This is a genomic window from Paenibacillus sp. plas6, from assembly GCF_057221655.1.
Genome location: NZ_CM170151.1, coordinates 4,356,374 through 4,529,630 on the forward strand (window position 1 = coordinate 4,356,374; position 173,257 = coordinate 4,529,630).

The following is a 173,257-nucleotide window of genomic DNA, read 5'->3' on the forward strand; positions in this document are numbered from 1 at the left end:
TTTATAAAACACAGGAGCAGCTGGGTCATGCTTCTCCTGAAACGACACAAATCTATGCGCACTTAACAGATAAAACAATGGCTGAAGCAATCGATCGCGTAAAAGAAGCCTAGAAGTTAATGGAGTCTAGTATGCTTTAACTTAAAATGCTTATATGCTAGGTTGCTCCTACGCAAAAGGAGGAGTACAATAAAACGAGCATGTAAGAGGAGGCTAACAATATTATGATTAAGGAACATACGATTATTATCGGAGCTGGACCATGTGGATTGGCAGCAGGAATTTCGCTGCAACGCATCGGTATTAAGCCGCTCATTATAGAAAAACGCAATATTGTACATTCTATCTCTCAATACCCTACATATATGACTTTTTTTAGTACTGCTGAGCGACTAGAAATTGGCGATATTCCATTCACATGTGCAAATGACAAACCGACTCGTCTGGAAGCTCTAAACTATTATCGCATAGCTGCACAACGTCATAATTTGCGGATTCAACCATATACGACGGTGAAAAGCATTACTAAATCTGAAAATGGCTTTATTCTTAATGCCGTTAATCAATATGGTGAAACTTCTCAATATGAAGCAAAATATGTAATCGTAGCGACAGGTTATTTTGATCATCCGAATATGCTTGGAATTCCAGGAGAAGATTTGCCGAAGGTTAGTCATTTTTTCCGTGAAGCTCATCCATACACTGGCCTTGAGGTAGCTATTATTGGCGGCAGCAATTCCTCGATCGATGCAGCCTTGGAGCTTGAGCGTGTAGGAGCGCATGTAACGATTGTTTATCGCGGCGGGGATTATTCACGTCATATTAAACCATGGGTACGACCAGTAATTGAATCGAAAGTGAATAGCGGCAAAATTAAAATGATGTTTAATTCCCAGGTTCAACGTATTACAAACTCTAGTATTGAAGTTGCAACAACAGAAGGAACAGTTACATTAGCAAATGATTACGTGCTTGCGTTAACAGGCTTCCATCCAGATCATCAGTTTTTAACTGAAGCAGGTGTGACTTTCGAGCCGGAAGGTCATCCGACCTTTAATCCTGAAACGATGGAAAGTAATGTACCGGGAATCTATTTAGCTGGAGTAGTTGTTTCCCGCAAAACGGATGCAAACGAAATTTTTATTGAATCTGGACGTTTCCATGGCGATAAAGTTGCTGCCCATTTACAATCTTTAGGGGAAGGCAACTAAAGAAAATAACCGAGCTTCAATTCGTTAGCGACTACAGGCTAACTAATCGTTGCTCGGTTATTTTGCTTATTGGTTCGTTAGTAAAATGAACCTTATTATTTGTTTTCTTTGCTTTGCTCCTGCTCTAGCTGCTCGCGTAAACGTTGCAGCTTATCCTCATCAGGCTCAACGCTGCCATAGCGCATATTATTATATTGCTGCAGCAGCTCTCCATAAACGATGCTAGTAGGCTCGTCCTTAATAAGCAGGCTTAAATTCTGTTTAGCAGTATTACTAGCGGTAATTGGCTTACCTTGTCTTAAACCTGCTTTTAATGAATGAACATAAAGCGCCTTTAGCTTTTCAATCGGACTTAACTTACGCCACTGCTTGAGAGTAATGGCCTTTGCTGCCTGACGTTTATTCTCGCGCGAGTTGCTCTTCTGAGGCATAATTCCTTCTATCTCATCATGGTAGCCTTCATTTTTTTGCTGCAATAATGCTCGCTGATTCAACAAGCGATAAATATATTTTATGAACATAGGAATTAACTTGGTTACTACAATATAAAGCAATAGTACGGCACCGACAACTAAAACGATCGTAACCGTCCATTTCATCACTTGCTCAAGAATAAGCCAAAACTTTGATGGTTCACTTTCAGCCACGAAATCCCCCATCATGTTTTGATTAGGCGAGATGTTTTCAACAATCGGCGCTTCTGGCTGTTCTTGCCTGCTTAACAGCCAGGCAATATACTTCTCATAAAGTTCTTTGAACCATTGCTCTAATCTCTTCTGAGCCTCTCGAAAAAAAGCTAAGACCGCAATAAGCAAAATAACTCCAGTAATATAAAACCGATTTATTGCTACCGAACGACGGATAGTCGCTGAAGCTCCATCAATCATTTGTTGATCGCGAATGATGCGCTCATTTTGAATATATAAAAATAGTACAGCCGCAATAACACCTAAAACGAAAAACAGGATATTATAATCTGCTAGCTTATGAAGCACCATCACCTTTAATATTTGTAAAATGATTGAGTCAATTAGCATAAATACCATTGCTAATGACGAAAAACTATTTTGCCAGCCGATTGCTAACGAGCGAAAGCTTCTTTCAACAAAAATAATCCCTACAATGGCGCAAGCAAGTAATGCCCAAGTGGACTGAGTTGTTATGAAAATTAGCAAAGAGGATGGGATTAGCCCTAGCAAAAGTATAATAAAAAGACGAAAACCATGCTTCATCTCTTTGCCTGAATGCCAAACATATTGCGGAATACTATAGAGCGCAACTAGCAAGATGCTCCAGTAAATGAGCAGCTCTTGTGATAATGTATAGACCGCTAATGTTAACCATATCGGTGCATAAAAAATCAACTCAATTGCTGCTCTTAACGGCGGTTTAAGAAGGAACGGAATATCTCGCTTCATCTTGCTCCCCCTCTCTCGTTTGCCACTCTTCTAACTCACTTGCTACCAATGCTAGTACTGCATTGCGCTGCAAACGCAGCCTTTGAGCTGCCTCCTCTGTTGTTTCATTCCAATATGAGCTTAAGATTAAGAGATCATAGCCGCTTAACCCCTCATCAGCTAATCGATGCAGCATATCAGCAAGTGACTCCGTTCGAATAAGCTGCAGCCTTGCCATTAATTCTAAAATTGCATGCCACTGACCTTGTCCAGCTGCTGGCAGTAAAGTTACGCTTTCCGCTTGATCCAAGCTGCTGCTATTGGCTGCAAAGCCAGCCTCCATCCCCTGTTCAATCACTTGCTTAGTTATTCCTGCTGCATAATTGATCAATCGTTCGATAAGATCATCGTTTGTAACGGTACGCCACATTGCTTCATTATCCTCAATATTTACAATGACGAGCAGCTTACGATTAGCGGTGAATTCATATTGGTGAACTTGCAGCTCTCCAACCCGTGCCGTTGCCTTCCAGTTTACATGTCTCATTGAGTCCCCATATTGATATGGACGAGTTCCAGCGACAATAAACGGATCTGGTAAAATAAATCGCTTTACTATATGATCGCCTTGCCACGAATGATAAGGCAAACGCTCAAGCGGCAGTGACAATGGCTTTGGATAGACGGTTAATGAGGATTGCAAAGGGAATTGCTTTGTCACACGATATAAACTTAATAAATCTCCACTCGTAAGCGTTACAGTCCGCAGTGAATATACACCACGTCTACGCGGGGTAAGCTGATGCGTGCGACGTATTCGTTGATAACCTGACAATGTAAAGAAGCTGCCATGATTTTGATCATATTGTCCTTTACTAATGGAAAAGTTATCTTGTCCACTAAATTGCAGAGCTGCCTCTAAGGATGACTCTACGTAGAGCCATGGAATTGGCAAACGTTTGCGATTTTCTAAAACTTCTACCATATTAATTTGCTCATCCTGAAAGCAGGTTGTTTGCGTAAAGAATCGTTTATATTGCACCTTTCGCAGCACTAGCTTTTTAAATACCCAGCCCTGAAGCAGAATGATAACAGCTGTAATGACGAGAAACCAAAAGATAATCATAACACTACACTCTTTCAGGAAGTGGCTCGGTAGGTACAGTGACCTGTTTTAATATCTGCTCTATCACTGCCTCTGCTGCTGCTGTAGAACGATTTATTCCTTTAAGTGCTAGTCGATGTGCAAGCGTCGGAATAGCCATCGCTTTTATATCATCAGGCGTAACATAGCTTCGTCCCATTAACGCTGCTTGAACTTGTGAGGCACGCAGCAATGCTTGACTGCCACGCGGCGATACACCAACTAATACATCGTCTCTTTTACGCGTTGCTTCCACAAGCTCGACAATATAACGAAGCAAATCATCATGTACAGCTATTGAGCTATAGCTTTGCTCTGCTTCAAGCAACATATCCCTCGTAATTACAGGCTGCAGTTGCTGCAAAGGGTTAGCATCTTTAAAGCGGCGCAGCAGCTCTACTCCCTCTTCACTGCTTGGGTAACCCATTTTAATTTTAAATAAGAAACGGTCAAGCTGCGCCTCTGGCAATGGAAAAGTCCCTTGCTGCTCCACCGGGTTTTGGGTAGCGATAACCATAAATGGCGCTTCAAGCTTCATCGTTACTCCGTCTACACTAACTTGTCGTTCTTCCATACATTCTAATAAACTTGATTGCGTACGCGGTGTAGCTCGGTTAATTTCATCTGCAAGTAAAATATTACTGAAAATAGGACCTGCACGAAATTCAAATTCACCGCTGCGCTGATTATAGTACTGGATTCCACTTAAGTCTGATGGCAAAAGATCTGGGGTGAATTGTATGCGCTTAAATTTTAAAGAAAGCGAACTAGCAATTGATTTTGCTAGCATCGTCTTACCAGTACCTGGCACATCTTCTAGTAAAACATGTCCATTTGTAATTAAGGCAATTACAAGTAATCTTGTTACTTCTTCTTTTCCTACAATAACTTTGCTGACATTTTTATTGACTGCTTCATAAATTTGCTGAATGACTTTATTCCCCATCAAAATGCCTCCATTATGAGATAAGATTTAATCACTAAACTTCAATGGAAATCTATGAAAATTAAGAAAATTAAATCGAAAGCTGAATCTCATTCATTTGATATATTGCATAATGTGTATCCTCTATTATCCTCCGTAAAACCTGCGGAGAATCAAGTCCTTGTGAAAAGCGATGAATGAAATGCATCGCTACGTCAACACAGCGTAGCTTAATTAATTGTGGCAATAACGCGATTTCCTGCTCATTTAAACGAACAATTCCATGGAAGGCTTGTAGCATTGCATTAAGCAGTTGCTCCAGCTGGGTCGTAGCAGGATTAATCGTTTCCGCTAGCATTACCGCTAGCTCCATCGCGCGCAGATCATAGGTTACAAATTCAAAATCTAATAAAGCAACAACTTTATGATCAACTGCTAAACTATTGCTGCAATTTAAATCTCCATGAATCCATTGATGCGGCAAAGCTTGAAACTGCGCAGCTAATTGTTCAAGCTTAATTCGTTCAGCTCCAATCAGCTGCAGTTGCTCTTCTAAATCAGTAAGCTCTTGATGATTGAGCAATTCTCTTAACGCAGCTTTATCGAAAGGGGCATAATTACTTGCAAGTTCATAATACGGGGAATAAGCTGGCTGCTCATCGACTGCTAACATTGTAAATGCCTGACTTAGCTCTGCAGCAGCCTTGGCTAAACTTATCATCTCTTCCATATTGTTCGTAGTTGGTCTTTCACCCTCTATATAATGAAAAGCTGCTGCTAATTTACCGCTACTTGTAAACGTAATTGTGGATTGCTGCCTGTTATAGATTAACGCAGGAGTTGCTATTGACAACTTTGTCTGCTGCAGTTTTTCTAGCATAGAATGCTCAAATTGCAGCTTAAACTTATCTGCATGATTATTATATAAGCGAACGATCACTTTCCGCTCATCATCCTCTACCGTTAATGTCGTATTATTCATTCCGCTAGGTCCAGGGATAATGCGCGGAGTGCCTTGCCAAGTATATTGAGCAAGCACTTCGTTACACTCATCCAGGCTAATTTGCTTGCTCATTGCTTCACTCCTTATTCCTTTGCTTATTCGTTCAAATTCCGAATTCATTTACTAGGTTAACAATTAACGCAATTAAGCTTGCATTCGCATTATTTTTTTATGTATGCTTTCTTTCCATTCATCAGTAAGCTCAGGAATACTAGCTAATCGCTGTAATTGCTCAACTGTACTATGTTTACTGTACATAATCTCGTTAGCTTCTTTAATTGACATCGAATGTTCAGCGCGACGAACAAGCTTTGCCTCCATCCCTTGTGCTGCTTCTCCTTCTTCCAATACGCGAAAATAAAATCCTGTATAGCCGCTTTCCCGTGCTAGTTTGACAAGTTCAGGCCAATCATTGCGGATCCCAAGCTTAAAACATGGTTGTCGTGGCTGGCTAACTTGGACTACTAAAGTTCCAAATGAATACACATCACCGATGTACACATCGTCCTCAGTCCAGTTGCTTAGAGTCATATTCTCGCCAAATGCGCCTGGCTTAAGCTCTCGTCCATGCTCTTGCCAGTAACGATAGCTCGACTGCAAATAAACGCATACGGCCTTGTTATGACCGCCATGATTAACAGTATCGCCTTGAGCATCGCCCTCTACTCCAGTGAAGCTAACCCAGTGACGGTTGGTTGAAGCCTGCTTGAAAATTGCAGTTAATACAGGTTTATTGCCATAAACAACCTCTTGAGGTTTAGCAACGTGAAAGGAAATGACTGAGGCTGGCTGCTTAATACGCTCATAGCCCTGTTCATTATTTTGCAGTTGTTCTATTTCATTTTCCATATTATCACCACCTAACACTATTATAGCGGCTATTTGACGAAAATGGAAAAATAACTAGCAGTTTAGTCTCTTTTCGACAAAATTATTTTAACTTAAGGTCAATTGCTCCCGTCGAAACGAAGTCGAATGCAAGACGATATTTGTAAATCTGTGCGCTTGCCTGGGAAATAATTAGGCTATTGCAGCGGCATTTCCCCTTCTACTTCAAATAAGTCACGACTTTTATTGCTGTCATATGTAAAGAACTTATTTGCAAGCCCCTTAATAAGAAAACCATAAATAACTGCATAGCAAACGATGATGATAACTGGCACGGCAGCAACAAGCATAATGGAAAGCGGAAGCGCAGCTGCTACAATACTGCCTAACGCAGTTAACAGCAGCATACCACAGACGCGAATGCCTTTTTCCCAGCCATCTACTTTCCATAGCTCTGCACGCCCTTTTACAGGGACAAAGAAAAAAACAAGCACATAAACGATGCAGTGGCAAATAACAGCCAATAATGTTACATGCACAAAGAGCTGGCTTGCACTAAAAAAGTAAATTGGAACTAGCAATGCTAGCGATAATAGGATAACAACAATTAACGCACGTTGTGGCACTTGTTTTAAATAGTTCATCATCGAAAGTGTCTGTTTAAACGGCAACATACCGTCTCGTGCCATCGCCATTAATGTACGGCCAGCACTTTGCAGTAACGTTACACTGGAGCACCAACTGCTTAATAGTGCAATGACGATAAGTCCAGACCCAAATTGCCCAGCAAGCTGCTGCAGCCACTGTTCACCTGTTAACCCGCTTGTGGTATATGCTTGATTCATATAGTAAATAGCCAGGATTAACAAAAGTGCAAGACCGATCATAAACGAATAGCAGGTTGAAAGCAGCGTTGCCCAGGAGATTTTAACCTTCGGCTCTAATGTTTCCTCTGCATGCTGCGAGCTGCTGTCGCCACCAATAAATAATCTTGCAATTAGTGCAATTAATAATCCCCAGTTTAATGGTGTAACCTCATGCAGCGCAGGAAACCATCCTTCTACAGCAGTGCCTGTCATAAATAAGTGCATCCCGTTATAGCTATAGCTGCGCCAGCTCGCAATTAACGCAATTAGCAACCACGCAATGCCAGCACATTGTACTAGCCAAGCAGCAATATGAAAAAAGCGATAACTTGAACTCTTAAACCCGATAATTAGTAGTTGAGCAAGTAAGACCAGTATTACCGTTAATAATGTTGCATTTGGACGATCAAGCCATTCTAATGCGGATGGAATGAGCAGTCTGGAAAAATAGACTAAGCCAATGCTGTATCCGATAAGCATCATTATTTGCCCAATAAGCTGTACGCCTCCAACAATACTGCCAAGCCATCTCCCCCCTTCTCTCAAGGCAGCATGGTAAAGTCCCCCTGCAGTTGGCTGGGCAGATAAGTATTGAGCAGTTAGCGTCATAAAAATAATGAATAAAACACCAAGTCCACAATATATAAATAAGCTTGCTGACAAGCCACCTTGCTGCAAAATCGGAGCTAATAGCAGCAGCAGCATTGGAAACATGCCGATCGCGTTCATTGCTATGCTAAAAATAGATAGCTCGCCATATTGTCTTCTAAGATATTGACCAATCCCATAGCGATGAAGCTCATGCTTATCTTGCAGTTGCTGTACAACTTTGCCGTATTTTACTCCTCTAATATAATTGATACGTCGAAAGCCCCTCTGCACTTTCGTCGTAATTACAAGCATGCAAACTACCGCAACGGTCACAAGCAGCATAAGCAGTGAAATAACGTACATTCTTCTACCTCCTAATCTTCAGCCATAAATATATAAGATTTACAGCATAATTACTAGAAAGTATATGTCCAAAAGGGATTAAGCATGTCACTTTCTCTTAAGTACATATAGCAATCATTTTCAAAACAAAAAAGGATTTAGAACCATTTAATGATTCCAAATCCTTTATCTCTTCTTTATAACATATCGATTATTCACGCTTTAGAGCATATTTTTTTCGCGCTCAGTTAAACGACGACCATATACATCTAGCACTAGTTCTCCACTATTCAATCCAAGAATGCGATCAGCATAGCGCTCTGCCCAATCGCCTTGGTGCAATACAGCAATAACAATAATTCCTTGTTCCTTACATAATTGCTTTAACTCGCTAAGGACAGAATCTGCATTATGCGGATCGAGCCCAGCCACAGGCTCATCGGCTACAATTACTTTCGCTCCATGTACTAAAGCGCGCGCAATTGCAATCCGCTGCTGCTCTCCGCCTGATAAATGTCTAGCTTTCATCTTCGCCTTATCAAGCAAGCCGCGCTTTTCGATAATATCCATTGCCCCCATATAATCATCGTTGCGCACCATACCTGTCCAACGTCTCCATGCTGGAGTTTGACCAACTGCACCGATAATTACATTTTTTAACGCGGTTTTATCTGGGAACAGAAATGGTTTTTCCTCCAAATAAGCTACTTCGCGCTTTACTTGCATTTTAGCACGGAAGCCACCCTCAAATACATTTTTTCCATTAAATATATATTTACCAGTAGTCCAGTTTTCTTGTAACGCTAAGCATTTAAGTAAGGTTGACTTTCCACTGCCGCTTGCTCCTTTAACAGCAATAAAATCTCCTTCATACGCATCAAATGTAATGTTTTTTAGAATTTTAGGACCGCCAGGAATTGATTTTGAAAGATTTTGTATCCGTAACATGTCGTCATCCTTTCCGCTAGTGCAAACGCTTCTTTTAATAGTTTACGATATTTAATCTTCTCTTTCCATACGAACAAATGTTTGGTATAATATTATCAGAACATTTGTTCTATTTATCGTTACAATGGAATATAAGGAGGATTGATCAGCATGAATCAAACTTGTCAACGTTTTCGATTTATTGAGAAATTTCCGCCAAAACGCGACTTAACTTTTATGTTTTATAGCGATGGGAGACTTGTTATTGAAAACAATGAGACTGGGGAGCTGGTCTCTCCTTCTGAGCTTCGCAGAGATAGTAAAGAGTTTTATGTAAAACATCGTATCTCCTTTATTAAAAACTTACTGCAGCAAGCAAAGGATCGTTATGCTTAACGAGTTGTTACAGTTAAGTGAAGAGATTTAGCAAGCTATTCTTATGGATCATAAGGATAATTCTAGCTATTGGAATTGACGATATGATTATTATAAGGTAGATTGTTGATACAAGCTATTGCTCATAGCCTACTAAAATGCTATGAACAAACTGCAGTAATTCCATAGTTTAGGAGACTACAACGATGACACAACAAATATTATTTGATCTAGATGATACACTTATATATTGCAATCGTTATTTTTTTCGTACAATTGATGCATTTGCCAATCAGCTTGTAGCTTGGTTTGAGGAGTTTAATTTGACGGCGCAGGAAGTAAAGAACAAGCAAGCTTCTTTCGATACAGAGCTGATTCAGCAATCTGGCTTTAAGAGCGAGCATTTTCCTCGTTCCTTTATTGAAACTTATCAGTATTTCTGTAACTTGTATAAAACGTCACAGGCTGAGGAGCATAAAGATTTGCTTTGGCAATTAGGCATGGATGTATATAATCACGAAACAGAAGCTTACCCGTATATGGAAGAAATGCTTAATCAATTGCAAAAGCAAGGACATGAGCTTCATTTATATACTGGCGGTGAGCCTCATATTCAATTACGCAAAATTGAGGATATGCGACTTAGAAGATTTTTCGAGCAACGTATTTATGTTCGTCAAGTTAAGAACATTGATGCATTGGAGCATATTTTAAACAATCAGCGATTTGAGCGTTCACGAACTTGGATGATCGGTAATTCGATCCGCAATGATATTGTTCCTGCTCTTCATGCGGGAATTCATGCCATCCATGTTGAAGTTTCAGAGGAATGGCAGCATAACATTATTGAGGTAAATATAGAGCCTAAGGGACATTTCCTTTCAGTTCAATCGCTTAATCAAATCCCTGGTTTAATTGCGAAAGCTATTTAATAAGCTATCCACCCTTATCTTTTCACAGCTTTTTTGCAGTGAAAGTCTGGAGTGGATAGCTTTTATTTTACGTCGTTAATAAAACCTTTCGTTTTTCATGCTTAATGATGCTATTCAGACTTATCCATATATATTTGACAGTTAGTTATTCATATACCGTAGCGCAAGCTTTCCACTATTGCGATCAGCTAATGTAATTTTTATCAATTGCTGCTCACCAAATTCATTCCTTATATATAACGGCTCTGTCACTCCGTTATACAGCAAACTTTGAATATGCTCTGGTGTTAATGAAATGCCAAACTCATCACGCCAAATTACAAAATTACAGCCTTCACGATAATGTGAGCAGCCATAGCCCTTTTTCCCAATAATAATCTGTCCGCCACAATTCTCTCTTGGACAAACCGCGATGCTTTGCAGTAATTTAAAATTCGCTGCATTGGATGCAAAAGCTTGTGAACTGGATTTCGCTGTTTGGCTTAAAACGTTTTTACTTAATGTTGCTTGACTACCGGTTTCTGTCGCTGTTTTGATGGCAGTTGATTTACTTGCAGCTGTCTTCCTTACAGTCGTTGAACGAACAGAAGTTGCTTTTGCAGCTGGTTCAGAAGCTGGTTTACTAGCTTTTTTACTGTCTGACGCTTTGCTGCGCCCTGCTTTTTTCGCAGCTGGTTTTTCAGGCTTAACGAAATTTTCCTTTGCCACTGCCCGCTGTTGTATAACTTTATCTACAATCATAGTAGCGAATTTCTTTACATTATCCATAAATTGCTGGGGTGATGCTTTACCTCGGGCAATTTCATTAAGCCGTTTTTCCCACATACCTGTCATTTCTGGCGATGTCAATAACTCTACACCTGCACCGCGTATTAGTTCAATTGCTGTTTTCCCTTTATTTGTGATCGTAATTGTTTTGCCCTTCATTGTGATATAGCCTACTTGCTTTAGTCGCTCTATCGTTGCAGCACGAGTTGCAGGAGTTCCAAGCCCACAATCCTTCATCGCTTCACGCATATCCTCATCTTCGATTTGCTTACCTGCGCTTTCCATCGCTTTTAGCAATGTACCTTCAGTATAGGATTTGGGCGGCTGTGTAGCCTTTTCCTTAGCTTTAGCTCCATTACATTGCACTGGAGCTTTATCATCAAGCTCAAAATGCTCACTTTGCTCAACAATTTCATCCTCTTCGTCACTTACCTTACGTTTTCGTTTAGTCTTTGCTTCTTCTTGTTCTCCATATATCACTTTCCAGCCAAGATCTAACAGTTGCTTAATGGTTGTTTTAAACTGATGCTGCTCTATTCGAGTAAGCACTTGATGCTGAATATACTTTGCTGGCGGATAAAATTGAGATAAAAAGCGTTTAACGATTAAATCATAAAGCTTTTGTTCATCACTAGATAAAGAACCTGCTCTTTTTGCAGTTGGCAATATAGCATGGTGATCTTCTACCTTTGCAGGATTACAAATACTTTTATTACCTGTATGAACCAAAGAACGATTCGCACCTTTCACCCATTGTCCGTAAGGGGTACTTTGCAGTGCTTGTAGTGCTTTATGCATTTCACTAATATTTTGCTCAGTAACATAATTTGAATTCGTACGTGGATAAGTGATTACTTTATGCTTTTCATAAAGACTTTGTGCGATGTCTAGCGTTTTTTTAGCTGAAAAATTCAGCTTACTGTTCGCTTCACGCTGAAGTAAAGTTAAATCATATAACTTATGGGGATATTCTTTAACATCTTTTGTTTCGTATTGCTTAATAAGTCCAGTTTTCCCCTTCACTTCAGCAGCTATTTTCTCTGCCTGCGCTGAATCTGTTAACTTATCTCCTTGCCATACACCTTTATAGCTACTTTTTCCTTGCTTAAAGCTTGCTTCCACCAAATAATAAGTCTGGGATTGGAAAGCTGCAATTTCCGCTTCACGATCATAAATTAACGCAAGCACTGGTGTTTGCACACGCCCAACGGACAACAGCTCATTATGCTTTGTAGTAAACGCACGCGTACCATTCATCCCGATTAACCAATCTGCTTCGCTGCGTGCCGAAGCTGCTTTCGTTAAGTTAGCGAAATCTTGTTCTGGTCGTAATTCCTTAAACCCTTTAACAATCGTTTCTGCTGTTAAGTCTGAAATCCATAGTCGTTCAACGGGATGACTAAGCTTTAGATAACGTTGAATAAGCGAGAAGATATACTGTCCTTCTCGCCCAGCATCACAAGCATTCACAATACGATCACAACGAGCTGCCAATTCCTTAATAACCTTTAATTGGTCCGCTGTTCGCTTATTGGCAATAAGCTTAAACTTCTCAGGAATGATCGGCAGATGAGCGATATTCCACTTCTTATAGCGCTCATCATAGGCATCAGGCTCAGCTAAAGAAACAAGATGACCGATAGCCCAAGTTATAATATATTGTTCTCCTTCGATATAGCTGCGCATATTTTTTGCATTACGCTCAATTGCTGCTGCTATATTTCGCCCCATATCTGGCTTTTCTGCGATAATTAACGTCTTCATACTTACTCCTTTAATTAATGCCATTAATCTTTTATGTAGTTAGATATTGTGGCAAATAAGCTCGTTACCCCGTTTGACCAGTTTGGATCTTCAGCATATTTCCGATTAATCCATACGATAGCTTCCACATCCTCTGGGCGATCCTTACTTAAATTAACGATCGTCCGAGCAGCAATTTCGCTGGACTTCTCAATTGTTGTATTGTATTCCTCCCAGCTATGGAAAACATTAAACGGATTATTTGCAATTTTCTCTGCTTGTTTATTGTTACGCGGTACAAAGCCTTGCTCTTGTCCAGTAATTGCAAATAATAGGATAGGTGATATGTTAAACTCTTTAGCCGTTTCCACAATAACATCGTAGTAGCGCGCATCGGCTAATAATGAGTTGCGTGTTTTAAGATATTCCTTTAGCTTATTATGATCAACCTCATGATATTGATAGTGCTTTGGCAACTCATTTTCCGGCAAATCTTGCAACTGGTTCTCTGCTTCATTGACAAGCAAGGCATCCTCTACTCTAACTTCTGATTGCCTAGCACTCTGCTGCTGAATGAGTTGTGCAACTAAAACACCACAAATAATAGCTAAACAACCAAAGCTATATCCGATAACTTTACAATACCTGCTCCAAATACCCTTTAGCTTGTCCCGCCATAGACCTGTTTGCTGCTCGTCACTTTGTAATGGCACCTCAACTAATCCTTGAGTAACCCGCCAATCAGCTAGCTGCTGCAAAGCAACGGCATTATCCTTTACCTGTTTTAGACTAACGACTTCAATATCCGCTAAGCTAACGGGACGACGCTGGGCAACGATAACATCTGTAATCAATTGCTGGCAAATTTCATCCTGCAATTCCTTGGCAAAAGGCGGCAATTGACGCATAATGATTTTTACAATGGCATCAGCAACAATTTCAGCATGCTTTTCCTTTGGTAAATGCTCATATTTTTTCTTGACATAAAAACGAATACGATCAACAGAATCAAGACTCAGCACATCTCGTTGCCCCATAGCATCCCCTCACTTTTACATCAATATAATATGATGCTAAACTAGATAGTTAACGTCATTAATATTTAACACTATTGATATAAGCTATGCTATCCAAATCAATTGGCTCTCTATTTTCTCTATTAAATATCGTACAATCATTTCGTGAAATAGTACAGAGAAAACGATGTCTAAAAAACGCTAAAAAGAGCATTGACTGTGGAAAATACTCTCCCAGCAATGCTCTTGCTTGACTATTCAGCGACATTATTTAATTATGGCAGCATTGAACTTCCCATTAAATATTTATCGACTTCACGTGCTACTTGACGTCCTTCATTAATCGCCCAAACAACTAAGCTTTGTCCTCTACGAACATCACCAGCCGCAAACACTTTATCAACATTTGTACGGTAGTTGCCGTAACGAGCTTTAATATTAGAACGTGAGTCTGTAGCAAGCTCTAACTGTTCAATAATCGTTGCTTCTGGACCTTCAAAGCCTATCGCTACTAAGGCTAAATCAACAGGCCATACTTCCTCAGTGCCTTCGATTTCTTTATAGATTTTACGTCCTTGTTCATCAACATAACGCTCAATGCGAACAGTATGAAGCTCTTTAATATTACCATTCTCATCGCCAACAAATTTCTTCGTTAAGATTGAAAATTGACGCGGATCTTCACCAAAGACCGCTTTTGCTTCCTCATGTGCATAATCTAATGTATATACATTAGGATATTGCGGCCATGGGTTTTTAACTGGATCACGCTGCTCTGGTGCCTTAGCAACTGTACCAAATTGAACTACAGATTTACAGCCGTGACGTAATGCTGTCGCAACGCAGTCTGTACCTGTGTCTCCGCCGCCAATTACGATAACATTTTTACCTTTTGCACTAATATATGTGCCATCTGCAAGGTTTGTATCTAAATAGCTTTTAATTGTGCTATTTAAGAAGTCCATTGCAGGATAAATACCTTTCAGGTCAGAGCCTTCAATATTAACGGTACGAGCTTTCGTTGCTCCTAATGCTAATACAACCGCATCAAATTCTCTCAACAAATCAGCTGCAGGAATATCTTTACCGATTTCTGTATTAGTAATAAAAATAATTCCCTCTTCTTTTAAGAGATTTACACGACGATCCACAACGTGCTTCTCTAACTTCATCGTTGGAATACCATATGTTAACAAACCGCCGATACGATCTGCACGCTCGTAAACTGTTACAGTATGTCCAGCTTTATTCAACTGTGCTGCAGCAGCTAGACCAGCTGGACCTGAGCCTACAACTGCAACTTTTTTACCCGTACGTACTTTTGGCGGCTGTGGAACTACCCAACCTTCAGCAAAACCGTGTTCAATGATCGCTTCCTCTATTGTTTTAATAGTGACTGGATCACCAATTAAACCAACTGTACATGAGCCCTCGCATGGCGCTGGGCATACACGACCAGTAAACTCAGGAAAGTTATTTGTTTTATGAAGACGTTCAAGCGCTTCTTTCCATAGACCACGATAAACGAGATTATTCCATTCAGGAATTAAGTTGTTCACCGGACATCCAGAAACAGTATTCCCTATTTCCATACCTGTATGACAATAAGGCGTACCACAGTCCATGCAGCGCGCGCCTTGTGTTTGTAATTGTTGCTCTGGTAAGTGCTTATGGAATTCCTTCCAATCGTTCACACGTTCTAGCGGTTTACGATCTGCTGGCACTTCGCGTTTGTAGTCCATAAATCCAGTTGGCATAGACATGATAGCATTCCTCCAATTAGCATTTTCAGTGTATTTGCGTAAAACCAATTCTTTATACATCTGAAATGTATTCATCCTCATTCGAGGCAATAATTCCGCAAGTTATACACTAATGCTATCATTTGAGGTGCTAGTTCAGTAATGGACTATCCACTCAATCATTTGCACTTTTTGTATAAATTTAATGATGTTTTGTATTTTAATTTTTTTGCACTATTTTACACGATCATAAACACATATTGTAAAGCTATATTTATTTTTTTCGTCGTTCTCTACATATTGGGAGCTGATTAACTGAAATTCATTCTCATCGAATTCAGGAAAAAATGCATCGGCATTTGCAATATTTACATCAACCTTTGTTAAGTAAATTCGATCTGCAATTGGCATAAAAAGCTTATAAATTTCAGCTCCGCCGGTGATCATTAGCTCATCGTCCTGCCCATACTTTTGCAGAGCTTCTTCTACAGAATGAACAATCTCACAGCCGTCAATTTTAAGATCAGCTTGTCTTGTTAAAATGACATTTCGCCGATTAGGTAGCGGTCTTCCAAGTGATTCATAGGTTTTGCGCCCCATTAATATCGTTTTTTCTACCGTCATTCTTTTGAAATAAGCAAGCTCTTTCGGCAAATGCCATAACATTTTATTATTTGCACCAATCGCTCGTTCTCTGCTCATGGCTCCAATTAACGATATCATTATCTCTACTCTCCTCGAAAAGTTATACAGCAATAGGCGCCTTAATTGATGGATGTGGATTATAGCCTTCAATTACTAAATCCTCTAACTCAATATCAAAAATAGACTTGTCCGAATTAATTATTAATTTAGGCAAATCTCTTGGCTCGCGCGAAAGTTGCTCTTTCACTTGCTCAATATGATTTAAATAAATATGGGCATCCCCTATCGTATGGATAAACTCACCAACCTCTAAGTTACACTCTTTCGCTACTAAATGAAGCAATAGCGAATACGATGGAATGTTGTAGTTAATTCCAAGGAAGCTATCTCCACTGCGTTGATAAAGATGTAAGCTTAGCTTGTTGTTCACCACATAAAATTGGAACATACAATGACATGGCGGTAAAGCAGCTTTGCTGCCTTTAGCCCCGGCATTGATTACATCCTCTGGATTCCAGGCATTTACAATTAATCTACGGGAATCAGGATTCTTTTTAATTTGCTCGATAACATCTTTTAACTGGTCGATTTCATTGCCTTCTGAATCTGTCCAATGACGCCATTGCTTACCGTAAACATTGCCTAGATCACCATATTTTGCAGCGAACTCATCATCATTAAGGACGCGTTCACAGAATGATTTCATTTCCTGCTCATACAATTTGTTAAATTCTTCATCAACCAAACATCTATGGCCAAAATTAGTCATATCTGGACCATTATACTCATCAGACTCCACCCATTTTTTAAATGCCCATTCATCCCAAATATGGTTGTTATGTTGCAGCAAGTAACGAATATTCGTGTCACCTTTAATAAACCAAAGAAGTTCACTAGCAATCAGCTTAAACGATGTTCTTTTTGTCGTAAATAAAGGAAAGCCTTTCGACAAATCAAAGCGCATTTGATAACCAAACACACTAATCGTGCCTGTTCCTGTACGATCTTCTTTCGTAATACCATTATCTAAAATATATTTAAGGAAATCTAAATACGTTTTTTCTAGTGCATTATTTGCCATGTTATCCAACCTCCAAATGTAATCACCTATCTATTATAATCGAAATTCTATAATATTGCTGACTTCTTGGTTATAATAAGGCAAGAAATATATCAATATTATGGACTAAGGAGCTATGTTAGTATGTCAAAATCCGAAGAAAAACAGCGTATCTTTATTGCTCTTCCTTTGCCTCAGCAAATTAAACAGGAATTGCAGCAATGGCAGAAGCAACACCAGTCTACAATCCCTTTTCGCAAATGGACACACCCTGAAGATTTACATATAACGCTGCAATTTCTTGGAGATACTGCTTATGACCAACTCCAGCAATTAATTTCGCTGCTTGGCAGTATTGAGCATTCTAAATTTCAATTGCAATTATCTCATCTAGGCAGCTTTGGTCCTGTTGCTGCACCGCGTATTCTATGGGCTGCCGTAAAAGGTGATTTACAGCTTTTGAACGATCTGCATAAAAAGGTTATTACACAAACCGAAAAGACTGGATTTGTCACTGAGAATCGTAAATTTCAGCCGCATATTACATTAGCACGCTATTATGATGAAAGAAGGCAAGTCCTTAACGATCGTTCTTTAGATGCAAATTTAACATTGCAACAAATTTTACAAGACAATCCTCCAACAACTTTGCAATGGGAAGTCAATGAATTTACGATTATGAAAACCACATTAAATAAGCAGCCATCCTACAGTGTGCTGCATCGGTTTAGCCTATAGTTCTTATCCTCTCTATTTCATTAGTGCTTTTAGCTGCAGCACCAGCTTAATAATGACAGTAACTAATACGACAAACGGAATAAATAACCATAACCCCCACAGCAGCTTTTTTGCCAAATGCGATCATCGTTGTAAGCTGAAACAGGGCGACCGCTATACAAATGATGATCGCAAGCCATAGCGCAATTTGCGAGGTTCCTTCCCCAGCTAAAGCCAGTTTAAATTTAGGGATACTCCATAAAATTGCAACCATTTTGAGATTAAAGACAAACCCGCTCCAAACAGTAAAATTAAAAGATTTAACTTCACAATTACTCCTCACTAGCTCATTAACACTTTGCTCATACTTATTTTTACTTAATGAATTCCTCCCTTACAAATTCTGGGTAATACCTCTAAAATCCTGTAAAATGAGTTCAGATAATCAATATCCCCCTTTCTTATCAGTAAACATTGTTGACTTCATCGTGTATATATTGTATATATTTGATATATACAATATGCAAACTTAAAAATCAAAAGGAGATTATTATGTCACAACAAGGTAAACTCTATCATTTCTTAAGTAAAGGTTGGGTATCTTCTATTGGTGTATTTCTACTAACACAATTATTTTTCTATTTATGCACAGCTATTGGATGGTATCCAAATTTCAGGCCAATTAAACTTGAAGTGCTGCTAAACTTTCTCGAAACTGATTTCTACAATAAGTGGCTGCATTTTTATGAAGTAGACTATTTTAACTTAAGTACAATAGCCTTTACGGTCTTTTTTCTTATCCCTGGTTTGATTGGTTGTTTCCGTGAGCTGTCGAGTTTAATCACAGCTCGTTCACGTTCACACACCTAACCGTTTAGTAAAAACAAATCATTAAAAAGAGGTCATGTATGAAAATTATTATTTCGAATAACTCAAAGGAATCGATTTATGAACAAATTACATCACAAATAAAAGCGTTAATTTTATCGGGAGAGCTTAAAGAAGGCGATCCTATTCCATCAATGCGCAGTCTAGCACAGGATTTACAGGTTAGTGTAATTACAACTAAACGGGCTTATGAAGAATTAGAAAAAGAAGGTTTTATTTATTCCATTGTCGGGAAAGGTTCTTTTGTTGCCGAGCAAAATGTCGAACTAATTAGAGAAAAAAAATTAAAGGTAATTGAAGAACAGTTAGCAAATGTTGTAGCAAACAGCAAAGAATTAGGACTAACATTAAATGATTTGAGCGAGTTATTACATTTACTATACGAGGAGTAATGGCGCATGGAACATGTTTTAGAGCTTAAAAATGTACGTAAACGATTTAAAGGATTTGAACTAAATGATCTTAACTTAACAATTAAAAGAGGCTATATTACTGGGTTTATTGGCAGTAACGGAGCTGGTAAAACATCAACTATTAAGATGATTATGAATCTAATTAAACCTGATGCTGGAGAAGTAAAGCTTTTTGGTTTAGACTACAATACTCACGAAAAAGAGATTAAGGAACGAATCGGCTTTGTGTATGACAGCAATGTTTTTTTTGAAGGGTTAAATCTAAAGGATATAAAACGAATTATTGCCCCTGCCTATAAGCGCTGGGACGATCGATTATTTTCACAATATACAGAGCAATTTGAATTACCGCTTAATAAGTCAATTAAGCACTTCTCGAAAGGGATGCAGATGAAGGCATCCATTGCGATTGCTTTATCTCATCATCCTGAGTTAATCATTATGGATGAACCAACCGCGGGATTAGATCCAATTTTTAGACGTGAGCTACTCCAGCTTTTACAATCATTAATGCTTGATGAACGTCGTACGATTTTATTTTCAACTCATATTACTACCGATTTAGATCGGATCGCAGATTATATTATTTTGCTGCAATCTGGTCAGTTGCTGTTTAACGAACCAATAACGAAGCTTAAAGATACCTATTATCTTATTAAAGGCGATAACGACTTGTTAGATCGTGACACCGTTCAATATTTCATTCATATTGATAAAGGAAACAGCACCTTTACAGCATTAACGAATAGAATCTCTGAGGTCAAGCAACTGTTCGGCGATACAATTGTTGTAGAGCAAGCAAACTTAGAGGATATTATGTACTACTTGAAGGGAGCGAAGCAATATGCTTAATCTAATTAAAAGAGATTTAATCTTACAAAAGAAGCATCTTATCTTCTATATTCCCTTCATCATACTGTTTGTTGCTGTGGGAAAACATCCTGCATTTGTTTTTGTAATTTCAAGTATTTTTATTCCTTTTAATGCTTATGCCTATGATGAAAAAGCAGAAACGAATATTTTATTAAATTCTTTACCATATACACGAAAGCAAATTGTCTCTGCACGTTATATAGGGGCTATCCTCTTTATGATTTTATCTATCATAATTTCAATTTTACTTCTCCAGCTTTTTGGACGCACGTTTACGATTACAGACATTTTGATCGGAATAGGCTTATTTATCCTGTTTGCAGCAATAGGATTTCCGATGTTTTATATTTTCAAACCAGGTCATATCACAACAGTTTTGATGGTTAGCTTTATACTGTTAGCCATTTTTGCTCCAATGTTATATAACTACATAATAGAAGTTAGTTTAATTTCTAATTTAATGAATGAGTTAACAAAGACGTCACTGGTTACTTTTGCTACGATACTTGTCGTAATGATTTATAGTTTATCTTGGTTATTCACCTTGCTTGTTTATCAAAAAAAGGCTTTCTAACACTTTCCATTATGAAAACTTATTTGCTATAAAAGAAAAACAGGCTTCTCATGCATTTGGAGAAGCCTGTTTTTTATATAAGCTCTGCTAAGCTCAATATAATCCCAGTTAAAATTGAAATAATAAAAAATGACATATTTTGTGTCTGAATTATGAATTTTATTATTTCTATAGTTTTATTATACCATAAATTTACAGAAAAATCAAGTCTATTTAATATATTTATCTCATGTTACAACTGTAGACGAGGTGAAGATTTATGAAAAATAAAAGTTTAACCGCACTAGTTAGTGCATTTGCAAGAGCTTATCATTCAGAAATAAATGATGTGAAAATTTTTGATGATTCAGTTGCACGTCAGTTAATTACCGAGCAAGAGTACAATGATATTGCAAACAATATGGCACAAAATATTAACGTATTCCAGCCTGGTTTTAGCGGAACAGCAGAAGAAGCGTTACGTTATATTGTTGATAGTCACTTATCCCCTAGCCCACTTGGTCGTGCTGCATTTACTGAGCAATTATTAGAGAATGCAGTAATGCTTGGAGCAAAGCAATATATTATTTTTGCCGCAGGATATGATACGTTTGCTTATCGACAGCCTAACTGGGCAAAGCAGCTTACTATTTTTGAGCTGGACCATCCTGCTACAGCGAGCGATAAACAACAACGTTTATCGTCGATTGGCTGGAACCGTCCGGCGAATTTGTACAATATAATGGTTGATTTCAATAGCCGTGAATGGAAGGAGCAACTGTTACAATGTTCATCCTTTAATCAACAGTATATTAGCTTTGGAAGCTTGCTCGGTATAAGCTTTTATTTGACTCCTGCTAACTTCAAACAAATGTTAGGTGATATTGCCAATATTGTACCTAGCGGCAGCAGTCTTGTTTTTGACTATCCCGATGAATACACATTAACACCAGAAGCTGGTCCACGTACGAGACATGTTGTAATGATGGCTTCCCATGCGGGAGAGCCATTTCAAGCAAGCTATTCCTATGCTGAGCTAGAAAAGTTATTAGAGGAGACAGGTTGGCTAATCTACCAACACCTTTCTCCTGCTGAGATTACAAGTCAATTATTCGATAACTATAACAAAAATAATCCTAATCACGTTATTCGCGCGATTGAAAACACAAATTACTGCCTAGCTGTTAAAAGATAATTAAATAGTTCGCAGGAAAATTAAAAGATTCATTAGAGTGCACAACAAAACTCCTTGCAGTTAAGGTAAGGGGCTTTGTTTTAAAGCCACATCTCTGTTCCTGTTTTCCAAATTTTTTATGCCATCCAATCTTCCCTGCTCGTTTCCCTAATAAAATAGCATATTCCTTTATTCCTCCATCATATTGTAAAGTAACTGCTTAATGAAAGGAGACTATCAATGAACGATCAAGTACGCTACTGGGAGCCATTTCGTGGGCCGTTCGATCCTTGCCCCCCTATTGGCGTAAAAAGCTATGTTGTCCCGCCAAATTTGTTTGTTAACTTTCAACCGCCGGATTGGCCGCAATTTCAACCTTATGATGCATTAAGAGTCGGAACACTTTGGCAGCCGCTTTATAGCCCCTATGGACGAACAACTTAATAAACAGTTTGACATGAATTGTTTTAGAAAGGAGTGTGAATGAGGAAAAATGAGCATTCAGCTTGACGATGCATATTATCAGCTGCTGCATGAATTACAGGTCATCGACTTCGTGCTTGTTGAGTTAAGTCTGTATTTGGATACTCATCCAAATGATGCAGCAGCACTTCAGCAATTTAATCAGTATGCTGAAGTCCGTAAAAAGGTAGCTCAACATTACGAGGCTAATTATGGTCCATTGTTGCAATTTGGTCATAGTACCTCACCAAACGGTTGGCATTGGATTGAATCACCATGGCCGTGGCAGGTATAAATTACGATGCTTAATTAAAAACAGTACTCCTCTTTTATCCATTACAATTATTGAAGCAAGATAATATACCCCCTGTTTTATAAGCAACCATTTATCGTTGTTTTCTTTCACTCACTGCGCTAATGTCTTCTGTCCGTTATATCCCCGCAAGCTATACTATGCTACTTAGTAACATACTTCAGTCGAGTATCAGTCTGTAACAAGGAGGTGATGTTCACTTTTTCAATTGTTGAGGTTGATCATCAATTTGTATGAAATTGGAGGCTGGCTATGTGGATTTATGAAAAAAAGCTGCAATATCCTGTTAAGGTAAGCAAATGCGACCCGATGATGGCAAGATTGTTAATTGAACAATACGGCGGTGCTGATGGAGAACTTTCTGCTGCACTTCGCTATCTTAATCAAAGATACTCTATTCCAGATAAAGTGATTGGATTGTTAACTGATATTGGTACAGAAGAATTTGCTCATCTTGAAATGATCGCTACTATGGTTTATAAGCTCACTAAGGATGCCACACCAGAGCAACTAAAAGCTGCAGGACTAGGACCACACTTTGTAAATCATGATCATGCGTTATTTTATAACAACGCTAGCGGAGTTCCATGGACTGCTGCCTATATTGCAGCGAAGGGTGATCCTATCGCTGATCTGTATGAGGATATTGCTGCTGAAGAAAAAGCTCGCGCTACGTATCAATGGCTAATTGATTCTACAGACGATGTAGATTTACAAGATAGCTTGAAGTTTCTACGGGAGCGTGAAATTGTTCACGCCCTTCGCTTCCGTGAAGCAGTAGAAATCTTAAAGGAACAACAAAACACTCGGAAATACTTCTAATTGATCAGAAACTTGCTAAAAAACTTAATATTTGCTCGTAATTCAAATATTGACTGAAAGGAGCTTGAAGGAAATATTAGCTAATTTCAGCTTTTATTGTTGTCCTTAATTGCAAATTTAACTTGGAGCAGTAAATTAATTGTTACTCAGTAATACGCTCTTGCTTGCGTTTTTTACGCTGTGCGTAGCGCTCAGGCGCGGTAGCAAATAATTTTTTCTCAAACTCTGTAACTGGCTCTATCTCAGCAATTGGCGTAGGCTTACCTTGCTCATCCAATGCTACAAAAGTAAAAAATGCTTGAACATTATTGCGTTTTTCTCCAGTAAATAGATTTTCACTCTGCACAGCAACATAAATTTCCATCGAGCTGCGATGTGTCCAAGTAACAAATGCTTTTACTTCTATTACTTCACCAACCATAATTGGTGCTAAAAAGTCGATACTGTCCATTGAAGCTGTTACGGTTCGCGTTCCAGCATGACGCATTGCCGCTATAGCAGCTGCTTTATCCATATATTCAACTAAACGTCCACCAAACATCGTATCATAATGATTCGTATCTGATGGAAAAATGAGTTGCGTCATAATTGTCAAAGAATCTTGAGGATTTTTCACATCCATGTCAGTCACTCCTTGCTGTTCATTTTAAAATAGTTTCAGGTTGCATACATCTTACATATGCAACCTGAAACAAAACCGTTTATTTAAATGCTAAATGCTTATTTTTTAGCAATCGCATGAATTGGATGGCCAAGTAGCATTTCTGCTGCATCAAGCACGATTTCACCAAGTGTTGGGTGAGCATGAATTGTAAGAGCAATATCTTCAATTGTTGCGCCCATTTCAATACCTAGTGCAATTTCTGCAATTAGGTTAGAAGCCTCAAGACCAACGATTTGAGCACCAAGCAATAGACCAGTATCAGCATCGCCAATTAGTTTAACGAAACCATCAGTTGCGTTCAAGCTCATTGCACGACCGTTAACACCGTAGTTGAATTTACCAACTTTAATGTTGATGCCTTTTGCTTTTGCTTCTGTCTCACTTAGACCTACGCTACCGATTTCTGGATCAGAGAAGCAAACCGCAGGAATCGCTTTGTAGTCTACAGCAGATGGAAGACCAGCGATATGCTCAGCAGCGATACGACCTTCGTACATAGCTTTATGCGCTAGTGCTAGACCAGGAACAATATCACCAATAGCATAGATATGTTTATGGTTCGTACGACCAAACTCGTCAACTTTGATTAGACCGCGATCAGCCATTTCAATGCCAATTAGGTCAAGACCTAATTCACCGTCAGTGTTAGGACGACGACCAACTGTTACTAGCAAGTAATCTGCAGATACAGACTCTTCTTTATCGCCTACTGTGTAAGTTACAGTAACTTCTTTATCTGTTTGTGTGGCAGATTTTGCTTGAGCTCCAGTAATGATGTTTGCACCTTTTGCTTTAAATTTCTTAGCAACAACTGCAGATACATCTTTATCAAAGCCTGGAAGGATTGAATCAGAACCCTCGATAACAGTAACTTTTGTACCATAGTTAGCGTACATTTGGCTTAGCTCGATACCAATATAGCCACCGCCGATAACAACTAGGCTTTTTGGAATTTCAGGCAAAGACAATGCTTCTGTAGAAGAAAGAATACGTCCACCAAATGGGAATGCTTTTAGCTCAATTGGACGAGAGCCAGTAGCAATGATACAGTTTTTGAAACGATAACGAGGAGCCTCTTGATCGTTAAATACGCGTGCCTCATGCTCGTTAATAAACATAACTTCGCCGTTAAAGTACTCAACTTTATTAGCTTTTAGAAGTGCAGCAACACCGCCAGTTAGTTTAGAAACGATACCGTTTTTGAATTCTTGAACTTTTTTCCAGTTTACTTTTGGTTTGCTAATTTCCACACCAAAATCTTCTGCATGAAGTGCATTCTCATATTGATGAGAAGCGGAAATCAATGCTTTAGATGGAATACAACCAACGTTAAGACATACGCCACCAACATTAGCTTTATCCACACAAAGTACTTTTTGACCAAGTTGTGCTGCACGAATAGCAGCAACGTACCCACCAGGACCTGCCCCGATGACCAGTGTATCAATATCTAGTGAAGCGTCTCCTACTACCATGTATTACACCTCCATAATGAATAGCTCAGGTTTTTCCAAGAGCTTTTTAATGTGATTCATAAAGTTTTGCGCTGTAGCACCATCAATTAGACGATGGTCAAAGCTTAGAGATAGAGCCATTACAGGAGCAGCTACAATTTCACCGTTACGAACGACTGCTTTTTCAGAAATACGTCCTGTACCAAGGATAGCTACCTCAGGGAAGTTAATAACAGGAGTAAAGAACATACCGCCAGCTGAACCGATATTAGAGATCGTAATTGTAGAACCTTTAAGCTCGTTTGGAGCAAGTTTTCCGTCACGACCACGAACAGCAAGGTCTTTAATTTTATCTGCAATTGCAAATAGGTTTTTGCGATCTGCATCTTCGATAACTGGAACGATTAGACCGTTCTCAGTATCTGTCGCGATACCAATGTTGTAGTATTTTCTATAAACGATTTCTTGATTAGCTTCATCAAGAGTAGCGTTCATAATTGGGAATTCACGACAAGCAGATACTAGAGCTTTTACGATGAATGGAAGGTATGTTAGTTTTGAACCTTTTTTCTCAGCGTAAGGTTTATATTTAGCACGTAGTGCAACTAGCTCTGTAACATCTACTTCGTCCATAATTGTTACGTGTGGAGCAGTGTATACGGATTTAGACATTGCACCTGCAATAACTTTACGGATACCTTTGAATGGTACACGTTCTTCAGGACGATAAGGATTTGCTGCTGGTGCCGCTGCTTTTGCTTTTTCAGGAGCAGGAGCTGCTGCTGCAGATGCTGCTGGAGCTGCCGCCGCTGCTGGTGCTGCTTGTGCAGCTGGAGCACTACCAAAGTTTTCAACATCTTCACGAGTAATACGACCGTTTTTACCAGTGCCTACTACGTTTGCAAGGTCAACACCTTTTTCACGAGCAAATTTACGTACAGAAGGAGTTGCAAGAATTGTTCCGTTAGAAGCTTTTGCTGCTGGAGCTGCCGCCGCTGGTGCTGGTGCTGCTGCAGGAGCAGATGCTGCCGCTGATGCCTCATAACCAGCAGGTAGTTCGCCTTCAACTGCAATAATGGCTACAACTTCTCCTACTTTTTTCACATCTCCGTCTTTCATGAATACTTCAACGACTTTACCATTTACTGGACAAGGTACTTCAACAACTGCTTTGTCGTTTTGTACTTCCATAATAATATCATCATCAGTTACTGCTTGACCAGGAGTAACACATACTTTAACAATTTCACCCTCATGTAGACCTTCGCCTAGTTCAGGGAAACGATATTCGAAGTTAACAGCGCCTGATGCTTGTGGAGCTGCTGCCGGTGCTGGAGCTGGAGCAGATTCAGCTGCAGGTTCAGCGCCCGCTGGAAGATCACCTTCAGCTTCGATAATCGCTACAACTTCACCAACTTTTTTAACGTCTCCGTCTTTCATCAATACTTCGACTACTTTACCATTAACAGGGCATGGTACTTCTACAACTGCTTTATCATTTTGAACTTCCATAATCACGTCGTCATCAGTTACAACTTGACCGGGAGTAATACATACTTTAACAATTTCACCTTCGTGTAGACCTTCGCCTAACTCCGGAAATCGGTATTCAAATTTTGCCACCGATATAACCTCCTTGTTCGTTAATCATGCCCCCAAACTTACTAGAAATTTGAGGGCAGACTCACATAAATTTATTTCAACTTTATTTATTATTAGAATTCAAGTGTTTTCTTAACCGCTTTAATGATACGTTGTGGTGTTGGCAACCAAATATCCTCGATTTGTGCGAATGGATATACAGTATCTGGACCAGCAACACGAAGTACTGGAGCTTCCAAGTGCAAAATAGCATGCTCATTAATTTGAGCAATAATTTCTGCTGCAGCACCGGAAGTTTTTTGTGCCTCTTGAACAACGATACAACGATTTGTTTTCTTAATAGACTCAACGATTGTATCGATATCAAGCGGAAGCAATGTGCGTAGGTCGATAATTTCTACGTTGATGCCTTCTTTTTCAAGTTCTTCAGCAGCTTTTTTCGCTGTATGAACCATCATACCGTAAGCAAGAATGGTAACGTCTTTACCTTCTTTAACAACGTTAGCTTTACCGATCTCAATTGTATATTCGCCTTCAGGAACTTCATCACGGAATGCACGATATAGGTTCAAATGCTCCATGAAGAATACAGGGTCGTTATCACGAATTGCAGAGATCATTAGACCTTTTGCATCATAAGGGTTAGATGGGATAACAACTTTAATACCTGGAGTTTGAATAGCCAAACCTTCTAAGGAATCTGTATGAAGCTCAGCAGCTTTTACCCCGCCGCCGTATGGAGTTCGGAATACGATTGGTGAGTTATAACGACCACCAGAACGGTAACGCATACGAGCAGCTTGTACAAACATTTGGTCTAATGCTTCAAAAATAAAACCTACGAATTGAATTTCAGCAATTGGACGGAAACCTTGAATACCCATACCTACTGCCATACCAGCGATTGCTGATTCAGCAAGCGGAGTATCGAATACGCGATCTTCGCCAAATTCTTTTTGTAGTCCTTCTGTTACGCGGAATACACCGCCGACATGACCTACATCCTCACCGAAGATGACGACATTAGGATCACGTTTTAGTTCAATACGCATCGCATCGCGAATTGCTTCTAACATATTCATTTGTGCCATTGTCGATTAATCCTCCCTATTACTCGAAATCAGCTTTTTGAGCTTGCAAATGTGGCGGTGTAGTTTCGAACATAGAATCAATTAGACCAGCAACAGTCATTTTTTCTGTTTGCTCAGCTTTTTTGATATGCTCTGCAACAGCCGCTTTTGCTTCTTCTTTTACGCGAGCTGTATCTTCTTCAGTCCATAGTCCTTTTTTCTCAAGGAACTTGCCGAAGCGAGTAAGTGGATCTAGCAATGCTTTTTCCGCTTCTTCCTCTTTTGTACGATATTTAGTTGTATCGTCAGCAAGAGAGTGTGGACGGTAACGATAAGTAATAAGCTCAATCAATGTTGCGCCTTCGCCGTCATAACCACGTTTTGCAGCTTCTCTTACAGCTTTAATTACTGCAAGTACGTCCATACCGTCAACTTGTACACCTTTAATACCAGCAGCAACTGCTTTATGTGCAATTGAAAGTGCAGCTGTTTGTTTAGCATATGGAGTAGTAATTGCATAACCGTTGTTTTGTACTACGAAAATTGCAGGAAGTTTAAATGAACCCGCAAAGTTTAGTGCTTCATAAAAATCACCTTCAGATGAACCGCCGTCACCAGTAAAGGTAATTGCTACACGTTTTTCATTTTTCTTTTTAAATGCCATTGCAACGCCCATTGCATGAAGCACTTGAGCACCGATAATGATTTGTGGCATTAGTACGTTTACGCCTTCAGGAATTTGACCACCATGTTGATGTCCGCGAGAATATAGGAACGCTTGATATAGTGGTAAACCATGCCAAACAATTTGTGGCATATCGCGGTAACCTGGGCAAATAAAGTCTTCTTTATTTAAAGCATATTCACTACCGATCATCGAAGCTTCTTGTCCGGACACTGGGGCATAGAAACCAAGACGACCTTGACGACCAAGATTGATCGCACGCTCATCCCATGTACGTGTGAATACCATGCGGTACATAATTTCTTTTAATTGCTCGTCAGTCAATTCTGGCATATACTCTGGATGTGCTACATCACCATCAAGTGTTAGCACAGATAACGGTGTAACTGGCTCAGTTTGAACCTCATATGGCAATTTGCTCATTGAGAACGCTCACCTCATCTTATAATATTTGAAAATTGTGTGTCTCTGTTATAGAATTATTATACCGCTGTTTATCACGGATGGTCAAAGTAAAAAAGTGAAAAACACTATTATTTTAGCGAATTCTCATCATTTGATCATCAAATTGTATATATAACAGCGTATAAAATTTAATATAACAGAATGATACAAATCGACATTTTCTAACAGTTTCCAGTTTTGTTCGATTTTTTCATGCAATCTTGCATACTGCTGCATCATTATTTTTCCTAATATCCAGTATTCCATACAAAATTAATCTAATAACAAAAGGAGTCTATAAAATGATAGACAGTCGTTACCTTAAGCGCACAATATTAAAGGATTCCATCGATAGTCAGTATTTAGTCGAAGGAAGTCGAAATTTACGAGTTTATCTTCCCCCAGGTTACAATGAGGTATTAAGTTACCCTGTCATTTACTGTCAAGATGGCGAAGATTTTTTTAACTTTGGGCGTATTGCCACCACTGCACAGCAGCTTATATTAGATGAAGGAATCGAACCGTTCATTATTGTTGGTGTAGATGTGGATAAGTCCGTGCGAACAGAAGAATATTCACCTGATGGTCGTCGTCATCAGGCTTATGTAGATTTCTTTGCTTTAGAACTGTTACCTTATATTGAATCTAAATATCCTGTTCGCAGTACTCCTGAGGAAAGAATTCTTGCTGGAGATTCGTTAGGAGGTACTGTTTCATTACATATCGCCTTACAGCATCCCGAGCTATTCACTCGTATCATTAGTATGTCTGGCGCATTTTATGAAGCCTCACAAGCGATTGTTGCTGCAACTGGCGATCTGGATTGGCTTAATATCTTTATGATAGTTGGTTTGCAAGAGGATGCATTTGAAACTGACCGCGGTGTGTATAATTTTGTCGAACTTAATCGTAATATGTATGCTTTACTTAAAGAACGAAATGCAACTATCCATTACGAGGAAAAAGACGGAAAGCATCAATGGGGTTTTTGGCAAAAAGAAGTTCCGCAAGCGATCCGATATTTTATTCGTGAATATTAATTATCTTATTAAAAGAAAACGGAGTACGCTGTTTTAGTCAACTAGCCAATTAGAATTCATTGACTATAGTTAACTGCTTAGCGTACTCCTTCTTTTTATCTGCTAATCCTGCCTTTACTTAATGGATTACGATAAATTTGCTTTAATTTGAGCAAGCAGCGCACGACACCCTTGATCCACCAATTCATACACTTCATCAAAGTTGCCTGTATAGTATGGATCTGGAACCTCAGTAACATGTGCACCAGTAACTAGACTCATAAACGTCATAACTTTACCGCGCTCACCTTCACCGCTTGCATTTTTAAACACACGCTGTACATCCTTCAAATTTTGATTGTCCATACATACTATGTAAGTGAATTGATAGGCGTCGTTTGCATTTATTTGTCGAGCTCTAATTCCATCGTATGAAATTTTCTTTTGCTCTAATAATTTTCGTGTTCCTTCATGCGGCTGATTGCCAATATGCCAATTTCCTGTACCAGCAGAATCTACTTCAACAAGATGGGACAAACCCTCTTGTTCAACTAAATGACGCATAACCGCTTCTGCCATCGGGGAACGGCAAATATTTCCCAAACAAACAAATAATACACGTTGCTTCAACTTATACCCTCTTTTCTATCCTGTTGTTCTTATATCTAACTACTACTATAACGAATTGCTGCTAGTTGAACAACTAGAAGCGCAGTAAAAGGTTGTTTGTTCGTTTATAACTTGTTACGATATTACTGAAGTAAACTATGTTATACGATTTTGGTTTAACATGTTTGATTACATAGATTATCCCCTTCGATTTAAAAAATAAAGAGTAATATTTGTAGGAAAGGAAATATCGCAATGATAGTAACTATTTGTAGTGGCGGTCAAATTGGAGATTGGGCTCTTCCCTATCTTAAGCAAGCAGATTATTTAATCGGGGTAGATTATGGCGCCCACTTTGCCATTATGCATGGCTTCTTCCCAAATCTATCGATTGGTGATTTCGATTCAGTTACTGAGGAACAAGTAAAAGAGATAGAGCAGCAAAGTCAAACATTTAAAGGCTTTGATGCCATTGATAAAGATTACACAGACACACATCTTGCGGTAATCCATGCATTTGAACTTAAACCAAAGTTAATAAATCTTGTTGGTGCATTAGGAACACGCTTTGATCATTCCTTAGGTAATATTCATCTACTAGAACTTGCGTTAGAGCAAAAGATACCGATGCGGATTATTGATGAACATAACAGCATTCAAATGCTGGATGCATCAAACTCTCTATCCATTGATCGACTAGATTATCATTATGTCTCCCTGCTGCCGCAAAGCAAACAAGTGACAGATATTAAACTGCAAGGATTTAAATATCCATTAAAGGATGTTCCTTTGCATCTGACAAGAGGTATTTCAATGGGAATCAGCAATGAGCTAGTGCAGGAGCAAGGTACGATATCGATTGGCAGCGGAAAATTGCTTGTGATTCAGGCAAAGGATTAATTTTAACACTATTAAATGTATAGATATAGAAATTAAGAAGGGCTATTTGGATATTCAGCATTTTCGCTAAAATCCAAATAGCCCTTAAAGCTCAATTATCTATAGTTACCAGCATCGATAATTTTTTGTTTTTCATCAAGAATTTCTTGATAACCAGCATCTAAATAGATTTGTTTTGCCTTTTCATACTCTGCATCAAATTGATCAATTGGAGCAGTAGCAACTCTAATATATAGCTCCTGGAATAGATCGTTAAGGTCTGCTTTATATTCGCTCACAGTTTCTACAACTTCAGTAAATAATGCATCTGGTGTACGATATTCCGCAGTTTCATCTCTATATTTTATTAGATCCTCAACTAGCTGCTCATATCCTGGAGGTGCCCAGTTACGAATTTGAGAAATTTTGTTTACTTCTGGATCATCGTAAACAACGCTTTCAATAACTAATGCCCAGTAGTCTTTATTGTTGTTATTAGAAAGCTTCGATTCACCATTAAAGTCAGCCACTTTTACAGGAATACCATCTTCATCAAATGTGTAGTTTTCACCTTCAACCCCGTTTTGTAAGAAGAATAGATTTTCAGGTTGAATCATCCATTCTAAGAACATCCATACGGCAATACGCTCAAGTTCAGGTGTTTCATGGTTAATTCCCATAATAAATCCAAATGGCCAATAAGCGCGACCTTGAGGCACTTTACCTTCAGGAACTCCTGCATACGGAGGTAACACTGCGAATTCCGCATCTGGATTATTCGCAAGCGTAGCAGAGATTACATCAGAGTTACTTGTTAAATAGCTGCTAAATGTACCTGTTCTGCCAGCCGCAAATTCTGCTTTTGCTTTGTTTTCATCATCTCTTAAATAGAACTCGCGATCGATTAAACCGTTGTTAAATTGATAGTTAAGGTTGCGAAGCCAGTCCTCTGTTGCTTTTGTAGTAAAATCAGCAACAGATAGATCGGAGTAAAGCGCACGCTCCTTCTCATTAATTGGCCAATCACGGAACGCATAGTTATACGTAAAGTTGTTACGAGTTAATGTGCCGCCAAGCGTACCTAACCCAGCATCTTTCCATTTTTGCAACATTTCATTCAACTTTTCAAGTGAAGTTAAATCCTCAACTTTCATACCCACTTTTTCTACCCAGTCTTTACGAATTAAAGTTACAAAGTTATCAGCGTCTGGTCTTTCAGCAAAGAAAAAGATTTTTTGATCATTAATCACGCCATATTGTTCGATAGTAGAACCAAGCTTACTCCAATACGTAGGCGCGTATTTTTTAATTTCTTCCCAATCGATTTCTTGTAATACTCCTTCACTATAATAAGCAATTTGCTGAGGCATATCATAGTGGAATATAATATCTGGCGCTTTGTGCGCTGCTAATAGTTGCTGAAAATCTTGTACTTCATTCGAACGTGAAATTGCAACATACTTAACTGTAACATTATATTTGTCACCAAATTCTTTCTGAATCCATCGTGTGTAATAGTTGTCTGTTACGTTCCAGCCTTCAAATGCACGGTCATAGACAGGAATTTCAATAGTAACATTTTCAGGGAAACCTTGTGAGTAGTCTGGTGCCGCATCACTTCCCGAATCAGTAGTTGTAGAAGCTGTAGGAGTTGGCGAAGCGTTTGAATTACTATTGTTGTTTTTCTCATTACTACCGCCGCTACATGCTGCTAACATTGATGTTAGTAAAGCAAAAGATGTCAGAATCATCGCACTTTTCTTAAAATTCATTACAAAACCCTCCTTTTTTTATTAAAAGAAAATGTATGATATTATTCTTTGACAGCACCAAGCATAACACCGTTAACAAAGTACTTTTGGATAAACGGATATACGACAATAATTGGAGCTGTAGCAAAGATAACACACGCAGACTTTAATACATCAGGGTTTGTTAGTTGAACAACTGTTGACTCAAGTTGAAAGCTTTCACTTGCTGCAACAATCATAAAGTACAATTTAAGCTGCAAAGGTCTAGCATCTACGTTCTGCTTAATATAAAATAAGGCGTCAATATAGGCATTCCAACGCCCCACTGCATAGAACAGAGAAAGAGTAGCAATAATTGGTTTTGACAATGGAAGAACGATACTTGTTAATACTCTAAAATGACCTGCTCCATCAATTCGGGCTGATTCCTCTAAGCTCACCGGAATTGAACTATATATTGCGCTTCGCATAATGAGGAAGTTAAAGGCACTAAATGCAGGCGGTAAAATGATCGACCAAACGGTATCTAACAGCCCTAAGTTGCTAACGAGCATGTATTCAGGAATAATTCCGCCGCTAAAATATAATGTGAATAAGAACAAAAATGTTAGTGCTGAACGTCCCTTCAACTGTCTTCTCGATAACGGATAAGCTCCTAGAATTGTAATAATCATCCCTAGAATTGTGAAAACAACGGTTACAAAAATAGTTACATATAATGAACGCACAATTGAGGCATCGGAAAACACCTTTTTGTAAGCTTCAAAGGTAAATCCCTTGGGCCAAAGTGTTACTTTATTTGCGATAACATACGCATCTGCACTTAACGATTTAGCCAAAATGTGTACCAAGGGCAGCAAGCAGGCCAGAGATAACATAATGACTACCGCGTTAATAATAATGTCCCATATGTCGATACGCTTGAACCGTTTGACTGCAATTTGATTACTCGATAGTTTCATTGATTGTCATCTCCTTTCTACAATAATCCGTCCTCGCCAAGTTTTTTCGCTATTCGGTCAGAGATGAGTACGAGAATTAAGCCGATAACCGCTTGGAATAAACCTAATGCGGTTGCACGACTAAAGTTACCGCCCTCAATTCCCCAACGGTACACTAATACCTCTATTGTCGTTGTATACTCGGTTGTCGCTTTGTTAGCAAGCGCGTAAATTCTATCGAATGACCCGCCCATGACTCTTCCTAGATTCATAATAAGCAGGGTTACGATTGTAACGCGAATACCTGGCAATGTCACATGCCACATTTTGCGCCAACGATTGGCACCATCAACGGTTGCAGCTTCGTAAAGCTCAGGATTAATTGAGCTAATTGAGGCAAGATAGATAATCGTCCCCCACCCCATACTTTGCCATACCCCGATGAACAAGTAACTCAATAACCAGTGATTGTCCGACTGCAAAAACGGAATTCTTGAACCGCCTAAGCTCTCAATAAAGTTGTTAATAATCCCATTTCCATAGCTGAGTAATTGATAAGCAATCGCTCCAATAATTACCCAAGATAGAAAATGCGGTAAGTAAAGCAAGGTTTGATTGATACGTTTTAGTTTTACACTTTTCATTTCATTCAGTAACAGTGCTAAAATAATCGGCGCTGTAAAGCTAAGCAGCAAATCGGAGAAGTTAAGCAATAACGTGTTACGTACAGCTCGAATAAAGTCTCGTTTTGCAAACATTTCTGCAAATACTTCAAAGCCTACCCATTCACTGCCCCAGAATCCCTTCGCTATTTTGTAATCCTTAAATGCAATGACAATTCCGAACATCGGAGCTATCTTAAACAAAAGAACAAAAAACAAAGGGACCAGAACCATTAAATATAATTGCAAATCACGCTTGAGATAATAAAGTAATCCTTTACTATCAGCATTTTTTGTTTTTAAAGCGTTTGCAACTTTCACATTTACACTCTCCCTCCTTTAGTTTTCATCCCCTTATCAATTGCGACCGACTGATTGAATGGAGAAGTTGATTCACATATTACATAACCTCTCGCCAAACGTAAATTGTAGATTTTGATTGTGCTTATCACTTTTGATAATGCCTTGAAACCCTTGATATTACTGGGTTTTTACAATTTACGAACCTTGTTTTTGATTGCATTCGGCTATCAAAGTTAGCTAACGACTGAATGATCGCAACTAGCGGACTATCCTGTTTATGAGAGAGAATTTTATTATCATTTTCTTTCGTTTTTATCAGAATTAACCATTTAATTTTGACAGCTTATAACTGCTTGGAGTGACTCCTTCATACTTTCTAAAAAATCTGTTAAAGCTTTGAATGTTGTTATAGCCGACTTGAGCTGCAATTTGCGCAACATTTAAAGTTGAGCGAATAAGTAATTGCTTCGCTGCTTCAATTCGTTTCTGATTTACATAGTCAATTAGACTTTTACCTGTTCCTTCATAAAATAGCTTTCGCATATAGGAATAGCTAATTCCAATTTCCTTAGCCATATCCTCAAAAATAATATCTTTACTGTAATGCTGATCCAGGTAAGACACGATTTTTTCAAGATAGTTTACTTCCGAATGTTTGCTGCTCGAAACGTATTTACCAATTTCTAAGTAGAAACGCTTCAAATAGCTGGTCAATTCATCTAACGTCTCCATAGAAGCGATAATCGAATAAATATTGCCCTTGTTAGCAAAAATGGCTGAGGTGTTAATATTTTTTTCATTTAAATGTCTTATTGTAACGCCAATTAACTGATTATAAATAAACAAAATGTTATCATATGAAATTGGCTTTGTTGTTTGGATAAGCTCTCGCACTTCATCAAGTTCATTCATAATGCTATCAATGTCGCCAATATCGATATAATTGATAATACGACGCTCACTGTTATGAGGATAAATGTATTTATTGCTAAGCTGTTCGTTTTTCCAATATAAAATGTGACCATTTCCCACGATCATGCGCTGCTTAATAACTTCCATTGCCTCAAGCAATTTATTATGTGCATCATACGCTTCTGTAGCTATGCTGCTAATCCCAATCGTTACCGTATGACCAAACCATTCTAAGGCTCGTTCTTGAATTAAAGCAAAATGAGCAGTTAAGCTACCATCTTGTTCAATTATTGAATCATTAAAATTTAAAATAAGAGCAATTCTTCCCTCACCGTAATACACGCTTTTCAAATGGAAATGTGCGGAGAGCTGTTCCTCATATGCAGATATAAAAGCATAACGATGATAGGAACGCGTTTCTGGACTAGTCTGATTGCGATAGTGATTATAGTGGTCAATCGAGATAACTGCGATAGCAAAATATCCATTTGGAAACATATCGTGCAGCAGTTCTTTCTGTGAAGCCTTTAGCTGCTCGCCGCGCATTAAATGATGCACGACTAAGCTGCAGGCATCTCGTTCGTGCTCAGCAATTAGTTGATTAAGCTTATCTTCTTCCTCTTGCATTCGGCGAAAAGCAGCATCTAGAAAAGCCAGCTCGTTTTTATCAGAAATTGATAAATTCCCGCGTGCCCGAATACTACCAGCCAATTGCCGTACTGGACGTGACAGCCAAGTGGCAATTAATACGGTTAATATCACACCTACACCTATAAGAATCGCTGTAAACAAGACGATTTCTTGTTGAACGGACTTTGTTTGCGCCATTAATAAATCCATAGAATTTTGATTAACATAAAGCCAATTCATGGTACTCGACTTTTTCCATGTATAAAGTAACCGCTGACCATCTAGCTCATAAAAGTCATATCCTTCCTGTTTATCATGCTTCAGCACATCAGAAATATAAGGTATTTCACGAGCAGAGGTGAGTAAAAGATCTTTATTGCCGTGAGAAATAATGAATCCATTATCTAATCCGATTAACATATAACGTGAATCATCAAAATTAGAAGCTACCATATATTGTTCAAGCTGTGTTTCCTTTAGATTTACAACAAGCACTCCCTTTGCTGCAGTCGATAATCGATTAAGTGGCAGTACATACGATATAACCATTTCTCCATGATCGTTTATTCGCGGCTGCCAAACTCCTGCGATTCCTACTTTTTTGGTCAGTGCCTCTTGCAGCCAGTCCAGTGATTCATAACGTTCTATTGGTGAAACCCCTTCATCAGAGGCGATAATATAGTCCGCATCATACAAGTAAAAAAAAGCAGTCTCTACACCTTCATTACTTCTTGTTACACGTTGTAGCTCTTTTAAGATAGCTAATGCATGCTCAACTCGATTATAATCTGCATTTAACTGCTCATATGATTGATACTGGCGTATTCCATCATAAAGATTCGAGGTCGCCATTCGCACTGTATCTTGCACAATGTTATTTAAAGCGCTTTCAATTAATTTTTGATTTGACTCCAGTCCATCGAGTGTAGATTTTGCAATCGCCTTTTCCGAATAACCTAAAATTTGTGTGCCACTGTACAATGTCATAACGATCGTTGGTATGAGCATTACACAAAACAAAATTAAAGCAAGCTGCAACATTAAAGGAAGCTTTTTCATCACAATCCCCTTTCCTTCACAAGCATAAAGTCAGGAAAATCTTTAACTTGCTGCTGATTGAAGGTAAGGTGCAGCATACTGCCCATACTGCACCTCATCTCCATGCTTCATAGTTCTAATGCTGTTCCCGTTTTCGCATAATACATGCTCTCTGGCAAAGGCTTTTGAATGTCAATATCATGCGACATATGGGTTATCCATAATTGACTTGCCTTCCAATGTTTTTGCAGCTCGATCAACTCCGTTACATCGTAAAGTGATCGTGTTTCAAACGGGAAGTTTTCCTTATAGAAGCTTGCACCAATAATTAATAGATCAACATGATAAAGAAGCTGCTGTTGCTGCTCTGTAAGAGCAATGCTATCAGGGCAATATACAAAGCTTTTTCCATTTTGCTTATTATCAAAACGAAAAGCATAAGAATATCCATTACGCCCGTGATTAACTCGCCATGCTCGAAGCTGCCATTCAGCAAACTGATAACCACGGTCTAAGGTAATAAATTCAATGCCATTGCTTAACCAAGGAAATCGATCCAATATCTCTTCAATTACCTCTTGTGCAGCATAAAGCTTCGGTGAACTTTGATTATAACGACATTGGTCAAACCATTGCGGTAGTCCACCAATATGATCAAAATGTGCATGAGTAATTAACATATGCTCTACTATTCGTTCGTTTGCATGTTCCATTTGCTCATACCAATCTGGTCCACAATCTATCCATAATGAGATAGGATATTGCTCTTCTATTTTTAATTGTATCGATGAACGCAATCGTCGATTTATTGCTGTTGTACGTGCTTCCTGACAAATTTCACACTCGCAATATAAACGAGGCACACGATGTGCATCACTTGTACCGTGAAATATAATTTTCATTTTTCTTCTCCTACCCAAATTCATCGTTTATATATTTTTCTCTAATATTTTGTTGGCATCTCGACGGAATATTTGTGCGGCTTCCTCAACTGTTATTAGCTCATATTCCATTTCCTCCCACAGTTTTTTCAATACCTCAATAATTTCTGCTGAACCGACAGGGTCAACAGGATCTGCTGGTGAACTATTTTTTTCTGACCAAGCAACATATTGAAATACTTGCTGTTGAGTATCGGATAAATAAGGCTTAATTCCTTCCTGCACCTCAGAGGAAACCGGAACACCGCGTTCGCCAAGAATTAACTTATTTGCCTCAATATCATTCACCCAAAAGTTGATAAATTTTGCCGCTTCTGACTTCACTTTAGAGGTTTCAGCTATTGAGAAAAACATACTGGATTTTAAATATAACCCTTTTTGCATATTCGGTCCTACCATTGGAGCAATTTCTATGGGACGATCCATGGACTGCTGCATAGCTAAATACTGGTTTGACCACTGCCAAATCCCAATTTGCTTAGACTGAACAAGATAATTATCATCAAACCCCTTGATTTTAACTTTTGCATCCATCGTTGGTGTTGCTTTGCCATGTACTAGTCTAATCAATCGTCCAAAGAAATCAACAAATAATGAATCATCATCATAACCTAATGCAGTACCTTCGGCATTGTACAGTGTTTCATCCTTAGTACGCAAATAATAAGCAAAAAAGATCTCTGGCCGCATCCCGTCATCAAAAAATAACCCCATAGATTGCGCTAGAAAAGCAAGACTTTCATAATCATCCCATGTCCAATAGGTTGGAATTTTATCTAGTCCGATTTTTTTCAGCAACTCAGGATTATATTGAAAGCCTAGGGAATTAATACCGAGTGACATTCCGTAATTCCCATCTTTATAATAACCGGAATGCAAAACATCTGAATTAATATGTGAAATATCAATTTCTTTACCAAAGTAAGGAGTTAAGTCAGCAAACAGTTTTTTTCCTGCATACTGAGCATAGTAGCTTGTATCAATTTGAATAATGTCGGGCAATTCTGCTGCTGCAGCTTGAGGAGCCATCTTTTTCCAGTAATCATCATATTTTGCATACTCCATCTCGATCGTAACATGAGGATTTTGCTGCTCATATAGTTCAATTACCTTTTTCGTGTAGTCATGACGAGTATCTTCTCCCCACCAGGCTATACGAAGGGTGACTGGCTCTGGCTTTACCTGACTAGAGTTTGAGTTGTCATAAAAGCTAGAGAAAAAGATCTTATTATTACAGGCAACTAACAAGGAAAGTAACAATATAAGTGCTACAGTGAGCTTTGTCGCTAAATACTTCATTAGATACTCCCCTTCCATTGTTCCATCGATCTGGATTATGGAGCAGCTCATCACGACTATTCTCTATAAGTATGACATTTTAATTCGGACAATAAATTCCATTAATATGATTATTATAGAGAGAGCTGTCCTCGGTTTAAATCTAAAAAAACGTCATTTTTGTTAAAAAAACAGAGGGTTTTCAAGCACTGTTTGAAACCCTCTTTAGATAAAGTTAACTTGGTGTTTTAATATATTCTGTTGGTGTTTGACCAGTATATTTTTTAAACACCTGACTAAAATATTGAGGATTATCTCCGAAGCCTAACTGCTCTGCCAACTCAAATACCTTTACATCAGAGGTCGACTCTATAACCTCCAAGGCCTTATTAATTCTTAATCGCATCACGTAGTTTGAAAACTTTTCACCTGTTTCTTTCTTAAATAATTTCCCCAAATAGTCTGCATTCATATATAGCATTTCACTTGCCACCCAATTTAACGATAAATTTGAATCTCCTAAGTTTTGCTCGACTATTTCAATTACTCGCTGAATAATTGAGGAATGCTTAGTTCTTTGTACATGTAAATTTGTTTCTGTTATTTCCTTAGCTATCGAGAAAATATACTGTTTAATTTGCGGTAATGAGTGTAGCTCTTCCATTTTTGCAATGGAATGCATATATTGTGTAAAATCATCCCTCCTGCATAAGCGAGTAATAGCAACAAGTAAGGATAAGGCATAAGATTTGCTCATCGCAATATCCAATCTTTGCTCTGTAAGCTGCTGAAAAAACTGATTTAATTCGTGTTGAGCTGACTCCCAGTTGCCAGATTTAATATAAATAGACATCTGCTCATCATCAAAATAAAAATCAGGTGTTTCTGTCATCACATTTGATATATCTTTTTTGAAAATAATTGCGCCTTCCCCTAAATAAAAGCGATAATTAATGCATTCTAACGTTTCATGATAAGTTTTACGCACAGCATTAATTGGCGCAGCATCACTAACAGCTATCGTTAAATCCAGCTTATAAAATGATAAATATATTTGTTTAATGCTTTCTAAGCGTGACATTAACCAGGTTTGCTCACAGCTTTCTTTCAACAATAGAAGAACATGCTTCGCTATCGTCGTACTAAATAACACTAATTCGTGACCGAGCAAATCTTCTGCGATATTTTTTACAGCAAATAAATGCTCGTATTGGAACTGACCTTCCAGTTGAAACAAAATTAATTGAACGGTGCTTGGTTGCTCGGTTATTTTAAATAGTCTGCGATATTGCTCCCATTCGCGTGTCCCATACGTTTTATTCGTAACTAACTCCTTTAAAAACTGCTCTTTGGCATAAGGCAGCGCCTTTGCAAGCTCGGCTTGCAAATTTTCCATAAATTGATCTTTCATTTGCTTATTATGCAGGTCCTCAATTACTTCCTGTAGGGCAGCTATTATACTATTTTCATTGCAAGGCTTTAACAAGTAGTGCTTTACGCCAAATTGCATAGCTGTACGTGCATATTCAAAGTCATCGAAGCCAGATAAGAGAATAAATTTAATGTCTCGATTAATTTCATAAATAGTCTCGACTAGTTTTAATCCATCCATCCCTGGCATCTTAATATCCGATATAACAATATCAGGCTGGTTCTTCTGAATGAACTCAAGCGCTTCAACCCCATTGCGACATGTACCAATTAACTCGGATTGATAGGCTTGCCATTCAATCATCGTTGATATGCCTTCTAAAATAATACGTTCATCATCAACCAACAGCACTTTGTACATCTTCATCCCTCACGATATACGGTAAAATGAGTGTTACTTTTGTTCCATGACCATAATTACTTTCAATATTAAGGCCATATGCTTCCCCATATAGCATCTTTATTCGTTCTCGAATATTCATTAGTCCAAGTCCAGTTCCCTTAGGTTTCACTTCACCAAGGCTTAATTTTTCTAGGAAGGATTCACTCATACCTGGACCATTGTCTTCTACCGTGATCAGTAAGTTTTGCTCAGCCATTTGTGCAGTAAGGTTAATTGTGCATGGTTCAATGTTAGGCTCAAGCGCATATTGAATCGCATTTTCTATAATAGGCTGAATTGACAGCTTTGGAACTTCACATTTTAGCAAATGCTCAGGTATAGTCAAAGTAAAGATTAATCGCTCCTCAAAGCGAAGCTTTTGAATAATTAAGTAATGATGAATGATTTCGAGCTCTTTATGTAATGGAATAACAACAGTTTTCGTATTGATCGATAGGCGAAGCAACGAACCTAATGACTCAACCATTTGCGAAATCCGCTCTTGCTTGCTCATTTTTGCCATCCAATTAATCGTTTCTAGCGTATTATAAAGAAAATGAGGATTAATTTGCGCTTGTAATGCTTTAAACTGTGTATCTTTAATCATTAGCTGCTTTACATAATTCTCTTGAATTAATTCATTAATTCGTTGCAGCATAATACGAAAATGGCGCTGAATCTGCCCTACCTCATCCATCGCGATTGTCTCGTTGCCTTCCTCTTGATATTCAAAATTCCCAAGCTGTACACGCCTCATCTTGACAGTAAGTTTTTCAAGCGGATCCGTAATTCTTTTCGCAAGTTGAAATGCTACAATTGACGCTATTACAAATAATGCTAAATAAATAATCAGCACCATCTTTTTTGCATTATCGGTTGTAAAAAAAATGTTGTCATAAGGCATGACCGTATAATAGGTCCAATCGGTTAAATTTGACGTTCGATATGTTAAGAAATATGATTTTCCATTGCTACGTACAATTTTGTAGCGCTCACCATCCAACTTCACATCAGAAAGCGTTTGCAATTTTATCTCGATATTATCGGAATAGACCACTTCATCGTTGCTATTATTGATTACGATAAATGCAGCTTCTTCAGCATCAATACCTTTAACAAAATCTGAAAATAGACGATTAAGATCAACTCGAATAGCAAGCACACCTAACCCGTCTAATGATAGGTCTTGATAGCGTCGAATATAACGCACTACAGTTAATGCTTCATCTTCTTGATCGGGCGCTGTCCAAAAAATAGCGCCTTTATTGCCAATTGCCTTTTGCCAAAGAAGCTTAATACGCTCCTCGCTCATCGTAATTGGTCTAGCACCTACTGAGTATTCCGTATTATTCACATCATAGAGCTGGAGAGAAAGGACATATTTATCTAAAGCGCCTAAATCAACTAGTCGCTGACGAATTTTCGTAAAAGAAACGTAGCTAGCGTAGTCAACTTTAGTATTAATAATCTCCCACAAATATTCTTGAATTGCGGAATCCGTCACAACATTATAGGATAGTGACATAATTTTCTGTAATTCGCTCTCCATATTTAAGGAAGAGACATTAAGTGCCTGAGAGGACTGCTTGTACACCAGTTCATCATACGCGCGAAATGCTAAACTGTGGACAATATTCGTTAGAAAAATAACTGTAGCCATTAGGAGTGCAATGAGAACAAAGATTTTATACTTAATTTTGAGATTTGAGAAAAAAGAAATGAGGCTGTTCAATGCACACGACTCCTCGCCTTATATTCTTACACCCTGCATTATTTCGTTAGTAAAAGCAGCAATCTCCTTCTGCGATGAAGGAGATTGCCAATCTTTCAATCTTAACTCCGCTAAAAAGCGTAATGATTTTTAGGAATATAAGAGAAGCATATGCTGTTTTGAAGAACATACAATGATGTTATAACGGCAATAGCTCTACGCTTTCCTTCGCTTTTAATGCCTTCACCATTTCTATCCATGCCTCAGGTTTATTAGAGATGGCAGAATAGTATGTTTCAAGAAAGTTTGCGATTAAGCTCGCTGGAAGTTCAGTTCTCTCTTCATCAGTTGGTAAAAAGCAAAGATCAAGTTCAGATACTGCATTACCTTCCAAATCCCAGGATGGATGCACATAAGGAAAATTAAGTTTTTTGAAACCGATATGAGAAAGAACTTCACGACGCACTATTGGATTCATTAATGAAACTCCGCCAAACTCATGTATTTGTGCACGGAACGGATCATAAATTTCTGCAAACATTCCTAATGAGCTGCTTCCTGCTTCAGCAGCAATACGCTGTAAATCTTTTTCACGTTGCCGCATTAAAAAACGACCTATGCCAAGATTAGCTTGACCAATAATTGTAAAGTCTGTCATTGCAACAGAAAGCTCAGGGTAATAACGATATTCTGTAGCCCCTACTACTTTACCTTCATGAAGCGCAACATATACATGGATGCTGCTGTCTAGTAAAGGTTCTCTCCAAAGCTCATACGCTAGTACTTCCTCTGGTGGAAAAATCGAGCTTAGTAATTGATGAAAAGCTGGAAAATATTGATCATCAATAGATTGAATACGATAATAGGTTAACAATGAAGTCCCTCCCCAAATTTTTATTGTTTAAACGGATTACGCCACTGCATTATAGCAGCATAATTATGTGATTCTTCATCCTCTAAATAATGTTCTGCAATACCAACTGGCACTCTTCCGCAACGAAGTAAAAATGTAATTACTGGATCTTTAATTTCCCCTGCAATGACTTTATCCAAATATGCTTGAGCAGATAACTCAGCTGCATACCGATGATACCCTGGCATTCGCCCGCCGCCAAGCAAAGAGGTTAAGCCGAGATGAACAACTGTTTCATACATCGACTGCATTAACCATTTGCCAATACCAGCTTTGCGATAAGAAGGAACAACACAAATATCGACTACATAGAGCGTATCTCCAGAATCATTATGATTGCGAATATAACCATCGTCGGTAATCTCACTCCAGCTATGCTGGTGACCATAATCAGCAAGATTTACAATAAGTCCTGTCATCGAACCAACAATTGTTCCATTTACTTCTGCACATATTGCTCCTTGGGGAAAGCGACTAGTATGCTCTTTCAATTGTTCCTCATTCCACCATAACTCCTCTGGAAAAGGCGGCGGAAAGCTTTGTCGCTGCACATCAATAAGCTGCTTAGTATCATCCAAATTATAATTTCGGATCGTTACTAGCTCTGGCTTTCCGTCCTGAAGCACGTACAGTTGTTTAAACATCACTGACCTACTCCCTCCGTTTTATCCTCTGAAACTTACGGATCGTATCCATTTATGACCAGTCAGTATATAAATCTGTACGTCGGTCGCGCCAAGTCATAACCGATCCCTTTTTACGAACCTCTTCCAATAAGCTTAAGTCAAGATCTCCGACGACTAACATATCATCGTTAATGACGCCCTCAGCAATAATTCCTCCTGGCGGAAAAGGAATGTCATTAGGAGCGATAATTGCTGCTTGACCATAGTTTGCTCGCATAAAGTCAACTCTGCGTAATGCCCCTGTCGTACCTGTAGTAACAACATAAACTTGATTTTCAATAGTACGAGCATGGCAGCAATAGCGTACACGATGAAAGCCATGACGGTCATCGGTACAGGAAGGACAATAAATAACATCGGCACCTTGTGCTCTCGCCATTCTGACGATTTCAGGGAATTCAATATCGTAGCAAGTTAACATTGCAATTTTTCCAAATGGAGTAGCAAAAACGTTAACTCCGTCACCGGCGCTCATTTGCCATTCTTCTACCTCAGTAGGTGTCAAATGAATTTTATGCTGGACTTGAATTTCTCCCTCTGGCGAAAAATAATGCGCTGCATTACGTCTTTTTCCATCAGCCATAGCTACAACATGTGTCCCGCCAATAATATGTATTTGATATTTTGCTGCTAAAGACTGAAATAAAGACAAATATGCTTCGGTGTAGCTAGGAAGTTGCTCAATGCTTTGAGCTTCCCCTAGCTCATTTGGAATAGAAAGCAGTTGCGTCGTCATAAACTCTGGAAAGAGCAATAGCTGCACGCCATATTCTGTTGCATTACGCACATAATGCTCAACTTGTTCAGCAAATTGCTGAAACGAGTTAATATCTTGTAATTTATACTGTACCGCACCTACACGATATTTCATGATCAGCCTCTTTTCATCACTTATTTGCGTTGTTTAAATTGCAATGTAATGGTAGTACCTAAATTAACTATACTAAACACTTCAACTTTTCCTTCATGCAAGTCAATAATTCGTTTAGCAATTGCAAGACCTAAGCCTACACCGCCAGTCGAACGTGCTCTTGCACCATCGACGCGATAGAATCGTTCAAATAAATGAGCAATTTCATTTTCAGGAATACCGATCCCTTTATCTTTCACTTCAATTCTTACAATGCCTTTAGAAAGGGCAACAGAAATATCAATTGGCTCTTTCGAATATTTGATTGCATTATCTATTAAGATAACAAGGAGCTGCTGAATTTTATCTTTATCTCCTACCATTCGCACATTATGATTTAAAGCTTTAACTCTTATCGTCCGCTGGAACGTCGTCTCCATCATCGTAGCAATTTCTTCGATGACTGGTACAACATCAAAAGTTTCTAGCGTCAGCCAATCTTCCTGTTCAGCTTCTGCTAAGGTAAGCATTGACTTAGTTAAGCTTTGTAGGCGAGTCGTTTCGCGAGCAATCGATTCAATTGCCTCTTTGCGAATATTTTCATCATCTGCTCCCCAACGCTTTAGCATATTGGCATAGCTAGAAATAACAGTCAACGGCGTTTTTAACTCATGCGAAGCATCGGCGATAAAAAATTTTTGCCGCTCAAATGTGCGATCCAAGCGATCGATCATTTGATTAAACGCACGAATAAGCTGCTGTAATTCAGCAGACTCCTCTCGATCCCCAAGATCTATTTTTCGTAGCTTACCACTGCGATCGATTTCACGTATTGTTGTTACCATTTGAGAAATCGGTTCTGTTAATCTTGAGGTAAACCAGTATGTTCCGAAAATAGCAAACAAAATTGCACCACCGCTCGTTACGCTTAGCGCTGCAATCAGGATTTGCAAATAATCGTCCAACTCATCCAAAATTCTTGTCACTTCCAGCATGGCGATTACTTCTCCATCCTCAAACAAAGGTACACGAGAATATATAATACGTTCGCCACTTTTCGTAAACATACCAGTCTTTTGATACTTACTATATTCCGCTGGAAGATCTAGAAGGATCTCATTTGATCCGACAATATTAACTACACGATTATTAGGACTAACAATACGAATCATTTCATTCGCATTATAATATTCATTTAATAAATCTGCGCTATTTAAGCCGCGCCCGCTTTGAATTCGCGGATTTTCTAAGAGCAGCTTAACTTTATTAGCTATAATCTCTTCTTCGCTCTCTGTTGTAATCTTTATGACATAGAAATATACAAAGATATTAAAAAAGATAAGTATCAATATTAACCAAAAAATAGTAAACAACGTAAATCGTTTTCGCAGTGTCATTAATCTGGCTCCTTGATCATATAACCAACGCCACGAACTGTATGAATTAGCTTGTAGCGATACCCCTTGTCCAATTTCTGTCTAAGATATCTAATGTACACATCAACTAGATTCGTCTCGCCTATAAAGTCGTAACCCCATACCTCTGACAATATTTCTTCACGCGATTTTTCTTCGTTTACATGCTCAAGTAAAAAGACGAGAAGCTCAAATTCACGCGGTGTCAGTTCAATTACATTATCTTTACGAGTAACTTTTCGAGTTCTAAGTTCAACGCTCAAATCACCAAGTGTAATTGTATCCGAACCTTCCGTCTCCTTAGATTTTTGCTTAAATATCCTTAATATATTACGTACTCTCGCCAATAACTCCTCAACAGCGAATGGCTTTGTTATATAATCATTTGCTCCGTGTTCAAATCCGCTAACTTTATCCGGCACAGTGTCACGAGCAGTTAATAATATAATCGGGATCAAATTACCAGATTGTCTAATTTGGCGAAGCACTTCAATACCGCTCATTTTCGGCAACATGACATCCAGCAATACTAATTCATATTCACCGCTATTAATCATTTCATAGCCTTGCTTACCATCGGATGCAATTCCAACTTCATAGCCTTCATGTTCTAGTTCTAGCTGTAAGATGCGAGCTATTCCCGCTTCATCTTCGACGACTAATATTTTTTCACCCATCGTGTTGCACCCCTTTCTTTCCTCATACATTCATCATAATAGAAAAAATACTATTAATGCAAGCGAATTACCTTCTTTATTAATGGCATTAAATACTTATAAAGTGCTTTTCTGGTCGATTGATAAGGTGGAAAATTGGTACCCTCCCATAAATCTAAAAGCAGTGATTTTGGGTTTAACTCAGGAATAATAAGATGATCTAATTGTCCATGAAGTCTAAGCCATTCTTTGCGACCACGAAAGCTTTGATCTCGATTGCTAACCCAAATAAGTGGACACTTATTTTGCTCAGCTAATTGCAGTAATGCAGCTAGCTTTGACATAAATAGCGGCGCCTGGCGAATAAACCACGGGCTATTTACGATAACAAGGTAATCTGCTTGCTGTACTATAGCAGGAAGCTGCAAGACATCCCAATGAGAAGAGTAGTCAATGATTACATCTCGCTGCAAGGTGCTTTGTAAAATTAGCTGCGAAGTCAACATAAATCGCTGCTCAGTAGACTGTTTCATAAGTGGACTAGCAATAAAATAGCTGCCGATTTTTCCTGCTGTACAAATAAAGCCTTTTTCTAGCGAATGCTCCTCTTCTGCCATATAGTGTCCCATTGCCTGCTCTTGATAATGGTAAGTCGTATCCCAACTATTTGAGACTTGCAGGCTGTAAAATAATTCAGCATCCTTTATACGATGCTCAATATAGCTAAAGTTCATTTTTTGCTGCTCAAACCAGCTTGCTATTGATAATGCCAGCAAGGTACTGCCAGCCCCCGGATGAGCACTTAGCACTGCAATTGCTTTCCCTCGATGCTGCGAAAAGCTTGAGCAATTACTTTTAATAATCTGTTTTACCTGCTCTCGTTCGAGATTGGTTATCGCAATCTGATGCAGTTGGGATAGTTCCCTTAATCGTTGCTTTAGCTCAAAAATATGCTGTGGACGATGTTCAGCTTGCTCCTGCATACAATCAATAATTAACTCTCGCAATGGCTTTGGTACTGAAAAATTTAAAGTGGCATGAAGTGCAGAAAAGCGATTTCGAAGTTGGATTGAGTTGTCCATTCCATTCACAACGGTTTTGGGTTCAATTCCTAACATCGCGAGTAGCACCGCGCCAAAGCTGTAAATATCGGTTCGTTCATCCGTTCCTTTTCCAAGTATTTGTTCAGGAGCGGCATAACCTTTCGTACCAAAGGCGATTGTTTCATCTGTCAGCGTCTCAGCTTGTAAGGTGGCATACGTTTGCTTGCTGATGCCAAAATCAATTAGCTTAACCGCTCCGTCCCTACTAAGCATAATATTCGACGGTTTCAAATCACGGTGGATAATCGGCGGATGCTGTGCATGTAAATAACTTAAAGCATCCAAAACCTCCATTGCAACATAATAAATAAACGATAAACTGATAAATTTACTATTTTGCTTTAGCCATTGCCCAAGATGTATCCCATCTATCCACTCCATCACAATAAATGGAGTTTGCCGTATCGCACAAATATTATAATCAAAGATTTGCGGTAAAGCTCGATGCTTCAAATGAATAAGAAGTTTTGCCTCACTGGCAATCGTTTGCTGCTCAATGCTGCTTTCGCTCACATGTTTTAGCATCTTCAATACCCTTATTACTCCATTTAAATGAAGATCACGCACAGTATAAAGCTCGCCCATGCCACCGACTGCCAGCATTCCGATTACCTCATATCGTTGATTGATAATTGCTCCAGCTTCAATAGACATCTAAATTCCTCCATTTCTAATTTCCAAAAATAACAAACAAAAAAAGCATTCTAAAATTAGACATTAGATCTAATTCAGAATGCTTTTCTGAAAATCATTAAGTTTAATCTTTTTTTTGCAAAAATAACGTAATCTCTTCACGATTATGAAATAACTGTTTTGCTGCTAGCACCGTGAAACCTGAGCTTAAACGCTCTCTTACTTCACGAATGCTTTGCAGCGCTTTTTTATGCAATAACTTTACAGTAATAATTGCAAAGCTATGCGGCTTTAATGCGCCTTTTAGCTGCATAATTAGCTTGCTCATTTCAAGCGGGCTCCAGCTCATATCACATACTAGCAGATCAAAGCTTGCTTTTGGTAATTTAACTGCCGATGCATTCATCCGTAAATGAGTTAAATTAGGATGGTGAACAATTCGTTCATCCATCGCTGCAGGATCAATTGCTGTTACTTTCAAGCCTCGCTCTAGCAACAGGCTTGTCCAACCGCCAGGCGCGGCGCCAACATCAATTGCCGATTCATATTTACTATAATCTATGCCAAACACTTTTTCTGCTTCTAACAGTTTAAATTTTGCACGAGAAATTTGCTCTGCTTCACGCTGAAAACGAATCGCGCCACCTGGCCAATCTGAGCCCATTTCCTCTGGTGTGGCAAAGCCAACAAGCATTTGCTCTTCATGTACAAAAACAGCAATAATCAGTTGCGGCTGCTGTACAACTACCGTTGCACCAGCTTCGATTAACGCTTTAGCAAACACTTCCTTTAAGCCTTGCTTGCTAAGCGTTAATTGGTGTCGTTTGCTCGTACGAATATGAACCGAGACGTTTTTGTTAGCTACTGAGCTTTCAATATAAGAGATCATTTCCGTAACTGTGTTAGCATCACGTTGTTCATCTCCGGTAATGACTAGCTCACGATCAATCGGCTGAATATGCCTAACAAAAATTAATTCATTTTGCGAAAACTTCCGCAGCGCTTCATCATTTTCTTCTTCTACTTCAAATTGATATATTTCACCGGGAACAAGCTGTTTAAACTGTATACTTGAAAACAGTTTTCGCAGTTCATCCATGCCGTAGGGAGAAAAACCGTGATTCGATGTGCCTATCCACTTGCTCATACATTGCCTCTTTCTATTTTTGCTTGCATCGCCACTTCATCCAGTTCGCTTTTCGTCATTGGGCGAGCATATAATTGAACGTCATCTGTAATTGCATGACGAAGTGCATCATACATTTGTTGTCTGCCATACATGCTTGATGTATGCAAATAAATGCGTCTAGGAAACTTGCCACCAGCAATTAGATGCCTCACGACCTCATATCCGGTTGGTTCATTCCAGCCTAAATCATAATCAAGTGATAAAATATCTATTTGTTCTAAATCAATTAAAAGTTTGCATTCCTCTGCGTTTTTCGCAAATACAAACCCATCCGGACATTGTCGAAAATCATCTAAATACACATGAATCATGAACCTAGACTCCTTTGCATCTTTTCATTACCTTAAAAGAGATGTTGCATTTGTTGATAATGGCTGTTGAGCTAAGCATACATAACATTTTTGTCTAGCTACGGTAATTAACTCAACTAAGTCATCACTGTCTGGCGCTTTCTGTCCATCTCGCCCGTATACAGCCAATTTTTCTGAATAACTTCCTGTTAAGCTATCTTGAGAATATAAAGGCTGAACACGCATACCGCCATCGGCAATAGCTGCCTTTAATGTTTCGCGGATCGCCTCATAAAGCTGTTCAATTTCTTCCTTTGTCAAGCTATTTGCTTTACGCGCTGGATGAAGCTTTGCAGCATATAAAATTTCATCACTATACACAGCTCCAATTCCCGATACTACCGTTGCATCAAGCAAAAAAGTTTTTAGCGAGCTGCGTTTTTTCTGCAATTGAGCTTGTAAATAAGACAGTGTAAAACGTTTATCTAGCGGATCAAGTGCACAAGCTTTTAACAGCTCCTCTACTTCTCGCACAGTCATAAGCTGCACAGCATTGGCAGGCAACTTTGCAAAAGTCATGTAACGCTCGCCAAATTGAACGACAAAATCTTGACCTGCTGGCAAAGCTTCACCAGCCTCTCCTCCATAAAATGAAGAATTATGTGCAAGATAAATAACTAATCGTTTTCCGGTATCTAAGTGCAAAACAAGATGTCCAGCACGACGCTCGACAAACCAAATCGTTGCACCTTTCAGCTCTTCTATAAGCTTTGCTTTACTTCCGGTAATTACCTTTGTATTGCATACAATATTTGTAATAGCAGCTCCTGCATATTTCTCAGTAATAACTGCTTTGATCACTTCTAATTCTGGTAATTCATACATGTTCGATTGCCTCCTAATTGCCTTGACAACAACGTTGCCCCGAGCAATAACAGTATATTATTCATTTAGCAACGCTGCTCTAAGCTCCTGTAAATTCGCATAATGATAAGTAGGTTCGCAATTTGCTAATTGACGATAATACTCATAATTTTCAGCTGTTGTAATTCCTGTATATAATAGTGCAGTGTCACAGCCTGCCTGAATACCTGATGAAATGTCTGTTAACATATTATCACCAATCATTAATGCATCGGATGCCTCACATTGTAATTGATCTAAAGCAAATTGCACTAAAATTCGCGAAGGCTTTCCAATAATTATCGGATTTTTGCCGCTTGCTGCCTCCAGCATCGCTCCAATAGAGCCTGCGCCTGGAATTAAGCCCTCATTGCTTGGAAGAAGTAAATCAGGGTTAGTCATAAGGAAATCTGCACCAGCGCGAATCGCTTGAACAGCAAGCTTGCCTTTCTCATACGTATATTGGCGATCGATACCTTGTACGACCACCGTTGGATTTTGCTCAACAATTTCGATATTTTGCTCGATTAACGCTTGACGCAAGCCATGCTCACCTATTAGCATGACACGAGCTTCCTTGTAATTTTGCTTAATGTATGCAGCAGTTGCTTGAGCAGAAGTACATATATGCTGAGGGGTTGTCTTCATTCCCATTTTGCATAGTCGTTCAGCAACTTGCTCGGGGGTAGCTGATGAGTTATTTGTAACGAAGCGATAGCTCCATTTATGTCGATTTAAACCATCAATTAAATTACTAGCCCCTTCAATCGGTGTATCGCCATGATATACCGTACCATCAAGATCTATAAGTAACGCTTTGTAGCGATCGTACAATGCTGTCATTTGCTCATTCTCCAGTCTCATCCATTATCCCATTTCGTATAACACGATTATTTTTATTCCCATATTTTTCAGTTCATCAACAGAATAAAGAAATTGCATCATTTACAAGATAACACACATTTGAAAATCTATACAGAGTTACCTGTCTTCTTTTTTAAACGATTGATTCGTTTGTCTAGTTGCTCGATCTCTTTTTTCTTTTGTGCAGCAGATCTGCGAGTACTCGTTACCATATCATGCTGCTTATCAAGCGCTAACTCGGCATAATATAGCGCTAAATCATATTGCTTTGTTTTGTGCTCATAATACATCGAGAGCTCAATTGCTGCTTCTACTTGCTCTCTTGTGACAATATAACTATTATAATCAACGATTCTTTGCCAAAGCATAATCGCTCGCTCATAGTTATTTATTTTTTTATCGCGCATAGCTAACAGCATAAGCGTTGCTGCTTTTTGCCTAGGAATATAGGCAGCAAGTTCGAACAATTGCTGAGAATGCATGCTATTTCCCATCTTTTCAAGCCACAAGCCTGTGCGCACCATTTCCTCAGGATCGCTTGGTTGTTGTACAACACTACTAAGTTCTCGATTACTTAATAGATGTGCAAAGCGAATCGCAAGGGTTACTAATGAAAGCATATCAATCTCGTTATGCCGAAATACATCATATAACAGCTCAGGATCATTTTGATTCAAGAATTGAAAATATCTTGTCGGTGCTTCTGAGCCCGGCAAATCATCCAAACGGACAATTCCTAATCGCATTTTTTCAATATGACTTAACTTACATGATTCCAGTGTGTTGCGCCAAATGGCTCGCGACGGGTGCAGCAAGTCAACATGTAGAGGCTCCCATATTTTTTGTCTCATACCATTCATTACAAAACGACTATGTATTAAAGGCCAGTCAAAGCTTTTCCCGTTATATGTAACGAGATGAGTAAAATATGCAGTTAGATGATGAACATAGGCTAACATCGCCCGCTCCTCTGCTGGATGTCGTATAAGCGCCTGCTGCACGGTAATTCCATCGTTATCCCAGAAGGCTAGTCCAACCATAAACGGTACATTGCCTGCACCGCTGCCAAGGCCTGTCGTCTCTAAATCGAGAAACAAAAACTGAGTATGATTAGCATGATTATCGGGATAGAAGGCATTGAGAAATTCTCCTGCCTCCTGCCATTCCCTAAACTTATGCATCCCGATCGCCTCATTAGCGCTCACATGCAGCGTTCGCAGCAAGAAGCTGCCAAACTCATTATGTGCTAACTGTACATGCATCTTTGTCCATTTATCGCAGTACAGCTCTTCAGCAGGAATTGACGAAAGCTTCAGTAACGAATGATAGACATGCTCTTGCTTCCTTTCTTCCACGAAGGGCAAAGCTGAACAAGCCGTCTCATCAGCAAGCTGTAGAGATGAGTATTCATCAACTTGCTCCTTATATTGTTGATCAGATTTCTGTTGAGTAAGTTCAGTCTGTTGAGCCGGTTCGACTGCTTGCGCTTCTATCGACTTTTGCTCATTTGCTTTCCCTTGTAATCGCTGTAAGCGAGCTCGCAACGTACTCATCTCTGCACACCCTCCTTTCGTTACGACGGCAGCCTCTAGTTTAATTTAACTTATTAGCATTTCAACAACTGTAAGGCAACCTGTTTACCTATAATTCCTACTTCTTCAATTGGTCCAACGCATGCCGGGCAACCACTTATACAGCCGCAGCCACTAATTAACTTTTCGGCATTCCTTATTAGTTCGCTATGAATTTCATACAGTCTTTTACTTAAACCAATCCCGCCTGGATAACGATCATAGAAAAAGATCGTTGGCTTACCTGAATGCACAGCCTTAATTTGCGGGACTACGCGAATATCAAATGGATCGCACATTAAATATAGCGGAGCAATATTGCTTAATACATTTGCAAGTCCCATTAATGCCGACTGCATTTGCTCCTTTGTCATTTGTGCCGTCATCTCATCTGAAAATGTAAACCAATAACTTGCCGTATGCAGTTCTTCCTCTGGCAAATGAATCGGGCCGGAACCGATATTTTCATGTGTACGTAAACGAATTTTCTTAAAAATGGTCGGTTGTGCATTCACTGTAACTTCTCCATAGTACTGCTCTAAATGTCCATAACTCTTCTGCTTATCGACATGAAGCACCTTAAGCTCGACAGCTAGATTGGCATCTGTATAATAGTCAACATCCACTTCTCTCACGTACGCTTTTTTCTCTTCATAATCTAGCTTTTCAACCTGGTACTGTACCCCTTCATGGATATATATTGCTTCTTCATGAATAAGCGTCGGCGCACTAAAGCGATCTACCTCACCTATGACTTTGTTCTTATTACTTATATCGATAATGATAAAGTTTTCACCCGCAGCTGTTCTAAGTGAAATGTTGTGAGCAGGGAATGATTGCTCCATCCAATACCATGTATCGCCAACATGATGCAGAACCTTTTCCTCAGTTAAAAACTCCATCATATCCTCTAACGATTCGGCACCAAATTGCTCACCGCGTTTAAAAGGAAGCTCATAAGCAGCACATTTTACATGGTCAATTAAAATAAGCAAATTATCAGGATCAATAAGTGCCTGCTCTGGCGGACGGTTAAAAAAGTAGTCCGGATTTTTTACCATATATTGATCAAGCGGACTGCTGCTTGCAACGAGAAATGTTACCGATACCTCATTGCGTCTTCCTGCCCGCCCAGATTGCTGCCAAGTGCTTGCGATTGTTCCTGGATAGCCATTTAACACGCAAGCTTGCAATTGACCAATATCAATTCCGAGTTCAAGAGCATTGGTACTAACAACCGCTTTAATTGAGCCGTCACGTAAGCCTTTTTCGATTTCTCTTCTTAGCTTTGGCAAATATCCTCCACGGTAGCCGCGAATACTGCCATCATTTACTTTATGTTCCGTCAAATCCTGTAAGTATGTTAGCAACAGCTCAACCCGCACTCGACTTCGAGCAAATACAATGGTTTGTACCCCTTGCTTAATTAAAGCACTAGCCAGCTTTTTCGTTTCAAACACACTGCTACGACGAATGCCAAGTTGCTCATTAACTACAGGAGGGTTGTAAAAAATAAAGTGCTTTTCTCCAGAAGGAGCACCATTATTGTCAATCACTTTTACTGGTTTACCAATTAAGCGAGAGGCGTGCTCACCTGGGTTTTCAATCGTTGCTGATGCACATAGAAATTGCGGACTCGAGCCGTAAAACTGACATATTCTTAATAAGCGTCTAATCACATTTGCAACATGTGAGCCAAACACGCCGCGATAAGCGTGAACCTCATCGATTACAATATATTTTATATTTTCAAATAATCTAACCCATTTGGTATGATGCGGTAAAATTGCCGAATGCAGCATATCTGGATTCGTAACCACAATATGTCCTGCATTGCGAATTGCAGTACGAATGCTTGGCGCTGTATCGCCGTCATATGTATGCGTCTTTAAATCACAATCCATTAAATCCGCATATTTCTGTAATTCAGCAACTTGATCCTGCGCTAAAGCTTTCGTTGGAAATAAATATAGCGCACGTGACTCATTATTTGTAACAATTTCCTGAAGCACAGGTAAATTGTAGCACATTGTTTTGCCCGATGCTGTTGGTGTAACAGTGACAATATGACCACCATCCATTGCTGCTTGAAAAGCTTCAGCTTGATGGCTATACAGTTGCTCAATTCCTTTAGCCTTCAACGCTTTTTTCAACTCAGGATGGAGACTATCTGGAAGTGGTGCATACTTTGCTTCACGCGGAGGAATAACTCGCCACTCTGTTACATTTTGCATAATGTCCTCCTGCGTCTTTAATTGCTCCAGCCATTCCGTCATATTTCTCGCTTTACCCGTCCACTCATTCATTTAAAGCTCTCCTTCATTAGATCAAACTTCCGAGACGATTTATCTAACGTCTAGTTTATCGAATACATGTTCGTGATTCAATAGTAATTATAAAATGTTACAGATCTTGATTAAAAATGTACGACACTAAGCAACGTTAACTATGAATTACCTAATCCTTATTTCGTATAATATCTTTTCCTGTAACGTACACTATTTTCTGTATTTTAAAACTTATAGAAGAAGGTGTTTTAGAATTGAAAGCAGTAAAGGAACTAATGACTACAGATTGCAAAACGGTTACTTTACAGGACAACATTTATGAAGCTGCTGTAATTATGGCAGAAAATGATATTGGTTTTGTTCCTGTAGTAGATGTGCACAACCCCTCTCAATTAATTGGGGTAGTTACCGACCGAGATTTGGTTGTAAGAGGCTATGCTCAAAAGCATCCTGGCTCTACATCAATTGAGAAAGTAATAAGTGAATCGCTTGTAACTGTATCACCTAATGATAGTATTGATGAAGCAGCTGATCTTATGGCACATTATCAAGTTCGTCGCCTTCCTGTTGTTGATAACGGAAAACTAGTCGGTGTTATTGCTTTAGGTGACATAGCAGCAGCGCGTAAAGAACAAGCATCAGATACAGAGCATGCTCTCCACAATATATCTTTGAAATCAAAAACATCCGAACAACAACGACTAATGTAATATAATCATTTGAAATAACTGCCCTATTATTAGTGGCAGTTATTGTTATATTTCACAATAAAAAATCTATTGTTTTTACATAAACTGTATTTTATTTTTGTATATTCGTTTGAACTCGACATTTTAATTAATTATTTGATATTATTTATAGGATTGTTTTGAACTTAAAGAAAGATGTGATGTAATGAGTATCCAACGTAAACCTAGCAAACTAGAACAAAAGCTCATATTATCACCTATTCGCACTTATATAAAAAGCAAATATAACATTACAGTTGAGCAAAACGATACCACTGGCTTAAAAGGTCCTTATATCATTTTGTCCAACCATGTTAATAATTGGGATCCTTTGTTCATTAATTGCTTTGTTGACGAGCCTTTATGTTTTGTAGCAGCTGCTCCACTGTTTCGAAATAAGGCGTTAAAAAAATTATTAGATTATACGGGAGCAATTTCGAAAACAAAGTCTAGAACAGATACCAGTACAATCAGAGGTATGCTGCTTGCGAAAAAGCATAATCGAAGTATTTCCATTTTCCCTGAAGGAAATCGCAATTGGAATGGATATAGTGAGCCAATTGTTTATGCAACGGCCAAATTAGTTAAGCTGTTAGATATTCCTGTCATTATCGCGAAAATTAAAGGCGGATATTTAAGTCATCCACGCTGGGCAGAGAATAAGCGAAAAGGAAAAGTGTCGATTACATTTGAAAAGAAATGGGGTGCTGGAGCGTTTACCAATAAATCAGTTGAGGAAGTATACTTCGCATTATCCGAGGCTCTTCAGTTTGATGAAATCGCATGGAACAAGGAGCATCAGTATCGTTTTAAAGGAAAAGATCTTGCTCAATACCTAGAGCGCCATATCTTTGCTTGTCCGAATTGTGAAGCAATCGGCAATATGTATTCAGAGGGCGATATTTTTAAATGCAATGCTTGCCGTTATACGGTTCGCTACAATGAGTTTGGTTGGTTTGAGCAGTATAGTGAAAAACTTCACTTTCAGTATATTAAAGATTGGAACGACTGGCAGCTTCAATTCATCGCGCATAAAAAAAGCAATATCAATTGGCAAATTGAACTTGAAACTAACATATTCGATGAAGTTCATTTGCTTATATCCGAAAATAATAAACCATTTGGAAAAAAGCGAACTGCTCAATTAAATTGGAAGGATCAAGCACTTGCACTTAGCATGAAAGATACCCTGGATGAGCTAATCATTCCATTGAAGCAAATTGAATCAGTTAATGTGAACATGCATAATAAGCTTGACTTTTTCTATGAAAATCAAATGTATCGACTAAGCTTTTTTCACCCGAGATCTTCAGCATATATGTGGCAAAAATTAATCGAGCTTTACCAACAACCATCAGCGGAGGAATAAGATGTTAGACACTTATAAGCTCATCTTAGATTTTATCTATATCTGCTTACTTATTATACTAGCCGCGTTCTTAAAATCTAAAATTAGAATTTTAAGAAAATGGATTGTTCCCACTGCTATGCTTGCTGGCTTTCTCGGATTGTTTTTAGGACCTGAATTTTTAAATATTATTCCTCTTAATTTGGACAGGCTTGGCAATCTCGTTTATCATCTAATGGGTATTGGATTTATTGCTATGAGTCTTAAGCAAAGAGAAGTAAACGATAATCCAGGCGTTATCAATTCTGGACTTATTATTGTTTCAACCTATCTAATTCAAGGTTTGGTTGGACTTTGTATGATGATGATATTAGTTGCAACCGTCTATCCCAATTTATTTCAAGGCATTGGACTGCGATTGCCATTAGGCTTCGGACAAGGACCAGGACAAGCCTTTTCTATCGGCTCATCATGGGAAACACTTGGCATTCAAGATGGAGGAAACATTGGACTTGCAATAGCTGGTTTAGGCTTTGTATGGGCAACCTTCATCGGGATCATTTTAATGAATATTCTTAGCAAACGTAAAGATTATCAACGTAGCTTAACATATAAGCATGATCAAAGCCTATCTTCTGTGCAAAATGAAGGTAACAAAGAAATCCCACTTGCAGATGCTATTGATAATCTAACATATCAACTAGCAATGATCGGTGTGATTTATTTAATTACTTATTTAACAGTATACGGAGCAGATAAATTGCTTACCCCGCTTGGCAGTACAGGAGAAACATTTGCTCAGCTATTAATCGGTTTTCATTATATTATCGGCAGTATTTACGCAATGCTTTTTCGAGTTACATTAAATAAGCTTGAGCTAAAGGGCTGGAAGCTGGAGCATTCACCCAATAATTTCTTATTGTCACGAATTTCAGGCTGCGCTTTTGATTTTATGATTACTGCTTCGATTGCAGCTATTTCGATATATTCACTTAAGGAATATACGCTGCCAATTGTGCTGTTTACAGCAGTAGGCGGTGTTGTAACCATTATGTATATCCTTTGGATAGTACCTCGTGCCTTTCCAAAAGATAAACTGCCAAACGTATTAGGCTTTTATGGCATGTTAACAGGAACAATTTCAACAGGGCTGGCTCTTGTTAAAGGCGTCGATCCAAAATTTCAATCCAATACCGCAGATAACTTAGTGGTAGGCAGTGCAAGCGCGATCATTTTTGGCTTTCCTATGATGCTTGTTCTCAATATTCCGATTGTAGGTTATCGAGAAAGCAAGCCTGCAATGTATTGGCTAGCGCTGCTTATCATCGCTGTTTATTTCGCTGTTCTAGTCGGTGCGTTGCTTATCCGTACAACAAGACAGAAAGCAAACAATGCAAGTTAAAACTCGTGAAAATAAAAAGCTGATAGCTTTGGTCATTAATGGGTACTTTATGTCAAAAGTTCGATTTGCTTACTTTAACTTTTGGAAGTCCCTGCAATGTTTCAAAACTATCAGCTTTTCTTTTTAAATTAGTATGGAGAAACTAATAAAGGTCTGTTCTCATTGTATAGGATATATAACTGCTTAATTGCTCTGCTAGCTGCCACATATGCAAGCTTGCGATCGAAATCAGTAGGCTCATAATTTTCAAACCTTACCATAATCACTGTATTAAACTCCAAGCCCTTTGCAAGGGTAGGCGTTGTAATAATAACTTTCGCATTTTTAGGAAGATTGTTAATCGTCTGAATCTCTGTACTAAAATATGGAGCAATCCACTTAAAGTATTGCATTAATAGGCTTTCATCCTTCACAATTACAGCTATCGATTCCATATCTTGCTCATAAACAAGCTCCTCCAGTAAAGCAAGTAACTCCTTCTCTTCTGCCGCCTTATTGACAGGAATCCAATTGACAGGCTCACCGTCAATCATCGTTTGTGTCGATAGCTGATATTTTCCTCTGGCAAAAGGCTCAATGATTTTATTGCTTACTTCAACGATTTCAGCTGTAGAACGGAAGGTAGCCTTTAACTCGTAAATTTGCGGCTCACCAATTATATCATACAGCTCATTCCAACTGCGCAAGCTGCTGGCTGGGTTTATATTTTGACCTAAATCGCCAATTAACATGATACCTTTAGAAGCAGTTAAGTCATGCATTTGAGCAATTTCATAAGGCATATAATCTTGGGCCTCATCGACAATAAGATAAGATAGCTTTTGCTCTTTAGGAATTCCATTAATAATCGATTCAATATGCAGCAAAGCAGCTAAATCCTCAACATAATACTTTGCTTTGTTACTGGCAGATGTAGGTTTTTCAAGTATCGCTTCTTTTTCTGCTAACTCCATTACTTGTTGGAACAATTTATCGTAACGGAAATGTTGTAATACGCCACTTACATGCTGTTTAATTACTTTTTCAGCCTTTTCCATTACTTTTACTGTCAATTCCAGCTTTTGCTCTGTTCGATAAGGCTCTTGTTTAGCACTTAGCTGAACAAACTCATTTTTGAAAAGACGGCGCATTTCATTGTTAATCCGTTTTAACAGTTCTCGTTCATATAAATACAAGCAGTGTTTTAGAATTTCCTCACATTTTATTTTATGTTCCAGTGAGAAAACTTCGTTTTTATTCTGTTCAAGCTCTTTTACTTTGTTAGCTTTAAGTATTTGTAAACGAGATAAATAAGTGCTTGAGCTCATCAGATGGTCGATATTTGTCACAGGTCCAAGGCTTGTATGAATTACTTGCAGCATAAAGCTCTCTTGTTCCTTATTTAACTCTAACTCCACCATTCTTTCCCATATCATATTAACCATTTCTTCAGTTTCTAATTTATGCAACGCTGCAGCAATAATACTAGTTATTCGGCTTACTGCAGTGTCAAGATAGCGCTCAATAAGCAGTTTGGATTCATTTAGCTTTTCAACCTTCTTTAAATTATCTTCTAAAGCATGATATTCTCTAGCCAAGTTTGGAATTTTGTCTGAAAATAAATGACTATCGCTCAGCTTTAACTCGCTTAATATCGGAGCAACTAAGCGCTCACTTTGCCTGTGAATCCATTGCTCAATTTGCTTATAGTATGCCGCTTCCTTTTCAAATTCTTTTTTCCATTGTCTGAAGAAATAGTTATAGTATTCATTTTCTCTTGCCTTCACTTTTAACTGCTTTTTGTTTTGCATTTCGCTTAATACAGTCAAAACAGATATAGTTACCCCGTCAATTTCAAAAGGAATACTCCAATTTCTTAAATCATTAATCAGTTCATATACTTTCTTTTCTACATAATTTCTAAAGGCAAGTGAACCTTTTCCCTTTGCTATCGCTATATCTGAAACGTGATGACGAGTTATATTTGCCGTGGAAATCCCTAAAATATCACAAGCCCAGTTCATAAACGTCAACTGCTTTACTTTATAGTTACCTAATGTCGGCAATACGTTCTTTATATGACTTAGAAATGCTTCATTTGGGCCTAAATAAGCAACACTATCTTCCTTCAAATTTTGATATTTATATAGCAGGTAACTTAGTCGGTGCAGGGCAATCGCAGATTTCCCGCTGCCTGCTGAACCTTGTATAATAATAGGCTGAACGATAGGCAAAGTAACCGCGTCATATTGCTCCTTTTGCAGGGTTGCAACAATTTCTTTCATTTCTAAGCCACGCTTTTGTGATAAAGCATGTATTAGCGCTTCATCCTTAACAAAGCCGTTGTCAGCCGTAATTGGACTATGCAGATTAACGATTTGACCTTTTCTAATTTCGATTTGTCTAATATAGTCAACCGTGATTACACCCATTTTATCCAAATGAACAGGGGTGCCGACTGTTTTATAGTAATATGCTTTAGCTGCATCAGCTTGCCAGTTGATAATATATCCATCAACTCCATATGTTCCGATATAAAGAGTTTCTTGACCATATGTATCACTTTCAATATCAACTCTGCCAAAGTACGGTTCGTCCAACATTTTTTCAACTGTTCGATTTTGATTCATTTGACCGCGACGAATGATACTTTCTGCATAGGCAGTAGCATAATCAATCTCATAGTTATCGCGGAAATTAATCGGCTTTACCTCAACATACATTTTTTCAATGACGGATATTACTTTTTCTAAATATTCATATTCCCATTGATCCGTTCTAGGCTTAAATTTCGTTAGTTTCTCTCCTTGCGGCGAAACAGTTCCCGCTTCCGAAACAGTCGAATTGTTTATCAAGGAAACACTTTCTGTAAGCACCTCATTCATCGAATGAAGAAATTCATCTTCATCAATAGCTTGCTCAACTAAATCAATTTCTTCTGATTCTTCTGAAAATAGATCTTCTATTTCGATTTCTGCTACTGGCTCCCAATCTGGAACTACAGCTTGCTCTGTATCTGCACTCAAATTTCGTTGTGTAGTATCTAATAGCTGACGTTCAAGCTTATTTAATTGCTGTCTGGTCTTTTTCAATTGTTGCTCAGACTCTGCATAAAGCTCTTGTAATTGACTATATTCTTTGGAAAGTTCATTCTTTTCTTTGCTTAATACATCCAATTGACTCTGATAATATTCTCTTATTTCTTTTTCCATTTGTTGGATGATATTTGTTGTATCAGTAATGATTTGCTGTTTAGTTGTTTCTAATTGTTGATTCATTTCAACAATAAACTGTTTATTCTCAGAAGACATTTTTAAGAGTGGTTCAAATTGCTCTTTAAGCTGCTCATAATTTTTCGTCATTTCGTAAAGTTCTTGTTGCAAATGTTCATTCTTTGTTTCTAAGCCCGCTTTAATTTGCTCTTGTGCCTGAAGCTGCTCCTTATATTGTTCATTAAGGATAAGGAGCAATTTATTTCGCTCTATCAATTCATTTAATTTTTCTCTCTCCTGCAATAGCTCTGTGCGATATTGATTATAGCCACTCATTTCATTAAGTTCGGATTGCATTCTGTCAATTAACTGATTAGCTTGCTCATTTTTATTTCTTTCTTCTTTCAGCTGTAATTTTAAATAATTTATGTAAGCAATTTGCTCTTCGTCCTCATTATTGAAATTATTCCCAAATAATTTTCTTATCATATAAGATACCATCCTGAACTTTATTAATTTTACAAAACACTATCATTCAATTATATAATAGTTTTCCAGTGAGAGTATAAAATATTATGTGTAAATGAATAAATGCAAAAGGAAGACCTTTTCTTGTAGAATTGAGTTACCACACAAAAATTCACAGAGAGAGGTCTTCCCTATGAATCATTTTACAACAGATTTAGTCCAAGCTCTAGTTACAAAACAAGATGTGACTGAAATTTTTCGTATTCACCTCGAAAGAGCGATGAATCACTTGTTAACAACCGAGTTAACCGCCTTCCTAGATTACGAAAAGTATGATCGTGCAGGCTTCAATACAGGCAATTCTCGTAACGGCAGCTATACACGTACGCTCCATACGGAATACGGCGATCTGCACCTTCAAATCCCTCGTGATCGTAATGGAGCGTTCAAGCAGCAGACCGTAGCACCCTACAAGCGATCCAACGACACGTTAGAATCGTTTGTCATTCATATGTTCCAAAAGGGCGTAACCATGACTGAAATCGCTGATCTGATCGAGAAAATGTATGGGCATCATTACACCCCGCAAACCATTTCTAACATGACGCAAGTGATGGTAGGGCATGTGGATGCCTTCTTGAAACGCTCGTTAGCTACACGCTATGTCTGCGTCTATTTGGATGCAACCTACATTGCTGTAAAGCGTGAGACCGTTTCGAAAGAAGCGGTTTACTTAGCTGTTGGCATTCGCGAAGATGGTTCTAAGGAAGTGTTAAGCTATGCCATTGCTCCAACCGAGTCTGCTTACGTGTGGAAAGAGCTTCTGCAAGACCTTCGAGAAAGAGGCACAGAAGAAGTGCTACTCTTTATTTCTGATGGATTAAAAGGCATGGTTGATGCCATTTTCGAGGTCTTTCCAGGTGCCAAATACCAAACCTGTTGTGTTCATCTTGCTCGCAATCTTGCTCATAAAGTGCGTGTGTCTGATCGTGCTGAGATCTGTGATGATTTCAAGACCGTATACCGTGCAAAAGATGAGCAAGCTGGTCGTGAAGCACTAGAACGTTTCTGTGATAAGTGGAAAACTGCTTATCCTAAAGCAACGAAAGCCTTAGTGGAGAATCCCTATATCTTCACGTTTTACAGCTTTCCACAGTCGATTTGGAGAAGCATTTACTCTACTAATCTTATTGAATCCTTTAACAAGCAGATCAAGAAATATACCAAGCGGAAAGAGCAATTTCCTCATGAAGAAGCACTAGAAAAATTCTTAGTTTCACAGTTCGAAGGCTATAACCAACGCTTTGCTACAAGATGTCATATTGGCTTTGATCAAGCTCGTGCAGAACTACAAGCCATGTTCAAAAGCAACACGTAATTCAACTGCTACAAGTAAAAGTTATTTTTATTTACACAAACTTCTTGACGCTACCTTTCCAGTATTAAACAGTGATTTATAGAATTTAACTAAATCATTCATAAATACAGCAGTTATTGTACGTACTTACGTTGTCAAATATATTAACACAGCTAATGAAACAGATATTGTAAATTTTAGTAGAATAAAATAAGGATCGACGTTTATTCAAAAAAACAACCTCAATAGCTATGTCTAGAACGAGCCTTCAGTGATATTAATTCATACAGAAATCGTAGTTACTATACAAAGAATGAACATCATTCTTGCTGATAGCTATCCATTATGATTGGAAGCTCGTAACGAAGGAAGAGCTTATTCTTTCTCCTCCTTTTAAAGAAGACGTATATGTAAGATGGGATATTTGAGCTTTCCTCAGAACACTTATGTGTTCGACAGTGAGTTAAGATATGCATTAGTTTCAACCCCTAACGAATTTCATGAGTATTCTCACAAAATGAGACTATACAGAAATAAGAATCTCGTGTCAGATTGATAGTTGCCTCTTGGTAATAAACCCTTGCTACAATTCCGATTAAGGCTGTGCGACTATCATTTGATTTAAGAAACTAAGAACGAATGAGATTAAGAGATTATGTTTCCAAACTTAAGGGGTTAATCCGATTAACAATAAGATTATTATATGTCCATTCTATGATTAAGCGATCATCATTCGATTCATAATACTCTCTAAGCAACTCGTGCCAATTCTCTAAAAGTTGTTCATCTATTGTCAACATACCTTTACCTGCTCGCAGCAAAATATAGTTAGCTGATAAAATTGCTGTTCTTTTATTACCATCCCAAAATAATTGTTTCCTCATGGCATAATACATATATTTGATCGCCTTGTATGTTTCGGATACGTTCATTGTCATTATCTGTTCTATATCATGTACAATTTTTGTTCTTACTGGGATAGGAGGCTTGTAACTAATTCCGCCAATGCTTACCTCACCATTTCGTATTTTCCCCCATTCTAATGCTTCATAATAAGCAACAAAACTATTTATTTTTTCTGCTATTTCCAATGAAAACACACTAGTTTCATTTAATAAATAGTTACAAGCATTGCTTAAATTTTTAATAACTAAAACTTCATCCTCCGTAACATCGTTCAATCTTTCCCCTTCAACAATTGCTTTAGTTTGTTCGTAGGTTGTTGTTACAAGTTCAATTTTAGATAATTGATGAATGAGACTTACTCTTTTGCCCTCGAACAACTGCATTGCTTCGAGATGAGTTAAGTTATATTTATCAGGCAACAATTTAACACCATCCTTTAATTAAATTGCAAAACAATTACTTTACTTAATTTTACTTCACTATAGCAAAATAGGAAGCTAGCTATACAACTAAACTTCCTATTTTAAATAATTATTTTATTTTAATATATGTAGAATCCTCATCTGAATTGTAAGTTGAAAATTGGAGTACTACACTTTTATCACTATCTCGCACTTCCTGTGGTATTTCAAACGTTAAGTTATTCGTATCACTAGTCAGTGGTTTCAAGGACTTAAAGCCATAATACCAATTATTATTCAATCCATGCGCCACTGTATCGTATTCATATTTGTCATCATAAATTAATTTGGCCTCTAACCTTTCACTGTCATTCCCAAAGATCTCAAACGTACTTCTCTGAATATCATGTTCATTTTTTATTTTAACGTTGCAAATTAAAAATACTTGTTCTTCGCCAGCATTATAATAATGATAATAATAATCTTCAGGCTCACTATCTGTTCGATTATATGAGCATGAATTAACCGTAATATTGTATTTATTAATTGTAAAAGTTTCTTTAAAATTGACTAAATTTAATACATTAACTATCGGAGTCTTTCGAATTTCATTACCTGAACTATCTGCCACTGTAAATTCAACAATGTAACTGCCTGGAACATCACTTGAAAAATCTTTTGTATTTAATTTCACTTTATCGGTAATATCCCCATCAAGATTATCTGTTGCTTTAACAAAATCAAGCAAATTAGTACTTTCACCCTTAAATATATTTATTTTATCTGCTACCTTTAATGTAGGCGTAACATCATCAATAACACTAATTTGCTTTTCAATGCTAGCTGAATAACCTTTCGAATCTTGAACATCAATTTTTACATTATATGTTCCGATTTTTGCTAAATTAAGGTCGCTAGTAACATTAACCTGCTCGATAATATTTTTATCAAATACACTTTCGGCAACAACGATACTTTTAATTGATTCGATTTTATCATTTTCTGTACTAGCTGAAAGCTTATCACTTTTAAATTCCAATTTTGGAATAAAGACTTGCTCGTATGTATCAGTTTCAATTCCTTTTTTCGAGCTTATTTCATCCAATAAACGACTAGATTCTTTTGCAAGTTTATTTACACCTAGTATGATTTTATCAATGTCGGTTATTTCATAATTACTATTTAATAGGGATAAGTAGTATGTTAAGTTATCCTTATTAAAATGCTCATTATTTAGTAACTGATTATATTCATCAAGGCTTATCTTATTTTTAATAATCGTTTTTTCTATTTTATTTTCTTTTATTGCTAATATATCTTGTTCACTATATCCTAGCTTTTCTAATTGGCTATTACTTGAACATGAAATTAACAATACTAGCGAAAATATGATTAAAGCGGTTTTACAAACTTGTATATATAACTGTTTCATCTCTTTACCTCACTTATATAAATCAATTAAATCAGACAATGAAATATTGATACCGCATGACTTCAATCTACTCTTTCTATCATTAAATAATTTTTCAAGGATGATCTTACTCTCTTCAAGTACTCCATGATGCAAAGTACGATGACAATTTGGACAAAGTGAAACGATGTTTGCGTGCACGTCTAGACTTACATTAAATCTAGCCTGATGACTCATTGGAATTAAATGATGTCCTTCACAATAGTTTTCTCCTGTTGTTTTAGATTTAAATGATCGATGATCTTGATTCACTTCACATTTAAAATGAGCATTTACGATAACCTCAGCAGGCTTTTTCACATTTCTTTTATATCCTCGTATACTACCTTGCATAACTTCTGGCGCTTCTTCAATTTTATCAATAATTTTGATATGAGCTCTATCAATCATCTTCAATTGTGTTTCTACTTCATTTACAAATTCTGCATCTTGCAAATCTTCATCTACTTTATTGTGCACCGTCTGCTCTTCTGTGTTTTCAGATTCATCATTTTTTAGTATCTTACTTGTATCAAAGCCATATTGTTCTAACCGTTCTTTGGCTATTGCTCTTTCTTCGAAAGAAAATAAAGATTTATACTTGGGATTCAAAATTATTGCCTCAACCGTTAAATCAACTCTTCCTTTTTCGAATAGCTTAACAAGACCATCTGTTATTTTTGAAGAATTAATTAGTTTTTTTGCTGTTTGATAACCGCCATATTCAGATATCATTCTAAAAAAGACGCTAGGATTATATCCAATTTTATTAGCTTGTTGAGCAGATTGAATAAGATCATTTTCTAGTAATTTAAGTAATTCTTTGGTTTGAGATTCACTCATAGTAACACCTCACTTTTAAATAAAATCCACTAACCTCGTAAAACAAAAAATCGCCCTCTAACGTTGACATGTTAGGACGATTTATTTCGGTCGGCCTGTGCGTCATCGTTCTTGTAGAGGAGCTTATACATTGAAGTTAACTTTGTCCAACAGTCAGATTCACCTCTACTTGTCCAATAACTGTTTGTATAAATCTTACTATATCTCCTCATTGATTAACAATAAACGAAATTATGAATTATATCGAAAAAAAGAACCTTTCCTTCATCTGATTGATAAATCAAATAAAAGTAAGGTTCTTTTCCAGTGAAATCCTAAGCCTTATCCACATTAAAGTAATTCGCCTCTGGATGTGCGAATACCATTGCACTTACAGATGCTTCAGGTTCCATCATAAAGCCTTCGGTTAGCTCGACACCGATATCTTCTGGCTTCATTAAATCAAATAACAGCGCTTGATCCTCTAAGTTCGGGCACGCTGGATAACCAAACGATACACGGATACCTTGATAACGAGCGCCGAAGCGTTGCTTCATTGTCATTTCAGGCGGATCTGGATAACCGCATTGCTCACGCATCATTTGGTGCACTTTTTCAGCTAGTCCTTCGGCTGTTTCTAGAGCACAAGCCTGCAGCGCATGTGAACGCAAGTAATCGCCTTTTTCTTTCCAATCATTCGAAATTTCTCGAATACCTTTACCAGCAGTTACTACTAAGAAACCTACATAATCCATTACGCCGCTGTCCACACTTTTCAGATAGTCAGCTAGACATAGGAATGGCTCAACCTGCTGACGCGGGAAGGAGAAGCGTTTAATTTCCTTCGTATGATCCTGCGGATCGTAGATAATTACATCATTACCTGACGATTGTGCCGGGAAGAAGCGATACATTGCATTTGCTTCAAGATAGCCTTGTGTTGCTCCATCACGATAAATTTGGTCGATTATTTCTTTTAGTTTTACCGTTTTTTCATCTCCTGCAGCAAGCAGCTTATCTACTTGCCCTTTAACACCTAGATGATGACCAAGCAACATTTGCATATTTACATATGGCAACACTTGTGTCAACGGAATATTGCGCAAAATGTGACGCTCAGTATCAGGCGGTACAAATACAGGAGCATCTGGCGAAATATTGGAACGAACAGCTCGAGTCATCGGAGGTAATTTTTTACTATCCTGCTCCTCATTTAACAAAGCTAGTCGCTGTTCTGCAATTTCTTTTTCTAGTTCTGCACGCTGTTCAATACTTGTCAATTTATTAGCAATATCTAGCCCTTCCATTGCATCCTTAGCATACACAACCAAGCCATCATACTCTGGCAAAATACGTGTACGCGTAAATTTACGTGTAAGTGCAGCACCGCCCACCAAAATCGGTACATCAATACCAGCATTTCGAAGGTCCTGCGCAGTCACGACCATTTGCTGGGCAGATTTTACAAGCAGGCCAGATAAGCCAATTGCATCAACCTTCTCTTCACGATACGCCTCAATAATCTTTTCAGGCGGTACCTTAATGCCAAGGTTAATAATTTTATAGCCATTGTTCGATAAGATGATCTCAACAAGGTTTTTCCCAATATCGTGAACATCACCTTTAACAGTAGCAAGCAAAATTTTACCTTTAGTAGCTGACTCTGTTTTTTCCATAAACTGCTCAAGATAACTTACAGAAGCTTTCATAACCTCTGCACTTTGCAGTACTTCAGCAACAATTAGCTCATTGTTATTGAATAGACGCCCTACTTCCTCCATACCCTTCATTAACGGACCGTTAATAATTTCAAGTGGAGTATATTTTTCACGAGCCAGATCTAAATCTGCAATCAGACCTTCCTTCGTTCCTTCAATAATATAAGAAGCGAGTCGTTCTTCTAGCGATAAATTAGACAGTTTTTCTTTCTTTTCAACCTTTTTATCACGGAACGCTGCTACAAAAGCTGCGAGTGTTTCATCATTCGTATTATAAATTAGCTGTTCCGCCAGCTCGCGTTCCTCTGCTGGAATAGAAGCATAGCGCTCAAGCTTCTCTGTATTAACGATAGCATAGTCCAGACCTGCCTTCGTCGCATGATACAAATAAACAGAGTTTAATACTTCCCGACCTGCATCAGGCAAACCGAAGGAAATATTACTTAAGCCGAGTAACGTTTTTGTACGCGGATATTTTTCTTTTATCATCCGAATACCTTCTAATGTTTCCACTGCAGAACCAATGTATTGCGGATCACCAGAACCGATTGGGAACATATTCGGATCGAAAATAATATCTTCCTCGTTTACTCCGTACTTATTAACAAGCAAGTTGTAAGCGCGATCTGCAACTTCCAGCTTTGCCTGACGAGATACTGCTTGTCCACGCTCATCAATTAGAATGACAACAACGGCAGCACCATATTTGTGAATAAGCGGAACAATTTTTTCAAACTTCGTTTCTCCATCTTCAAGGTTAATCGAATTAATAATCGCTTTACCTTGTGAATATTTTAGGCCCAATTCAATAATATGATCGTAAGTAGAGTCGATCATAATTGGAGCTTTTATTTTTTTCATAACTTGCGGTAAAAACTGATTAACCGCATAAGCTTCATCAATATCTGTATCCTGCAAATTAATGTCAATTATTTGAGCTCCGTTTTTAACCTGACTACGTGCTATTTCAGAAGCTTCATCAAACTTTTCTTCTTTAATAAGACGTTTAAATTTGCGTGAACCAGAAATATTGGTCCGTTCACCAATCATAATCGGACGGTTATCATCTTCAATAAAAACTGTTTCAATTCCTGAAACTGCATCAGGATGATCTCCTAAAGCTTGTCTTGGCTGGTATTTCGCCATTGTCTCAGCAATTGCTTTGATATGAGCCGGTGTTGTACCGCAGCAGCCGCCAGCAATGTTAAGCCAACCATTTGCAGCAAAATCCTCTAATTTTCGAGCTAAAGACTCAGGTGTCTCATGATAGTGCCCATTTTCATCAGGCAATCCTGCATTTGGATAGCATGAAATCTTCGTGCGAGCAATATTGCTCAATGAGCGAATATGGTCACGCATAAACTCTGGACCAGTCGCACAGTTTAAACCAATAGAGATTGGATTTAAATGCTCTAGTGAAATATAGAACGATTCGATCGTTTGACCAGCAAGCGTAGTTCCCATTGGCTCAATCGTACCGGAAATCATTATTGGAAGAGTGATACCTGTTGCCTCAAAAGCGTTACGAACTCCGATACTGCCCGCTTTTACATTTAATGTATCCTGTGAAGTTTCTAGCAAAATCGCGTCTACTCCACCTTCAATTAAAGCTACCGTTTGTTCAAAATAGCTTTCTACTAATTCATCAAATGTTACCCCGCCAGTTACTGACAATGTTTTAGTTGTCGGTCCGAGTGCACCTGCAACAAAACGCGGACGCTCCTCAGTGCTATATTTGTCTGCCGCTGCACGTGCTAATTTAGCAGCAGCCAGGTTTATTTCTCTTGCTTTCTCTGGTATATTATATTCCGACAATACAACACTAGTAGCACCGAATGTATTCGTTTCAATTATGTCAGCTCCAGCCTCAAGATATTGTTCATGGATACTTGTAATTAAGTCTGGACGAGTTAATACTAGAATTTCATTACAGCCATCATATTCAGCACCGCCAAAATCTGCTTCTGTCAAATTCGCTTGCTGAATCATTGTTCCCATTGCACCATCTAAAATGAGAATTCGCTTTGCTAGCTGTTCTTGCAGCTTATTATTGGACACTTTCATACCCCTTCCCAAAATCACTATCTCAAATTTTATCAGAACTTCACATAAGTTGAAAGGATAATAATCGACAATCCAACTTTTTTGTTTTATAATTATAATATAACAATTAAATTCCTATTGGAAAAGGTGGAATAATACATGGCAGAGGTAAGAATTCGCAACACAGACGAACGTATTAAAGGTGAAGAAAACGTAGCCGCATTTTTGTCAAGCCAAGGCGTTCTTTATGAACACTGGAATATTAATAAACTACGTGAAGATTTACGCGAAAAATTCACATTAACTGATGAGGAAAAACAAGAAGTTCTTGATACATTTGATAGCGAAATTCGTGACCTTGCCGAGCGTCGCGGTTATCGCACATGGGACATTATTACGCTTTCTGAAGCAACTCCTAACCTAGATGAGTTGCTTGCGAAATTCGAAAATGTTCATACACATACTGAGGATGAAGTCCGCGCTATTACTGCTGGTGAAGGTATTTTCGTCATTAAAGGTACTGACGATGTTGGTTACTTTGATGTAGAGCTTCAAGCAGGTGACGTTATTTCTGTATCTGAAAATACACCTCACTTCTTCACACTAATGGAAAGCAAAAAAATTGTTGCAGTACGCTTGTTTATCGAAACAGAAGGCTGGATCGCTCATCCGCACCATGACCCTTCTTTCCAAAAATAATGTAATCATCATTAAGTTATGGATGACGAAGCACGGGCTAATTAATAGCTCGTGCTTTTTTCTTAATATTAAAAATTATCCGCTCCCATTTCTAACTACAGGATTCTTTGCTTGGCTCATTGAATATATTAGCAGGTCATCTCTAATTTATTATGTTAGGAGTTCGTTCATATGAGAAGCTTATATGCAGTGTTACTAATGGTGATGTTATTCCTAACTGCATGTCAATCATCGAATGAAATTAAGCTAATTGAATCGGAAACGACTGATTTTGATCTCAACACCGCTTATGAAATGGTAAAAAAGAAAGAAAAAATGATACTTGATTTTGCAATGCTGGACAAGGTCACGCAAAAAGAATTTGCAGATTATGAAGCAGCCTTTATAGAAGAGTTTGGCGAAACGCTTGCCTCCCAGCTTCTTGAAATGTTAATTATCCATGATATGGATGCACCTCAACATTCAGATCTTTTTGTACAGAAATACTCACTATACCCGACCGTTTTTCATAAAGGCGTGACAATTACTCAAGCATACATCACTAAAAATATCTACGAGCATGATTTTTTTAATAGTACTTTGCTTACTATCAGGGAACAGTATACCGAGGCTAATGAGGATTTAAAAAATTGGTACAGGGAGTACATTTTTAAACTTAACGAAAATGATGAATGGGAATTATATCAAATTCCTGGAATATGGAATTTAACAAGTGACGGTTACAATATAAACTATTTAGAGTTAATTGATTACGAGGAGTAAAAGTTAACCTAACCACTTTCAAATAAAAAAGCATGCCCTTGTGACAAGAACATGCTAAATCAAATAAAGGTTATTTTTCAATAATTGCAAATAATTGATTCAAATCAGAAATGGTATGCGTAGGAATGATTTCGTCAGTTCTATCAACACCATGACGATTAATCCATACAGAAGGTATTCCAGCAGTATTTGCCCCTAAAATATCTGTAGTTAATTTATCGCCAACCATTACAACTTCATCAGCATTTACTTGAAGTAAGCTTAATGCATGCTGGAAGATCGAAACATCAGGTTTACCAATACCAAATTCTCCTGAAATGATAATATGATCAAAGTACGGTGCTAACTGTGGAACTCCAGCAAGCTTTTCTCTTTGAAGATCTGGCGAACCATTTGTAAGCAATAGCAGTTTATAATTCCCTTTTAGCTTATCCAGCACAGCAAACGTTTCATCATAAACAAGCGGGCGTTTACGACGTTCTGCTGGGAACATTTCACCAAGCTCTGCCCCAAGCTGCTCATCGTCAATCCCGATAACTTTTAGACCATTGACCCATGCAGAACGACGATATTCAGGTACAAATTTCTCAAGTTGACGAAATTCTTGTTGCTCTCCTTCTGCAAATCGTGCCCATAGCCCTTCAAAAGGATTAATTCCAATTTTCTTCGTAAATGGGAATGCTTCAAAGGCTTCATATATTTTTCTTGCTTCAGAGCGAACTGCTGCTTCTAGTAAAGACGGATCAATATTTTTATTTTTTTCCGCAGCGTACTCACAAGTTGCACGAAATGCTTCCTCTACACTACGAGCATCCCAAAGTAGCGTATCATCCAGATCAAACATTACTGCCTTTTTCACGCTTGTTTCTCTCCTTTATTTGCTATAGTTCAGTCCAAGTAATATTATGTTTTTCTGCTAGCTTCTTTAACTCAACCTTCATATCCTCAATGGGAAAGCGATTGAATGTTTTATTAAAAGCCCAGCTACTACCATTTTTCGGAATAATGATAATGTAGCCGCCTTGAACTTTAATCTCTTTAATCGCAACTGCAAATAGCTGCTTGTCCCCCATAATGCGACGTGACTGTATATAATCTTTCCCTATCGCAAGATAAGGCTTTCGGAAAAAAAATAGAGCTGCTAAAACAAGATAAGCAACATTTGTTAACCAATACATTGCATCTAGCTCGTAAACAGGATTCATTAACAATAAAATGTTATACATCCCAATAAACAGAATAAGTACAATTGGAAAAACGATATTTTGCCCTTTGAACACGATTTTATTATCTTGTCCAGCCGCTTTATTAAGCTGCACATCCCCGAGCCCAGCTTTTTTCCGTTGCTTATTTACCAGTTCCATATTTTTTCTAACTTTTCTTTCCCAAGAACGAGACAAGCAAACTCCTCCTCTATCTATATTAATTTCTGCTTATCTTTAAGAAATTAATGCAGTGGTTTACTTTCTGAAGTTTCATCCTCTACATATTTTATGCTATCAAGCTGTTGTTTAAAATTGGCTTTAAACACAGAGAGATATTGCGCTCTTAATTTTTCACGCTCTTTTTCCTCTGCCTTCGTTAAACCAACAGATTTATTTTTGCGCGCTAGCTCATTAATACGCGCAACCATTTTATCCATATCCATTTCATCCACTCCCCTCTTTATCAATACAAACTTCTGCCGGCTACGGTCGGGAGTTGCACTTTGCATCCCTATTACAATGATAAACCTTTGAAAAAATCCACAACAAATTTATTATAGCAAAAAAGCTTATAAAGTAACATCATTTACTGATGCCTTATAAGCTTAGAAATATTTTTAGTTATTATACATTCCCTATTAAGGAAGCTCGGGCAGAATTAGCTGTTCGCCGGGCTTAATCAGATCACTCTCTAAACCATTACGTTGCTTTATTAAAAATACAATAAAGTTAAGATCTTTGTGCTCATAATGTCGACTTGCAATATTCCATAATGTATCACCAGTACTAACTGTTACAACTGATTCACCATCAAGCACAGCAAATTGTGACGAAGAACTGCCGGCAGCAGCAGTAATTAAATATAAGCTAGTTATTATTAAAACTATAACCAATAAACTAAATATCCATTTATAGATTTGTGTTGAATTGGTATTTCCTTTTTTATGATCTAGCGATGTCTTAATGACCTCATAGCCTTGATATGCATACGGATTATAAGTTGTCATCTCATGTCACTCCCAAACATTTGTTCTGTTTTTATAATATGCGAACATATGTTTCTTGTCAATAGATTCTACCAAAAAATAAGAACATATATTCTCAAGAACTTATGTTTGTGCGAACCGGAGTTCTATGTTATAATTTCCCTAATAATAATGGGAGTTGATTATATGAGCAAGCTTTCTAAGCGCCAATTAGAAATATTGAACTTTATAAAAAAAGAAGTAAGAGAAAAAGGATACCCTCCTGCTGTTAGAGAAATTGCTGAAGCTGTAGGATTATTATCAAGCTCTACAGTACACGGTCATCTAGATAGATTGGAAAAGAAAGGATACATACGCCGTGACCCTACTAAACCACGTGCAATTGAAATATTAGATCATGATGATGAATATACAGATTCATCCGACAACGTAATTCCATTTCCTGTTAAACACATTCCGATTATCGGTAAAGTTACAGCTGGTATTCCAATTACCGCTACTGAAAATATTGAAGATTACTTCCCGCTATCCTCCCATTTTGTTGGTGAGCATAATGTGTTTGTTCTAACTGTTGTCGGTAATAGTATGATTGAAGCTGGTATTCATAATGGTGATCTTGTGATTGTTCGTCAGCAACAAACTGCAAACAATGGGGATATTGTAGTTGCAATGACGGAGGATGATGAAGCGACAGTAAAAACTTTCTATCGTGAAAAAGATCATATTCGCCTACAACCTGAAAACTCATCAATGGAACCAATTATTCTAAAAAATGTTACGATTCTTGGAAAAGTCATCGGATTGTTCCGTGATATGCATTAATAATAAGCATATAATAAAAAAATGATGACCATTATCGCTAGTTGGCATAATGGTCATTACTATTCAGAGGACATTTCCTCGCAATTATCATTACGGGAGGAACCTGTATTGAAATCATTAAAGTTTTTTGTCCTAGCTCTATGCTTATTCCTTTCAGCCTGTGGTCAGCAATCAAATTCACACTTAACATCAACACAAGCTATAGCTGAACCACAGCAAACCAAAACTCAATCTGAAAATCAGATAGCTACGGACACGGATGCAGAAGAACTGCTGACAGAGGTGCAAAATACAGAAAAAACTCATTCTAATATTGTCTCTTCAAAGCAAACTGAGCCTGATGATTACGACTATGTTTTAGAATTTCCTAGTGACAGCTATCCTGAAACAGCATTACATATTTATTCAGCTATTGAAAATGGACATTCCGATGTTTGCACAATCGATCGAGACGGTGCAGCTGAACGACGTAAGCAATCGCTAAAAAGAATTAGCACTAGAGATGGCTATGATCGAGATGAGTGGCCAATGGCAATGTGTGCAGAAGGCGGTGAGGGGGCAAGTGTTGCATATGTTGATTCAAGCGACAATCGCGGTGCCGGAAGTTGGATTGGTCATCAGCTCTCCGCCTATGAAGATGGCGAACGTATTTTATTTATTGTGGCAAAACCAAAAAGTCTTTTTGGAAAAACTAACCCTAACACAGATAAAAGTGAATTAAAGTTAGATGAAGATTTGCAAGCTGAAGTTGAAGAACCTCTCTACAAAAACTGTACAGAGGCTCATGAGGCAGGGGTCACTCCATTATTTGAAGGAGATCCTGGCTATAGCAAAAAGTTAGATCGCGATGGAGACGGCGTTGCCTGTGAATTATAGAGAATAATATTAATAAGCTCGTTATCCAAAAAAAATAATGGCTCTATTCAACTACCTCTTCGGGTAGGAATAGAGCCGTATCCATTATAACTGAAATTTCTCCTTAATAATTTGGGCAACTTCAGTAGGTTCCAAAAGTGTATTATTGATGCGAATATAGTTTTCTTTTGTTATTTCCCCCGGCAATGAGTTTATGCGATAATTTTGTATCGTTGCTCGCAGATCCTCCTCAGATTCTTCAATATTTCGTTTCGATGGTTTTTGCTCAAGACGAAATTCACTTCGGTTGCGCTGCAATCTTGTCTCCATATCTGCTTCCAACTCAACGAAATACGTTTCTCCACCCTGTTCTTCGAAAATTTTGCAAGTTTTCTGTACAAAATCCCAATCTTCCTGCAGATCAAAAGCCCAAATAAAGGTAAAAATTAAGCCGTATTGATTACTTTTAGCAAAGGCTTCAAACAACTCTTTTCTCACTATACCGGCTAATCTCATTGTTTCAGGTCCATATCCGAAAAATGGGTGAAACAGTTCAATCGACATATGGTTATGAAATAATTTCAAATCAGTGATTTTTGCTAGTTCAATGCCAACCGTCATTTTACCAACTGCTTGAGGACCAAACACCAATACAAACTTCATATCGCTCCCTCATTTCAAATAATATAACAACTCACACCCCAATAATATCCTATATTATTATATTTTGTAAATTCACTACATAAATATTTAACCATATAAAATAAATTAAGAGGAACTTATGCCCAAGTTCCTCTTAATTCATATTGAAAGTTTATTATATTGTTACCAATAGTTGCTTAGTTGCTTGCTAATATCCCTAAAGACCTAGTAAAAATTGCATCACTTTATCATTAAAGCCAGGATAATGTTCATGAGCAAAATCAGGATAAATCTCTAACGATTTAGGCGCTTTAATTTTGTTGTAAGCAGCAAATTGAGTTGAAGGTGGACAAACGGTATCACTAAGCCCTACCGCCATCAATACCTCTCCTTGAATTCGCTCAACTAGATACTGAATGTCAATATAACCTAGCTTTGTAAAGACTTCGTCCTCACGTTTATGCTGTGGATCAAAATAACGGAAATATGACTTAAGCTCTGCATATGCATCCTTACATAGATCCATTTCCCATACGCGACGATAGTCACTTAAAAACGGATGGACTGGAGCAAGTCGCTTAATTCTAGGCTCTAATGATGCACAAGCAAGTGTCAGCGCACCTCCCTGTGATCCACCCATTGCGCCTACACGATCTGGGTCAACCTCTGGCATATTCATAGCGATACCTGCCAGCTGCGCCGTATCCAAGAAAACATGTCTAAACAATAAGTTATCTGGATGATCATCTAAACCGCGAATAATATGACCATTTAATGTGTTCCCTTTTACCCCACCAGTATCCTCTGATTTTCCTCCTTGACCGCGAACATCCATTGAAAATACTGAAAAACCTAGAGCAGCGTAGCCTAACTTATCATTCCAGTCTCCAGAATGTCCATAGTATCCGTGAAATTGAACAACGGCTGGATGTGGCTCAGCCACATGCTTAGGCTTTATGTATTTAGCATGAATCCGCGCACCTCGTACACCTGTGAAATATAAATCATAACATTTTGCAAATGGAACCTGAAACTCACTTGGAATCAGTTCAACATTAGCATCGACAGCTTTCATTTCAGCTAACGCACGTTCCCAGTATTCAGCATGATCCTCAGGCTTAGGATTAATTCCTTGATAAACAAGCAGTTCTTCTAGTGGCATATCAATTAGTGGCACTTTGTTTCTCCTCCTAAATGCTAATGAGCTTAAAAATTTAAATGATGTGCTTTAAGCATAGATCCATTGTTTTTTTTCTGTCAACAAAAAAAAAACAAGCTGACATTAATAAAATCGCGATGTCAGCCGTCTTTATATTTATATTATTCAAACATCTATCATTAAGAGAAATTGAAAATTCGTAAATAAGTAACAAATTCGCTATTCTTTTTTTCTCAAATAGACGTCTTTTTTATTCAAGTAAAACAATAGAGAGCGATGCACCTAAACCTTCATATAAATTTGTATCCCTTGTATTACCAAATAACTTAAGCGACAATTCCGCATCAACTTCTAAAGCTACAATAATTGTGCTGCTATAGCAGTTCATGCCACTAATACTTGTTAACATGCTAGGCGTATAGATTGTATTATTAATTGTCAATGCAATAAATTCTCCTGTAATTAAATCAATATTAACTGTATAAGAAATAAGATACTTCCCTGATAACGGAACGATAAATGAAGTATTTCCTTCGTTTGCTTTTATCCCGTTTAAAACTTTATTGTCTGGCAAAGAAATAGCTGAACCTGCGTTATTAATTTCAATAGAGCGATTTGAAGTATTAGCAGCAAAGGCATTCGTCGTAATGACAACTGGATTATTGGGACCAGCTGATACTGCTGACGTAATCACACTTCTTTCCTCTTCTATTGCACTTCCAAAACGATATAAACTAATAATGCTTTCAAGCTTCGAATGCAAAAACATTTCGTTCTTCATTGTCGAATTTAGTGTTTTTCGGACTGATTCATTTACTTCAAGTATCTCATTAATGGTGGGAGATGTTGGTGGCGTCATTCCTGGAAGTTGACCAAGCACATACTGAAGCTTTTCTCCCTCTGCATTAATAATATGACTTAACCCTAACTCCTCCATCACGATCGAAGTAATTAGCAAATTGATAACATCATCACGATTAAGAGAAATTTCCGGTGTAATATTAGGGATATTTGGTAAAGACATATCGTCCCTCCCGTCCTAACGTAATGCATCACTTGCTTCCAAATGTGATGAACCACGGATTATGCTTTATTGACTCACTTGCTTAATATGTATAAATTTCAAAGCTATAAGCGATAAAAAAGAGAATGAAGTGTTCGTAGTTTACAGTGTTCTATAGTCCTTTATCGTGCTTTATTGTTCTTTGTCTTGTTAGCAGCCAGCTTCTTAATTGACGCAAACGCACTAAAATTACAAAACGTGACTCTAAGTCTAATATTTTCGTTGTTCCCCAAATCTCCTCAAGCTTTTTTATTTCCTGATAAAGTATGTTCGTTACTTTATGTTCTTTCTTGATAGTGTGAAATAGCGTGATCCGATCAACATTCATAATAAGTTGTTCAATATGCTCAAGACATGTATAAATAAAAAGCAATTGATTCTGCTTTAGCTCACAACAATGATACATATTCTCCAGCCATTTATATTGGTCGTTTAATAAACGACAAATTGCTATCGCTAAATGTTCACATTGAATTCTTAATTTAGTGGAGTTCTGAATAAATAAATCGGTTTGATTGTATTCTATTAAGCGTAATATAATTTGCTTCTTAATATTAAAAATGATTAGCATATGATTAAGGCTACCGAGCCAGTTTAAATTATTTAATAACGTAATCGTTGCATTATCTACTTCGATCTCATTATCATAACTAAGATCTTTCTCTAATTGCTGCTTTCTAAAACGTGTCAGGTAATCTGTAAAGGTTGTAATTAAACTTGAAAATGCTGTAATATTATCAACTAATGATTGCTCAAGAAGAAGGCTGCTCTCTTTTCTTGATAAGCTTTCCTTATCTATTTTCCATGTTTCTAAAGAAAAAAAAGAGCTATTCATCATAACACTCATCTTCCCGAATAGCTTGGTTATGCAGCTCCATATCAAGCAGCTCTTCCAATTTAGTAAGCAATAACATTTGATTTTTCATTATGCTTCGCATAACTTTATCTACGGAACGATTTACACGAAGATAATGTTCGATACAGGCATCTTCAGTCTGAAGGATTTTTTGAATTTTTTCACCCTCGGCATTTAATATATGAGATAATCCAATTTCCTCCATTGCAATTGATGTAAGTAGCAGGTTGTATACTTCCTCTCTTGTTAACGTAATTAATGGATTAATATCTGGAACAGTTGGAAGTGACATATTCCTCCTCCCCTCATGCTGCAATAGTAAGTAGATCACCTAACAATATCTATCAGCTCATTGGATTCCCTTTTCCTTCTTTAAGCTTGGACAGGTTAATTAATGATATGATTGGCTTCAACGAAATATGACAATGTCGGGAAGGAGAGTCTAACCTATTTACGAAATGAAAAAGATTACTTCCATTCAACTAGGTTCGGGGCTGGATCTAAAATAGACTCGTACTGCTCAAGAAAACCATAGTTTGCTTGGGGATCTAATTGCTTATATCTTTTAAACTTTGCTATTCTATCCTCCTCTTTCGCCCATCCGAAATGCTGAACTCGCAATGGATTGTATAACATCTTTTCTGAATATACTTCTATCGGAAAACGACCGCAATGTTGAACGCTCTCTTGCCATGCATTATTCCGTTCAGGATTATGTCTTACTAGTAAAGGAACGGGACGAAGATGTGCGTTCCAATACGTGTCTTCACGATAGTGGGTTTCACTCCACATATCATACAAGCGAAATGAAACGACATCGACTGGAGATGAATCGGTGATTTCGCGAAGCAAAGGACCAGCTCCCGACTCGAACCGTTCATCTGCATCCATATTCAATATCCATTCTGGCTTAGTCGCTATAGTAGCATTCCATTGCTGCTGGCGAAGGAGAAATTCAGAATGAAACCTAGACTGTTGATTTCGAATTAAATGAAGTGGAATATTAGAAAGCAGTTCCCAAATAATCCAAGGAGTTTCATCATCACTTCCATCGTCAATAATTACTGCTTCATCAATATAATCTAGATGAGATTGCAAAACATCCCGCAAATAACGTCCCGCTTCGTTACGAACGATCATTGTCAGTGTTATTTTGCTCATATTAGATCACCTGTTCATTTCTATCTATCAATGACATGATAATAATGCAGCACCTCTTTAATCCAGTCATTTGCTTCTTTTATTATTTGCTGTGGGTTATTTCCTGCTGTTTCTAAAAAATGGGCAGCTCCCTCTAAATCCGAGTCACGATAAATATGATAGGCAGGCTGTCTTGTGTCTACATAAAGCGGAATGCCAAGAGCTGCTGCACGCACACAAAAATGGCGGTCTTCTCCCCAAAATGGCAGATTACGAATCTTCTTAAATGAAACCCCCTTTAGCAAAGCTTCTCTTCGTATTAATGTACAAGCTCCTAATCCTCCTACCTCGTATATCCCTTGGGCTCGCAACCTAATCAATGAAAGCAATATCTTCTCCACCTTTGACTGCTCTGAAGAGCTTTGATAGCAGTATTCGTCCGAAAACCATACTTGCGGCATAGCGAGCGATTGCGGATTCCATTTTGTCCAAAATACATTTGAAATAATTTCCTTTTCGGTTGAAAATAATTTAATTATCGTATCCGGATAAAGAAGAAGATCAGAATCAATTAAAAATAACGCATCATAGTTACACTTTAATGCGATAGAAATTATTTCATCCTTCATGCTTCCAACTTTAACCATTAATGTATCTGACCAATAATGCGTTGTTTCATCTTTTATATAACTTTCATTGTTGCTTTCCCAGTTTATAATCATTTTCCGTGACGATTTATAAGCAAATTGTTGCAACAGCTTTTTTGATTCGGCTTCTGTATTGTCATCAATGAATAAAAAAGAAATTTCAAGATTACTATCATCTAATTTCTGCAATAAAAGTAAAAACTTCTCAAGAACTTCTGGTTTTTGTTGGATGGGACTAGCAATAAGGATAGATTTATTGGACATAGTTCTCCCACCTATAACAAAATTTCAGATAAGCTACTTACAAACCAAATGACTCATCATTTCTTTCCAGTTAATTGAAGTAGCACCCAGTGCTGCTTTCCTCGTATTTCACGATAATGTTCAGTGTAGGTGTAAATGATGCTTAAATAATCAAGGAATGGATAATAATCAAAATCATCGATCAATACCCATGCATTCTCTTTTAGAGAGTTAGCTAATAAAGGAAATGCCAGCGATCGTCCATTACCTTGCGGACCGTCCACAACTAATACATCAAATGGTTGGTTTTGCTTCTTTACGAATTCAGCAATATTTCCATAGAAAGCATTATGCAGTGTACAATTACGACTCAACGAATTTGGAATTTCTGCTGCATAATGTTCCCAATGAGCTGCAGCATGCTGCCAATCATTAAATATTAGCTCCCAAGCATTGTCGGGAATTATTTTTAGATTTTGCAGCACTAATTGAATGTCACGATCTGAACCTAACAGGTCTTTTAGACGATTATATTTCAACTCCTCATGTTCAATATTTGTCACATCTACATTAACTGCTCGCAATTGATTCACAAAATGAAAAACTAATACTGCTAAGTCCCCGCCTAATACTAATGCTCGATTTTTTTTATTTTCTTCTAGCTTGCGAAATAAATGAACGAGTGCCGCTTTGCATAACATCTTATCTTTTTCTTGATAACCATTTAATTCTGCTAAAGCCATTGCCTTCTCAATATTACGAACTAACACCTGCTGTCCTCCCTAAACTAAAATGACGGGAAATATCACTATAATTGTTTGATTAACATTCCTTCGTAATTGCGCAGCTTGTTCTGAAGTTCTTGATTTTCTGGAGAAAATGTTAGCCCTTGCTCTATATATTGTTTAGCAGACGGTATATCTCCAAGTTTTTCATAGCAAATTGCAAGCTCATAATAAGGAAGCCAAGTCCAATACGCTCGTTCTACATATACCTCATTTGATGGCGGATCGCCGAGCTTAGTGGCGCAGTTAAACCAATATATAGCTAAACGATAGTTTTCCTCGGACTTATAAATGACTCCTAATCGACAGCAAGCCTCTGCGCGTGGCCCCACATAATCCATTGAACGAAATAATGAAAGCACCTGTTTATCTCGCTCATACATATGTCCATAGCAATCAGCTAAACCAATACAGGCATTGAAATTGTCTTCAACCAAGCCTTGCTTGCTCGCCAAAAAAAGTTCATATTGCTGCACAGCTTCTTCATAAAAAGCATGCTCCTGCAAATCCTTGGCAAAATAGTAATGATCACGAGGAGTAAATGCCTCTCCCATTTTTAAGCGTTCTCGATAAATGTTCAGTATTCGTTCTGAAACCCCTTTATTTATTAAATGAGAAATAGCAATTTCTAATTCGATCTGTTCACCGAATACATCTAAGTATTCATGAACTGCACCTTTCCATTTAAATCCGCAGCTTCTTTTCACTATACGATGCCGTTTAACCGTTGTTGTTGGTTCACCATTGCGATTTAAGCCCAGATGATAATTCATGATTACGCTATCTACCGTAGGAGATAGATTTTCTTTTAATTCAAATAGCATCAACCGATCCTTGTCACTAATATAATCATCTGCGTCTAACCACAATATATAATCCTCAGTTGCTAAACTAAATGAATAGTTCCGTGCTGCTGCAAAATCATTTGACCAAGCAAAATCATATACTTTTGCCCCATATTCCAAAGCAATTACCTTCGTTTTATCAGTTGAACCAGTGTCAACAATAATGATTTCATCTGCAACTCCACTAACGGAGGATAAACAGCGCGGAAGAAGCTTCTCCTCATTTTTGACTATCATACATAGGCTGATTCTAATTCCATGCGAAGAGTTTCCATCTGCAATATCCTTCAAAAATCGTTGTGCATTAGCTAGATCAGTTTCTTGAGACATATAAAAGCTAGGCTTATGCGTATCAACGTACAATGGAATGTCCAACGCCGCAGCACGAATACAAAAATGACGATATTCATCCCAATATGAAATGTTTGGCAATTTGTGATATGAAACTCCTTTTAATAATGCCGACCTTCTAATTAACGTACATGTATCTAAGCTATCAACTTCATAAATCCCCGGTGTCCTTAACCGACACATAAACCTTAATTGCTCATCAGAAATTTGCTCCATCGTCCGCTGTTTCAAATGAATATAGTTATGCGAGGCGTTTTTTTCACTTATCCATACTTGAGGAGTTTGAAAATGGTGATTTTCATTTTTTGACCAATAAATACTTGAAATAATTTCTTTATCTGCTGCTATTAAATTAAGCAATGTATCAGGATGCAGCAAAATATTTGAACTGACTAAAAATAAGGTATTAAATTGATGCTCAAGCATATAAGAAATAAAATGATTTTTCGCAAATGCAGATCGAAAAATGTTCTCGTCCGTCCAGTTATATTCAACTCCGACAAATCGTTTGGCTGATTCCCTATGATTAGATTGTTCATTGTTAGATTGGTTATTATTAGATTGGTTACTGTTAGATACAGTCTGCAGTAATTCACTCATACTTTTTATTTGTGTATTTGGTGTACTCGCTTGAAATGATAATAGAAGCTGTTTTGATGCTGGCGCTTCGTTATCATCTATGAAGTAAAAAGATACCTCATTCTTTCCAAGCTTTAATAATGAAAGGGAATGTAAAAAACAGTGAAGTATCTCTGGCCTCTCATTAATTGAACTAGCAACTAATATGCGTAGCATCAAGTTGTACTCCTTTCATACGGTTAATGCCACGATAAAAAAATTGCTGCTTACCCTAGCTAAAATTGCAGTTATTTCAACATATGAGGTTCGACATCGTTTTATGTAAGTTTGACAAGCTGTCGAGAAAAAACAGATCAACCGAACGTTGGGTATTTTTCATATACGTGCTTTCTGAGAGGAAAAAGAGCATTAAGATTTTACAAAGAGAAGATTTTATGTAACGATTGGGTGGATACAACTTAGATGATTAAAGAGGAAACTTTAGGCATGCTGCTAGTCTCCATTCTTCGCGAGCGAGCATGTTATAGTAGCAAAAGAAAATTGGCAAAGAGGTTTTTTGAAAGCGAAATGATCCATTGATTTGGATTATTTGATACTCTTATTCATTTTATATAAAGTAAGTGCTATTCAGAGTAAAAGTTCAAAAAGCAGCACTTCCAAGCAAAACTAACTCAAATTAGGCTAAAAGAAATAATAAGAGATTAGCAATCGCCATTCCTCAAAAGAATATAATTTGATTCATATCGTTTCTTAATCAGTACAAGAGTATGTTTAGGATAATAGGATAAATTCAATATACAAAGGTTGTGTTTAAATTTGAAAAGCTTTTTAGAAAGAAAGATAAAATATAATTCTGAAATTGTCGATGTTCGCTGTAAGCTGTTAGAAATGACAGACAAAGGAGCTACACTGTTTCATCATATCGAAACCTCATTTACGATGATTGCTGGAAATATTGAGCTGACTATCCCAAAAGGCAGCTATACAACTGCATATTACTGGAAAAACCAGCCTTATAATCTATACTATTGGAGAGATAAAGATGGTCAGTTCTTAGGCGCATATTTTAATATTGTTAAAAACACAATAATTGCTTCAAATATCGTTTCTTTTGAAGACCTTATTATTGATGTCTTAATCTTCCCTAATGGCGACTATTACATTTTAGATGAAGATGAGCTGCCTGTTCCAATTGAGCAGTTTGAAGCAGGCTCTGTAAAATCTGCCCTTCATGCACTCATCTCTAGAATGAATAATATTCTTAAAGAGGTCGAATTAGAGGTTACCAGTAAGTATACTCATGAGTTGCTGGTGAAGTATTTGAATTAGGTGAATATACAGCGTCAAAAAAACAACACTTATGCCACAAGGATGTAAGTGTTGTTTTTTATTTGATATAAGAATGTAAAATTTCTTCTAAGTTATAGCTCTTCTGATATGTCATTTATGCTTTCTCATAATCTATACAGGCGAATGGGATGGGATGTAAGGCTCTTGTTGATGGTGCAAATGTAATTCCAATTTCAATCTGCACATTCGTACAGGATGCAACCAGTGATGAAGAATATTACTCAACTTCGTTTCATATTTCAATCTACGCATCCACACGGGATGCGACCCCAGCTCTCCTGGTTTATGGAAGTTTCCACAAACATTTCAATCCACGCATCCATACGGTATGCGACTGAAACTTAGCCAATGTCATTGACTTGCACTGCTATTTCAATCCACGCATCCATACGGGATGCGACGCTAATATGTTTTCAAATGCGCTAAATCTACGACTATCATTTCAATCCACGCATCCATACGGGATGCGACATTACGATAATCTTGCAGATGCAATTGCCGCAAGATTTCAATCCACGCATCCATACGGGATGCGACTTGTCTGGAGGGTCAGTATCTCGTAAAAATGTTTGATTTCAATCCACGCATCCATACGGGATGCGACCGATCTCAGATGCAACAAGCGCATCATCTTTCCAATTTCAATCCACGCATCCATACGGGATGCGACGCAAAGTTAGGAGATGGTGCAGCATGACCGAACAAATTTCAATCCACGCATCCATACGGGATGCGACTTTCGGCTTTTCCTTGCTCTTGCCACCAGTTTCGATTTCAATCCACGCATCCATACGGGATGCGACAGTTAATTCTTCATATTTATTTTTTATTTCTTCTATTTCAATCCACGCATCCATACGGGATGCGACAGCCCGCAGATTTTCCCCTTATCGTATAAGGATTTGAAAACGGTTTAGTGCGGATCGATTTATAATTACCATAATTTAGTTTATTTTGCACCACTAATTTGGCAAAAACCCTTATTTTATGCGGGGTGCGGATCTCCTAGGGATTTTATGTGAGCTTGGGATCCGCACTAATCAATTTTAAATTAGTTACTTATTTTGCAATTCGCAAGCTTTTTCCTCTGATTCTTTGACAATATCCTGAAATGCCTTTGCATATGCAAAATGTGGGAATAACATTGGATTATTGATAAGCATTAGTAATTGATTTAATTGTAAATTTAATGATAGTAAAGGATTATCTTTTATTTTTAGATCACTTAGCTTATTAGTCAATATTCTTTCATTTTCATTAGTCGACACGTTTAATCCTGCAGCATTTAGTTTGTCAATATGTTCTTGTGAAAAATCTTTTCCTCCTGTTGAAAGCTTTAAATCACTCGTACTATCGTAATTTTTATGATTTAATCTATCTCCCCACCATCCAAGAGATTTGTCCTCATTCGGAATAGTAACTTTAAACTCCTTTTCCTTCTTATTATCAAATTCTTGAATAATAATATCAAAATATTGTCCTAGTTCCTCGATTGAAGCAGTATTTGAATCGAGCGTACTGGTTTTATATAAACTCACCAAAACTTTAATTGGATGTGTTTGAGATTGAGTTTGATTGGTTACTCCAGTTGCGTAGCCATTTATCATTCTTGCAAGCCCCGTATTTTTCGGCTTTAGCTTTTTAATACTTTCTGCCCAATTCTTTAATTGCTCTTTAGGCAGTGACGTACTTTTGCATTCTATTACCATGGAAACAGCTTCAATTGGAACAAATTTTAATGTATGGTACTGAAATATATAAGGAGTATATTGCTCATCAATTACAGCAATATCAACTTCATTTGAAATATTTTTTTTGAATCTATTATCATAGCTCCATGTACAAATGAAAATTTTAAAGGAACTATATTTCGAAAAAACTTTCTCCACATTTCCTCACGATAACTCCCAGTAAGTCCAGGATGTGCGGAAGCTAATTCAACCTCTTTTACCATCATTCTATTTAGCTCTTTATAATTATCAGCTATTAGTTTTAAAGGATTTTTATCCATTGTGTTCCTCCATATTTATTGATTCTATTAAATTTTGAAAATCAAAATTGTGGTAATAAGAATTAATCTAACTAATAAGAGCAACTGTATGTAGCAATCCAATTGAAAGCAATATCTTTTGAAAGCAATCACTGACTAGTTCTTTCGATATTAGATAATTATTTTTCATAGAATATTTTTCTCGTAGCTGCAATAAATGAGATGAGTTGTAAATCTACAAATAGAGATGCCACTATTTTCAAACTACTTATTGCATGGGATACGATTGATCCGCATATTTGGATGTTATTCACTGATTGTTTAATTTCAATCCAAGCATCCACACGGGATGCGACTATCAGAGACAACTCAAATAAAGACTACTAAAATAATTTCAATCCACGCATCCACACGGGATGCGACCGAGTACCATGAGGTCAAAGGGTACATGGATCAGAATTTCAATCCACGCATCCACACGGGATGCGACGGTCTAGGGGCGATTAGCTCAGCGGTAGGCGATTTAATTTCAATCCACGCATCCACACAGGATGCGACGGGTCTTTGTGATGGGGTTTGGTATAAAGTTAAGATTTCAATCCACGCATCCACACAGGATGCGACAACCTGCTTAACATCACTTACATGCTGCACAGACGATTTCAATCCACGCATCCACACAGGATGCGACAACGTATGGGCTCAAGTAAGATTGCAAATCGACTTATTTCAATCCACGCATCCACACAGGATGCGACTGTGTTTCAAAATCGCTTCTCCAGCAACACCTGATCCAATTTCAATCCACGCATCCACACAGGATGCGACAGCCCGCAGATTTTCCCCTTATCGTATAAGGATTTGAAAACGGTTTAGTGCGGATCGATTTAAATTTACCACAATTTAGTTGTTTTTGCACCACTAATTTGGCAAAAACCCTTATTTTATACGGGGTGCGGATCTCCTAGAGATTTTATGTGAGCTTCGGATCCGCACCGAGCTTTTGATTTAAAAATTTAATTTCTAGTATCTTTTTTTAGAGAAGCATTTCGTCTAAATCTTGAATATAAACGTTGATTTCTTTTATATCCAACTTTATTACTATTAGCCATTTTTGTCCAGGTTAAGTGACTAATATTATTTCCTAGATCAGAATGCTTAAAAATCTTCTTGCTTTCGATGTATGGCTTAAGCAGATTCTCTATATATGTTTCTTTTTTATCCTTAAAACTGTCTATAAACTTATCTATATATGCTCCAATTTCTTCTGAAGCTTCAACACTTGGTTCTGATATAAGGGATGAAAAATCAGAATCCTGTTTATCTAATTGAAGCTTTGTAACTCTAATTTGCACTTTACCATAGCCATAAGCTTTAGCCCCGCCTATTAATTCATATAAATTGTTTAGTTTCAAGCCTTCTGACCCATATATAGTTTCATATTCCTTAGATTTTGCAATATTTGTTATGTCAAGTGACAGTAATAGTGCACCTAACTCCTCATCTGATAAATGATCAAAGTAAACTTTCCCCTTTAAGCATAGCTTTTCCACAGAATCTGCTGTATCAGAACGGTTATCATTTTTCACATCTAACACTGTTTTATATGAAAACAGCTTTGAATTTTTATCTTCTGCCTTATCGCTTTCAATGGTTTCCTGAACATGATATATCTTTGTTCCATTTAAATGTGGTTTTTTATTACTATTATAAGAAGGCTTTTCAGTGTCATTATCTTGATAATGTAAATACATGCTTTCAGCACTAGCAGATGGTGAAGATAACTGGAATTTCACTGTTTTAATTATATCCTTCGGCAACTGGTTAACATTAAAGGTGATAGGAGAAAATCTTAGTCGAGATTTATATGAAAATTTTTCACTTGGTTCAATCTCTGTTTTTAAATCATCTAGTTCATTTTTAACAAAACCAAACATTGCTCTTGCATAATCAATTCCGTCTGGAATAGACTGTTTTTCCTCTTGCAATAAATCCTCAAGCTGATACTTGTTCCTTATCTTAAAATAAGGAGTACGACCGATATATAGTTTATTATCTAAGAAAACATAGAATATAATCTTGCTATATGAACTATCAGGTGTTTCTTCAGGAAAAATTTCATAAAAATTCTTAAACACCTTTTCTGCTAACTTGTTATCTTCCTTATAATTGCTTCTCTGACCGTTAGTCATAAATCTCATCTTATCAAAATTTCGTTTGTAGTTATAAATTACTTCTTCAGAAACTTCAATTTCTTCTTCCGAATCGCTTTTTTCATTAATTAAATAATGCGTTCGCTTAGAATTAGCATTTGTTGAATTATACAAGACACCTTTTTGATAACCTTCAACTAAATTCGAGCTGATACGTTCTATGCTTTCAGCGCCAGCAGACTTCCAATAAACCTTATGCTGATACGGCTTAAATAAATTGTTTTTATCAAGTATCATTTCATAATAAAAATATATTTGGGCCTTTAGTTCCCATCTCTCTAAACTATAATCTATTAGCAGTTTACCAAGCTCTTTCGTTTCTTTTGACTCAAAAAGTGTAATTAATTCGGAATATAGCTTTTCTTTAAGTTTGTATACTTCTTGAATCAGATTTTGGTAGGATTTCACTTTATTATTATCTTTATCGCTCTTTTTGACTTCTTGTCCCAAATTATTAACGTACTTAATCTTCAGTTTAGTTTGGATATTTCCTTCTCTCAGAAAGATATTATTCCATTCGCTCTCCCAATCTTCTGAAATTTCTAATAGCGACTCTCGAACATTTTTAATATAATCCGACAATTCTTTTATTCTATTTCGTGTTTTAGCAAAGAATGATTTTGGATTTTCTAATTCTCGATCGTGATTATTGCTGTACCAATAATACAACCAAGAAACGCCATCGTCCCAATTTTTATTATTTTGCTGACTTTTTAAATGAATTACTTTAAGAGCTTCTTGTCGTAAAAACTCTTCTCTTAATGATAGAAAGTTCTTACTGCCAAATGGTTTAGCTGGTATAATTACGTATTTGCCATTACGGTATTCCAAATAACCTGCCCGAACGATTTTAGATATATCTATTGATTTATCATCTTTTGCAGAATTTTTATCTTTTGATTCCTTTGACGCTTCTTCAGAAGTGCTTTCCTCTTTTTTCGATTTCACATTTGATTGAAGGGCTTGTTTAAGTGTATTTTTATAATTTAAGTTAGTTACATCGCGATACAGCATTTCTGTATGGTCAATAAATAAAGGATAACTGCCGCTTAAAATTTCTAAGTTACTTCTACTCTTTCCTCGCAAAATACTACCGCTAACAAAAAGGTCATTTAGTTGAAATGGTGCTAACATCCTGTCATTATCAAATACCCCGCGGAACTCTAACGCTAATGGTCCGCAAGGTTTAATTACATAGTCTATACAACCGCTGTGACGATTAACTATTTCGTTATGTTTAGGTAATTCATTTATTGAAAATGGTTTATGATAACTGCCTATCGTTTCTGTTGGGAAAGGAATAAAGTCGTACGGAACAGTAACATACTTAATGTTTCCTCTTGAATTTCCTTTTGCTTTGTCTTTTAAACCTTTACTATCTCGTTTATGTTTTGAATGGCTTTTATATCCATATCTCTCGCCAATTTTGAAACTCATTACACTCCTCCTTCCCGCAGCAAGCTACACAATATTGTTTTCTCTACATAAGCCAAATGTGTATCTTCATCATATTGAACATATTCCTTTACCTTAATTCCACGATATGGGCTCCATCTACTCCTATTATTATAATTTTCAAGCTGATATAATCTTGTAATTACATCTGGATGATCAGGTTCATGAACTAAAGGCTCATACATTAACAATTCACCATTTTCCTGCACAACAAAGATTTCTTGCTCCTCATTAAAAAAATGCGCTTCAAGCAGCATTTTCGTTTCTATTGCCTGCTTGATTTTCTGAAATTGATCCTGCTGAAATTTCATATAGTCTCCATCTATTGCAGGATATTCTCCTACTAATACCTGATCTAGCAAGTGAACGATGTAATAAAACTTATCCATCGTTATATCTTCAATTTGAAATGGTTTCACGTCCTATCCTCCTTGCTTGTTAAAGTGCGTTGTAGCCAATTTACAAATGTCTCATACAAGGGTTGAAGAGCTTCTTTGTTCTTTTCATCTAAATTTTCTAAATGAAGATCATGAAGATTTAAGTTCTGCTGCTTGCTATTATCTGCCACTTTTAATTGGTTAGCTTCAAACTGACCTAAGCCTATCGCCGTGCGCCCACCTACTGCGATCTTTCCTAAACCAATTTGACGTAAAATATAAATTAACGGAAAAATAAATGGGCTCTTGTTAATTTTATCCTCATCATAATTCTTCTGTACTTCATTGTTTATTCTCAGCTCTAATCTAAGACTTGCTTCTCCGGCCGCTTCCACCTGTGTTTTTAGAGCATTTTTAATAACTCCGCCAGTTAAGCGATCAAGCTTGTTATAGTTTGGATTACTTAACTCAAATATAAGCTCGTGCTTATTATCCTTAACCTCACTGGAACGATATACTTTTACTTTTTTAGATTTGTCCATAATGAAATCTGAGACGATAAGTTGTCCAATTTGCTTTTCTCCTCCAAATAATGGAGCACAAAACTTTTTATCTATTAGATCATCTGTTAATTCTATTTTTTTTAAAATACGACGTACAAGCAATACATAGTGATGTTTCAGTAGACCTTTCATGCTTGAAGCAGGTATTTTCCTACTATTACTATTTCCATTCTTTTGCAAACCAGTAATCGTTTTCGATAGTCCTTTTTTAGAATGTGACTCTTGCTGTGACTCCTCATTGTCTAATAAAAACGATTGATATACTCCATAAGGAAATTTGCCTTGTAATTCGAAAACAACAGTCGATTGTTCTTCAACACTAGGTTCTTTGAAATCATTAAACTCTTTTATTTTCCAGCCATTTTTCTCATTCCGTTCACTGCGGCTCAAAAGGTAATCATCTATAGCTTTTATACTTGAAAAGCTATATGTCTGTTGCTCTAGCTTTTCTACTTTAAATCTACCAAAATCTGTGCTTTTCTTTCCGCCAAAGCGAATATGACCATCATCGATCGCTTTTGCCCATCTATTTATTAATTCATGCACAGCATTCGTATCTAAATTATTATGCTTATATTGCCAAACATCAAATTCGATTGAAAAGCACAGTTTAAATCCCGCTGGTAAATATTTAAACTCATATTTATAGTTATCCTTAGCAGTTCCGTATTGAGAATCTATTCTAGTTCCTTCTTTTATGAGCGGAACGTTAGCCGCTTCTTGACCAAAACTAATTTGACCGTCACTTATAAAAATGGTGCTTTCTCTAAATGTTTTAAATTCTTTAACTTCCCCTTGACTAGAGGAATCTGTTTCTGTTTGTTCGCCACCCATTACAGAAAGAATTTCTTCCTGCTCTGTTTTTGTCCGTTCAAGATATTCCCGAAGCGCACCGCCTATACTATTTCCAGGTATAAATGGTTCGTTATTAGCATCTAATAAGAGCTCCCCCTGTTCACTTGCTCCTGTAAAAAATGGGGTTTTCGCCTCAAGATGATAAATATAAATGACTTTTTGATTAAAGTTGCTGTTTGTCTTCTCGTTCACGACGTCACCTTCCTTCAGCCATTTTCCAAAAGTTCAATCGCAAGCTCTGCGATAAACTTCTTCTCTTGATTGGTGAGATCCTCTCCATAATAATATAGCTTTCCACTTTCACTGCTTAGCTTTTGTTGAGCATATTTTGCTAATTGGATAATTTGAGGATCGTTAGAGGAATTGTCTTGTAAGTAACAAATGATCTGATTGAAATTACAATCTGCAATGGAAAATAACTTATTATTTGAACGAGCTTCCCGCTTTAAATTCTGCCCTTGCTCTTCATTCTTGTTCTGTGGGTTCTGATCCATTTCATTTGCATTGCTATTGTGACTCTTGCCATTTAAAATATTTCGAAGAACAGTTATCATTTTGTACTTTTGAGATATCGTTACTTCACTAGATAAAATCATCTCATTATTATTGGATGGGTGGATGCCATTTTCTAAGGAGCGTTTCACTAGCATCCGAAGCCACTTTATTCTTCTCTCTGCTAATGATCTTTGCAAAATCTCGAAAACCTTCTTCTCATCTGGAATAAAATCTTCCTGTGCTATGCAATCTTTATTTTGACATTTGCTTTCATTAGCTTTTTCGTCTGAATTAGAAGCTTCCTCGTCACTTTTCTTATTATTTAATGAAATAACGGAAGCATATCGTATATTTACTGCTAACCATCCATACCCATCCTGTGTTCGCTGCCCCCAAGGCCGGGCTTCGAGCATTTTAATTAGTTCTTCATAATCCTTCATTGAATATTGAGATTCAATTTCGTACACAAGAATCGAACCAGCCTTTATGCTTGTTTCTTTTGGATATCGTGCCTGCCAGGTTGAATTATAGCCTTCCGTTAGACCGGTTTGACAAAACTGTTGAATTAATTTTGGCGCTGGCAACTTTCCTTTTAAAATGTAATCAAAAACTCGCTCCGGAATTTTGTTAATTGGTTGTCCATATTCATTGCGGAAGATGCAGTCCGATAAACAAGTAATCGTTATTAATTTATTTTGATTATCTATCGCTACCTCGCCCTTATTCTGCTTTTCACTAAATAGAATTTGCTGCGCTTGTTCAAAAGAATAGGGCTTAACAGCATGTTCGATATGAGAATCTTCTTTATTTTGTACAACTGAAACTCTGCATCTACCATAGCCTGTCCCCTTAGAGCCTCCTAAATACCAGATGCTTTGCTTCGTAATAACAGTTATAAGTTTTTCTGCTAAATCAGGATGGCATGCAATAATTGTTCGAAAAGTATAGCCCTTTTCTATCGCCTGATAGTTAAATAAATTGTTACGTTCCCGAGCATTTCTATTGCGACTCTGCGAATGGTGCAGATGATATTTCTTTTTAATTTTCATTCCCTTTAGTGCAGAAGAAGTTGTCGTAATATATGGGAAAGGTAAGTAATTGATATTATCATTATCAATTTCAGAAGAATTGTATAAAATATTTTCCAGTTGAATAAGCGTATGTTCACCATTTTGAGAGCGAATATCTGCCTTTCTCCATTCATGCTTATTATTTCTTAAATGTTGCGGTGTTGGTGTATACAGGGTTTGCTCCTTAGAATAATCGTCTATTGGATAAGCATTATAACAGTACATATTTAATAAATATGCTTGCAGTTGCTGCTCTGATATTTTTTCTTTTAATAGTTGTGAGATACAAGCCCCGCGAATCGTCGAGCCAGGAATATAATCTTTACAAGGTTCATTCCAATTGCTTTTATTGCCTGTTGCTCCAATTTTCAATGGTTCTTCATTGTAAATATCAATTACAATGTAATTCAACTTCATTCCATTCGCCTCCTTTCTGATTTTCTGAAGCAGGCTTCCAACTTAGAAGAGTTACCTCTACATCTCCATATCCCCGATGAACCGCTGCACCAATTCTATCAAGGGCTTTACTTATTCGTACTAAGTCATTTTTTAGCCTTCCATTCAAATCTCGGTCAACAAATATAGGTGCATAGAAAATTAACCCCTTCTTAACGGTATGAACATTCATAAGCTTCTTTTCTTCGCTTATGCCATTCTTAAGTTGTATCGCAACTCTCACATGTGTTTGTGCTTCGATTAGATCATGTTTATTAATTACCGTATAGCTATCTTCCTTCTTTTGCTGAACGATAATCTTTTGATAATATGAGCGTACTGCTTCTGGCAGCTCTAAATGACCAAAGCGCAATAATGGAAGCTCCTTATGTTGTGATTGAAAGTTTTCCTTTTGCTCAGCAATCTTTTTTAGAAATATAGAATCTTTACTTAACACGTTGCTAAAATCCTCATACAGCAATTTCAACTCCTCATTATTCATACCAAATAAAGTTTGGATGGAATCGAGAAATTGGAGAGCAGCATTTTCATCAATTGTGGCATAATGCTTAAGCAACCAAATTGCTTTACTTTTTAACATACCTTTTAAAGTTTTTGCATGATAATATACAAATCCATACTCATCTGTTAGTGCCTTATTATGCACAGTATTTGCTTCTTTTTCCCCGCTGCTAAATATCGCTTCACTTAATAATTTAACCCGCAAACGATACGTCTCTCGATACTGCATCATGCCCCTCCTCTGTATCATTTGAAGAAATCCATCGTCTCAAACACATCATTTAGAACATAGATATATTTGTCATTTTCTTTTAAAACGGTGCCTTCAACTTGAACTTGACTATCTTCAAATACTTTTTCTACGATTTTCTCTATTTTTTCTGCAATATTATTTCTGTTTCTCTCAAAAATTAGTTGATAATTTTCTATGCCATCATACATACCGTTTTTGACTTTATGGATAAATGAAGAAACGTTCTCGATACCATTAATTTGCTTAATTAACTCCGCAAATGCCTTGTAACTAACAATACCTTGAGCAAATGCTTGCTCCTGATCGATACGCAGCGGCTTCACATGATAAATCTGTTGCAGGTTTCTTGTCTTTACGCCACTTGTATAAGCAGTAGCTTCTCGAACTTGGCCTTCAACGATTGACCATGATATAAATGATGCTGTTTGGTCTGTTTTATTTTGAGAGCTTTCATTCTGATCATCATTGTTTATTTTGTAGATACTTTTTTTCGCTTCACTACATAGCTCATCAGCTTCTCGTACTGCTTCAAAAAACGGATAGCTTACCTTGACAATAGCAACTCCTGCGCAAGCAGTAAGCGGCTCATTTATATTAAAATTATCAAGCTCTCCACGATATACCTCACTGACAGAAAGCGTCTTAATATTCTCGACAATTTGTGCAGCAAGTTGTATCGCATATTCTCCTTCAGTAATGAGACAAACATCATCTCCAGCAAGGACAATTGGTGTGTAATATAGAATGTTCTTTCCGTTCCCCAGTTTTTGCTCTCCCACCGTGTTAAGCGCTTGATGTACAGCTTCCGTATAAATATTATCAATTAATGAAGATAACTCATTTAGCTTTTTCGACTTATTTTTAATTCCGTCTGTTTCATCGTCTAGTCCATTCATCTGTAAATTGCTATTATTCTTTTCAAGGTTGCCGAGCAAACTATTTACCATTTCACCCATACGGTTTCCATCAATTTTTATAACGCCAATATAGCTTTTGCTGTCATCCCGTTGCTTATATTGATGCAGCTGAATAACTTTCTGAACTTTTTTGCTATCCAGCCTACTTTCTAAGCGATAGGACATTAGATCACGTACCTCTGAAATGTATTGATTACCTAATAGTTTAAACTCTTCTTCACGTGGTATGAGCGATACTGGTTTACCTGCTGCATCGATCTGCTCAATTCCGTACGACCATCTGCGAAACATGCTTCGTCTAGAATCTTTTAAATCATTGCAGCGTTGTTTTAGCACACGTCGAATATGTTTTAAGCTTTTCTCTTCTTCCGTCAGTTCGGAAAAATCAAGCATACTTATATAAAGCTCTAGTTCAGGATAGTTTTCAATTATAGATTTTGAATATTTACGAATAAACAGCTTAGCTTTGTCCGGGTTCTTGAAATATAAAATACTGTTCCCGCCGCCAGAAAAAATAAATTCATATTCACCTTTAAAATGATTTTCTAGAAAAGGAGTCAGGGCAACTGGCAGCTTACTTAATAACTCTCTAAGCAAATTGACATTGTCTTTTTGGCTATCATTGTTTTTATCCTCACTGCCCGAACCAATAACTTGTTCAGTTACTGCCTTAATAATCGCCGAATTTTTTAAATTGTTCTTCAATTCATTAAGGCTATATATAAACTCTTGTTTTCGAGATACATCAATATAGAGGAATGTGCTCATATTTCCCTCCAAATAATATAGTTAATTGTTGCTTAATCTTCAGTATTAGCTTGTTTATTTGAAGCATTAATATGTTTCTTAACAGAATTCTTAGGATTAGATTTATCTTTTTTGCCAATTTGTTTACTATTTACTTGGTTTTCCTCTGCTGCTTGATCTTCAGCCTTTACTTCCAAACGATCTACTAACTGATCGAACACTTCAGCATATGCAAAATGCGGAAAGAACATTGGATTATTAATTAACATTAGAAGTTGATTTAGTTGAAAATTAAAGGTTAACAGAGGATTATTGCGAACCGTTAAATCTTTAAGTGTTGCCTGGGATACAATACTTAAAGCAGGATCTAAAGTGAATTTTAGTCTTGGATATTGTTGATTTAGCTCATGCACTCTTGCTTCCAGACTTTGCTTAAATTCTTCTTCACTAGAGGAGTTAGCGTGAGAGGGTTTCCTTACACCGATATTAAGAAATTGGACACCTGAATTTGGCGTTTCATCAAGAGTAGTGCATTTGTTAAGACGATCTCCCCACCAGCCAAGTGTCTTATCTTCATGATTAAGTTTAATTTGCAGTACATGCTTCCCAGTCTCTGTATATTGTTGCTTCAAAATGAAATCGAAATGTTCCTCGTTTTTCTTTGCCAGTTTATCTAGATTTTCTTCTTCTGCAGTAGTCACTAAAATCATAATCGGTCTTGTGCGAGTTTGAGTGAGATTAGTAATTCCAATGGTATATCCATTAACCGTTCTTGTAATCCCTGCATTATTTGGAACCAAATTAGTTATACTTTCACTCCATTGCACAAGTTTTTTCTTATTCAATTTTGTACTTTTACTTTGTACGGCAATGACCACTGCTTCTATTGGGATATATTTAATGTTTTTATAGTTAAAAACGTAAGGAGTATATTGCTCGTCAAAAACTGCAATATCTACTTCATTTGATATATTTCCGAGGGAATCAATAATTTTTATGTTTTTGGCAAGAGAATACTTATACGGAATTAAACTTCTAAAAAATTCAAACCATGTTTCTTCTTTGTAACTGCCTGTAGTAACGTCATGATCTGATGCAAGCTTAAGTTCAGTGGCGAGCTTTTCATTTTGAAATTGATAGTTTTGATAAATCCCCTTTAAAATATCTTTTTTCTTGCTCATCAACCTTCACCTCTCAGCAAACTTTGACAAAATTATACATACCCTCACTGGTAAATATATCATATATTGTAAAAACAATAAAGTTAATGAGATTTGTTAATAGGAGAATAAACAGTAGGAAGTTGAGATTTAAGGAGAAAAAATGATAGAAAATAGAAGGGATTTAACTGGGATTTAGATGAGAGAAGTAAGGCATTAGTTATGTTAGATTTTTTGAGGAGTATTATTGCAAAAAATTTAGTCAAGCATCCGTACGGGATGCGACTTTCCAATGTAAGTCAAGCGACTATTTCTGATATAATTTCAATCCACGCATCCACACGGGATGCGACATCAAGATTCTCCCACTTAGCGTCACGTATAATATTTCAATCCACGCATCCACACGGGATGCGACGGACTTTACGACAAACTTCATAAAATTCACGTAGAATTTCAATCCACGCATCCACACGGGATGCGACCACTGTTAGGGTTACTTATGATAGAGCACCTAGTAATTTCAATCCACGCATCCACACGGGATGCGACATAAAGTATGGGCGGGATATATAGAGAGTTGTCATATTTCAATCCACGCATCCACACGGGATGCGACAAGGACCAGGAATGATTAAGGGTACATCATTTAATTTCAATCCACGCATCCACACGGGATGCGACACTACGGGCGCGCGATATAGTTATATATATAATGTATTTCAATCCACGCATCCACACGGGATGCGACTAAATTGATATAAAACATCAACATTATATATCATATGATTTCAATCCACGCATCCACACGGGATGCGACACTAATGGGCTACCTTCTACAACTTCATTTTGATATTTCAATCCACGCATCCACACGGGATGCGACGATAACCTTGCTGTGGTTGCTGATATTGAGGCTGTTATTTCAATCCACGCATCCACACGGGATGCGACTTTATAAGTCCAACCTGCTAGATCAGGGATTGCGATTTCAATCCACGCATCCACACGGGATGCGACAGCCCGCAGATTTTCCCCTTATCGTATAAGGATTTGAAAACGGTTTAGTGCGGATCGATTTAAATTTACCATAATTTAGTTTGTTTTGCACCACTAATTTGGCAAAAACCCTTATTTTATGCGGGGTGCGGATCTCCTAGGGATTTTATGTGAGCTTGGGATCCGCACTTATTTTGTTTTGCTTAGTTTAATTTTCAATATTAACCAAGCCAAAATCGCTACTCTATTGCAGCAGTTTGCTTTTCAATTACAATATCCTTACATTGAACGATCAATTCACATAACTCCTGACCCGACAACAAAACATGAAGCTCATACCCTTGCTCCACCCGATAAAGTTCATTATATAACCAATAACTTCCGATAATGCCATCCTCCTGTAAAATCATTTGTGCCTCAACTAATGTCATCTTATTATCTTCGGTAAAGCCTCCGCTTGTTTCAAAAGTAATCGTAACATCATTCCCAGTTTCCATGCTAGTAACACGACAATCATGAAAGTTTAGTTTACTTAATAAAGATGCTGGAATTTGTTGCTGCTGCAGCTCCTTATACGCTGCTTCGGACATTTGATTTACTTTCTGTTTATTTTCTTTGCTAAGCCGTTTTAACTGCGTCAACACTTCCTTAGTACAATAACCAAGAGCATATACGCGTATATCAGCGATTTGCGATAATATTTGCTTTGGCAGCTGAGCAGTCACATATCTGCATCTCCACTCATGTCGCTTTCTGAAAACTTGCTTACAGCCCTCTTCATCAAATGGAGGTCTTGCATCATATTCAGCAATTAATTTCTCAATTCTGCTTCTTTCCTCATCAGATAATTGATGCACAATAACGTCTTCTTCCGATATTTCCTCGTTGTTATGTATTTTGTTTAACGGCACTAGGTTCATACCATCTTGCTCTAGTAAATAGCGAGGATCTATATTATAGATTTCCCGCTCTTCTTCAACAAATTGCTTTTCCTTTCTCTTATATAATCGCTGATATAATTTCTCATCTTTCACACTAGTTTCTTTATGGGCGCGCATATCAAAATGAAGTCCCATCTGCTGACTTAATTCATACCATTCCTTCGTTAAATATTTCATCCATGCCCCCCTTATTTAATATATCATCTAACGTATTAATGAAAGTTCATCATTTTTACCAACACTCTATGCATATAACTATATTTACCATATCTTTAATAACCACATCAATTGTCCATGTCCAAATTCTATCTCTTTACATATATTATACGTATAAATGCTATAAGGAGGTGTCTGCTTTGATTGACAGACGCACATTAGTAGTGAGACTAAGACCTGGGCAAAGATTAGTTGTTTTAGCAGAATCAGTTGCTCCTAAACGTAAACATCGTCATCATCATTGTCGCCGTCGCTAAAAATATTAATTTCTTTGACAGAGTGCCCATTGGCACTCTATTTTTTTCAATTTATGCCTCTAATAAATTTTTTTCTTAATCATTGCCAGTTCAGTGTCACCTTTTACTTAACTCTAACAGCCTGTTCCTTTTTTTTAAGTACAGGCACAACTAGGCATTTCCCTACATACATTAGAGAACAGACGATTGTCGTCTTATGAGATGTCCTCAGCTTTTGAACATTCATCAGGAGGTGGATCTATGGCTGGTTTTTTCGCATCAATTGCTCTGTTCATTAAGCAGCTTACCTTATTAGTATCCTATGTTAAAAACAATGCGTTCCCCCAACCACTAAAAGAGGAAGAAGAACAATATCATTTGTTAAGGATGGCTGAAGGAAGCATAGAATCCCGTAACATATTAATTGAACATAATTTAAGATTGGTCGCACATATTGTAAAAAAATTCGACAATACTGGAGAAGATCAAGAGGATCTCATTTCGATTGGTACAATTGGCTTAATTAAAGCTATCGAGGGGTTTCAAGCGGGAAAAGGTACAAAATTGGCTACCTTTGCAGCTCGATGTATAGAAAACGAGATCCTTATGCACTTACGTTCTCTGAAGAAAACAAGAAAAGATGTTTCATTACATGATCCAATTGGCACTGATAAAGAAGGCAACGAAATAACCCTTATTGACATACTTGGCAATGAAGGCGAAGATATAGCAGACCAGGTCCAACTGGAAATGGAAAAAAGTAAAATATTTAAAAACCTTAGTATTTTAGATCCTCGGGAAAAGGAAGTCGTGATTACTCGATTTGGACTTCTTAACGGCGGAGATGAACGTACACAACGTGAAATCGCTAAAGAGCTCGGCATCAGCCGCAGTTATGTATCGCGTATTGAGAAACGAGCCTTAATGAAGCTTTACCATGAGTTTTATAAGGAGACGGATAAGGTAAAGCGAAGATGATGCTAAAATGAAAAATGATATTATGCTTACCTTGCAAGCTTAATATTAAATTTAGGTTGTTGTCCCATACTTAAGCCCCGCAAATTTTAGCGGGGCTTTTATTGTTAGCAAGCTCAAATGAGTCATCTCCATCGTTCACTTGACAGTCTCCCACCAACGTTCAAATACTGGAAATTGATGATGAAGAACTATAGTTTCTCCAATTTTTGGAGTAATTAACGTAACACCTGCTTCTCTGGCAGCCCGCTCAGCTCGTTCAATTGGATCGGTCCATGAATGATACGCTAATGTAAATCCACCCCAATGAATAAGCATCATCGTTTTGCCGTATACATCCTTACAGGCTTGTACTGCTTCTTCTGGCAGCATATGTACACCTTGCCAACGTCGGTCATATTGCCCACCTTCCATTAGTACAAGATCAAACTCTCCGTAACGAGATTGGATTTGCTTAAAATGATCGCCATAACCGCCATCTCCACTTGTGTAAAGTGACAAACCGCTGCCTTGCATTACCCATCCGCCCCATAAGGTCGAATTACGATTAAATAAGCCTCTGCCTGAAAAATGTCGTGATGGAGTAAAGGCTATTTTTAAGCCTTGCAGGTCATATTCATCCCACCAGTTAAATTGAATTATTCGCTCCTGCTTAATTCCCCAGCGGAGCAAATGATTATCTACGCCAAGCGGAACAAAAAATAGCGATGCTTTATTCATTAAGCGCAAAATCGTTTTGTAGTCTAAATGATCATAATGATCATGCGTAATTAAAACGGCATCTAGCTTAGGCAGACGTTCAATGATATGCATTAAGCTGCCTGTGTATCGTTTACTGCCGACAAATGAAACCGGAGAAGCACGATAGCTAAATACTGGATCAACTAGCAGCTTTTTATTATCTATGCTTACTAGAAAACTTGAATGTCCAAGCCAAGTTACCGAATCCGCTTGACTATAAATGTTGTTCCAATCTAACTCAGTAACAGCTAGCTTAGTTCGAGGGCTTCGGTTATTATTTGCAGCCATCTCTTTAAGCATCGAGAAAAATTCAGCAGGCGTAAAGCTCATTTTGTTCGGCTCACGATTTATAAATTTTCCTCGTTCATAATGCTCTAACTGCTCAAATGCTAATTTCTGTTCCCTCTGTACGTTTCCGCCAAATGCAGGATAAAATCTAATAAACAAAGCAACTATTACGAGCAAAATAGCAATGCAACTTATTACAAGCATAGAGTTCCTCCCTCGACTCATTGCTATTTGTTAGCTTTTTTATTTTTGCGTCTAAGAAAAAGATGTTCACATCTCCGTAAAGAAGTAAAGAAAAAAGCATCCAATATTGGACGCTATTGCTGTATCTTTATGCTCATTGTATTGAAACTGCTCTAACTATCAAATTCAACAAGCCAAATGTCACGCTTAAAATGCGTTTTGGCAACTACCCCATAATCTACTATAGTTGCTCCTAGATCAAGCAATTCCTGCTCAATCGGCTCCACTGAAACGATAACCGCGCGTTTACAAATACGCTTTAAAGTCTCAAGCATTTGTGTTCGCTGTTCAATCGGCAGCACAGAGCAATGATTATATGGTAAATCGATAATCGCTACATCATAGCTGCTAGATAATTCTCTCATATCTGCAATCTTCACGCTGCAAGCATAGCCAAATGCCTGTAAATTTTCTCTTGCTCCGACTACGGCAAGCGGATTAATATCATATCCTTCAACGTTTATCCCTTGCTCTGCTGCTTCTAACAAAACAGTACCAATGCCGCAGCAAGGATCTACCATCGTTAGACTACCCTTAAGCTGCGGAACTAAAATATTAACAAGTGCTCGAGCAACTCTTGTACTTAGCGCTGTAGAATAATTACGCGGCTTGCGCTCATGTTGCTGCCATACCGCTTGCTGAACCTCGTATTCTCCAAGCAGCCAAAATCCTTCCCACTCGATAACGCCAAGCTGAATGGTTGGATGATGCAAATCCACTTTTCCACCGATCTTCATGCCAAGCTCACGCTCTATAGATCTGCGCTGCTTGTATGCAAGCTTTTTCGGCTCCCCATTTACTACAGCTTCAAGTGCTACAAGTTTATATGTATCTCCTAAGTGAAGTTCAGTTGCCTGTTGAAGCAGCTCTGTAAAGCTGTCTGCTTGCAGCCAAACCTGCAAACGATATTTCATATATGGGCTGCGCTGCACAGATAGATTATGCGAGCTTTTTAAAATCGCAGATGAACCATGCCAACTTGGCTCTATGCCTAGCAATTGTCTGCTTTCCAGGCTACAAAGCGAACGTTCCTGATCATTGCTCACTAAGCGATAAATATAACTTAGCGGAGTAAATTGCGTATGCTGCATATGTCCTTTACTTTGCTGCCTCATTCCTGCCATGGCGTATTTTGAGCAGTATTCTGCAATTCAATATATCGTGGTTGTTCTTCTATTAAAAAGCTTTTGTTGCAGTTCGGACATTGCTTTGCATCAATTGGAATAGAGCTTTTGCACTTAGGACATTCTTTTTCATCTGTTAAATTAATCATTCGCAATTGATTCTGCTCAATTTCATTTTTTAGGATAGAAATTTGCTCCAACTGCTCACTAAAAAATTCAAGTTGCAGCTCTTGTCCAAGCTCAGCAGCCTGTACCACCTTTTCTCCAATTTCTTTATATAAGCTGTTGATTTCATTTTGCTTTCCTACATTTATTAGCTTTAGCTTATTAATCTCCACTAAAACCTTAGCTTTAGATCCTGCTTCACTAACACTTGTTTTTATTTTATCCATAAAGCTCATTCCAAATCACTCCTGTGTTCCTTCAGTACGTTTCATTTACTATCATAGAGGTGATAGCAACAAAGCGCAACAATTTCTAATTAGTGTGATTGTGATGCCTCTTGGAACTGCATTTCGAGCGCCATTACAATATGTTCGTCCAAAAAAGGCTTCACAATATAATCTTTTACTCCGTTCATAATCATTTCCATGATGAATTTTTTATGTCCAATTGCTGAGCATATAATGATTTTTGCGGATGGATCGAGCTCTAATAGTTTTTTTATAGTATCAAAGCCATTCATACGCGGCAAAATAGCATCAATAATGACAAGATCAGGATGATAACGTTTAAATTTCTCAATCGCTTCCTCGCCGTCAGAAGCTTGAGCGATTACCTGATGATTCTGTCGTCGAACAATGCTAGCTAAATGGTCTCTCGTCGTGGATGAATGATCAACGATCATCACCTTCTTCATGCAATGCACATCCTCTGTCTTATCTACCTACAGCTTAACGAACTTATCTTAATAAAAACTGAAATTTACCTAAAATCAGTATTAATGTTCTGCCTCATATGATTTATTGTATTCATATTCATCAGATGGTAATCGCTGCGCGAGAAGTTCACAATGATCGGCTAATGCTCTAACGATGTTCTGTTGATGTTTAGTCCGATATTCAGGATGTCTTGCAGAATATAGGTTGTTATTTGTAATGTCCGCCTATTTTACCAGCTCGATCACGTGCTTGACCTGGAGGTGTTACAGAAGAAGCACGCATAATTGCAGTATCGCCAAAGCGAGCTTTGATTGCATCTGTTGTACGCTCGAGGACAAGCTGCTGCTCATAAGGATTAAATAACTTTAACTGCTCAACTTTATCACTTACTAATTGACCAAGACTAACGCCGATGCTGCGTACAGGCTGCCCATCCCAGTGCTCTTTAAATAACGCGATCACCGTTTCATACATTTCCGCTGCTATATGGGTAGGATCGGCAATTTTTCGTTGACGATGAAATCCTGTCGGCATATCAAAGCTTGTGCCGCGACAAGAAACAGATATAACACTGCCCATATATCCTTTTTCCCGCGCCTGTCTGCACACCAGCTCGGTTAACTCTCTAAGCACAATTTTCAATTCATCAAAAGTTTTATAATCTTTCGGCAACGTCATATGATGACCGATTTCTTTTTGCCCTGCATGCGCTTGAGGGTAAACAGGACTGTAGTCAATGCCATTTGCTATACTCCAAAGCACTTCACCATTGATGCCCCATCTTTGCTTTAGCTTATGAACTGGATATTGAGCCAGTTCACCGATCGTATAGATACCAAGCTTATTAAGATGCAGATGCATCTTGCGACCGACCATAAACATTTTTTCAACAGGTAACGTCCATAGCGTTTCTGCTAGTTTTTTCTTTTCTAACACATAAATGCCCGTCTCATTCTTTTTTGCAAAATTATCACATGCCATTTTTGCCAGCACTTTATTTTCACTAATCCCGACACGGATATATACACCTGTCATTTCTTGCACTTCATGTTGAATTTGCTTTGCCAGCTGCTCTGCATCTCCACCGAATAAATGAAGACTGCTCGTCACATCTAAAAACTGCTCATCGATACTGTACGGCTCAACCAGATCTGTGTATTGATTATAAAGCCATGTAATGCGCAGCGACATATCAATATATGTCTGCATACGCGGCCGAATAACAACCAAATCAGGACATTTTGCAAGTGCCACGCCAAGCGGTTCTGCTGTTGTCACTCCAAATGACTTAGCAATAGGGCATGCAGCTAGAATAATTCCGCTACGCCGCTCTGGATCTCCAGCGACGACAAGGGGCTTATCACGATATTGCGGATTTGCAGCCTTTTCAACTGATGCATAAAACGATTGGCAATCTGCCAGCATAATCACTTTTTTCATATGGATCGCCCCAATACCAAACATATGTTCTTATTTATTATATACACCTAGCTGTTAACTTATTCAACTGGAAATATATTTCAGGTTGGTTCACATTTGCATAAACCAAATAAAAAGCTATGCGGATTTACCACATAGCCTCCTATTGATTTAATTAAGCTTGCATAGCCTTAATCATTTAATAATCCAGTAGCATTAACCTATTTTTTCAATAACTAAAGATGCACTAATAACTTCAGAGCCGATGGGCCCACCGCCAACTGCATTTTGTAATGTAATTGTTGCACCAGTAGTATCAATACGATTAAGTGTTAACACCCCAGCAGTCGTAAACTGTGCAATCACCTGACCTTGATAAGGTTGGTTTCCTGATTCTGTACCATAGTTACTGCCTGTCACAAGCGCAGGTGGAAGAATGCCATCGTTGAAAAATAAGGCAAAGGCTGAGTTTCCTGCAACTGGGAATACTGACCAAGAAATGTTATAGATGCCTGGCTCATTAATATTAATATTAGTCGATGTAGGAATAAAGGAAATCGCTGTACCATTAATCACTGGTGGAAGATTAAAGGAAACTGCTCCTCCTTGATCCCCAGGAACTAGCGGAGCATCAATCGCTTGTTCTTCATTGCTTGCTATATAAGCAAAAACTTCAATCCCACCAGCCGGACCTGTAGCTCCTGTTGGACCTGTTGGGCCGGTTGGGCCAGTCGGACCTGTTGGGCCTCTTTTAATAGGATGAATACCGCTTATTAAAACGTCTTTGCTTTCCCCGCGTATCATTTCATCTTCAAATCTCATTCTATTTCTATTAACCTCCTTTTTTAAGATATAACATAATATTAGATTTTCAGATAAATGCTTGTGTATAAGTACAACTATTAGAAAATAGTGAAATATCATTTTTTTGATAAATCATAGGCAAATGCCGTGTTGCTCATAGTCAAATGTCCATAGACTGATGTGAACGATGTTTAAAGGAGGAATATTTAGAATGGTAGCAGTAAGTGGTAACAATTACCATCAAATATGCTTATCTTGTATGAATAACTATGTAGGGGTACAAACTTCGGATGGTCAAACGCATGACGGGTTTATTGCCCACGTAGATGATCAATTTGTCACTTTAGCCATTCCCGGAGAAATGATGACTTCAGAGCAAGATGCTCGACAATTTTCATTTTATCCAGGCTATTTCCCACGGAGAAGATTTTACGGCAGAAGAATTCCGCTTGGGGCAATTACTGCATTATATTTACTGCCATTCTTCTTATAATTAATAATGTATATTAAAAAAGGGCTGCTCAGAGCATTACAAAAGATTAACTCTCTGAACCTCCCATTTTTTAATTAGAGACTTCTTAATGTTGCTTAAGCAATATAAATATGTCTTGCTCGGGAGCTGGGCAATTTTCTCGAAATTGCTAGCTCCTTTGCTATTAGTAATATAAACCTAATGTTGCTTTTACATCTAAAAATGAAATTTATGTTTTCTCCCAACTGCCCAAGACATATCAAACAACGGATTAGAAATCTTTTTTAAAATCGGACTGGATAATAGCAATGTAAGTGCAAATGCAAATAGAACGATTGCGATTTTGCTTGCGAGAGAATTAAACATTGCCGGCAAATTCAGCGAAATGAAATATTTTATGACAAACCCGTGAAATAAGTACACAATCATCGTATTTTGTCCGGCTAACGAGATAAGTGGCACTTTTCGTTTCGTAACCGTAAGCATTAAACCTAGTCCAAGCACCACAGCAAGCCCCATAATGCCTAGTCTATACAATCCAGCGTACCATTCATTAGTTGCTAATTGCTCATATGGAAACGTATGGTAAAACCATTCCACCTTTATTTTTGCTGCATAATGATAAAAACCGAAAAAAGTAAAAGCAGCGGCCGCTAACATGCAAACCTTAACTGTCTTTGTTCTCAGAAAATCAAGCCATTGCTCCTTCGTGTAAAAACCAGCTAAAAAGAACGGCAGCAATACAATCGTTCTCGATACACTTCCATAGTAGCTAGCATCCTTCGCATAACCAACCAAAACAGCAGCTGCAATAGAAATCGGCAAGATCCATTTTAATTTCACTAGCACTGGCAATAATGCTTTCCAAATCATTAAACTAAACAAAAACCACATAAGCCATGTTGGTGTAAAGTAAGTGAATGTTAGTTTCTCCTCATTATAAAGCCAGTAATCAAATAAAGAATATAACGTCTCAAAAATCATATAAGGAAAAAAGATTCTTTTTACGATCTTAATTGCATAATCATCGCTATCGATTCGCTTCGTAAAGTAACCAGAAATAAAAGCAAACAGCGGCATATGAAAAGAATAGATAAATATATAAATGGACAAGATTAATCTGCTATCAATAAATGGCTCTAATGCATGTCCAAGAACAACAAGAAACATTAATACAAACTTCAAATTATCAAAATAATAGCTTCTTTCCAGCAAAATATAGCTCTCCCTTCACAATACCATGTACAAGTCTACACCTAAAGCTGTATTCTGTCATGTAAGGGAAGCCGAAACATATTGATAATCCAAGTAAAGTTTGGATCAAATGGTTAGTTAATCTTTCGCTGAAAAGAGATCCAAAAACAAAAAACCTCAATGCCAGAAGCATCAAGAGTTTCAAGGTAGTGTTCCCTTGAACTAGCCTACCTTGATAACTACTATTAAATTAAAATATTTCAACTAAGAAGTTACGCATTATTCTTGTGGACGAACATCGTCCCAGTACTGTTGAAGATTTCCCATGGCTAAATGATGATGGTATTGATAATGACCCAAGAAAAAATCACATTACCTCCTATGTACTTTTTAATTAAAAATCCACTTGTACCGCATCAACACCTCGTTTGATGTACTCGACGTCAACACGTAGAGATGCATCCTTTTCGCCATCTGTACGAGCTTCTTGCTTTGCTTTTCCTACCCAACCAAGTATGATTCATTAATCGTGCCTATAATGGCTAATAGTCCTGCATAGTCCATTGCTCCACCTAAAAATTCAGCAATAAAAAAGACCTTAATAATCATCTGCACGTGGAAAATTTCGCAGATAACATTAAGATCTTTTATTAATTTAATATCAACACCATTCAACCCAAGCTAATAACTTATGTGACTATTTCATCTTTTCTCTTTTTAACTGCTTTATTAGGAGGTCCCGATTGAATTGTTTTTACATTAATTATTTTTCCATTATAAACGGTAAAGGACTTTAACCCTGAATAACTATCAATTCAGTCAAAAAGTGCTTACCATCAAAAGATGAAAAATAATAAGGGATGAACGGGAAATTACCTAATTAAATAGTGTAATTCCCCTAAGTCATCCCCCAACTTAAATCACTAAAATCCCTCGCCGTTTCAGCGTTCTTCTAATTAGTAATGCGTTAAATATTGGTCAAGCTCCCATTGGTGTACTTGCGTGCGATACATATCCCACTCGATTTCCTTCAATTCATAGAAATGAGCAAGTGCATGATCACCAAGTGCATCACAAATGACATCTGAACGAAGCAGCTCATTTAACGCTTCACGCAAGCTGCTAGGCAAGCTGTGAATATTCTCATCAAGACGCTCTTCTTCAGTCATAATATAGATGTTGCGATCAATAGGTGCAACAAGAGGCATCTTGTTACGGATTCCATCCAAGCCAGCCTTCAAAATAACGGCAAGAGTTAAATAAGGGTTTGCCGCTGGATCAGGATTACGAACCTCAACACGTGTAGAAAGACCGCGTGAAGCCGGAATACGAATCATCGGAGAACGATTGCTTGCTGACCAAGCAACGTAGCAAGGAGCTTCATAGCCTGGAACAAGACGCTTATAAGAGTTAACAGTTGGGTTAGTGATAGCAGCAATTGCACGCGCATGGTACATCAAACCTGCCATAAAATGACGTGCAGTATCACTTAAACCAAGCGGATCATTTTCATCATAAAACGTGTTTTTACCATCTTTAAATAGTGATACGTGACAGTGCATACCAGAACCATTTGCACCATATAGCGGCTTAGGCATAAATGTTGCATGCAAGCCATGTACACGGGCAACTGTTTTAACAACTAGTTTAAAAGTTTGAATTTGGTCTGCAGCACGTATAGCATCAGCATATTTAAAGTCGATTTCATGCTGACCAGGAGCTACCTCATGATGCGATGCTTCGATTTCAAAGCCCATTTCTTCTAACGTTAACACGATGTCACGACGACAGTTTTCACCTAGATCCATAGGCGCCAAATCAAAGTATCCACCTTGGTCATTAAGCTCATTTGTCGGACTGCCCTTTTCATCCGTTTTGAACAAGAAAAACTCAGGCTCTGGTCCAACGTTCATTTTGTCAAAGCCAAGCTCTTCTGCTTCCTTAAGCACTCGTTTTAAGATTCCGCGCGGATCTCCAGCAAATGGTGTGCCATCTGGCATATAAATATCACAAATTAAGCGAGCGATACGATCCTCAGTCACCCAAGGGAAAACAACCCAAGTATCTAAATCTGGCACAAGGTACATGTCGGATTCTTCGATTCGTACGTATCCTTCAATAGAAGAACCATCAAACATCATTTTGTTGTCCAGCGCTTTGTCTAGCTGGCTTACTGGAATTTCCACGTTTTTTATTGATCCAAGCAAGTCAGTAAATTGCAAGCGGATAAACCGTACATTTTCTTCTGCAGCAATTCGTTTGATATCCTCTTTTGTGTAACCCATTATCTCATCTCCTCATATTTTCATTCGGCTTCTACTACGTATCCGCACGCATGAAAAAATTTCTAAATATGAAATGCAGAATCAATTGCAGCGATAAACATAGCAATTAGCGTTTATTATGCATAAATCTTGTAAGCTGTCCTTGGATAATAGAGGTTTGACCAGGGCGCTTTTCCAACAACTGCTGTTTCAGTAAACGATGAAGTTGCATATCTGATAATTCTCTGCGCTTCACTTCTGATTGCTCGCTTACTTTAGTTGCTTCTTCAGATTCTTTAGAAACCGGATTCATAACTTGCTTAATCCCAGCAATGTTTACTCCTTTTTCTATTAACGCCTTTATTTCAAGTAAACGTTCTACATCATTAAATGAAAATAAACGTTGATTACCGCCGGTTCTTGCAGGAACAATCAGCTCATGCTGCTCATAATAACGAATTTGTCTAGCAGTTAAATCAGTCAACTTCATCACTATTCCTATTGGAAATAATGCCATATTTCTACGGATTTCGTCAGCCATATTGCACCATCCTTCCTGTAGCTATATTCATTTTATTGTACCGAGTTACGACAAATATGTCAACTGGTGTAAGGTTTAATTACAACAATCCGTGATTTTTCATTCTCTCTAATGCTATTAGTATACCATATTTAACATGACCGTAGGTTAATCCACCTTGCATATAGGCGATATAAGGCTCGCGAATCGGTGCATCTGCAGACAGTTCAAGACTTCCACCCTGTATAAACGTGCCCGCTGCCATTATAACTGCGTGCTCATAACCAGGCATGTCCCAAGGCTCTGGAGTAACATGCGCATCAACTGCCGCTGCCTGCTGAATTCCTTGTACAAATGAAATAAGGTGATCCGCTTGTCCAAATCTGACAGCTTGAATCAGGTCTGTGCGCTTTTCATGCCATTTCGGCTTCGTCTCAAAGCCAAGTCGCTCAAATACAGCTGCTGCAAGCACGCTTCCCTTTACTGCTTGAGCCACTAAATGAGGCGCAAGAAACAATCCTTGGAACATTGAGCGTAACGTTCCTAACATAGCGCCCACTTCAGCGCCAATTCCTGGAGCTGTCAAACGGTAAGCTGCCGCCTCAACATATTGGGCTTTCCCTGCAATATAGCCTCCTGTTTCAGCAAGACCTCCGCCTGGATTTTTAATAAGCGAACCTGCCATAAGATCAACACCAACCTGCGTTGGTTCTAATAACTCAGTAAACTCTCCATAGCAGTTATCAACAAATATGATTGCCTGCGGCGCAAGCTCGCGCACCTTGTTAACCATTTCAGCAATTTGCTCGATCGTAAACGATGCGCGCCAATCATAGCCACGTGAGCGTTGAATACCTATCACCTTCGTGCTAGGTTTAATCGCTTGAGCTACTCCTTGCCAATCAACACTGCCATCTTCAAGCAAGGCAACGTCATTATAGGTAATGCCCCAATCTACAAGCGAGCCACTTCCGTCCTTCTCCTTACCTATCACCTTATGTAAAGTGTCATACGGTTTCCCTGTAATATATAGTAATTCATCACCTGGCCGCAATACACCAAATAGCGCTGTACTAATCGTATGAGTGCCTGAAGCAAAATGAGGTCTCACTAGCGCCTGTTCAGCACCAAACACATCAGCATAGACTAAGTCTAACACCTCACGCCCGCGATCATTATAGCCATAGCCAGTTGAACCAGCAAAATGATAATCGCTTACTTTATGTTTTTTAAATGCTTCAATAACTTTCCATTGATTTTTTTCACTAATACGTTCTACTTCTAGCAATGCTGGACGTATTTGATCCTCTGTTTCATTTAATAGTGTTTCTAGTTGCTGCCATGTTTCGCTTCTTTCCTGCTGCATCATTTCGTCTTGTTCACCCCAACCATAAATTAGGCATCTCTACAAGTAGAGATGCCCGAGTACTGTTTATTTAATATCCTCTGATCGAATATTTATCAGCTCAGACTTACTAGGCGTTCCTTTCGGATATTGATTGATAATCCGCACAGCATGATTTCGCACAGCCTTTTCTAATAAATTACGCACAAAACGAGCATTACTAAAGCTAAACTGCTCTGTTTGCTTTGCCTGTAAAATAATTTGTCTTAACTTAAAAGCAGCATGCTGCGACAATACATAATCTCGCTCCCGAACCATTAGCTCAGCAATTTCCATTAGCTGATCAATATTATAATCAGGAAAATCAATGATTAACGGAAACCTCGAAGGCAGTCCTGGATTCGTCAGTAAAAACTGCTCAATTTCATATGGATAACCTGCTAATATTAATATAAATTGATTGCGCGAATCTTCCATATGTTTGACCAATGTATCAATCGCTTCTTTACCGAAATCCTTTTCGCCGCCTCTTGCTAGGCTGTAGGCCTCATCAATAAATAATACACCGCCCATTGCTTTTTTTACAAGGTCTCGCGTTTTTTGTGCAGTATGTCCAATATATTCGCCTACTAAATCTGCACGTTCAACCTCAATGAGATGCCCTTTTGAAAGGACGCCCATTTTTTGAAATAACTTAGCCAGTATACGAGCAATTGTCGTTTTCCCAGTTCCCGGATTACCCTTAAAAATCATATGATAGACCTGCGAGGCTTGGCTTAACCCCATTTCTTGCCGCATACGATTAATTTGCAGTAACGCATAAATTTCAAAGACGATTTGTTTTACCTGCTCCATGCCAACTAGCTTATTCAACTGTTCCTCAAACTCTGCAAACAGATGATGCGTTCCTACTCGTTCTTCTGTAACTACACGATCCTCATAAGGAGATTCATGTATAATTGGCGCTGGTTCATAGTTGCGCAGCACCACGTTAATTTGCCGTGAACGTTTATCTTGGTAATGAGCTTCACTAGTCATTACTTTACTACTCATGCTAAGCATCACCTTTCCTTTTCCAAGCTGAGCAAAGAAATCGTAGTAAAAGTGTATTCTAGCTAGTACATCGTTATTAGAAGATTTGTGACTTATTCTAATATTATTCAAATCAGTTCTTAAAAAACCAGATATAACCTAAATAACCGTACTATATGCTTAAACCAAGCGGCATAATTAACTTATTAATTTGCCATTTAGTGTATGCAAGCATTTCTCTCGTATAATGATAGCTTTCATTCAATACTTTAGTTTTCACTCCTGCAGCTTGCACCTGATCCAATCCGACAAAATGCGCAATATCCTCAGCACGTTTCGTATGATAGTTGTGTGTAATAATAATCGCCGAGGTCAGATCATTGTGTTCAGCTACTCTTGCGCTATACAATAAATTTTCATGCGTATCGCTTGATTGAGTTTCTAAAAGCAACCTATTCTCAGGAACACCTGCTTTCATTAAATATTGTTTCATTCCTTCAGCTTCGCTCATTCCACGAGAGTGTGGCGGCTTTCCGCCGCTTAAAATAAAATAATCAAACAGATCTTGCTCATATAACTCAATTGCATAATCTAACCGTTCTTTTAAAGCAGGGCTTGGCTGCTCATTCCACAGTGCAGCTCCCAGCACGATTCCTGCATCTGCCTTATGTATTGGTTTTTGCTCATTAAAAATGATGACATAATACGCATACAAGCACCAAACGAGCAACAAGCAGGCAGCAATAAAAACACCTCTTATCGCTAAGCGGATCATGCTTGCTTTTTGCCGTTGCTTTCGTTTAGCACTATTATGCTTTACTTTCTGCCGAGTGGCAGATGCCTGCTTTCTGTTATCCCCAGCATTTTCGACAGTCTTTGCTCGTTGGCTGGGTACTTGTTTTTTTACCGTTGACTGCTTACGGGCTTGAGCATGTTCATTTTTATTTAATGGAACATCCGACTCAGCTTTAGACGTTCTTTTTCGCTTATATGTTGCATCCTTTGTACTTGCATGCTGCGGTTTACTCATGACTCACTCAGCTCCCACGCTCTATCGTATAAACGCTTATGACGCATACTTAATGTAAAGAAGCGAAACTTTCCATTGCGAATCATCGATAATAAACGTGCTGCTGTTTTATGCGCTAGTTGGACATCGCGATAGCTAATTTCACCAGCTTTATAGGCTTCTTCAAGCTCATCCTCATCCATTAAAAACACTTCACCGCTAGGTAATACCACAACATCCAAATACAAATCGTCAAACCAAGGAACCTTTTGCTCAGTTAAGCCTTGGTTTTTGCAAACATCAATATACCACTGCACAACCTTTCCCTCTCGATCAAACATTGTCGTTACGACGAAATGCTCTCCCTTAGGAAAGTGCTGCATCCAAACATATCCCTCATCAGCTAGACATATCTCCTTACCTCCGTATACCTTATATAACGGGTCTCTCAGTTCATGGATACGATAAAAGGTAAGAATGCCGTGAAACTCTTTCTGATCAATATGCATACAGGAGTAGCTCTTGCGAATAATTCTTCTCCAATTCGCACGATCCGAAAATTTTCTTTTCATATTTTTACTTACCTTTCTTCAATATGGGTCAACACTATGTTTAAAGCTTAACATAGTCAGCAGCAATATCCAACTTTTTAGAAAATTAGAGCGCCGGAAATTCATCGGGCGCTCTAATTTTACGTTTATTTAAGTTTATTAATAATCTGATTCTTGCATTTCCTCAGATAGTCCTTCAGTGACATCAAGTGGATTTATCTCGCCATCTGTCGATTGCTCTGGCGGTTCAGTTACCTCAGGTGCAGCTGTTTGTGTCGGCTCATCAGAAACTTCTGGTGTTTCCTGTGGCGGTGCTGTCGGCTGCTCAGAAGACGTTGGCTTATTCGTTGGATATGGATTTCCTTCGATCAAATCATCATCATCGCCAACTTCATCCATTGGTATTTCTGGAACTTGAAGGTCGCTATCAGGAATATCTACAGATACAATATTGGATGGCTCACTCGATATATTATTTTCTAAATCATGTGCAACCACATAATATTGATAGTTCTTTCCTGGGAATACGCTCATATCGTCGATCGTGAGCATTCCTTCCGTTTCAGCAAAGTGACTAAAGGTTCCGCTATTTTGTTCCATTCGAAAAATTTCAAAGACAACATCACCCTCATAAGCTACGCTCCAGTTTAATGTTACCACTAAATTTTCCTCATCTAAGGAATAGGTCAGCTCACCCATTTCAGGCTTAACAACCTGCGCTGGCTCTTCTTCCTCAATTGGCTCAAAATTTTTCTTAGGAATAGTTGCAAGTGCAGGTTTCATAACTTTAGCAAAAAACGCTGCTGCCTGCGAGCTGCCATTTTTCAATAAGTGCTTCTCATCGGTATTGTCATAGCCCATCCATACAGCGGCTGTCCATTCAGCAGTAAAACCAACAAACCAAACATCGCGGTTTTCACTGCCTTTATGATTAGGCAAACCATGCTGAGTAGTACCTGTTTTACCTGCCACAGGTCGATCAATTTGAGCTTTTTTACCCGTGCCGGCTTCAACTACCTTCTGCAGCATTTGTGTTAAATATTTAGCTGTTTTCGGTTCCATTATCTGCTGAGACTTAGGAGCTTTATACGTATATTCATAACCTTTGCCTTTAATACTGCGAATCGTATGCGGATCTACGCTTTTACCATCATTTGCAATAACGCTATATGCTGTCGCCATTTGCAATGGTGAGAAGCCTTGCTCCAAGCCGCCAAGTGCGCTTGCCAAATTATACTCTGTTTCTTTCAATCCTACGCCTAATTTAGAAGCAAATTCATTAGCTTTTTTAATGCCAACCTCATTTAATAGCCATACAGCAGCTAAGTTACGTGAATCCTGCAGCGCTTGTTCCATCGATACCGAAGTTGCTCCCCACTTATCTGTTGGGCAATATTTATCAAAGCATTTACGGTCAATCTTCAATGTTGTCGACGGCGTGTAGCCTAAATATTCTATTGCAGGTCCGTAAGCGATAAGTGGCTTATAGGATGAACCAGGCTGTCTTTTCTTCGTTACACGATTCCAGCCCTTCTTCACATAATCTCGACCGCCAGACAACGCCTTAATTTCTCCATTTTCATGATCAATAATAATCATCGAACCCTGAACGATTTGATCATCAACACTTTTCTCAAAGTTATCAGGATCGGCAAACTCATCATCCATAATATCCTGCGCCTTGGAATTAAGGGTTGTATAAATATGGAATCCGCCTACACGAAGCTCTTCTTCTGACATTTTTGTAACTTCTACTGCTTCCTCAACAACCATGTCAATGAATGCCGCATATTTATTGTTGTTTGTAAATTTCTCATCATGTTCTGGCTCAACATATTCAACCTGCTTCGCTTCCTTCATTTCCTGCTCAGTGATGTACCCTTGATCGTACATCAATTGCAGTACAACGGCTCTCCGTTCGAATGAAGCTTCAGGATTGCTAATCGGATTATAACGATTTGGCGCCTTCGGCATAGCTGCTAATGTTGCTGCCTGCCATAGCTCTAAATCTTCCAGCTCTGTATCAAAATAATATTCAGCGGCTGCTTTAATCCCATGAATACCGCGACCATAATAAATACGATTTAAATACATTGTTAAAATTTGCTCTTTGGACATTTGATTTTCTAGGGCAACGGCAATCGAAGCTTCAGTTGCTTTACGGAAAATCGTTTTATCCGCACTTAGGAATACGTTTTTCGCAAGCTGCTGGGTAATTGTACTACCGCCCTCTACAGCACTGCGAGCAATAATATCCTTCACAACGGCACGGCCAATCGCAACGAAATCAAGTCCAGAATGTTCCCAGAAACGTCTATCCTCAGTTGCAACAAATGCGTCTAACACGATCTGTGGAATTTCAGAAAACTCTGCGATTTCACGGTTTTCAGCAACATCATATAGACGAGCAATCTCTACTCCTTCTGCATCATAAATAATCGATGCCTCACCAAATTCCAGCTTGTCTCCATGCTCAGCAAGAATGCGCTCACCGTTAATAATAATTGCTGAATAACCAACAATTGCTGCAACGATCCCTAGAACAATCGCGAAGAAAATACTATAAAACCATATTTTTCCAGTTTTCTTTTTCTTCTTTGCTTTAGTTGGTTTCTTATTTGGGCTATGCCCACCTCGGTCTTGAGTTCTGCCCGAATTACGAGAATTTTGCTCACTCATGATGACCCCTCCTACTAACAATTGCAGCTTTCCTGCAACACCATTTCCATCATTGCAGGCTGCTGCCTTCTCTCTTCTTCATAATTAAAGCAATACAAAGCAACAAACAACAAGCAATCTGAGATAAACAACAGCAACAACAAAAGCAACCCAGCCAAAGCAAGGGTTGCTCCTGCACGCCGCTATTTACATAGACGAAACAAAATTAAAAAAGTTGCAAATTTGCTAGCATATGTAGCATTCAGCTTTAATAATCTGCTTATTGCCCTAACTCTTGCTGCATTAATGTCACATTGCGCTGCGGTACGAATGTAGAGATCGCATGCTTATAGACCATTTGTTGACGGCCTTCTACCTCGATAATTATCGTAAAATTATCAAATGCTTTAATCAAGCCACGAATTTGAAAACCATTCATTAAAAATACGGTAACTTGAATTTGATCCTTGCGCAACTGATTCAAAAATGTATCTTGAATATTGATAGGTTTATTCATTTGGACGTTACCCCCGTCTACTTAAAAGATTGATTAGTAATATATTCAAGATGACCTTGAAACTTTCCTGCTATTATAGCATGAATAGAGTCTAAAATCTCCTCATAATTTTGATCCATGTCAATCCAATGAAGATCTTGCATATGTCTAAACCAAGATAGCTGACGTTTTGCAAAGCGTCGCGTATCTCTTTTAAGCAGCTCTACTGCTTGCTCAAAGCTGCATTCACCTTCAAGATAAGCAATAATCTCTTTGTAGCCTAATGCCTGTCTTGGCACTGCATTCAGCGGAAGATCTCTAGCTAGTAGCTCCTTCACCTCATCTACTAACCCTTCCTCAAGCATCGCATCTATTCGTTCTTCAATACGAGCATATAACTTAGCACGATCACGCGTCAAGCCTAAAATAACTAGATTATATGGACTTTGCTTCTGCTGCCCGCGCTTTTGACCTTGTTGCTGCTCACTAAACGGTTGTCCTGTTAAATGATAAACCTCTAGTGCACGTATTACGCGACGAATATCGTTCATATGCAATTTCTCCGCAGTCTTCGGATCGACTGCAGCTAGTTTTTGATGCAACGCCTCATTTCCATACTCTTTCGCGTAAGCTTCCATCTCTTTACGAAACGACTCATCCGATCCTTGATCGCTAAATTGAAATTCATAACATAACGATTCAATGTATAATCCAGTGCCTCCTACGACAAAGGGAAGCTTTCCTCTTGCAGTAATATCCTTGATAAGCTCCTTCGCACGCAACTGAAAATCTGCTGCTGAAAAAGCTTCCTCTGGATCACAAATGTCGATGAGGTGATGCACGATCCCGTCACGCTCTTCTTCTTTAATTTTTGCAGTACCGATATCCATACCACGGTACACTTGCATCGAATCGCCGGAAATGATTTCTGCATTGTAACGCTTAGCTAAATCTATACTAAGTGCCGTCTTTCCTACAGCCGTCGGACCAACAAGCACTAAGAGAGGAGGCTTGTTTAATGAATCAATCACATTACGTTGTTCAGCGAAAATTTGTCTCACTTCCTCCATGGCTAGCCCAAATAAATTAATTTCAAATGTTACACTCAGGCACACTGGTACGAAATATATGTAATTAAGCTAGCTCTATTTTTCCATAGGAAACACGCTCAGCACGCCCGCTGTCGCATCTTGCGAAGCCAAGCCGTTCAAATTCACTACTGCCGCTATGCTCTTTAAGCACTACACATTTGCGAGCAACCCGCTTCGCGTGTTCTATCGTTTCTAATGACAATGCTTCATGATTGGCAATTCCCCGAATCGCTCCGATTGCGCTGGATTCATAAACAGGCTGACGAAACATTGGATCAAAGTATACAATATCAACGCTATTATCAGCAAGTGATGCTATATATTGAGCGTGATGAGCATGAATAAGCTCAATTCGCCGCATTGCTTGCTCAATTTGCGGAATATCAACCTTATAATGCTTTAATCCTTCTCGAACGACTAAATAAAGGAGCTGCTGGCTCTCTAAAGCAATAACTTTGCCAGCCGCACCTACTCCCATTGAAAACACCAAGCTATCACTGCATAAGCCTGCTGTACAGTCTAGCACAACGTCGCCCTCTTGACAGTCAGTTAACTCAAGCAGATGTTCTTTGATGCCGCGCAGCATACCTTTCAGCTTAACAAGTGCCATACTTGGATGATAAACAAGCGGCTTATCTAAATTAGGCGGTGTATATAAACGCAGTTCCTGCTCTGTAACAACAAGCATAGCAGAAGCGCGCGTGCGCTCAAACAGCTTTTTAACACTCATTTGTCTGCGTTCAACAAGCGGTACACCAAGCTCTTCGGCTAGTGACCTCCCATAATTTAACAGCTCTACATCAGGAAACTGCGAGGTTGTAACAACAATCAAGACATCACCCGCTTAAACATTTTTTCGAGATCATATTTTGTAAGATGTACGATAATCGGTCGACCGTGTGGACAAGTATAAGGTTGTTTGCAGGCTGCAAGCCGCTTTAACAATCCTTCCCCTTCTTCACGTGTCATTCGGTCATTGGCTTTAATCGACGCCTTACAAGAGCACATAATTGCCGCTTCCTCGCGGAATTTCATCAGGTCTATTCGCTTACGCTGTTCAAGCACATATTGCACCATTTCATCGATAATCTCTGCTTCCTTACCTTTTGGCAACCATTCAGGATAGGCGCGCACAAGATAGGTTTGCTGACCGAAAGGCTCCATGTAGACTCCTGTCTGCTCCAAATAAGGCAGCAAATCCTTTAAGCTTGCAGCATCCCCTGGTGTAAATTCCATCGTTAACGGCACTAATAGCTGCTGACTAGCATCCTGCGGCTGACCGAATTTTACAAGATAATATTCATAGTTAATCCGTTCGTGAGCAGCATGCTGGTCAATTAAGTATAGACCGTCTTCAGCTTGAGCAATAATGTATGTTCCATGATGCTGTCCAATCCAGTGCAGCTCAGGAAATTGTCGCTGTCCTTCTGTAGCTTCTGTCTGTTCAGCATATTCATTTGCTTGCTCTGAATAAGGGGGTTGCAGCCCAGCTGTTTCACTTGAATCGAAGCTTATGTTAGCAGCGACTTCCTCTCTGCTCTCGACAGGTGGAGTTTCATTTGCTTTTCTATACAAGCGTTCTGCTGCATCCGTTGGAATACGCTCTCTGCTGCTAGATCCTAAATTTGCTGAATTGTAGCTGCTAGCGCTACTAGAACTAAAGCTGTTACTTGAAGGAAAACTGCCCGCTGGGTAACGATTGCCGCCTGCATTCCATTGACCAGTAGCTGCTTTGCCTGCTGGATTAATGGCTTTTGCCCCAGTTACGTCATAGTTGCTGTTTGTTTCATCAGCTACATGAAACGAAATCGTTCCTTGCACAACTTCTGCCCCTGCACGCTCACGTTTCTTTAAAGTTTCAATACCGGGTGTATAACGAAGATTGCCTAATTTTGCGCGCACTGCTTGTTCGATTAGTGCTTTTAGCTCCTGCTCTTTACTAAACCGCACCTCCAGTTTGGAAGGATGGACGTTGACATCAAGCAGGGCAGGATGCATTTGAATTTCTAATACAGCAAGCGGAAAGCGATGAATCGGCAACAGCGTATGATAACCTTCCGTTAAAGCCGTATTGCAGGCAATACTTTTAATATAACGGCCATTGACAATAATCGTAATCCCATTGCGATTGGCACGCGTCAGCTCAGGCTTAGAAATATAGCCAATAATCTCATAGTCTGGATCTGAGGCGTCGATAGGCAGCATCATTTTAGCAGCACTTGTACCATAGATCGCTGCAATTACTTGCAAGCGATCCCCGCTGCCAAGAGTACGCAGCAACACATTTCCATTATGCTTAAGCGTAATTGCAATTCCTGGATGAGCAAGCGCAATACGATTAATATAGTCCGATATATGACCTAGCTCTGTCTGCACAGTTTTCATATATTTCAATCGTGCAGGAGTGTTATAAAACAAGTCACGAACAGTAATGCTTGTCCCTTTCGGAGCATTATACGGCTCGTCAGCGGTCAGCTTTCCGCCTTCAATCACAATACGCCGCGCAAGGCCACTCTGATCAACAGAGGAGATACATTCCACCTTAGCTACGGCAGCTATACTAGGCAATGCTTCACCGCGAAACCCTAGACTAGCAATGCGAAACAAGTCACTGCTGCTGGCAATTTTACTTGTTGCATGACGTTCAAAGGCAGTAAGCATATCCTCCTGTTCTATTCCATCACCATTATCGACAACTCGAATATAGGATAATCCTCCCTCTTCGATCGTTACGTCAATTGTCGTGCTTCCTGCATCGATGGAGTTTTCCACCAACTCTTTTACAACCGAGGAGGGACGCTCCACCACCTCACCTGCGGCGATTTGGTTTGCCAATTGCTCGTCAAGCAGTTTTATTCTTGCCATAGCTTATCCTCCTTTCCTCATTGCCGCACTAGCGCAGCTTTAACTTTAATTCATTTAGTAAATTCATCGCCTGCATCGGTGTCATATTAAACAAATCTGCGGTTTTAAGCGACTTAATTACTTGTTCCTCAGCAGCGTTTAGTTTAGGCTTAACTGGCGGAGCTGGTTCATCAAAGATCGATAGCTGAACAACTTCTCCTGCTAAATCTTTCGCAGCTTCATGAGCACGTTCAGGTTTATTATCTCGCTCTATCGGAGCAACTAAATTATCCTTGTCGTTTTGCCCCGTTTGAGAAAGTGATAGCGCCTGTTGCGCTGCATGATGGGCAGCAGGAGATATAGCAGCACTAACTTTTACAGTACGTTCGCCAAGATCAAACGGCAGGTCAAACTCTTCCTCGTCCTCAGCTATTTTAGTCGTTGCTGCAGTTTCCTCACGTTTAACTGAGCTATTACCATCAGCGCTGCCCTTAACAGCTTGTCCACTCGTTTTCCGCTGCTCATTCATATCTTCCTCAAGCAGCGCATATGCTCTAGAAATGATTTCTGCTGGCAACCCTGCAAGTTGAGCGCAATAAATACCATAGCTCGTATCCGCAGCACCAGGAACAAGCTTACGTAAAAATGTTACCTGATCACCACTTTCCTCAACTGCCATCCGAGCATTTGTTAAGCTCGGTAACGATTCAGATAAATGTGCCAGCTCATGGAAATGCGTTGATACAAGTGCCTTACAGCCAATATTGCCATGCACATATTCAATAACAGCCTGTGCGATCGCCATTCCTTCCGCAGTGGACGTACCGCGACCAAGCTCATCAATAATAACGAGACTGCTCGGTGTAGCATGCTCAGTCATAATTTGAATATCTTTCATTTCCACCATAAAAGTACTTTGCCCGCCAATTAAATCATCAGCAGCGCCAATACGAGTAAAAATGCGATCCGTTAACGGAATTGTGGCAGCCTGTGCGGGCACAAAGCAGCCAATTTGCGCCATAATAATAATTAATGCGACCTGACGCATATAGGTGCTTTTACCAGCCATATTAGGACCTGTAATAAGTAGAATTGAGTGCTCATTTGCCGTCAATGAAGTGCCATTTGCAATAAACGGCGTGCCATCCATCATCACTTCTACCACTGGATGTCTGCCTTCCTCAATAATTAAATCATACCCTTCGGTCATATTTGGCTTAACAAACCGTTGCTCGCTGCTTACCACTGCAAGACTTTGATACACATCTAGCTCAGCGATTACTGCAGCAAGCTTTTGCAACCGTGTTAAATGAGTCAGCAAATGCTCTCTTAACTCAAGAAAACGGCTATATTCCAAATCAACCATTTTTTCTTCAGCTTCAAGAATAAGTCTTTCCTTTTCCTTTAGCTCTGGCGTCACATAGCGTTCTGCATTAGCTAACGTTTGTTTCCGCTCATATCTGCCTTCTGGCAAGCTACCAATATTCGCCTTCGACACCTCTAAATAATAGCCAAATACTTTGTTATAGCCGATTTTTAAACTTTTAATGCCTGTTGCTTCACGCTCGCGATTTTCCAAATCAGCTAGCCATTTCTTACCGTTGCTGCTCGCTTCACGCAGTTGGTCCAAATAAGCGTCATAGCCTGGACGAATTAATCCGCCTTCACGCAAGGACAATGGCGGATCGTCTACAAGCACCGTATCAATCGTATCAGCAATGTCCTCACAGACATCAAGCGACTGAACTAAAGATACTAACTCAGAATTACCCGACTCTAAAATTAGCTGAACAACTGGCGGTACTCTGCGTAGCGACAGTTTAAGAGCATGAAGATCTTTCGCATTAGCATTACCATAAGCTATTCGACCAACTAAGCGTTCCAAATCATAGATTGGCTTCAGCTCAGCACGCAGATCTTCACGCAAAATCATGTTTTTATATAGCGCTTCTACTGCGTTATGTCTTCTTTCAATTTCCTTTAAGCTTAGCAGCGGCTTATCAATCCAGCGTCTTAATAAACGGGAACCCATCGCCGTTTGCGTGCGATCTAATAGCCATAGCAAAGAACCCTTTTTACTGCGATCGCGTACAGTTTCCGTAAGTTCAAGGTTTCTACGTGTATAATAATCAAGAATCATAAACTGCTGAGGCTCATAGCTAGTTAAAATCGTAAGATGCTTAAGCCCGCGCTTTTGCGTATGAGCCAAATAGCCTAGCAGCACTTTCACCGCACGACGTCGAACGCCTTGTAAGCCGTTTAGCTGCTCTGGAGAAAATTGCTCAGTTAACACACTCTCCTCGCAAGCATCCCAGCTAGTCAGCGGCACATTGCGCGACCAATTGCTGGCATCCTTTAACTGCTGTAAAACATCCTTATCGCCAACAAGCTCTGCAGGACTGTAAATATTAATCTCATCAAGCAATGTGCCAATTGAGCCAGGCAATGAAGTTACATATAATTCACCAGTCGACAAATCACTGCACGCTACGCCGTAGACACCTTGCTCACTGACAACGGCCCCGATAAAGTTATTTCCTTTGCCGCTTAGTGTTTTTTCCTCCATCACAGTACCTGGTGTAACCATTCTGACGATCTCACGTCGCACAACACCTTTTGCCTGCGCTGGATCTTCTACCTGTTCGCATATTGCAACCTTATATCCCTTTTCGATAAGACGCGCGATATAGTTTTCTGCCGCATGATAAGGAACTCCGCACATCGGAATTCGTTCGGTTCCCCCGCCATCGCGTCCAGTTAATGTTATTTCTAATTCTCGAGCAGCAAGAATCGCATCATCAAAAAACATTTCATAAAAATCGCCTAGTCGAAAAAAAAGAAAGGCATCCTGAACCCCTTTCTTAATTTCCAAATATTGCTGTATCATTGGTGTGTAGCCTGCCACTGCATTCCCTCTTTTCGTTCTTCAATTCCTAAAGCGGAAGCTCATTTCCCGCTACAACGATTTTTTCTATTTTTTTCATAATTGTCTTTTCCGTAAACTCATTCGTAAGTGAACAGCCATACCATTGCTCTAACACTTTGCGCTTTAAGCAAATTTCACGCTTATTAAAAACAAAGGTTATTGCCTGTAAATTACTAGCAACAGCAAACATGCAGCTTGCGTTATACAGCATATTTATCTTCAGTTCCAACTCGCTACCTTCTAAAGGTTCATAGAAAGAAAGCGTCACCTCGGATGGAAGCTGTTCCTGATTCAACATATGTATGGTCAACGTAACGCCCTCCAGCTTACATGATTTAAAGAATAAATAGTTGAATGAATAATTACATTCTATTATTTTAACACGAGAAGTAGTGGTAGAGTAGTCTATGGTAATAAATAGTTATTTTCAGATCCATAATGTACCGTGCCGCACAAAGCATTTCAAACAGAGAAAAAGCTTCATTCAAGATGGACTATTGAGTAGACGCTAACAACTTCCAACGAGTGCGAATATCCACTGATTCATCCCAAGTGCTGCGATTTTGCAGCGCACGCATCAACGGCTGTAAACGCTCCGTAAGGCCAGCATCGGAGGAAACCTTCATAAGCATTGCAATGCTAGCTTCTGCTGCCTTATATCGCTCTTCACGCGTTCCCTGTTCGCAAGTTAAAATGATCTTTTCTAACTCATAGCCCTCCGGTTGATTCGTAATATGTTCCGCTAAAGCTTGTCGCTCCTGTACGGTCAACCAAAACGTATAAATAGCTGCTTGAGCTAATGCCGGGGATAGAAGCCAGCTAGGCAAGGTGCGATACTCAAAGCCGCCATGAAATTGCTTGCGATAATCACCTAAGCTACCATATTTGCGATTTCTTAAGCTGCCTCGGTCGTCAGACAATGCAGCAAATGGCAAAGCGAGCATCACATCAAGCAAGCGAAGCAATCTCGGCGTAAGCGTCACTCCGCTAATATGCAAATGCCCTCCTAAAGCAATTCCTTTATAGGGCATTGCCCCAGCTAAAATCGTTACATTCTGATCCTCCACTAGCTCATTTAGCTCTTTTAATAAACGGTATAGACTATTTAACAACTTAGTCGGATGATTAACAGGAAACGGTCGTAATTCAGCGATTGGGTAAATAATATGACCGCGATACTGTAGCGCATCTATCCCTATTTCTGCGCTGCTAAACTCAAGCAGCAAGTCAGATGCCTTAACTAATTTATTCTGCTTATCAACAAAGATCATTTCAGGATCAGCACCAAGCAGCATCCTTTGCCCCGTATCATCAGCTTGCCACTTCTGGAGCCATTGATTTAACGCAGCTCTTAATGCATCACGCTCAAATGGCAAATCGGTTTGTTCAATCGACCATGCTTTTCGAATGGCTACGCTGCCCATTCCGCTTACAGCAACAAGTACTGAACCAATATCTAGCCATAACGCATATAAAGCTCGAGTTGCCGCTATTTCTATAGAACGTAATACTTGCTCAGAAAGTTCCTTATTGCTCGAAATAATTTCACCTTGTTCATCTCGCTCAACAACATAAGTATTGCTAAGCGGCTTTAATTGAGCATCCACTCTGCAGATGCAAAGCATAACCAAATCGATACATTGCACGAAATATAGACGTTCGTCCTCGAGCTGTTTATCTGTCCGTAATCTATACATGTTCCAGCGCTGCTCCATCTCGCTTTGCGTATAGGCTCGGTACATTTGAAGCCCCGCATTAATCCGCTCCTGCTGAAGCTGATAACGTTGAGAATCGTGCTGCAAATACACGATAGGCGCTGCAGGTTGATTGTTGCTTTTTGTTGCATTTGGATCCGGCTCTTTTGCCCCAATCACCGCGTTATTTTTAGTTTCACTACGCTCTTTATTGGGCTGCTGCGTCTCTTTTTTCCCAATCTCCATAAATAAGTCTGCAAGATCATGTATGCCTTGCAGCATTTCACCTTGTTTTATGCTTATCCAGATTGTTCTATCCATACTAGAAAGCGTCACCTCCAAAATACATATAAGCGATAGGTGAATGTCCAAATAAAAACAAAGAGGGCTTCCGCCCTCAAATTTACCTTTAATCGGCATATGATAATGTGCGCTTACTAAATGTCCTCGTCGAGCAAATCATCGAGGTCATCAAATTCTTCATCATCTGTTTCATCAATTTGATCAAAAAGCTTGCCGTCATAATCAGTACATCCGCCTGGCACAACAGCAACAGAAACCTTAGTTTCAGCGATCATTTCTACAGCAAATTCGCGTTCAACGCGAACAACAACGGAATTACCGTTACTAGAAATATTCGCTTCAATACAATTTGGTTCTGTCACTGATTCTGCAAACACTTCTGTTGTAGAAGCACGATGTTTTGGATCCAAATAATATAAAGGCACATTTTCTACAAATTGTACGCTTTCTTTAGCTACATCTGTTTGAGAGTTATTGTTGTAGGAATACCAAATATTAATGTCGTAAGTACCAATAACTTCAACCCCATTACTTGATTTGACTGCTTCATACTTTGTGTTTATTACCCATGCGCCGAGAATACTCGTAGGTCGATGCGGTGGTGTAACAGTATGAGTTGATGTGCTGAACTTACGACCTTTCCCGCAAACAGCCTTCGTAATAATTTCTCTGCAGCGTAGCTGTTTATTTCCTTTGGTCATGACTTAACCTCCTCCATACAATCATTCAATTAAGTGTATGCAAGTGCTAGGCGTTTGTTGATTAGTGTAGTCCTACAAATTTAAACTATTTTTCTCAAAATTATGTAAGACGGAGTTCAGCCTACATCAACGCCCATCCTAATTCGACCCGAAGCTCCTTCTACATGTTAATTCCATCATATGAAAAAAGAGCTTAATCTATGACACATCATCAGAAATGTGTTACAGAATAAGCTCTTTTCTTGTTATTGTGACGATTTTTTGGGAGAGATATTAGCCTTTTCCCACTCCGCCCGACTAATAGCATAAACTTTAGTAATTTCATTCGTCTTATCGTGATACTCATCTACTAGACAGCAACCATAGGCGATCGCTGTGCGAGCGGATGGAATATTCGTATGTTTCATATATGAATAGATAAAATTAAATGTCGTATTGTTAAATGTCCAGTCTCTGACTGCCTTTGCCGCCTCACTTGCATATCCTTTGCGTTGACAGTCTTTTCGAATATGATAGCCTATTTCAGGCTTAATCTGATTGGCGATCAGTTGCATTGTAAGACCGCAATCGCCGATCACTTCTCCAGTTTCTTTTAAGACAACTGCCCACAAGCCAAACCCGAAAACTTTATATCTTTCAATGTTTCTGCTAATCCATGCTCTTACGTTATTCTCGTCAAGCGGGAAAGGATAATGCTTCATATTTTCAGCATCTGCAAGCACAGCATACAGCGCTGCAAAATCACCCTCCGCCATTTCTCGCAAAACTAATCTATCTGTTTCTATAATCATTAAACTTGCCTCCATTAACGTTCGAGATGCGACGCCGAATTAGCTTCATCGTTTTTCTTCGCAATCAAGCTCCAACATTTTGAACGTCCTCTTCAATTGTGGTTCAAAATGTTGGGGGTTCAGTGCCTAGCAGGTCGAACATTTACAAGAGAGCGAGGAGCGCAGCGTACATTAGTAGTACGTGAGCATCCGAGCGAGCTTGTAACGTTCGAGATGCGACGCCGAATTAGCTTCATCGTTTTTCTTCGCAATCAAGCTCCAACATTTTGAATGTCCTCTTCTTTTTTACGTTTAAATTTTTCTGCTATCTCCAAATACCTCCCCACCTCATGCATCAACATCAGCAACGTCGCACGAATTTCAAATTCATCGCGCGTTTTAGGGAGCTCCATTGAACGAAATTGCTCCTTAAGCTGCTGCAGCTTCGTCCTCACTTGACCAACATATACCTCTGAGCGAGTATCTTGAGCTAGTTGCTCCAACAGCTCAGCAATCCGTTCATTATGCTCTAATTTACCATGTATGTATGCGACCATTTCCATCATATCGGTAATTACATCGAGTTGTTGCCCTCGCATCGTAAAGTAGATCGACCAATATTCCTGTTCCTCCCAGAAGCGATTCTCTTTATTTCGTGATGATACCATCAAGCCTTCTTTTATGGCAGCCTCTGCTTCTAGTAATTCTGACCCACTCCAAACATAGCTCGGATCACGCAATGTCATTGCCAGCTTGTACAAAATTTGATAATACTTTAACTCGATCGTTTCTCTTAAATTTTGAATTTGACGGTCATGTTTAGGCATGTACAGCATATTAATGAGTGTTGCCGCACCAAGACCAACCAATAATAAGCAAATCTCATTCCATATAAGTGCAGGGGTAACGACACCAGCTCCATAAAGATGAAACACAATAACACAGCTTGTGACAATGCCTTCTTTAAGCTGAAAACGCGATAGAATCGGAAAAGAAATTAATATAAAAATAGCAACCGTCCAGTAATAAAAACCAAGCAAAACAAAAATAAGCGAGGCAAAAACCAATCCCAGTGCCGAAGCAACAAAGCGGGTAATTACCATCGTAATCCCTTTTTTCCTTGTTACTTCGACACCAAGAATGGCTAATATGCCCGCTGCCAAAACATTTTCTAATTGAAAGTAGTTAGCTACATAGATTGCGAGTATTGCAGCGATTGCTGTTTTAATGACACGTATCCCCATAGATGCAACTCCTAGTCGTTATTATGTCATTAGTATACTGAGTCACTAGCGATCTTTCCAGCCTGCGGTAATTTTTCTTTCTAAAAAACTAACCCCTTGATACATAAATGTTGCTACAACTGCAATAACGACAAGAGTTGACAGCACTAAAGTAAAGTTAAACACTTGGAAGCCGTAAATAATTAAATAACCTAATCCAATTCGTGCAACTAAAAATTCTCCAACAATAACCCCGATCCAGGCAAGCCCAACATTCACCTTTAATGTTGATATAATGACCGGTACTGCAGCAGGTAAAATCACATAATAGAAGCTTTGCCAACGTGTTGCCCCAAATAGAGCGGCTACTTTAAGTAAACCTTCCTCTGTTTCGCGAAATCGATTGTATATATTGATCGTCGTAATTATTACGGTCACAAGCAGCGTAATTGCCACAATCGAGCCAAAGCCTGGACCTAGTCCGACGATAAGCAGCGGACCTAAAGCTACTTTGGGCATACTGTTAAGCACGACTAAAAAAGGATCGACAACTCTTGCTACAAATGGAAACCACCATAATAAAGCTGCAATCAATGTTCCTAATAATGTACCTAATAGAAAGCCCGCAATCGTTTCACCAACTGTTATTGCAATATGTGGAAGCATGCTGCCATCTGCTAATGATGTATAAAGATGATTTGCAATTTTACTAGGGGTACTAAAAATTAACGGGTCAATAAGTCGAGCATTGCTGCTATATTCCCAGATTAGAATAAAACTTGCCAATAGAAAGACTTGAACGAGCATAACTAGCAAACTTTTAAATCGCATTTTTTTCATATACTGCTTATGCAACACTTGCAACGGCTCATGTCGAATGGCTTCATTTACTCGTTTTCCTGACATGCTACAACTCCCCCCTTTCCATTTCTTCCTCTAGCTCATGCCATAGCTCATCGAAGCATGCCTGATAAAGGGGATGTTTTCGCGCTTCAATTGGTCCTGCTTTTCTTAGCTCGCGCGGGATTGTCATAATTGTGCGAATATGTCCTGGATTTCGTCCTAATACAACAATGCGATCACTGATCGCAATTGCCTCTGATAAATCATGCGTTACTAGTATTGCTGTTTTTCCTAATCGATCTAGAGTTGATTGTACTAATTCCTCAAGTTGCATTTTAATATGCAAATCGAGGGCAGAAAATGGCTCATCAAGCAGTAGCAGATCAGGATCGGTAATGAGTGTTCTTGCTAAAGCAACACGCTGCCGCATACCTCCAGATAGTTGATGCGGATACTTATCTGCTGTATGCTCCAAACCAAGATCGTTAAGCAAAGATAATATTTTTTCTTTATTGCTAGCTTGTTTATCTTTACGAATTTCCAAACCAAGGCTTACGTTTTGGAAAATAGTGCGCCATGGAAATAAATAATCTTGCTGCTGCATGTAGCCAAGTCGAGATGAAGCTCCTGCAATATGCTCCCCCATCACCTTTAACTCCCCATAGGTAGGAGTAATAAATCCTGCGATCATATTGAGAATGGTAGTTTTGCCACAACCACTGGGGCCGACTAAACTAATAAATTCTCCTCGATAAACTGTAAGATTTATATGATCTACAGCGAGATGGGCACCAGAAGCATTCACATAAATATGGGTTAAATCCGTTAGCTCCAGCACCTTTTCTTTGTTCATGAATCGCTCTCCTCATCTGAACAATAATGGTTCAAAACGCTTAGCATTCAGGTCCGAGAAGCTGACTTGAAGTTAGGGAGACGAGGAGCGCAGCGTACGTTTTTATGGTACGTGAGAACCGCAGCCTCCCGATGAAAGTCAGATTCGATGCCGATTTTGCTAGACTACACTACTTCGACATCAAGTTTGAGCGTTTTGAACTTCCTATTAATTTACTTGATAGCTTGCTCTGCAAACTCAGTATTCACAATCTCCCCATGCTCAACGCGGGATGCTAGCTCGCCTGCGCTATCCATAATGTCTAACAAATTGTTCCACTCAGCTTGCTCAACTATTGGATCAGTAGCGTAAGATCCTTGATCTTTATAGCGAGCAATTGAGCTTTCCATAATATCACGATCAACATTATCAAAATAAGGAGCAACGACTTCAGCAATTTCCGCTGGTGAATGCTCTGCTACCCACTGTTGCGCTTTGTAAACAGCATTTGTAAAGCCCTGAACAACCTCTTTATTTTTATCAATATAGCTTTGTTTTGTCATAAAGACGGTATATGGTAAATGTCCGCTCTCAACGCCGAACGATGCGACAACATAGCCAGTACCTTCCTTCTCAAAAATAGAAGCAGTAGGTTCAAAGAGTTGAACATATTCACCAGTCCCTGAAGCAAAGGCAGGTGCGATATTGGCAAAATCAACATTTTGAATTAGCTCAAGATCGTTATGCGGATCAATACCATACTTTTTCAGTGTAAATTCGCCAGCCATTTGCGGCATGCCGCCTTTTCTTTGTCCTAAAAAGACAGCACCTCTTAATGATTCCCAATCAAAGTTCTCAATTTGTTTTCTTGCTACAAGAAATGTTCCATCTGTTTGTGTAAGCTGAGCAAAATTAATCACTGGATCATCGCTGCCCTGCTGTGTAACATAAATGGATGTTTCCGAGCCAACTAACGCAACATCAATTACATTTGAGAGCAATGCAGTCATTGTTTTATCCCCGCCAGGTGTCGTAGTCAGCTCAATTTTTATACCTTCCTCTTCAAAGAAACCTTTTTCAATGGCTACATATTGTGGCGCATAAAATAACGAACGAGTTACTTCTCCAATTTTTACTACTGTTTGCTTTTTATTATCTTTGCTGCAAGCAGTTAAACTAAAGGTGCTTACTAGCAAGACAGCTAACATTAACAGCCAAACCTTTTTAGCTTTCATCTTCCTCTACCTCCTTAAAAAAGATCAGTCTATTATTAACGTAAACGACATATGTTCAAAGTCGTTACAAGACAATACGATTAGCCTTCATCCCTCCGCTCATTTCCTCTCCTTATAAGTAAAATGCCATTTATTAGTGCTATAGCTTATTCAGCAAAAACTAAGGTGGTGACAATAAAACAAAAAAAAGCTGTCACACCCGCAATTAGGATGTAGACAGCTTAGCTTAATGTAGCAATAATGTAGCTACAGTTTATATATATCGCTATATTTTTGCTTCAAATATTTCACCAAATAATTAGGATTTAATGGCTCATTTGTAATTTCTGTAATTAACTCCGATGGTGATTTCATCCGACCATATTGATAAATTTTATCTGCCAGCCATTCTTTAATCGGCAGCAGCTCACCTTTTTCAACCTTTTTCCATAAATCAGGCATTTGCTGCTCTAATGTATGGGTAAATTGTGATGCATACATATTGCCCAAGGAATAGGATGGGAAATAACCAAATGCGCCGCTCGACCAATGCACATCCTGCAGCACGCCTTCAGCATCGTTTGCAGGCTCAACCCCTAAATATTGTTTATACTTTTCATTCCATACGTGTGGCAGTTCACTGGCTTTAAGCCCTTCATTAAAGATCATTTTCTCAATTTCATAGCGGATAATGATATGTAAATTGTATGTTAGTTCATCTGCCTCAATTCGAATTAATGAAGGCTTGACGGTATTATTGCCGCGATAAAATGTATCGACATCAATATTTGCTAGCTGCGGAAAACGTCTCTGTAATTCACCGTAATACCGATTCCAGAATTGACGGCTGCGCCCAATCACATTTTCCCAGAAGCGAGATTGTGACTCATGAATTCCCATTGAGGTTCCAGTACAAAGCGTTGTTCCGACAAGCTGATCACTAATGTTTTGCTCATAAAGCGCATGTCCGCCTTCATGGATTGTGCCAAATAATGCGCTCGTTACATCATTAAGCAAATATTTAGTCGTAATTCTTACATCATGTGGATTAAGTCCTGTTGCAAATGGATGAACACTTTCATCTAGTCTGCCCGCTTCAAAATCAAAGCCCATTTGTCGCAAAATATACAGGCTATAATCCTTTTGTGCTGCTACGTCAAACTGACCTTGAAGAAAATCAGTCCGAGGCTGATAAGGGCTTGCTGCAATTTGCTCTGCCAGCGGTACAAGCTGATCGCGTAAGCTGCCAAAAATTTGGTCTAGCTGAGCAACCGTCATACCTGGTTCATATTGATCGAGCAATGTGTCATAGCGTGTCTCTTTCACACCCCATAAATCTATCATTTGATTGGTCAGATCGATAATTTGCTCAAGATAAGGCTGAAAGCTTGCATAGTCATTATTTTCTTTGCAAACTTCCCAGTTATTTTCAGCCTGCGCAGTTAAAACAACATATTTTTGATATAGATCTGGAGGAATTTTCACACTGCGATCGTAATCTTTACGCGTTTCTTGCACTAGTCTGCGATTTAACGGATCTAGCTTAGCCCACTCTTCCTCACTTTCCAGCTTAGTTATTAAGTCGCCTAACTGATCTGAGGTAGATAAACGAAACATTTCTGAGGAAAGTGTTCCGATAACTTCAGAGCGAATATCCATGCCTTTGCGCGGCGCACCTGTCCGTAAATCCCAATAAAGAACGGCCAATGCTTCTTCATATTGTTTAATTTTTTTATTAATCTCAAGAAACTGCTCAAGTACAGTCATAATCCTACTTCCCTCCATCATAAATTGTCAGCAACCGCTGATCTTCCTTGTAATGGCGTTCTTAATTGAATTATAATGCATTATACACAAATTACCTAGAGAATAGGATTGATGAAAATATGCGTATTACATTTACGCCTGCGTCAGTTGAATATTTGTCACCAATTATTGCAGCCTCCGGCAAAAAATTAAAATTTCTTCATTATACTGCTGGTAACGGCTGTGCAGATAACGGTGTTCCAACATTAACCTTAATTGATGAACCTTCACGCTATGATGAAGCAGGAGAGGCGGATCCTTTGCCTTTTTACTATGAACCGCACCATAAAGTGTATTATGAGGATCATTTGACAATTGATTATTCGGCACATTCGCTAATCTTAAAAAGTCCGGCACAAATTTATACCTACAATTTACGATTTATGAGATCTTAATCTTCATGTTTTGTCGGTACCTCTGTAGATGCTTTTATAATCGCAGCCTGACCAGATTGCTGCCGCTTTTGCTGCAAAGCTGCTAAACGTGCAGCAATCACTTCACTGCGATCACGTCTAGTATGCCGGTAAATGATATTATCATCAACTTCACTGCTAGCTAACCCCCAGATTAGGCCGCGCGACTGAGCCAGCTTCTGACATTGGGCTAGCAGTTTCTTATCCTCAAATGGCAAGTTTATATCCTGATAAGCTTCAGCCATACTGCAGGATTGAACTCGCTGATTAAGTAGCTCTACAAGCTGTTTATGCTCAAGTCCTAGCTGTGCACTATTATGCTTTGCAAGCTTTTTTAATGCAGCTTCGTACATTAGCAGTGCACCACGCTGCTTACCTCTCCGCTCATGATACTGACCAACGGCAATTTGTATCATTGCTACCCAAAGATCAGCCAACGGATCATCAAGCTGCTTTTTCCAATACTCCTCTAGCAGCTCGTGGCATTCAAAAAAATCTCTGGTTGTATGAAACTGTATCAAATACTCAATATATTCAGACGGGTAATTCACATCATCACCTGCATTTTTTTATAAAAAAAATTATGAAATTCTGAAACCAACCTTTATAATAGACGTATTGAAATACTATAGCAACCTAATTGCAAACTTAAAGTACATTCAGGAGGGACAAGTTTACATGAAAAAAGGATTTTTTGTCATGCTGGCACTGACGGTATTCCTTGCATTGGGCGTCGGTTTCAGCGACAGTGCTGATGCAGCAAAGCGCGGAGGCGGATTTAAATCTAACAAACAAAGCTATACGCAAAAGAAGGACTCCAATACGCAACAATCAAATAGCGGTGCTACATCAGGTACAACAACAAACAAAAATTCCAGCACTACCGGTACTGGAACAACAGCTACTACGAAATCTGGTGGATTATTTGGCGGTAGCTCATTTTTGAAAGGTATGGCATTAGGTGGTCTAGCTGGCCTGCTATTTGGCGGCATGTTCGGTAGCATGGGCGCATTTGGTGAAATTCTTGGGTTCTTAGTAAACGTAATGGCTATTGTTGCGATTATTATGATTATTGCAGCAGCATTTAAATATTTGCGCAACAGCAAAAAACCTGCTGCTTCAGGTTACAATTATAATCGCAACAACCGTTTCGACCGCGATGATGAAGATCGTTATGGAAGAGGTTAAGATAAACAATGCGTATTTATACAGATGAAATCATCAATGCAATTTGTTTAAATATGGCTGATCGCCGCGGAGTTAAACCAACCGATGTCGAGGTTCAGCTTTCATGGGATGAGGAATATGGCTACACTGCGGAAGTGTGGGTCAATGGCCGCTCGCAATATATTTTGCAAGCCAATATTTTGGAAGCTTTAGAACAGTACTTTTACACAGAATATCAATTACGTGTATTCCGTTCCGACATCGTTTTAGGCATTGATGAAGAAGCAGAGCAATTTTGGGCTGAAACTAGAGCCTAATTCATTAATACTTCCAAGCAAGGGATTTGAAATCAAAAATTTCAATTCCCTTGCTTTTTTATTTGCTAAAATGCTGCGAATTGTATCTGTACAGCTATTTAGTGACTCATCATTTCTTCAGCAATTGCTTTACCATCCAAATTAGACGGATAATAGGTAGGCCAATTTGTGACTTCCTGCAGCAAAGCTGCTCGATCATCTCCCCAATATAAATGATAATGATCAGCCTTATAAGGCGAAATACGGTGATCACTGAATTGAATATATTTTGGAAGACCTTCCTTTTCCTCTTGCAATTTAAATATGTAGCGTACACCTCGATTTCCAGCTTCATAGGTTAATATTTCATAACCATCACTTTTATACGTTCCTGTAACACTGTTCCCATTTGTAACAAAGGTCACTTGATCACCTTCAATTATAATTCGTTCAGTATCTGTTTTATAGCCAATCGTATAGTATTGTTTATATTCCTCCGCAGTCATTTTTCCAGTTGTCTCGGCTTTATGTGTAAATACTTCATCAAGTGTGCCATCAAGCAAATATGGGTAAACGGATTGCCAATCTCCCTCCCAATCTGACAGCATACGCTCCTCAACTTGTGAATCCTCAAAGTAACCTTTATAAATTTGCTTTTCCTGCTCATCATCACTATGGTTATGTGCATGATGATGCTCATTTGCTCCTTCTTCGCTATGGTCATGGTGTTCTGTCTCCTGAGCATGACCATGATTACCCTGTTCAGTTTCCACTGACTTACTACTTTCAATTGAATTGGCTGTTGCTCCGTCCGGAGACTTTTCTGCCTGACACCCCATTAATAATAATCCTAGCGCAACAAGCGATGCCCATTTCAATGATGTTCTTTTCATTAATAACACTCTCCTTATTCGTAATTATTACGAATAGATAATACAACCACACTTTACTATTGTCAAGACTAATAGTAATTATTACGAATAATCATTTGCAGGTTGGACATTAACAGGAAATTGCTCGCTTCCTATTTCCTGCATCTACTAGTTTTTTCTATCTGTAACTTTCACTAAATTATTAAAACTTCTCATAATCTACCAAGTTACTTCTCTCTTTTTTCACGTTATACTAGAATTAATCTATATTAGGAGGGTGATGGGTTTCTTGAGACGATTAGGAATTTCGTTGCTTGCTATCGTGTTACTTTGTTTAAATTTCCAACCGCTCCAGCAAGCAGTAGATGCAGCAGGTATAACACAATATCGAGTCTATCAAAATGACAAGCCTTTAAAAGAGTTTGCAACTCAAAATGAAGCAATTGCATATGCCAAATTTTTTGAGTACAGCCATGTTGAGAAAATTAGCAGTCGTGGATGGGTATGGCATAATATCCCTAACTATAAGGTATACATAAATGGGAAATCCTCTACTAAGCTTGAATTTGCAACTCTATCTGAGGCGAAAAAAGTTGCCTCGCAAAATATTAATTCCTATGTAAGAGAACTGCAAAATGTAGGTTGGGCATATGAAAACTTTGCTAAGTATGTCCTCTATCAAGGAGATAATACAAAGCCAAGTTGGCAATTTCGAAGTTTAGAAGATGCTAAAAAAGAAGCAAAAAAATGGAGTAATGCTCATATTATTAACCTAAGCACGAAGCAATGGGTTTGGGATAATTTGACCGATAAAATGATCGCAGAGCAACGTGCTCAGGAAAGTAAATATGTTGTTTATGTGAATGGTGAGCCCGCAAAAGATGGCGAGTCATACGCTTTCCTTAAAGATGCCATTGAGGCTGCCAATAAGTTAAGCAATAGCGAAGTCATTAATACTAAAACGGGTAAATCGGTGCATCAAAATCTATTAATCTATGAGGTATACAGTCAAGGCAAGCTAGCTAAAAAGCACTCTACGTTAGAGGCTGCAGTTAAGACCGCAAAATCATTGACTGCTGCTGAAGTTAAACTTAATGATGGTGTTCTTTGGAGCAGCGTGCAATATTATTCCGTTTATTTAAACGACACGCTTCATAAGCAGTTTTACTCGTTAAACAGTGCCTTAAGCTATGCCAAGCAATTTACAGATGCAACCGTGAAAAATGCTGATGGACGTAAGCTATATGTTGCTACCGGAAAAAACTTTATTTATATGGCTTGGAATGGCTCTAGTTCAGTAAACACAATAAAAAGCCAGGTTAACAATACACAGGGGCTTAATATAGTCTCCCCTACTTGGTACACATTAGTGAATTCAACAGGTAAACTGAACGACTCTTCCAACGCTGCATTAGTAGCTGAATATGCAAAAAGCGGAGTTGATGTTGTTCCATTAGTGCACAATGAATTTGATAAAGAGATGACATCCAAATTCCTTGCTAGCACTAGCGCACAACAAACTTTTATTGACGCCATTATGAAGAGTCTTGTTAACATTAAAGCTAAAAGTGTTAACCTAGATTTTGAAGGGATCGCAGCCTCTGATCGTAATGCCTATACACGCTTTGTCAAGAAATTTACTGAAGCAGCGCATGCTAATAATATGACCGTTTCTATCGACCTGTTGCGCGGGGATGTGCGATGGAATCATTTAACGGCATATGATTATGAAGCAATTGGTAAAATCGTAGATTTCGTCGTTATTATGGCTTATGATGAGCATTGGAGCGGCTCGGATACACCTGGCTCTGTCAGCAGCCTTAGCTGGACTGAGGAAGGAATTAAGCAACACCTAAGCTATGGTATTCCAAGGAGCAAGTTAATTTTAGGCATTCCATTCTATTCACGTGTCTGGAAGCTAGATAGTTCAGGTAAGCTAGTAGATAATTCAACATTGCTAATGAAGGATATTCCTTCTTACGTAGAAAAAAATAAAGCAACTGCTACTTTTGATGAAGCTACTGGTCAATATAAGTACAGCTATAAAAAAGATGGCTATACCTATATTTTCTGGGCTGAAACTAAAGATACCGTGCTAGAACGTGTGAAACTAGCGAAAAAATATGATCTTGCCGGTGTTTCTGCATGGCGACTGGGCTATGAGGATGCCAGCCTATGGGATGCAATGCTTCAAATTAAAGAAAAATAACTTAAACTACTAAAGCACTTATTATATTTTTATAAAACTATAATTTATTAAGCCAACATTATGAGTATTTTTGTAATGTTGGCTTTTTTATGGAATTTCCAGTTCAAATTACCTATTTCATTAATAAAGGAAAATTTTCTCATGTATTTTTTTTCAATTATGGTATTCTATTATTAATGCATGAACAAATTTTCAAATAGGAGTGAGAGTTCTTGAAAAAGAAAATGTTTGTAGCGGTGATGGCAACTACGGTTGTAGCAAGCATGGCAACTGGTGCATTTGCAGCAACAAAACTGCAAGAAATTAAAGCATATTTGAATCCAGGAATATCAATTAAAGTTGACGGTGTACCAACTCAGTTGAAAGATTCTAATGGTCAAAACATTGTTCCTATCTCATACAACAATACAACCTATTTACCAGTTCGCGCTGTTTCAGATGCTCTAGGCATTGCAGTTAATTATGATTCTAAGACTGACACTGTAAATTTAGGTGAAAAAGTGGACGGAATTGCAATTTCCAAAGGATTCAACGATATGTATCATACAAAAGATCCGCAATTTACTACCTACAAAGGAAAAGATTATAAAGAAGCTTATTTCAATAATGCTGACAGCAACCGTTCTGCAAGCTTTATGCTTTATCCGAAAAAGCAATATCAAAAGCTTTACTTGCAAATTGCTGCAATTGATGAGCCAATTGAAAACTTAACGATTAAAGATTCTAACAATAATGTTGTTTTAAAAACTGTAGAACTTATCACTCCTGAACAAGAACTTGTTACAGTAGAAGCAAATATTGGCGGAGTAGACACGCTATATATTTACGCTGATGCTAAAAATGGCGGTAAAGTATTTGTCCCTCTCACTACCTCCTATTATAAGTAATGATAAATTGAAATTTATTCATATAGATTAAGTCAATAGACTCCGAGTTTTATATCATAAGCTCCCCGTTAGATAGACAGATTAAAAAATAAAATCTGTTCGTTTATCGGGGAGTTTTTATCTGGAAGTTTATAGCAGCTCAATATGACAGCGATCATCTATTACTTCCTATTGCACTATTCATTTGCAACGAAATGCGCTTCATATAAAGATTTATGCCCCCGCCCTCCTAACCATTTCCTCAGCTGCTTTTTTTCTTAACTCATGAACTCTATTCTTAACTTATGTTCAGCTTAAAGCGTACGATTAAACTGTCTTATTAGACTTCGAGCAGAAATTCAAGCTATAATTAAAAAAGGTAAATATTTCTAGTGTAAGGAGTGAGCCGTCTTGACTTTGTTTGCTAATGATCTGCTTAAAGGAAAAGTTGTGTTAATTACAGGGGGCGCTACAGGCTTAGGAAAAGCGATGGCTAAGACGTTTATTTCATTAGGGGCAGATATTGCTCTTATAAGTCGCAATGAACAAAATCTTAAAGCAGCAAGCAGAGAGCTTAGCACTGCAGAAAGACAAGTATTTTATGCACTTTGTGATGTTCGAAACGCTGAAAATGTAGCGCAAGCGATCGAGCAAGTGATGGGGCACTTTGGCAGAATTGATGTGCTTGTTAACAATGCTGCTGGAAATTTTATTAGTCCGACAGAGCGGCTGTCTCCAAGAGCAGTTGACACGGTGTTAAATATTGTACTGCATGGCACATTTTATACTACTTTAGAGCTTGGCAAACGTTGGATTGAACAAGGTCATGGCGGAGTAATGTTAAATATTGTAACGACTTATGCCTCAACTGGCTCAGCCTTTGTCGTCCCTTCTGCTGCAGCTAAGGCTGGTGTGCTTGCGTTAACACGCTCACTAGCTGTTGAATGGGCTAGACATGGAATCCGACAAGTAGCAATTGCTCCTGGTCCTTTTCCTACAGAGGGAGCAACAGAAAGACTTGCCCCTAGTGCAAAATTTTTAGAAAAGATGGCTGCTCGAGTTCCGTTAGGCAGGTTTGGCAGGCATGAGGAGCTGGCTAATTTAGCAGCATACTTAATTTCGGATTACGCCGCTTATATTAATGGTGAAGTAGTTACAATCGACGGTGGGGAATGGTTGCAAGGAGCAGGAGAGTTTAACGATTTGCTTTCGTTATCAGATGACGAATGGAATGCTTTAACTGATAAAGCTAAAACTAATCGTCCATAGACTGACGCTACTGTTCTAATTCATAGGGGTTAATAGGAGGTTATCATTCATTTATGAAAATAGCTCCAGCGGTTGTTAAGGCTATAATGATTGGTGTTTTCGTACTTTTTTTACTATTAAATGTGCTCGGTATTATATTCTTTGCTTTTGTTTTTTATAAAGATCTGTTTATGTAAAAATAAACGCTTCAATTCTATTTTTAGAAATTGAAGCGTTTTCAATCTTTTTTATTCTTCATTCAGTTAATCACTTATAGCTTCCTAAAGCCTCCAGCAGCTTTAGTGCGGGGCCTAATCTTCCCTCGACTTTAATCGCTCCTGTCATATAGGCAATCGCTGCACTTAGTTGATGGGACAGCAGCTTAATCATGTCCTTCTCTGATAAAATAATTGTACAATCGAGTTGACGCTCTGTTTGCACATCACTTATTGTTACTTCCTCGTCATCAATCAGTACAAATACTTGCCAGCCTTCCTTTAACTGAAAACAATAATAATAATGAAGCTGAGCAATAGCTTGTGGCTGAGCTAACATACGCTGCTGCAACTGCTTTAGCAAATCTAAAACTTGATCGCTCATTTTGATGCTCCCTTCTCAATTACGCGAAATATTCCAGTTCCTGTAGCTAATAATCGCTGCTCTTGATTAGTTATTTTTGCCTCGGTATAAATCATTTTTCGAGAAGTATGCACCACTTTAGCTTCAACTGTAATCTTGCCCTCACTTATTGCCGCCAAATAATTTACATTTAAGGAAACTGTGACCGTATGTTGACCTTGCTTTTGGATCGTCGCCAAAAATCCCATTGCCGAGTCCATTAATGAAGCATGCACCCCACCGTGAAGACTGCCAACCATATTAAGATGATGCGGCTTTAAGTCAATAGCTGCTACTACTTTTTCTTCTGTTGCCTCTACTAATTCGCAGCCTAAGTAATGCCAAAAAGTTCCTTCGGTCATTTGCGCTAGTCTTTGTAGGTCCTCCTCTGAAAAAATCGTCTTCATACAGAGTCTCCACTCCCTCTTATTAGACATCATTCCTCTGTCATAAGCATATAGATTTCAATTAACTAGATTTCGGTTTACTAGTATCTTGCTCCTCCGCCTGTTTCAACATTTCCTCCTCAATCAGCTTACGACGCAATATTTTTCCGACTAATGTTTTTGGTAAGCTATCACGAAACTCATAGACTTGTGGCACCTTATAAGCCGCTAATCGCTCTTTGCAGAATGCTTTTAACTCTGCTGCCGAGACAGTAGCACCGTCTTTTAATACAATATAAGCTTTAACGGTTTCCCCGCGATATGGATCAACCATGCCTGCTACCACTGCCTCTTCTACATCAGGATGCTCATACAATACTTCCTCAACTTCACGCGGATAAATATTGTAGCCGCCAGCTATGATCAGATCTTTACGACGGTCGAGAATATAGAAAAATCCGTCTTCATCCATTCGTCCCAAATCACCTGTAGACAGCCATCCGTCCTTTAACACACGCTCCGTTTCAATCGGATTATTCCAATATCCCCTCATTACCTGCGGACCTTTAACAACTAATTCTCCAATTTCTCCGATTGGTAGTGGCTCGCCTGTATGCGGATCGACAATTTTTGCTTCTGTATCAGGAAATGGAATACCTATTGAGCCTGATTTACGTGCGCCCCAAATTGGATTCGCGTGGGTAATGGGGGAAGTTTCAGTTAAGCCATAACCTTCAATTAACTTGCCGCCCGTTAATTGCTCGAATTTTTCTTGCACTTCTAGCGACAATGGAGCTGCGCCACTTACACAAACGGCAATTGAAGAAAGATCGTACTTAGAAACCTCTGGATAATTAATTAATGAAATATACATTGTTGGTGCGCCTGGGAATATTGTCGCTTTATACTTCTGAATGGCTTTTACGACTTGGGCAATTTGAAAGCGCGGGATGAGGATTAATGTGCCGACAGTTTTAACGCTAAGATTAAGCAATACCGTTAATCCAAATACGTGAAAGAAAGGAAGTGCTGCTAAATAGCGTTCCTTCGGTCGATTAACGCGGTAACACCATGTACCTGCCTGTGTCGTATTTACGAGCAAATTATAGTGCGTCAACATTACTCCTTTGGCTACACCTGTTGTCCCGCCGGTATATTGAATTAACGCTAACTCTTCTTCGGCATTTACTTCCTGATAAACTGGTTCTGGTGAACCTTGCTTTAAGAGCGAGACAAACCGTAAAATACGATGATCATAGTTTACTTTAGCTAAAGTCCCATCCCGCTTTGCTGCAATTGGATAGAGCACATATTTCGGAAATGGCAAATAATCTTTAATCGAGGTCACAACAATATATTCCATCGGCTGACTGCTCATTGCCTTTTCCACCCGATCGACTAATTGCTCTAATGTAACGATCACTCTTGCACCAGAATCCCTCATCTGATGCTCAATTTCGCGCGGCATATAAAGCGGATTGGTCATTACTCCTATACCGCCAAATAATAGCGTACCGTAGTATGCAATGATCGCCTGGGGACAATTAGGCAGCATAATTGCTACCCGATCCCCTTTACGAATGCCAAGCCGAAGCAAGGCATTCGCAAAACGGTAGCAAGATTTTAACAAAGTTTCATAGTTCATCGTATAACCTAAAAAATTAAATGCAGTATATTTAGGATGTTTCTGCGCCGTATCGACGAGTATTTTAGCTAGATTATGTTTCGGATAATGAAGCGTTGCTGGCACTTCTTCAGGGTAAAATTTCAAATGAGCTGGACTAGTCACATGGCTCACTCCATTCATTCGCAGAATTAGTTCACATACTTTTCTGCAGAAATGACTCTAGCTGCAATGCTTCGTTTTAATCCTAGAATGTTAATATTCGTTCTTCTTGCTAGCTTTTTCAAAATTGAAAGCTGGGTACGCAATGTATCGCCGCTTTCCATTGCCGCTAAAATTTCTTTAGCAGCCTGCTCTATTTTGCCAAATTCCTCATGAATGAACACCTCGGTCATTTCAATCGCAAGCTCATTTTGCTCCTCGCTATTTCTCGCAATTCGTTTTTGTGTACGTAAATAAGCACTTTCCATCGCAAAAACGGCAATCATCATATCCGCTAAATGGCTTAATATTTCCTGCTGCTCCTCTAGCTTTAATTGATATTTTTGCACAGCCTGTGCCCCGCACATTAAGAAGATTTTTTTCGCCATTTTAATTAAATGGCCTTCTTGCTCTAGCCTTGCTTCAAAGCTTTGCGGTGGAATCGGGCTAAGCAGCTCCTCCTGCAGCGTCATCGCTCTTTGCATTAAAGGAAGTTCTCCCTTCATCGCCCGTTTAATAAGAGCGCCAGGTATTAACAGACGATTGATTTCGTTCGTTCCTTCAAAAATACGATTAATGCGAGAATCACGATAGTTGCGCTCAACGCGATATTCTTGGGTAAAGCCGTATCCGCCATGTATTTGCACGGCTTCATCAACTATTTGATCTAGCGCTTCAGAAGCAAAAACTTTATTTAATGAGCATTCCAGCTGATATTCTGCAATCGCCTTCGCAGATTGATAGCCTACATCTTCACTTGAATGATCAACAACTTGAAGTCCAACATCTATTAAGCCAGCCGTACGATAAACCATGCTTTCTGTAACATAAGTTAAAATATTCATCTCGGCTAATTTTTTTCCGATTAACGGGAAAGAAGAAATAGTTTTACCAAATTGTGTGCGCTGGTTCGCATATTTTGCCGCAAGCTCAATTGAATCTTTTGATGCACCTAAGCAACCAGTTGCCAGCTTAAAGCGGCCAATATTTAAAATATTGAAGGCAATTAAGTGCCCTTTACCTACTTCCCATAACAAGTTCTCGACAGGAACTTTAACATCTTCCAAAATTAATGGGCAGGTAGAGGACCCTTTTATTCCCATCTTCTTCTCCTCTGGTCCAATGCTAACACCTTCCATTGTACGTTCAACAATAAAGGTGCTAAAATCTTTGCCATTAACTTTGGCATAAACAATGAAAATATCAGCAAAACCTGCATTTGTAATAAATTGCTTCGTACCATTTAAGATATAATGCGTTCCATCTTCAGATAAGACAGCAGTCGTTTTAGCTCCTAAAGCATCCGATCCAGAAGATGGCTCTGTTAAGCAATATGCCGCGATTTTTTCCGCAGTAGCAAGTGGCGGTAAATACTTTTGCTTTTGCTCCTCTGTACCAAAGTAAACAATCGGTAGCGTGCCGATTCCAACATGTGCGCCAATCGATAAAGCAAATGATGACGCTTTGCTCAATTTTTCGCTGACAAGCGAGGCGCTAATTTTATCTAGCCCAAGCCCGCCATATGCTTCTGGCACCTCAACTCCAATTAACCCCAGCTCTCCTGCTTTCTGCATTAATTGCACCGTAAGCTCATAATTTAGCTTTTCGATTTCTTCATCGTGCGGCACTACTTCACCTAGAATAAACTGCTCCGTTGTTTCTGCAATCATTCGATGTTCATCGGAAAAATCCTCTGGAATAAAGACAGATTGTACGTCAACCTCATCAATAATAAAGCTGCCGCCCAGCACTTTAGTTGTTGTTGTACTCATATTCATCTCTCCTTTACATTCAGAATAAGCCTCTCATTTTGAAACATTCTCAAATATGTGCCATTAAGCATGAACTTCGAGCACTCCAGCTGCACCCATGCCACCGCCAATACACATCGTTACAATACCGTAGCCGCCGCCTCTGCGCTTTAGTTCACTAATTAACGTCGTTGTCAGCTTAGTACCTGTACAACCTAGTGGATGACCTAAGGCAATTGCCCCGCCATTTACATTTACCTTTTCTTCATCTATTCCAAGTTCACGAATAATATGAATACATTGTGAAGCGAATGCTTCATTTATCTCAAACAGATCAATATCATCCAGCGTCAATCTAGCCATTTGTAAAGCTTTAGGAATCGCTGTTACAGGACCAACTCCCATAATTTCAGGCTCTACCCCCGATAGAGCAAATGACTTGAACGTAGCTAGCGGCTTTAAGCCCAGTTCCTCTGCTTTATCTTTGCTCATTACGACTACTGCAGCTGCTCCGTCGCTCATTTGTGAGGAGTTGCCTGCTGTTACCGTGCCGCCGAGCTTAAAGGCTGGTTTTAACTTAGCCAGCGCTTCTAGTGATGTATCTGCTCGCACACCTTCATCAACGTCGAAAATAAAGCTTGAATGTTTCAACTTCTCTTTGCCATCGAGCTGCACCTGCTCAACTTGAAGAGGAACGATCTCTTCCTTAAATTTACCTTCAGCAATTGCTTTAGCTGCTTTTTGATGTGAGCGCAATGCAAAGGCATCTTGCTCCTCACGTGAAATTTGAAATCTTGCAGCGACCTCTTCAGCCGTATGCCCCATGCCAATATAAACTTCTGGCATTGTCTCAACAATTTTGGGATTAGGAGAAACTTTAAACCCTGTCATTGGCACATGGCTCATGCTTTCTATTCCCCCAGCGATAATGACATCGGCATGACCTAACATAATTCGCTCGGCAGCAAAGGCAATGGACTGTAAGCCAGAGGAGCAAAAGCGATTAATTGTTAACGCTGGTACAGTAACAGGAAAACCTGCATATAAGCTCATAATTCTTGCAAAGTTTAACCCCTGTTCTCCTTCTGGCATGGCGCAGCCGATAATAACATCGTCAACATCCTCTTTTTTCAAGCCAGAAGCCCGCTCAATCACAGCCTCGAGTACAGCCTTCCCTAGTTCATCAGCACGGGTTTGGGCTAGACTTCCTTTCTTCGCTTTGCCGACTGCTGTACGTGCCATCGATACAATTACAGCTTCCTTCATTTCATTCTCACTCCTCTTCTTTTAGTTACGCAGTGCTTTGCCTTTTTTGAGCATATGCTCCATCCGCTGCTGAGTTTTCGGCTCCATACATAAGCTAAGGAATGCTTCCCGCTCCAAATCAAGCATATATTGCTCGGAAACATACGTACCGGCAGGAACATCTCCGCCTGCCAAGACATGAGCTAATTTTTTAGCAATGAATAAATCGTATTCAGATATATATCCGCTTTGATACATTCCAAGCGCGCCAAGCTGCAAGACTGCTTTACCTTCCTTACCGATAACGCGAATTTTCTTTTCAGGAATTGGCTGATAACCCACTTGCGCCATACCAAGTACCGTTCTTTTCGCTTCATAAATGCGATGGTCATCATTTAATACAATTCGATCCTGTGGACGGAAGTAGCCCAATCGTTTCGCATCGTGACCGCTTGTAGATACCTTTGCCATCCCTATTAATTCAAAGATCGCATTCAATAACGGCTGCAGATCTGCTTCTGGGGCAGATAGCTGCTCACTCGCTCTTAAGGCAAGCTCTTTACAGCCGCCACCTGCTGGGATTAACCCAACACCGACTTCAACTAGACCAAAATATGTTTCTGCTGAGGCAACAATGGTATCAGCAGGCAGACATGCTTCAACACCGCCGCCCAGTGTCATACGGTGGGGCGCTGCTACTACTGGCTTTTCCAGTCGCTTAAGCTTCATCATCGTATTTTGGAACAAGCGAATAATATCATCGATTTCATCCCATTCCCCATCCTGTGCCTCCATTAGCAGAAGCATTAAGTTAGCGCCGACACAAAAGTTCTTTGCTTGATTCGCAATGACTAAACCTTCATAGTTTCGGCTGACTTCATCAACGCTTTGACTAATCATACTAAGAATGTCGCCGCCAATAGCATTATTAGGAGAATGAAATTCAAGACATGCCACACCATCGCCTAAGTCTATTAAGCTGGCACCAGAATTTGACTTAATTACTTTCCCTTGCTCCTTTAACTGACGCAAATCAATAACCTCGATAGGTTGCTCTACTTCTTTATAAATAAATTTACTAGTATTTATCACAAACTTTTGGCCGTTCTCTTGCTTATAGAATGAATGGTTTCCTGCGGCAATCCATTGCTCTACCCAGTCGGGAACTGTAAGTCCTTCCCCTTTCATACGCTCAATGGTTTGTACGAGACCGAGCGCATCCCAAGTCTCGAATGGACCTAGCTCCCAATTAAAGCCCCATTTCATTGCAGCATCAATTTCTTCAACAGTGTCAGCTATTTCACCTAGCTTTTGGGCGGAATAGATGAAAACGTATTTTAGTACGTTCCAAGCAAAGCTTGAATATTTGTCACCTGCGGCTATTAGTGCTTTCGTTTTAGCGCGAGCGCCTTTAGCCAGCTTAGCCGCCTCTAATGATGAAGAAGTTACTTTTTTTCTTGGCACATAATCTAAAGTTGCAAGATTAAGTGATAAAATTTCACTGCCGTTTGCCCCTTTTTGCTTTTTGTAAAAGCCCTGCCCTGATTTTTCTCCCAGCCAGCCTCTCGCAACCATCTCTGTTAATAATGAATGGGGAGCAAATATATCTCGTTCGTGCTCATCCTGCACATTGTCATACACATTGTTTGCAACATGAACAAACGTATCTAGTCCTACTAAATCTAACGTTCGGAAAGTCGCACTTTTCGGTCTGCCTAACGCTGGACCAGTAATTGCATCCACTTCTTCAACAGTAAGCCCAGCTTTTTGCATTTCCTGTAACGTAATGAGCAGACCATATGTGCCAATTCGATTGGCTATAAAATTAGGCGTATCCTTCGCTAGTACTACCCCTTTTCCTAATTGTCGCTCGCCAATAGCTTTAATTTTTTGCACGATCTCTGGTTTAGTAAATGGTCCTGGAATAACCTCTAACAGCTTCATATAACGCGGCGGATTAAAAAAGTGTGTGCCTAAAAAATGGGACTGGAAGTCTTCGCTTGTATGCTTCGACATTTCAGCAATCGAAATGCCTGACGTATTTGAGCTGACAATAATGCCTGGTTTCCATACTGCTTCAATACGACTTAGCAGTTGTTGCTTAATCGCTAAATTTTCTACCACAACCTCGATAATCCAATCTACCTCAGCAAGCTTTGCTAGATCGTCTTCAATATTGCCCGGCTTAATTCGTTCCGCAAAGCTCACATCATACAAAGGTGCTGGATTCGTTTTCTTTAGCTTAGCAAGCGCATTAACAGCTAAACGATTACGAACAACTGGACTTTCTAAAGTTAATCCCAGTGCCTCTTCTTCCTTACTTAATGAAGTTGGTACAATATCAAGCAATAATGTTGTAATACCAGCGTTAGCCAAATGTGCAGCGATGCCAGATCCCATAATCCCAGATCCGATCACTGCTGCTTTACGAATAACGTTTGTCATCATTAAGCCCCCATTTCCTCATCAACATTTTCAACATTATCCTCCGCTTGCTCAGTGCCAAATACAGCAAGCTCTAATATTTCTGCAATATCTCGCGCCTTTACTTCACCTTCAACCTCCTTCAGCTTTGTTCCATCTTCAAGCATCGTTAAGCAATATGGGCAAGCACTGCTGAGCATAGTCGGTTTTACCTCAAGCAACTGCTCAGTTCGTGCCAAATTAATCCGTTTACCGTTATTTTCCTCCATCCACATCATGCCGCCGCCAGCCCCGCAGCACATGCCGTTTGACCTTGCTCTTGCCGGCTCGCAAAGCTCGATACCAGGAATTGCACGTAAAATTTCGCGCGGCTCATCGTAAATATTGTTATAGCGTCCCAAATAGCATGAATCGTGGTACGTCACGCGTTCTTTTACCTTATACTTAAGCTTTAACTTGTCTTGCTTGATTAGCTCAGCAAGCAACTGCGTATGATGGTAAACCTCTACCCCCTCAAGACCAAAGGCTGGATACTCATTTTTCAATGTATTAAACGTATGGGGGCAAGCTGTTACGATTTTCCGAACATTATATTTTTGAAACGTAGCGATATTAGCAGCACATAATTCCTGAAACAGCATTTCGTTACCCATGCGACGTGGCGTATCACCTGAATTTTTTTCTTCATTGCCTAATATCGCGAAGCTTACGCCAGCTTCGTGCAATAATTTAACTAGCGCTTTAGATATTTTGCGGCTGCGCAAGTCATAAGAGCCCATTGAACCAACGAAAAATAAATATTCAAACTGTGGATTTTCTTTTACAGTTGGAACTTTAATGCCCTCCACATCCCCCGTCCATGCTGCTCGATCGTTACGATTTAAGCCCCAAGGATTACTTTGGCGTTCGATGTTTTGCATGGCGCGCTGTCCTTCATGCGGTATGCTGCCCTGCATTAACACAAGGTAACGACGCATATCGACGATTTTATCTACATGCTCATTGCCAACTGGACATTGATCCTCGCAGTTGCGACAAGTTGTACAAGCCCATATTTCCTCTTCTGTCATCACGTCGCCGATTAATTCCAGCTCTTGCACGCTTTTTTCTGTGTTCGTCCAACTATGCTTCTGCCATTCCATCGTCGGCTCAATATTTGTAATTCCTTGGCTGCTCCAATACTTTAATCCAGCAGCCTTAGCTTGCATTGCATGGGTCATGCCAGATTCAGAAAATGCAAATTGTGGTGAAAAAGCAGATTTTCCAGTTAACGCTTCGCCTTTTTCCGTAAGATGATCGCGCAGCTTCGTAATCATATGCATTGGCGACAGTGCCTTTCCTGTACTCGCTGCCGGACAAACATTGGTGCAGCGACCGCACTCTACGCAGGCATAAAAATCAAACATTTGCTTTTTAGTAAAATGCTCGATCGACCCAACGCCAAAGTTTTCCGCTTCTTCATTTTCCAAATCAAGATCAGATAACTTGCCAACTGGCTCTTTGCGGCGAAACCATAGATTAATTGGTGCAGAGATAAGATGAAAATGCTTCGATTGTGGTACATATACAAGAAAGGCTAAAAGAATGAGTAGATGCGCCCACCAGCTAATATAAAACAGCACTAAACCAGCAGTTGGACTAAGAAAGGTGAATGCTTCAGCTAATAGTGAGCTAATCGGCGTATACCAGGAAAACTTTAGCTCATGCCAAATACGTTCAAAGGTTAAGGTGAAAATTACGGAAATCATTAAGCTATAAATAAAGATAAGTACAATACTGGGTTTATAGCCACGTTTCAGTCGAGGCAGCTTCTCAATATATCGCCGATAACCAGCATAGGCCATGGCGATTAGAATGCTAATGACTGTTAGTTCTTGGAGTAGATTGAAGACATCGTAAGCAGGAAAAGGAATATGACGGCCACCAGTTAATCCTTTTACAATAAGGTCAAGCGCACCAAACTGTAAAATGATAAAGCCATAAAAGATAAAAATGTGCATACCCCCGCTTTTTCTATCCTTTAAGAGCTTAGTATGAGCAAAGATTTGCAGAAGAAATTCTCTCCACCTGCCCTCGCTTCGCTTCTTAAAATCAGCAGGTACTCCTAAAGAGATGTACAGATAGCGATGATATACCGCTCGATAGAACAGATAAAAGCCATATCCCGCTACTGCCAAAGTACAAAGCAAATTCATAATCTGCCAAACCATGTACAATCATTCCTTTCGCTATTACTAATTGCTAGCTTAATTAGGAAGTAAGCGGTTTCACTTGCATATTTTTAAAATCTTATTGAACACAGATTGACATTCATGACTGATTACAATAAGATTAAGAAAAATGAATGAGTATTCATTCATTTACCATGAATTCTATCACTGAGGTGACGAGATGGCAAGTAGAAAAGAAAAAAAATATGACATGATTTTAGATGCAGCACTTAAAGTCATCGCAGAAAACGGCTTTCACGGATCGCAGGTTGCGAAAATCGCTAAAGAAGCCGGTGTTGCTGACGGTACGATCTATTTATATTTTAAGAATAAGGAAGACATTCTTATTTCCTTATTTCGCGCCAAACTTGGGCATCTCGTGGAGCAATTTCATGAAAGCATTAAAGATACTAGCAATGCTGAGGAAGCTTTACGGAAAATTTGTGAAATCCATTTTACCGAGCTTGAACGCAATATTCACCTAGCATATGTTACGCAAATCGAATTAAGACAAAGCAATATTGAGCTGCGTAAAGCAATTGGCGAGACAGTGAAGCCATATATAAAGTTAATTGAACAGATTTTAGAAAAAGGAGTTGCCGAGAAAACATTCCGTCAAGATCTTGATGTGAAGCTTTGCCGCCATCTTATTTTTGGCGCGATGGATGAGGTTGTTACCTCTTGGCTAATCAGTGGTCAAAAATATTCACTTTCTGCACAAGTTAAGGGCACTGCGGACTTCTTTATTAGAGCATTAAAATAATGACTTCTAAAAGAAGTTAGTTTTCTATAAGCTTCAAATGTGTCAAAATTCATTTTGAAAGAGGGGTATTTCGATGAATATTTATGTTTTGTTAAAGCAAACGTTTGACACAGAAGAAAAAATTTTGCTAGCTGATGGAAAAATTGACGATTCAGGTGTTAAATACGTCATCAACCCTTACGATGAGTATGCAGTTGAAGAAGCTTTACTGCAGCGCGACCAACATGGCGGCAAGGTTGTTGTTATTAGTGTTGGTCCTTCTCGCGCGCAGGAGGCGCTGCGAACCGCGCTAGCTATGGGAGCTGATGAAGCTATTCTCATTAACGATGAGCAAATTCCCGGCGATGAGTATAGCGTCGCAAAGGTGTTAGCTTCCTATTTGCAAAACCAGCAGCCAGATTTAATCCTTGGCGGCAACTTTTCCGTTGATACAGGAGGCGGCCAAGTCGCATTACGTGTCTCCAGCCTGTTAGGCATACCTAGTATCTCCTCAATTACGAAGCTGAACATTGACGGCGCTACTGCAACTGCTATCCGTGATGCTGAAGGCGATAGCGAAACTGTTGAAGTAAAGCTGCCAGCCTTATTTACTGCCCAGCAAGGACTTAATGAGCCGCGTTACCCTTCTCTGCCAGGAATTATGAAAGCTAAGAAAAAGCCATTTACTGAGCTAACTTTAGCTGATTTAGGTTTAACTATCAATGATATATTCCCTAAAACAACTACTCTTTCGTTAGATTTACCTCCAAAGCGTCAAGCTGGGCAAATTTTAACAGGTGACATTCGTGAACAAAGTGTTAAGCTTGCTTCTATAATTTCAAGCACTGGGGTGATTAGCTAATGAGTAAGCAATATTATGTCATTGGTGAAATTCGTGATGGAAAGCTTCGTCAAGTTTCTTTGGAAGCGCTTCAAGCAGCTCGTCTCTTAGCACAAAATGAAAATGATATTCATGCCCTCTTAATAGGCAACCAGCTTGACTCTGTAGCTAATGAGTTTGCGGCATACGTTCCTAATAAGCTATATCTCATTGAGCATGATGCCTTAGCCTCGTATTCTGCTGAACTATACAGCTCCGCTGTACTTAATGTGATCGCCGAGCAGGATGCGGTTATCATTTTGGGGCATACCTCGATTGGCAGAGACCTTGCACCTCAATTAGCAGCAAAACTTGAGGCTGGACAAATTTCAGATGTGACAGCAATAGATGGGCAAAGCTTTATACGGCCAATCTACGCTGGAAAAGCGTTTGAGAAAAAGCAATTTACAGATGAAGGCGCGAAAATTATTACGATTCGCCCTAACAATATTGCTGTAGCTGAAAAAGCAGCCACACCTGCGTCAATTGAAAAATTGAGCTTTCAGCCGCCAAATGACTTAAGGGCAATCGTGAAAGATATTGTGCGCAAAGCATCAGGTAAAGTGGATTTAGCTGAAGCGAAAGTAGTTGTTTCTGGCGGACGGGGTGTAAAAAGTGCGGAAGGCTTTAAGCCGTTAGAAGAGCTAGCTGAAGTATTGGGCGGGGCGGTTGGTGCCTCGCGCGGAGCTTGTGATGCAGGCTATTGTGATTATAGCTTGCAAATTGGTCAAACAGGAAAAGTAGTTACCCCGCTTCTCTACATTGCTTGTGGAATTAGCGGTGCGATTCAGCATCTTGCAGGCATGAGTCAATCAAAAGTAATTATTGCGATTAATAAGGATCCTGAAGCACCGATCTTTAAGGTTGCTGATTATGGAATTGTTGGCGATTTATTCGAAGTCGTTCCGATTTTAACGGAGGAGCTTCGGTCTGTGAAGCAAGCGTAATTAACCATTAATCTAGTAATCGTAAGTTTAAATAAAAACGGCGTTGCTTCTAGTCAAAGCAGCGCCATTATATCTATATTGCTAAAGTTACAGCACCCTATTTCATAACCTTTTTATACAAGCCTTCATTTCATTTAACCCGTTTTACTCCACTCTTCGATCAGCTTAATCTGCTCATTTATTCTCAATGGTATAATCGTCTTTAGCTTCATCCAGCTCATAAGTTGCTCATCTTTGAAGCAATAACTTCTATATTCCCCTTTGGGGTTAAAAGCAAAACGTTTCATATAAGCCTCTACTTTACGATCAAGCTCTGGCGAAGTAGAAAAATCATTTTCAAAAAGCCACGGAACAAGCAACCCGTCACAGCCTGCTGTTTTATTAGTAGATAGTTCAACCTTAGGAATTAAATCAAAAATCTCTGCAATTGGGGAGAAAGCATGTTTTCCCGGTTGACAAAACAACATAACATGATCGCCATGAAGATTAGAACGATCCTTTAATAAGCCTTTAAAGTATTTGCCGTGAAAGCTAGCCTCACAGTGGTAAACTGAGTCCTGTTCATCCACATAGATCCAAATATGCTCTAAATCATATAAATGCTGAATGTCATAATCCCAAAAGATAGCATACTCAATAACAAATTTTGTTTGCGGTAAAAACTCAATACTCCTTCTAAAAGAGTGAGATGCTGCTTTCTTCTCAAATATGGTTACACCGGCGGCGTAAGGCATAAATGGCTCATTTACATCTAGTTTGAGGATTGGCGCATAGCGCTTAGCTAACTCTACTGACGATAGGTTCACGTATCTCTCCCTCCCCTAAGCTCCATTCTCTTCAGACATATCAATAACAAGCTGATGTTTGAATGGTGTAACCAAGTTAATGATAACCTTTTGAGAAGCTCCAGATGGAATCGAATTTCGAAGCTGAACTTGCAAATGCTGCTTCGCACCGCCTAAAATGCGGAATGATTCGCCATTTTTACCTGTCACCTTTAACACGTTATCGTTCCAATAAGAAAGATTTGGTTCAATTGCTTCAAGTCCATCACTGGATAGTACATTATCCGGGGCAAACAATAGGGAAAGCTGAGTAATTACATCCGGACGTTCATCGCTTTCAAGCGTGATGGTCCATTTGCTTTCCTCTTTTACTACTGTAACCTGAATATGCTGTTCCTGCACATGTGTCAACGGACGGTGTTGATGCGGAAGCAAGTACCACGGACTTAAAGCCGAGCTTGCCGTAGATGGCAGACGATCCTTTGGAATCGGACCATAATATCCTTTTTTATGTCCGCCATTTAAGATAAAGCCGTTCTCAGTTTCAACGATCTTTTCCATCATCGTTATCCCAGGACTAAATGTGCTGACAATACTTACAGCTACTAACTTAGCAGATCCTTTGCGAGCAGACAAAAATGAAGGAGTTCGTGTCATGATTAACACCGTTTCATCATCGTCTTTATAACGGACAAGCGGCGATCCGAACGAAGTATGCATACTGCTGTGCTCAATTAAGCCATGGTGACCAACACTGCTCATCTGCTCTAAATTCGTCTCAATCGGATAATTAAAATTAATTTTTTTCATAAAATGATTTGGCAACGGCTCACGCGGAAGATCGTCGATATTTGGATAATCTAGCGCCATCATTCCTAGTAATGCATGATTATTGATAGAGCCGATATAGTTCATATGTTTAACCGTTAAGTCAAACATAGTTGCAAATAACGGATTTTTGTCGATATAAGCCATCCATTGATAGCATAAGCTGTATCCTTCTATCGAATGACTTACACCCCAATCCTGACGGCCAGAATAGTCGGTAATAACTTCACCATCATCATATACTAGATAAGCCATCATCTCCAGATTACGTCGCACACCATCCAGCAGCTCTGGACGATTCAATAGCTTTGCTGCAAAAATGAATGAAATATCAGTAACAGCATTATAAATTCCGTTGCTGCGTTCACTCCATTCACCATCTTGCGTGCAATCGATCCCTTCATCTAACCATTGCTCAATTCTAGTTATTAACGCTTCATCCTTAAAAAAGTGATATAACCACGATAAAGCGCCAACAATTACCCAACGATGGTTAGGAGTATGCGCTCCACCCGTCAGCATCGCTGGAATTGAACGCTGTAAAAATAATTTTACTTTTTCTGCAAGCTGAACCCCTGCGTCAGATGAATCGTTTAATAGAATACTATAAATTTGCCCCATACCATTTACCATAAATGCAGTATCTGGCGGCGAATTAAAGTTCGTGCTGCCTAGTGAAATTGTACCGTCATCATGCTGACGTCGAATAATAAAATCAAGTGCGCGGTGTAACGCTTCACGCACCTCTTCACTTTGGTAATAGCGTGATTGTTTCGTATAAAGAGCGGCAACCAACGAGGCAACCGCACTACCTGTACCGACATGGGTAGGCGTTGGTAAGCCTGTATGTGGTTCTTTAATGCCCCCATCATTGCGCCCTGCATCGCGAATTTGCTGTTCTAAAGCATAAGCGACAGCGTTATCATTAAGCTCTACAAGCTGAGTGAATAGTTGTTTATTCATAGCGTCTCCTTGTCCTCATTAATGAATTTCACTTATATGCTTCTCTTCAATCATATTCTTGCGATAATCTGTTGGACTCACTCCAACATGCTTTTTAAATGCGCGACCGAACGATAATGGGATTTCATATCCAATTTTCAACGAGATCTCATTTATCGATGCGTCTGTAGTTAACAACAATTTTTTAGCTAATTCAACACGAAGCTCCATCACATAATCAGCAAAATTAATACCTAGCTGCTCCTTAAACAGTTGACTTACATATTTACTGTTTAAATTAAATTCCTCACTTATTAAATTTAATGACAGCTCTGGATTTGTAAAATTCTCATCGACATATTTGCGGATTTGATGAATCGTCTGCTTCGAATCTTTGCTGCTCATATAAGCTGTAAACTGATTGAAAAGCTCCTGCAGTAAATTGCTGATCGACGTAGTAACCTCTTGAACAGACTCTTTGTTCCCAAAAGATTCCCATTTCGTATCTAAAGCGTCTCTCCATGGTTTTTTCAGCTCATTGGGCAGCTTGCTTTCAAGCTCTAATAATAATCGCTTAAAATAGGATAAAAGGTTCATATTTTCTTCATTCGTAAACAATTCGGACTGCCACTGCTGGATAACCTCATTAAGCCGCTCTGGCCAATCCTTTTGATTACGGCGAAAATCATGAACTAAGGTATTCATTTCCTGATAATAGCGATGCAAATTCATGCTTCGTAACGGGATAATATGCTCATAATGTAAAATGCGATTGGTGCCTGAAGAATATTTAAACTTTAAAATTTCATTGGCACTTGCATATGATTGGTGCATCTCTTCCCAGCTGTATACGGCCTTTCCAATCCCAATGGTGAGCGTTAATCCCATATTTACTGCAACCCAAACACGGAAAGTTTCAAGCGCCTGCTTCCACTCCTCTAACTGCTCCACATCATTCATCAGTTGAATAAAAGCCATGCGGTTTAATCTCGTCCATTCAAACCATACGTAGCCAATGTTGATTAGATATTCATGCAGCACATTGCTAATGGCAAACTTAATTAGCCCCTGATCATCTGGCAGTTTATATTTACATTCAAACGATTCATAATGATCGATTTCAATAATCGCAACTGCAGCCAGCTTTACCTCTTTAGGAATTCCTAATTTATCTAAGGTCAAGCCCCATTTCTTGTAATTTCCTTCATTATTACTTTCAAGCAGCTTTATAAAGGCTTGCGTTTTGTTTTGCTGCATGCTTTCTTGTACTGTAGCTTCATATTGCATATTTTCATCCGTTAATCGTTCAATCGCTTTTTGAATAAAGGCAAATTCATCAGTTGAACCTTTATTAATATTCATTTGCTTTTGCAGTGATTGAATTTGACTAACAATACGCTCAATTGGCCGATAATTGCGCTTAGTTATTAAGAACATATAAATTAGACTGATAAGAATAACTATTGCGCCAAAAATAATCCAGCTACGTGAAATCGTTCGCAAAGCATGAAGTGAGAACGTCGTTTGCAGCCCGCTTTGAAACTCCCATTGCAAATATTTTGAACTTAATCTTGTTGTAATCCGTTTTGAATCATCTAAATCATTTGTCGCATAAATTAGCTCATCACTGATTGTCGAAATCATTAAAAACGTATGCTCTGGATCGACAATAGCATCAACAATATTTAATAGCTGCTTAAGTGATACATTTATAACCACTAAGCCTTGATCACCCATTGGCAGCTGAGTCCGCTGTGAAAAAGAAATGACTTGCTCATTGGACGGCTCAAGGCCGATTCCATCGGTATACATACGAGGAAGCGACCATGCCCGCGTTTTATCTGTTTTTTGCAGCTCTTGAAAAATAAATGCTTGATCAGTGAAATCTGTTACTGGCAAAAATGAATCAAGCGTTAACACCTTTTGATCATATGTTCGATACAAATAAATCGAATGAACAATTGGAAAATCCGATAACATTTGTCGCATCGTTTTATTTGCTTCAAAATTGATTAATCGGCTTTTATTTTCATTAGCATGTTTATAGTCGGTATAATTGAAAAAATCGTATAGTCCGTCCCCAATTCGAAGCTTTTCGATCATCCTCAACTCAAGCGAGTTAAGCTGTGTTTCCAAGGTAGTAACAATTTGCTTAGTTGTATATTGCTTCGTTTGCTCCGCTTCCTTCATCGAAATCTCCACAACAATAAATACGCATATAAATACAATAATGGCGATTGTCACATAAAAGATCGGAAGATAGGACAGCAATGTTTTCTTATACCATTTTTTATTCATCAATAAACATCATCCCTTTACTGAACCGAGCGTTAAACCGCTAACAAAATAGCGTTGTAGCCATGGATAGACAATTAAAATCGGGATTGTGGCAAACATAATGCTAGCTGCCTTTAGACTTTCAGGCATTAGCTTAACAGCAGCATTCGCACCTTCTGCCAGCGTTACTTCTGAAATCATATTGTTCATAACCATTTGATACAGTTTTAACTGTAAAGGATATAAGTTCTGATCGGTAATATAGAATAATGCATCACGGAAGCCATTCCATCTACCGACCGCATAAAATAAGCTTAATGTTGCTAAAACCGGTGTTGAAAGCGGTAACACAAGTCTAACTAATTTGCCAAAATCCGAGCAACCATCAATCTCTGCTGCTTCTAGCAGCCCATCAGGAATCGTGCTCTTAAAAAAGTTAATCATAACGATCATATTAAATGGGCTGATTAAGCCAGGTAACACTAGAACCCAAAAACTATCCAATAACTTCAAATCTTTCATTAGGAGGTAATCAGGTATTAATCCTCCTGAGAAGAACATCGTGAATATAATAATTAGCATAAATAACTTTTTACCTTTCAAATTTGTAGAAAGGGTATACGCCGCCATAGTTGTCATTACCATCGCCAGAAATGTGAAGGTAAACGTTAACACAATCGTAAACCATAACGATTTTAACATCAAATTATCTGATAAAACTCTTGCGTATGCCTCAAAGGTTAGCTCTAACGGATAAAAAGTTACTTTACCAGACATTATAGGCCCACTATCACTCAATGATACAGACAAAATATGTAAAAACGGTAATAAGCAGGCTAAAACCATTAATAAAATGATCAAAGTATTCACTATATCGAACGTCGTCATCCTATTTTTCTTTAACATATATCGTCGATCCTTTCATCAATGAGCTGTTATAAAATTCCTTCATCGGTTGTTTTCTTGGAAATATAGTTTGCTGTCAATACGAAAACAAGTCCGACCACCGCTTGGAATAAGCCAACTGCTGTTGCATTTTCATATTGTCCGCTCTGCAGACCGATTCGATAAATGTACGTACTTAACACATCCGAAAAATCTCTTACCATTACGTTACCGATAATGTATGGTCGATCAAAGCCGATATCGATCATATCGCCTAGACGAAGAATTAATAAAACAACAATCGTAGATCGAATACCAGGCAATGTTACATTCCAAATTTTACGAAAGCGCCCTGCGCCGTCAACTTCTGCTGCTTCATATAAATCTCGATTAATCCCAGTTATTGCAGCCAAATAAATAATACTTCCCCAACCTACACTTTGCCATATACCGACAGAAGTATATGTTACAAGCCAGGCATATTTATCGGAAAGAAAAGGTATTGGCCCAATACCAAAACGATCTAGAAATAAGTTAATCATTCCGTAATTTGTCGCAAATACTTGATAAACAATACCACCGATAATAACCCATGAAATAAAATGAGGTAAATAAAGCAATGTTTGCGATATTTTTTTGAATTTAACAAAACGCAATTCATTCAACAATATTGCTAAAATAATTGGTGCTGGAAAACCAAAAATAAGATCTAAACCATTTAATAAAAATGTATTACGCAATGCAATATAGAAGCTTTGTTGAGAGAAAATCTCTTTGAATACATCAAATCCTACCCAAGGACTCTCTGCTACACCTTTGAAAACATTAAAATCTTTAAATGCAATTTGCACACCGTAAATCGGCATGTATTTAAATACGATAAAAAAAGTTAATGGAAGAACTAACATGAGATATAGTTGCCAATGCTTAATGAAGTAGACTACATTTTTTTTAATCATTTTTGTCTCCCACTCCTTGAATAAGGTTTAATCAACGGGCGAGAGATAATACTCTCGCCCATATTACAGTTCATTATTTTTTCATTTCAGCGTATGCTGCTTGACGTTCTGCAATAACCTCATTACCTGCAGTTACCATAAATTCATTTAATGCTTCCTCGTATACTTTATCGAAGTCTTCTGGCTTAGCCATAATTGCTTTAACTAGCAATTCCTCATATTTCTCAAGCATTACTACAGAATATTTTGCCTCGGAATCAAGCGGCTTACTAAATTTAATAGGTTGTGCTACAGCATCTTTTCTCGCTAATTCACGAGATTCTAGCGCTAATTCACGATGTTTTTCAACTACGTTAAGTGCTAAATACTCGTCGTTTTTCTCTGGAGAACCAAAGTCGATACCGTTTGTAATAATTAGATAGTCACCAGTGTTGTATAGAAGTTTTGTATCAGCATCGCTGCCGTTACGAACTGGATAACCGTTTACAACATCATGATGCACACCTTCTTCACCGAATGCCATATATTTAATGACATCATCTTGTGCCATCCAGTTTAGATATTGAATAACTTCATTTACACGCTCACTGAATACAGGTACGGCAATATACATACCGCTTGGATTGTATTTTGGTTGATAGCTTTTGCCTTCAAAATCAGTAAATGGCAATACATTGTTTACATCAGCACCAGGAACATTTTTCTCTAGTGTCATAGGCATTGCATCTTCGTTACCGTAGAAAGTACCTGTATCTACGCTTAACATGCCTGTGTAGCCATTAACAAAGTTTTCTGTTTTCTTCTTTTTATCTTTATCTAAAGCAAAGTCAGGGTCCATTAATCCTTCATTGTACAATTTGTTTAAGAACTGTACCCCTTCTTTGTGACCATCAATTAAAATAGGATATTCACGAGAACCAATTGTTACAGCTTTTGTATAGCGAGCCTCATCAGATTGCTCTTTTAGGAAAGACCAGATAACAGGCTCATAGGAGTCTGGAGTTAATGAAAAGCCTAGCGGAATTGTACGATCACCGCCTAAATTGTTATCTTTAAACGCTTTCAAAACGTTGTATGTTTCTTCTGTAGTTGTCGGAGCTTGAAGATTAAGCTTATCTAACCAGTCTTGGCGAATAAAGCTAGAATATTTTTCGATATTTACTCGACGTGCTACGATCGCGTATTGTGTACCGTCAAACACACCGTATTGTAAAGAATCTTTCAAATATTCTTTAATGTTTGGACCGTATTGCTCAATTGCAGGACCAAGATCTGCTAGACCGCCTTGTTTCGCCCAGTTATAAATTGCACCTTCATTGTAAGTAAAAATTAAGTCTGGAGCTGTTCCAGCTGCCATTTGCACATTTAGTGTGTTAATTTCTTCGCTGCGTGGCACCGCTACGAATTCAACATCAATGTTGTTCGGGTCACCAAAGTTTTCTTGAATATATTTTGTCATCTCGTTATTTGTTACAGTGTAACCTTCAGGTGAGTTACCACGATCAAATACTTCAATTTTCAAAGTAACTCTTTCTTTTCTGGTTTCATTTCCTTTTTGTTCAGTATTGCTTGAGCTTGAATTTGTACCACTGTTTCCTTCATTTTTAGAACTAGAATTACTATTACCGTTACTGCTGCAAGCTACGACCAGTGTAAGACATAAAATCATCAGTAATGAAACCCAACTAACTTTTTTAAACGTTTTCATTTTTATTCTCCCCTTTTTCAAATAGTTAATTAGTTATTCTGACTGTCTCGGACTGTCTGTTCTCGAAGTCGAAATGAAACTGATGATATACTCCTTTCCTGTAGATTACTTTGAATCGTGGTACACATTTATCTTACTTTCCCAGTTTAAGCACAGGCAATATACATGATTCTGCACATTATACATAACTCTAGGTAAGTGGCGAAAAACCCTTATAAAATAAGGATTTCTAGAATCTTGTTTAATATAGAAATTTGTAGCATTCGTTTACTGCCGCTTATGATCAATGATATAGCAGTTAACAAATTAAGTAAGCGCTTAACCAATATTTTCAAATTACTAGCATCAGATTAGCGCTATGAAGCGTAAAAGAGCTCAACCATTTTACTTAATTCTTAAGTACAGAAAAGAAGGCATTTGTTGCCGAGGTAATAATCGATATATCGCCTTTCATTTCAGCTAAAATTAACGCACCTTCAAGTGAAGAAACAAATAATGTAGCTGCTTGTTCAGCGCTAATGGAGGAACGAAACTCATCTGATTCCATTCCCTGTGCTATTAGGCTTGCGATAAGCTGCTCTAAGCAAATGAAAAATTGCTTTATACGTTGATGAACAGCAAATGCTTCTACAGCGCTTTGCTCATACATTGCGATAAAGGGACATGTACCTCTCTCCCCTCTCGCTTTAATTTCTTCGAGCAATAAGTTAATGAACGCTTCAATTCTTTGCTGGGCAGATAATTCCCGCTGACCGAGAGAAATCTCTAACGCAGATTCATAACGATTCCCCCAAAAATCAACCACAGCATACAGAAGCTCTTCCTTACTTTTAAAATGATAATATAAATTCGAACGTGAAACTTTGCTCCGTTCAACAATATCCTCTATACTGGTGTACTTATATCCTTTGCTTAAAAATAGTCTTGCTGCTATATGTATAAGCTGCTCTCGATTTCGTGCAACCATCTTATCACCTCTAACAACGTCATTCCGCACTTTACCCAGCTAACCGTTATCAAAATAATAGCTTTCAAAAAAACTAGGACTGATCAGTCCTAGTTTTTTTCTTTCATTATATCATATTTGCTTGTTTAAGCATAACGTTTAAGTTTAATAGGCCAGCTTAATCTGTGAAGCTAATAAATTTAGGCAGAATGTAACGATGACCGCAAAATTTACATTTAAATTCTACACTATCTGGACCAATGACATAGCTTACACAATCATCGTCTTCAATTTCTAGTACTTCTCTCTGCATCTCATCATAGTCTCCTGTTGCAAAAAAACCACTTTTATTTCCACACTCACATATGAATTGCAGCATGTCTATTCTCCCCTTTATGAAAAATATAGTTTGTTTCATTGATTCATACGCTTAGCTTCGTTATAATTAGCGATGATATCATAACAAGACAAGTTTAGGAAGGAAACATTTGAATGTATATAGCAGATCAATGGAAAGATTTCGAAGTAATTGATACTGGGTCAGGAGATAAACTTGAACGTTGGGGCAAATATATTTTACGTCGCCCTGATCCGCAAATTATTTGGCCAATCGAAAATGAAAACGGATTGTGGCGTAAAGCAGATGCACATTATCATCGCAGCTCTTCTGGCGGAGGGAAATGGGAAATTCGCAATAGAGATTTACCTGAGCGCTGGACAATTAGCTACGGAGATTTACGTTTCCATATTAAACCGACAAATTTCAAACATACAGGTTTATTTCCAGAGCAAGCTGTCAATTGGAGCTGGATGATGGAAAAAATCCGTAAAGCCAATCGACCAATTCGTGTTTTAAATTTGTTTGCTTATTCTGGCGGTGCTACAGTCGCATGTGCAGCAGCAGGTGCAGAAGTTTGCCATGTTGATGCTGCTAAAGGTATGGTGCAATGGGCGAAAGAAAATGCAATTCTTTCAGGTCTAGAAAAGGCACCTATCCGATATATTACTGATGATGTATTCAAATTTGTACAACGTGAACAGCGTCGCGGGCGTCAATATGATGCAATCATTATGGACCCGCCTTCTTACGGTCGCGGACCTAAAGGAGAAACATGGAAGCTTGAGGAAAATCTATTCCCATTCTTGCAAACATGTATGACGATCATGAGTGACAAACCGTTGTTTATGCTTATTAACTCTTATACAACTGGCCTATCACCAACAGTATTACAGCATCTATTAACGATGAGTATGGGTAAAAAGTATGGCGGACAAATTCATTGCGGGGAAATTGGTTTACCGATTACAGCATCAGGTCTTGTTTTGCCGTGCGGTATTTTAGGTCGTTGGGAGTCAAATGAATGAAACTAGAGATTATATATGAAGATAATCATCTTATCGTAGTTGAAAAGCCGCCTGGCATCCCTTCACAAGCGGATGACAGTGGAGATATTGATATGCTTACGCTGCTAAAACAGGACATAAAAGAGCGCTATAACAAGCCTGGCAATGTTTTTGTCGGGCTTGTCCATCGTCTGGATCGTCCTGTTGGCGGCGCTATGTTATTTGCTAAAACCTCTAAGGCGGCTTCACGTTTATCGGATGCAGTCCGTACTCGTAAATTTGGCAAAACCTATATGTGTATCGTGCATGGCAGTCCACAGCAAAAGGAAGCAGATCTTTCGCATTATATTCGAAAAGATAATAAAAAAAATCAAGTGACTGTTTACAGCCAGCCTGTAGCAGATGCTAAGGATGCTAAACTGAGCTATCGTGTCATAGCCTCTACAGCAGGCTATAGTCTTGTAGCAGTGAGACTTCATACAGGTCGTCCGCATCAAATTCGAGCACAGATGGCATTTATCGGTCATCCACTTGTGGGCGATGTAAAATACGGTTCCAATGATAATAGCCATCAAATACACGCAACTATTGCATTATGGTCAACAAGTATTACTGTACCTCATCCAATTTCGAAAGAGGAATTGCGCTTTACATCATTACCGCCAGTAGAAGCAATTCCTTGGTCACGATTTACAAAGCAGCAGCTTCATCAAGCAGCTACTTGGTACAACTAGCTTCAAGGACGTGATAATTTGAAAAAAAATAACAGAAAAAAATTATTTATCTTTAATTTAATCCTGCTTCTGCTTACAATCGCATGTATTGTTGCAATGTTCTTTGTACTTAACATCGAGCAAGCTGTACCAAATAATGAGCAGGCTGCTAGCTCTGACCAAGCCGTTATAATTTCGGCACCACCTTCTACTGAACCAACACCTACACCTACGCCGACGCCAACCTCTCCCCCATATACCGATGCGGTTTGGATTGGCGTTGGCGATATTATGAGCCATACGCCGCAATTACCTGGAGCGTATAATAAAGAGACGGACAGCTATAACTTTGATGATGTTTTTGCGCCAATTGCTCATCTAATCGCTGATGGTGATTGGAAAATGGCTAATTTGGAGACGCCAATGGCAGGTAAAGATTTTGGCTATAGCGGATATCCTACCTTCAATGCTCCGATCGAGCTTGCTCAAGCTTTATGGAATGTCGGCTTTAATACGCTGTCTACTGCAAATAACCATACACTAGACAAAGGTGTTAAAGGGGCAATTGCAACACTCGATAATGTGAAGGCGATCGGCTTTACTACAGTTGGTTCAGCCCGTGATATGGAGGAAGCAGAGCAGATCGTAATTGTTGAACATAACGATATTTCAATGGGCTTTTTATCATATACGTACGGTACAAATGGAATTCCAATTCCAGAAGGCAAAGAATTTATTATTAACCTTATTGATAAAGAAAAAATAATCTCTGATATTAAAAGGCTGCGCGCGGAAGGCGCAGAGGTTGTAACAATTGCCTTGCATTTTGGTAATGAGTATCAGACACAGCCTACCGAGGAGCAAAAATCATTAGCACGCGAGCTTATCGCAGCTGGGGCAGATATTATTGCGGGCTCTCACCCTCATGTTCTGCAACCTTATGAAATGGTTACTATACAGGATGATCAAGGATTTGAACGTCAAGGCCTAATCATTTATTCTATGGGGAACTTTATCTCCAACCAACGAGGCGATTCAAAGGATTATGGCGCTATTTTCCGAGTTGATTTACGCAAACATTATGATACCGGGAAAATTGAAATCAAAGATGTGACGGTAACTCCAACTTGGGTGCATCGCTATAAGCCAGACAGCAACTATCGTTATCGCATCCTTCCTGTAGAGGAAACTTTAGCTGAGAAAAATGACCCGTTGCTAAAGCAATCGGATTATTCAACTTTAGAAGCTGATTTTGCAATGCTCACAAAGCGCTTAAATTCATTAATGGAACAACAATAGCAATTTAGTAAAATAGCGACCAATCATCCAATAACAGCTCGTTAGTTAGTGCGCTTCTAACTAGCCGCTACAGCTCAATGATTGGTCGCTTTACTTTTAAAGAGCGCGTATATCCTAAAAGGGATAGCTTCTTATATTTACACATTATGTCATTTTTATATAATATTTAGTTAGGAGATAGTGAATTTAACCCCGGACTCCGCCTGTGACATTAATGAATTAAAGGAGCGCTGCCTGTGAGTTTCAAAAAAATTAGTACCAAAGCAGTGAAACTTTGGCCAATTATTCTTTTTATTATAATTACGTTTCTTTCGATTGCGATTTATATAACTGAACGCGAAATTCCTAATCTATTGGCTTTAGTATGGCTGTTTAGTTTTAGCTATGCGCTGTATGCTTTATTTAATAACGGGCAGTTAACAGTAAATAAAGCATACAATGATCAACTTTCATTCCAAGCTAACCGATTGGCTGCATTCCATGCTAAATTAAGTGAATTTCGGTTTATCGTCCAGCTGCTCTCTTATCTATTAATTGTAGTATATAACGTACTTATTGAACTTACTTTTACGATAACCTTTCTTACGTTTGCGCTTGATTCATTTTTATTAATTTACCGAAAACGAAAAGAGGCTGGGACAAAATAACCCAGCCTAACTAAAAACGGCGGTGACGTTTACGAAAGTAAAATGTCATCGCCGTTAAATTTTTAAATACAAAAGGAACACCATCTGTTAAAATTTTAGTACTCCTACAAAAACATTAAAGAAGGTGTTCCTTATGTACAAACAGTATAACATGAACCAATTAGTTTTGCCTCTAAATTTAGAAGTTAAATTAAATGAAAAAGATATTGCGTTTGCCATTCATCATTTGGTCGAAAGTATTCCCGATGAAGCGTTTCGTTCGTTTGTTCGTCGTGATGGTTGTCCATCCTATCATCCTCGCATGATGCTCAAGATCATTCTATGTGGCTACACCCAATCTGCCTTTTCTGGTCGTAAAATTGAAGCTCTAACGAAAGACAGTATTCGGATGATGTGGTTGGCACAAGGCTACGAACCTTGCTACCGCACAATCAATCGTTTCCGTGTTCATCCTGAGATGAAGGAATTAATCCGCCAGTGCTTTGTTCAATTTCGCTCGAAGTTAGTAGAAGAAAAGATCATTCACCAAGAAGCGATTTTCATTGATGGTACAAAGATTGAAGCGAATGCCAACAAGTTTACGTTTGTATGGAAAAAAGCCGTGGACAAGCATCATACTCGTCTAATCGAGAAGTCGAATCAATTGTACAACGAGTTATTGGAACAAAAGATTATTCCAGAGCTCGAACATGAGCAGGAACTCTCTACGGAAAACTTGTTGGAGATCGCAGAACACCTCGAACACGTGGTTGAAAGCTATACAGAAAAGATGGAAGCATCCGAAAATACGAGCGAACGAAAGCAATTACGAAGCAAGCGTAAAGTGCCAAAACAAATGCTCAAGCAAGTCCGTGAATGGATTGAACGAAAGAAAAAATACAAGCAGCATCAACAACAGTTTGGAGATCGAAACAGCTATTCGAAAACCGATCCGGATGCGACGTTTATGCGGATGAAAGATGACTATATGAAGAATGGTCAGTTAAAGCCTGGATACAACGTACAAATTGCGACAGAAGGACAATATACACTGGCGTATGGGATCTATCCTAATCCAACAGACACGAAGACGCTCATTCCTTTTCTTAATGAAATTGAAAACCAATACTTCGACTTACCTACCTACATCGTGGCGGACGCAGGCTATGGAAGTGAACAAAACTATGAGGATGTCATCACCAATCGCAAGCGTGTTCCATTGATGAAGTATACGATGTATGAGCGCGAACAAAAGAAGAAGGTAAAGAACGATCCCTTTCAACCGAGAAACTGGCAGTACGATACGGAGGAAGATCGATATACCTGCCCTAATGATCAATATCTCACCTTTCAACGCTATGCTACTCGTAAAGATAAAGGCGGGTTCCAACGTCAGTTTAAGATCTATTCATGTTCGGATTGTACAGGCTGTTCCTTCCGAACAAGCTGCACAAAGGCAGGAGAAGGACGAAATCGACAACTGTTAATAAACGATCGTTGGGAACAACAAAAAATATATGTACAAGAACAGCTTTCAGAAGAAAAAACAGGTGAACTCTACCGTCAACGTAAAATCGACGTAGAGCCAGTTTTTGGATTCTTGAAGGCTAATTTAGGTTTCACTCGCTTTTCAGTTCGAGGAAAACGGAAAGTTGAGCATGAGATTGGACTTGCCTTAATGGCAGTAAACTTAAGGAAATATGTGCTACGAACGTAGCATAGCATTAGAAAAACAGAGCCTAAAATGAGCAAACGGTGAAATCTTTGAACAGATTTCACCGTTTGCTTGTTTTAAGAGACAAGTTTTGTCCCAGGCTCT

At 38.6% G+C, this 173,257-nt stretch carries 151 protein-coding genes, 1 pseudogene and 3 CRISPR repeat arrays (1 of these 155 only partly in view); of the genes and pseudogenes, 41 read left to right on the forward strand and 111 right to left on the reverse strand.

The features are described 5' to 3' along the window. Both xerS and AC2TDL_RS19345 read left to right on the forward strand, forming a co-directional pair. Positions 1-113, forward strand: partial view of a tyrosine recombinase XerS gene (xerS, locus tag AC2TDL_RS19340; RefSeq protein ID WP_484697686.1) — the 3' end only. It extends 970 nt beyond the left edge of the window; 113 of the gene's 1,083 nt are visible here — the last part of the coding sequence; its start codon lies off the left edge, out of view; the stop codon is at positions 111-113. A gap of 111 nt (positions 114-224) precedes the next feature. Then, complete coding sequence (locus AC2TDL_RS19345; RefSeq protein ID WP_484697687.1) at positions 225-1,211, forward strand: YpdA family putative bacillithiol disulfide reductase; 987 nt, start codon at positions 225-227, stop codon at positions 1,209-1,211. A 95-nt stretch (positions 1,212-1,306) separates the two neighbouring features. Here AC2TDL_RS19345 and AC2TDL_RS19350 read toward each other — a convergent pair whose 3' ends face one another. The 7 genes from AC2TDL_RS19350 to AC2TDL_RS19380 form a co-directional block, all read right to left on the reverse strand. Then, positions 1,307-2,629, reverse strand: coding sequence for a hypothetical protein (locus AC2TDL_RS19350; RefSeq protein ID WP_484697688.1), 1,323 nt, complete (start codon positions 2,627-2,629; stop codon positions 1,307-1,309). Then, positions 2,601-3,734 (reverse strand): DUF58 domain-containing protein, encoded by a 1,134-nt coding sequence (locus tag AC2TDL_RS19355; RefSeq protein WP_484697689.1) that lies wholly within the window; start codon positions 3,732-3,734, stop codon positions 2,601-2,603. Before AC2TDL_RS19355 ends, AC2TDL_RS19350 begins: the two co-directional genes overlap by 29 nt. Positions 3,735-3,738: 4 nt before the next feature. Then, entirely contained in the window at positions 3,739-4,698 is a 960-nt protein-coding gene (locus AC2TDL_RS19360; RefSeq protein ID WP_484697690.1) for an AAA family ATPase, read from the reverse strand. 70 nt (positions 4,699-4,768) lie between these two features. After that, positions 4,769-5,752, reverse strand: a complete 984-nt coding sequence (locus tag AC2TDL_RS19365) for a phosphotransferase (protein ID WP_484697691.1) — start codon at positions 5,750-5,752, stop codon at positions 4,769-4,771. A 72-nt stretch (positions 5,753-5,824) separates the two neighbouring features. After that, positions 5,825-6,529, reverse strand: coding sequence for an MOSC domain-containing protein (locus tag AC2TDL_RS19370; protein WP_484697692.1), 705 nt, complete (start codon positions 6,527-6,529; stop codon positions 5,825-5,827). Positions 6,530-6,705: 176 nt separating this feature from the next. Beyond that, positions 6,706-8,328 (reverse strand): APC family permease, encoded by a 1,623-nt coding sequence (locus AC2TDL_RS19375; RefSeq protein WP_484697693.1) that lies wholly within the window; start codon positions 8,326-8,328, stop codon positions 6,706-6,708. 201 nt (positions 8,329-8,529) lie between these two features. Next, positions 8,530-9,255, reverse strand: coding sequence for a phosphonate ABC transporter ATP-binding protein (locus AC2TDL_RS19380; protein WP_484697694.1), 726 nt, complete (start codon positions 9,253-9,255; stop codon positions 8,530-8,532). A 150-nt stretch (positions 9,256-9,405) separates the two neighbouring features. Between AC2TDL_RS19380 and AC2TDL_RS19385 the strand changes: the two genes are divergently transcribed. Further along, positions 9,406-9,630, forward strand: a complete 225-nt coding sequence (locus AC2TDL_RS19385) for a hypothetical protein (RefSeq protein ID WP_484697695.1) — start codon at positions 9,406-9,408, stop codon at positions 9,628-9,630. Positions 9,631-9,815: 185 nt separating this feature from the next. Further along, positions 9,816-10,541 carry an HAD family hydrolase gene (locus AC2TDL_RS19390; RefSeq protein ID WP_484697696.1) on the forward strand — a complete coding sequence of 242 codons (726 nt, stop codon included), beginning with the start codon at positions 9,816-9,818 and terminating at the stop codon, positions 10,539-10,541. Between the two features lie 141 nt (positions 10,542-10,682). Here AC2TDL_RS19390 and AC2TDL_RS19395 read toward each other — a convergent pair whose 3' ends face one another. The 5 genes from AC2TDL_RS19395 to AC2TDL_RS19415 form a co-directional block, all read right to left on the reverse strand. Further along, the gene (locus tag AC2TDL_RS19395; RefSeq protein WP_484697697.1) at positions 10,683-13,073 is read right to left on the reverse strand and encodes a DNA topoisomerase 3; all 2,391 of its coding nucleotides are present in this window, start codon (positions 13,071-13,073) and stop codon (positions 10,683-10,685) included. 23 nt (positions 13,074-13,096) lie between these two features. Beyond that, positions 13,097-14,089 (reverse strand): hypothetical protein, encoded by a 993-nt coding sequence (locus AC2TDL_RS19400; protein WP_484697698.1) that lies wholly within the window; start codon positions 14,087-14,089, stop codon positions 13,097-13,099. Between the two features lie 254 nt (positions 14,090-14,343). Continuing rightward, entirely contained in the window at positions 14,344-15,831 is a 1,488-nt protein-coding gene (locus AC2TDL_RS19405) for a glutamate synthase subunit beta (RefSeq protein WP_484697699.1), read from the reverse strand. A gap of 213 nt (positions 15,832-16,044) precedes the next feature. Then, positions 16,045-16,533 carry a dihydrofolate reductase gene (locus AC2TDL_RS19410; protein ID WP_484697700.1) on the reverse strand — a complete coding sequence of 163 codons (489 nt, stop codon included), beginning with the start codon at positions 16,531-16,533 and terminating at the stop codon, positions 16,045-16,047. A 22-nt stretch (positions 16,534-16,555) separates the two neighbouring features. Then, on the reverse strand, positions 16,556-17,536 hold the full coding sequence (locus AC2TDL_RS19415; RefSeq protein ID WP_484697701.1) for a thymidylate synthase: 981 nt from the start codon (positions 17,534-17,536) through the stop codon (positions 16,556-16,558). A 123-nt stretch (positions 17,537-17,659) separates the two neighbouring features. On the opposite strand from AC2TDL_RS19415, the gene thpR reads away from it, so the two are divergent. Beyond that, on the forward strand, positions 17,660-18,253 hold the full coding sequence (thpR, locus tag AC2TDL_RS19420; RefSeq protein WP_484697702.1) for an RNA 2',3'-cyclic phosphodiesterase: 594 nt from the start codon (positions 17,660-17,662) through the stop codon (positions 18,251-18,253). Between the two features lie 46 nt (positions 18,254-18,299). Here thpR and AC2TDL_RS19425 read toward each other — a convergent pair whose 3' ends face one another. Beyond that, complete coding sequence (locus AC2TDL_RS19425) at positions 18,300-18,506, reverse strand: hypothetical protein (protein WP_484697703.1); 207 nt, start codon at positions 18,504-18,506, stop codon at positions 18,300-18,302. 278 nt (positions 18,507-18,784) lie between these two features. Between AC2TDL_RS19425 and AC2TDL_RS19430 the strand changes: the two genes are divergently transcribed. The 8 genes from AC2TDL_RS19430 to AC2TDL_RS19465 all read left to right on the forward strand — a co-directional run bounded on the left by AC2TDL_RS19430 (position 18,785) and on the right by AC2TDL_RS19465 (position 23,730). After that, on the forward strand, positions 18,785-19,102 hold the full coding sequence (locus tag AC2TDL_RS19430; RefSeq protein WP_484697704.1) for a YfzA family protein: 318 nt from the start codon (positions 18,785-18,787) through the stop codon (positions 19,100-19,102). 38 nt (positions 19,103-19,140) lie between these two features. Further along, positions 19,141-19,512 carry a GntR family transcriptional regulator gene (locus AC2TDL_RS19435; protein WP_484697705.1) on the forward strand — a complete coding sequence of 124 codons (372 nt, stop codon included), beginning with the start codon at positions 19,141-19,143 and terminating at the stop codon, positions 19,510-19,512. Positions 19,513-19,518: 6 nt separating this feature from the next. Then, complete coding sequence (locus tag AC2TDL_RS19440; RefSeq protein ID WP_484697706.1) at positions 19,519-20,385, forward strand: ABC transporter ATP-binding protein; 867 nt, start codon at positions 19,519-19,521, stop codon at positions 20,383-20,385. Then, positions 20,378-20,980 carry an ABC-2 transporter permease gene (locus tag AC2TDL_RS19445; protein ID WP_484697707.1) on the forward strand — a complete coding sequence of 201 codons (603 nt, stop codon included), beginning with the start codon at positions 20,378-20,380 and terminating at the stop codon, positions 20,978-20,980. Before AC2TDL_RS19440 ends, AC2TDL_RS19445 begins: the two co-directional genes overlap by 8 nt. 259 nt (positions 20,981-21,239) lie before the next feature. Further along, positions 21,240-22,154 carry a class I SAM-dependent methyltransferase gene (locus AC2TDL_RS19450; protein WP_484697708.1) on the forward strand — a complete coding sequence of 305 codons (915 nt, stop codon included), beginning with the start codon at positions 21,240-21,242 and terminating at the stop codon, positions 22,152-22,154. 219 nt (positions 22,155-22,373) lie between these two features. Then, positions 22,374-22,577: a spore coat associated protein CotJA gene (locus tag AC2TDL_RS19455; RefSeq protein ID WP_484697709.1), complete on the forward strand. Its 204-nt coding sequence runs from the start codon at positions 22,374-22,376 to the stop codon at positions 22,575-22,577. A 49-nt stretch (positions 22,578-22,626) separates the two neighbouring features. Next, positions 22,627-22,890 (forward strand): spore coat protein CotJB, encoded by a 264-nt coding sequence (locus AC2TDL_RS19460; protein WP_484697710.1) that lies wholly within the window; start codon positions 22,627-22,629, stop codon positions 22,888-22,890. A gap of 270 nt (positions 22,891-23,160) precedes the next feature. Beyond that, positions 23,161-23,730, forward strand: a complete 570-nt coding sequence (locus tag AC2TDL_RS19465; RefSeq protein ID WP_484697711.1) for a manganese catalase family protein — start codon at positions 23,161-23,163, stop codon at positions 23,728-23,730. A gap of 142 nt (positions 23,731-23,872) precedes the next feature. On the opposite strand, the gene AC2TDL_RS19470 is transcribed toward AC2TDL_RS19465, so the two are convergent. The 5 genes from AC2TDL_RS19470 to pdhA form a co-directional block, all read right to left on the reverse strand. After that, entirely contained in the window at positions 23,873-24,352 is a 480-nt protein-coding gene (locus AC2TDL_RS19470) for an acyl-CoA thioesterase (protein WP_484697712.1), read from the reverse strand. A gap of 98 nt (positions 24,353-24,450) precedes the next feature. Beyond that, positions 24,451-25,869, reverse strand: a complete 1,419-nt coding sequence (gene lpdA / locus AC2TDL_RS19475; protein WP_484697713.1) for a dihydrolipoyl dehydrogenase — start codon at positions 25,867-25,869, stop codon at positions 24,451-24,453. Between the two features lie 3 nt (positions 25,870-25,872). After that, entirely contained in the window at positions 25,873-27,471 is a 1,599-nt protein-coding gene (locus AC2TDL_RS19480) for a 2-oxo acid dehydrogenase subunit E2 (protein WP_484697714.1), read from the reverse strand. A gap of 92 nt (positions 27,472-27,563) precedes the next feature. Beyond that, the gene (locus tag AC2TDL_RS19485) at positions 27,564-28,541 is read right to left on the reverse strand and encodes an alpha-ketoacid dehydrogenase subunit beta (protein ID WP_484697715.1); all 978 of its coding nucleotides are present in this window, start codon (positions 28,539-28,541) and stop codon (positions 27,564-27,566) included. Positions 28,542-28,560: 19 nt separating this feature from the next. After that, the gene (pdhA, locus tag AC2TDL_RS19490; RefSeq protein WP_484697716.1) at positions 28,561-29,628 is read right to left on the reverse strand and encodes a pyruvate dehydrogenase (acetyl-transferring) E1 component subunit alpha; all 1,068 of its coding nucleotides are present in this window, start codon (positions 29,626-29,628) and stop codon (positions 28,561-28,563) included. 323 nt (positions 29,629-29,951) lie between these two features. On the opposite strand from pdhA, the gene AC2TDL_RS19495 reads away from it, so the two are divergent. Beyond that, the gene (locus AC2TDL_RS19495; protein ID WP_484697717.1) at positions 29,952-30,689 is read left to right on the forward strand and encodes an alpha/beta hydrolase; all 738 of its coding nucleotides are present in this window, start codon (positions 29,952-29,954) and stop codon (positions 30,687-30,689) included. A gap of 126 nt (positions 30,690-30,815) precedes the next feature. Here the strand turns inward: AC2TDL_RS19495 and AC2TDL_RS19500 are convergent, their stop codons facing one another. Then, on the reverse strand, positions 30,816-31,247 hold the full coding sequence (locus AC2TDL_RS19500) for a low molecular weight protein-tyrosine-phosphatase (RefSeq protein WP_484701304.1): 432 nt from the start codon (positions 31,245-31,247) through the stop codon (positions 30,816-30,818). 285 nt (positions 31,248-31,532) lie between these two features. Between AC2TDL_RS19500 and AC2TDL_RS19505 the strand changes: the two genes are divergently transcribed. After that, positions 31,533-32,177 (forward strand): thiamine diphosphokinase, encoded by a 645-nt coding sequence (locus AC2TDL_RS19505; RefSeq protein WP_484697718.1) that lies wholly within the window; start codon positions 31,533-31,535, stop codon positions 32,175-32,177. A gap of 95 nt (positions 32,178-32,272) precedes the next feature. Here the strand turns inward: AC2TDL_RS19505 and AC2TDL_RS19510 are convergent, their stop codons facing one another. The 20 genes from AC2TDL_RS19510 to AC2TDL_RS19605 form a co-directional block, all read right to left on the reverse strand. Beyond that, entirely contained in the window at positions 32,273-33,928 is a 1,656-nt protein-coding gene (locus AC2TDL_RS19510; protein WP_484697719.1) for an extracellular solute-binding protein, read from the reverse strand. Positions 33,929-33,969: 41 nt separating this feature from the next. Next, positions 33,970-34,869: a carbohydrate ABC transporter permease gene (locus tag AC2TDL_RS19515; RefSeq protein WP_484697720.1), complete on the reverse strand. Its 900-nt coding sequence runs from the start codon at positions 34,867-34,869 to the stop codon at positions 33,970-33,972. Positions 34,870-34,886: 17 nt separating this feature from the next. Next, positions 34,887-35,744 carry an ABC transporter permease gene (locus AC2TDL_RS19520; RefSeq protein ID WP_484701306.1) on the reverse strand — a complete coding sequence of 286 codons (858 nt, stop codon included), beginning with the start codon at positions 35,742-35,744 and terminating at the stop codon, positions 34,887-34,889. Between the two features lie 390 nt (positions 35,745-36,134). Next, entirely contained in the window at positions 36,135-38,414 is a 2,280-nt protein-coding gene (locus AC2TDL_RS19525) for an AraC family transcriptional regulator (RefSeq protein ID WP_484697721.1), read from the reverse strand. A gap of 107 nt (positions 38,415-38,521) precedes the next feature. Further along, the gene (locus tag AC2TDL_RS19530) at positions 38,522-39,295 is read right to left on the reverse strand and encodes an MBL fold metallo-hydrolase (protein WP_484697722.1); all 774 of its coding nucleotides are present in this window, start codon (positions 39,293-39,295) and stop codon (positions 38,522-38,524) included. 27 nt (positions 39,296-39,322) lie between these two features. After that, positions 39,323-40,633, reverse strand: coding sequence for an ABC transporter substrate-binding protein (locus AC2TDL_RS19535; protein WP_484697723.1), 1,311 nt, complete (start codon positions 40,631-40,633; stop codon positions 39,323-39,325). Positions 40,634-40,847: 214 nt separating this feature from the next. Beyond that, entirely contained in the window at positions 40,848-42,404 is a 1,557-nt protein-coding gene (locus AC2TDL_RS19540) for a response regulator (RefSeq protein WP_484697724.1), read from the reverse strand. Beyond that, positions 42,382-44,085, reverse strand: a complete 1,704-nt coding sequence (locus tag AC2TDL_RS19545; RefSeq protein ID WP_484697725.1) for a sensor histidine kinase — start codon at positions 44,083-44,085, stop codon at positions 42,382-42,384. Before AC2TDL_RS19545 ends, AC2TDL_RS19540 begins: the two co-directional genes overlap by 23 nt. 250 nt (positions 44,086-44,335) lie before the next feature. Continuing rightward, positions 44,336-45,010, reverse strand: a complete 675-nt coding sequence (locus AC2TDL_RS19550; RefSeq protein ID WP_484697726.1) for a GNAT family N-acetyltransferase — start codon at positions 45,008-45,010, stop codon at positions 44,336-44,338. 20 nt (positions 45,011-45,030) lie between these two features. Next, on the reverse strand, positions 45,031-45,696 hold the full coding sequence (locus AC2TDL_RS19555; RefSeq protein ID WP_484697727.1) for a GNAT family N-acetyltransferase: 666 nt from the start codon (positions 45,694-45,696) through the stop codon (positions 45,031-45,033). A gap of 49 nt (positions 45,697-45,745) precedes the next feature. Then, positions 45,746-46,606 carry a carbon-nitrogen hydrolase family protein gene (locus AC2TDL_RS19560; protein ID WP_484697728.1) on the reverse strand — a complete coding sequence of 287 codons (861 nt, stop codon included), beginning with the start codon at positions 46,604-46,606 and terminating at the stop codon, positions 45,746-45,748. A gap of 20 nt (positions 46,607-46,626) precedes the next feature. Beyond that, on the reverse strand, positions 46,627-47,982 hold the full coding sequence (locus AC2TDL_RS19565) for a HAMP domain-containing sensor histidine kinase (RefSeq protein ID WP_484697729.1): 1,356 nt from the start codon (positions 47,980-47,982) through the stop codon (positions 46,627-46,629). After that, entirely contained in the window at positions 47,982-48,677 is a 696-nt protein-coding gene (locus AC2TDL_RS19570; RefSeq protein WP_484697730.1) for a response regulator transcription factor, read from the reverse strand. Before AC2TDL_RS19570 ends, AC2TDL_RS19565 begins: the two co-directional genes overlap by 1 nt. Before the next feature lie 53 nt (positions 48,678-48,730). Further along, the gene (locus AC2TDL_RS19575; RefSeq protein WP_484697731.1) at positions 48,731-50,413 is read right to left on the reverse strand and encodes a serine/threonine protein kinase; all 1,683 of its coding nucleotides are present in this window, start codon (positions 50,411-50,413) and stop codon (positions 48,731-48,733) included. Positions 50,414-50,516: 103 nt separating this feature from the next. Continuing rightward, positions 50,517-51,539, reverse strand: a complete 1,023-nt coding sequence (locus tag AC2TDL_RS19580; RefSeq protein ID WP_484697732.1) for an SAM-dependent methyltransferase — start codon at positions 51,537-51,539, stop codon at positions 50,517-50,519. Beyond that, positions 51,536-51,892, reverse strand: a complete 357-nt coding sequence (locus tag AC2TDL_RS19585; RefSeq protein ID WP_484697733.1) for a cyclic-phosphate processing receiver domain-containing protein — start codon at positions 51,890-51,892, stop codon at positions 51,536-51,538. The genes AC2TDL_RS19580 and AC2TDL_RS19585 overlap by 4 nt, the downstream gene beginning before the upstream one ends. Positions 51,893-51,919: 27 nt before the next feature. Beyond that, positions 51,920-52,756: an Fpg/Nei family DNA glycosylase gene (locus tag AC2TDL_RS19590; protein ID WP_484697734.1), complete on the reverse strand. Its 837-nt coding sequence runs from the start codon at positions 52,754-52,756 to the stop codon at positions 51,920-51,922. Positions 52,757-52,813: 57 nt separating this feature from the next. Continuing rightward, on the reverse strand, positions 52,814-53,617 hold the full coding sequence (locus AC2TDL_RS19595; RefSeq protein WP_484697735.1) for an HAD-IIA family hydrolase: 804 nt from the start codon (positions 53,615-53,617) through the stop codon (positions 52,814-52,816). Between the two features lie 128 nt (positions 53,618-53,745). Continuing rightward, positions 53,746-55,191, reverse strand: coding sequence for a ribonuclease H-like domain-containing protein (locus AC2TDL_RS19600; protein ID WP_484697736.1), 1,446 nt, complete (start codon positions 55,189-55,191; stop codon positions 53,746-53,748). Positions 55,192-55,244: 53 nt separating this feature from the next. Further along, positions 55,245-57,515: a DEAD/DEAH box helicase gene (locus AC2TDL_RS19605; RefSeq protein WP_484697737.1), complete on the reverse strand. Its 2,271-nt coding sequence runs from the start codon at positions 57,513-57,515 to the stop codon at positions 55,245-55,247. A gap of 236 nt (positions 57,516-57,751) precedes the next feature. On the opposite strand from AC2TDL_RS19605, the gene AC2TDL_RS19610 reads away from it, so the two are divergent. From AC2TDL_RS19610 to AC2TDL_RS19620, 3 genes are all read left to right on the forward strand, one after another. After that, positions 57,752-58,207 carry a CBS domain-containing protein gene (locus AC2TDL_RS19610; protein WP_484697738.1) on the forward strand — a complete coding sequence of 152 codons (456 nt, stop codon included), beginning with the start codon at positions 57,752-57,754 and terminating at the stop codon, positions 58,205-58,207. Positions 58,208-58,391: 184 nt separating this feature from the next. Continuing rightward, complete coding sequence (locus AC2TDL_RS19615) at positions 58,392-59,594, forward strand: lysophospholipid acyltransferase family protein (protein ID WP_484697739.1); 1,203 nt, start codon at positions 58,392-58,394, stop codon at positions 59,592-59,594. Position 59,595: 1 nt separating this feature from the next. Beyond that, on the forward strand, positions 59,596-60,975 hold the full coding sequence (locus tag AC2TDL_RS19620; RefSeq protein ID WP_484697740.1) for a sodium/glutamate symporter: 1,380 nt from the start codon (positions 59,596-59,598) through the stop codon (positions 60,973-60,975). A gap of 128 nt (positions 60,976-61,103) precedes the next feature. Here the strand turns inward: AC2TDL_RS19620 and AC2TDL_RS19625 are convergent, their stop codons facing one another. Next, entirely contained in the window at positions 61,104-64,655 is a 3,552-nt protein-coding gene (locus AC2TDL_RS19625; protein ID WP_484697741.1) for a 3'-5' exonuclease, read from the reverse strand. A 172-nt stretch (positions 64,656-64,827) separates the two neighbouring features. Here AC2TDL_RS19625 and AC2TDL_RS19630 point away from each other — a divergent pair, with 172 nt between their 5' ends. Next, entirely contained in the window at positions 64,828-66,012 is a 1,185-nt protein-coding gene (locus AC2TDL_RS19630; RefSeq protein WP_484696077.1) for an IS256 family transposase, read from the forward strand. Between the two features lie 632 nt (positions 66,013-66,644). Here the strand turns inward: AC2TDL_RS19630 and AC2TDL_RS19635 are convergent. The 4 genes from AC2TDL_RS19635 to metH all read right to left on the reverse strand — a co-directional run bounded on the left by AC2TDL_RS19635 (position 66,645) and on the right by metH (position 73,286). Beyond that, the gene (locus AC2TDL_RS19635) at positions 66,645-67,319 is read right to left on the reverse strand and encodes a Fic family protein (protein WP_484697742.1); all 675 of its coding nucleotides are present in this window, start codon (positions 67,317-67,319) and stop codon (positions 66,645-66,647) included. 109 nt (positions 67,320-67,428) lie between these two features. Further along, complete coding sequence (locus AC2TDL_RS19640; RefSeq protein WP_484697743.1) at positions 67,429-68,730, reverse strand: immunoglobulin-like domain-containing protein; 1,302 nt, start codon at positions 68,728-68,730, stop codon at positions 67,429-67,431. Positions 68,731-68,739: 9 nt separating this feature from the next. Then, positions 68,740-69,591, reverse strand: coding sequence for an HNH endonuclease (locus tag AC2TDL_RS19645; RefSeq protein WP_484697744.1), 852 nt, complete (start codon positions 69,589-69,591; stop codon positions 68,740-68,742). Positions 69,592-69,905: 314 nt separating this feature from the next. Next, positions 69,906-73,286 (reverse strand): methionine synthase, encoded by a 3,381-nt coding sequence (metH, locus tag AC2TDL_RS19650; protein ID WP_484701308.1) that lies wholly within the window; start codon positions 73,284-73,286, stop codon positions 69,906-69,908. A 204-nt stretch (positions 73,287-73,490) separates the two neighbouring features. On the opposite strand from metH, the gene AC2TDL_RS19655 reads away from it, so the two are divergent. Both AC2TDL_RS19655 and AC2TDL_RS19660 read left to right on the forward strand, forming a co-directional pair. Continuing rightward, positions 73,491-74,030 (forward strand): 1,2-dihydroxy-3-keto-5-methylthiopentene dioxygenase, encoded by a 540-nt coding sequence (locus AC2TDL_RS19655; RefSeq protein ID WP_484697745.1) that lies wholly within the window; start codon positions 73,491-73,493, stop codon positions 74,028-74,030. Positions 74,031-74,201: 171 nt separating this feature from the next. Beyond that, on the forward strand, positions 74,202-74,792 hold the full coding sequence (locus AC2TDL_RS19660) for a hypothetical protein (RefSeq protein WP_484697746.1): 591 nt from the start codon (positions 74,202-74,204) through the stop codon (positions 74,790-74,792). Positions 74,793-74,862: 70 nt separating this feature from the next. Here AC2TDL_RS19660 and AC2TDL_RS19665 read toward each other — a convergent pair whose 3' ends face one another. The 4 genes from AC2TDL_RS19665 to AC2TDL_RS19680 all read right to left on the reverse strand — a co-directional run bounded on the left by AC2TDL_RS19665 (position 74,863) and on the right by AC2TDL_RS19680 (position 77,004). Further along, positions 74,863-75,636: an HAD family hydrolase gene (locus AC2TDL_RS19665; protein ID WP_484701310.1), complete on the reverse strand. Its 774-nt coding sequence runs from the start codon at positions 75,634-75,636 to the stop codon at positions 74,863-74,865. Between the two features lie 37 nt (positions 75,637-75,673). Continuing rightward, positions 75,674-76,192 carry a hypothetical protein gene (locus AC2TDL_RS19670; RefSeq protein WP_484697747.1) on the reverse strand — a complete coding sequence of 173 codons (519 nt, stop codon included), beginning with the start codon at positions 76,190-76,192 and terminating at the stop codon, positions 75,674-75,676. Positions 76,193-76,239: 47 nt separating this feature from the next. After that, on the reverse strand, positions 76,240-76,440 hold the full coding sequence (locus AC2TDL_RS19675; protein ID WP_484697748.1) for a DUF896 domain-containing protein: 201 nt from the start codon (positions 76,438-76,440) through the stop codon (positions 76,240-76,242). 195 nt (positions 76,441-76,635) lie between these two features. After that, positions 76,636-77,004 (reverse strand): LysM peptidoglycan-binding domain-containing protein, encoded by a 369-nt coding sequence (locus AC2TDL_RS19680; protein ID WP_484697749.1) that lies wholly within the window; start codon positions 77,002-77,004, stop codon positions 76,636-76,638. A 165-nt stretch (positions 77,005-77,169) separates the two neighbouring features. Between AC2TDL_RS19680 and lexA the strand changes: the two genes are divergently transcribed. From lexA to AC2TDL_RS19695, 3 genes and pseudogenes are all read left to right on the forward strand, one after another. Continuing rightward, positions 77,170-77,805 carry a transcriptional repressor LexA gene (lexA, locus tag AC2TDL_RS19685; protein WP_484697750.1) on the forward strand — a complete coding sequence of 212 codons (636 nt, stop codon included), beginning with the start codon at positions 77,170-77,172 and terminating at the stop codon, positions 77,803-77,805. Positions 77,806-78,087: 282 nt separating this feature from the next. Beyond that, a pseudogene (locus tag AC2TDL_RS19690) lies at positions 78,088-78,468 on the forward strand (NucA/NucB deoxyribonuclease domain-containing protein); the annotation flags it as partial. Then, a complete protein-coding gene (locus tag AC2TDL_RS19695; RefSeq protein ID WP_484701312.1) occupies positions 78,466-78,681 on the forward strand; it encodes an excalibur calcium-binding domain-containing protein in 216 nt (71 codons plus the stop codon). The pseudogene AC2TDL_RS19690 and the gene AC2TDL_RS19695, both read left to right, overlap by 3 nt. Positions 78,682-78,765: 84 nt before the next feature. On the opposite strand, the gene AC2TDL_RS19700 is transcribed toward AC2TDL_RS19695, so the two are convergent. From AC2TDL_RS19700 to AC2TDL_RS19740, 9 genes are all read right to left on the reverse strand, one after another. Continuing rightward, on the reverse strand, positions 78,766-79,323 hold the full coding sequence (locus AC2TDL_RS19700) for an AAA family ATPase (RefSeq protein ID WP_484697751.1): 558 nt from the start codon (positions 79,321-79,323) through the stop codon (positions 78,766-78,768). Between the two features lie 196 nt (positions 79,324-79,519). Then, positions 79,520-80,479 carry an acetylxylan esterase gene (locus tag AC2TDL_RS19705; RefSeq protein ID WP_484697752.1) on the reverse strand — a complete coding sequence of 320 codons (960 nt, stop codon included), beginning with the start codon at positions 80,477-80,479 and terminating at the stop codon, positions 79,520-79,522. 232 nt (positions 80,480-80,711) lie between these two features. Further along, positions 80,712-81,485 carry an alpha-helical endospore appendage domain-containing protein gene (locus AC2TDL_RS19710; RefSeq protein ID WP_484697753.1) on the reverse strand — a complete coding sequence of 258 codons (774 nt, stop codon included), beginning with the start codon at positions 81,483-81,485 and terminating at the stop codon, positions 80,712-80,714. Between the two features lie 151 nt (positions 81,486-81,636). Continuing rightward, entirely contained in the window at positions 81,637-82,362 is a 726-nt protein-coding gene (locus AC2TDL_RS19715; RefSeq protein WP_484697754.1) for a hypothetical protein, read from the reverse strand. Continuing rightward, positions 82,352-82,672, reverse strand: a complete 321-nt coding sequence (locus AC2TDL_RS19720) for an alpha-helical endospore appendage domain-containing protein (protein ID WP_484697755.1) — start codon at positions 82,670-82,672, stop codon at positions 82,352-82,354. Before AC2TDL_RS19720 ends, AC2TDL_RS19715 begins: the two co-directional genes overlap by 11 nt. 176 nt (positions 82,673-82,848) lie before the next feature. Then, the gene (locus AC2TDL_RS19725; protein ID WP_484697756.1) at positions 82,849-83,541 is read right to left on the reverse strand and encodes a glycosyltransferase; all 693 of its coding nucleotides are present in this window, start codon (positions 83,539-83,541) and stop codon (positions 82,849-82,851) included. 20 nt (positions 83,542-83,561) lie between these two features. After that, positions 83,562-84,431: a glycosyltransferase family 2 protein gene (locus tag AC2TDL_RS19730; protein WP_484697757.1), complete on the reverse strand. Its 870-nt coding sequence runs from the start codon at positions 84,429-84,431 to the stop codon at positions 83,562-83,564. Between the two features lie 56 nt (positions 84,432-84,487). Beyond that, positions 84,488-85,180: a class I SAM-dependent methyltransferase gene (locus AC2TDL_RS19735; RefSeq protein ID WP_484697758.1), complete on the reverse strand. Its 693-nt coding sequence runs from the start codon at positions 85,178-85,180 to the stop codon at positions 84,488-84,490. A 38-nt stretch (positions 85,181-85,218) separates the two neighbouring features. Further along, the gene (locus AC2TDL_RS19740) at positions 85,219-87,186 is read right to left on the reverse strand and encodes a glycosyltransferase (RefSeq protein WP_484697759.1); all 1,968 of its coding nucleotides are present in this window, start codon (positions 87,184-87,186) and stop codon (positions 85,219-85,221) included. A gap of 579 nt (positions 87,187-87,765) precedes the next feature. Between AC2TDL_RS19740 and AC2TDL_RS19745 the strand changes: the two genes are divergently transcribed. Further along, a complete protein-coding gene (locus tag AC2TDL_RS19745) occupies positions 87,766-88,299 on the forward strand; it encodes a DUF402 domain-containing protein (RefSeq protein WP_484701314.1) in 534 nt (177 codons plus the stop codon). 257 nt (positions 88,300-88,556) lie between these two features. Beyond that, a CRISPR array of direct repeats spans positions 88,557-89,189; the repeat unit is 32 nt; unit sequence ATTTCAATCCACGCATCCATACGGGATGCGAC. Between the two features lie 186 nt (positions 89,190-89,375). Here the strand turns inward: AC2TDL_RS19745 and AC2TDL_RS19750 are convergent. From AC2TDL_RS19750 to AC2TDL_RS19790, 9 genes are all read right to left on the reverse strand, one after another. Then, a complete protein-coding gene (locus AC2TDL_RS19750) occupies positions 89,376-90,209 on the reverse strand; it encodes a DUF6602 domain-containing protein (RefSeq protein ID WP_484697760.1) in 834 nt (277 codons plus the stop codon). Between the two features lie 425 nt (positions 90,210-90,634). Further along, a CRISPR array of direct repeats spans positions 90,635-91,138; the repeat unit is 32 nt; unit sequence ATTTCAATCCACGCATCCACACAGGATGCGAC. Between the two features lie 188 nt (positions 91,139-91,326). Beyond that, positions 91,327-93,960 carry a hypothetical protein gene (locus AC2TDL_RS19755; RefSeq protein WP_484697761.1) on the reverse strand — a complete coding sequence of 878 codons (2,634 nt, stop codon included), beginning with the start codon at positions 93,958-93,960 and terminating at the stop codon, positions 91,327-91,329. Next, positions 93,960-94,397: a hypothetical protein gene (locus AC2TDL_RS19760; protein WP_484697763.1), complete on the reverse strand. Its 438-nt coding sequence runs from the start codon at positions 94,395-94,397 to the stop codon at positions 93,960-93,962. Before AC2TDL_RS19760 ends, AC2TDL_RS19755 begins: the two co-directional genes overlap by 1 nt. Beyond that, positions 94,394-95,965: an RAMP superfamily CRISPR-associated protein gene (locus tag AC2TDL_RS19765; protein ID WP_484697765.1), complete on the reverse strand. Its 1,572-nt coding sequence runs from the start codon at positions 95,963-95,965 to the stop codon at positions 94,394-94,396. Before AC2TDL_RS19765 ends, AC2TDL_RS19760 begins: the two co-directional genes overlap by 4 nt. A 14-nt stretch (positions 95,966-95,979) precedes the next feature. Further along, positions 95,980-97,755, reverse strand: a complete 1,776-nt coding sequence (locus AC2TDL_RS19770) for a hypothetical protein (protein WP_484697766.1) — start codon at positions 97,753-97,755, stop codon at positions 95,980-95,982. Next, positions 97,730-98,527: a hypothetical protein gene (locus tag AC2TDL_RS19775; RefSeq protein WP_484697768.1), complete on the reverse strand. Its 798-nt coding sequence runs from the start codon at positions 98,525-98,527 to the stop codon at positions 97,730-97,732. The genes AC2TDL_RS19770 and AC2TDL_RS19775 overlap by 26 nt, the downstream gene beginning before the upstream one ends. A gap of 14 nt (positions 98,528-98,541) precedes the next feature. Then, positions 98,542-100,233 (reverse strand): Cas10/Cmr2 second palm domain-containing protein, encoded by a 1,692-nt coding sequence (locus AC2TDL_RS19780; RefSeq protein ID WP_484697769.1) that lies wholly within the window; start codon positions 100,231-100,233, stop codon positions 98,542-98,544. Between the two features lie 32 nt (positions 100,234-100,265). Then, positions 100,266-101,393, reverse strand: a complete 1,128-nt coding sequence (locus AC2TDL_RS19785) for a DUF6602 domain-containing protein (protein WP_484697770.1) — start codon at positions 101,391-101,393, stop codon at positions 100,266-100,268. A gap of 300 nt (positions 101,394-101,693) precedes the next feature. Further along, positions 101,694-102,392: direct repeats of the CRISPR family, unit length 32 nt; unit sequence ATTTCAATCCACGCATCCACACGGGATGCGAC. Positions 102,393-102,610: 218 nt separating this feature from the next. Further along, complete coding sequence (locus tag AC2TDL_RS19790; RefSeq protein ID WP_484697771.1) at positions 102,611-103,489, reverse strand: DUF4085 family protein; 879 nt, start codon at positions 103,487-103,489, stop codon at positions 102,611-102,613. A gap of 536 nt (positions 103,490-104,025) precedes the next feature. On the opposite strand from AC2TDL_RS19790, the gene sigK reads away from it, so the two are divergent. Beyond that, complete coding sequence (gene sigK / locus AC2TDL_RS19795; RefSeq protein ID WP_484697772.1) at positions 104,026-104,742, forward strand: RNA polymerase sporulation sigma factor SigK; 717 nt, start codon at positions 104,026-104,028, stop codon at positions 104,740-104,742. A 135-nt stretch (positions 104,743-104,877) separates the two neighbouring features. Here the strand turns inward: sigK and AC2TDL_RS19800 are convergent, their stop codons facing one another. The 6 genes from AC2TDL_RS19800 to AC2TDL_RS19825 form a co-directional block, all read right to left on the reverse strand. Then, a complete protein-coding gene (locus tag AC2TDL_RS19800) occupies positions 104,878-105,972 on the reverse strand; it encodes an MBL fold metallo-hydrolase (RefSeq protein ID WP_484697773.1) in 1,095 nt (364 codons plus the stop codon). Positions 105,973-106,124: 152 nt separating this feature from the next. After that, on the reverse strand, positions 106,125-107,126 hold the full coding sequence (locus AC2TDL_RS19805) for a TRM11 family SAM-dependent methyltransferase (RefSeq protein ID WP_484697774.1): 1,002 nt from the start codon (positions 107,124-107,126) through the stop codon (positions 106,125-106,127). After that, entirely contained in the window at positions 107,123-107,536 is a 414-nt protein-coding gene (locus AC2TDL_RS19810) for a zinc ribbon domain-containing protein (RefSeq protein ID WP_484697775.1), read from the reverse strand. Before AC2TDL_RS19810 ends, AC2TDL_RS19805 begins: the two co-directional genes overlap by 4 nt. Positions 107,537-107,616: 80 nt before the next feature. Further along, positions 107,617-107,994, reverse strand: a complete 378-nt coding sequence (locus AC2TDL_RS19815; RefSeq protein WP_484697776.1) for a response regulator — start codon at positions 107,992-107,994, stop codon at positions 107,617-107,619. A gap of 229 nt (positions 107,995-108,223) precedes the next feature. Further along, entirely contained in the window at positions 108,224-109,456 is a 1,233-nt protein-coding gene (locus AC2TDL_RS19820) for a DNA polymerase IV (RefSeq protein ID WP_484697778.1), read from the reverse strand. A gap of 195 nt (positions 109,457-109,651) precedes the next feature. Then, positions 109,652-110,257 carry a collagen-like protein gene (locus AC2TDL_RS19825; RefSeq protein ID WP_484697779.1) on the reverse strand — a complete coding sequence of 202 codons (606 nt, stop codon included), beginning with the start codon at positions 110,255-110,257 and terminating at the stop codon, positions 109,652-109,654. 193 nt (positions 110,258-110,450) lie between these two features. On the opposite strand from AC2TDL_RS19825, the gene AC2TDL_RS19830 reads away from it, so the two are divergent. After that, entirely contained in the window at positions 110,451-110,732 is a 282-nt protein-coding gene (locus tag AC2TDL_RS19830) for a phosphatidylinositol kinase (protein ID WP_484697781.1), read from the forward strand. A gap of 195 nt (positions 110,733-110,927) precedes the next feature. Here the strand turns inward: AC2TDL_RS19830 and AC2TDL_RS19835 are convergent, their stop codons facing one another. The 22 genes from AC2TDL_RS19835 to AC2TDL_RS19940 all read right to left on the reverse strand — a co-directional run bounded on the left by AC2TDL_RS19835 (position 110,928) and on the right by AC2TDL_RS19940 (position 137,988). Next, on the reverse strand, positions 110,928-111,926 hold the full coding sequence (locus AC2TDL_RS19835; protein WP_484697782.1) for an acyltransferase family protein: 999 nt from the start codon (positions 111,924-111,926) through the stop codon (positions 110,928-110,930). 935 nt (positions 111,927-112,861) lie between these two features. Then, positions 112,862-114,190 carry a type I glutamate--ammonia ligase gene (gene glnA, locus AC2TDL_RS19840; protein WP_484697783.1) on the reverse strand — a complete coding sequence of 443 codons (1,329 nt, stop codon included), beginning with the start codon at positions 114,188-114,190 and terminating at the stop codon, positions 112,862-112,864. A gap of 106 nt (positions 114,191-114,296) precedes the next feature. Further along, positions 114,297-114,710: a MerR family transcriptional regulator gene (locus AC2TDL_RS19845; protein ID WP_484697785.1), complete on the reverse strand. Its 414-nt coding sequence runs from the start codon at positions 114,708-114,710 to the stop codon at positions 114,297-114,299. 79 nt (positions 114,711-114,789) lie between these two features. Next, positions 114,790-116,058 (reverse strand): methionine gamma-lyase family protein, encoded by a 1,269-nt coding sequence (locus AC2TDL_RS19850; protein ID WP_484697786.1) that lies wholly within the window; start codon positions 116,056-116,058, stop codon positions 114,790-114,792. Positions 116,059-116,121: 63 nt separating this feature from the next. After that, positions 116,122-117,087, reverse strand: a complete 966-nt coding sequence (locus AC2TDL_RS19855; protein WP_484697787.1) for an AAA family ATPase — start codon at positions 117,085-117,087, stop codon at positions 116,122-116,124. 151 nt (positions 117,088-117,238) lie between these two features. Beyond that, the gene (locus tag AC2TDL_RS19860) at positions 117,239-118,096 is read right to left on the reverse strand and encodes a YdcF family protein (protein ID WP_484697788.1); all 858 of its coding nucleotides are present in this window, start codon (positions 118,094-118,096) and stop codon (positions 117,239-117,241) included. Then, the gene (locus AC2TDL_RS19865) at positions 118,093-118,647 is read right to left on the reverse strand and encodes a ribonuclease FAU-1 family protein (RefSeq protein WP_484697789.1); all 555 of its coding nucleotides are present in this window, start codon (positions 118,645-118,647) and stop codon (positions 118,093-118,095) included. Before AC2TDL_RS19865 ends, AC2TDL_RS19860 begins: the two co-directional genes overlap by 4 nt. Before the next feature lie 138 nt (positions 118,648-118,785). Continuing rightward, positions 118,786-121,305 (reverse strand): transglycosylase domain-containing protein, encoded by a 2,520-nt coding sequence (locus tag AC2TDL_RS19870; RefSeq protein WP_484697790.1) that lies wholly within the window; start codon positions 121,303-121,305, stop codon positions 118,786-118,788. 259 nt (positions 121,306-121,564) lie between these two features. Then, complete coding sequence (hfq, locus tag AC2TDL_RS19875; RefSeq protein WP_484697792.1) at positions 121,565-121,801, reverse strand: RNA chaperone Hfq; 237 nt, start codon at positions 121,799-121,801, stop codon at positions 121,565-121,567. Between the two features lie 17 nt (positions 121,802-121,818). Then, on the reverse strand, positions 121,819-122,850 hold the full coding sequence (gene miaA, locus AC2TDL_RS19880; protein ID WP_484697794.1) for a tRNA (adenosine(37)-N6)-dimethylallyltransferase MiaA: 1,032 nt from the start codon (positions 122,848-122,850) through the stop codon (positions 121,819-121,821). A 64-nt stretch (positions 122,851-122,914) separates the two neighbouring features. Continuing rightward, positions 122,915-123,703 (reverse strand): class I SAM-dependent methyltransferase, encoded by a 789-nt coding sequence (locus AC2TDL_RS19885; protein ID WP_484697795.1) that lies wholly within the window; start codon positions 123,701-123,703, stop codon positions 122,915-122,917. Beyond that, the gene (mutL, locus tag AC2TDL_RS19890) at positions 123,700-125,736 is read right to left on the reverse strand and encodes a DNA mismatch repair endonuclease MutL (RefSeq protein ID WP_484697798.1); all 2,037 of its coding nucleotides are present in this window, start codon (positions 125,734-125,736) and stop codon (positions 123,700-123,702) included. The genes AC2TDL_RS19885 and mutL overlap by 4 nt, the downstream gene beginning before the upstream one ends. A gap of 28 nt (positions 125,737-125,764) precedes the next feature. Beyond that, positions 125,765-128,620 carry a DNA mismatch repair protein MutS gene (mutS, locus tag AC2TDL_RS19895; RefSeq protein WP_484697799.1) on the reverse strand — a complete coding sequence of 952 codons (2,856 nt, stop codon included), beginning with the start codon at positions 128,618-128,620 and terminating at the stop codon, positions 125,765-125,767. Between the two features lie 28 nt (positions 128,621-128,648). After that, entirely contained in the window at positions 128,649-128,951 is a 303-nt protein-coding gene (locus AC2TDL_RS19900; RefSeq protein ID WP_484697802.1) for a hypothetical protein, read from the reverse strand. Between the two features lie 184 nt (positions 128,952-129,135). After that, positions 129,136-130,656: a putative amidoligase domain-containing protein gene (locus AC2TDL_RS19905; RefSeq protein ID WP_484697803.1), complete on the reverse strand. Its 1,521-nt coding sequence runs from the start codon at positions 130,654-130,656 to the stop codon at positions 129,136-129,138. A gap of 116 nt (positions 130,657-130,772) precedes the next feature. Continuing rightward, positions 130,773-131,339, reverse strand: a complete 567-nt coding sequence (locus AC2TDL_RS19910) for an outer spore coat protein CotE (RefSeq protein ID WP_484697804.1) — start codon at positions 131,337-131,339, stop codon at positions 130,773-130,775. A 245-nt stretch (positions 131,340-131,584) separates the two neighbouring features. Beyond that, positions 131,585-132,145 (reverse strand): GNAT family N-acetyltransferase, encoded by a 561-nt coding sequence (locus tag AC2TDL_RS19915; RefSeq protein ID WP_484697806.1) that lies wholly within the window; start codon positions 132,143-132,145, stop codon positions 131,585-131,587. A gap of 236 nt (positions 132,146-132,381) precedes the next feature. Then, a complete protein-coding gene (locus AC2TDL_RS19920) occupies positions 132,382-133,353 on the reverse strand; it encodes an aromatic acid exporter family protein (RefSeq protein WP_484697808.1) in 972 nt (323 codons plus the stop codon). 45 nt (positions 133,354-133,398) lie between these two features. After that, entirely contained in the window at positions 133,399-134,238 is an 840-nt protein-coding gene (locus tag AC2TDL_RS19925) for an ABC transporter permease (protein WP_484697810.1), read from the reverse strand. A 1-nt stretch (position 134,239) separates the two neighbouring features. After that, positions 134,240-135,028 carry an ABC transporter ATP-binding protein gene (locus tag AC2TDL_RS19930; RefSeq protein ID WP_484697811.1) on the reverse strand — a complete coding sequence of 263 codons (789 nt, stop codon included), beginning with the start codon at positions 135,026-135,028 and terminating at the stop codon, positions 134,240-134,242. A 212-nt stretch (positions 135,029-135,240) separates the two neighbouring features. Further along, positions 135,241-136,242: an ABC transporter substrate-binding protein gene (locus AC2TDL_RS19935; RefSeq protein ID WP_484697813.1), complete on the reverse strand. Its 1,002-nt coding sequence runs from the start codon at positions 136,240-136,242 to the stop codon at positions 135,241-135,243. A gap of 246 nt (positions 136,243-136,488) precedes the next feature. Then, the gene (locus AC2TDL_RS19940) at positions 136,489-137,988 is read right to left on the reverse strand and encodes a carboxypeptidase M32 (protein ID WP_484697814.1); all 1,500 of its coding nucleotides are present in this window, start codon (positions 137,986-137,988) and stop codon (positions 136,489-136,491) included. Between the two features lie 119 nt (positions 137,989-138,107). Between AC2TDL_RS19940 and AC2TDL_RS19945 the strand changes: the two genes are divergently transcribed. Beyond that, complete coding sequence (locus tag AC2TDL_RS19945; RefSeq protein ID WP_484697815.1) at positions 138,108-138,422, forward strand: iron-sulfur cluster biosynthesis family protein; 315 nt, start codon at positions 138,108-138,110, stop codon at positions 138,420-138,422. Here AC2TDL_RS19945 and AC2TDL_RS19950 read toward each other — a convergent pair. Further along, positions 138,419-138,991, reverse strand: a complete 573-nt coding sequence (locus AC2TDL_RS19950; protein ID WP_484697816.1) for a DUF309 domain-containing protein — start codon at positions 138,989-138,991, stop codon at positions 138,419-138,421. The genes AC2TDL_RS19945 and AC2TDL_RS19950 overlap by 4 nt on opposite strands. A gap of 127 nt (positions 138,992-139,118) precedes the next feature. On the opposite strand from AC2TDL_RS19950, the gene AC2TDL_RS19955 reads away from it, so the two are divergent. Further along, positions 139,119-139,628: a hypothetical protein gene (locus tag AC2TDL_RS19955; RefSeq protein WP_484697817.1), complete on the forward strand. Its 510-nt coding sequence runs from the start codon at positions 139,119-139,121 to the stop codon at positions 139,626-139,628. A gap of 8 nt (positions 139,629-139,636) precedes the next feature. Further along, positions 139,637-139,924, forward strand: a complete 288-nt coding sequence (locus tag AC2TDL_RS19960; protein WP_484697819.1) for a YxcD family protein — start codon at positions 139,637-139,639, stop codon at positions 139,922-139,924. Positions 139,925-140,022: 98 nt separating this feature from the next. On the opposite strand, the gene AC2TDL_RS19965 is transcribed toward AC2TDL_RS19960, so the two are convergent. Beyond that, positions 140,023-140,796: a metal-binding protein ZinT gene (locus tag AC2TDL_RS19965; protein WP_484697821.1), complete on the reverse strand. Its 774-nt coding sequence runs from the start codon at positions 140,794-140,796 to the stop codon at positions 140,023-140,025. Between the two features lie 268 nt (positions 140,797-141,064). On the opposite strand from AC2TDL_RS19965, the gene AC2TDL_RS19970 reads away from it, so the two are divergent. The 3 genes from AC2TDL_RS19970 (at position 141,065) to AC2TDL_RS19980 (ending at position 145,119) form a co-directional block, all read left to right on the forward strand. Then, complete coding sequence (locus tag AC2TDL_RS19970; RefSeq protein ID WP_484697823.1) at positions 141,065-142,984, forward strand: glycosyl hydrolase family 18 protein; 1,920 nt, start codon at positions 141,065-141,067, stop codon at positions 142,982-142,984. 212 nt (positions 142,985-143,196) lie between these two features. Beyond that, positions 143,197-143,871, forward strand: coding sequence for a stalk domain-containing protein (locus AC2TDL_RS19975; protein ID WP_484697824.1), 675 nt, complete (start codon positions 143,197-143,199; stop codon positions 143,869-143,871). A gap of 396 nt (positions 143,872-144,267) precedes the next feature. After that, positions 144,268-145,119 (forward strand): SDR family oxidoreductase, encoded by an 852-nt coding sequence (locus AC2TDL_RS19980; protein ID WP_484701316.1) that lies wholly within the window; start codon positions 144,268-144,270, stop codon positions 145,117-145,119. Positions 145,120-145,365: 246 nt separating this feature from the next. Here the strand turns inward: AC2TDL_RS19980 and AC2TDL_RS19985 are convergent, their stop codons facing one another. From AC2TDL_RS19985 to AC2TDL_RS20015, 7 genes are all read right to left on the reverse strand, one after another. After that, complete coding sequence (locus AC2TDL_RS19985) at positions 145,366-145,698, reverse strand: SCP2 sterol-binding domain-containing protein (protein WP_484697826.1); 333 nt, start codon at positions 145,696-145,698, stop codon at positions 145,366-145,368. Further along, positions 145,695-146,123 (reverse strand): PaaI family thioesterase, encoded by a 429-nt coding sequence (locus AC2TDL_RS19990; protein WP_484697827.1) that lies wholly within the window; start codon positions 146,121-146,123, stop codon positions 145,695-145,697. Before AC2TDL_RS19990 ends, AC2TDL_RS19985 begins: the two co-directional genes overlap by 4 nt. Before the next feature lie 61 nt (positions 146,124-146,184). Continuing rightward, positions 146,185-147,891 carry a long-chain-fatty-acid--CoA ligase gene (locus tag AC2TDL_RS19995; protein WP_484697828.1) on the reverse strand — a complete coding sequence of 569 codons (1,707 nt, stop codon included), beginning with the start codon at positions 147,889-147,891 and terminating at the stop codon, positions 146,185-146,187. A 26-nt stretch (positions 147,892-147,917) separates the two neighbouring features. After that, entirely contained in the window at positions 147,918-149,699 is a 1,782-nt protein-coding gene (locus tag AC2TDL_RS20000) for an acyl-CoA dehydrogenase family protein (RefSeq protein ID WP_484697829.1), read from the reverse strand. Positions 149,700-149,762: 63 nt separating this feature from the next. Further along, positions 149,763-150,944 carry an acetyl-CoA C-acetyltransferase gene (locus AC2TDL_RS20005; protein WP_484697831.1) on the reverse strand — a complete coding sequence of 394 codons (1,182 nt, stop codon included), beginning with the start codon at positions 150,942-150,944 and terminating at the stop codon, positions 149,763-149,765. Between the two features lie 21 nt (positions 150,945-150,965). Beyond that, positions 150,966-153,368, reverse strand: a complete 2,403-nt coding sequence (locus AC2TDL_RS20010; RefSeq protein WP_484701318.1) for a 3-hydroxyacyl-CoA dehydrogenase/enoyl-CoA hydratase family protein — start codon at positions 153,366-153,368, stop codon at positions 150,966-150,968. A gap of 2 nt (positions 153,369-153,370) precedes the next feature. After that, positions 153,371-155,557: a heterodisulfide reductase-related iron-sulfur binding cluster gene (locus AC2TDL_RS20015; RefSeq protein ID WP_484697832.1), complete on the reverse strand. Its 2,187-nt coding sequence runs from the start codon at positions 155,555-155,557 to the stop codon at positions 153,371-153,373. Between the two features lie 181 nt (positions 155,558-155,738). Between AC2TDL_RS20015 and fadR the strand changes: the two genes are divergently transcribed. The 3 genes from fadR (at position 155,739) to AC2TDL_RS20030 (ending at position 158,126) form a co-directional block, all read left to right on the forward strand. Continuing rightward, complete coding sequence (gene fadR, locus AC2TDL_RS20020) at positions 155,739-156,320, forward strand: fatty acid metabolism transcriptional regulator FadR (protein WP_484697833.1); 582 nt, start codon at positions 155,739-155,741, stop codon at positions 156,318-156,320. Positions 156,321-156,393: 73 nt separating this feature from the next. Continuing rightward, a complete protein-coding gene (locus tag AC2TDL_RS20025; protein WP_484697835.1) occupies positions 156,394-157,161 on the forward strand; it encodes an electron transfer flavoprotein subunit beta/FixA family protein in 768 nt (255 codons plus the stop codon). Next, positions 157,161-158,126 carry an electron transfer flavoprotein subunit alpha/FixB family protein gene (locus AC2TDL_RS20030; RefSeq protein ID WP_484697837.1) on the forward strand — a complete coding sequence of 322 codons (966 nt, stop codon included), beginning with the start codon at positions 157,161-157,163 and terminating at the stop codon, positions 158,124-158,126. The genes AC2TDL_RS20025 and AC2TDL_RS20030 overlap by 1 nt, the downstream gene beginning before the upstream one ends. A 134-nt stretch (positions 158,127-158,260) precedes the next feature. On the opposite strand, the gene AC2TDL_RS20035 is transcribed toward AC2TDL_RS20030, so the two are convergent. From AC2TDL_RS20035 to AC2TDL_RS20070, 8 genes are all read right to left on the reverse strand, one after another. Next, complete coding sequence (locus AC2TDL_RS20035; RefSeq protein ID WP_484697839.1) at positions 158,261-158,932, reverse strand: hypothetical protein; 672 nt, start codon at positions 158,930-158,932, stop codon at positions 158,261-158,263. A 15-nt stretch (positions 158,933-158,947) separates the two neighbouring features. Beyond that, the gene (locus AC2TDL_RS20040) at positions 158,948-160,702 is read right to left on the reverse strand and encodes a hypothetical protein (RefSeq protein WP_484697841.1); all 1,755 of its coding nucleotides are present in this window, start codon (positions 160,700-160,702) and stop codon (positions 158,948-158,950) included. Positions 160,703-160,720: 18 nt separating this feature from the next. Further along, positions 160,721-162,979, reverse strand: a complete 2,259-nt coding sequence (locus tag AC2TDL_RS20045) for a helix-turn-helix domain-containing protein (protein WP_484697842.1) — start codon at positions 162,977-162,979, stop codon at positions 160,721-160,723. Between the two features lie 9 nt (positions 162,980-162,988). Further along, a complete protein-coding gene (locus tag AC2TDL_RS20050; RefSeq protein ID WP_484697844.1) occupies positions 162,989-163,864 on the reverse strand; it encodes a carbohydrate ABC transporter permease in 876 nt (291 codons plus the stop codon). 29 nt (positions 163,865-163,893) lie between these two features. Continuing rightward, positions 163,894-164,802 carry an ABC transporter permease gene (locus AC2TDL_RS20055; protein WP_484697846.1) on the reverse strand — a complete coding sequence of 303 codons (909 nt, stop codon included), beginning with the start codon at positions 164,800-164,802 and terminating at the stop codon, positions 163,894-163,896. Positions 164,803-164,875: 73 nt separating this feature from the next. Continuing rightward, positions 164,876-166,510, reverse strand: coding sequence for an extracellular solute-binding protein (locus tag AC2TDL_RS20060; protein ID WP_484697847.1), 1,635 nt, complete (start codon positions 166,508-166,510; stop codon positions 164,876-164,878). A gap of 388 nt (positions 166,511-166,898) precedes the next feature. Continuing rightward, entirely contained in the window at positions 166,899-167,477 is a 579-nt protein-coding gene (locus AC2TDL_RS20065) for a TetR/AcrR family transcriptional regulator (RefSeq protein ID WP_484697849.1), read from the reverse strand. Positions 167,478-167,634: 157 nt separating this feature from the next. Continuing rightward, entirely contained in the window at positions 167,635-167,835 is a 201-nt protein-coding gene (locus AC2TDL_RS20070) for a hypothetical protein (protein ID WP_484697850.1), read from the reverse strand. A 113-nt stretch (positions 167,836-167,948) separates the two neighbouring features. Between AC2TDL_RS20070 and AC2TDL_RS20075 the strand changes: the two genes are divergently transcribed. The 5 genes from AC2TDL_RS20075 (at position 167,949) to AC2TDL_RS20095 (ending at position 173,155) form a co-directional block, all read left to right on the forward strand. Next, on the forward strand, positions 167,949-168,821 hold the full coding sequence (locus AC2TDL_RS20075; RefSeq protein WP_484697851.1) for a class I SAM-dependent methyltransferase: 873 nt from the start codon (positions 167,949-167,951) through the stop codon (positions 168,819-168,821). Further along, entirely contained in the window at positions 168,818-169,534 is a 717-nt protein-coding gene (locus AC2TDL_RS20080; RefSeq protein ID WP_484697852.1) for an RluA family pseudouridine synthase, read from the forward strand. The genes AC2TDL_RS20075 and AC2TDL_RS20080 overlap by 4 nt, the downstream gene beginning before the upstream one ends. A gap of 18 nt (positions 169,535-169,552) precedes the next feature. Continuing rightward, on the forward strand, positions 169,553-170,812 hold the full coding sequence (locus tag AC2TDL_RS20085; RefSeq protein ID WP_484697853.1) for a CapA family protein: 1,260 nt from the start codon (positions 169,553-169,555) through the stop codon (positions 170,810-170,812). 236 nt (positions 170,813-171,048) lie between these two features. Further along, the gene (locus AC2TDL_RS20090) at positions 171,049-171,459 is read left to right on the forward strand and encodes a hypothetical protein (protein WP_484697854.1); all 411 of its coding nucleotides are present in this window, start codon (positions 171,049-171,051) and stop codon (positions 171,457-171,459) included. Between the two features lie 133 nt (positions 171,460-171,592). Next, entirely contained in the window at positions 171,593-173,155 is a 1,563-nt protein-coding gene (locus AC2TDL_RS20095) for an IS1182 family transposase (protein ID WP_484697438.1), read from the forward strand. Positions 173,156-173,257: the final 102 nt, after the last annotated feature.

Bases quoted from the DNA above. Each gene is read 5' to 3' on its own strand.
- AC2TDL_RS19345 (WP_484697687.1), top strand. From the start codon at position 225: ATGATTAAGGAACATACGATTATTATCGGAGCTGGACCATGTGGATTG.
- AC2TDL_RS19350 (WP_484697688.1), bottom strand. From the start codon at position 2,629: ATGAAGCGAGATATTCCGTTCCTTCTTAAACCGCCGTTAAGAGCAGCA.
- AC2TDL_RS19355 (WP_484697689.1), bottom strand. From the start codon at position 3,734: ATGATTATCTTTTGGTTTCTCGTCATTACAGCTGTTATCATTCTGCTT.
- AC2TDL_RS19360 (WP_484697690.1), bottom strand. From the start codon at position 4,698: ATGGGGAATAAAGTCATTCAGCAAATTTATGAAGCAGTCAATAAAAAT.
- AC2TDL_RS19365 (WP_484697691.1), bottom strand. From the start codon at position 5,752: ATGAGCAAGCAAATTAGCCTGGATGAGTGTAACGAAGTGCTTGCTCAA.
- AC2TDL_RS19370 (WP_484697692.1), bottom strand. From the start codon at position 6,529: ATGGAAAATGAAATAGAACAACTGCAAAATAATGAACAGGGCTATGAG.
- AC2TDL_RS19375 (WP_484697693.1), bottom strand. From the start codon at position 8,328: ATGTACGTTATTTCACTGCTTATGCTGCTTGTGACCGTTGCGGTAGTT.
- AC2TDL_RS19380 (WP_484697694.1), bottom strand. From the start codon at position 9,255: ATGTTACGGATACAAAATCTTTCAAAATCAATTCCTGGCGGTCCTAAA.
- AC2TDL_RS19385 (WP_484697695.1), top strand. From the start codon at position 9,406: ATGAATCAAACTTGTCAACGTTTTCGATTTATTGAGAAATTTCCGCCA.
- AC2TDL_RS19390 (WP_484697696.1), top strand. From the start codon at position 9,816: ATGACACAACAAATATTATTTGATCTAGATGATACACTTATATATTGC.
- AC2TDL_RS19395 (WP_484697697.1), bottom strand. From the start codon at position 13,073: ATGAAGACGTTAATTATCGCAGAAAAGCCAGATATGGGGCGAAATATA.
- AC2TDL_RS19400 (WP_484697698.1), bottom strand. From the start codon at position 14,089: ATGGGGCAACGAGATGTGCTGAGTCTTGATTCTGTTGATCGTATTCGT.
- AC2TDL_RS19405 (WP_484697699.1), bottom strand. From the start codon at position 15,831: ATGTCTATGCCAACTGGATTTATGGACTACAAACGCGAAGTGCCAGCA.
- AC2TDL_RS19410 (WP_484697700.1), bottom strand. From the start codon at position 16,533: ATGATATCGTTAATTGGAGCCATGAGCAGAGAACGAGCGATTGGTGCA.
- AC2TDL_RS19415 (WP_484697701.1), bottom strand. From the start codon at position 17,536: ATGGCAAATAATGCACTAGAAAAAACGTATTTAGATTTCCTTAAATAT.
- thpR (WP_484697702.1), top strand. From the start codon at position 17,660: ATGTCAAAATCCGAAGAAAAACAGCGTATCTTTATTGCTCTTCCTTTG.
- AC2TDL_RS19425 (WP_484697703.1), bottom strand. From the start codon at position 18,506: ATGGTTGCAATTTTATGGAGTATCCCTAAATTTAAACTGGCTTTAGCT.
- AC2TDL_RS19430 (WP_484697704.1), top strand. From the start codon at position 18,785: ATGTCACAACAAGGTAAACTCTATCATTTCTTAAGTAAAGGTTGGGTA.
- AC2TDL_RS19435 (WP_484697705.1), top strand. From the start codon at position 19,141: ATGAAAATTATTATTTCGAATAACTCAAAGGAATCGATTTATGAACAA.
- AC2TDL_RS19440 (WP_484697706.1), top strand. From the start codon at position 19,519: ATGGAACATGTTTTAGAGCTTAAAAATGTACGTAAACGATTTAAAGGA.
- AC2TDL_RS19445 (WP_484697707.1), top strand. From the start codon at position 20,378: ATGCTTAATCTAATTAAAAGAGATTTAATCTTACAAAAGAAGCATCTT.
- AC2TDL_RS19450 (WP_484697708.1), top strand. From the start codon at position 21,240: ATGAAAAATAAAAGTTTAACCGCACTAGTTAGTGCATTTGCAAGAGCT.
- AC2TDL_RS19455 (WP_484697709.1), top strand. From the start codon at position 22,374: ATGAACGATCAAGTACGCTACTGGGAGCCATTTCGTGGGCCGTTCGAT.
- AC2TDL_RS19460 (WP_484697710.1), top strand. From the start codon at position 22,627: ATGAGCATTCAGCTTGACGATGCATATTATCAGCTGCTGCATGAATTA.
- AC2TDL_RS19465 (WP_484697711.1), top strand. From the start codon at position 23,161: ATGTGGATTTATGAAAAAAAGCTGCAATATCCTGTTAAGGTAAGCAAA.
- AC2TDL_RS19470 (WP_484697712.1), bottom strand. From the start codon at position 24,352: ATGGATGTGAAAAATCCTCAAGATTCTTTGACAATTATGACGCAACTC.
- lpdA (WP_484697713.1), bottom strand. From the start codon at position 25,869: ATGGTAGTAGGAGACGCTTCACTAGATATTGATACACTGGTCATCGGG.
- AC2TDL_RS19485 (WP_484697715.1), bottom strand. From the start codon at position 28,541: ATGGCACAAATGAATATGTTAGAAGCAATTCGCGATGCGATGCGTATT.
- pdhA (WP_484697716.1), bottom strand. From the start codon at position 29,628: ATGAGCAAATTGCCATATGAGGTTCAAACTGAGCCAGTTACACCGTTA.
- AC2TDL_RS19495 (WP_484697717.1), top strand. From the start codon at position 29,952: ATGATAGACAGTCGTTACCTTAAGCGCACAATATTAAAGGATTCCATC.
- AC2TDL_RS19500 (WP_484701304.1), bottom strand. From the start codon at position 31,247: ATGGCAGAAGCGGTTATGCGTCATTTAGTTGAACAAGAGGGTTTGTCC.
- AC2TDL_RS19505 (WP_484697718.1), top strand. From the start codon at position 31,533: ATGATAGTAACTATTTGTAGTGGCGGTCAAATTGGAGATTGGGCTCTT.
- AC2TDL_RS19510 (WP_484697719.1), bottom strand. From the start codon at position 33,928: ATGAATTTTAAGAAAAGTGCGATGATTCTGACATCTTTTGCTTTACTA.
- AC2TDL_RS19515 (WP_484697720.1), bottom strand. From the start codon at position 34,869: ATGAAACTATCGAGTAATCAAATTGCAGTCAAACGGTTCAAGCGTATC.
- AC2TDL_RS19520 (WP_484701306.1), bottom strand. From the start codon at position 35,744: ATGGTTCTGGTCCCTTTGTTTTTTGTTCTTTTGTTTAAGATAGCTCCG.
- AC2TDL_RS19525 (WP_484697721.1), bottom strand. From the start codon at position 38,414: ATGAAAAAGCTTCCTTTAATGTTGCAGCTTGCTTTAATTTTGTTTTGT.
- AC2TDL_RS19530 (WP_484697722.1), bottom strand. From the start codon at position 39,295: ATGAAAATTATATTTCACGGTACAAGTGATGCACATCGTGTGCCTCGT.
- AC2TDL_RS19535 (WP_484697723.1), bottom strand. From the start codon at position 40,633: ATGAAGTATTTAGCGACAAAGCTCACTGTAGCACTTATATTGTTACTT.
- AC2TDL_RS19540 (WP_484697724.1), bottom strand. From the start codon at position 42,404: ATGTACAAAGTGCTGTTGGTTGATGATGAACGTATTATTTTAGAAGGC.
- AC2TDL_RS19545 (WP_484697725.1), bottom strand. From the start codon at position 44,085: ATGGCTACAGTTATTTTTCTAACGAATATTGTCCACAGTTTAGCATTT.
- AC2TDL_RS19560 (WP_484697728.1), bottom strand. From the start codon at position 46,606: ATGAAATATCGTGTAGGTGCGGTACAGTATAAATTACAAGATATTAAC.
- AC2TDL_RS19565 (WP_484697729.1), bottom strand. From the start codon at position 47,982: ATGACACTGCGAAAACGATTTACGTTGTTTACTATTTTTTGGTTAATA.
- AC2TDL_RS19570 (WP_484697730.1), bottom strand. From the start codon at position 48,677: ATGGGTGAAAAAATATTAGTCGTCGAAGATGAAGCGGGAATAGCTCGC.
- AC2TDL_RS19575 (WP_484697731.1), bottom strand. From the start codon at position 50,413: ATGTCTATTGAAGCTGGAGCAATTATCAATCAACGATATGAGGTAATC.
- AC2TDL_RS19580 (WP_484697732.1), bottom strand. From the start codon at position 51,539: ATGAGCAAGTGGATAGGCACATCGAATCACGGTTTTTCTCCCTACGGC.
- AC2TDL_RS19585 (WP_484697733.1), bottom strand. From the start codon at position 51,892: ATGATTCATGTGTATTTAGATGATTTTCGACAATGTCCGGATGGGTTT.
- AC2TDL_RS19590 (WP_484697734.1), bottom strand. From the start codon at position 52,756: ATGTATGAATTACCAGAATTAGAAGTGATCAAAGCAGTTATTACTGAG.
- AC2TDL_RS19595 (WP_484697735.1), bottom strand. From the start codon at position 53,617: ATGACAGCATTGTACGATCGCTACAAAGCGTTACTTATAGATCTTGAT.
- AC2TDL_RS19600 (WP_484697736.1), bottom strand. From the start codon at position 55,191: ATGAGTACGTTGCGAGCTCGCTTACAGCGATTACAAGGGAAAGCAAAT.
- AC2TDL_RS19605 (WP_484697737.1), bottom strand. From the start codon at position 57,515: ATGAATGAGTGGACGGGTAAAGCGAGAAATATGACGGAATGGCTGGAG.
- AC2TDL_RS19615 (WP_484697739.1), top strand. From the start codon at position 58,392: ATGAGTATCCAACGTAAACCTAGCAAACTAGAACAAAAGCTCATATTA.
- AC2TDL_RS19620 (WP_484697740.1), top strand. From the start codon at position 59,596: ATGTTAGACACTTATAAGCTCATCTTAGATTTTATCTATATCTGCTTA.
- AC2TDL_RS19625 (WP_484697741.1), bottom strand. From the start codon at position 64,655: ATGATAAGAAAATTATTTGGGAATAATTTCAATAATGAGGACGAAGAG.
- AC2TDL_RS19630 (WP_484696077.1), top strand. From the start codon at position 64,828: ATGAATCATTTTACAACAGATTTAGTCCAAGCTCTAGTTACAAAACAA.
- AC2TDL_RS19640 (WP_484697743.1), bottom strand. From the start codon at position 68,730: ATGAAACAGTTATATATACAAGTTTGTAAAACCGCTTTAATCATATTT.
- AC2TDL_RS19645 (WP_484697744.1), bottom strand. From the start codon at position 69,591: ATGAGTGAATCTCAAACCAAAGAATTACTTAAATTACTAGAAAATGAT.
- metH (WP_484701308.1), bottom strand. From the start codon at position 73,286: ATGGGAACAATGATTCAGCAAGCGAATTTGACAGAAGCAGATTTTGGC.
- AC2TDL_RS19655 (WP_484697745.1), top strand. From the start codon at position 73,491: ATGGCAGAGGTAAGAATTCGCAACACAGACGAACGTATTAAAGGTGAA.
- AC2TDL_RS19660 (WP_484697746.1), top strand. From the start codon at position 74,202: ATGAGAAGCTTATATGCAGTGTTACTAATGGTGATGTTATTCCTAACT.
- AC2TDL_RS19665 (WP_484701310.1), bottom strand. From the start codon at position 75,636: ATGTTTGATCTGGATGATACGCTACTTTGGGATGCTCGTAGTGTAGAG.
- AC2TDL_RS19675 (WP_484697748.1), bottom strand. From the start codon at position 76,440: ATGGATATGGATAAAATGGTTGCGCGTATTAATGAGCTAGCGCGCAAA.
- AC2TDL_RS19680 (WP_484697749.1), bottom strand. From the start codon at position 77,004: ATGACAACTTATAATCCGTATGCATATCAAGGCTATGAGGTCATTAAG.
- lexA (WP_484697750.1), top strand. From the start codon at position 77,170: ATGAGCAAGCTTTCTAAGCGCCAATTAGAAATATTGAACTTTATAAAA.
- AC2TDL_RS19700 (WP_484697751.1), bottom strand. From the start codon at position 79,323: ATGAAGTTTGTATTGGTGTTTGGTCCTCAAGCAGTTGGTAAAATGACG.
- AC2TDL_RS19710 (WP_484697753.1), bottom strand. From the start codon at position 81,485: ATGTCTTTACCAAATATCCCTAATATTACACCGGAAATTTCTCTTAAT.
- AC2TDL_RS19715 (WP_484697754.1), bottom strand. From the start codon at position 82,362: ATGATGAATAGCTCTTTTTTTTCTTTAGAAACATGGAAAATAGATAAG.
- AC2TDL_RS19720 (WP_484697755.1), bottom strand. From the start codon at position 82,672: ATGTCACTTCCAACTGTTCCAGATATTAATCCATTAATTACGTTAACA.
- AC2TDL_RS19725 (WP_484697756.1), bottom strand. From the start codon at position 83,541: ATGAGCAAAATAACACTGACAATGATCGTTCGTAACGAAGCGGGACGT.
- AC2TDL_RS19730 (WP_484697757.1), bottom strand. From the start codon at position 84,431: ATGTCCAATAAATCTATCCTTATTGCTAGTCCCATCCAACAAAAACCA.
- AC2TDL_RS19740 (WP_484697759.1), bottom strand. From the start codon at position 87,186: ATGCTACGCATATTAGTTGCTAGTTCAATTAATGAGAGGCCAGAGATA.
- AC2TDL_RS19755 (WP_484697761.1), bottom strand. From the start codon at position 93,960: ATGAGTTTCAAAATTGGCGAGAGATATGGATATAAAAGCCATTCAAAA.
- AC2TDL_RS19770 (WP_484697766.1), bottom strand. From the start codon at position 97,755: ATGAAGTTGAATTACATTGTAATTGATATTTACAATGAAGAACCATTG.
- AC2TDL_RS19775 (WP_484697768.1), bottom strand. From the start codon at position 98,527: ATGATGCAGTATCGAGAGACGTATCGTTTGCGGGTTAAATTATTAAGT.
- AC2TDL_RS19780 (WP_484697769.1), bottom strand. From the start codon at position 100,233: ATGAGCACATTCCTCTATATTGATGTATCTCGAAAACAAGAGTTTATA.
- AC2TDL_RS19785 (WP_484697770.1), bottom strand. From the start codon at position 101,393: ATGAGCAAGAAAAAAGATATTTTAAAGGGGATTTATCAAAACTATCAA.
- AC2TDL_RS19790 (WP_484697771.1), bottom strand. From the start codon at position 103,489: ATGAAATATTTAACGAAGGAATGGTATGAATTAAGTCAGCAGATGGGA.
- sigK (WP_484697772.1), top strand. From the start codon at position 104,026: ATGGCTGGTTTTTTCGCATCAATTGCTCTGTTCATTAAGCAGCTTACC.
- AC2TDL_RS19800 (WP_484697773.1), bottom strand. From the start codon at position 105,972: ATGCTTGTAATAAGTTGCATTGCTATTTTGCTCGTAATAGTTGCTTTG.
- AC2TDL_RS19805 (WP_484697774.1), bottom strand. From the start codon at position 107,126: ATGAGGCAGCAAAGTAAAGGACATATGCAGCATACGCAATTTACTCCG.
- AC2TDL_RS19810 (WP_484697775.1), bottom strand. From the start codon at position 107,536: ATGAGCTTTATGGATAAAATAAAAACAAGTGTTAGTGAAGCAGGATCT.
- AC2TDL_RS19815 (WP_484697776.1), bottom strand. From the start codon at position 107,994: ATGAAGAAGGTGATGATCGTTGATCATTCATCCACGACGAGAGACCAT.
- AC2TDL_RS19820 (WP_484697778.1), bottom strand. From the start codon at position 109,456: ATGAAAAAAGTGATTATGCTGGCAGATTGCCAATCGTTTTATGCATCA.
- AC2TDL_RS19825 (WP_484697779.1), bottom strand. From the start codon at position 110,257: ATGAGATTTGAAGATGAAATGATACGCGGGGAAAGCAAAGACGTTTTA.
- AC2TDL_RS19830 (WP_484697781.1), top strand. From the start codon at position 110,451: ATGGTAGCAGTAAGTGGTAACAATTACCATCAAATATGCTTATCTTGT.
- glnA (WP_484697783.1), bottom strand. From the start codon at position 114,190: ATGGGTTACACAAAAGAGGATATCAAACGAATTGCTGCAGAAGAAAAT.
- AC2TDL_RS19845 (WP_484697785.1), bottom strand. From the start codon at position 114,710: ATGGCTGACGAAATCCGTAGAAATATGGCATTATTTCCAATAGGAATA.
- AC2TDL_RS19850 (WP_484697786.1), bottom strand. From the start codon at position 116,058: ATGATGCAGCAGGAAAGAAGCGAAACATGGCAGCAACTAGAAACACTA.
- AC2TDL_RS19855 (WP_484697787.1), bottom strand. From the start codon at position 117,087: ATGAGTAGTAAAGTAATGACTAGTGAAGCTCATTACCAAGATAAACGT.
- AC2TDL_RS19860 (WP_484697788.1), bottom strand. From the start codon at position 118,096: ATGAGTAAACCGCAGCATGCAAGTACAAAGGATGCAACATATAAGCGA.
- AC2TDL_RS19865 (WP_484697789.1), bottom strand. From the start codon at position 118,647: ATGAAAAGAAAATTTTCGGATCGTGCGAATTGGAGAAGAATTATTCGC.
- AC2TDL_RS19870 (WP_484697790.1), bottom strand. From the start codon at position 121,305: ATGAGTGAGCAAAATTCTCGTAATTCGGGCAGAACTCAAGACCGAGGT.
- hfq (WP_484697792.1), bottom strand. From the start codon at position 121,801: ATGAATAAACCTATCAATATTCAAGATACATTTTTGAATCAGTTGCGC.
- miaA (WP_484697794.1), bottom strand. From the start codon at position 122,850: ATGGAGGAAGTGAGACAAATTTTCGCTGAACAACGTAATGTGATTGAT.
- mutL (WP_484697798.1), bottom strand. From the start codon at position 125,736: ATGGCAAGAATAAAACTGCTTGACGAGCAATTGGCAAACCAAATCGCC.
- AC2TDL_RS19905 (WP_484697803.1), bottom strand. From the start codon at position 130,656: ATGGATAGAACAATCTGGATAAGCATAAAACAAGGTGAAATGCTGCAA.
- AC2TDL_RS19910 (WP_484697804.1), bottom strand. From the start codon at position 131,339: ATGACCAAAGGAAATAAACAGCTACGCTGCAGAGAAATTATTACGAAG.
- AC2TDL_RS19915 (WP_484697806.1), bottom strand. From the start codon at position 132,145: ATGGAGGCAAGTTTAATGATTATAGAAACAGATAGATTAGTTTTGCGA.
- AC2TDL_RS19920 (WP_484697808.1), bottom strand. From the start codon at position 133,353: ATGGGGATACGTGTCATTAAAACAGCAATCGCTGCAATACTCGCAATC.
- AC2TDL_RS19925 (WP_484697810.1), bottom strand. From the start codon at position 134,238: ATGTCAGGAAAACGAGTAAATGAAGCCATTCGACATGAGCCGTTGCAA.
- AC2TDL_RS19930 (WP_484697811.1), bottom strand. From the start codon at position 135,028: ATGAACAAAGAAAAGGTGCTGGAGCTAACGGATTTAACCCATATTTAT.
- AC2TDL_RS19935 (WP_484697813.1), bottom strand. From the start codon at position 136,242: ATGAAAGCTAAAAAGGTTTGGCTGTTAATGTTAGCTGTCTTGCTAGTA.
- AC2TDL_RS19940 (WP_484697814.1), bottom strand. From the start codon at position 137,988: ATGACTGTACTTGAGCAGTTTCTTGAGATTAATAAAAAAATTAAACAA.
- AC2TDL_RS19945 (WP_484697815.1), top strand. From the start codon at position 138,108: ATGCGTATTACATTTACGCCTGCGTCAGTTGAATATTTGTCACCAATT.
- AC2TDL_RS19955 (WP_484697817.1), top strand. From the start codon at position 139,119: ATGAAAAAAGGATTTTTTGTCATGCTGGCACTGACGGTATTCCTTGCA.
- AC2TDL_RS19960 (WP_484697819.1), top strand. From the start codon at position 139,637: ATGCGTATTTATACAGATGAAATCATCAATGCAATTTGTTTAAATATG.
- AC2TDL_RS19965 (WP_484697821.1), bottom strand. From the start codon at position 140,796: ATGAAAAGAACATCATTGAAATGGGCATCGCTTGTTGCGCTAGGATTA.
- AC2TDL_RS19985 (WP_484697826.1), bottom strand. From the start codon at position 145,698: ATGAGCGATCAAGTTTTAGATTTGCTAAAGCAGTTGCAGCAGCGTATG.
- AC2TDL_RS19990 (WP_484697827.1), bottom strand. From the start codon at position 146,123: ATGAAGACGATTTTTTCAGAGGAGGACCTACAAAGACTAGCGCAAATG.
- AC2TDL_RS20000 (WP_484697829.1), bottom strand. From the start codon at position 149,699: ATGAGTACAACAACAACTAAAGTGCTGGGCGGCAGCTTTATTATTGAT.
- AC2TDL_RS20005 (WP_484697831.1), bottom strand. From the start codon at position 150,944: ATGAAGGAAGCTGTAATTGTATCGATGGCACGTACAGCAGTCGGCAAA.
- AC2TDL_RS20010 (WP_484701318.1), bottom strand. From the start codon at position 153,368: ATGACAAACGTTATTCGTAAAGCAGCAGTGATCGGATCTGGGATTATG.
- AC2TDL_RS20015 (WP_484697832.1), bottom strand. From the start codon at position 155,557: ATGGTTTGGCAGATTATGAATTTGCTTTGTACTTTGGCAGTAGCGGGA.
- fadR (WP_484697833.1), top strand. From the start codon at position 155,739: ATGGCAAGTAGAAAAGAAAAAAAATATGACATGATTTTAGATGCAGCA.
- AC2TDL_RS20025 (WP_484697835.1), top strand. From the start codon at position 156,394: ATGAATATTTATGTTTTGTTAAAGCAAACGTTTGACACAGAAGAAAAA.
- AC2TDL_RS20030 (WP_484697837.1), top strand. From the start codon at position 157,161: ATGAGTAAGCAATATTATGTCATTGGTGAAATTCGTGATGGAAAGCTT.
- AC2TDL_RS20040 (WP_484697841.1), bottom strand. From the start codon at position 160,702: ATGAATAAACAACTATTCACTCAGCTTGTAGAGCTTAATGATAACGCT.
- AC2TDL_RS20045 (WP_484697842.1), bottom strand. From the start codon at position 162,979: ATGAATAAAAAATGGTATAAGAAAACATTGCTGTCCTATCTTCCGATC.
- AC2TDL_RS20050 (WP_484697844.1), bottom strand. From the start codon at position 163,864: ATGTTAAAGAAAAATAGGATGACGACGTTCGATATAGTGAATACTTTG.
- AC2TDL_RS20055 (WP_484697846.1), bottom strand. From the start codon at position 164,802: ATGATTAAAAAAAATGTAGTCTACTTCATTAAGCATTGGCAACTATAT.
- AC2TDL_RS20060 (WP_484697847.1), bottom strand. From the start codon at position 166,510: ATGAAAACGTTTAAAAAAGTTAGTTGGGTTTCATTACTGATGATTTTA.
- AC2TDL_RS20065 (WP_484697849.1), bottom strand. From the start codon at position 167,477: ATGGTTGCACGAAATCGAGAGCAGCTTATACATATAGCAGCAAGACTA.
- AC2TDL_RS20070 (WP_484697850.1), bottom strand. From the start codon at position 167,835: ATGCTGCAATTCATATGTGAGTGTGGAAATAAAAGTGGTTTTTTTGCA.
- AC2TDL_RS20075 (WP_484697851.1), top strand. From the start codon at position 167,949: ATGTATATAGCAGATCAATGGAAAGATTTCGAAGTAATTGATACTGGG.
- AC2TDL_RS20080 (WP_484697852.1), top strand. From the start codon at position 168,818: ATGAAACTAGAGATTATATATGAAGATAATCATCTTATCGTAGTTGAA.
- AC2TDL_RS20095 (WP_484697438.1), top strand. From the start codon at position 171,593: ATGTACAAACAGTATAACATGAACCAATTAGTTTTGCCTCTAAATTTA.